This window comes from Haladaptatus sp. SPP-AMP-3 (assembly GCF_049568665.1).
GTDB lineage: Archaea > Halobacteriota > Halobacteria > Halobacteriales > Haladaptataceae > Haladaptatus > Haladaptatus paucihalophilus.
Map to the genome: position 1 here is coordinate 1099611 of NZ_CP145897.1, position 224227 is coordinate 1323837.

General features: G+C 64.1%; 230 protein-coding genes, 2 tRNA genes and 3 pseudogenes (1 of these 235 running past the window's edge). 122 read left to right on the forward strand and 113 right to left on the reverse strand.

The genetic code is table 11. The features are described 5' to 3' along the window. Nucleotides 1–67: 67 nt before the first annotated feature. Genes V5735_RS06380 through V5735_RS06395 form a run of 4 tightly spaced genes read left to right on the forward strand, consistent with a single transcriptional unit; the run spans nucleotide 68 to nucleotide 3298 of the window. Nucleotides 68–307: a hypothetical protein gene (locus V5735_RS06380; RefSeq protein ID WP_423745588.1), complete on the forward strand. Its 240-nt coding sequence runs from the start codon at nucleotides 68–70 to the stop codon at nucleotides 305–307. Then, the gene (gene leuC / locus V5735_RS06385; RefSeq protein ID WP_423745589.1) at nucleotides 304–1725 is read left to right on the forward strand and encodes a 3-isopropylmalate dehydratase large subunit; all 1422 of its coding nucleotides are present in this window, start codon (nucleotides 304–306) and stop codon (nucleotides 1723–1725) included. Before V5735_RS06380 ends, leuC begins: the two co-directional genes overlap by 4 nt. Beyond that, the gene (leuD, locus tag V5735_RS06390) at nucleotides 1722–2321 is read left to right on the forward strand and encodes a 3-isopropylmalate dehydratase small subunit (RefSeq protein ID WP_423745590.1); all 600 of its coding nucleotides are present in this window, start codon (nucleotides 1722–1724) and stop codon (nucleotides 2319–2321) included. Before leuC ends, leuD begins: the two co-directional genes overlap by 4 nt. Continuing rightward, on the forward strand, nucleotides 2318–3298 hold the full coding sequence (locus tag V5735_RS06395; RefSeq protein WP_423745591.1) for an isocitrate/isopropylmalate dehydrogenase family protein: 981 nt from the start codon (nucleotides 2318–2320) through the stop codon (nucleotides 3296–3298). Before leuD ends, V5735_RS06395 begins: the two co-directional genes overlap by 4 nt. Nucleotides 3299–3317: 19 nt before the next feature. Here the strand turns inward: V5735_RS06395 and V5735_RS06400 are convergent, their stop codons facing one another. Then, a complete protein-coding gene (locus tag V5735_RS06400; protein WP_423745592.1) occupies nucleotides 3318–3551 on the reverse strand; it encodes a hypothetical protein in 234 nt (77 codons plus the stop codon). 187 nt (nucleotides 3552–3738) lie between these two features. On the opposite strand from V5735_RS06400, the gene V5735_RS06405 reads away from it, so the two are divergent. Then, a complete protein-coding gene (locus V5735_RS06405) occupies nucleotides 3739–4158 on the forward strand; it encodes a VOC family protein (protein ID WP_423745593.1) in 420 nt (139 codons plus the stop codon). A gap of 30 nt (nucleotides 4159–4188) precedes the next feature. Here the strand turns inward: V5735_RS06405 and V5735_RS06410 are convergent, their stop codons facing one another. The 9 genes and pseudogenes from V5735_RS06410 to V5735_RS06450 all read right to left on the reverse strand — a co-directional run bounded on the left by V5735_RS06410 (nucleotide 4189) and on the right by V5735_RS06450 (nucleotide 14122). Then, nucleotides 4189–4599: a hypothetical protein gene (locus V5735_RS06410; protein ID WP_423745594.1), complete on the reverse strand. Its 411-nt coding sequence runs from the start codon at nucleotides 4597–4599 to the stop codon at nucleotides 4189–4191. A 56-nt stretch (nucleotides 4600–4655) separates the two neighbouring features. Next, nucleotides 4656–5453, reverse strand: a complete 798-nt coding sequence (locus tag V5735_RS06415) for an ABC transporter permease (RefSeq protein WP_423745595.1) — start codon at nucleotides 5451–5453, stop codon at nucleotides 4656–4658. Then, nucleotides 5450–6454: pseudogene (locus V5735_RS06420) on the reverse strand (ATP-binding cassette domain-containing protein). The gene V5735_RS06415 and the pseudogene V5735_RS06420 overlap by 4 nt, the downstream one beginning before the upstream one ends. 46 nt (nucleotides 6455–6500) lie before the next feature. Further along, nucleotides 6501–7817: an aspartate aminotransferase family protein gene (locus V5735_RS06425; RefSeq protein WP_423745596.1), complete on the reverse strand. Its 1317-nt coding sequence runs from the start codon at nucleotides 7815–7817 to the stop codon at nucleotides 6501–6503. 11 nt (nucleotides 7818–7828) lie between these two features. Next, the gene (locus V5735_RS06430) at nucleotides 7829–9166 is read right to left on the reverse strand and encodes a dicarboxylate/amino acid:cation symporter (RefSeq protein WP_007981742.1); all 1338 of its coding nucleotides are present in this window, start codon (nucleotides 9164–9166) and stop codon (nucleotides 7829–7831) included. Nucleotides 9167–9661: 495 nt separating this feature from the next. After that, nucleotides 9662–11371: a dihydroxy-acid dehydratase gene (gene ilvD, locus V5735_RS06435; protein WP_423745597.1), complete on the reverse strand. Its 1710-nt coding sequence runs from the start codon at nucleotides 11369–11371 to the stop codon at nucleotides 9662–9664. An 87-nt stretch (nucleotides 11372–11458) separates the two neighbouring features. Continuing rightward, nucleotides 11459–12838 (reverse strand): FAD-dependent oxidoreductase, encoded by a 1380-nt coding sequence (locus V5735_RS06440; protein ID WP_423745598.1) that lies wholly within the window; start codon nucleotides 12836–12838, stop codon nucleotides 11459–11461. A gap of 96 nt (nucleotides 12839–12934) precedes the next feature. Then, a complete protein-coding gene (locus V5735_RS06445) occupies nucleotides 12935–13147 on the reverse strand; it encodes a hypothetical protein (protein ID WP_423745599.1) in 213 nt (70 codons plus the stop codon). Between the two features lie 90 nt (nucleotides 13148–13237). Continuing rightward, the gene (locus tag V5735_RS06450) at nucleotides 13238–14122 is read right to left on the reverse strand and encodes a sulfurtransferase (RefSeq protein ID WP_423745600.1); all 885 of its coding nucleotides are present in this window, start codon (nucleotides 14120–14122) and stop codon (nucleotides 13238–13240) included. Between the two features lie 113 nt (nucleotides 14123–14235). On the opposite strand from V5735_RS06450, the gene V5735_RS06455 reads away from it, so the two are divergent. From V5735_RS06455 to V5735_RS06470, 4 genes are all read left to right on the forward strand, one after another. After that, nucleotides 14236–14526 carry a hypothetical protein gene (locus V5735_RS06455; protein ID WP_423745601.1) on the forward strand — a complete coding sequence of 97 codons (291 nt, stop codon included), beginning with the start codon at nucleotides 14236–14238 and terminating at the stop codon, nucleotides 14524–14526. 453 nt (nucleotides 14527–14979) lie between these two features. Continuing rightward, nucleotides 14980–17127, forward strand: coding sequence for a catalase/peroxidase HPI (gene katG, locus V5735_RS06460; protein WP_423745602.1), 2148 nt, complete (start codon nucleotides 14980–14982; stop codon nucleotides 17125–17127). A gap of 200 nt (nucleotides 17128–17327) precedes the next feature. Further along, nucleotides 17328–19139: a S9 family peptidase gene (locus V5735_RS06465; protein ID WP_423745603.1), complete on the forward strand. Its 1812-nt coding sequence runs from the start codon at nucleotides 17328–17330 to the stop codon at nucleotides 19137–19139. Nucleotides 19140–19203: 64 nt separating this feature from the next. Further along, nucleotides 19204–20469 (forward strand): hypothetical protein, encoded by a 1266-nt coding sequence (locus V5735_RS06470; protein WP_423745604.1) that lies wholly within the window; start codon nucleotides 19204–19206, stop codon nucleotides 20467–20469. A 14-nt stretch (nucleotides 20470–20483) separates the two neighbouring features. On the opposite strand, the pseudogene V5735_RS06475 reads toward V5735_RS06470, so the two are convergent. Further along, nucleotides 20484–21463, reverse strand: a pseudogene (locus tag V5735_RS06475) (WD40/YVTN/BNR-like repeat-containing protein). Between the two features lie 110 nt (nucleotides 21464–21573). On the opposite strand from V5735_RS06475, the gene V5735_RS06480 reads away from it, so the two are divergent. After that, on the forward strand, nucleotides 21574–22773 hold the full coding sequence (locus V5735_RS06480; protein WP_423745605.1) for an MFS transporter: 1200 nt from the start codon (nucleotides 21574–21576) through the stop codon (nucleotides 22771–22773). Between the two features lie 48 nt (nucleotides 22774–22821). On the opposite strand, the gene V5735_RS06485 is transcribed toward V5735_RS06480, so the two are convergent. The 3 genes from V5735_RS06485 to V5735_RS06495 form a co-directional block, all read right to left on the reverse strand. Further along, nucleotides 22822–23043 carry a 30S ribosomal protein S17e gene (locus tag V5735_RS06485; protein ID WP_069452859.1) on the reverse strand — a complete coding sequence of 74 codons (222 nt, stop codon included), beginning with the start codon at nucleotides 23041–23043 and terminating at the stop codon, nucleotides 22822–22824. Nucleotides 23044–23117: 74 nt separating this feature from the next. Then, nucleotides 23118–23651: a peptide-methionine (S)-S-oxide reductase MsrA gene (gene msrA / locus V5735_RS06490; protein ID WP_423745606.1), complete on the reverse strand. Its 534-nt coding sequence runs from the start codon at nucleotides 23649–23651 to the stop codon at nucleotides 23118–23120. A 105-nt stretch (nucleotides 23652–23756) separates the two neighbouring features. Continuing rightward, nucleotides 23757–24983 carry a polysaccharide deacetylase family protein gene (locus V5735_RS06495; RefSeq protein WP_423745607.1) on the reverse strand — a complete coding sequence of 409 codons (1227 nt, stop codon included), beginning with the start codon at nucleotides 24981–24983 and terminating at the stop codon, nucleotides 23757–23759. 223 nt (nucleotides 24984–25206) lie between these two features. Between V5735_RS06495 and V5735_RS06500 the strand changes: the two genes are divergently transcribed. Both V5735_RS06500 and V5735_RS06505 read left to right on the forward strand, forming a co-directional pair. After that, nucleotides 25207–26280 (forward strand): transcription initiation factor IIB, encoded by a 1074-nt coding sequence (locus tag V5735_RS06500; protein ID WP_423745608.1) that lies wholly within the window; start codon nucleotides 25207–25209, stop codon nucleotides 26278–26280. A gap of 93 nt (nucleotides 26281–26373) precedes the next feature. Further along, nucleotides 26374–27078 (forward strand): DUF4097 family beta strand repeat-containing protein, encoded by a 705-nt coding sequence (locus V5735_RS06505; RefSeq protein ID WP_423745609.1) that lies wholly within the window; start codon nucleotides 26374–26376, stop codon nucleotides 27076–27078. Between the two features lie 4 nt (nucleotides 27079–27082). Here V5735_RS06505 and V5735_RS06510 read toward each other — a convergent pair whose 3' ends face one another. Beyond that, a complete protein-coding gene (locus V5735_RS06510) occupies nucleotides 27083–28546 on the reverse strand; it encodes an Hvo_1808 family surface protein (RefSeq protein ID WP_423745610.1) in 1464 nt (487 codons plus the stop codon). 113 nt (nucleotides 28547–28659) lie between these two features. Continuing rightward, nucleotides 28660–30027, reverse strand: coding sequence for a UDP-N-acetyl glucosamine 2-epimerase (locus tag V5735_RS06515; RefSeq protein ID WP_423745611.1), 1368 nt, complete (start codon nucleotides 30025–30027; stop codon nucleotides 28660–28662). A gap of 108 nt (nucleotides 30028–30135) precedes the next feature. Here V5735_RS06515 and V5735_RS06520 point away from each other — a divergent pair, with 108 nt between their 5' ends. The 4 genes from V5735_RS06520 to V5735_RS06535 are packed head-to-tail and all read left to right on the forward strand — an operon-like array spanning nucleotide 30136 to nucleotide 33423. Beyond that, nucleotides 30136–31071 (forward strand): DUF4129 domain-containing protein, encoded by a 936-nt coding sequence (locus V5735_RS06520; protein WP_423745612.1) that lies wholly within the window; start codon nucleotides 30136–30138, stop codon nucleotides 31069–31071. After that, nucleotides 31068–31637 carry a DUF7269 family protein gene (locus tag V5735_RS06525; RefSeq protein ID WP_423745613.1) on the forward strand — a complete coding sequence of 190 codons (570 nt, stop codon included), beginning with the start codon at nucleotides 31068–31070 and terminating at the stop codon, nucleotides 31635–31637. Before V5735_RS06520 ends, V5735_RS06525 begins: the two co-directional genes overlap by 4 nt. Continuing rightward, nucleotides 31634–32908, forward strand: a complete 1275-nt coding sequence (locus V5735_RS06530) for a DUF58 domain-containing protein (protein ID WP_423745614.1) — start codon at nucleotides 31634–31636, stop codon at nucleotides 32906–32908. Before V5735_RS06525 ends, V5735_RS06530 begins: the two co-directional genes overlap by 4 nt. Further along, on the forward strand, nucleotides 32905–33423 hold the full coding sequence (locus tag V5735_RS06535; RefSeq protein WP_423745615.1) for a DUF7519 family protein: 519 nt from the start codon (nucleotides 32905–32907) through the stop codon (nucleotides 33421–33423). Before V5735_RS06530 ends, V5735_RS06535 begins: the two co-directional genes overlap by 4 nt. 21 nt (nucleotides 33424–33444) lie before the next feature. Here V5735_RS06535 and V5735_RS06540 read toward each other — a convergent pair whose 3' ends face one another. Then, nucleotides 33445–34395, reverse strand: a complete 951-nt coding sequence (locus tag V5735_RS06540; protein ID WP_423745616.1) for an AAA family ATPase — start codon at nucleotides 34393–34395, stop codon at nucleotides 33445–33447. A gap of 102 nt (nucleotides 34396–34497) precedes the next feature. On the opposite strand from V5735_RS06540, the gene V5735_RS06545 reads away from it, so the two are divergent. Beyond that, nucleotides 34498–34582: transfer RNA gene (locus V5735_RS06545), tRNA-Ser, on the forward strand. Between the two features lie 715 nt (nucleotides 34583–35297). Here the strand turns inward: V5735_RS06545 and V5735_RS06550 are convergent. The 3 genes from V5735_RS06550 to V5735_RS06560 all read right to left on the reverse strand — a co-directional run bounded on the left by V5735_RS06550 (nucleotide 35298) and on the right by V5735_RS06560 (nucleotide 39040). After that, nucleotides 35298–36404, reverse strand: a complete 1107-nt coding sequence (locus V5735_RS06550; RefSeq protein WP_423745617.1) for a glycosyl transferase family 2 — start codon at nucleotides 36402–36404, stop codon at nucleotides 35298–35300. A 70-nt stretch (nucleotides 36405–36474) separates the two neighbouring features. Beyond that, nucleotides 36475–37617 (reverse strand): MFS transporter, encoded by a 1143-nt coding sequence (locus V5735_RS06555; RefSeq protein WP_423745999.1) that lies wholly within the window; start codon nucleotides 37615–37617, stop codon nucleotides 36475–36477. A gap of 91 nt (nucleotides 37618–37708) precedes the next feature. Beyond that, nucleotides 37709–39040: a polysaccharide deacetylase family protein gene (locus V5735_RS06560; protein WP_423745618.1), complete on the reverse strand. Its 1332-nt coding sequence runs from the start codon at nucleotides 39038–39040 to the stop codon at nucleotides 37709–37711. A 162-nt stretch (nucleotides 39041–39202) separates the two neighbouring features. Here V5735_RS06560 and V5735_RS06565 point away from each other — a divergent pair, with 162 nt between their 5' ends. After that, nucleotides 39203–39370, forward strand: a complete 168-nt coding sequence (locus tag V5735_RS06565; RefSeq protein WP_423745619.1) for an HVO_0758 family zinc finger protein — start codon at nucleotides 39203–39205, stop codon at nucleotides 39368–39370. 20 nt (nucleotides 39371–39390) lie between these two features. Here the strand turns inward: V5735_RS06565 and V5735_RS06570 are convergent, their stop codons facing one another. Next, nucleotides 39391–40479 carry an aldo/keto reductase gene (locus V5735_RS06570; protein WP_423745620.1) on the reverse strand — a complete coding sequence of 363 codons (1089 nt, stop codon included), beginning with the start codon at nucleotides 40477–40479 and terminating at the stop codon, nucleotides 39391–39393. 99 nt (nucleotides 40480–40578) lie between these two features. Here V5735_RS06570 and V5735_RS06575 point away from each other — a divergent pair, with 99 nt between their 5' ends. Continuing rightward, nucleotides 40579–41562, forward strand: coding sequence for an NAD-dependent epimerase/dehydratase family protein (locus V5735_RS06575; protein ID WP_423745621.1), 984 nt, complete (start codon nucleotides 40579–40581; stop codon nucleotides 41560–41562). A gap of 13 nt (nucleotides 41563–41575) precedes the next feature. Here V5735_RS06575 and sppA read toward each other — a convergent pair whose 3' ends face one another. Together sppA and V5735_RS06585 are read right to left on the reverse strand one after the other, a co-directional pair. Further along, nucleotides 41576–42601 (reverse strand): signal peptide peptidase SppA, encoded by a 1026-nt coding sequence (sppA, locus tag V5735_RS06580; protein ID WP_423745622.1) that lies wholly within the window; start codon nucleotides 42599–42601, stop codon nucleotides 41576–41578. A 54-nt stretch (nucleotides 42602–42655) separates the two neighbouring features. Further along, nucleotides 42656–43519 (reverse strand): coiled-coil protein, encoded by an 864-nt coding sequence (locus tag V5735_RS06585; protein ID WP_007981791.1) that lies wholly within the window; start codon nucleotides 43517–43519, stop codon nucleotides 42656–42658. Nucleotides 43520–43933: 414 nt separating this feature from the next. Between V5735_RS06585 and V5735_RS06590 the strand changes: the two genes are divergently transcribed. The 3 genes from V5735_RS06590 to V5735_RS06600 all read left to right on the forward strand — a co-directional run bounded on the left by V5735_RS06590 (nucleotide 43934) and on the right by V5735_RS06600 (nucleotide 45459). Then, entirely contained in the window at nucleotides 43934–44086 is a 153-nt protein-coding gene (locus V5735_RS06590) for a hypothetical protein (RefSeq protein ID WP_423745623.1), read from the forward strand. Between the two features lie 98 nt (nucleotides 44087–44184). Next, complete coding sequence (locus V5735_RS06595) at nucleotides 44185–44598, forward strand: DUF371 domain-containing protein (RefSeq protein ID WP_423745624.1); 414 nt, start codon at nucleotides 44185–44187, stop codon at nucleotides 44596–44598. Nucleotides 44599–44652: 54 nt separating this feature from the next. Beyond that, nucleotides 44653–45459, forward strand: coding sequence for an endonuclease III domain-containing protein (locus V5735_RS06600; protein WP_423745625.1), 807 nt, complete (start codon nucleotides 44653–44655; stop codon nucleotides 45457–45459). Nucleotides 45460–45471: 12 nt separating this feature from the next. Here the strand turns inward: V5735_RS06600 and V5735_RS06605 are convergent, their stop codons facing one another. Next, entirely contained in the window at nucleotides 45472–45879 is a 408-nt protein-coding gene (locus V5735_RS06605) for a DUF5518 domain-containing protein (RefSeq protein ID WP_423745626.1), read from the reverse strand. A gap of 112 nt (nucleotides 45880–45991) precedes the next feature. Continuing rightward, nucleotides 45992–47383, reverse strand: a complete 1392-nt coding sequence (locus V5735_RS06610; RefSeq protein ID WP_423745627.1) for an NAD-dependent succinate-semialdehyde dehydrogenase — start codon at nucleotides 47381–47383, stop codon at nucleotides 45992–45994. Nucleotides 47384–47647: 264 nt separating this feature from the next. Between V5735_RS06610 and V5735_RS06615 the strand changes: the two genes are divergently transcribed. After that, nucleotides 47648–48898: a cation:proton antiporter gene (locus V5735_RS06615; protein ID WP_423745628.1), complete on the forward strand. Its 1251-nt coding sequence runs from the start codon at nucleotides 47648–47650 to the stop codon at nucleotides 48896–48898. Nucleotides 48899–48906: 8 nt separating this feature from the next. On the opposite strand, the gene V5735_RS06620 is transcribed toward V5735_RS06615, so the two are convergent. Then, nucleotides 48907–49434, reverse strand: coding sequence for a DUF7097 family protein (locus tag V5735_RS06620; RefSeq protein WP_423745629.1), 528 nt, complete (start codon nucleotides 49432–49434; stop codon nucleotides 48907–48909). Nucleotides 49435–49495: 61 nt separating this feature from the next. Between V5735_RS06620 and V5735_RS06625 the strand changes: the two genes are divergently transcribed. After that, a complete protein-coding gene (locus tag V5735_RS06625) occupies nucleotides 49496–49843 on the forward strand; it encodes a DUF192 domain-containing protein (protein ID WP_423745630.1) in 348 nt (115 codons plus the stop codon). Between the two features lie 6 nt (nucleotides 49844–49849). Here the strand turns inward: V5735_RS06625 and V5735_RS06630 are convergent, their stop codons facing one another. Further along, a complete protein-coding gene (locus tag V5735_RS06630; protein ID WP_007981810.1) occupies nucleotides 49850–50278 on the reverse strand; it encodes a CopG family ribbon-helix-helix protein in 429 nt (142 codons plus the stop codon). Between the two features lie 39 nt (nucleotides 50279–50317). Continuing rightward, entirely contained in the window at nucleotides 50318–51373 is a 1056-nt protein-coding gene (locus V5735_RS06635; protein WP_423745631.1) for a S66 family peptidase, read from the reverse strand. Nucleotides 51374–51523: 150 nt separating this feature from the next. Between V5735_RS06635 and V5735_RS06640 the strand changes: the two genes are divergently transcribed. From V5735_RS06640 to V5735_RS06660, 5 genes are all read left to right on the forward strand, one after another. Then, nucleotides 51524–51922: a hypothetical protein gene (locus V5735_RS06640; protein WP_423745632.1), complete on the forward strand. Its 399-nt coding sequence runs from the start codon at nucleotides 51524–51526 to the stop codon at nucleotides 51920–51922. 87 nt (nucleotides 51923–52009) lie between these two features. After that, nucleotides 52010–52474, forward strand: a complete 465-nt coding sequence (locus V5735_RS06645) for a DUF7109 family protein (protein ID WP_423745633.1) — start codon at nucleotides 52010–52012, stop codon at nucleotides 52472–52474. Nucleotides 52475–52498: 24 nt separating this feature from the next. Continuing rightward, a complete protein-coding gene (locus V5735_RS06650; RefSeq protein WP_423745634.1) occupies nucleotides 52499–53095 on the forward strand; it encodes an NUDIX hydrolase in 597 nt (198 codons plus the stop codon). A 313-nt stretch (nucleotides 53096–53408) separates the two neighbouring features. After that, complete coding sequence (locus tag V5735_RS06655; RefSeq protein WP_423745635.1) at nucleotides 53409–54539, forward strand: NAD(P)/FAD-dependent oxidoreductase; 1131 nt, start codon at nucleotides 53409–53411, stop codon at nucleotides 54537–54539. 57 nt (nucleotides 54540–54596) lie between these two features. Beyond that, nucleotides 54597–54806, forward strand: a complete 210-nt coding sequence (locus V5735_RS06660; RefSeq protein WP_423745636.1) for a hypothetical protein — start codon at nucleotides 54597–54599, stop codon at nucleotides 54804–54806. A gap of 33 nt (nucleotides 54807–54839) precedes the next feature. Here the strand turns inward: V5735_RS06660 and solA are convergent, their stop codons facing one another. Then, nucleotides 54840–55964 (reverse strand): N-methyl-L-tryptophan oxidase, encoded by a 1125-nt coding sequence (solA, locus tag V5735_RS06665; protein ID WP_423745637.1) that lies wholly within the window; start codon nucleotides 55962–55964, stop codon nucleotides 54840–54842. Between the two features lie 224 nt (nucleotides 55965–56188). On the opposite strand from solA, the gene V5735_RS06670 reads away from it, so the two are divergent. Genes V5735_RS06670 through V5735_RS06680 form a run of 3 tightly spaced genes read left to right on the forward strand, consistent with a single transcriptional unit; the run spans nucleotide 56189 to nucleotide 57970 of the window. Then, the gene (locus tag V5735_RS06670; protein ID WP_423745638.1) at nucleotides 56189–56803 is read left to right on the forward strand and encodes a hypothetical protein; all 615 of its coding nucleotides are present in this window, start codon (nucleotides 56189–56191) and stop codon (nucleotides 56801–56803) included. A 60-nt stretch (nucleotides 56804–56863) separates the two neighbouring features. Next, nucleotides 56864–57235 (forward strand): DUF7344 domain-containing protein, encoded by a 372-nt coding sequence (locus V5735_RS06675; RefSeq protein ID WP_423745639.1) that lies wholly within the window; start codon nucleotides 56864–56866, stop codon nucleotides 57233–57235. Nucleotides 57236–57256: 21 nt separating this feature from the next. Continuing rightward, nucleotides 57257–57970: a DICT sensory domain-containing protein gene (locus tag V5735_RS06680; RefSeq protein ID WP_423745640.1), complete on the forward strand. Its 714-nt coding sequence runs from the start codon at nucleotides 57257–57259 to the stop codon at nucleotides 57968–57970. 37 nt (nucleotides 57971–58007) lie between these two features. Here the strand turns inward: V5735_RS06680 and V5735_RS06685 are convergent, their stop codons facing one another. After that, entirely contained in the window at nucleotides 58008–58490 is a 483-nt protein-coding gene (locus V5735_RS06685; RefSeq protein ID WP_423745641.1) for a histidine kinase, read from the reverse strand. Nucleotides 58491–58627: 137 nt separating this feature from the next. Here V5735_RS06685 and V5735_RS06690 point away from each other — a divergent pair, with 137 nt between their 5' ends. Then, nucleotides 58628–59002 carry a helix-turn-helix domain-containing protein gene (locus V5735_RS06690; RefSeq protein WP_007981838.1) on the forward strand — a complete coding sequence of 125 codons (375 nt, stop codon included), beginning with the start codon at nucleotides 58628–58630 and terminating at the stop codon, nucleotides 59000–59002. Nucleotide 59003: 1 nt separating this feature from the next. On the opposite strand, the gene V5735_RS06695 is transcribed toward V5735_RS06690, so the two are convergent. Both V5735_RS06695 and V5735_RS06700 read right to left on the reverse strand, forming a co-directional pair. After that, complete coding sequence (locus V5735_RS06695) at nucleotides 59004–59834, reverse strand: hypothetical protein (protein ID WP_423745642.1); 831 nt, start codon at nucleotides 59832–59834, stop codon at nucleotides 59004–59006. After that, a complete protein-coding gene (locus V5735_RS06700) occupies nucleotides 59831–61087 on the reverse strand; it encodes a PQQ-binding-like beta-propeller repeat protein (protein WP_423745643.1) in 1257 nt (418 codons plus the stop codon). The genes V5735_RS06695 and V5735_RS06700 overlap by 4 nt, the downstream gene beginning before the upstream one ends. Before the next feature lie 105 nt (nucleotides 61088–61192). On the opposite strand from V5735_RS06700, the gene V5735_RS06705 reads away from it, so the two are divergent. From V5735_RS06705 to V5735_RS06730, 6 genes are all read left to right on the forward strand, one after another. Then, complete coding sequence (locus V5735_RS06705) at nucleotides 61193–61984, forward strand: hypothetical protein (RefSeq protein ID WP_423745644.1); 792 nt, start codon at nucleotides 61193–61195, stop codon at nucleotides 61982–61984. 330 nt (nucleotides 61985–62314) lie between these two features. Further along, nucleotides 62315–63904: an ABC transporter substrate-binding protein gene (locus V5735_RS06710; protein ID WP_423745645.1), complete on the forward strand. Its 1590-nt coding sequence runs from the start codon at nucleotides 62315–62317 to the stop codon at nucleotides 63902–63904. Nucleotides 63905–63943: 39 nt separating this feature from the next. Next, a complete protein-coding gene (locus V5735_RS06715) occupies nucleotides 63944–64942 on the forward strand; it encodes an ABC transporter permease (protein WP_423745646.1) in 999 nt (332 codons plus the stop codon). A gap of 1 nt (nucleotide 64943) precedes the next feature. After that, nucleotides 64944–65933, forward strand: a complete 990-nt coding sequence (locus V5735_RS06720) for an ABC transporter permease (protein WP_423745647.1) — start codon at nucleotides 64944–64946, stop codon at nucleotides 65931–65933. Between the two features lie 10 nt (nucleotides 65934–65943). Then, the gene (locus V5735_RS06725) at nucleotides 65944–67065 is read left to right on the forward strand and encodes an ABC transporter ATP-binding protein (protein WP_423745648.1); all 1122 of its coding nucleotides are present in this window, start codon (nucleotides 65944–65946) and stop codon (nucleotides 67063–67065) included. A 14-nt stretch (nucleotides 67066–67079) separates the two neighbouring features. Further along, the gene (locus V5735_RS06730) at nucleotides 67080–68369 is read left to right on the forward strand and encodes an ABC transporter ATP-binding protein (protein WP_423746000.1); all 1290 of its coding nucleotides are present in this window, start codon (nucleotides 67080–67082) and stop codon (nucleotides 68367–68369) included. Here the strand turns inward: V5735_RS06730 and V5735_RS06735 are convergent, their stop codons facing one another. Further along, nucleotides 68370–68843 carry a hypothetical protein gene (locus tag V5735_RS06735; RefSeq protein ID WP_423745649.1) on the reverse strand — a complete coding sequence of 158 codons (474 nt, stop codon included), beginning with the start codon at nucleotides 68841–68843 and terminating at the stop codon, nucleotides 68370–68372. A gap of 129 nt (nucleotides 68844–68972) precedes the next feature. Here V5735_RS06735 and V5735_RS06740 point away from each other — a divergent pair, with 129 nt between their 5' ends. From V5735_RS06740 to V5735_RS06750, 3 genes are all read left to right on the forward strand, one after another. Continuing rightward, the gene (locus V5735_RS06740; RefSeq protein WP_423745650.1) at nucleotides 68973–69605 is read left to right on the forward strand and encodes a LysE family translocator; all 633 of its coding nucleotides are present in this window, start codon (nucleotides 68973–68975) and stop codon (nucleotides 69603–69605) included. Nucleotides 69606–69675: 70 nt separating this feature from the next. After that, nucleotides 69676–70896, forward strand: coding sequence for an MFS transporter (locus V5735_RS06745; protein ID WP_423745651.1), 1221 nt, complete (start codon nucleotides 69676–69678; stop codon nucleotides 70894–70896). Nucleotides 70897–70990: 94 nt separating this feature from the next. Beyond that, on the forward strand, nucleotides 70991–71149 hold the full coding sequence (locus tag V5735_RS06750; protein WP_007981860.1) for a hypothetical protein: 159 nt from the start codon (nucleotides 70991–70993) through the stop codon (nucleotides 71147–71149). 50 nt (nucleotides 71150–71199) lie between these two features. On the opposite strand, the gene V5735_RS06755 is transcribed toward V5735_RS06750, so the two are convergent. The 3 genes from V5735_RS06755 to V5735_RS06765 form a co-directional block, all read right to left on the reverse strand. Then, the gene (locus V5735_RS06755) at nucleotides 71200–73089 is read right to left on the reverse strand and encodes a hypothetical protein (protein ID WP_423745652.1); all 1890 of its coding nucleotides are present in this window, start codon (nucleotides 73087–73089) and stop codon (nucleotides 71200–71202) included. A gap of 270 nt (nucleotides 73090–73359) precedes the next feature. Beyond that, nucleotides 73360–74592: an MgtC/SapB family protein gene (locus tag V5735_RS06760; protein ID WP_423745653.1), complete on the reverse strand. Its 1233-nt coding sequence runs from the start codon at nucleotides 74590–74592 to the stop codon at nucleotides 73360–73362. 69 nt (nucleotides 74593–74661) lie between these two features. Beyond that, nucleotides 74662–75093, reverse strand: a complete 432-nt coding sequence (locus V5735_RS06765; protein ID WP_423745654.1) for a universal stress protein — start codon at nucleotides 75091–75093, stop codon at nucleotides 74662–74664. A gap of 314 nt (nucleotides 75094–75407) precedes the next feature. On the opposite strand from V5735_RS06765, the gene V5735_RS06770 reads away from it, so the two are divergent. Beyond that, the gene (locus V5735_RS06770; protein WP_423745655.1) at nucleotides 75408–75878 is read left to right on the forward strand and encodes a cupin domain-containing protein; all 471 of its coding nucleotides are present in this window, start codon (nucleotides 75408–75410) and stop codon (nucleotides 75876–75878) included. A 90-nt stretch (nucleotides 75879–75968) separates the two neighbouring features. On the opposite strand, the gene V5735_RS06775 is transcribed toward V5735_RS06770, so the two are convergent. The 4 genes from V5735_RS06775 to V5735_RS06790 all read right to left on the reverse strand — a co-directional run bounded on the left by V5735_RS06775 (nucleotide 75969) and on the right by V5735_RS06790 (nucleotide 80979). Next, nucleotides 75969–76958 carry a glycerophosphodiester phosphodiesterase gene (locus V5735_RS06775; RefSeq protein WP_423745656.1) on the reverse strand — a complete coding sequence of 330 codons (990 nt, stop codon included), beginning with the start codon at nucleotides 76956–76958 and terminating at the stop codon, nucleotides 75969–75971. A 163-nt stretch (nucleotides 76959–77121) separates the two neighbouring features. Then, the gene (locus V5735_RS06780) at nucleotides 77122–78144 is read right to left on the reverse strand and encodes an ABC transporter permease (protein ID WP_423746001.1); all 1023 of its coding nucleotides are present in this window, start codon (nucleotides 78142–78144) and stop codon (nucleotides 77122–77124) included. A 25-nt stretch (nucleotides 78145–78169) separates the two neighbouring features. Then, nucleotides 78170–80095, reverse strand: coding sequence for an ABC transporter permease subunit (locus V5735_RS06785; protein WP_423745657.1), 1926 nt, complete (start codon nucleotides 80093–80095; stop codon nucleotides 78170–78172). Beyond that, on the reverse strand, nucleotides 80092–80979 hold the full coding sequence (locus V5735_RS06790) for an ATP-binding cassette domain-containing protein (RefSeq protein ID WP_423745658.1): 888 nt from the start codon (nucleotides 80977–80979) through the stop codon (nucleotides 80092–80094). The genes V5735_RS06785 and V5735_RS06790 overlap by 4 nt, the downstream gene beginning before the upstream one ends. Nucleotides 80980–81182: 203 nt before the next feature. Between V5735_RS06790 and V5735_RS06795 the strand changes: the two genes are divergently transcribed. Continuing rightward, nucleotides 81183–81608 carry a DUF5518 domain-containing protein gene (locus tag V5735_RS06795; RefSeq protein ID WP_423745659.1) on the forward strand — a complete coding sequence of 142 codons (426 nt, stop codon included), beginning with the start codon at nucleotides 81183–81185 and terminating at the stop codon, nucleotides 81606–81608. A 56-nt stretch (nucleotides 81609–81664) separates the two neighbouring features. Here the strand turns inward: V5735_RS06795 and V5735_RS06800 are convergent, their stop codons facing one another. Both V5735_RS06800 and V5735_RS06805 read right to left on the reverse strand, forming a co-directional pair. Beyond that, nucleotides 81665–83206, reverse strand: coding sequence for a long-chain-fatty-acid--CoA ligase (locus V5735_RS06800; RefSeq protein ID WP_423745660.1), 1542 nt, complete (start codon nucleotides 83204–83206; stop codon nucleotides 81665–81667). 96 nt (nucleotides 83207–83302) lie between these two features. Beyond that, entirely contained in the window at nucleotides 83303–84022 is a 720-nt protein-coding gene (locus V5735_RS06805; RefSeq protein WP_423745661.1) for a fumarylacetoacetate hydrolase family protein, read from the reverse strand. A 254-nt stretch (nucleotides 84023–84276) separates the two neighbouring features. On the opposite strand from V5735_RS06805, the gene V5735_RS06810 reads away from it, so the two are divergent. From V5735_RS06810 to V5735_RS06850, 9 genes are all read left to right on the forward strand, one after another. Next, nucleotides 84277–86481: a type II/IV secretion system ATPase subunit gene (locus V5735_RS06810; protein WP_423745662.1), complete on the forward strand. Its 2205-nt coding sequence runs from the start codon at nucleotides 84277–84279 to the stop codon at nucleotides 86479–86481. Continuing rightward, nucleotides 86478–88400: a type II secretion system F family protein gene (locus tag V5735_RS06815; RefSeq protein ID WP_423745663.1), complete on the forward strand. Its 1923-nt coding sequence runs from the start codon at nucleotides 86478–86480 to the stop codon at nucleotides 88398–88400. The genes V5735_RS06810 and V5735_RS06815 overlap by 4 nt, the downstream gene beginning before the upstream one ends. Continuing rightward, nucleotides 88397–89143: a DUF7289 family protein gene (locus V5735_RS06820; protein ID WP_423745664.1), complete on the forward strand. Its 747-nt coding sequence runs from the start codon at nucleotides 88397–88399 to the stop codon at nucleotides 89141–89143. Before V5735_RS06815 ends, V5735_RS06820 begins: the two co-directional genes overlap by 4 nt. Beyond that, on the forward strand, nucleotides 89143–89637 hold the full coding sequence (locus V5735_RS06825; RefSeq protein ID WP_423745665.1) for a DUF7266 family protein: 495 nt from the start codon (nucleotides 89143–89145) through the stop codon (nucleotides 89635–89637). Before V5735_RS06820 ends, V5735_RS06825 begins: the two co-directional genes overlap by 1 nt. After that, on the forward strand, nucleotides 89634–90347 hold the full coding sequence (locus V5735_RS06830; protein WP_423745666.1) for a DUF7263 family protein: 714 nt from the start codon (nucleotides 89634–89636) through the stop codon (nucleotides 90345–90347). The genes V5735_RS06825 and V5735_RS06830 overlap by 4 nt, the downstream gene beginning before the upstream one ends. Beyond that, a complete protein-coding gene (locus tag V5735_RS06835) occupies nucleotides 90340–90786 on the forward strand; it encodes a DUF7262 family protein (protein WP_423745667.1) in 447 nt (148 codons plus the stop codon). The genes V5735_RS06830 and V5735_RS06835 overlap by 8 nt, the downstream gene beginning before the upstream one ends. Next, a complete protein-coding gene (locus V5735_RS06840) occupies nucleotides 90783–91310 on the forward strand; it encodes a DUF7261 family protein (RefSeq protein ID WP_423745668.1) in 528 nt (175 codons plus the stop codon). Before V5735_RS06835 ends, V5735_RS06840 begins: the two co-directional genes overlap by 4 nt. 115 nt (nucleotides 91311–91425) lie before the next feature. Beyond that, entirely contained in the window at nucleotides 91426–92517 is a 1092-nt protein-coding gene (locus V5735_RS06845; RefSeq protein WP_423745669.1) for a Gfo/Idh/MocA family protein, read from the forward strand. Nucleotides 92518–92627: 110 nt separating this feature from the next. Beyond that, nucleotides 92628–92801: a hypothetical protein gene (locus tag V5735_RS06850; protein WP_423745670.1), complete on the forward strand. Its 174-nt coding sequence runs from the start codon at nucleotides 92628–92630 to the stop codon at nucleotides 92799–92801. A 39-nt stretch (nucleotides 92802–92840) separates the two neighbouring features. On the opposite strand, the gene V5735_RS06855 is transcribed toward V5735_RS06850, so the two are convergent. Beyond that, nucleotides 92841–93077, reverse strand: a complete 237-nt coding sequence (locus V5735_RS06855) for a hypothetical protein (RefSeq protein ID WP_423745671.1) — start codon at nucleotides 93075–93077, stop codon at nucleotides 92841–92843. Nucleotides 93078–93245: 168 nt separating this feature from the next. Between V5735_RS06855 and V5735_RS06860 the strand changes: the two genes are divergently transcribed. After that, nucleotides 93246–94331: an NAD(P)/FAD-dependent oxidoreductase gene (locus V5735_RS06860; RefSeq protein WP_423745672.1), complete on the forward strand. Its 1086-nt coding sequence runs from the start codon at nucleotides 93246–93248 to the stop codon at nucleotides 94329–94331. A 30-nt stretch (nucleotides 94332–94361) separates the two neighbouring features. Here the strand turns inward: V5735_RS06860 and V5735_RS06865 are convergent, their stop codons facing one another. The 4 genes from V5735_RS06865 to V5735_RS06880 form a co-directional block, all read right to left on the reverse strand. Continuing rightward, entirely contained in the window at nucleotides 94362–94484 is a 123-nt protein-coding gene (locus tag V5735_RS06865; RefSeq protein ID WP_423745673.1) for a CcmD family protein, read from the reverse strand. Continuing rightward, nucleotides 94481–95149, reverse strand: coding sequence for a cytochrome c biogenesis protein (locus tag V5735_RS06870; protein ID WP_423746002.1), 669 nt, complete (start codon nucleotides 95147–95149; stop codon nucleotides 94481–94483). The genes V5735_RS06865 and V5735_RS06870 overlap by 4 nt, the downstream gene beginning before the upstream one ends. 118 nt (nucleotides 95150–95267) lie before the next feature. Continuing rightward, nucleotides 95268–95951: a cytochrome c biogenesis CcdA family protein gene (locus V5735_RS06875; RefSeq protein WP_423745674.1), complete on the reverse strand. Its 684-nt coding sequence runs from the start codon at nucleotides 95949–95951 to the stop codon at nucleotides 95268–95270. Between the two features lie 49 nt (nucleotides 95952–96000). Further along, nucleotides 96001–97239 (reverse strand): c-type cytochrome, encoded by a 1239-nt coding sequence (locus V5735_RS06880; RefSeq protein WP_423745675.1) that lies wholly within the window; start codon nucleotides 97237–97239, stop codon nucleotides 96001–96003. Nucleotides 97240–97592: 353 nt separating this feature from the next. Between V5735_RS06880 and V5735_RS06885 the strand changes: the two genes are divergently transcribed. From V5735_RS06885 to V5735_RS06895, 3 genes are read left to right on the forward strand one after another with little or no spacing between them, the layout of a single operon-like run. Beyond that, complete coding sequence (locus V5735_RS06885) at nucleotides 97593–97997, forward strand: thioredoxin family protein (RefSeq protein WP_423745676.1); 405 nt, start codon at nucleotides 97593–97595, stop codon at nucleotides 97995–97997. After that, nucleotides 97994–100381, forward strand: a complete 2388-nt coding sequence (gene ccsA, locus V5735_RS06890; RefSeq protein ID WP_423745677.1) for a cytochrome c biogenesis protein CcsA — start codon at nucleotides 97994–97996, stop codon at nucleotides 100379–100381. Before V5735_RS06885 ends, ccsA begins: the two co-directional genes overlap by 4 nt. 18 nt (nucleotides 100382–100399) lie before the next feature. Further along, a complete protein-coding gene (locus V5735_RS06895; RefSeq protein ID WP_423745678.1) occupies nucleotides 100400–101593 on the forward strand; it encodes a hypothetical protein in 1194 nt (397 codons plus the stop codon). 23 nt (nucleotides 101594–101616) lie between these two features. On the opposite strand, the gene V5735_RS06900 is transcribed toward V5735_RS06895, so the two are convergent. From V5735_RS06900 to V5735_RS06910, 3 genes are read right to left on the reverse strand one after another with little or no spacing between them, the layout of a single operon-like run. Next, nucleotides 101617–102291, reverse strand: a complete 675-nt coding sequence (locus V5735_RS06900) for a heme exporter protein CcmB (RefSeq protein WP_423745679.1) — start codon at nucleotides 102289–102291, stop codon at nucleotides 101617–101619. A gap of 1 nt (nucleotide 102292) precedes the next feature. After that, nucleotides 102293–102997, reverse strand: coding sequence for an ABC transporter ATP-binding protein (locus V5735_RS06905; RefSeq protein ID WP_423745680.1), 705 nt, complete (start codon nucleotides 102995–102997; stop codon nucleotides 102293–102295). Between the two features lie 44 nt (nucleotides 102998–103041). Next, the gene (locus tag V5735_RS06910) at nucleotides 103042–103416 is read right to left on the reverse strand and encodes a cytochrome c maturation protein CcmE (RefSeq protein WP_423745681.1); all 375 of its coding nucleotides are present in this window, start codon (nucleotides 103414–103416) and stop codon (nucleotides 103042–103044) included. A 474-nt stretch (nucleotides 103417–103890) separates the two neighbouring features. On the opposite strand from V5735_RS06910, the gene V5735_RS06915 reads away from it, so the two are divergent. Then, complete coding sequence (locus V5735_RS06915) at nucleotides 103891–104490, forward strand: hypothetical protein (RefSeq protein ID WP_423745682.1); 600 nt, start codon at nucleotides 103891–103893, stop codon at nucleotides 104488–104490. Nucleotides 104491–104520: 30 nt separating this feature from the next. Here V5735_RS06915 and V5735_RS06920 read toward each other — a convergent pair whose 3' ends face one another. Next, complete coding sequence (locus V5735_RS06920; RefSeq protein WP_423745683.1) at nucleotides 104521–105558, reverse strand: asparaginase; 1038 nt, start codon at nucleotides 105556–105558, stop codon at nucleotides 104521–104523. A gap of 115 nt (nucleotides 105559–105673) precedes the next feature. Between V5735_RS06920 and V5735_RS06925 the strand changes: the two genes are divergently transcribed. Together V5735_RS06925 and V5735_RS06930 are read left to right on the forward strand one after the other, a co-directional pair. Then, nucleotides 105674–106339 carry a sugar phosphate isomerase/epimerase family protein gene (locus tag V5735_RS06925; RefSeq protein ID WP_423745684.1) on the forward strand — a complete coding sequence of 222 codons (666 nt, stop codon included), beginning with the start codon at nucleotides 105674–105676 and terminating at the stop codon, nucleotides 106337–106339. 49 nt (nucleotides 106340–106388) lie between these two features. Further along, nucleotides 106389–107207, forward strand: a complete 819-nt coding sequence (locus tag V5735_RS06930; RefSeq protein WP_423745685.1) for a hypothetical protein — start codon at nucleotides 106389–106391, stop codon at nucleotides 107205–107207. Nucleotides 107208–107439: 232 nt separating this feature from the next. Here the strand turns inward: V5735_RS06930 and V5735_RS06935 are convergent, their stop codons facing one another. The 9 genes from V5735_RS06935 to V5735_RS06975 form a co-directional block, all read right to left on the reverse strand. After that, nucleotides 107440–108417 carry an ABC transporter ATP-binding protein gene (locus tag V5735_RS06935; protein ID WP_423745686.1) on the reverse strand — a complete coding sequence of 326 codons (978 nt, stop codon included), beginning with the start codon at nucleotides 108415–108417 and terminating at the stop codon, nucleotides 107440–107442. Beyond that, the gene (locus V5735_RS06940) at nucleotides 108414–109403 is read right to left on the reverse strand and encodes an ABC transporter permease (RefSeq protein WP_423745687.1); all 990 of its coding nucleotides are present in this window, start codon (nucleotides 109401–109403) and stop codon (nucleotides 108414–108416) included. Before V5735_RS06940 ends, V5735_RS06935 begins: the two co-directional genes overlap by 4 nt. 51 nt (nucleotides 109404–109454) lie before the next feature. Continuing rightward, nucleotides 109455–110552, reverse strand: a complete 1098-nt coding sequence (locus V5735_RS06945) for an extracellular solute-binding protein (protein ID WP_423745688.1) — start codon at nucleotides 110550–110552, stop codon at nucleotides 109455–109457. Nucleotides 110553–110670: 118 nt separating this feature from the next. Next, nucleotides 110671–112503 (reverse strand): IucA/IucC family protein, encoded by a 1833-nt coding sequence (locus V5735_RS06950; protein ID WP_423745689.1) that lies wholly within the window; start codon nucleotides 112501–112503, stop codon nucleotides 110671–110673. A 2-nt stretch (nucleotides 112504–112505) separates the two neighbouring features. Continuing rightward, complete coding sequence (locus V5735_RS06955) at nucleotides 112506–113879, reverse strand: lysine N(6)-hydroxylase/L-ornithine N(5)-oxygenase family protein (RefSeq protein ID WP_423745690.1); 1374 nt, start codon at nucleotides 113877–113879, stop codon at nucleotides 112506–112508. Continuing rightward, nucleotides 113876–114469, reverse strand: coding sequence for a GNAT family N-acetyltransferase (locus tag V5735_RS06960; protein WP_423745691.1), 594 nt, complete (start codon nucleotides 114467–114469; stop codon nucleotides 113876–113878). The genes V5735_RS06955 and V5735_RS06960 overlap by 4 nt, the downstream gene beginning before the upstream one ends. Then, on the reverse strand, nucleotides 114466–116256 hold the full coding sequence (locus tag V5735_RS06965) for an IucA/IucC family protein (protein ID WP_423745692.1): 1791 nt from the start codon (nucleotides 116254–116256) through the stop codon (nucleotides 114466–114468). The genes V5735_RS06960 and V5735_RS06965 overlap by 4 nt, the downstream gene beginning before the upstream one ends. Further along, nucleotides 116253–117773 (reverse strand): pyridoxal phosphate-dependent decarboxylase family protein, encoded by a 1521-nt coding sequence (locus tag V5735_RS06970; RefSeq protein ID WP_423745693.1) that lies wholly within the window; start codon nucleotides 117771–117773, stop codon nucleotides 116253–116255. Before V5735_RS06970 ends, V5735_RS06965 begins: the two co-directional genes overlap by 4 nt. Continuing rightward, complete coding sequence (locus tag V5735_RS06975; protein ID WP_423745694.1) at nucleotides 117770–119122, reverse strand: diaminobutyrate--2-oxoglutarate transaminase; 1353 nt, start codon at nucleotides 119120–119122, stop codon at nucleotides 117770–117772. The genes V5735_RS06970 and V5735_RS06975 overlap by 4 nt, the downstream gene beginning before the upstream one ends. A 317-nt stretch (nucleotides 119123–119439) precedes the next feature. Between V5735_RS06975 and V5735_RS06980 the strand changes: the two genes are divergently transcribed. After that, complete coding sequence (locus V5735_RS06980; RefSeq protein WP_423745695.1) at nucleotides 119440–119889, forward strand: ester cyclase; 450 nt, start codon at nucleotides 119440–119442, stop codon at nucleotides 119887–119889. A gap of 75 nt (nucleotides 119890–119964) precedes the next feature. Beyond that, the gene (locus V5735_RS06985; RefSeq protein ID WP_423745696.1) at nucleotides 119965–120984 is read left to right on the forward strand and encodes a DHH family phosphoesterase; all 1020 of its coding nucleotides are present in this window, start codon (nucleotides 119965–119967) and stop codon (nucleotides 120982–120984) included. Nucleotides 120985–121526: 542 nt separating this feature from the next. On the opposite strand, the gene V5735_RS06990 is transcribed toward V5735_RS06985, so the two are convergent. Together V5735_RS06990 and V5735_RS06995 are read right to left on the reverse strand one after the other, a co-directional pair. After that, entirely contained in the window at nucleotides 121527–122456 is a 930-nt protein-coding gene (locus V5735_RS06990) for a DMT family transporter (protein ID WP_423745697.1), read from the reverse strand. Between the two features lie 96 nt (nucleotides 122457–122552). Continuing rightward, on the reverse strand, nucleotides 122553–123737 hold the full coding sequence (locus V5735_RS06995; protein ID WP_423745698.1) for a polysaccharide deacetylase family protein: 1185 nt from the start codon (nucleotides 123735–123737) through the stop codon (nucleotides 122553–122555). Nucleotides 123738–123984: 247 nt separating this feature from the next. Here V5735_RS06995 and V5735_RS07000 point away from each other — a divergent pair, with 247 nt between their 5' ends. Beyond that, entirely contained in the window at nucleotides 123985–125688 is a 1704-nt protein-coding gene (locus V5735_RS07000) for a right-handed parallel beta-helix repeat-containing protein (RefSeq protein ID WP_423745699.1), read from the forward strand. A gap of 95 nt (nucleotides 125689–125783) precedes the next feature. Here the strand turns inward: V5735_RS07000 and V5735_RS07005 are convergent, their stop codons facing one another. Continuing rightward, nucleotides 125784–126167, reverse strand: a complete 384-nt coding sequence (locus tag V5735_RS07005) for a hypothetical protein (RefSeq protein WP_423745700.1) — start codon at nucleotides 126165–126167, stop codon at nucleotides 125784–125786. A 99-nt stretch (nucleotides 126168–126266) separates the two neighbouring features. Between V5735_RS07005 and V5735_RS07010 the strand changes: the two genes are divergently transcribed. After that, a complete protein-coding gene (locus V5735_RS07010) occupies nucleotides 126267–126572 on the forward strand; it encodes a cupin domain-containing protein (RefSeq protein ID WP_423745701.1) in 306 nt (101 codons plus the stop codon). A 32-nt stretch (nucleotides 126573–126604) separates the two neighbouring features. Here V5735_RS07010 and V5735_RS07015 read toward each other — a convergent pair whose 3' ends face one another. Continuing rightward, entirely contained in the window at nucleotides 126605–126871 is a 267-nt protein-coding gene (locus tag V5735_RS07015) for a hypothetical protein (RefSeq protein WP_423745702.1), read from the reverse strand. Nucleotides 126872–127084: 213 nt separating this feature from the next. Between V5735_RS07015 and V5735_RS07020 the strand changes: the two genes are divergently transcribed. From V5735_RS07020 to V5735_RS07030, 3 genes are all read left to right on the forward strand, one after another. Further along, the gene (locus V5735_RS07020) at nucleotides 127085–127555 is read left to right on the forward strand and encodes a cupin domain-containing protein (RefSeq protein WP_423745703.1); all 471 of its coding nucleotides are present in this window, start codon (nucleotides 127085–127087) and stop codon (nucleotides 127553–127555) included. A gap of 139 nt (nucleotides 127556–127694) precedes the next feature. Then, complete coding sequence (locus tag V5735_RS07025) at nucleotides 127695–128573, forward strand: DUF3891 family protein (RefSeq protein ID WP_423745704.1); 879 nt, start codon at nucleotides 127695–127697, stop codon at nucleotides 128571–128573. Then, the gene (locus V5735_RS07030) at nucleotides 128570–129235 is read left to right on the forward strand and encodes a precorrin-2 dehydrogenase/sirohydrochlorin ferrochelatase family protein (protein ID WP_423745705.1); all 666 of its coding nucleotides are present in this window, start codon (nucleotides 128570–128572) and stop codon (nucleotides 129233–129235) included. The genes V5735_RS07025 and V5735_RS07030 overlap by 4 nt, the downstream gene beginning before the upstream one ends. A gap of 2 nt (nucleotides 129236–129237) precedes the next feature. Here the strand turns inward: V5735_RS07030 and V5735_RS07035 are convergent, their stop codons facing one another. The 5 genes and pseudogenes from V5735_RS07035 to V5735_RS07055 form a co-directional block, all read right to left on the reverse strand. Continuing rightward, a complete protein-coding gene (locus V5735_RS07035) occupies nucleotides 129238–130266 on the reverse strand; it encodes an anthranilate phosphoribosyltransferase (protein WP_423745706.1) in 1029 nt (342 codons plus the stop codon). Continuing rightward, nucleotides 130266–131093 (reverse strand): uroporphyrinogen-III C-methyltransferase, encoded by an 828-nt coding sequence (cobA, locus tag V5735_RS07040; protein WP_423745707.1) that lies wholly within the window; start codon nucleotides 131091–131093, stop codon nucleotides 130266–130268. The genes V5735_RS07035 and cobA overlap by 1 nt, the downstream gene beginning before the upstream one ends. Then, nucleotides 131094–131780: a DR2241 family protein gene (locus V5735_RS07045; RefSeq protein WP_423746003.1), complete on the reverse strand. Its 687-nt coding sequence runs from the start codon at nucleotides 131778–131780 to the stop codon at nucleotides 131094–131096. It abuts the gene before it with no gap. 60 nt (nucleotides 131781–131840) lie between these two features. Then, nucleotides 131841–132653, reverse strand: a pseudogene (locus V5735_RS07050) (CbiX/SirB N-terminal domain-containing protein); the annotation flags it as partial. Then, entirely contained in the window at nucleotides 132650–132799 is a 150-nt protein-coding gene (locus V5735_RS07055) for a hypothetical protein (RefSeq protein ID WP_423745708.1), read from the reverse strand. The pseudogene V5735_RS07050 and the gene V5735_RS07055, both read right to left, overlap by 4 nt. A gap of 329 nt (nucleotides 132800–133128) precedes the next feature. Between V5735_RS07055 and V5735_RS07060 the strand changes: the two genes are divergently transcribed. The 3 genes from V5735_RS07060 to V5735_RS07070 all read left to right on the forward strand — a co-directional run bounded on the left by V5735_RS07060 (nucleotide 133129) and on the right by V5735_RS07070 (nucleotide 135703). Next, a complete protein-coding gene (locus tag V5735_RS07060; protein ID WP_423746004.1) occupies nucleotides 133129–133455 on the forward strand; it encodes a hypothetical protein in 327 nt (108 codons plus the stop codon). Nucleotides 133456–133565: 110 nt separating this feature from the next. Then, nucleotides 133566–135344: a nitrite/sulfite reductase gene (locus tag V5735_RS07065; protein WP_423745709.1), complete on the forward strand. Its 1779-nt coding sequence runs from the start codon at nucleotides 133566–133568 to the stop codon at nucleotides 135342–135344. Nucleotides 135345–135424: 80 nt separating this feature from the next. After that, the gene (locus V5735_RS07070) at nucleotides 135425–135703 is read left to right on the forward strand and encodes a DUF6360 family protein (RefSeq protein WP_423745710.1); all 279 of its coding nucleotides are present in this window, start codon (nucleotides 135425–135427) and stop codon (nucleotides 135701–135703) included. 1 nt (nucleotide 135704) lies between these two features. Here V5735_RS07070 and V5735_RS07075 read toward each other — a convergent pair whose 3' ends face one another. From V5735_RS07075 to V5735_RS07095, 5 genes are all read right to left on the reverse strand, one after another. Next, a complete protein-coding gene (locus tag V5735_RS07075; protein ID WP_423745711.1) occupies nucleotides 135705–135962 on the reverse strand; it encodes a hypothetical protein in 258 nt (85 codons plus the stop codon). Between the two features lie 160 nt (nucleotides 135963–136122). Next, nucleotides 136123–137283 (reverse strand): glutathione-independent formaldehyde dehydrogenase, encoded by a 1161-nt coding sequence (locus V5735_RS07080; RefSeq protein ID WP_423746005.1) that lies wholly within the window; start codon nucleotides 137281–137283, stop codon nucleotides 136123–136125. 228 nt (nucleotides 137284–137511) lie between these two features. Then, on the reverse strand, nucleotides 137512–137913 hold the full coding sequence (locus V5735_RS07085; RefSeq protein WP_423745712.1) for a DUF7344 domain-containing protein: 402 nt from the start codon (nucleotides 137911–137913) through the stop codon (nucleotides 137512–137514). A 60-nt stretch (nucleotides 137914–137973) separates the two neighbouring features. Beyond that, nucleotides 137974–140487: a PAS domain S-box protein gene (locus V5735_RS07090; protein ID WP_423745713.1), complete on the reverse strand. Its 2514-nt coding sequence runs from the start codon at nucleotides 140485–140487 to the stop codon at nucleotides 137974–137976. Nucleotides 140488–140724: 237 nt separating this feature from the next. Next, a complete protein-coding gene (locus V5735_RS07095; protein ID WP_423745714.1) occupies nucleotides 140725–141162 on the reverse strand; it encodes a DUF7344 domain-containing protein in 438 nt (145 codons plus the stop codon). Nucleotides 141163–141343: 181 nt separating this feature from the next. Here V5735_RS07095 and V5735_RS07100 point away from each other — a divergent pair, with 181 nt between their 5' ends. Continuing rightward, entirely contained in the window at nucleotides 141344–142987 is a 1644-nt protein-coding gene (locus V5735_RS07100) for an acyl-CoA synthetase (protein ID WP_423745715.1), read from the forward strand. On the opposite strand, the gene V5735_RS07105 is transcribed toward V5735_RS07100, so the two are convergent. Next, a complete protein-coding gene (locus V5735_RS07105; protein WP_423745716.1) occupies nucleotides 142984–144198 on the reverse strand; it encodes a PQQ-binding-like beta-propeller repeat protein in 1215 nt (404 codons plus the stop codon). The two genes, V5735_RS07100 and V5735_RS07105, sit on opposite strands and share 4 nt — an antisense overlap. Further along, nucleotides 144195–145538 carry a PQQ-binding-like beta-propeller repeat protein gene (locus tag V5735_RS07110; RefSeq protein ID WP_423745717.1) on the reverse strand — a complete coding sequence of 448 codons (1344 nt, stop codon included), beginning with the start codon at nucleotides 145536–145538 and terminating at the stop codon, nucleotides 144195–144197. Before V5735_RS07110 ends, V5735_RS07105 begins: the two co-directional genes overlap by 4 nt. Nucleotides 145539–145645: 107 nt before the next feature. On the opposite strand from V5735_RS07110, the gene V5735_RS07115 reads away from it, so the two are divergent. Together V5735_RS07115 and V5735_RS07120 are read left to right on the forward strand one after the other, a co-directional pair. After that, nucleotides 145646–146059, forward strand: a complete 414-nt coding sequence (locus tag V5735_RS07115) for a hypothetical protein (RefSeq protein WP_007981997.1) — start codon at nucleotides 145646–145648, stop codon at nucleotides 146057–146059. A gap of 125 nt (nucleotides 146060–146184) precedes the next feature. Beyond that, a complete protein-coding gene (locus V5735_RS07120; protein ID WP_423745718.1) occupies nucleotides 146185–147372 on the forward strand; it encodes a mechanosensitive ion channel family protein in 1188 nt (395 codons plus the stop codon). An 82-nt stretch (nucleotides 147373–147454) separates the two neighbouring features. Here V5735_RS07120 and V5735_RS07125 read toward each other — a convergent pair whose 3' ends face one another. After that, nucleotides 147455–147766: a hypothetical protein gene (locus tag V5735_RS07125; protein WP_423745719.1), complete on the reverse strand. Its 312-nt coding sequence runs from the start codon at nucleotides 147764–147766 to the stop codon at nucleotides 147455–147457. Nucleotides 147767–147909: 143 nt separating this feature from the next. On the opposite strand from V5735_RS07125, the gene V5735_RS07130 reads away from it, so the two are divergent. Next, entirely contained in the window at nucleotides 147910–149133 is a 1224-nt protein-coding gene (locus V5735_RS07130; RefSeq protein ID WP_423745720.1) for an MFS transporter, read from the forward strand. 9 nt (nucleotides 149134–149142) lie between these two features. On the opposite strand, the gene V5735_RS07135 is transcribed toward V5735_RS07130, so the two are convergent. The 3 genes from V5735_RS07135 to V5735_RS07145 form a co-directional block, all read right to left on the reverse strand. Next, nucleotides 149143–150402, reverse strand: a complete 1260-nt coding sequence (locus V5735_RS07135) for a WD40/YVTN/BNR-like repeat-containing protein (protein WP_423745721.1) — start codon at nucleotides 150400–150402, stop codon at nucleotides 149143–149145. A 51-nt stretch (nucleotides 150403–150453) separates the two neighbouring features. After that, the gene (locus V5735_RS07140; RefSeq protein WP_423745722.1) at nucleotides 150454–151239 is read right to left on the reverse strand and encodes a hypothetical protein; all 786 of its coding nucleotides are present in this window, start codon (nucleotides 151237–151239) and stop codon (nucleotides 150454–150456) included. Nucleotides 151240–151314: 75 nt separating this feature from the next. Then, nucleotides 151315–151671: a hypothetical protein gene (locus tag V5735_RS07145; RefSeq protein ID WP_423745723.1), complete on the reverse strand. Its 357-nt coding sequence runs from the start codon at nucleotides 151669–151671 to the stop codon at nucleotides 151315–151317. 344 nt (nucleotides 151672–152015) lie between these two features. On the opposite strand from V5735_RS07145, the gene V5735_RS07150 reads away from it, so the two are divergent. From V5735_RS07150 to V5735_RS07180, 7 genes are all read left to right on the forward strand, one after another. Next, the gene (locus V5735_RS07150; protein WP_423745724.1) at nucleotides 152016–152315 is read left to right on the forward strand and encodes a hypothetical protein; all 300 of its coding nucleotides are present in this window, start codon (nucleotides 152016–152018) and stop codon (nucleotides 152313–152315) included. Beyond that, on the forward strand, nucleotides 152312–153376 hold the full coding sequence (aceA, locus tag V5735_RS07155; protein ID WP_423745725.1) for an isocitrate lyase: 1065 nt from the start codon (nucleotides 152312–152314) through the stop codon (nucleotides 153374–153376). The genes V5735_RS07150 and aceA overlap by 4 nt, the downstream gene beginning before the upstream one ends. A 1-nt stretch (nucleotide 153377) precedes the next feature. After that, a complete protein-coding gene (gene aceB / locus V5735_RS07160) occupies nucleotides 153378–154679 on the forward strand; it encodes a malate synthase AceB (protein ID WP_423745726.1) in 1302 nt (433 codons plus the stop codon). 576 nt (nucleotides 154680–155255) lie between these two features. Next, entirely contained in the window at nucleotides 155256–155858 is a 603-nt protein-coding gene (locus V5735_RS07165) for a DUF6230 family protein (protein WP_423745727.1), read from the forward strand. Nucleotides 155859–155887: 29 nt separating this feature from the next. Then, nucleotides 155888–156289, forward strand: a complete 402-nt coding sequence (locus V5735_RS07170; protein WP_254663002.1) for a DUF6114 domain-containing protein — start codon at nucleotides 155888–155890, stop codon at nucleotides 156287–156289. A 134-nt stretch (nucleotides 156290–156423) separates the two neighbouring features. Further along, nucleotides 156424–157056, forward strand: a complete 633-nt coding sequence (locus tag V5735_RS07175) for a helix-turn-helix domain-containing protein (protein ID WP_423745728.1) — start codon at nucleotides 156424–156426, stop codon at nucleotides 157054–157056. A gap of 112 nt (nucleotides 157057–157168) precedes the next feature. Continuing rightward, nucleotides 157169–158653: a hypothetical protein gene (locus V5735_RS07180; protein WP_423745729.1), complete on the forward strand. Its 1485-nt coding sequence runs from the start codon at nucleotides 157169–157171 to the stop codon at nucleotides 158651–158653. 111 nt (nucleotides 158654–158764) lie between these two features. On the opposite strand, the gene V5735_RS07185 is transcribed toward V5735_RS07180, so the two are convergent. Beyond that, on the reverse strand, nucleotides 158765–159754 hold the full coding sequence (locus V5735_RS07185) for a hypothetical protein (protein WP_423745730.1): 990 nt from the start codon (nucleotides 159752–159754) through the stop codon (nucleotides 158765–158767). Between the two features lie 203 nt (nucleotides 159755–159957). Here V5735_RS07185 and V5735_RS07190 point away from each other — a divergent pair, with 203 nt between their 5' ends. From V5735_RS07190 to V5735_RS07210, 5 genes are all read left to right on the forward strand, one after another. Then, nucleotides 159958–160218, forward strand: coding sequence for a hypothetical protein (locus V5735_RS07190; RefSeq protein WP_423745731.1), 261 nt, complete (start codon nucleotides 159958–159960; stop codon nucleotides 160216–160218). After that, nucleotides 160215–160430: a hypothetical protein gene (locus tag V5735_RS07195; RefSeq protein WP_423745732.1), complete on the forward strand. Its 216-nt coding sequence runs from the start codon at nucleotides 160215–160217 to the stop codon at nucleotides 160428–160430. Before V5735_RS07190 ends, V5735_RS07195 begins: the two co-directional genes overlap by 4 nt. Beyond that, on the forward strand, nucleotides 160427–161014 hold the full coding sequence (locus tag V5735_RS07200; protein WP_423745733.1) for an ATPase domain-containing protein: 588 nt from the start codon (nucleotides 160427–160429) through the stop codon (nucleotides 161012–161014). Before V5735_RS07195 ends, V5735_RS07200 begins: the two co-directional genes overlap by 4 nt. A gap of 92 nt (nucleotides 161015–161106) precedes the next feature. Continuing rightward, nucleotides 161107–161307: a hypothetical protein gene (locus V5735_RS07205; protein WP_423745734.1), complete on the forward strand. Its 201-nt coding sequence runs from the start codon at nucleotides 161107–161109 to the stop codon at nucleotides 161305–161307. Between the two features lie 89 nt (nucleotides 161308–161396). After that, nucleotides 161397–161579: a DUF7556 family protein gene (locus tag V5735_RS07210; RefSeq protein ID WP_423745735.1), complete on the forward strand. Its 183-nt coding sequence runs from the start codon at nucleotides 161397–161399 to the stop codon at nucleotides 161577–161579. 10 nt (nucleotides 161580–161589) lie between these two features. On the opposite strand, the gene V5735_RS07215 is transcribed toward V5735_RS07210, so the two are convergent. Continuing rightward, complete coding sequence (locus V5735_RS07215; protein WP_423745736.1) at nucleotides 161590–162879, reverse strand: S8 family peptidase; 1290 nt, start codon at nucleotides 162877–162879, stop codon at nucleotides 161590–161592. 202 nt (nucleotides 162880–163081) lie between these two features. On the opposite strand from V5735_RS07215, the gene V5735_RS07220 reads away from it, so the two are divergent. From V5735_RS07220 to V5735_RS07260, 9 genes are all read left to right on the forward strand, one after another. Then, a complete protein-coding gene (locus V5735_RS07220; protein ID WP_423745737.1) occupies nucleotides 163082–164458 on the forward strand; it encodes an APC family permease in 1377 nt (458 codons plus the stop codon). Between the two features lie 261 nt (nucleotides 164459–164719). After that, nucleotides 164720–166027 (forward strand): sugar ABC transporter substrate-binding protein, encoded by a 1308-nt coding sequence (locus V5735_RS07225; RefSeq protein WP_423745738.1) that lies wholly within the window; start codon nucleotides 164720–164722, stop codon nucleotides 166025–166027. A gap of 24 nt (nucleotides 166028–166051) precedes the next feature. Further along, nucleotides 166052–166978 carry a carbohydrate ABC transporter permease gene (locus V5735_RS07230; protein ID WP_007982032.1) on the forward strand — a complete coding sequence of 309 codons (927 nt, stop codon included), beginning with the start codon at nucleotides 166052–166054 and terminating at the stop codon, nucleotides 166976–166978. Further along, on the forward strand, nucleotides 166975–167895 hold the full coding sequence (locus V5735_RS07235) for a carbohydrate ABC transporter permease (protein ID WP_423745739.1): 921 nt from the start codon (nucleotides 166975–166977) through the stop codon (nucleotides 167893–167895). The genes V5735_RS07230 and V5735_RS07235 overlap by 4 nt, the downstream gene beginning before the upstream one ends. Before the next feature lie 54 nt (nucleotides 167896–167949). Next, nucleotides 167950–169071: an ABC transporter ATP-binding protein gene (locus V5735_RS07240; RefSeq protein WP_423745740.1), complete on the forward strand. Its 1122-nt coding sequence runs from the start codon at nucleotides 167950–167952 to the stop codon at nucleotides 169069–169071. Between the two features lie 3 nt (nucleotides 169072–169074). Continuing rightward, nucleotides 169075–169251, forward strand: coding sequence for a hypothetical protein (locus V5735_RS07245; protein ID WP_423745741.1), 177 nt, complete (start codon nucleotides 169075–169077; stop codon nucleotides 169249–169251). 161 nt (nucleotides 169252–169412) lie between these two features. Further along, nucleotides 169413–170180, forward strand: a complete 768-nt coding sequence (gene glpR, locus V5735_RS07250; protein WP_423745742.1) for an HTH-type transcriptional regulator GlpR — start codon at nucleotides 169413–169415, stop codon at nucleotides 170178–170180. Beyond that, nucleotides 170177–171085 (forward strand): 1-phosphofructokinase, encoded by a 909-nt coding sequence (pfkB, locus tag V5735_RS07255; protein ID WP_423745743.1) that lies wholly within the window; start codon nucleotides 170177–170179, stop codon nucleotides 171083–171085. Before glpR ends, pfkB begins: the two co-directional genes overlap by 4 nt. A gap of 191 nt (nucleotides 171086–171276) precedes the next feature. Next, complete coding sequence (locus V5735_RS07260) at nucleotides 171277–171519, forward strand: hypothetical protein (RefSeq protein WP_423745744.1); 243 nt, start codon at nucleotides 171277–171279, stop codon at nucleotides 171517–171519. Nucleotides 171520–171658: 139 nt separating this feature from the next. On the opposite strand, the gene V5735_RS07265 is transcribed toward V5735_RS07260, so the two are convergent. Next, nucleotides 171659–172849, reverse strand: coding sequence for a PKD domain-containing protein (locus tag V5735_RS07265; protein ID WP_423745745.1), 1191 nt, complete (start codon nucleotides 172847–172849; stop codon nucleotides 171659–171661). A 151-nt stretch (nucleotides 172850–173000) separates the two neighbouring features. Between V5735_RS07265 and V5735_RS07270 the strand changes: the two genes are divergently transcribed. Together V5735_RS07270 and V5735_RS07275 are read left to right on the forward strand one after the other, a co-directional pair. Further along, the gene (locus V5735_RS07270; protein ID WP_423745746.1) at nucleotides 173001–174149 is read left to right on the forward strand and encodes a M42 family metallopeptidase; all 1149 of its coding nucleotides are present in this window, start codon (nucleotides 173001–173003) and stop codon (nucleotides 174147–174149) included. Nucleotides 174150–174220: 71 nt separating this feature from the next. Continuing rightward, nucleotides 174221–174463 carry a hypothetical protein gene (locus V5735_RS07275; RefSeq protein WP_423745747.1) on the forward strand — a complete coding sequence of 81 codons (243 nt, stop codon included), beginning with the start codon at nucleotides 174221–174223 and terminating at the stop codon, nucleotides 174461–174463. Between the two features lie 19 nt (nucleotides 174464–174482). On the opposite strand, the gene V5735_RS07280 is transcribed toward V5735_RS07275, so the two are convergent. The 6 genes from V5735_RS07280 to V5735_RS07305 form a co-directional block, all read right to left on the reverse strand. After that, on the reverse strand, nucleotides 174483–175571 hold the full coding sequence (locus tag V5735_RS07280) for an ABC transporter ATP-binding protein (protein ID WP_423745748.1): 1089 nt from the start codon (nucleotides 175569–175571) through the stop codon (nucleotides 174483–174485). Beyond that, nucleotides 175564–176598, reverse strand: coding sequence for an ABC transporter ATP-binding protein (locus V5735_RS07285; protein ID WP_423745749.1), 1035 nt, complete (start codon nucleotides 176596–176598; stop codon nucleotides 175564–175566). Before V5735_RS07285 ends, V5735_RS07280 begins: the two co-directional genes overlap by 8 nt. A 77-nt stretch (nucleotides 176599–176675) precedes the next feature. Further along, on the reverse strand, nucleotides 176676–177659 hold the full coding sequence (locus V5735_RS07290) for an ABC transporter permease (protein ID WP_423745750.1): 984 nt from the start codon (nucleotides 177657–177659) through the stop codon (nucleotides 176676–176678). Beyond that, a complete protein-coding gene (locus V5735_RS07295) occupies nucleotides 177652–178629 on the reverse strand; it encodes an ABC transporter permease (RefSeq protein WP_423745751.1) in 978 nt (325 codons plus the stop codon). The genes V5735_RS07290 and V5735_RS07295 overlap by 8 nt, the downstream gene beginning before the upstream one ends. Nucleotides 178630–178663: 34 nt before the next feature. Beyond that, on the reverse strand, nucleotides 178664–180277 hold the full coding sequence (locus V5735_RS07300; protein ID WP_423745752.1) for an ABC transporter substrate-binding protein: 1614 nt from the start codon (nucleotides 180275–180277) through the stop codon (nucleotides 178664–178666). Between the two features lie 160 nt (nucleotides 180278–180437). Next, a complete protein-coding gene (locus V5735_RS07305) occupies nucleotides 180438–181958 on the reverse strand; it encodes a metallopeptidase TldD-related protein (protein WP_423745753.1) in 1521 nt (506 codons plus the stop codon). 108 nt (nucleotides 181959–182066) lie between these two features. Between V5735_RS07305 and V5735_RS07310 the strand changes: the two genes are divergently transcribed. Both V5735_RS07310 and V5735_RS07315 read left to right on the forward strand, forming a co-directional pair. Next, a complete protein-coding gene (locus tag V5735_RS07310; protein ID WP_423745754.1) occupies nucleotides 182067–183455 on the forward strand; it encodes a M28 family peptidase in 1389 nt (462 codons plus the stop codon). After that, a complete protein-coding gene (locus V5735_RS07315) occupies nucleotides 183452–184204 on the forward strand; it encodes a creatininase family protein (protein WP_423745755.1) in 753 nt (250 codons plus the stop codon). Before V5735_RS07310 ends, V5735_RS07315 begins: the two co-directional genes overlap by 4 nt. A 9-nt stretch (nucleotides 184205–184213) precedes the next feature. On the opposite strand, the gene V5735_RS07320 is transcribed toward V5735_RS07315, so the two are convergent. Then, complete coding sequence (locus V5735_RS07320) at nucleotides 184214–184759, reverse strand: hypothetical protein (RefSeq protein WP_423745756.1); 546 nt, start codon at nucleotides 184757–184759, stop codon at nucleotides 184214–184216. After that, nucleotides 184756–185529, reverse strand: a complete 774-nt coding sequence (locus tag V5735_RS07325) for an AAA family ATPase (RefSeq protein WP_423745757.1) — start codon at nucleotides 185527–185529, stop codon at nucleotides 184756–184758. The genes V5735_RS07320 and V5735_RS07325 overlap by 4 nt, the downstream gene beginning before the upstream one ends. A gap of 455 nt (nucleotides 185530–185984) precedes the next feature. Between V5735_RS07325 and V5735_RS07330 the strand changes: the two genes are divergently transcribed. Beyond that, nucleotides 185985–186335, forward strand: coding sequence for a histidine kinase (locus V5735_RS07330; protein ID WP_423745758.1), 351 nt, complete (start codon nucleotides 185985–185987; stop codon nucleotides 186333–186335). A gap of 108 nt (nucleotides 186336–186443) precedes the next feature. Further along, nucleotides 186444–186578 (forward strand): DUF7503 family protein, encoded by a 135-nt coding sequence (locus V5735_RS07335; RefSeq protein ID WP_007982500.1) that lies wholly within the window; start codon nucleotides 186444–186446, stop codon nucleotides 186576–186578. Here V5735_RS07335 and V5735_RS07340 read toward each other — a convergent pair whose 3' ends face one another. Beyond that, on the reverse strand, nucleotides 186579–188660 hold the full coding sequence (locus V5735_RS07340; protein WP_423745759.1) for a hypothetical protein: 2082 nt from the start codon (nucleotides 188658–188660) through the stop codon (nucleotides 186579–186581). Nucleotides 188661–188680: 20 nt separating this feature from the next. Further along, entirely contained in the window at nucleotides 188681–189367 is a 687-nt protein-coding gene (locus tag V5735_RS07345) for a DUF7504 family protein (RefSeq protein WP_423745760.1), read from the reverse strand. Between the two features lie 125 nt (nucleotides 189368–189492). Here V5735_RS07345 and V5735_RS07350 point away from each other — a divergent pair, with 125 nt between their 5' ends. Together V5735_RS07350 and V5735_RS07355 are read left to right on the forward strand one after the other, a co-directional pair. After that, nucleotides 189493–190377 (forward strand): ABC transporter ATP-binding protein, encoded by an 885-nt coding sequence (locus tag V5735_RS07350; protein ID WP_423745761.1) that lies wholly within the window; start codon nucleotides 189493–189495, stop codon nucleotides 190375–190377. Beyond that, nucleotides 190374–191210: an ABC transporter permease gene (locus V5735_RS07355; RefSeq protein ID WP_423745762.1), complete on the forward strand. Its 837-nt coding sequence runs from the start codon at nucleotides 190374–190376 to the stop codon at nucleotides 191208–191210. Before V5735_RS07350 ends, V5735_RS07355 begins: the two co-directional genes overlap by 4 nt. A gap of 5 nt (nucleotides 191211–191215) precedes the next feature. Here V5735_RS07355 and V5735_RS07360 read toward each other — a convergent pair whose 3' ends face one another. The 4 genes from V5735_RS07360 to V5735_RS07375 all read right to left on the reverse strand — a co-directional run bounded on the left by V5735_RS07360 (nucleotide 191216) and on the right by V5735_RS07375 (nucleotide 195185). Next, a complete protein-coding gene (locus tag V5735_RS07360; RefSeq protein ID WP_423745763.1) occupies nucleotides 191216–192727 on the reverse strand; it encodes a COG1361 S-layer family protein in 1512 nt (503 codons plus the stop codon). A 501-nt stretch (nucleotides 192728–193228) separates the two neighbouring features. After that, nucleotides 193229–193363, reverse strand: coding sequence for a hypothetical protein (locus V5735_RS07365; protein ID WP_423745764.1), 135 nt, complete (start codon nucleotides 193361–193363; stop codon nucleotides 193229–193231). A gap of 32 nt (nucleotides 193364–193395) precedes the next feature. Then, entirely contained in the window at nucleotides 193396–194577 is a 1182-nt protein-coding gene (locus tag V5735_RS07370) for a M24 family metallopeptidase (protein ID WP_423745765.1), read from the reverse strand. Between the two features lie 534 nt (nucleotides 194578–195111). After that, nucleotides 195112–195185, reverse strand: a tRNA-Tyr gene (locus V5735_RS07375). Between the two features lie 129 nt (nucleotides 195186–195314). Between V5735_RS07375 and V5735_RS07380 the strand changes: the two genes are divergently transcribed. From V5735_RS07380 to ftsZ, 3 genes are all read left to right on the forward strand, one after another. Further along, a complete protein-coding gene (locus V5735_RS07380; RefSeq protein WP_423745766.1) occupies nucleotides 195315–195854 on the forward strand; it encodes a double zinc ribbon domain-containing protein in 540 nt (179 codons plus the stop codon). Nucleotides 195855–196036: 182 nt separating this feature from the next. After that, complete coding sequence (locus V5735_RS07385) at nucleotides 196037–196213, forward strand: ribbon-helix-helix domain-containing protein (RefSeq protein ID WP_007982487.1); 177 nt, start codon at nucleotides 196037–196039, stop codon at nucleotides 196211–196213. Nucleotides 196214–196216: 3 nt separating this feature from the next. Further along, nucleotides 196217–197404, forward strand: a complete 1188-nt coding sequence (ftsZ, locus tag V5735_RS07390; RefSeq protein WP_423745767.1) for a cell division protein FtsZ — start codon at nucleotides 196217–196219, stop codon at nucleotides 197402–197404. A 50-nt stretch (nucleotides 197405–197454) separates the two neighbouring features. On the opposite strand, the gene V5735_RS07395 is transcribed toward ftsZ, so the two are convergent. Both V5735_RS07395 and ncsA read right to left on the reverse strand, forming a co-directional pair. Then, nucleotides 197455–198642 (reverse strand): PQQ-binding-like beta-propeller repeat protein, encoded by a 1188-nt coding sequence (locus tag V5735_RS07395; protein ID WP_423745768.1) that lies wholly within the window; start codon nucleotides 198640–198642, stop codon nucleotides 197455–197457. A 76-nt stretch (nucleotides 198643–198718) separates the two neighbouring features. Next, the gene (ncsA, locus tag V5735_RS07400) at nucleotides 198719–199687 is read right to left on the reverse strand and encodes a tRNA 2-thiolation protein NcsA (protein ID WP_423745769.1); all 969 of its coding nucleotides are present in this window, start codon (nucleotides 199685–199687) and stop codon (nucleotides 198719–198721) included. Between the two features lie 223 nt (nucleotides 199688–199910). Between ncsA and V5735_RS07405 the strand changes: the two genes are divergently transcribed. Genes V5735_RS07405 through V5735_RS07420 form a run of 4 tightly spaced genes read left to right on the forward strand, consistent with a single transcriptional unit; the run spans nucleotide 199911 to nucleotide 202865 of the window. Continuing rightward, entirely contained in the window at nucleotides 199911–200522 is a 612-nt protein-coding gene (locus tag V5735_RS07405; protein ID WP_423745770.1) for a hypothetical protein, read from the forward strand. Continuing rightward, nucleotides 200519–201289, forward strand: a complete 771-nt coding sequence (locus V5735_RS07410; RefSeq protein ID WP_423745771.1) for a ubiquinol-cytochrome c reductase iron-sulfur subunit — start codon at nucleotides 200519–200521, stop codon at nucleotides 201287–201289. Before V5735_RS07405 ends, V5735_RS07410 begins: the two co-directional genes overlap by 4 nt. A gap of 2 nt (nucleotides 201290–201291) precedes the next feature. Next, on the forward strand, nucleotides 201292–202665 hold the full coding sequence (locus tag V5735_RS07415; protein ID WP_423745772.1) for a cytochrome b: 1374 nt from the start codon (nucleotides 201292–201294) through the stop codon (nucleotides 202663–202665). A gap of 2 nt (nucleotides 202666–202667) precedes the next feature. Next, nucleotides 202668–202865 (forward strand): hypothetical protein, encoded by a 198-nt coding sequence (locus V5735_RS07420; protein WP_423745773.1) that lies wholly within the window; start codon nucleotides 202668–202670, stop codon nucleotides 202863–202865. A gap of 9 nt (nucleotides 202866–202874) precedes the next feature. On the opposite strand, the gene V5735_RS07425 is transcribed toward V5735_RS07420, so the two are convergent. After that, the gene (locus V5735_RS07425; RefSeq protein WP_423745774.1) at nucleotides 202875–203165 is read right to left on the reverse strand and encodes a hypothetical protein; all 291 of its coding nucleotides are present in this window, start codon (nucleotides 203163–203165) and stop codon (nucleotides 202875–202877) included. 93 nt (nucleotides 203166–203258) lie between these two features. On the opposite strand from V5735_RS07425, the gene V5735_RS07430 reads away from it, so the two are divergent. The 3 genes from V5735_RS07430 to V5735_RS07440 all read left to right on the forward strand — a co-directional run bounded on the left by V5735_RS07430 (nucleotide 203259) and on the right by V5735_RS07440 (nucleotide 206482). Continuing rightward, on the forward strand, nucleotides 203259–203519 hold the full coding sequence (locus V5735_RS07430) for a glutaredoxin family protein (protein WP_423745775.1): 261 nt from the start codon (nucleotides 203259–203261) through the stop codon (nucleotides 203517–203519). Next, complete coding sequence (locus V5735_RS07435) at nucleotides 203519–204277, forward strand: plastocyanin/azurin family copper-binding protein (protein ID WP_423745776.1); 759 nt, start codon at nucleotides 203519–203521, stop codon at nucleotides 204275–204277. Before V5735_RS07430 ends, V5735_RS07435 begins: the two co-directional genes overlap by 1 nt. 99 nt (nucleotides 204278–204376) lie before the next feature. Then, entirely contained in the window at nucleotides 204377–206482 is a 2106-nt protein-coding gene (locus tag V5735_RS07440; RefSeq protein WP_423745777.1) for a PQQ-binding-like beta-propeller repeat protein, read from the forward strand. Nucleotides 206483–206498: 16 nt separating this feature from the next. On the opposite strand, the gene V5735_RS07445 is transcribed toward V5735_RS07440, so the two are convergent. Next, the gene (locus V5735_RS07445; RefSeq protein ID WP_423745778.1) at nucleotides 206499–207644 is read right to left on the reverse strand and encodes an MBL fold metallo-hydrolase; all 1146 of its coding nucleotides are present in this window, start codon (nucleotides 207642–207644) and stop codon (nucleotides 206499–206501) included. Between the two features lie 173 nt (nucleotides 207645–207817). Between V5735_RS07445 and V5735_RS07450 the strand changes: the two genes are divergently transcribed. Then, complete coding sequence (locus tag V5735_RS07450; protein WP_423745779.1) at nucleotides 207818–208465, forward strand: DUF7095 family protein; 648 nt, start codon at nucleotides 207818–207820, stop codon at nucleotides 208463–208465. Between the two features lie 294 nt (nucleotides 208466–208759). Here V5735_RS07450 and V5735_RS07455 read toward each other — a convergent pair whose 3' ends face one another. Both V5735_RS07455 and V5735_RS07460 read right to left on the reverse strand, forming a co-directional pair. Further along, nucleotides 208760–209851, reverse strand: a complete 1092-nt coding sequence (locus V5735_RS07455) for an aminopeptidase (RefSeq protein WP_423745780.1) — start codon at nucleotides 209849–209851, stop codon at nucleotides 208760–208762. Nucleotides 209852–209890: 39 nt separating this feature from the next. Then, complete coding sequence (locus V5735_RS07460) at nucleotides 209891–210682, reverse strand: class I SAM-dependent methyltransferase (protein WP_423745781.1); 792 nt, start codon at nucleotides 210680–210682, stop codon at nucleotides 209891–209893. A gap of 130 nt (nucleotides 210683–210812) precedes the next feature. On the opposite strand from V5735_RS07460, the gene V5735_RS07465 reads away from it, so the two are divergent. After that, nucleotides 210813–211490 (forward strand): AzlC family ABC transporter permease, encoded by a 678-nt coding sequence (locus V5735_RS07465; protein ID WP_423745782.1) that lies wholly within the window; start codon nucleotides 210813–210815, stop codon nucleotides 211488–211490. Beyond that, nucleotides 211491–211841 carry an AzlD domain-containing protein gene (locus V5735_RS07470; RefSeq protein ID WP_423745783.1) on the forward strand — a complete coding sequence of 117 codons (351 nt, stop codon included), beginning with the start codon at nucleotides 211491–211493 and terminating at the stop codon, nucleotides 211839–211841. Nucleotides 211842–211882: 41 nt separating this feature from the next. On the opposite strand, the gene V5735_RS07475 is transcribed toward V5735_RS07470, so the two are convergent. Further along, on the reverse strand, nucleotides 211883–212068 hold the full coding sequence (locus V5735_RS07475; RefSeq protein ID WP_423745784.1) for a hypothetical protein: 186 nt from the start codon (nucleotides 212066–212068) through the stop codon (nucleotides 211883–211885). A 440-nt stretch (nucleotides 212069–212508) separates the two neighbouring features. Continuing rightward, nucleotides 212509–213384: a deoxyribonuclease IV gene (locus V5735_RS07480; RefSeq protein WP_423745785.1), complete on the reverse strand. Its 876-nt coding sequence runs from the start codon at nucleotides 213382–213384 to the stop codon at nucleotides 212509–212511. On the opposite strand from V5735_RS07480, the gene V5735_RS07485 reads away from it, so the two are divergent. Beyond that, nucleotides 213369–213713 (forward strand): redoxin domain-containing protein, encoded by a 345-nt coding sequence (locus V5735_RS07485; protein ID WP_423745786.1) that lies wholly within the window; start codon nucleotides 213369–213371, stop codon nucleotides 213711–213713. The genes V5735_RS07480 and V5735_RS07485 overlap by 16 nt on opposite strands. An 88-nt stretch (nucleotides 213714–213801) precedes the next feature. Here the strand turns inward: V5735_RS07485 and V5735_RS07490 are convergent, their stop codons facing one another. The 3 genes from V5735_RS07490 to V5735_RS07500 form a co-directional block, all read right to left on the reverse strand. After that, a complete protein-coding gene (locus V5735_RS07490; RefSeq protein ID WP_423745787.1) occupies nucleotides 213802–214611 on the reverse strand; it encodes a lipoate--protein ligase family protein in 810 nt (269 codons plus the stop codon). Between the two features lie 104 nt (nucleotides 214612–214715). Continuing rightward, entirely contained in the window at nucleotides 214716–215192 is a 477-nt protein-coding gene (locus V5735_RS07495) for a YbhB/YbcL family Raf kinase inhibitor-like protein (protein ID WP_423745788.1), read from the reverse strand. A gap of 43 nt (nucleotides 215193–215235) precedes the next feature. Further along, nucleotides 215236–215607: a DUF7475 family protein gene (locus V5735_RS07500; RefSeq protein WP_423745789.1), complete on the reverse strand. Its 372-nt coding sequence runs from the start codon at nucleotides 215605–215607 to the stop codon at nucleotides 215236–215238. Nucleotides 215608–215796: 189 nt separating this feature from the next. Between V5735_RS07500 and V5735_RS07505 the strand changes: the two genes are divergently transcribed. After that, on the forward strand, nucleotides 215797–217083 hold the full coding sequence (locus V5735_RS07505; RefSeq protein ID WP_423745790.1) for a TIGR00341 family protein: 1287 nt from the start codon (nucleotides 215797–215799) through the stop codon (nucleotides 217081–217083). A gap of 76 nt (nucleotides 217084–217159) precedes the next feature. Next, nucleotides 217160–217570 carry a VOC family protein gene (locus V5735_RS07510; protein WP_423745791.1) on the forward strand — a complete coding sequence of 137 codons (411 nt, stop codon included), beginning with the start codon at nucleotides 217160–217162 and terminating at the stop codon, nucleotides 217568–217570. A 1-nt stretch (nucleotide 217571) separates the two neighbouring features. Here V5735_RS07510 and V5735_RS07515 read toward each other — a convergent pair whose 3' ends face one another. The 3 genes from V5735_RS07515 to V5735_RS07525 form a co-directional block, all read right to left on the reverse strand. Next, on the reverse strand, nucleotides 217572–217964 hold the full coding sequence (locus tag V5735_RS07515; protein WP_423745792.1) for a VOC family protein: 393 nt from the start codon (nucleotides 217962–217964) through the stop codon (nucleotides 217572–217574). 89 nt (nucleotides 217965–218053) lie between these two features. Beyond that, the gene (locus V5735_RS07520; RefSeq protein WP_423745793.1) at nucleotides 218054–219193 is read right to left on the reverse strand and encodes a pyridoxal phosphate-dependent aminotransferase; all 1140 of its coding nucleotides are present in this window, start codon (nucleotides 219191–219193) and stop codon (nucleotides 218054–218056) included. After that, a complete protein-coding gene (locus tag V5735_RS07525; RefSeq protein WP_423745794.1) occupies nucleotides 219190–219678 on the reverse strand; it encodes an Lrp/AsnC family transcriptional regulator in 489 nt (162 codons plus the stop codon). Before V5735_RS07525 ends, V5735_RS07520 begins: the two co-directional genes overlap by 4 nt. A gap of 133 nt (nucleotides 219679–219811) precedes the next feature. Here V5735_RS07525 and V5735_RS07530 point away from each other — a divergent pair, with 133 nt between their 5' ends. Then, nucleotides 219812–220336: a GNAT family N-acetyltransferase gene (locus V5735_RS07530; protein ID WP_423745795.1), complete on the forward strand. Its 525-nt coding sequence runs from the start codon at nucleotides 219812–219814 to the stop codon at nucleotides 220334–220336. Between the two features lie 126 nt (nucleotides 220337–220462). Here the strand turns inward: V5735_RS07530 and V5735_RS07535 are convergent, their stop codons facing one another. Beyond that, nucleotides 220463–221257, reverse strand: a complete 795-nt coding sequence (locus V5735_RS07535; RefSeq protein ID WP_423745796.1) for a hypothetical protein — start codon at nucleotides 221255–221257, stop codon at nucleotides 220463–220465. Between the two features lie 322 nt (nucleotides 221258–221579). Between V5735_RS07535 and V5735_RS07540 the strand changes: the two genes are divergently transcribed. Together V5735_RS07540 and V5735_RS07545 are read left to right on the forward strand one after the other, a co-directional pair. Further along, nucleotides 221580–222989 carry a sodium-dependent transporter gene (locus tag V5735_RS07540; protein ID WP_423746006.1) on the forward strand — a complete coding sequence of 470 codons (1410 nt, stop codon included), beginning with the start codon at nucleotides 221580–221582 and terminating at the stop codon, nucleotides 222987–222989. 1 nt (nucleotide 222990) lies between these two features. Continuing rightward, nucleotides 222991–223308 carry a hypothetical protein gene (locus V5735_RS07545; RefSeq protein ID WP_069450314.1) on the forward strand — a complete coding sequence of 106 codons (318 nt, stop codon included), beginning with the start codon at nucleotides 222991–222993 and terminating at the stop codon, nucleotides 223306–223308. 18 nt (nucleotides 223309–223326) lie between these two features. Here the strand turns inward: V5735_RS07545 and V5735_RS07550 are convergent, their stop codons facing one another. Next, nucleotides 223327–224227, reverse strand: the 3' portion of a protein-coding gene (locus tag V5735_RS07550) for a cytochrome P450 (protein ID WP_423745797.1). 314 nt of this gene lie beyond the right edge of the window; the window shows 901 of its 1215 coding nt (coding positions 315–1215); its start codon lies off the right edge, out of view; its stop codon occupies nucleotides 223327–223329.

Here is a 224227-nt window from a genome sequence, read left to right on the forward strand (position 1 = left end):
AGCGAATAGCGCGGAACACCGTTCCGCGGACAGTCGAGCGGCAACGCCGCGAGACGACGGTGAAACCGTGAGCAGCGATGGTCCGGAAACGATGGGAGAGATAAGCCACGTCCACCCCTTCGCCGACCAAGGGGCGATGACGCGCGTGTTCAGCCGCGGCAGGGTCGTCGCGGACGGCGGGGACCACGAATCGAACGACGAGGAGACGAAGACGATGGCCGACATCGAGCACGAAGCGCCCGCGGGAGCGGGTGACTCGGCGGGCGTCTTCGAACGCGGCCACGAGTTCCGGGTACAGTACCGATGAGCGAGGGAACGCTCTACGACGAGGTGTGGGACCGACACCGGGTGACGGACCTGCCGACGGGCCAAACCCAGCTGTTCGTCGGCCTGCACCTCGTCCACGAGGTGACGAGTCCGCAAGCGTTCGGGATGCTGGAGGAGCGCGACATGGAGGTCGCGTACCCGGAGAACACGCACGCGACGGTGGACCACATCGTCCCGACCGCGGACCAGTCGCGCCCCTACAGCGACGACGCCGCGGAGGAGATGATGTCCGAACTGGAGGAGAACGTCCGCGAGGCGGGTATCGACTTCTCGCACCCGAAGTCGGGCGACCAAGGAATTGTTCACGTCATCGGGCCGGAGCAGGGGTTGACCCAACCCGGTATGACCATCGTCTGCGGCGACAGCCACACCGCGACGCACGGCGCGTTCGGCGCGCTGGCGTTCGGCATCGGGACGAGCCAGATTCGGGACGTGCTCGCCACCGGGACGATAGCGATGGAGAAACAGAAGGTTCGTCGGATTCGCGTCACGGGCGAACTCGGCGAGGGCGTCTCGGCGAAGGATATCGTCCTCGAAATCATCCGCCGCCTCGGGACCGACGGCGGCGTCGGCTACGTCTACGAGTACGCGGGCGAAGCCATCGAGAATTTGGACATGGAAGGCCGGATGAGCATCTGCAACATGTCCATCGAAGGCGGCGCTCGCGCGGGCTACGTCAACCCCGACGAGACGACGTACGAGTACCTGCGCGAGACTGACGCCTTCGCGGATAATCCTGAAAAATTCGAGGAACTCAAATCCTACTGGGAGTCCGTCCGCTCGGATGAGGACGCGACCTACGACGACGAGGTGGTCATCGACGGCGACGAACTCGAACCGATGGTGACGTGGGGGACGACGCCCGGACAGGGCGTCGGTATCACGGAACCGATTCCGGACCCCGAGGACCTACCGAAAGACAAGCGGGAGACGGCGCGGCAGGCACAGGAACACATGCGCGTGGAACCCGGCGAGACGATGGCGGGCTACGACATCGACGTGGCGTTCGTCGGCTCCTGTACGAACGCCCGACTGCCGGACTTGCGACGGGCGGCCGCGGTCGTCGAGGGACGCGAGGTCCACGACGACGTGCGGGCGATGGTCGTCCCCGGCAGCCAACGCGTGAAGGCCGCCGCGGAGGAGGAAGGCTTGGACGACGTCTTCCGCGAAGCGGGATTCGACTGGCGCGGTGCCGGTTGTTCGATGTGTCTCGGCATGAACGACGACCAACTCACGGGCGACGAGGCCAGTGCGTCCTCCTCGAACCGTAACTTCGTGGGACGACAGGGCAGTCCCGACGGACGGACGGTCCTGATGAGTCCGGAGATGGTCGCGGCCGCCGCGATTCGCGGCGAAGTGACCGACGTGCGCGAACTGCCGGAGGTGGCGAGCGCATGACCGACGAAATCACGCACGAATCCGGAACCGGAATCGCCGTGCGCGGCAACGACATCGACACCGACCAGATAATCCCGGCGCGGTTCATGAAGGTCGTCACCTTCGACGGGTTGGGCCAGTTCGCGTTCTTCGACCAGCGGTTCGACTCGGAGGACAATCCGGAACCGCACCCGTTCAACGAGGATAAACACGAAGGCGCGTCGATACTGGTCGTCAACGCCAACTTCGGCTGTGGCTCCTCGCGCGAGCACGCCCCGCAAGCGCTCGCGCGGTGGGGCATCGACGCCATCGTCGGCGAGAGCTTCGCCGAAATCTTCGCGGGCAACTGTCTGGCGCTGGGGATTCCGACCGTCACCGCCGACGCCGAGACGGTCGAGGCGTTACAGGATTTCGTCGAGGAGAACCCCGACGCCGAAATCGAAGTCGACGTGGCGGACGAGACGGTCCGCTACGACGACCGAACCGTCCAGGCGAACGTGGACGACGCCCAGCGGCAGGCGCTCGTGGAGGGCGTCTGGGACACGACGGCGCTGATGAAGTCGAACGAAGCGGAAATCGAGAAAACGGCCGAGAACCTCCCTTACGTCGAACAATGAGCGAACAAATCGCGGTCATCCCCGGCGACGGAATCGGACAGGAAGTAGTACCAGCGGCACGGCGAGTCCTCGAAGCCGTCGGACCGGAGTTCGAGTTCGTGGAAGGTGACGCGGGCGACGCCGTGAAGCAAGAAACCGGCGAAGCGCTCCCGGACGAAACCCGGACGCTCGTCGCGGCATCCGACGCGACCCTGTTCGGAGCGGCGGGCGAGACGGCAGCCGAGGTCATCCTCCCGCTTCGGAGCGTGGTGGACTCGTTCGTCAACGTGCGTCCCGCGCGGGCCTACCCCGGTACCGACGCGCTTCGCCCCGAGACGGACCTCGTGTTCCTCCGCGAAAACACGGAGGGCGTCTACGCGGGGCACGAATCGCGGCTGAGCGACGATATGGCGACGTTGACCCGCGTCGTCACCGAATCCGCCTCCGAACGGCTCGCCGGGTTCGCGTGCGAGTACGTCGAGGGGCGCGACGAGGAGTCGTTCACCATCGCCCACAAGGCCAACGTGATGCGCGAGACGGACGGCGTGTTCCGCGACACGGTGGACCGCGTTGCGGACGTTCACAGCGTCCCGCACGACGAGATGCTGATGGACGCGCTGGCGACGCACCTCTGCTTGCGCCCCGAAGAGTACGACGTCATCGTCTGTCCGAACCTCGCTGGCGACGTGCTCTCCGACCTCGCCGCGGGACTGGTGGGCGGCTTGGGCTTGCTTCCCTCCGCGAACATCGGCCCGGACAACGCCCTGTTCGAACCGGTCCACGGCACCGCCCCGGACATCGCGGGCGAGGGCGTGGCGAACCCCGCCGCGACGATGCTCTCGGCGGCGATGTTGCTGGAGCACCTGGGCTACGACGGGGACGGAGCGGCGGTCAGGGCGGCCGTCGAATCCGTGCTGTCGGACGGGCCGCGGACGCCGGACCTCGGCGGCGACGCGACCACCGAGGACGTGACGGAAGCGGTGCTGTCGCGGTTGTAACGTCCTTCTTCTTTCTCTTTCAGGGCCAAACGGCGAGAATCACCATCAGAACGCCGACGGCGCCCAACACGCCGAATCCGAGTCGCGTCGTAACGACCTTCCATTCGGCGGGTTCGACCTCACTCATCGGCGTCGTGCTTCCGATGGCGTCGGCCTGTTCGCTCATTCGGGCGAAGTAGTAGCCGAATCGAGTACCCAGCGCGCCGAGGGTTACGGCACCGAACCCGATGAGCATCGTTCCGAAATCGATCATTATTGGGAAGATTAATGGGTGCGATAAATGCTTTCTGCGCCGAACGATGGGCTCGGATTCATCTCCGAGGCGCGGAGATGTCTCGATGCACGTTCACCGTCTCACGCTCGAAACGAGGAACAGACAGCCTATCAGGCAACGGTGACCGGACCGGAACGACCATTCGCCTATCCGAAGAAGTGACCGCATGGACCTCCTCGACGGCGTGTACGAGACGCACGTGGGCGTGGCTGATTTGGACCGGGCGATGGATTTCTACGGCGACATGCTCGGCCTCGAACTCGGTCGGCACGACCCGGGAAGGAAAATCGTCTTCTACTTCACCGGCACCCCGCGCTCGATGCTCGGCGTGTGGGAGAAAGAAGACCCGAAATCGAGCCATTTTGCGTTCCGCGTCTCGGAGGACGAGGTGGACGAGATGCTGCCGTTCCTCGAAGACCGCGACATCGAACCGCGCGCCGCCTTCGGCGTCGAACCGGAGAACCAATCGTCCACCCGTGGATGCCGAGCGCGACGGTCTACTTCTCGGACCCCGACGGCAACTCGCTGGAACTGCTGGCGGACCTGTCCGACGACCCCGACTCGGACGGCGACCCGATGTCGCTGAGCGAGTGGCGCGAGCGACAAGAGTAGTTCGTCACGTCGCGCTCCAGCCGTCGATTTCCCCGGCGTCGGCGTAGTGTGCGAGAAGAAAGACGACGAGAGAGAAAAACAGCCCCGCGACGAAGCTCTCGACTTTCGCAATCGGGAGGTCGACCGTGAGCATCGCCCACCAAACGCCGACGGCGAAACAGACGATGACCGCCACGCGGCCAGCCCCCCCGATGTCTCGAAACCACTGCCCGAATCGCTTTCCGAGGCTCGTGGTTCCGGCGGGACCCATTCCGAACCCGCACAGCACGAAACCGACGGCGACCCATGTCCACGAAATTTCGTCGTACGGGTAGAGGTCTATCGCCGTCGAGACGCTGAACAGAACAACGATGCCGACCTCCATCCACGTCGGCGGACGGTCGGGGAACCAGTCGGAGACGGTTTTGGGGACCACGATGGCCCGTAATTGCAACCTATGTTACTAATAAACTCGTGTGCTCGGCGAACCGCTTAGTCGGTCAACCCGTACCCCTTCCGGAACAGGTACGTGTCGATACCCATCACGACGAGCGTCAGTCCCGTCAGCACGGCGAGCGAGAGGTTCGGGTCGAGTTCCGACGCGCCGAGGAAGCCGTATCGGACGCCGTCGACCATGTACACCATCGGGTTGAGCATGGTGAGGTCGCGGTAGATGCCGGACGGGAGGCTGTCGAGCGTGTAGAACACGCCGCCGAAGAAGACGAGCGGGCGGACGATGAACTGGTTCATCATCGTGAGATTGTCCCAGTCGTCCGCCCAGAGGCCGCCGACCACGCCGAAACTGGAGAAGAGCAGCGTGATGACGACGGCGAAGGCGACGAGGTAGAACGGACGGGCGACGCCGACGGACGTGAAGAACGCGCCGAGGACGGCGATGAGCGCCCCGACGAGCAAGCCCCGCGTCGCGCCCGAGACGATGTAGGAGGCGACCATCCGCGAGTAGGACATCGGCGAGGTCAGCGTCTCCTCGATGTAGCGGTTCCAGCGGCCGTGGAAGATGGAGAAACAGGAGTTCTCGAAGGCGTTGGAGATGGCTCCCAGTACGACCAAACCGGGCAAAATGAAGACGATGTAGGGGACGCTCTGTCCGTCGAATTTCATCATGCCGACGCGGTTGCCGAGGATGACGCCGAACACGGAGAAGTACAGCACGTTCGTCACGAACGGCGGAACGAAGGTGTTGCGCGGGCGGCGGAGGAATCGAAGGATTTCCCGGCGAGTCAGGGTGACGAATCCCGTGAGACCAGCGGTATCGGTTTCGCCGCTCACGCGCCGTCACCTCCCGCAACCGCGGCGAGTTCGGAATCGTCGCGGTCGTCCTCGTCGGGCGATTCGCTCCCCGTCGTCTCCCCGGTTCGCGTCATCTCGACGAACACCTCTTCGAGCGAGGTGCGCGAGATGTCGAAGTGGACGATTTCGAACCCCTTTCGGTCGAGTTCGCGGACGAGTTCCGGGGCGAGCAGTCCGGCTTCCGGGGCCGTGACGACGAGTTCGTCGCCGTCCAGTTCGACGTCCTGAATCTTGTCCCGACCGGCCGACAGGTGCGGCGCGGATTCGGGCGGGTTGCGGAGCGAAATCGTCACCTTGTCCGGCCCGCGGCCCATGAGTTCCTCGGGGCTCGCCACCTCGACGATTTGGCCCGAGTCGAGGATGGCGACCTCATCGCAGAGGCGTTCGGCCTCCTCGATGTAGTGGGTCGTGAGCAGAATCGTGGTGCCTGACTCGTTGAGTTCGGTGATGAGGTCCCACAGGTCGTGGCGCAACTGTACGTCCACCCCAGCGGTCGGTTCGTCCAGGATGAGCAGGTCGGGTTCGGTGATGAGCGCTCGCGCGAGGACGAATCGTCGCTTCATCCCGCCGGAGAGTCAGTCGAAGCGCGTGTCGCGCTTGTCGTAGATGCCGACCTGCTTCAACACCTCGTCGGCGCGGTCCCGCGCCTCCGACTTCGGAATGCCGTGATACCCGGCCTTGTGCTCCAGCACCTCCTGAATCGGGAAGAATCGATCCACGTTGAACTCCTGCGGCGCGAGTCCGATTCGGTCGCGCGCCTCGCGGTAATCGTCTTCCACGTCCGCACCAAACACCTCGGCCGTCCCGCCGGATTTCTTCACGAGGCCGACGAGGATGTTGATGAACGTCGTCTTGCCCGCACCGTTCGGACCGAGCAACCCGAAAAACGACCCTTTCGGAACGTCGAGGTCGACCCCCTTCAGCGCCCGTACCTCCCCGTACTCCTTTTCGAGGTCACGTATGCGTATCGCAGAATCCATCGAACGTGTCGTAACAGTCGGGGACGGTTAAGGGTGCTGAACCCGGTCAGACGTTCCCAAGCACGTCGTCGGCGGCGTCCAGATAGGCCGCCAACTCCGCCTCGCCGTGGGCGAACGAGAGGTGGTGGCGCTTGTACGGGTTCGGCGTGAAGAAGTGACCGCGTTCGCGCATCCCCGCCGCGAACTCGCGGAACCGCTCTTCGTCCAAGCCGAGGATGTCCTCGTAGTTCTCCGGTTCCCCCGTCGCGCCGAACTGGACGCTGAAGATGCTCCGGTGTCCGACGACGCGACCCTCGATGCCGTGGTCGGAGAGCAGGTCCCGGAGTCCGGCCCGATACTCGTCGCCGAGGTCGGTGACGTGGGACTGCACGTCCTCCTCGACGATGGTGTCGATGGTCGCGCGCGCCGCGGCGAGTCCGGGAAGGTTACCCGAGTACGTCCCGCTGATGACGACGCCGGATTTGTTGTCGCCGCCAGCCTGTTCGAGCAGGTCCGTTCGCCCGCCGACCGCCGCGATGGGGTAGCCGTTGCCAAGCGCCTTCGCAACGCAGGTCAGGTCGGGCGTGACGCCGAACTCGCCCTGTGCGCCGTGCGGCGAGTGGCGGAAGCCGGTGATGACTTCATCGAAGATGAGCGGCACGTCGGCGGCCCGCGTCACCTCTCGGAGCGTTTCGAGGAACTCCTGTCGGGGTAGAATGCAGCCGACCGAGTGAGGGACGGGTTCGAGGATGACCGCCGCGATGTCGTCGCCGTGTTCGCGGAAGACCGCTTCGGCGGCCTCGCTGTCGTTGAACGGGACGACGAGCGTGTTCTCCACGGCGGACGAGAGCATCCCCTCGGATTCGGGATGCGGCTCGCCGAGTTTGTCCTCCGGCGGGTAGACGCTCACGTCCACGTAGTCGTGCCAGCCGTGATAGCAGCCCTCGAACTTCAGAATCTTCTCGTTACCCGTGTACGCTCTGGCGAGTCGAATCGCGTGGTACGTCGCCTCGCTCCCGCTGTTACAGAAGTTGACCTGCTCGACGCCGGGGAGGTAATCGACCAGTCGCTCGGCGACATCGACTTCGAGGGGAGCCGTCCCCGTGCCGTAGAGGACGCCGCTGTCGATGGCGCTTCGGGCCGCCTCGTCCACTCGGTCGTCCGCGTGTCCGAGGATGATAGGACCGAAGCCGAGGTGGTAATCGACGTACTCCTCGCCATCGACGGTGGTCAGCGTCGCGCCGTTTGCGCGTTCGAACGCTACGTCGCCGGTGTCGTACGCCTGCGCTCGGAGTCCGGTCTGTGCGCCGCCCGGAATCACCTCGCGGGCGCGTTCGACGATTCGCTCGCTCCGCGTCGTGTCGGTTGTCGGTTCCGAATTCATGGATAGGGAGGTTAGTCGTCACCCGTGATAGTGTTGAGTGCGTCGCTCCGGCCGATGCTCTCGTCGTCGGCCCAGACGCCGGTGCCGAAGTCGATCGCGTCGTTCCACTTCGCCACGAGCGTCGTGACCGCGAGGTCGCCGGTGATGTTGTTCATCGTCCGCATCCGGTCGAGCAACGGGTCGATACCGAGGACGAACGCGATGGCCTGAATCGGCAGGCCGACCTGCGTGAACACGACGGTCATCATGACGATGCTCGCGCCCGGAACGCCCGCGGTTCCGACGCTGGCGATGAGCGCCGTGACGAGGATGCTCAACTGCTGTGAAATCGTGAGCGTCGTGCCGACCACGTTCGCGGTGAAGATGGCGGCGATACCGAGGTACATCGCCGTCCCGTCCATGTTGATGGTGGCACCGAGCGGCAGGGAGAAACTGTACACCTCTCGGTCGATGCCGAGGTTCTCGTCCGCGTTCGACATCGTGACTGGGAGCGTCCCGCTGGACGAACGGATGCTCAACGCCGTCACCATGGCGTCCTTCCCGCCGCGGACGAAATCCATCGGCGAGTGACCGACGAGTCCGCGGACGATGACGAGAAGGTACACTATCGATATCTGGAGGCCGATGGCGATGGCGAGCGTGGCGAAGAGCTTGAACAGGGAGAGGATGGCTTCCGGTCCCGTCTGGGCGAACAGCGCGGCCATCAGCGCGAACACGCCGATGACGCCGTACTCCATGATGCCCCAGACGATTTTGAACATCACTTCGGCACCCGCCTCAACCACGTCGAACGTCGTCTGGACGCCGTTGTAGACGTCGGACCCCTCTTCGGCCTCGTCGCGGACGACTGTCAGGCCGATACCGAACGCCAGCGCGAAGAAGATGACGCCGAGGATCTTCCCCTCCGCCATCGCGCTGAAGGGATTCTGGGGGACGATGTTCAGGAGGACGCTCGCGAGTCCCGACGCCTGTTTCGTCTCGACGGCCGGTTTCGCCAGCGCGTCCTTGAGGTGCAGTCCGACGCCGGGGTCGATGAGGTTCGCCACGCCGAGACCGATGGCGATGGCGACCCCCGTCGTGAGGAGGTACAGGAAGATAACCTGTCCGCCGACCTTTCCGAGGTTCTTCGGCGAGAGGTTTCGCGCCGCCATCACGAGCGTGAACACGACGATGGGAACGATGACCATCTTCAGCAGTCGGACGAAGAGGTCGCCGAGGGGTTGGAGGTTCGTCGCCGGTTCGCCGACCACGAGTCCCACGACCGACCCGAGGACGAACGCCGCCGCGATACGGTAGATGATGGCGACAGATCGATAGCGTCGCCATGCCCGTTGTACAACACTTGCCATACGTCTTCAATAGTACCCAAAAACAATGCAAAAACACTTCGATTCTCGGTAGAATATAGGAATGAATCCCAATAATAACTATTATATTGAATATATTTACATTTCGGGAGTGTGGCAATAGGTGGTCATCGATGGTCACCTCTGTCGTCCGGTGCCGTCCTCGTCGTTAGCGCTCGCGCTCGGTGAGAGAATTGTCGGAAGGAATACCGTCTGAACTGGGTGTCGTTACTCCCGCTTCGCGCCCGGATTCGTCACCGCGCCAGTTCCACCTTTTTCCGCGGTCGGAGGCAGAATCCGGCGCGGTTCTCGCCGGATTCCGCTTCTCCCTCGAAAAATCTGGACCAAAAGCCGAGTCACCCCGCTTCCGTCGCTCCTTTCAGTCGCTCCGTCGGGGGTTTCTCGGCCCGCTTACTTGGCTCACGGCTCCGTTCCGTCGCCGTTCGCACCCGAGGCGCAAAGCGTCTCGTCTCGTTCGCGGTGGGGGTGCTTGCGAAGTTACTCCCGCTTCGCGCCCGGATTCGTCACCGCGCCGTTGGCCGCCGACCCGAACGTCTCGCCGTACTTGGCGAGAACGCCGGTGTCGTAGCGGGGGTCGTCCGGTTCCCAGTCGTCCAGTCGCGCGTCGAGTTCCTCCTCGGAGAGGTCCACGGAGAGTTCGCGGTTCGGGATGTCCACCGTGATTTCGTCGCCGTCCTCGACCACCGCGATGGGGCCGCCGTCGCGGGCTTCCGGGGCAACGTGGCCGACCATCGGGCCGCGGGTCGCGCCGGAGAACCGGCCGTCCGTGAGGAGCGCCACGTCGTCCTCGTGGCCCTGTCCGACAACGGCCGCCGTCACGCCGAGCATTTCGCGCATTCCGGGGCCGCCGCGCGGACCTTCGTTTCGGATGACAAGCACGTCGCCGGATTCGATGCCGCCCTCTTGTACGTACTTCATCGCGTCCTCCTCGTTCTCGAAGACGCGGGCCGGGCCGCTGTGGTGGAACGTGTCCTCCCCCGTGACCTTCAGCACCGACCCGTCGGGCGAGAGGTTGCCCTTCAGGATTTTGATGGCCCCCTCCTCGTGGAACGGGTCGTTCACGGGGCGGAGGAAGTCGGCGTCGGAGTCGCCCGACGCGCCGATATGGTCGAGTTCCTCCTCGATGGTGCGGCCGGTCACGGTCATCGCGTCGCCGTGGATGTAGCCCCCGTCGAGCAGTCGCCGGAGGACGACGGGGATGCCGCCCTCGTCGTGGAGGTCCTTCATGACTCGCGTGCCGCCGGGTTGGAGGTTGGCGATTTTGGGCGTCCGGCGCGAAATCTCGTCGAAGTCGTCGATGTCGAGGTCGATTCCGGCCTCCGCCGCGAGCGCGAGGAGGTGCAGGACGGCGTTGGTCGAACCGCCCATGGCAACCTGCACCGCGATGGCGTTCTCGAACGACTCGCGCGAGAGGACGTCGGACGGTTTGCGGTCGTTTTCCACCGCGTCCAGCACGAGTTCGCCCGCCCCCTCCGCGACCTTGTACCGTTCCGGCGATTCGGCGGGCGGGCTAGCGGACCCGAGCGGTGCGAGGCCGAGGACTTCGCTGATGGTCGCCATCGTGTTGGCGGTGAACATCCCGCCGCAGGACCCCGCGCCGGGACAGGCGTCGTGTTCGAGTTCGACCAACTCGTCCTCGGTCATGTCGCCGTGGGCCACCGCGCCGACGCCCTCGAAGACGTTCTGAACCGTCACCTCACGGCCCTCGTGTTCGCCGGGGAGAATCGACCCACCGTACAGGAAGACGGTCGGCAGGTCGGTTCGGATGGCCGCCATCATCATGCCGGGGAGGTTCTTGTCGCATCCCGCGACCGTGACGAGGGCGTCCATGCGCTCGCCGAAGGCGACGAGTTCCACGCTGTCGGCGATGACCTCCCGCGAGATGAGACTGGCCTTCATCCCCTCCGTCCCCATGGATATGGCGTCGGAAATCGTGATGGTGCCGAACTCGATGGGCATGCCGCCCGCCTCGTTCACGCCGTCGATTGCTGCCCCGGCTACGTCGTCCAGATGGACGTTACAGGGCGTGATGTCGGCCGCGGGGTTCGCCACCCCGACCATCGGCGAGGAGAGGTCGTCGTCGTCGAAACCCATGGCGCGGAACATCGCCCGGTGCGGCGCGCGTTCCGGGCCTTCCGTCACTTCTCGGCTCCGCAACCCGTCGTCTTTCTCCGTGCTGTTGCTCATGACTGTGAGTAAGGGCGGCACGCCGAGTTAAAGCCTCCCGAAGCGACAGACCTTGCTGTCGAATCGCCCGCGGCGCCCGGTCGGGAATCACGCCCGCTGTCGAACGAAGTCGGCCGACCACCCGGACGGCTTGAGGACGCGCCACGCGACGGCCGGGCGGAACAGCGAACTGGGCGGGCGCTCCATCATCAACACCCGGACGAACGCGGTGGCGAGTTCGCCGTCCGTGTGCGCCTTGCGAATCAAGCGGGAGAGGTACCTGCCGACGAACACCGTGCCGCGCGGTTTGGGACCCGTCGTCCGTTCGAACGCGAAGTCGTTGCCGACCCCCAACAACCATGCGGTATCGACGACCGGTTCCGCGCGGTCGAAAAAGCGGAGCGCGAGGTTCTCTCGACCACCCGCGGACAGCGTGTGATGCAACACGAGCGCTTCGAGCGCGGCCACCGACATCCCCTGTGCGTAAACCGGATTGTAGCTGGCGATGGCGTCGCCGACTACGAGGAGACCGTCGGGGAATCTGTCGAGGCGCTCGTAGCGATATCGCCTGCTGGCGGGAAACGGATAGCGATGGACGGCCTCCGCAACGGGCGGATGCTCGTCGAGCAACTCCTTCACCTCGGAAACGGGGAGGCTTTCGGCGAACTCGGTGAACCCCTCGAAATCCCCCGGCGGAACGTCGTCGTGGACGCCGTTCATGTTTACCACCCAGCGGTTTCCCTCGACGGGGGCGGCCATCCCACCGCGGGTGTGCGGCGGCGCGGGCGGCACGAGGAACGTCCGACGGTCATCGGGCGGTCGCTCGACGAAGGTGGTGCTGTAGTGCACGTCGATGTGCACCTCGTCCAGCGGCGGCGGCGCGTAGCCGTGGGCTTCCAGCCACTTCGGCGTTCGACTCGTTCGGCCCGTGGCATCGACGACCAAATCGGCGCGCGCTTCCTTTCGCTCCCCGCCTTCGTGGAGCACGACGCCCTCCACGGCCGTCGCCGCGTCGTCACAGAGGAACTCCACGAAGCGGCAGTTCGGGCGGAGATGCACGTCGTCGAGGTCGGACACGCGCCGTCGAACGACCTGCTCGAACAGTGGCCGAGTCGCGGAGATGGTTTCCATCGGCGTCGGTCCGTGGGCGAGAAAATCCCCTTCGCTGTAGAACTTCACGTCGCTCGAGAAATCGTTGACGACCGCGCCGTCGGAAACGAGCGTCTCGCTGAATCCCGGGAACAGATCCTCCAGCGTCGCCCGTCCGGCCTCCATGAGCGCGTGCGGTTGGCGTCCTTGCGGGACGCCGGGACGGGCGACCGACTCGTCGGGAAACGAATCACGGTCGACGACCGTAACGTTCTCGAACCGGTCGGACAACACCCGCGCCGCGAACAGCCCGGCCATTCCCGCCCCGACCACCACTGCCGTCCCGCTCCGCGTCGACGAATTTGCGCCGTCGTACCGCGGAACGGTTGCCAAGGTCATGCGGACATCCCTCCCCACCGCTGACTTCGCGCAGCAATGTGTTAACTATTACCACATCATCCGTCTTCGGAGGTTCGACGGCACGGAGTCCCTCTCTCACGTCAGTTCGGACAGAATTCTCGTCGTCAGCTCCCGCGCCCGTTCGACGTGCTCGTCCGCCTCCTCGCTCCCGGTCTCCTCGACGTGCGAAAGCAACTCGTCAGCCTGTGAGATGCGCTTTTCCACGACCGATTCGGGCGCGTCTCGGGCGTCCCCAACGACCGCTTGTGCTTCGCCGAGGTACTGACTCGGGCGCGTGGCGACCGGCAACGACGCCGTGGCTTCCAGATGGTCGTACAGTTCGGCGACGAGTTCGTGACGTTCGGTGATGGTGGCGATTCGGTACCTCGGAAAAAGAAGTTACTCCTCGCCGGTTTCGATGGGCGCTCGAACCAGATTTCCCCACTCGGTCCACGACCCGTCGTAGTTACGCACGTCCTCGAACCCGAGCAGGTCGTGGAGCGCGAACCACTCGATAGCGGACCGCTCGCCGACGCGACAGTACGCGATAACCGACTCCTCCCCGTCTACGTCGTGGTCGCCGTACAGTTCGCGCAGGTCGTCGGCGGACTTGAACGTCCCGTCGTCGTCGAACACTTCGGCGACCGGGATGTTGCTCGCACCGGGGACGTGGCCGCCGCGCTGGGCCGTCTCCTTCTGCCCTTCCGGTGCGAGGATTTCGCCGGTGAACTCCTCGGGCGACCGCACGTCCACGAGCGGCAGACCTGACTCCATGGCCTTCTCCACGTCGTCGCGGTAGGCGCGGATGCTCTCGAACGGACCCTTGGCTTCGTAGTCAACCGAGGGATAGTCCGGAGCGTCCGTGGTCGTCGGGTAATCGTTTTCGACCCAGTAGTCCTTCCCGCCGTTCAGCACGCGGGCGTCCTCGTGGCCGTAGTATTTGAACTCCCAGTAGGCGTACGTGGCAAACCAGTTCGGAATCCAGCCGTCGCCGTAGAACACGACGGTCGAGTCCTCGCTGATGCCGTACCCACCGACCACGTCCTCGAAGTCCTCCTTCTTCAGGATGTCGCGTTCGGTGCGGTCCGACAGGTCGTCGTCCCACTGCATGCCGATAGCGCCGGGGATGTGTCCCTCGTCGTACCGCGACGGGAAGTCGGTATCGGGGATTTCGGGACTGTTGACCTCCACGAGTCGATACCCCAGGTCGTCGCTTTCGAACTCCTCGATGTTGTCCTCCACCCAATCCGCCGAGACGAGAACGTCGTTTGCGTACGCTGACATCGAACTGTGGACGACGCCCGACGGCAAAACTCTCCCGGCCAGCGCGACCCGTCTACCGGAACGACCGCTTTCCCGCCCGAAGGACTACTTTCGCGGCCGTCGTCGTTCGACGCATGCCAGTAACCTCGATACGCGAAACGGTTTCGACGCTCCGAGAATCGCGGGAGGCGATTCACGAGGGGGGAATCGCCATCGCCGAAGCGAGGGTCGAACTCAGAGCGCGCTACGACCGCGCCCAGCGTCGAATCGACGACATCGACCGCGCCCTCGACCTGCTCCAGAAGGAGGGTCCCGAAACCGACCTCCGGGAGCTGCTCGAACTGCTCGACAGCGACGGCGCGTCCCCCGAACGCGCCGTGGGCGACCGTCCGGACGGAGAGGTCCCCGCTATTCCGTCACGGTGACGGAAACGACGGGGGCGAACTCGACGGCCTCGTTTACGTCTCCGACGCCGGAACACCGCGCATATGTTAGCATTCGACAACCAAAGTGATGTATCGCGTGGCGTCTGCCACGATATACGGCGGAAAAATTATAGAAGACAGGAAACGAACGCTCGTTCGAACGACGCATCGAAAAGCCGTCCGTTCGATGGTATCGTATCGCGTTTTCCCGAACGCATTTTACGAATCGTGAAAAATTATTCTTGCTAAGAGAACTAGTACGTCCATATTTAGAAGTGAAGACAGAGAATGGGAAACATAAGCGGCAAATTTATAAACAATACCTCTTATATTCTACGTACAGGAGATCCTGTTAATGTCCGAGGATACACCCAAACACGGCATGGCAGAACCCGATTACGAGCAGGAGAACGTCGAGGCGTTCACCCGCGAGGAGACGCAGGAGGTCTCCCGATGACGCTCGGTGACGACCAGGACTGGTGGCCGGAGCACCTGAAGGTCGAGCTACTCGACCAGAACGCTCGGGACGTCGGCCCGATGGACGAGGAGTTCGATTACGCCGAGGCGTTCGAGTCGCTCGACCTCGACGCCGTGAAGGCGGACATCGAAGAAGTGATGACGTCCTCGCAGGACTGGTGGCCCGCAGACTACGGTCACTACGGGCCGCTGTTCATCCGAATGGCGTGGCACAGCGCCGGGACGTACCGCACCAAGGACGGCCGCGGCGGCGCGTCCGGCGGGCGACAGCGCCTTCCGCCGATCAACAGTTGGCCGGACAACGTCAACCTCGACAAGGCTCGCCGTCTGCTCTGGCCCGTCAAACAGAAGTACGGCCGCAAGCTCTCGTGGGGCGACCTGATCGTCCTCGCCGGGAACGTCGCCCTCGAATCGATGGGATTCGAGACCTTTGGCTTCGCTGGCGGCCGAGAGGACGACTACGAGCCCGACGATGCGGTCAACTGGGGTCCCGAGACCGAGTGGGAGAAGACGTCCTCCGACCGATTCGACGAGGAGGGCCACCTCGAGAACCCGCTCGGGAACACCGTGATGGGCCTCATCTACGTTAACCCGGAGGGTCCGAACGGCGAACCGGACCTCGAAGGGTCGGCGACGAACATCCGCGACACCTTCAGTCACATGGCGATGAACGACGAGGAGACGGTCGCACTCATCGCTGGCGGACACACCTTCGGGAAGGTTCACGGTGCCGACTCCGGCGACAACCTCGGTCCCGAGCCAGAGGCCGCTCCCATCGAGGAACAGGGCCTCGGCTGGGAGAACGAGTTCGGTGAGGGCAAGGGTCCCGACACCATCACCAGCGGCATCGAGGGGCCGTGGACCAGCGCACCGACCAAGTGGGACATGGGCTACATCAACAACCTGCTCGACTACGAGTGGGAGGCCCACAAGGGTCCTGGCGGCGCGTGGCAGTGGCGGCCGGTCGATGAAGCGGCACAGGACACCGTGCCGGATGCCCACGACTCCGACGAATCGGTCGACCCGATGATGCTCACGACCGACATCGCGCTCAAGAAGGACCCGGACTACCGGGAGATTTTGGAGCGCTTCCAGGACAACCCGGACGAGTTCCAGGAGTCCTTCGCGAAGGCGTGGTACAAGCTCATCCACCGCGACATGGGCCCGCCGGAGCGGTTCCTCGGTCCCGAAGTTCCGGACGAGACGATGGTCTGGCAGGACCCCGTTCCCGATGCCGACTACGATCTGATAGGAGAGGACGAAATCGCCGAACTCAAGCAAGAGCTTCTCGACTCCGACCTCTCCGTCTCTCAGCTGGTCAAGACCGCCTGGGCGTCCGCGTCGACGTTCCGCCACAGCGACAAGCGCGGCGGCGCGAACGGGGCCCGCATCGGTCTCGAGCCGCAGAAGAGTTGGGAGGTCAACGAGCCGGACGAGTTGGAGAGCGTGCTGATGACCTTGGAGGGAATTCAGGAGGACTTCAACAGTTCGCGCTCCGACGACACGAAGGTGTCGCTCGCCGACCTGATCGTGCTGGGCGGTAACGCGGCCGTCGAAGAGGCGGCCGCGGACGCCGGCTACGACGTGGAGATTCCGTTCGAACCGGGCCGGACGGACGCCACGCAGGAGCAGACCGACGTCGACTCCTTCGAAGTGCTCGAACCGGACGCGGACGGGTTCCGCAACTACCTCGGCGACGACCTCGACCGTCCGGTGGAGGAGGAACTGATAGACAAGGCCGAGCTACTGAGCCTGACGGTGCCCGAAATGACGGTGCTCGTCGGCGGCATGCGCACGCTGGGCGCGAACTACGAGGACAGCGACCTCGGCGTCTTCACCGACGAGCCGGAGACGCTGACCAACGACTTCTTCGCGAACCTGCTCGGCATGGACCACGAGTGGGAGCCGGTCTCCGACGACGAGCAGGTCTTCGAACTCCGCGACCGCGAGACGGGCGACGTCGAGTGGGAGGCGACCCGCTTCGACCTCATCTTCGGTTCGAACTCCCGGCTCCGTGCCGTCTCGGAAGTCTACGGAGCGGACGACGGCGAGGAGAAGTTCGTCCAGGACTTCGTCGACACGTGGGACAAAGTGATGAAGCTCGACCGCTTCGACCTCGAGTAACCGCGGTCGAGAGTCACCGATTCGGTGGCCTCGTACGGCGTCTCGAAGGCGTCGGCACCCGATTTTTTCGCGCGCGCTGGTTCGAGCGCTCGTTTCAGCACGGTCGCAAATCCCGCAATTGTAGCGCCGGAAATATAAGATATAATACCGAAACGTCGTTCTGGAAAGGTTGATACTCTGACCGGCAATATTGCCATTCGATGACAGGAGATTTCTCCCTCGAATCCCTCGCACGCCTTCCGGAGTTCAGCCATCCGGCGGCGTCACCCGACGGCGAGCGGGTCGCCGTCTACTACGACAGCACCGGCCGCAACGAACTCCACGTCATCGACGTGGAAACGGGCGAAATGCGGCAGGTGAGCGACGGCGAGGTGCCGCGGAACGTGAGCCAGCCGTTCGGGTGGGCACCGGACGGCGAGCGCATCTACTACCATCTGGACGACGCGGGCGACGAGCAACACGACATCTGGGAGATAGACCTCGACGGGAACGCCGCGCCGGTCGTCGAGGACTCCGGGCAGTGTATCCTCACCGATATCGACGACGGAAAACTGCTCTACGTGAGCAGCGCCGACGGGCAGATGAACCTCTACCGCTACGACCGCGAGACGGAAGCGAGCGAGCAACTCGCGGAGTACGAGTTGGGCGTCTTCCACGCCTCGTACGGTCCCGACGGGGACCGGATGGTCTATATGACCAACGAGTCGGACGATTTGACCAACATGGACGTGTACGTGGCCGACGCCGACGGGTCGAATCCGCGAAATCTCGAACTCGGCATCGACGGGAGCGAAACGCACTTCGAGGACTGGTCGGCGGACGGAACGAGACTGCTCGTTTCGGATAACGCGGCGGACAAGACCCGAAGCGGCGTCTACGACCTCGAATCCGAATCCGTCGAGTGGTTCGGCGACGGCGAGTACGTCGAGGACGGTGTCGCGTTCCTCCCGGACGGAAGTGGCTTCCTCGCGCTCCGGAAGCGGGACGCCGCCGTCGTTCCGCTGGTGTACGACTTCGAGGGGACCGCGACGAAACTCGACCTCCCCACGGGCGTCGCGTCGTTCCCGTTGTACAGCGACTCCGCATTCCTCGGCGACGGTCGCGTACTGATCGAACAGACGATGCCGACACAGCGGCCCGCGCTACTCGTCTACGACCTCGAAACGGGCGAGACCGACACGCTTCTCGAACCGGTTTACGGCGACATCGACCCCGAGTCGTTCGTCGACGCGGAGTACATCACGTTCGAGTCGCACGACGGGACCGACATCGGCGGCCTGTTGTACGACTCCGGCGAGCGTCCGTCCAAGGCCGTCGTGAAGGTTCACGGCGGCCCGCCGGTACAGGACCAGCGGAGTTTCAAACGACGGACCCAGTTCTTCCTGAACCGGGGCTACTCCGTGCTGGAAATCAACTACCGGGGTTCCATCGGCCGCGGACGCGAGTTCAAGGACAGCCTCATCGGCGACTGGGGCGGTGCCGAACAGGCGGACGTCGCCGAGGGCGTCCGCTGGCTCCGCGACAAGGACTGGATAGACGAGGACGAAATCGTCGTGTACGGCGGCTCCTACGGCGGCTACAGTGCCTACTGGCAGATGGTTCGGTACCCGGAACTGTACACCGCGGGCATCGCGTGGGTCGGCGTCACCGACCTCCACGACATGTACGAGAACACGATGCCGCACTTCCAGACCGGCCTGATGGAGAAGTACATGGGCGACCCCGACGAGAACCACGACCTGTACCGCGAGCGAAGCCCCGTCGAGTACACCGAAAACCTCGATTCGCCGCTCCTGATGGTCCACGGCGTCAACGACCACCGGGTGCCGGTTTCGCAAGCCCGACTGTTCCGCGACGCGCTGGACGAAGACGGCTTCGAGGAGGGCGAAGACGGCGACTTCGAGTACGAGGAACTCGGCGAGGAGGGGCACGGAACGAACGACATCGAGCAGAAGATTCGCTCGATGGAACTCGTCGCCGACTTCCTCGACCGGCGGGTGGCGACGAACTGACGGTGACGAAAACGGCTCTTTGTGTAATCATCGTGTTTTTACAATCTTACAGACACGTTCGAATATGAAGCGCCGCCACGTCCTCCAGACGCTCGCGGTCGGGACGGCACTCGGGTCGGGCTGTCTCGACAGTACGAACGACTCCGCATCCAATCCGGGTGAAACGTCGTCCACGACGAAGGCTCGCACCGACAGCGACCGGTCGCCGTCGGTCGAATCGGTCGAGACGTTTCCCTACGCCGTGCGGTTGAACGACCTCGGAACGAGTCCGACCGTACCGACGACGACGGTCGCCGAATTGAGTGACCGAGAGCGCCGCGTCGTCGAACGCGCGATAGACGGCGGATACGAAACCGACGACCCGCCGGAGTGGTTGGTGAGGTTCCTCGCCGACACCTCACGGGTTACCGACGACGGAACGACCTATCGCCTCGATAGCTCGCTCCCGACGTACACTATCACCGCCGAAGCGGTCGCCGAGGCAGCGGTAGACGGGAGGATAGCCTCCCGCGACGCCTACGAGAAGGCAGTGACGCACGACGGGCGGGTGATGAGCGGCATGCTACGACTCGCACGGGACGACGGGGTGGAGTTGGAGTACGTGTGGCCGTCGCTTCGGACGTTCTTCGACCGCTACGAGGCGGCCCGCTATCACGGCGAAGTGATCTCGTTTGCGATACACGAGGACGACCCCGGTTCGCCGTACGACGTCACCGCAAATTCGCTCTCAGTTCCCGAGATGGCGGATGGGTCCGTGTGGGACGTTCGGAACGAGTCCGAGGCGGTGAAAACCGCCGTTCGTGCCGCGGGGTCGGAGTCGGGCGCGTACGCCCTCCGCGACCCGCCGTCGGGCCTCATCGACGCCCTCGACGCTCACGACTACGCGTACCTCGACGGAACGTTCTACACCGCGTACGTCGAAGCGCGCGGGTCCCTCCCGATTTCGCTGTCGGCGACCGTCCCCGAGCCCGGGCGGTTGCGCGTGGAACTGACGAACGAGACGGGCGGCGAGTGCAGGGTGAGTTCCGGCCCGCCGCGGCCATTCGGCGTGGTCCGCTGTCACCGGCGAGGGGTCACGGAAAGCCGACACCTCCTGTGGACGGACGCCTACGAGGAGAGCGGACACGTTTCGACCGACGGCAAACGCGTTCGGTTGGTGAACACGGTCGCGCTCGTCACGAACCTCGCGACCGGGGAAACGACCGGCGAAACCTACGACGTGCCGACGGACCTCGCGGCCGGTGCGTACGTCGTCGCGGGGAACGTCGGCGTCACGACGGAAGACGGCGATTCGACCGCCCCCTACCGCATCGTTTTCACGGTCGGCTGAGGCTTCGGTCGGATTTAGGGGTCGTCCACGACCGCCAATCCGCGCGCCGTCGTCCGTTCGAATTCGGTCGGCCACTCCGCGATCACTTCTCGCACGTCGTCCCGGCGTCCTCGGTTCGGAAGATGCCGCGGTTGTTGACGGCGTACAACTCCCCGTCGGCGGTGCCCGATTCGAAGACGGTTCGGGTGACGCCCTCGCCGGTTGGGAGGCCGTCCAACCGCTCCCACGATTCGCCGTCCCGCTTCCGGGAGACGATGGAGTCCGCGGAATCGACGTTGTGCGCGGTTCGCGGTCCCGTCGCGCTGGAGAGGAGGACGGTTTCCGGGTCGTCCGGCGCGAGCGCGACGCTCCAGCAGTACCGGCGGTCGAGTCCCTCCTGCGGGTACTCCCACGTGTCGCCGCCGTTCTCCGATTCGGCGTAGCCGTCCCCCGCGGCGGACCAGACCTGTCCCGGCGCGTCGGGATGGGTGGCGAGCGAGTGGTTGTCCACGCGAGCGGTCGGCACCTTGTCTTCCCACGTCTCGCCCGCGTCGTAGGTCTGGACGAGCGCCCCAGCCTCGATGCCGACGTAGAGGTGGTCCGGGTCGTACGGGTCGGGTTCTATCCACCGGACGTGATGGGTGTGCGGACGGGGCGGGAACGACCAGTTCGGTTCCGACGGCAGGTCGGTCAGCCCCTCGCGGCGCTCCCACGAGTCGCCGCCGTCCGTGCTTCGGTAGACGGCGCTCGGTTCCGTGCCGACCCAAACGGTGTCCGGGTCGGCGGGGTCGATGGCGAGCGACATCACCGACTCGCGGATGGCCTCCTCGCCGACCGACTGGAACGACTCGCCGCCGTCCTCGCTCCGGAAGAGACCGGCGTCGAACGTGCCACAGAAGACCCATTCACCCGTCGCGGCGACACACTCCAAGTCGTGGTCCGACAGCCGAACCGCGGTCGTTCCCGCTCCGTCGGTGACGAACAGCCCGTTTCGCATCGCGGCGTACAGTCGCATACCGGGAATAACGGACTCCAGCCGCCTGAAGCTATGGACTAATTGAAATATAATCTACAGGAACGGATTTCAGGAAACCGTTTACTATCGACCGTTCGAACGTCGAATCGATGTCGCGCTCGTCGGCCATCTACAAATACTACTGCTACCAAGCGACCGTCTCGTTCGGATTCTTCTCGCCGATATTCACCCTCTTTCTCCTCTACCGAAACCTCGATTACACGCAAATCGCGCTCCTCAGCGCGCTCTACTCGACGCTGACCGTTCTCGGCGAGATTCCGACGGGCTACGTCGGCGACCGCATCGGCCGCCGGGACAGCCTCGTCGTCAGTTCGGTCTGCATGACGCTCTCCATCCTCGGATTCGTCGTCGCTCGCTCCTTCCTCGCGCTCGCCCTTTTGTACGTCCTGTGGACGCTCGCGCTCGTCTTCCGCTCCGGGAGCGGCGACGCGTGGCTCTACGACTACCTCCGCGCGGAACTCGACACGGACCGGTTCGCCCGCGTTCGCGGTCGGGGCATGGCCGTCAACCGAACGGTGACGGTCGTCACGGTCCTCGCCGGTGGCGTGCTGTACGAACTCGACCCCAGACTGCCGTTTCTCGCATCCGGCGTGTTGAACGGTGCTGGCGTGGTCGTGCTGTTGACCCTCCCGCGAAACCGGGCGTACGCCGAGGGCGACGACGACGGGGACGTTCTGTCGCCCCTCGACGCGGTTCGCGTCATCCGCCGTCACCTCTCGAAACCGCCGCTCCGGTCGTTCGTGACCTACGTGGCGCTGTTTTTCGCCGCGACCGGTGCCGTCGAGAGTTACGTCCAACCCATCGCCACGGGACCGCTCGGGTTCCCCGTCGAACTCATGGGGCCGCTGTACGCCGGGTTCACGCTCGTCTCCGCCGGGGTGAGCTACTACGCCGGGTCGATAGAGGAGGTCGTCGGCCTCCGAACGACCACCGTGTTCGTCCCGGTGCTCCTCTGCGTCTCGTTGATGCTACCGGTGTTCGCCCCGCTCCTCGCCCTCCCGATGTTTGTCGCCCGAACCGGGTCGAACACTCTCCTCCGGCCGCTGGTCAACCAGTACATCAACGACCACGCGGAGTCGGTCGGACGGGCGACCGTCCTCTCCGCCGCGTCGATGGCCTACGCGGTAATCAGGCTCCCTCTCGTCCTCCTCGGCGGTCTCGTCGCCGACGCGTACTCGCCGCTGGTCACGGTGGCGGCCGTGGGTACGGTCGTTCTCGTCGGACTCGTCTCGGTCACCCTCTGGGAATCGCCCGTCGGAGCCGGAACGGAAACGCCCAGCGGCTCGTGATTCGGACGACGCGCCCCCGAAAATTCGTTCGACGGTGCGCGGCGGTTCTCACTCCGCGGTGCTCGACGGTTCTCGCTCGACGGTGCGCGGCGGTTCCCCGCCGCGTCTCGTGATGTACCCCGCGATACGGTTCCGAACGCTCTTCGAATCGACGTTCGTCAGGACGCTCACGCTCTCCTTGTTCCGGTCGAAATCGTCCGTGAACGCTTCCGGGTATCGCTCCAAGAGGATTCCCCCCACCTTCTTCACGTAGTCTGGTTGAACGGGCATTGGCACGTCGTCAACCCACTCCGGCAAAACAGTTGGGGCAACCCTCATCGCGGTGAAACGAGGGCGATTCCGTCCTACTGGTTCGCCTTCTCGGCGAACTTCTCGCGCACTTTGCGAATCTTCGGCTGGGCGTTCATCGTGCAGTAGGCGTCGTTGGGATTCTTCTCGTAGTAGTTCTGATGATAGCCCTCGGCCTCGTAGAACTCCGAGAGCGGTTCGACGTCGGTGACGATGGGGTCCTCGAACGCCCCCTCCGACTCCAGACCGTCGATGTACGCCTCGGCGACCTCCTTCTGGTCGTCATCGTGGTAGAATATCGCGGAGCGATACTGGGTGCCCACGTCGGGGCCTTGCCGGTTGAGGGTCGTCGGGTCGTGGATGGTGAAGAACACCTGCAGGAGTTCGTCGTAGCCGACCGTCTCGGGGTCGTACTCCAACTGAACGACTTCGGCGTGGCCCGTTTCGCCGGAGCAGACCGCCTCGTAGGTCGGGTTCTCGACCGACCCACCGGCGTAGCCAGACGTGACGGACTGCACGCCGTCGAGTTCCTCGTACGCCGCTTCCAGACACCAGAAACATCCGCCCGCGAGTGTGGCCGTCTCGGTCATGGGCGGAGGTTGGACCGCGAAGCGTTAAGACCCTGCGGTGGCGGTCAACGTTTCAGCTATCGCCTCGGTCCGGCGTTTGAACGAAATGAACGGACCGGATCGGCGTCAGCCGTCGATGAGTTGGGAGGCGGTGATGACGTTCACGTCCTGCTTCTCGACGTACTGCAGGAGCGATTCGAAGTCGGCCTCGCTGATTTCGCCGCCCGCCCCGACTTCGTGAAACAGCGGGACGACGAGTTGCCCGTACTCGGCGGCGTTGTCCACGTACCGCTTCGTCACGTCGATGTTCTTGCCGTTCACCCGCGAGACGATGGCGTCCTCGTTCTCGAACGGCATGGCGTTGGGCGACGCGCCGAAGCTGAACACCGTGTCGTAGTACTTCTGAGCGAGGTCGAAGGTGTTCGGGCCGACCTCGTTTTTCGGGACGAGGAGGTGGCGCGCGCCGTCCTCGAAGCCGCGGGACTGCAGGTACTCCCGTGTGCGCTTCAGGAGGTCCTCCTGCTCTTCGGGGGAGTAGTCGGGGAAGTAACGAGCCTGCACGTCGGGATGGGCCGAGATGTCCCAACCGCCGTCCGCCATCTCCGAGAGTTGGTCCTCGGTCAAGCGGTCGTCGTGCCCGATGCTCTCGGGGATGACGGCTTCGACGCCCGCGAAGTCGTACTTTTGCATCAGTTCGAACGCGCGGTAGTGGGTCGCGTGGCTGTCGTCGAAGGTGAACATCACCGCGCCCGTCTTCGGGCGGGAAACGGTCCGAAGGTCGTCGACGAGGAACTCGATGGGAGCGGACGCGTTGGTGTCCACCGGTCGCCCGACGATGCGGAGGTCCGACACGGAAGAGAGGTCCGGGCTCCCGGTCGCGGCCGTGACGCCGAGGTTGAGTCGCACCCAGCGGTCTTTCGGTCCGACGAGGGTTCGTTTCAGACGGAGGACGTTGCGCCCGTCCGGAGCGCGCAGTTGGACCGCGATTTTGGCGAAATCGTGGCTGGTCACCTTGACCGCCACCGAGAGGTTGGTCCCGCGGAGGTCGGCACCCGAAAGCGACCGCACGATGTGGCCTTCCTTCGTCTCGTCGCTGCCGGTCACCCGCGCGCACTGTGACCCCTGATACGGGTCGTCGGTGGCTTTCGAGAGCGTCCCCTGCCGCGGAACCGCCTGCCACTCGTCGAGCGTTTCGAAATCGTGGGGAACCGGCACGCTCGATGCGCCCCCCTGTCGCGTCTTCCGCTGGTTCTCGTCTGTCGGTAGCGGTGCTTTGCCTGCAATCGAGGAACAGCCTGCAAATCCGACCGCACCGGCGGTCGCCAGAAACGTTCGTCGCGTCTGTCGCGTCATCTCTATCCTGCCAAATGAGACCCCGTATATATTCTTATGAGCAGTTTAATGAGATGCGATTTTTGTTGCTATAGAATACTGAATTTAGTACGTTTACTTGGAACCCTATCCGAAGGCTTGCCAATTCAAGCGATAACTTTATATACTTTTCGCACTTACCTATAGTTAGCGGAGCGCCCTTGCCGCCGGTTTCTCCCGAGGGTCAGTTCCGACTCATTCCACCATGACGAGCACGAAAATCCAGCAGACCGACGAGCGGACCGCAGCGAATTCGAACCAACCGCGGACGCGAAAGCGACGGGAACGGACGAACGAACACGAGGACGAACGGGCGACGGAGCACGAGCACGAAGACGAGCGGGCGGACCACCACTGTCCCGAATGCGGTGGCACCCTCGTCACCGACTCGGAACACGCCGAAACCGTCTGTAGCCAGTGCGGCCTCGTCGTCGAAGCCGACGGCATCGACCACGGACCGGAGTGGCGCGCCTTCGACGCCAGCGAACGCGATTCGAAATCCCGCGTCGGGATGCCGACGACGAAGATGATGCACGACAAGGGGCTGTCGAGCAACATCGGCTGGCAGGACAAGGACGCCTACGGGCGGTCGTTGAGTTCGCGCCAACGCCAGAAGATGCAGCGCCTCCGAACGTGGGACGAGCGCTTCCGAACCCGCGACAGCAAGGAGCGCAACCTCAAGCAGGCGCTCGGCGAAATCGACCGCATGGCCAGCGCGCTCGGCCTCCCGAAGAACGTTCGCGAGACGGCCAGTGTCATCTACCGCCGCGCGCTCGACGAGGACCTCCTGCCGGGGCGCTCCATCGAGGGCGTCGCGACCGCCTCGCTGTACGCCGCGGCGCGCCAGACCGGCGTCCCCCGAACGATGGACGAGGTAACCACCGTCAGTCGCATCGACGGCATGGAGTTCAAGCGCACCTACCGCTACATCGTCCGCGAACTCGGCCTCGGCGTCAAACCCGCCGACCCCGAGCAGTACCTCTCTCGCTTCGAGAGCGAACTCGACCTCACCCACGCGACCAAGCGCCGCGCCCACGACCTGCTCAAGACGGCGAAGGAGACGGGCATCACGAGCGGGAAATCCCCCGTCGGCCTCGCCGCCGCGGCGCTGTACGCCGCCGCCCTGCTCGAAGACGAGAAGCTCACGCAGGACGAGGTGAGCGACGTCTCGGACGTGAGCACCGTCACGATTCGCAACCGGTACCACGAGCTGTTGACCGCGGCCGACGAGGCGGACGCGCTCCCGACGACCGTCGGTACCGACGAGGCGACCGCCTAATCGGATTTTTCCTTCGAGTGAGCGACGAATAGAGACATCTCTCGGAGTTCGTGTCACCCCAAAATACAGTATTTCTGAAGTCGTTGCTCACCTATGAACCGGCGAACGCTCACGGCGGGACTGGCGAGCGGTTTCGTGGCCGCCCTTACCGGGTGCGTCTCCCGACTTTCGACGGCGGACCGGACGAGTAAGACCGAGCACCGGACGTTTCAGGTACAGAGCGGAACGCGGCTGGCCGTCGAGAACGAAAACGGGTCGATAGACGTTCGTCGCCACGACGGCGGCGACGTAGACGTGACGATGAAAATACACGCCCGAAAGGGCGGCTCGCTCGATGCCGTCTCCCTTTCGGACGCGAAGACGGCGGACGAACTCCGCCTGCGCGTGCACGCAGACGCGGACGACGTGAGCGTGGCGCTGACGGTTCGCTACCCGAACTCCGTCCCTGTCGGGGAGCTACGGAGCACGAACGGACGCATCGATGCGACGGTGGTCACCGCCGGAGACAGCGCGGACGTTCGGACCGAGAACGGCAGCATCGACGTGAAACTGCTCGAAATCGCGCGCGACACCGACGTTCGAACCGAGAACGGCAGTATCGACGCGGCGCTCGCGTCCGACCTCGACGCGACGGTTTCGGCGACGACGAAAAACGGGTCGCTCAACGCGAGCGGACTCGACTTCTCCTCGGAGGAACTCTCGATGACGGGGTTCACCGGCGTCCTCGGTGACGGTTCCGACGACCTTTCGTTCGAGACCGAGAACGGGTCTATCTCGCTCTCCACCACCTCGGAGTAACCCCTCACCGAATCCGCGAGAACCGCGTTTTCCGGTCCGTGCTCGATTTCGAATTCGGCCGAATGTCGCCCAAATCGCCGACCGTCGGCCCGTTGACGATGGTCACCGTTCGCCCGTGGCGGTCGATGCGGAATGCGTCGGCGAACGGCCCGTCCTCGATGCGCCACGTGTCCGGTCCGACGCGGGTCGCGTTCCGTCCGCGAAGCAGGTCGCGGTACGCTCGTCGGAACTCGGTCGCATCACGGGCCGTCTCCCATTTGGTTCGCCAGACGTACCCCCGTTTGTCCCCATTGTGATACGGCCAGAGTCGGTCGTTCGCCCAGCCGTCGGACGGCGTGCTGGAGTAGTTGAACAGGTCGAACTTCCCTTCGTCGGGGTTCTGGAACTGCCGCCAGCGGATGATGGGGTTCCCCTCGGCCCGGCCCTGATACCAGAACATGGTGTAGATGCCGGTCTCTCCGACCGTCTGTGACCCGTTGACGCCGCGTTTGCCGTACAGCATCCAGCCGTTTCGCGCCTGTTCGCCGAGGCGGAGGCGTTCGGGACCGTCGGTTCGCTTCTCGGGGTGGATGACCGCCTTCGACGATTCCGGCGGGTTTCGATACTCCTCGGTCACCGCCTTCCACCCACCGGAATCGAACCGCGAGGCGACGTACGCGGGACCGTCGGAGTAGGGCTGAATCAGCGCGACCTGCATGGCGAGGTTGTAGGACGGAAGCGGGCCGCCGCCGTACGGCGTCCGCTTCGGCCCGACATCGGGCTTGGCGACGCACTGCCACGACTTCCCACACCGGTTCGTGTATCGCTTCTCGACGTACATCGCTTCGCCCTCCGTCAGGCCGTCGTCGGCGCGGCGGCCGTCCATCGTCTTCGATTCGAGTTCCGACGACGACAGGTCGACGTGCTGGTCCTGTATCGCGTGGGTGAGTTCGTGCACCAGCGTCGCGTTGTCGATGCGGCGCTGGCCGTGCGAGATGACGTAGATTCGGTCCTCTCCCGGGACGTAGAACCCCGCGACGCGCTGTTGATAGAGTCGGGTCTGCTGGCGGGCGGCATCGGCGCGCTCGCCGGTGACGAACAGCCCCTCCCACACCTGATTCTCCCACGCGCGCCGTGGCGGCGTGTTCGAACGCGCCGCCTGCCGTCGGACGAGGTCCCGATACTCCTCCCGCGACAGCGGCTCGACGTCCACCGACCGGGTGAACTCCTCGTCTCGGATGAACTCGACGCGCGCCATCGCCCGCCCCACGTACGCCTTCAACTCCGCGTCGGACAATCCGTCGCGCTGGTTCACGTCGATGCTCTCGTTGTACCAGTAGCCGTTCTCCCAACCGATGACGTCGGAACTCGGGTCCGGCGGCTGGGTTTCGGCCCCGCTCGAATTTCCGTGGCCCCCCCCGGGAGCCATCATCGCAACGACCGGCGCGGCACAGACGAGCAACACGACGACCACCCCCACGAGTCGCATACCGATGCCACGAGCGCCCGCGGCATAACGGTTGACCGTTGTGTTACGCCGCGTGTTTCGTCGAATTTGGTCGAATCCCTGTGAACGCTGGCGGGACGGGTTCCCCGATTCGGTTACAGGTAGTCGAACCCCCGCCGTTCGGCGTCGAACCCGGCGCGTTCGTGCGCCCACTCGAACGGGTCTTCGTCGCGGCGCTCCCAGAGGAACGAGACGATTTCGTCGCCGACGTCTTCGCCGTAGAGCGACGGTCCCGAACGCATTCGCTCGCGGAGCGAGTCGTTCCCGTGAACGTGTTCGACCATCCCCTGCATGAACTCGCCCGAAATCGGCGGTACGAGGAGGTTGGAGTTCGCTTCGAACACCGTCTCGGGACGGTCGGTGTTGAATCGCGCGGTCAGACAGACGGCCTCCTCGATGTGGTTGAGTTCCTCCTGCATGCTCCCGGAGTCGGTCAGTTCCGCGAAACACTGCCCGGATTCGAGGAACTCGTAGACGTGCGCGTGACGCTTCCAGAGACCGCTGAAGAAGAAGTTGTCGTGGTCGTCATCGAGTCGGAGCAGTTTCTCGCGCAAACCGTAGTTCTCGAGCGCCGCCTTGGTGGCGTTGAGTTCCACGAAGTTGACGTTGTACCCCGCCTCGACGAGTCCGATGACCGCGTTCACGATGGCGCGAAACCGGTCGGGAAGGAGGTTCGCCCGGCGGTGGACGTCCACGCGAACCCAGTCGTCGCGGCGTTCGAGAATCGGGTAGACGTCGAAGACGCTCTCGCCGTCGCCGCCCTTTTTCATCTCGATGGCATCCACGACCGAGTTACCCACGACCGGAATCCGCTCTCGACCGTGCACTTCCTCGGGATAGCCTTCGCGGACGAGGTGGTCGCGGTTCAGCGCCGTCGGCGCCAAGTGGTACGTCGCTGCGGCGGACCCGACGAACGTGTCGTACTGCTCCGGGAACGGTTCCGTTCGGTTCAACTCCCAGTCCGCGTTCCACTGCTCTTCGACGAATTCGGCGGGCGTCCCGTAGTTCTCGAACGGCGGGGCCATGCTTCGGAGACCGGCTTCGTTGTGGGCGACGCCGCTGTTAGTGGCGAACAGCCACGCCTGCGGGACGATTCCGGCAGCGAGCGTATCGCCGTGAACCACCGGGAGGACGGTGGTGTCCGGGTACGACGCGGCCAGCGTGTCGGCGACCGACTCGACGCGGGTCAGCAACTCCGCCGACTTCTGCGAGAGACCGCCCCGGACGTTCAAGTCGACCGCGATGTGCTCCGCGAGGTCGTACTCGTCGAGTCCGTGACCGAGCAGGTCGTCGTAGTGTTGGCCCGTGTGGAGGACGAAACACGGGACGTCTCGCTCGCGGGCCGCCGCGACGACGGGCGCTTGTTTGTAGAAGTCGGGTTTCGTCGCGGTGATGACGGCCAATACGAAGTCCTCTCCTTCCATCTGTCGGGCGAGTCGGTCGTCGTGTATCTCGACATCCATCGAATTGACCGCTCGTTTCGGTTTGTATATCTCTTGTCATCCACCGGAACGCCGATGTCCCGGAAAGAAGACAGAAACCCTAAGTTATCAATCCCGCTACTCGGTACCGTGGAACGAGATACCGCCCGCGTCATCGTCATCGCCCTCCTCTGCATCCTCGCCATCGCGTTCGCCGCCGCGACGCTGAATTCCGCCGTGACGGACGGCGGGTCGGGGACCGGTTTGGGCGGCGGTCCCGGTGGCGTCGGAAGTGGCCAGACGAACGGATCGAGTCCCAGCATGGCCGGTGAGGGAGCCCCCGCGATACCGCTCGAATTCCCCTGCTATCCCGTCCTCAACACGGGACCGGTCATCCTGCTCATCCTCGCGGTGTTTCTGGGACTCGTGGCGCTCGCCTACCGGAAGGCGGGATTTCTCGGCGCGTTCGCAATAATCGGGCCGGTCGGCATCCCGACACTGCTCCTGCACGCGCTGTTGACGGCGTGCACCGTCTCCCCCCTTCAGGACGCGGGTGGATTCATGGGCGGGAACCGGACCAACTTCTCGCTCCCGAAGGGCGGTACGGGCGGCATCGGAAACGGTGCGACGAACGTGACGACGCCCTCGCTGCTGATGTTCCTCGTCCTCGGCGTCGCGCTGGTCGGTGCCGTCGCCCTCCTCGTTCGGAGTTCGAGCGGCGACGAGGAGACGACGCCGGAAGTCGAAGCCCTCGACGAAAGCGACGAGGACATCGCGGCCGTCGGGCGGGCGGCGGGCGAGGCGGCCGACCGAATCGAATCCGAATCGAGCGTCGAAAACGAGGTGTACCGGGCGTGGCGGGAGATGACCGAGTATCTGAACGTCTCCTCGCCGGAATCGAGCACCCCGGGCGAATTCGCCGCGGCCGCCGTGGACGCGGGGATGGCCCGTGACGACGTGACCGAACTGACGAGCGTCTTCGAGGAGGTCAGGTACGGCGGGCAGGACGCCAGCGACGACCACGAACGGCGTGCGGTCGATGCGCTCCGCCGCATCGAGCGAACGTACGCGGAGGACGACGAATGAACGTTCGGTCGGTCGTTACGGCGGTCGGAGTCCTCGCCGTCGGATGGGGGCTGGCGGTCGTCTTCGCGCCCGGGTTGGCGACGCTCTTCCCGCTGCCGGACCTGTTCGTGAAGTTCGTCGGATTGCTCGCGTTCGTACAGGGACTTCGCGTCGTTCAGTCCCGACGGCACACCGACATCGACGGGACCGACACCGGCGACCCCGAGACGAACGTGACGCTTCCGATACCCGGCCAGGAGTTCGACGAGCGACTTCGGTCGGTCCACTCGGGACCGCGAAAACGACGGTTCCGGTCGCGGAAGGAACTCAGGGAACGACTCGAAAGCGCGCTGGTCGAAGCCATCGTTCAGCGCGAAGGCTGTTCGGACGACGGCGCACGGACGCGCATCGAGACGGGCGAGTGGACGGACGACCCCGAGGCCGCCGCGTTCGTCGCCGGGCAACCCGCACCGCGGCGGTCGTGGCGCGAGTGGCTCCGCCAGTCGTTCGGCAGCGAGACGGCGTTTCAACACCGTGCACGGCGGTCGGCCCGTGCCGTCGCCCGGTACGTGGAGGAGGGACGATGAACGTCGTCCGCGAAACTAACCGATGGCTCGGCGTGAGCGCCGTGGCGCTGCTCGCGGCCGGTGTCGGCGTGTTCACCGAAAGTCCGGTTACGCTCCTCGTCGGCGTGGTCGGCGTCGCCTTCGCGGCGTACGCTCGGACCGCGACGCCGCCGTCGACCGACTTCGAGTTGACGCGCACCGTGGCCGAGTCGGCGCTCGGACCCGGAGACGAAACGACCGTGGAGGTGACGGTCGAGAACGTCGGCGAGACGACCGCGCCGGACCTCAGAATCGTGGACGGCGTTCCGGACGGACTCCGCGTGACGGCGGGGTCGCCCAGAATCGGGACGGCGCTCCGCCCCGGCAAACGGGCCACGTTCAGTTACACCCTCGAAGCGGTTCGCGGCGACCACGCCTTCGGCCCGGCACAGGCCATCGCCCGAGACTTCAGCGGCGCGGTCGAACGCGAGTTCGAACTCGAAGACGAGACGACCATCACCTGCACACCCCGACTCCAATCGACGGCCGACGACGTTCCGCTCCGCGAACAGACGATTCGACACGTCGGACAGGTCACCACTCGAGAGGGCGGCACGGGCGTCGAGTTCTATGCTACACGGGACTACCGGCCGGGCGACCCGCTCTCGCGCATCGACTGGAAGCGCAAGGCCCGAACGGGCGAACTGACGACCGTCGAGTTCCGCGAGGAACGAACCGCGACCGTCGTGCTCCTCGTTGACGTTCGGGAACAAGCGTACCTGACGGCGGCGACGGAGGACCCGAGTGCGGTCGAGCACTCGATTCGCGCCGCCGGGGACGCGTTCAGCGCCCTGCTCGACAACGGGGATAGGGTCGGCATCGCGGCGCTCGGCCCGGAGGAGGCGTGGCTCGCACCCGGCACCGGCGAAACCCACCGCGCCGAAGCGCGGAACCTCCTCTCGCACGCGGCCGCGTTCGCCCAGAGGCCGCCGGACGAGATGTTTTACTCCACGGTGAAACTGCGCTGGCTTCGGCGGCGGTTGCCGAGCGACGCGCAAGTGGTGTACCTCTCGCCGCTCTGTGACCGGTTCGCTCCGGAGGTGGCGCGGCGACTCGACGCCATGGGCTATCCCGTGACCGTCATCAGTCCGAATCCGACGGCGGACGAGACGACGGGACAGCGACTCGCACGGGCGGAACGAACACAGAGAATCGCGTCGCTCCGCGCCGGAGGTGTTCGGGTCGTGGACTGGGACCCCGACGACCTCCTCGGCGTGACGCTGGCGAAGATGAACAGGCGGTGGGCGCGATGAGCGGAACGGAAATGCGGGAAGGAACCATCGACCGCTCGCCAGCGCGGGTGAGCCAACTGCTCTCGGTCATCGCCGCGTCCGTCGCGGTCGGCGCGAGCGCGCTGTTCGGCGGCGTCGGCGCGCTCGGCGGCATCCTCGGCCTGCTGTTCGTCACCGCGGGCGTCGTTCGGGGAAGTCGTCGCTCCGTCACCATCGGCAGTTTCGTCCTCCTGCTCGGGATTCTGGCGGGAAGCCTCGTCGCCGCACCCCCCGAGCTTCTGATTCCCGGCGCGATAGCGACCGTCCTCGCGTGGGATTTCGGCGAACAGGCCATCAACGTCGGCGAGCAGTTGGGCCGGGAGGCGGACACCCAGACCCTCGAAGTCATGCACGCCGCGTCGAGCGCGGTCATCGGCATCACGGCGGGCGTCGTCGGCTACGGCATGTACCTGGTCGGAAGCGGCGGCAGGCCCGTGACCGCGCTGGTGTTCCTGCTGATCGCGGTGCTGGCGCTCACGTCGGCGTTGCGGGCGTGAAACAGAAGAAAAACTATTTTTCTACTCGACCGTCGGCACGGGAACGCTGTCCAGCACCGACTCGACGATTTCGTCCTTTCGCGCGTTGTTCACCTTCGCGTCCGGCGTGAGGACGACGCGGTGGGAGAGGACGGGGAAGGCGACGCGTTTCACGTCGTCGGGGGTGACGAAATCGCGGCCCTGCATGGCGGCGCGGGCGCGGGTCGCCTCGAAGAGGCGCTGCGTCCCGCGGGGGGAGACGCCGACCTCGACGCGGCGGTCGTCGCGCGTTCCGCGGGCGATGGCGGCCATGTATTCGAGCAGGTCCTCCTCGACGCGAACCGTCTCGGGGACCGATTGGAGGTCGGTGACGAGTTGGTTGTCGAGGACGGTTTCGACGGACGGGCTCTGGCTGTCGCGGCTCGCACGCCGCCGGAGGAGTTCGATTTCGCCGTCGAGTTCCGGGTAGCCGAGGCTGGTCTTCACCGCGAAGCGGTCCACCTGCGCCTCGGGGAGCGGGAAGGTCCCCTCCTGTTCGACGGGGTTCTGCGTGGCGATGACGAAGAACGGTTTCGGCAGTTCGCGGGTGTCGCCGTCCACCGTCACCTGTCGCTCTTCCATGGCTTCGAGGAGGGCGGCCTGCGTCTTCGGCGGCGCGCGGTTGATCTCGTCGGCGAGGACGACGTTGGCGAAGATGGGGCCTTCGTTGAACTCGAACTCCCGGTCCTGTTCGTTGAACACGTGCGTCCCCGTCACGTCGGCCGGGAGGAGGTCGGGGGTGAACTGCACGCGACTAAACGAGAGGCCGAGCGCGGAGGCGAAGCTCCGCGCGGTGAGGGTCTTTCCGGTACCGGGCACGTCCTCCAGGAGAACGTGGCCTTGCGCCATGACGCCGAGGAGGACTGTTTCGAGGAATTCGCGGTCGGCGATGACGGCAGTTCCTATCGCGTCGAGGACGGAATCTGCCTTGGTGTTCGCGTCTGTAACGTCCATGAAATATCACGCAACGGCCATCGATTTTAATGTGGTGGTCGTCTGGGTTTGCGTGACGAAAATCGAAACCCATAAACCGGAAAACGCGGTACTGGAAAGTGAGCCGAGATAGCCTAGCCCGGCCAAGGCGGCAGATTCGAAATCTGCTGTCCTCACGGACACGGGAGTTCAAATCTCCCTCTCGGCGTCATTCTCCGAACGTAACCGACCGAGAGCCGCGACTCTCGGTCGCGTGTGAGGAGATGGCGGTTGAGGGATTTGAACGACGGAAGAGGCAGTCTCACGAGCGAAGCGAGTGAGGAAGCGTCTTCAGGTAGTTCAAATCTCCCTCTCGGCGTTTCTCTCACGAGCAAATCGTCGAGCACCGCGTAGCGTGTGCTCGCCACGACGCGAGTGGGAGAACGTGCCGAGGGAGTTCGAAGTAGACCGGACGCACGCCCGCGAACGAATGAGTGAGCGGGACCGTTCGGGCGTGGTTCAAATCACCCTCTCGGCGCTTTTTCAACCACAACGTGATCAGTCGAGACGTTGCGAACGGAGGTGAACAAACGTCGAGACCCATCTCTGTGGTTGAAAAAGCGGTCAGGGAATTTGAGCAAGCAAGACACAGCCCGCGGAGCGAAAGTGAGGCGTTTCGCGCCTCAATGCGAACGACAACGCCGTGAGCGAGCAGGACTGTCTTGCTTGCTCAAATCTCCCTCTCGGTGCTTCTCGTGGAGAATACCCGTCGTTTTTCCTCCCTTGTCACCCGTTCACTCGTTGACTCAGACTTCGAAAATCGACACGGGCCTCCGAGTGGCGTGCCCTCCGGCACGTTCCAGCGCGCGTCGGGGCAGTTTTTCACTTCGCACTTTGCCACTCCCGCGCAGCATCGCACGTCCAAAAACGAACAACGCGCCTCGTCAGTGGCGGCGTTCGGAGAGCATCGGGCGGGCGGCCTCCAGAACCTCGCCGGGGTCGATGTCGGTGTCGTCCCACGCCGGGAGGACGGCGTGGCGGTCGTGGTCGTCCGGGGGTCGAACGGCGTCGGCGTACGTCTCGACCTGTTCTCGCTCGGCCGCCGAATCGTAGTCGAGGCCGTTGAACTCGGCGTCGGCGGCGTACTGCCGGACGAACCGGCGCGCGGTGTCGCGGTAGCGCTCGGGGAGCGTTTCGTACTCGGGCGTGACGCCGTGGGCCTCACAGACGCGAAAGAGGGCACTGCCGACGCCCTCGCTCATGGTGGAGAGGCCGCCCGGTCCGGCCACGCCGCGGTGGTCGTGTTCGTAGCGGCCGAGGTCCACCTGTGCGCTCCCGTCGAACCCGGTGTGTTCGAACGCGCCGCCGAGGGTGCCGACCTCCAGGCCCCAGTCGCGTTCGACGCGCATGCCCGCGGCGAGCTCGGCGGTCGTGCCGAACTCGCCCGCCAGCGCGTAGCGAAACGCGGCGAGGTAGTCGAGGATTCGCCCGTCGTCGGCGCGGCGCAGGGTTCGAACCAGCGGCGCGTAGAACAGTCGGAAGAGCCGACCGTAGAGTCGATTCTCCTCGACGCGGGCGTAGTAGCCCTTCGTGAACGAAAAGTCGCGGTCGAGCGGGGCGAGCAGTCGCGGCACGACGGACGAATCGTACGTTTTCGTGTCCGCGTCGTGGCAGACGACGAACTCGGAATCGGCCGCAGCGACGCCGAGGGCCAGCCACACGTCCCGGCCTTTGCCCGCCGGTCCCGTCAGACCGTGGTCGTCGAGTAGCGCCTCGACGCGGGGACTGGAACACCAGAGGAGAGAGAGCGGCACGTCGAAGGCTGAAAGCCAGTCGTGCATCGGCCCGACCGCGTCGGGCGGGGCGCGGAGCGGAACGACGACGCGGTTCGGCGAAACCGTTTCGAGCGCCGACAGGACGCGTTCGGCCGTCCGCGACTCGAACTCGCGGTCGGTCATCGGGACGACGACCGCGGTGCGGTCGGTCGGAGCGTCGGGAATCCGGCCGGTCAGGTCGTGGAGCGTCGTCACCTGCTCCTGCACGTACTCCATTGGCATTGACTTCGGTGAGGGGAAAGAAAAAGGGCGTGGAGTCGGCAGACGCGTGTGATTTACCGCCGGGTTAGCTCGTCGCCGCCGTGGCCGGAAGTCGGTTGGCGCGGTGCAGGACGAACAGCATCGCCAGAATCGCCAGCAGGCCGACGGCGAACGTTCGGAAGACGGTATCGAAGAGGTATCCGGCGTCCAACAGCGCGCCGACGACCGAACTTCCCCCGGCCTGTCCGATCATGGCGAGACCGCTGTACATCGCGTAGGCGCTGGCTCGGTTCTCGTCCGGGAGGGAGTCGAGGAGGTAGGTGTCGAGCGCGGGGAACAGGCTGTGGATGACGTAGCCGAGGGCGAGCGAGACGGCGACGATGGCCGCGAGACCCTGTGCGGCCGTCAGTCCGAGGAGACAGACGATGAAGCCGCCGAGGATGGACAACATGAGCGGCACGTGTGGCAACCTGTCGGCGAGTCGCCCGGTGAACCAGAACGCGGGGACGCCCGCCGCGAAGACGACCGTCAGCAGCGTGCGGGCGGTTTCCGGCGACAGGCCCTTCGTCTGGTGGAGGTAGCTCGGGTAGAAGTTGAACAACCCGTTCCAGACGAACCCGGTCGCGCCGATGATGGCGACGCCGCTCAAGATGATGGGCCACTGGCGGCGGAACGCGGTGACGAACTCGCGGTCGGTGGCACCCGCGTCGGGGAGGTCGGTTCGGCGCGCGACCACGAAGAAGACGACGGTCACGGCCGCGGCGACGACCGCGAGCAGCTTGAGGACGCCCCGCCAGCCGACGACCGTCAGCATCACGCCGACGAAGACGGGTGCGATGGCGGCCGCGAGTTGGCTCGCCGTCCCGTGGATGCCGATAGCCCGCCCCACGCGGTCGGGATACAGTTCGCTCACGAGCGGGTTCGCGGCGATGAAGTACACCGCACTGGAGACGCCCATCGTGAACGCGCCGACCGCGAGGAGCGGAACGGAGGGCGCAAAGGCGGTGAATCCGGCGGCAACGGTCAACACGATGCCAGCGCCGAGAACGGCGCGGTGGCGCTCGATTCGGGTGAGGAGGTATCCCGTCGGAATCCGAGGGAGCGCGCTCCCGAGCCAGACGAGCGTGGCGATGAGCCCGACGGTGGCGTTACTGACGAGGAATTCGTGTTTGAGCGGTTCGAGCAACGGCGCGAACATCACACGAGCGAAGTTGACCAGAAAGACCATCGAGCTGAGTGATGCAAAGAGACGTCCCCGGGACACGCGAATCTCTTTATCGAGAGGGTAATCAAACCTTCCGAAACGGGCAAAGAGGGTCTTACGGTGCGGTATTCGTTCGCATCCCCCAGAGGTCGGAAAACGTGATGACCTCGACGCCAGCGGTCCCGTCGATGTGCGAGAGGAGTTTCCTGTAGTCCGAGATGGACATCGTGTTGCTGCTCTCGAAGTCGTGAAAGTTCAGGATGCCGCAGTTCCGGTACTTTGCGACGTTATCGACGACCCTCTTCGAAATCTCCAAATCGTTGCCGATGGTTCGGGGGAGGACGAGCGGGTCGAAGCCGTGGACGCCGGTCGTGTTGACGTTCCCCGACTGATTCATCCCGCCCATGTAGTGATAGTTCGAAACGACGTCGAGCGCCGTCTCGTCGAAGTTGTTCCCGGGATAGACGATGAAGTCCGCACCCGAAAACTCGTGGTCGATGAGCCACCGTTTGTGTGTTTCGAGGATTCCGTCGAGTTTCGACGACGAAATCCGCGCGAACGGGTCCTGAACGCTCCCGTGTGCGACCACTTCGTCGCCCTTCGATTCCCGCTCTTTCAGCTCTTCAAGCGACATGAACGCGTCGCGTTTCAATCCCGCGAGGTGCGGTGGGTGGGTGAGCACGGCGGGGAAGCCGTATTCGTCGTGGGGCGGCGCGGCGTTCTCGTAGTAGCTCCGCTTGCCGTCGTCCCAACTGAGGATGACGTACCCTTTGTCGGGTTTCGGATGGAATCGTACGTCGTCCACCCACGCTTTCACGTCGTCCGTCGTCCCGTTGGTGACCTGTAGCAGTAGTCGGTCGATGTTCCGCAAGTCGAGTTTTTCGTCGGCTTCGAAGACGCCGGGGCAGGTTCGGAACCAGCCGATGTCTGGGGGTCGATAGGAGATATCCCGGAGTTCCAACGCGGCTTTGTTTCCGTCAGTGTCCACCAGATACACGTAGAAGCCGATTTTCGAAGGAGTCGTCGTTCGGATCATGGCCGACACGTCGCGGTCCGTGAAGTCCATCGTCCCGGACAGACGGCGTTCGATGATGACGTGCTGACCGTCCCGACCGACCAGTCGAAGACTCCGTGAACCGGTGTTCCTCGTCTTCGAATCCGGCGTCATCTCGCCTTCCAACGACCGCCAACGGGACGGGTCTCCGAACGTCTCGAAACTCGTTCCCGGCGAAGCGAACCGCTTCCGACTGTCGTATTTCGTGTGAAGGGCGGACGTCCGTTCCGTGGTCGTCTCGGTCGTATCGGCCGGTTCGGTCGTCCCGGACGATGTAGGCGGGGAACTCGTGTGCTCGGTCGTGTCTCCGGTGCCGTCGTTGGAACACCCAGCGAGAAGACCGACTAAACCGGTACCGGAGAGTTGGAGGAAGCGGCGGCGGGTTCTATTCATCTAAGATATACAATTTGAAAAACAGCAATAAATGTTTGTTGGCCTGATTTTAGTATGCACAATGATAACTAATGTCAAAAAGAAACACAATCATTTCCCTCGCACCGACGAAATCGACCATCGTCGGTGCGTATATGTCACTCCGTGATGTATGTTGTCTCGATGCAATCAGTTCGAAGCGGTCTGCGAAAGGGAGAGGTCGAGAAGGACACGTACGGTCGTCTCTCGTGTTCAGACTGCGGAGAATCGCTAAAAACGCGAAACGACCCGGACGAGGTCTACTCGGTTCGTTTGTGTCCGAGATGTGAGAGTAAGTGGAAAGTCCTGTAGGTCGAACTGTTCGGCGGACCTCACTCGAAAACGGCATCGAAAGCGTTCGCACCCATCGGGTCGAAGCGCCCAGCGTCGAGGTTCTCCTGGACGTGCTCGCTCGTGCTCGCACCGACGAGCGAACTGGTTACGCCGGGCGCGCTCCGAGCGAAGTTGATGGCTCGCTGTGCGGTCGTCTCACCGGCAAGTTGCTCGGCGACTTCCTCCGGCATCTCCGCCGCGAGGTCCCCTTGCGCGATGCTCGCGCTGGTGACGACGTTCAACCCCGCTTCGTGGGCAAACCGGAGCGCGCTCTGTTTCCCGTCAGGACCGTCCTGTGACTCGACGGTGAACGCGTCGGCCATGACGACGTTGAACGGAAGTTGAATCACGCGAAAGTGGGTCGTCGTATTCTCGGCGGCTTTCGCGGCGCTTCGAGCGCGGGAGACGACCTCGCGGAGCGAGAGGTAGTCGTCGTGGTCCTCCGGAACGCGAAAGGCGTTCCACGTCGCCACGCCGTAGTGACGGATGTCACCGGCGGCGGCGCGCTCTTCGAGTCGGGCGAACGCCGATTCGAGTCGGTCGTACACCTCCTCGTGCGAGTTGGAGTAGAGCTGTGTTTCCGGGTTGTGAACGTAGTAGCAGTCGATGGTATCGAGTCCAAGATTGTCGAGCGACCGGTCCAGTTGGTCGTCGATGTAGTCCGGCGCGAGACAGTGGCTTCCGCGAACGAGGTCGTCCGAATCGACGAGGCCGGTGTCCACGAACTCGCGTTTGACGTACTCGCCCGGGTTATCGGGGCGCTCGCCCTCGAAGGGAACGAACCCACCCTTGGTCGAGACGAAGACGGCATCCCGGTCAACGTCGGCGTCGGCGAGCGCCTCCCCGACGACGCGTTCGCTCCGCTGACACCGGTAGTTGATGGCGGTATCGACCATGTTGATGCCGCCCTCGAGCGCCGTCGTAATCGCGTCGTAGTAGTTCTCGTCAACCTCGTCGGTCGGGTCGCCGAGGTACGTTCCGATACCGATGGACGAGACGGCGAAGTCGCCGAGCTGTCGGAAGTACGTCCGCCCGAAGTCCTCTCCGTGTTCGGTTCGATAGCCGTGTGTTCCCGATTCGGTCGCCATGCATCGTGCTAGTCGGGAGAGCGATAAAAGACCGTGGCATTCGCGCGTCGGAATCGCTGGTCCCTGTGGGTTTATCGTCCCTTCGTCCGCATCGACCCCATGACACGAGCACTGCTCGTCGGCGGAACGCGGTTCATGGGCCGACACACGGTCGAGGAACTGCTGACCCACGGCTACGAGGTGACGACGTTCACCCGCGGCGAATCCGGAAATCCGTTCGCCGACCGCGACGGCGTAACGCACTTCGAAGGGAACCGAAACGACCGCGAGACGCTCGAAGCGGCCCGGAATGAGGTCGAACCGGACGTCGTTATCGACTTCTGCGTCATGCATCCCCGACAGATAGCGGCCGCCACCGAAATCTTCGCCGACGCGGACGCCTACGTCTACGTCTCCAGCGGCAGCGCGTACGCCGAACAGCCGATTCCGACGCACGAGGACGCGACGCTCCACGACTGCACCCCGGAACAAGCCGACGACGAATCGATGGAGAGCTACGGCCCGCGAAAGGCCGAGTGCGACCGCGCGTGTTTTGCCGCCGCCGCGGACGGCGTGAACGCGATGGCAGTCCGTCCCATGCTCATCTACGGCCCGTACGACTACACCGAGCGATACGACTACTGGCTCCACCGCGCGGCGGAAAACGACCGGATTCTCGTGCCGGGCGACGGTGACAGCCTCCTGCACCGCGCCTACGCGCTCGACGGTGCCCGCGCCCTCAGAATCGTCGCGGAACGCGGGACGCCCGGCGAGGCGTATAACCTCGCAGACCGCGAAACGATGTCCCTCGATACGTCCCTCGAACTCGCGGCCGAGGCGCTCGATACGGAGGTCGAACTGGTCCACGCGAGCGAACGGGAGTTGGCAAAACACGACGTGTCGCCCCTCGACTTCCCGCTCTACGCACCGACGCCGCACCTCGTCTCGACCGAAAAGCTCGCCTCCCTCGGATGGGAATCGACGCCCCTGTCCGAAGCCGTCGCCAAAACAGTCGAGGAGCACCTCGAATCCGACCGTACGGGCGAGGAAATCGGACCGGACCGCGGGACCGAAGAAGCGATCATCGCCGACCTGACGGACTGATACCCGCTATCGGCTATCGGACCCGGAACTCGAACCCTTCCACGTCCCCCTTCTCGTCGCCGACCACGCTCGCGATGCCCGCGCCGAACGAGTAGGCGATTCCGCGCGCGCCGAGGTTCAACCGCCGTCGCAACGGCTGGCTGGGTTCGAACTCCCGTACCGACACCTCCGGCACGCCCAACCGCTCGGCGAGTCGAGCCTCCACGTCCTCGCGCGTGCCGAGTTCGTCCACGAGACCGAGGCGCTCCGCGTCGTCGCCGAGGTACACCCGCGCCTCCGTCTCGCGTACCGTCTCGGGGTCGAGGTCGCGCCCCGCCGTCACGCGCTCGACGAAATCGTCGTACATGCCGTCGATGATACCCTGCAGGTAGTCGCGCTCGTCGCCGTCCAACTCCTTCAACGGGATGCCCGCATCCTTGTACTTGCCCGCCGCCAACCGCTCGTAGGAGAGGCCGACCCGCTCCGCCAGTTCGGCCGCGTTCACCCGCGAACCGATGACGCCGATGCTGCCGACGAGACTGGCCTCGCGGGCGAACAGTTCGTCACAGCCGCTCGCTATCCAGTAGCCACCGCTCGCGCACACGTCGGTCGCGTAGGCCACGGTCGGCCCGTCGAACCGCTCCGCCGCGAGACGGATGTCCTCGCTCGGGACGACCTCGCCGCCGGGCGTGTTCAACCGCAACAACAGCCCGTTCGCGTTCTCGTCGTCGTTGGCGCGGTCGATTTGCGCCACGATGTCGTCCGTCGGGGTCCCGGTCGGAGAGGGAATCGACCCGCCGCCGTCCCGCCGTATCGGGCCTTCGACGGCGACCTCCGCCACGTCGTACGACGAGAGCCGCTGAGCGGCGACGCGGCTGGCTAGCCGTGCGCCCATCACGCCCGCCAGCAACACGAGAAGAATCCCCAGCAGTTCCACGAGCGATGTCGGATAGACGAGAAACAGCCACCACGCGACCGCCACCGTTAGCACTGTTCCGATGAAAACGATTGCGAGCCGTCGCCCGCGGCCACCACTGTCGGCCGAGCGTCCGCTTGCCATACCCGGTATCAGGTGGGCGACGGCGTTAAAAGTTCGCTCGCAGAGGTTCGCAGATTATAGCAGACCGGTCTTCTGGAGCTTCATGAGGTCCTCGGTGTCGAGGGTCTCCCCTTCCTTGAACTGCTGGTAGATCTCCTCGGCCTCGGCCTTGGCCTCTTCTCGCTCCTTTGCCTTCTCGGACTTGCGCTCTTTCTCTTCCTTCTTGTCGAGTTCGCGGAGGCGCTTTTGGACGCGGACGAAATCCTCGTGGTGCTGGTCGGCGGCTTCCTGCGCTTCCACGAAGTTCTCGTGCATCTCGTCGGCGTCGTCACGGATGTCGTCGGCCTCGCGGTAGGCCTCGATCATCTTGTTGTGGTGCTGCTGGGCCTGGTCCGCGAGTTCCGTCACTTTCTCGTGGTGCGTGCTCGCTTCGGCGCGAACTTCTTCGGCCTCTTCGACGAGTTCCTCGAGGTCGTCGCTCTGGTCGAGCTTTTCCTTGCGACTCTGGTACTCGTCGCGCTTGGCCTCGATCTTCTCGATGAGTTCGCGCTCGTCCTCGGTGGAGAGAACTTCCGTCTGCTGTTTGAACTCAAGCTCTTCGATTTCCTTCTTGAGCTGCTCCAGATCCTTTCCCTCGTCCAGTTCGAGGTCGGATTTTCGCTGTTCAACGCGGTCGAACAACTCGTTCGCCTCGGCGTTGAGTTCGTTGCGCTTCTTTTTGTGTTCCTGAACCTGTTCGTTCAGTTTGTCACGCTGCTCTCGGTGTTCTTGCGCCTCGTCCACCTTTTCACGCGTCTTCGCGTTCAGTTCGTCGCGTTTGGACGCGCGCTTGCTCGCTTGCTGATTCAGCTCGTTCCGTCGGTCTCGGAGCTGTCCTGCGAGTTTAATGAGTTCACCTTTCGACTTGTTCTGAAGATCCTCTTCTGTTACGCTTACCATTCTTAGTTAAACCTCGGTTCCTCCCGCTCCGGCGGATAAGAGCATCGCTACTCTTCTATGAGTACCAACCAGCCGATGACAATATTCCCATATCATTGGTTGACGCGCGGTGCTACCGTGACGCCGGAAGCGTTCAGGTATTACGAAGTATTCGACATAGCTATTTAAATGTTGTGCCCTCGAATTATGTGGAAACGCCTAGCACACGCCCCGTACTCCGTGGAAACGGTTGACACACGCGTCCGTGCGAGTTTATAAATGGCCGGTGGCGTATGCAACCGACGATGCGAGAGGAGAGAGGGATTTGGGGGTTCGAACCGGAGTAAAACGCGGCGGAGAAATCCTGTCCCGGCGAGTTTCACTTTCACTCCGGACACGGGTCGATTTAACATAGATGGCGGAACGAAATCGGATATGATCGAGACGCTCCGCTGTACGTGTGAAGCCGCCGAGTGTGACCGCGAACTCGACGAATCCCAGCGCATGCTGACGATGGAGACGGGGGGCGGAATTCGCCACGCGTACGAGTGCGAATGCGGTGCGGTGACGGTGACCGTCGTTCGGTGATGGCAACCGTCTGACGACGATGCGGACGACCGCCATCCGAGAATCACAACGCCATCGAAATGGCGACGCTGAAGTGCCCTCCGCGGAAAGCCGACGCCATGAAGGAGACGATTCACGCGCGCGGCCACGAGAACGTATCCGGCCGCCACGCCAGCACGTTCGAAGTCACGACCGACGATTTCCTCACGCCCGCGGGCGACTGCATCCTCGCCATCGAAGCCGACCGCGCGCCCGCCGACTTCGACCCGGATTTCGTGGACGCCTGCCGTGACGAGGACGCCGCCATCACCGTGACCGTCGAAGCGGGCGATCACGCCGAAACCGTCACCGGTCGCGGCCATCCCGGCCTCGAATTCGACAGCGACCGGAGCATGGTCGGGCGCACCAGCGACTACGTGGACGAGCGAACGTTCGTCGTCGGCTGTGAGTTCGCCGCCGAGGGATTCGACCGCGACCTCGTACGCGCGCTGGCGGACGGCGCGGAAGCCGTCATCACCGTCGAAGTCGAGTAGCCACTCGCCCGACGGCCCGATGGTTTTTCTTCGATTGCGCACCGAGACCACCCCATGAGCGACGACCCGGAACCCGCCGAGAACATCAGCGGCGGGGCGGACGGCGGTGGAATGGCGACCGAGTTCACGCCCGCCGACGCCGAGACGCGAGCCGAGGAGGTCGTGGACCGACTCGGCGAACTGTACTGGCAGAAGACCTACGGCGGACAGGACGCCTTCACCTGCCTCGTCCGAACCATCCTCAGCCAGAACACGAGCGACGTGGCGAGCCAACCCGCCCACGACGACCTCGTGGCGCGCTACGGCGGCGGCGATTTGGCCGAAAGCCTCGCCAAGGCCGACCACGACGAACTCGCCGACACGATTCGCTCCGCCGGACTCTACAATCAAAAGGCGGACGTGATAATCGACTCGGCCGAGCGCGTCCTCGCCGACTTCGGGAGCGCGGCGGCGTTCGACGAGTTCGTCCGTGAGGGGGAACTGAACGAGGTTCGGACCGAACTGCTCGACGTGAACGGCGTCGGGCCGAAGACGGCCGACTGCGTGCTCCTCTTCTCCGGCGGGCAATCGGGCGTCTTCCCCGTGGACACGCACGTCCACCGAATCTATCGAAGACTGGGAATCGCGCCGCGGGACGCCGACCACGAGGACGTGCGGGAAGTACTGGAGCGCGAGGTTCCGGCGGAAAAATGTGGGTTCGGACACACGGCGTCGATTCAGTTCGGGCGCGAGTACTGTTCCGCGAGAAAACCTGCGTGTTTGGGCGGAGACGAGGCGTGTCCGATGTTCGATTTGTGCGACCGGGTGGGTGTCGATGTAGAACGCGGTGAGGTCGTTGACCCGGCGGAATCAGGGCGGTGAAACCGGCCGTCTCTACCCGGTAACCGGTGTCGGTTCCCCCGAACCGAGCTTTCGCGAGAGCCACTCCCCGGTCATCGCGGCGATCGCTCCGGAGAGACCGACCATCAGGGCAACGAACGCTACCAGTACGAACACGATGAATACCTCCAAGATCCCGAAGGACATCGGCTGGTCGAACTGTGAAATCGCACCGACCGTGGGAATCGCATTCCACAAGATCGGAACTGAGCCAACCAATCCGGTTTGGAACCCGATACGCTGCGCCCCCTTCTTTCCGCCAAGCGTTACCACTCCACCGACCAGTCCGGGCCAGAAGATGACGCCGGGGTCCAGTGCACTGGACCCCGGGAAGTTGACCAGGACGTACGCGGATGAAATGAGTCCGGCGGGCAGCGCGTACGCCCACGGATGAGCCGTCACGAATTCACGGAGGTTTCTAAGCACGGGGTTGTTTGTATACTATACATTCGTGCGTGCATATATTTATTGCAAAACCAGTTACCCCTACCGATAGAGAGAATCGGACGATTCTCTACTCTACGCCACCCTCGGAATGCGACACGTCCGATACCCACGTGGTCTTCTTGTTGACGAACTCGTGAATCCCGTGCTCGGAGAGTTCGCGGCCGTAGCCCGAATCCTTCACGCCGCCGAAGGGGAGGCGAGGGTCGGATTTGACGAGTTCGTTGACGAACACCATCCCGGCCTCGATTTCTCGGGCGACTTCCTTCGCCCGTCGCTTGTCTTGCGTCCAGACGCTCGCACCGAGTCCGAAGGTGGTGTCGTTGGCGCGCCGAATCGCCTCCTCGACGTCCGAGACGCGGAACACGGACGCGACGGGGCCGAACAGCTCCTCGCGTGCGGCGGGGCTGTCCTCGGGGATTTCGGTGAGTACCGTCGGCGGGTAGTACGGGCCGTCCCTGTCGAGCGGTTCGCCGCCGAATTCGACGGTCGCACCCGCGTCCACGCTCTGTTCGACCTGCTCGTGGAGGTCGTTCATCAGGTCCTCGCGGGCTTGGGGTCCGATGTCGGTGTCCTCGTCCATCGGATCGCCGACGGTCAACGACTCCATCTCCGCGGCGAATTCGTCCATGAACTCGTCGTACACGTCGTCGTGGACGACGAAGCGCTTGGCCGCGATACAGGACTGGCCGCTGTTGATGCAGCGGGCCCGTGCACCCGTTTTCGCCGCGTCCTCGATGTCGGCGTCGGGGAGGACGACGAACGGGTCGCTCCCGCCGAGTTCGAGGACGGTCTTCTTGAGATGGCTCCCCGCCGTCTCGGCGACGGCGCGGCCCGCGGGTTCGCTCCCCGTGAGCGTCACCGCGGCGAGTCGGTCGTCCGCGATGACGTCCTCCATCTTGTCCGACCCGACGAGTAGGGCCGTGAACGCGCCGTCGGGGTAGCCTGCCTCCTCGAACACCTCCTGAATCGCCATCGCGCACCCCGGCACGTTCGAGGCGTGTTTGAGCAGGCCGACGTTTCCGGCGGTGAGGTTGGGCGCGGCGAACCGGAACACCTGCCAGAACGGGAAGTTCCACGGCATCACCGCGAGCACCGACCCGAGCGGTTCGTAGGAGACGTACGACTCCACGTCCGGTTCCGTGCCGATGTGTTCGTCCTGCAGGAACTCGGCGGCGTGCTCGGCGTAGTAGTCACAGACCCACGCGCACTTTTCGACCTCGGACACCGCGCTCTCGATGGGTTTCCCCATCTCCGCCGTCATCGTCTCGGCGTACTCCCGCTTGTTCTCCCGGAGCACGTCCGCCGCGTTCGAGATGAGCCGCTGGCGCTCTTCTATCGGCTGGCGGTGCCACTCGTCGTAGGTGTCGGTGGCGCGCTGAAGCTTCTCGTCGACCGCGCGCTCGTCGTCCTCGTCGAACGTGTCTATCACGTCGCCCGTCGCGGGGTTGAGACTCTCCATACTTACTCGTGACAGTTCCCACGTGCATGTACGCTACGGCAGAACACGTTGGATAGCATGCGCGGAAGAGAAACGAGCTACCTAACGCGTCGTAACCGCCGTTTTCGACGGGAAAACGAACCGCCGGAAGGCACAACGACCAGTTTCTCCACATACGCGGCGCATACTTATGCGAGTCGCTACCGACCGTTCCCGTGACATGAATCGCCTGAGGTGCGGGGGAAGAGGAACGGAAGCGAACGGTATCGGGGGGCACCGACGATAATGGCGTCGCTCGAAATCTTCCTCGTCATCGGGGTGAGCCTGTTGCTCTCGCTCGTCCTGAGCGAAGCCATCGAACGACTCGGCGAACCGGGCTTTCTCGGGGAAATCCTGGCGGGCGTCGTCCTCGGTCCGTCCGTCGCCGTCCTCATCAGCAGCGTCTCCGAAACCAGTCCGTTCATCCTCATCGCCACCATCGGCGGCCTGTTGCTCTTCTTCGACGTCGGCTACCAGCAGATAGATTTGAGCGACCTGCTCGCCGCGTTTCGACCGGTGTTGATAATCGGTCTCTCGGGCGTCATACTCCCGTTCGTTGTCGGATACATCATCGGGAGCTACTTCGGACAGGGGTTGGAATCGAGCCTCTACCTCGGTCTCATTCTCTCCGTCACGTCCGTTTCCATCGTCGTCAGGACCCTCCTCTCGCTCGACAAACTCGACACGCAGTACGGGCGCTGGATTCTCGGTGCGTCGGTGGTGGACGACGTGGTGGGCCTGCTCGGCATCTCCATCCTCCCCCTGTTCTTCGTCAGCGGCGGCCTGATGGGGACCGCCTCCGCCCTCGGATTGGCCGCGCTCTTCTTCGTCGCCGCGGCGATTTTCTACCGATTCCTCCTCGACCCGGTGTCCGACCTGCTGTCGAAATCCCAGGTCGGGATGGCAGACTTCATCGGCATCCTCGGGCTGTTGTTCGTCTTCGGCTACGCCTCGGACGCGGTGGACCTCTCGTACTTCATCGGGGCGCTGACCATCGGGTTGGTCATCTCGACGAACAAGCGACTGGAGGGAAAGAAACTCCAGTCGAACGTGTACGGCATCGCCTACGGCGTGTTCATCCCGCTCTACTTCGTCGCAATCGGGGCCAGGATGAACCTCGGCGCGCTGACGGTCAACACCTTCATCGTCGTCTTCGCCGTCTTCGGCCTCCTCTCGAACTTCGTGGCTGGCTACGCCGGAAACATCATCGCGGGAGGGCGTCGGGAACACTCGCTCATCCTGGGCTTCGCCCTCCTTCCGCGCTCCGAATCGGGAATCGCCATCGTCTCGCTCGGCGTCGCGCAGGGTATCGTCGGCAACCAGATATTCGTGGCCTATCTGGTCGTCTTCGTCGTCTCGGTGTTGTTGACGCCCTCGTTGCTGAAGCGGGCGGTCGAACGGGCCGAGCGGAAAAAGGCGAAGAAGGGGAAAAAGAAGGATGAAGGAACGGACGCGGGGAGTTCTGGAACGTCGAAATCGACGGACACCAGCGGGTAGGCGAACGTTCACTTCTCGCGGTCGTATCGCTCCGCCGCGGTTTCGAAGGCGGTTTCGGCTTGTTCCGTGCTCCGCCGTCCTTCCGATTCCGCCATCGCCTCCGGGTCGGGGTTCACGTCGTCGTCGATTCTCGCCCACGAGTTGTGGACCTTCGCGTGACACCAGCGACAGAGGCACACCGTGATTTCGTGCGAGAGCGTCTCGCCGCCCCCGGCGTAGGAGAGGTGATGTTCTTCGAGGAGCAGGCGCTCGTCGGAGTGGGCCATCCGCCGCTCTTCGAGGCCGCAGCGGACGCACTGGCGGTCGTGATTCCGACAGCGAAAGTGCGGGCAGTCGCGCCACGACCAGTCGCCGTCGGGGTCGGCGACGGGGCAGGCGAAGTCGTCCGCCCGGCGCTCGCGGGCGAACTCCGGGTCGTGTTGGGGATGGTCGAAGGCGTAGCGGCAGTTCCCTTCGTCGGTGAGGTGGTCGCAGAGTCCGACGTGCTCGTACGGGTCGTCCACGCCGACGGCGGTGCCCGTCGGTGTCTTCTCCATGCTGAACTCGTAGCGGCGCGCTCGCACAAACGTTTTGTCTTCTGGCTGAGGAGTTCCCGACGTGCGCGTCGTACACGAATCGGACGGACGGTCGGAGACGCTAGCGAACGATGTCGAGACGGCGGATTCGTTTCTCTCGCAAGCGAAGGGACTGATGTTTCGCCGGTCGATTCCCGACGATTACGCCCTCGCGTTCCGGTTCGACGACGTGGACGCCCGCGACGTCCACATGGTGTTCGTCCCGTTTCCGCTCGACGGGGTGTGGGCGGTGGACGGCGAAGTCCAGCAGGTGAAACGGCTGTCCGCGTGGACCGGATTGGGAAAAGCGGAAGCGGACACGCTGTTCGAACTGCCTGCCGGAAGCGCATCGGACGTCTCGGTGGGCGATACGGTTCGGCTGGTCGAATAGAGTATCTTACTCGGCGTCGGCCAGCGGACTGAACCCGTCCACGGGCGTCACGGAGTAATCGACGGTGAGCGTGTCCTTCGTGGCTCGAATCCGGCCGACGAAGGCGGAGATTTCCTCCAACGTTCCTTCGAGGACGAACAGCTCCATGCAGTGGTGATTGCCGATGTGGTTGTGGAAGTTCGAAGCGACGAGTCCCTCGTGTTCGTGACGGAGGTGCATCATCCGCTCCTCGACGTTGGTCGTCTCGTAATCGAAGAGCACGGTGACGATGGCCATCAGTTCGCGGTCTTCGAGGCGGCGGTCCTCGAACTCGCCGAGGAGGTTTCTGCTGGCCTCGCGGACGACTTCGCTCCGGCCGGTGTAGCCGTGTTCGTCGGCGAACTGGTCGATTCTGGAGAGCAACTCGTCCGGCATGGAGACGCTGACGACGGTCATGTATTAATCCAGGACCCAAACGCTATTAGAACCTTGTTATCAGTATTCGAACCTGATTCGCTCGTTCTCGGGGTCCACCGTCACCTCGCCGCCGACCGGAACCGGCGCGACGGGGGCCGTGTGGCCGAAATCGAGGTCGAAGACGACCGGGGCGTCCGGGTTGTATTCGGCGACGAGGTCGGCGATAGCGTCGCGTTGGCGTTCGCGGTACGCCGTCCGTTCGTCCGGCGGTCGCGCCACCTCGTGCGACCGCGCCTTCGCCCGTCCGACCAGAACCGCGGAAAACCGCGAGAGGAGTCCGCGCTCGCCCATCCCCATGAGCGTCCATCGAACGTCGAACTCGGTGGGCAGTTCCTCGGAGGTTTCGAGGAGCAAGACGGCACCGTCCAACTCCTCCGGGTCAGGCAGATAACGACTCACCGACAACTGCTGGTCCACGACCTCCAGACAGCCGCCCCACGTTCGGCCGGTGACGCGCTCGGTTCCGCCGCGCCACCGCCACCCCGGATTCGGCTCCATCTCGCGGTGTTCATCGAGATTCTCGGGGTCCGCCCAGTCCAAATCCTCGTCGGTGAACCGGTCCGATGGGCGGAGTTCACCGAACGAATCCTCGAACGTGGCCCGTTCCAGATACTCCACCGTGTAGTCGTGCATCGACCCCTGCATGGCGAACTCGGTGAAGAGACAGCCGCCGTAAAACGAGACGACGCCCTCGTTCCAGAGCACCGTCTGAAGGTTCGTGTTGTCGCTCGTGCCGTAGAACCGCGTCGGATTCTCGCGGAGCACGTCGGTGTCGAGGTGCGGCAGGATGCGAACTTGGTCCGCACCGCCGATGACCGCGACGATGCCCGCGATGTCGGGGTCGGCAAAGGCGTCCATTACGTCCTCCGCTCGCGCTTCAGGGTGGTCGTACAGCCACTCCGGGGATTTCGTCGCGGTGGGAAACTCGACGGGAGTCAGTCCGAACTCCGATTCGAGGCGGTCCAGTCCCAGTTCGTAGACGTGCGGGAACAGCGCCGCGTGGCTGGTTCCGGGTGCGATGACCGCGACGGAATCTCCCGGTTCGAGGGCTGGCGGGAGGACGAACTCGTGCATGAGAAATGTGTTGAGAGAGCGTCTGAAAGCCGTTTCGCTCCCCGTTCTCCCCCGCTAACGACCCGTTAATTCCGAATTTCCCCGACAGAGCGCTCCTAATTCGAACTTAACCGTGACATAACAAAGACCCGTTCGGCCGTTGTCGAGTCCATGTCGAACAGTTCCGTGGGGTGGTTAGAGACGCGCGGGGAGTGGCCGACGGCCGCCCCGAACCGCGTCTGGTTGTTGGCGATTCTCGTCGGGGGGAAGACGCTCGACGCGGTGAGCACGGTTACCGTCCTCCACCTTCGAGCCGACGTGTTCGAATCGGTGTGGCTCACGCGAACGCTCATGGGGCGGTTCGGAACGGTCGGGGGGTCGTTCCTCACGCTCGTGTTCGCCGTCGTCGGCGTCGTCGTTCTGGCGGAGAGCGGCCTCCTCATCAAGCGACTGTTCCCGGAGTCGTGGACCCCCGAAGGGTACCCCGCCGCCTTCAGGACGACGACGTATCTCGCCGCTGGCGCATGGTACGGCTTTCTCGGCGTCCACAACTTCCTCTATCTCGTCTGACTCGTTCGACGACCTCTCTGTCTGATTTCTTATACTTCGGTGCCCGGAACGCCAACACTAATATCGACCGCCCGACGCTTCCCGGTAATGAGCGAGACGAAAGATGAACTCGCGGGCGTGGTCGATATGTTCGGGGCGCTGACGCGCGCCGAACTGGCCGACGCACTCGCCGAACTGGCGTTCAAGCAGGGCAAGGAAGTGGACGTGTCGGTGTTCGAGGCGGTCATCGAGGACGGCGTGCGCGACTTCTACCTCGTCGAAGCCGACGCCGACGGGGAGACCGTCCTCGTTCCCGGACCGGTTGCGTTCCCCGCACTGCCCGAGAACGGCGAGGACCTGCCGCACATCATGGACGTCCCCGAGCGGACGACCGACCGCGAGCGACTCGGGGAACGGGTACGGAAGCGATTGGCGACCGAGGCAGAAACGGCCGACGAGGAGCGCGCCCGGTATCTCGTGGACGTGAGCTACGACCTCGAAGCGTGGGCACCGGTCGAAGCGGACGACGTGCGCGAGCGGTTGGACGAGTCGCATCCCGACCGGGCAAATTAAGGCCGGAGGGAGCAACGAAAACACATGAACCTCGGTCGGGTGGCCGACCACGAACCACGGTTGGTCACGGACGAGAAGCGCGAGGCCGCCGTCCTCGTTCCGGTTATCGCCCGCGACGACGGCCCAGCCCTTCTCTTCACGAAGCGGGCGGATCACCTCGGCGAACATCCCGGGCAGATGAGTTTCGTCGGCGGCGGGCACGAACCCGGAGACGCGGACCTCTGGGAGACGGCGGTTCGGGAGTCCAACGAGGAAATCGGTCTTCGACCGGAGGAGGTCGACGGCGTCGGCCGACTGGACGACATCCGAACGATAACCCACTATTCGATAAGCCCGTTCGTCGTTCGGATTCCCGACCGGCAGTACGACCCCGACGAGCGCGAGGTGGCCGAAATCGCCGTGCTCCCCGTCTCGGAACTGACGGACTTCGACAACTACGAGAACGAGTACCGCGAGCATCCGCGCTACGGCGAGGTGGTCATCCACTACTTCCACGTCGACGGCTACACCGTCTGGGGCGCGACGGGCCGGATTCTGGTCCAACTGCTCGAACTGACGACCGACTGGCGTGCACCGGAGAAGATTGACCGGTTCGTCGATACCGACCCGGATTTGGGATAGCGTTCGGCGGCGAGACGAGAACGAACGCGCTCGTCCGCTCGACGACGGATGCTCGGGACGATTCTCGCACGAACTACCGCGAACGACGCAAGCGACGGCGAATATTCGAGATACTGACTCCTAGCGGAGAACACTGAATCATAGATTTTCACACTGAGGAGTACTATTAGCCACTAAACCATACCATTTACTACTGATAAGTACTGGACTACCGACGCGTCGGCGGCCGGTTTCGGTTCGTTCGAACGATGCTCCCGCGTTCCGGATTGTCGGTACCCATAGGAACGAGGTGGTGGACGCTCAATGCCCGGTCATGTACGATGCAATCGTCGTCGGAGGCGGAATCGTCGGCGCCTCCGTCGCGTACCACCTCGCACGGGAGGACGTGGACGCGCTCCTCGTCGACCGCCACGATACCGGACGAGCGACCGACGCCGGTGCCGGAATCATCTCGCCCGCGACCAGCAGTCGCACGGCCTCGGACCGGTGGTTCGAGTTCGCGCTCGACGCGGCGGCGTACTACCCCGAACTGGTCGAGTCCCTCGAAAACGAACAGGACGGGAAGACGGGTTACTCCGACTGTTCTCTACTCTCGGTCGCGGTGGACGAGGACGAAGTACCGGAGTACGACGCGGCGTCCGAACGGATTCGGGAGCGACAGGAGAAGTACGGTCAACCAGCGCCCGGAACGACGGAAGAACTCTCGTCGTCGGAGGCGCAATCGCGGTTCCCCGCAATCGCCGAAACCCGTCGGTGTCGCGCCTACGACGGGGCCGCGCGGGTGGACGCCCGGACGTTCACCGGCGCGTTGCTCCGGGCGGGAGAAAGCCACGGGCTCACCGTCCTCGACGGGGACGTGACCCGAATCGACCACGAGGACGGCGCGGTCACGGGCGTCGAAACCGCGGACGGCGAGCGGTACGAAGCGGATTCGGTCGCCGTCGCGGGTGGCGCGTGGTCGCCCCGCTTCGCGGAGTCGCTCGGCGTGTCGATCCCCGTCGAACCCCAGCGCGGGCAGATCATCCACCTCGATTTGGGCGAGACGGACACGTCGTCGTGGCCCATCCTCAGCCCGTTCCACGGCCACTACATGGTCCCGTGGCCGGACAACCGCGTGGCGGTCGGCGCGACCCGCGAAGTCGGGTCGGGGTTCGCACCGCGCGCGACGGCCGAAGGGGTTCACGAAGTGCTCGGCGAGGCGCTCCGCGTCGCGCCCGGCCTCGCCGACGCGGAAATGGACGAGGTTCGCGTCGGGCTTCGTCCGCGCTCGGCAGACCAGTTACCCGTGTTGGGCGCGGTTCCGACCGTCGAAGGGGTCCATCTGGCGACCGGCCACGGCGCGACGGGTCTGCAACTCGGGCCGTACAGCGGCAAACTGGTCGCGAACGAAATGCGGGGTGAATCGGTCGATATCGAGACGTTCAGCGTGGAACGGTTCGAGTGACGGAATGAGAACCATCCCGTAGGAAGAAATATTAAATCACAGTCGCTCGTGGAATTCGTGAACCTGCTCTCCAACCCGTACGTCAGGATGGCCTTCGTCGGCTTTTCGATACTGGTCGTCGGTATTCCAGTGTGGATGCTCGCGTCTTCCCCGTCGAAAGCGACGACCTTCTTCGACCCGGCGGTGTGGATACTGGCGGTCGGTGGAACCGTCTTCCCCCTGTTCGGGTTCTGGGTCGGCCGCCGAATCGAAGCGAACGGACCCTAAGCACGATTGGCGGTCTCCAGTCGGTTAGCCGTCTCAGAACCGGTCGAGCGAGAACAACTCGATATCGTGGCGGCTCTCGCCGTCGATGGCGAGGTCCGCCAGAATCTCGCCGACGACGCTCGACAGCTTGAACCCGTGACCCGAAAAGCCCGCGCCGACGACGACCTGTGGGTAGTCCGGAAGCGTGTCGATGATGAAGTGTTCGTCCGGCGAGTTGGTGAACATGCAGGTCTCCAAGCGCATCGTCGGTCCCGCCGCGTCGGGGAAGTAGCGTTCCGTGAAATCCCGGAGGACGCGCTCGTCGCCGGGCGTCGGCGCGGCCACGTCGTCCGGGTCCACCTCCTCGTGGAAGTGGTTGTACTTACCGACCTTGTACCCCGGCACGCCGTACTCGGGGAAGCCGTAGAAGTAGCCCTCCTCGCACTCCACGATGAAGACGGGGAACGAATCGGGTCGGAACCGCTCGGGATGCTCGGGCTGGAACCACCCCAAGACCTGTCGCTCCGGCACCGCCTCCGTCTCCAGCATTGGGAGCAAATTCGCGGCCCACGCGCCCGCCGCGACGACCATCGCTTCGGCGGTGTAGCTGTCTTCTGCCGTCTCGACGCGGACGCCGCCGTCGGCGGTCGGCTCCCAGTCGAGGACACCCTCCCGCGCGTGAATCTCCGCGCCGTGTCGGTGGGCCGCGTTCACGTGGGCGACGACGCACTGCTCGACGTGGAGGAACCCGCCGTCCGGTTCGACGACCGCGACGAACTCGTCGGGGAGGTCGTAGCCGGGATAGCGCTCGCCGAGTTCCGCACCGGAGAGCAGTTCGTGTTCCAATCCGTGCTCCTCGGCGGATTTGCGCGCACCGGCGACCTTCTCGCTTCCCTCGGGTCCGGCGACGACGCACTCGGTTTTGTGGAGCAGTTGCGTCGAGTGGGTCGCGTCCAACTCGTCCCACAACTCGTAGGCACGTTCGAGCAGCGGGACGTAATCCGGGTGTTCGTAGTACGCCTTTCGGATGATTCGCGTCAGGCCGTGGGACGACCCCATCGAGTGCGGTACGTCGTAGCGTTCGAGTCCCAATACGTCCTGCCCGCGCTCGGCGAGGTGGGCCGCCGTCGCGCTCCCCATGCCGCCGACGCCGACCACGATTGTGTCGTACTCCGTCATTCGTTTTCACCCTGTCCGGCGGTGACAATGAACGTGGGGGTCCGACGTCACGCGAGGGGCGGACGCCGCCGCGGAACCGACGTCCCGCCGTCACCGAGTTGAACCGTCGATTTCGTTGTCCCAATTCCGCGAATCGTCCGAAAAATGGCCGTTCGGCGGACCGATACAGGTAAACCTGCGAGGTGAATATCGAGTGAAAACGGCCGCTTGGCGGTCGTGATACCGTGACGGAACAGACCGACTACTTCGACGACAGAATCGCGGACGCAATCCTCCACGGCTCGCCCTACGAGCGACTGCGCGTCCGACGGAACAGCCTCTTCGACCAACGTATCTCGACGAAACTGGCGTGGCAGAGCGTCGTGCTCCTCGCGCTCTCGCTCGTCGGACCGATAACGCTCGGCTATTCGGAATCGGTCGCGGCGCTGTTTCCGGGCGGGACGCCGCTCACGTCCTCGCCCATCATCCTGATGCCCGGCGTGCTCGTCCTCCTCCTCGAAGCGGGCGCGGCGGCGGGACACGTCGCCGTCGCGGCGACCATCCTCATCAACGAGTCGGACCTCAGCACGCGCCGGATGCGTCAACTCCTGAGCGTCGAGGAGATGGCGTCGTTCTACGGCCTCATCGGCGGCGCGCTGCTCCTCACGATAACGGTGGCGTTCTTCCTCCTCGGGTACGCCGGAGTGGAGACGATTCAACAGTACACGACCGCCGGAGCGCAGGGACCGTTCGACACGTCCGGAACCGGACTGAGCGTGCTGGCGGTCTCGACCGTCGCCTTCGTCGGGAGCGTCATGCTCTTTACGGCGAGCCGCCTGCTCGATACCCGAATGCGATAGCGGGCCGGACGGAACGCTTACTGACGTTCGCGGCGTGGGTGTGAGCATGGAGGAATCGGGATGGAGAAAGACTCGGAGGACACGCTGTACGACATTCTTCTCGACCCGTCGCTCGACGACGACGTGTACCGAGCGTTAGCGAACCGTCGCCGTCGGTACGCCGTCTACGCGCTGATGGAGTGGGACCGGGTTTCGATGGACGAACTGGCCGACGTTCTCACCGGGTGGCTCTACGCGAGCGAGTATCGAATGGCGACGCCGGACGACCGAAACCGGTTGATTACGGAACTACGCCACGAGCACGTCCACATGCTACGGAAGGCGGGACTCGCCGGATACGATTCGAGCGGAGACGGACTCGTACTCCCCGAGCTAGCCTACCCAGTCGCAAGACTGCTTCGCTGGGCGCGACGGAACGAGTATCCGAACTGACTGTCACGGGAGGACGTTCAAATGGACCTTCGGGAAACCATCGCCGATGTGGAACGCAACCGAAAGACGCTCGTCGTCTACAGCGAGGACCCGTCCACCGACATCGCCGACGAGTTCGAGACGAAAAACGTCACGGTGCGGTACAATCGGCTTCGAGGCGTCGGCCCGGACGAGTTCCTCGTCATCCGCGACCGCGACGGATTCAAGGGTGCAATCGGGCTGACGTCGCTTCGAGAGTTTCTCACGCCACCTGTCCGCATCCCGTGGAGCGACGAGTTCGACCCGTCCGCGTTCCGCGACCTGCTGGCCCTGCTCGACCGGACCCTGTTCTCGTCGTTCGACCGTCGCCAGATGCTGGCGACGAGCCGCGAGTTCGAGGACCGCGCGTGGCGCGTCGGCGAGGGGACGCTCCACGTCGGCTTCCAGTCGTTGTCCGCGTTTCGCGCACAGACGGACGTGTACCGTCGCCTCGCGCTCGAGACGAGCCTCGACGTCCACATCTACGGGCGGGCGGATTGGCAACCCCCGAGGATTCGAAACACGACCTATCGTGCCAGGAAGACGGGCGAAATCGGTTCGGTGTGGTTCATCGTCTACGACGGCGGCGGCGACGAGCGGCAAAAATGCGCGCTGGTTGCCGAGGAGCGCGACGAAGGCCGCTTTTTCGGCTTCTGGACGTACGACCCCTCGACGGTCGACGACATCCGCTCCCACCTCGAACGGACGTACGGGTGAGCGGAGAGCCGTCGCGGCGTTCGACGACGAACTCCGATCACCGATTTCGGACGACGGGATACAGCGCACCCAACACCAGTCCGAAGACGGCGTGACCCATCAGACTGGTCGGGTTGACGTTCGGGACGGGAGGTGCCATCGGGAAGCCGACCGCCTGCAACCAGACGGGCATGACGAGGACGGCGGCGACGACCCAGAGCAGGACGCCGTACCCGACGCCGACCAGCGCGGATGTCCCGACGGAATCCGTCGGCGTTCGAAAGCGCGGCGTCGTCGCAATCGCGGCGAACACGAGGCCGAAGACGGCCGCGTTTACCATGTGTATCACCCATCCGGCAAATCCGCCGTCGAGTCCCCAGAGGGCGGGAATGGCGTGTTCGATGACCGGCCGCATTCGCATCGTCAGCATGACGCCCATCACCGCCCCCGCGACGAGTCCCGAAGCGACGCCCGCTTGCCACGCGCCGTCCGTATTCGCCGTCGTTTCCGCCGCTCGTTCGGTCGCTGTGTCGGTTGCCATCACACGTTACTACCGCGAATCGGGATAAGTCGATTCGGCGTGCGTGCGGTCGGGACGCACGTGCGTCGGGAATGCACGACCGGGGTGAGTTGAAGGTAACTGGGACGTTTATCGTCGTTCGTGTGGTCTGCTCACTCATGAACGACCCCGACCCACAACGATTCCGAAGCCTGATGCTCGCGGATGAGCCGGGGTTCGAAGACGTGTTGACCTGCGTGTTCTCCATCCAACCGCACGAGAGTCGAACGTATCTGGCGCTCTTAGAGCGCCCGAACAGCACGACCGAGGAGTTGGCGCGGACGACCGGCCGCGACCGAAGCAACGTCTCGCGGTCGCTTGCGACCCTGCGCGAGAAGGGGTTGGCGAGCAGACGCCGCCACCTCCTCGACGGCGGAGGGCACGTCTATCGCCACGAACCGACGCCCCTGTCGGAGGCGAAAGCGCTCATGCACCGAACGCTCGACGAGTGGTGTGCGTACGTCCACGGTCGAATCGACGAGTTCGGCGAGTGACTCACTCGTCGGACGCGAGCGCCGCAACCCGAACCGCTCCGAGCGTCGCCAACGGTGCGAAAACAGCGACCGCGAGGAACGTCCCGAGCGCCACTCGGAGCGATAGGGACGCGCTGGACGCGTCGAGCAGCGGAAGGCTTCCGAGCCAGAACTGGAACGTCCCGACGAGCACGGAAAATCCGAGGACCGACAGACCGTGGCCGGACACCGCGGCGGAACTCCGCCGAACCGCGTTCCGTATCGACGCACCCCGGGCCACCAGAACCGGCGCGGGAAACAGCCGCACCGAAACGAACACGAAAGCGAGGAAAGCGGCGAGCTTCCCGACGAACCCGAACGCCGCGCCCGTCGCGGCCACCAACGAGAGGACGGCCAGCAGACCGGCGAGATAGGCGGTTACCGACGCGACGTCACGCGACGAGACGGAATCGTCATCGACGAGGGCGACGACGGCGGCGACCGCGACCGCCGTCGCCGTCAGCGAGGCAAGCCATACCGCAGCGATTCCGGCGACGGGGAGGAGACGAAGGCCGAACACCGCGCCGACGGGTCGGGTAACGAGCTGCACGGAACCGGGATGGGAAAGGACGGTGAGATGGGCGACGCCGTAGCGACCGATGGTTTCGAGCTGTACCGGAACCGGGTCGCGGAGTCGAACGAGGTTGAGGGCGGCGAGAACGATGCCTATCAACAGGAACGGCAGGGCGAGCGACGGCCGCGTTCGGAGGTCCCTGACGCTCCCTTCGAGCAGTCCGAAGGCGCTGATGTCCTCGTCGGACGGCGAGCCGATGCGGTTGACTCCCGCCCCCGAAATCCGGTCGTTTTCGCTCATCGGGATGCCTCCAAGGCGTAGAGCGCGAACCCGTCGGTGAACAGCAGCGCGCCGCCGCCGACCGCCGGAGAGGACGGGTCGCCTTTCGTCGGGAACGTCCAGAGCCGCCGACCGGTCTTCGCATCGAGCGCGACCAGCCCCGATTGGTCCGGGGCGTAGACCGTCTCTCCGGCGACGACGGGCGTCGTTTCGTGGCCGCCGACGCGGGCGGACCATCGGGTCCGCCCGGATTGGGGGTCAAGCGCGAGGAGAACCATTCCCTTCTCCCGCTCAACTTGCACGAACACCGCGTCGTCGGTGACGGTCAGCGACCCCTGTATCTCGGCGTACTCGCTGTCGCCGTCGAGGTGGCGGAACCAGCGGCGGTCACCGCTCTCGGCTTCGAAGGCGATGGCGTAGTCGTCGCGGACGCCGTACACGCCGTGGTCCGCGGCGGTCACGTAGCCCCATGTGAGGACCTGCTTGAAGGGCTGTCGTCGCCACCGGACCGCACCCGTCTCGGCGTCGAGCGCGGCGAACTCGTTGAGCCACGTCGCGACGTAGACGGTGCCGTCGTGGACGGACGCCCGCGAGGCCATTCCATCGGTCCGGTAGCGCCACCGTTCGGCCCCGCTGCTCGCGTCCAGCGCGAGCAGGGAGCGCTCGTCGAGGTGGGCCGGGACGAACACCAGTCCGTCCGCGACCACCGGCGGCGACCCGTCGCTCGACGGGAAGAACGACGACGCGAAAGACGACTCCGGCGCGGGCGTCCGCCACCGATATCGAAGCTCGCCGCGGAGGTCCGACGACGGGTTGACCGCGGAGACGCGCCGTCCGTCGGTCGAAATCACCGTCTCATTGCGGTAGGCGGTGTCGGCCGCGATGGCGGGGAACTGCCCGTGTAACTCCGAGAACAGCGTCCGCGTCGTGCCGTCGGCCACGTCCACGGCGAGAAGGTCGCCGCTGGCAGTGTAGACCGTCCCGTCGTAGATGAGCGGCGACGACGGCGTTCCGAACACGGTCCGCGGCGTTCGTTTCCAACGAACGTCGGGCTTCGACCGGAGCGAGAGTCCGTCCGGTTTGTAGCCGCTTCCCGCCGGGTCGTACCCGACGAGCGGCCAGTCGTCGCTCGAAACCGTCGTCGTGGCGGCGGGATAGACGGCGCTACAGCCACCGAGCGTACCCGCGACGGCGGTCGAGACGGCACCGAGGAAGCGCCGACGGGAGGAAGACGAGGGGAGAAAAGAGTTCGAAGGAGGGCTGAAGTCGGTCACGTTTCGGTACAGTCAGTGAGAAAACTAATACTGTTCGGATGGACGACATCCCGAACTGGTCTATCAGTCCACTTAACCGTCTTCGCGGATTTGCAACGGTAGCGAATGAGCTATCGAGACGCGGTTATGGCGGCGAAGTACGCCGGTGGGTCGAACGAGCAAGCGACGGCGCTCCATCAGCGACGACTCGAAACCGTCATCGACGGCAGGGGGTACTTCGACTTCGAGTCGCCGCGGGGCATCGTCGTCCACGTCGTCCCCACCGGCGTCTACGACGACGGCTACGCCATCGACCTCGGGGGCCACAGCGTCCTGCCGGAGGCCGACCCGTCGCGGCCGAAACAGCTCCCCGTCCTCGGGCGCGACGGCGCGCGCGGGTCGTGGACCGGCGACGGGTTCGGGGCCGTCGTCGAGGCCGACGAACGCGACGCCCCCGCGGGCTACGCGCACCTCTTTTCGAACGGTGTCGTCGAGTCCGTCTCGGCGATTCCGTTCGAGTCGTCGGAGTCCGACGCACCGCGACTCGACGGTCGAACTCTCGAACTCGGACTGACGCGGTGCGTCCGTCGGTATCTGCGCGTCCTCGCCTATCACCAGCGTATGGCTCCGGTTCACGTCGCACTCAGCGTGTTCGGCACGGACGGGCTTCATCTCGATGCGAGCGGAAAGGAGGCGGGTGATTCGACGGCCGTCGAGGGAGCGCCCGAGGAAAACAACATTATTAATGAAGGAATACTCGCTCCGTTTCCGGTCACGGTCGAAAACTACGACGTGGATGTACGGAAGGCGTTGGCCGACCCTATCGATGCGCTCTGGCGAGGTGCCGGTCGTCCCAGTTCGCCCTTCGTTTCCGGCGATACGTGGGCGCTCCGGTCCGAGTTCACCCGGACGAAGTGAGCGGACGCCCGAGTGTCGGGTCGTCGGTTGCGCTGGGTGAAATTGTCGTCAGATTTGACACGTCTCTCGAAATCAAGTCATAATCACAACCAAACGGAACAATAATTACGACGGCGCGAGTAATTCTTTTTCGTCGGTTCAGTCCCGCATCGACGACATATTCTTTCTATTATCATTGATGGAACGAACGTCGTAGGCCGTGCTTACCGCTTTCGACCAGTCGTTTCAGGCACCCAATAACAATGGTTGGCTCAGTAAAAAAGATTCGACAGTTGCTCACATCCGCGGACTGCGGACGAGCGGCGAACCAACCAACGAATCACAGAAAACATGACGAAAAAAAGCACCATACCAGACTCGATAAAGCGACGACGGCTCCTCCAGGGCCTCGGTGCGACCGGTGCCGCGGCACTGGCTGGCTGTACCGGAAGTCAACAGGGCGGCGGTGGTGGCGGGAAGCTAAACATGGCGCAAGTCAAAAGCCCCATCGAATTCGACCCCATCGTCCTCAACGACGTCCCCTCCCTGCAGGTATCGGACCGCGTGTTCGAGGGGCTGTATACGTACGACTCGGGCATCAAAATCGTTCCCCACATCGCGACCGGGGAACCGACGGTGAAGAACAACGGGAAGACGTACATCGTCGAGATGCAAAAAGGGGTAAAGTTCCAGAACGGGGACTCCATGACGCCCGAGGACGTGAAGTACACCTTCGAAGCGCCCGTCAAGGAGGAGACGGAGAACGCCTCGACGTTCTCGATGATCGATTCGGTCACCCCGATGGGGAAACGCAAGGTCAAGTTCGACCTGAAGTACCCGTACGGCCCGTTTATGACCGTCCTGACCGCAAACATCGTTCCGAAGAGCGTCAGGGAGAAGAACAAAAAGAAGTTCAACAAGAAGAATCCGGTCGGCTCCGGGCCGTTCAAATTCGACGGCTGGCAGGAGGGTAATTTCGCCAAAGTCACGCGGTGGGACGACTACTGGGGAAAGCCGGAGCCGAACCTCTCCGAGGTGGAATTCGTCCCCGTCGAGGAACCGACGACACGATTGACGAGTCTGCAGACGGACGAAAACGACGTCATCGAGGAGATCCCGCCGAAACTGTGGAAACAGGTCCAGAACATGAACGACGCGTCCATTCAGGAGGTCCTCGGGATGGGCTACTTCTACCTCGCGTTCAACTGTAAGAAGGGACCGACGACGGACCCGAAGGTCCGCGAGGCCATCGACTACTGTTTCGACATGGATCAAGCGGTGTCGAACTTCGTCGAACCGACCGGCGTTCGACAGTACAGTCCGTTCCCGAAACAGATCGCCGACAAGTGGGGATTCCCGACGAAGAAGTGGAAGAACATCGCCCACGATAAGAACATCGACAAGGCGAAGTCGATGTTGGACAGTTCGGACAAGGTTCCGAACAACTGGAACGCCAAGATCATCGTTCCGCCGGACAACAAGCGCCAGCAACTCGGCGTCACCGTGGCGAACGGACTGAAGGAAGCGGGGTACAACGCCAACGTTCAGCGCCTCGACTGGGGTACCTTCCTCGACAAGTTCGTGTCGGGCGATCCGAACGACTACAACATGTACACGCTGGGATGGTCCGGAAGTCCGGACCCGGACGCGTTCACGTATTATTTCTTCACGAAGGAAGCACACGGAACGAACGACGGCACCTTCTACAACGGCATCAACAAGAAGATCGTGGAAGCCCGGCAGTCCGCGGACCACGCCAAACGGAAACGGTTGTACACCACGGCCATCACGAAGATGCTGAACGACCGGGCCCACCTTCCCGCCTACAACCTGAAGAACAGCTTCGGGGTGAAGAACAAAGTGAAGGGATTCAAAGCGCACCCGGTGTCGAGTTTCGTCCTCTCGACGAGCTACACCAACGCCTCCATCGGGACGCAGTAGCTCGATATCCCCTTTCGGTACGACTGATTGACAATACACATGGGAATCCTCCGCTATACGATTCGACGCTTGTTGCAGGCCATCCCCGTCCTCATCGGCATCGTCACGATAACGTTCCTGTTGACGAACGCGATACCGGGCGACCCCGTTCAGATAATGCTCGGGCCGTCACCGAGCGCGGAGATGGTCAACGAGATACGCGCACAGTACGGCCTGAACCAACCGCTTCCGGTGCGATACGTGAACTACCTCGCTTCAGTCGCGCAGGGGAACCTCGGCCAGAGCATCTACTACGGAGTCCCCGTGACGCAGAAGATCATGGAGCGACTGCCGGTGACGCTCCTGCTCATGCTTTCGAGTTTCACGTTCGCACTCGTCGCCGCAATCCCGCTTGGTATCGTCTCGGCCAAACGGCGCAACAAACCGACCGACCACGTGTCCCGCGTCGTCGCCCTCATCGGCGTCAGCACGCCGTCGTTCTGGATCGGACTGATGCTCATCATCATCTTCGCGTACTACCTGAACTGGTTTCCGGCGACGGGGCTGGTACTCCCGTGGGCGAGTCCGAGTTCGGTCGAGGGGGCGTCCTCCCGGGGCGACGTGCTCTGGCAGACGTTCACCCACCTGTTGCTCCCGACGCTCTCGCTCGGAACGCTCCAGATGGCCGCTATCACGCGAATCGAACGGTCGTCCATGCTGGAGGTGCTCCAACAGGAGTACGTTAAGCTGGCGCGCGCCTACGGCGTCGCGGAGCGCACCATCGTCAGAAAACACGCGTTTCGGAACGCACAGTTGCCCGTCATTACGGTCGTCGGACTGCAACTCACGTCCGCGCTCGGCGGGGCGGTGCTGACCGAAACCGTGTTCAACATCAACGGGATGGGACGGCTCATCATCACGGCGATCAACAATCAGGACTACCCGCTGGTCATGGGGACGACGATATTCTTCGGTCTGACGTTCATCCTGGGCGTCATCATAACCGACCTTTCGTACGCGTACATCGACCCGCGAGTGACTTACGACGAGGTGGACTAAGATGGGAACAGGAGAAGCGAGTTCGACGGACGTTCGCAACGCGAGCAGGAACGAACAGGCCGACGACGAGGGGAAAGTCGAAGCCCGCGTCGGGTGGCGGTACACCCTCAGCCAGATACGCAAGGATACGACCGCGAGAATCGGGCTCTACATCATCGGCTTCATCTTCTTGGTCGCGGTCTTCGCGTGGGTCGACGCGAAGCTCTTCGACTACGCCATCATCAGTAGCTTCTGGCACAACCCGGTCAACGACCCGGCGAACGCCAAGATTCTGCGTCCCCCAGCGTGGACGAGCAACACGTTCGGCTCCGGGCTGTGGGAGTACCCGCTCGGAACCGACCACCGCGGTCGAGACATCCTCGTCCGACTCGTCTACGGCTCTCGAATCGCCATGCAAGTCGGCATCGTCTCGACCGGGTTCGGGCTCATCTGCGGGACGCTCGTGGGTGCCGTCGCCGGGTATCACGGCGGGTGGATAGACGACGCGCTGATGCGCTTCGTGGAGACGCTGTACGCGATTCCGTTCCTCGTCTTGGTCATCGCGTTCATGGCCGCGTTCGGCCGCGACCTGACGTTCGCCATGATCGGCGTCGGCATCACGACGATTCCGGTGTTCGCCCGCCTGATTCGGTCGCGGGTGGTCAGCGTCCGGGAGGAAGAGTACATCGAGGCGGCGAGAGCGGCGGGCGTCCGCGACCGGAACATCATCCTCCGGCACGTGATTCCCAACAGTTTCGCGCCCGTCCTCGTGCAAGCGACGTTGCAGGTCGGCATCAGCATCCTCATCGTCGCAGGACTCTCGTTCCTCGGGTTCGGCGCACAGCCCCCCACGCCGTCGTGGGGGCAGATGCTGAGTCAATCGCGCGGCTACATGCTTCCCGACCCGTGGTTCAGCCTCTGGCCGGGACTCGCCATCCTCGTCACCGTGATGGGGTTCAACCTGCTCGGTGACGGCCTGCGGGACGCGCTCGACCCGCGAATCAAGAACTGATGGAGACACCATGACTGATACACTGTTACACATCGACGACCTGAAGACGCAGTTTTTCACCGAGGAGGGCGTCGTCCGCGCGGTGGACGGCATCTCCTTCGACGTAAAGGAAGGCGAAATCGTCGGCCTCGTGGGCGAATCCGGGGCCGGAAAGAGCGTCGCCGCACAGAGCATCTTACGCCTCATCGACCCGCCCGGCGAAATCGTCGGCGGCGAGGTTCGGTTCCGCGACGAGGTGCTGTTCGGCCTCGAAGAAGGTCCGGACGGCGAACTCCGCCAACGCGACGAGATGCTCTCGAACGACGAGATGCGCCGACGGATTCGCGGCCGCGAAATCGCCATCATCTTCCAAGACCCGATGGAGAGCCTGAACCCGGTGTTCACGGTGGGCAACCAGCTTCGGGAGTTCATCAAACTCAACCGCGGCCTCTCGAAGAGCGAGGCCAAGGAGGAGGCTATCGACATGCTCCGCGAGGTGGGCATCCCGGAACCGGTGGAACGGTACGACAACTACCCCCACCAGTTCTCCGGGGGGATGCGCCAGCGCGTGCTCATCGCCATGGCGCTGGCCTGCGAGCCGAGTCTCATCATCGCGGACGAACCGACGACGGCGCTCGACGTGACCGTCGAGGGCCAAATCCTCTCGCTCGTGGACGAGCTACAGGACAAGTACGACACGAGTTTCATCTGGGTCACACACGACATGGGCGTGGTCGCCGAACTCTGTGACCGCGTGAACGTGATGTACCTCGGCGAAATCGTCGAACAGGCGACCGCGGACGACCTGTTCTACGACACGAAACACCCCTACACCGAGGCGCTGTTGGACTCCATGCCCCGCCCCGACCAGACCGTCGAGGAATTGAATCCGATTCGGGGCGTCATGCCCGAGGCCATCGACCCGCCGCGCGGCTGTCGGTTCCACACCCGCTGTCCCGACGCCCGCGAAATCTGCACGGAGGTCCATCCCGACTGTCGGAAGGTGTCGGACCAGGGCGAAAACACGCACAAGGCGGCGTGCGTGAAACACGACGCCTTCGACGTGGGCTACGAGTTCAGCGACCCCATCGAGATTCGCGCCGAGACGGGTATCACGGGTGATGTCGTCACCGACCCGCAGGAGGGTGACTGACCGTGAGTGATTCGATGGCGACGGAAAAAGTGGCCGACGAGGAACCGAATATGGGTGAACCGCTTCTCGAAGTGGACGGCCTCACGAAACATTTCAGCGACAGCGGCGGCTTCCTGTCGGGGGTATTCGGGGAGCAAAAGCCGGTCCGCGCCGTCGAGGACGTGTCGTTCACCATTCGGAAGGGCGAAACGCTCGGCCTCGTCGGCGAGTCCGGCTGTGGCAAATCGACGCTCGCGCGGGCCATCCTCCGGCTGGTCGAACCGACCGGCGGGACGGTGTACTTCAAGGGAGAGAACCTGACCGAGTTGAGCGGCGAAAAGCTTCGAGCCCAGCGCAAGGACGCGCAGATGATATTTCAGGACCCGCAGTCCTCGCTCGACCCGCGGATGAAAATCGGCCCCATCGTCGAGGAGCCGATGAAGGCCCACGGGATGTACGACTCCGAGGGACGGGAGGAGAGGGCGCGCGAACTGCTGGAAAAGGTCGGTCTCGACCCGCAACACTACAACCGCCATCCGCACGCCTTCTCCGGCGGGCAGCGACAGCGGGTGAATCTGGCGCGCGCCTTGAGCGTGAACCCGGACTTCATCGTCTGTGACGAACCCGTCACCGCTCTCGACGTCTCCATTCAGGCGCAGGTGCTCAACACCATGCGGTCGCTGCAGGACGAGTTCGGCCTGACCTACCTGTTCATCGCCCACGACCTGAGCGTCATCCGCCACATCTCCGACCGCGTGGCGGTCATGTACCTCGGACAGTTGGTCGAACTCGCGGAGAAGGAGGAACTGTACGAGAACCCACAGCACCCCTACACGCAGGCTCTGCTGGAGTCGATTCCCGTTCCCGACCCGCGACTGGAGGGGACCCGCGGCGTCCTCGAAGGCGACGTACCGAGTCCCATCGACCCGCCGTCCGGGTGTCGCTTCCGAACCCGGTGTCCGAAGCTCATCGCGCCGAAGGAGTACGACCTCTCCCACGAGGAGTGGGAGAACACGCGGGCGTTCCTTCGGGAAGTCCAGCGACGGTCGTTCGAACCGACGACGGAGGCGGACATCGTGAACCGCTTCTTCGACGGCGAGAAACCGCACGGCGACGCGGGACGAATCGTGGACGACGCGGCCGGTCGCATCGTGAACGGCGACTGGGACGGCGCGACGGACCTGCTGAGCGAGTCGTTCGCCGAGAAGAGCATCTGTGCGAGACAGGTCCCCGAGTACGAGGTTCCGACCGAACACGGAACCGCGCCGCACGACGCCGCCTGTCACCGTCACCGGGACGACGTGCTCGACGGAATTCAGCAGTAGCTACCGAATCGTGACGGTCGTCTCGTCCCGCGGTCGTTCGTCCTCCGTGGCGAGGTACGCGGCGACCGTGTACTCGCCGGGGTCGGCGGGATGCCGGGACCGTTCGTCACTTCGTGCGAATCGTCCATCCCACCGGACGGTCGTTCGCTTTTTCTCCCTCGCCCGGAAGTAGAACGCGTTCGGACGGTTTCGGACGTAGTAGGCTTCGTCGCTGGCTTCGAGTTCGCCGTCCACCTCCCACGCCCAGAGGCGCTGGCGCGGGGTTTCGACGACGACGGGGAACGGGCTTCGATTCTCGAACGTCACGGTGATGGGAATTTCGTCGCCGACGGCGTACCGCGCCTCGGGAACCGAGACGGAAACCGCGACGCTCCGCCGGGCGACCCACTGGGGGACGAGCGCCCGGATAGCGCGTCCGAGGTAATCGACGTTGCCCTCGAAACCCAACTGGTCGTCCGACTCCGTTCGTGACATGGCCCGTAATTACACAAATTCGTCCACCGTGGTGGCTTTTGTGGCTTCCTTCCGCGCCCGGTCGTCGTGGATGAACCCGTTATTTGCCATCGACCTAGCGTTTATCTCCGTCGCACCTATTCCCTTCGTATGGTCGATACGAGCGTTCTCGTGGCCTTCGTCCCGGCCGCGCTCGCGCTGAACGTCGCGCCAGGACCGGACAGCATTTACACGCTAAAACGGAGCATCAGCGACGGCCGAACCGCCGGGGTGATGGCCGCCGCGGGAACGTCCACCGGGTGTCTCGTTCACACGACCGCCGCCGTCCTCGGTCTGTCCGCCCTCCTCAAGGCGTCGGCCCTCGCGTTCACCGCCGTCAAACTCGTCGGCGCGGCGTACCTCCTCTATCTCGGCGTGACGACGTTCAGGAATCGAGACGAGTTCGACATCGCCTCGGACGGGGAACCGCAATCGCACGCCGAGTCGTTCCGGCAGGCGTTCGTCATCAACGTCAGCAATCCGAAGGTCGCCGTGTTCTTCCTCGCCTTCCTCCCGCAGTTCGTCGAATCGAGCGGGAACGCCCCCGTTCAGATATTCACGCTCGGCGTCCTGTTCGGCTGTCTCGGCTTCTGTTATCAGGCGGCGTTGGCGACGTTCTCCAGTCGCGCGCGGCGGGTGATACTCGAACGGGCCGTCGTCCGGGACCTCCTCCGCTACGCCAGCGCGAGCGTGTTGGTCGGGTTCGGCGTCGAACTCCTACTCGAGCGGCGCGTGGTGAACTGACGGAGCGCCGCGGCCGCCGTGGTGCGACGATGTAGATACCGTTTTCCGGGCGCACTCCCAATTCGGAACGATGACGCAGGTGATGGATGGCGTCCGTAGCGTGCGAGGCGAGCGCATCCGTCTCGCCGCCGTGATTTGGGCGGTACTGCTCGCACAGGTGCTCCTCTATCCCGGCGTCCCGGACCTCGTGGTCCACCTCGGGGCGGGCGAACAACTCGACGGCGGAACGTGGTTTCTGGTCGCCGAGTTCGCCGCGTTCGTGGTGTGCGCCGGAATCTGGGGCCACCTGAGCGACCGTCTCGGAACCCGCGTTCCGCTCGTCGTTTTCGGTGCGGTCGGCGCGGCGGTCGGGTACGCCGCGCTCGCACTGGCACCGGCGCTGGGCGTCCCGTTCGGCGGGGTGCTGGCGCTCCGCGTGGTGCAGGGGGCAGCGACCATCGCGGCGTTCTCGCTCTCGATGACGATGTTGATGGACCTCCGAGGCGGCCACGGGCGGAACATGGGTGCGGCCGGAATCGCCATCGGTCTCGGAACCGCGATGGGTGCGCCGATAGGCGGCCAACTCGCCGAAGTTCATCCGACGACGCCGCTCGCCGTCGCGAGCGTCCTCATGGTCGGAACGGCGGTGCTCGCCCGCTCGGTACACGACCGCGTGCCGTCGTCCTCGCGGGGAACCGCCGCGGCCGCCCTGAAACGCCTCCGCGAGCGCCCCGAACTGTCGATTCCGTACGCGTTCGGATTCATCGACCGGCTCACGGCGGGCTTTTTCGCCCTCGTCGGGACGCTCTACTTCCAGTCGGAGTTCGGCCTCGACGCGGGCGCGACGGGGCTGATGCTCATGCTCTTTTTCGCCCCGTTCGCCCTGTTGCAGTACCCGTTGGGCAAACTCTCCGACCGCATCGGCCGGTTCGTCCCCATCGTCGTCGGGTCCGTCTGCTACGGCGTCACCATCGTCGCCGTGGGCCTCGCACCGACCGTCCCGCTCGCGGCCGTGGCGATGGTCGCGGTCGGCGTCGGCGGCGCGTTCGTCTCGCCCGCGACGATGGCGCTCGTGACCGACATCGCGGGCGAGAGCGATAGAGGGGTCGCCATGGCCGGGTTCAACGCCGCCGGAAGTCTGGGGTTCTTGACGGGGTTCCTCGTCGGCGGCGGCCTCGCCGACCGACTCGGATTCACGACGGCGTTCGCGGTCACCGGACTGCTCGAAATCGCCATCGCGCTGGTCGCCTTCCGCGCCGTGTACCGCCTCGGCGACCGCATCGAGCGCAACCCGACGCGGACGGACGGGTGAGTCCCGGCCACCCAAACGATTATTACCACCGACGTTTTTAGGCTAGCCTAAAGAATCCTTTCGTCCGCGGGACGAAGGGGTTCGGTGAGAGACCATGTACGGACGAAACGGAACGAAACGAGCGAACGTGTGGGCCGGTCTCTACGCCGGCCTGATCGGGACGCCCGACGAGCGAACGGAAACCGACGGCGAAGGTCCCGAGGCAGGAACCGAACGACTCGACGGTCGGAGCGAACGCTCCGAGGGCGATTGAGTCGAAGAGAGAACGAGCGCTGTTGTTTTCCGGATTTCGGACCCGTCGTATCAGTCCCACCAACCGCGGTCGTCGTGGTCGCCGTGACCGCCGTGGTCGTCGTGACCGTGACCCCACCCGCCGCCGAACGTGATTTCCGCGATACGCGTGTGGTACGGGTCGCGCTCTTCGGCACCGGGGTCGATGTCGATGTCCGGCGAGTACTGGCTCACCGTCCAAAACGTTCCGGTGAGCGGGTCCACCGAGATACCGTTGTAGTCGCCCCAGCGCATGACCTCTTCGCCTTCGCCGTAGTCGTATCGTGATTTACCCTCCTCGACGACGATAGAATCCTCCAGTTTGTTCCGGTCGTACCACTCGGTTCGTCCCGCGACGGCCATGCTCGGGTACGTGTCGGGACCGCTCACGTTGTGCGTGATGATGGTCGTATCGCCGTCCGACTGGATGGTCGGAATGAAGTACGACGTGCCGGGTTCGCCGTACACGCCGCTCTGAACGACCTGTCGCGTCCGGGTGTCCACTTCGTACCACTTGATGGCGGCGACCGTCTCGCCGTTGCCGTTCCAGTCGTAGGCGATGGTGTGGGCCGTCCACAGCGAGCCGTCGTTGTAATCGAGGTTCATCTGCCGCGTGCCGAGCGTGTCGATGCGCTTTTCGGAATCCGGTTGCTCGGCGGTTGGCGGATAAGCGAATTCCTCGACGGGAACGGTGTGACATTCCAGCGTCGGGTCGTCGAGCGGGTCGGTCAACTCCCACATCGTGAGCGCGCTCGCCGTCGGATTCGGGAAGGTGGAATCCAGCAGGTAGAACGTCGCGTGTTGCCCGCCCGAGAACGGTTGGAGCGCCGGTTGGAGGGTAAAATCGTCCCGTTCGACGTTCGGGTTATCCAAGTCGGTGAAGTGATAGCCGGTGGTGTCCCGTCCGCGGTAGATGGCCTCCTTGTCGAGCGTCACCATCGTCACCGATACGTCCTCGCCGAAGAAGTTCTGCGCGAGGTAGATTGCGTCGCGGTCCAATCCGAGCGTGGGATAGTCGACCAGTCCCTCGTTGTCGAGCGGCGGAATCCGGTAGACGTTCCACTCCCCGTTCGGGTTAGGCGTCTCGGAGACGGCGACGAGCCACCAGCCCCGTGGCGGCCGTTCGAGGGTTTCGGCGGCCGTCTCCGCGCCGTCCTCGCCCTCTTCACCCTCGCCGGGTTCGCCGCCCGCCCGCTCCTCCATCTCCTCGCGGGTGACGATTTCGCCGTCCTCGGTGATGCCGGGTTCGTACTGGACTGCGGCGACGACGAACCGGTTTTCCCGTCGGTCGTAGCGCGCCCGGGGGTCGAAGACGAACGGTTCGCCGTAGACGTAGCCGCCTTCCGGTTCGTCGATGACCGGCGCGAAGATGTCGTTCAGCTGGACGGACAGTTCCTTGTGCCCGGACCGCTTGTTGAAGACGGCGACTTGCGTGTTGAGCGCGTGAATCACCTTGCCGTACCCGGCCGCGATTTGCGAGTCGGAGGGGACACCGCCCGACGTTTGCTCGGCGTTCACGCCGTCGTACTCGGTGAGAATGGACAGTTCGTCCTCGTTGTCGCCCCACCCGTGTTTTTGCTCGTGTCGATGCCGCCCGTGTTGACCGTGTGCCCGCGACGCTTCTATCTCCCGTTCGCTCGCGGGTTCCCCGGCCTCCGCCTCTTTCGCTTCCGTCGCCGTTCGCTTCGGGCGTGACGCGATTCGTCCGAAGTTCACCGACCCTCCGGAGTACGTTCGTTCGAACGGCCCCTCGGCGCACTTCCCGTCTTCCTCCGCCGCGCGGACCGATGACGAACCGAGACCCGGAACCGCCATGCTTCCGATTCCCAGTCCGGTTAATTGAAGCGCACGACGACGATCGAGGTGGAATCCGTCGTTCGTATCGTTTACTTCCGATTCCCGACCACTGTTTTTGCCATCCATCACATATAATACAGACAGTAGATTCGTGTTATATTTATTTATTTGAATAATATAAAAGAACTCGGACACGATGCTCGATGAAACAGTGTGCGAAATGTGAGACGATAATGGAGAGATGGAACGAAACCGCCATCCGAAGCGAGTTCCGACGACGTTTCGAAGCACCACGGTCGGGTACCGACGACGAAAGCCGAATACGAGCGCGCTCGCTTTCCGGTCGGAATAGATAGTTTCTATTCGACGGCGGTGGCCGGTAGCGGCGTCGAACTCTCACGACAGCGCGACGAAACCGATACCGACCGCGGTGACGGCACCGAGGGAGACGACGACGGACCGTCCCAACCGCCGCGTTCCGAACAGCCAAACGATTCCGATTTTGACGGCCGTGTTGACGCTGGCCGCGAGGACGATGCCGCTCGTCGCGGTCGCGGTCGAGATGGTGCCGCCGCGGGCGAGGTTGCTCAGCGAAATCGTGATGGCGTTCACGTCGACGAGGCCGGAGACGATGGCGACCGAGTACACGCCCGTCGCCCCGAATTCGGCGCTGACGGTCGTGGTGGCGACGAGGACGACCGCGAAAAAGAGCCCGAAGAGGAGCGCGGGCCAGAGGCGAAACCGATTCTCGACGTCCGCCTCCAGCGGAACGTCCTCGCTGACCCCGCGGTAGACCACCCGGGAAACCACCACGCCGACGACGACCATCCCGACGACCGGCAGGAGGACGGGGACGAACAGGGACGGATTCACGACGAGGACCTCCAACAGAATCCGCGGGAACATCGTCAACGAGGCGATGACCGTGGCGACGCCGCACAGTCCGGCCAGGGACGGGTCGCGCCGCGCGTTCCCAGCCATCGAAACCGCGGTCGCCGTGGACGAGACCAGCCCGCCGAGCACGCCCGTCACCTCGAAGCCCACCTCGTTCCCGACGAGCGTGGCGAGCACGTATCCCGTGAGGCTGATTCCCGAGACGAAGACCACCATCAACCAGACGAACTGGAGGCGCAACCCGCCCAGAAAGGCGATGCGTTCCGGCGGCAAGAGCGGGAAGACGACGAGGGCAACGATGAGGAACTTTAAGCTCGCCCGCATCTCGGCTTCGTTGAGGCGGGCGGTGAATTCGTGAATCGTGCGTTTCTCCGCGAGGAGCGCCGTCGTCACCGTTCCGAGGGCGACGGCGAGTCGGAGTCCCGTATCGGAGTGGGTCGCCATCGCGCCGTAGACGAAGGTCAGCATCGTCGCGATGGCCGTCGTCATCCCGATGTCGCCCGTCGTCATCACCTTGGCGACGTAGGCGACGACGACCAGCCCGGCGACGAAGACGACCGCTATCGGCAGGAGCGACGGGAAGAACGCCTGCACGAGCGCGCCGAATCCGGCGATGAGCGGGAGCGTTCTGCTCCCGGCGAACAGGTTGCCGGGGTCGCTCCACTCCCGTTCGATGCCAATGAGAACGCCGATACCCAGCGCGATGAAGACGGCGACGACGAGCGGAACCGCCATGACGAACGACCTAGGCGAGGAGAACACATGAATCGTCGCGTCGGCGCGCGGAGCACGGAGAGAAGGGCGTCACTCCTCGGGTTCGTGGACGGTCAACACCGGCACGTCGGACATTCGGACGACGCGCTCGGTCACGCTCCCCAGTAGGTAGCGGTCGAGACCGCGCCGTCCGTGGGTACCCATCACGATGCAGTCGATGTCGTTATCGTCGGCGTAGTCCAGAATCACGCGGTGTGGATGCCCACCCGTCACCACGTCGTCGACGACATCGATACCGGCGTCCTCCGCCGGTTCGCGCACCGCCGCGACCGCTTTCTTCCCCCGCTCTTCGAGGTCGTTCAAGATGGTCCCCTCGTAGGCGTCGGGCCACATTGCGCCGATGTCGATGACGTACATCGCATGAATCGTCGCGTCGAACCGCTTCGCCAGTTCGACGGCGTTTCGCGCCGCTTCCGCGGCCGAGTCGCTGCCGTCCGTCGGGATGAGGATGGTATCGTACATCGGTGGGGAGTACGGCAGGAAACGGGATAGTACTGCGGTTCGATAACCATCTCCCGATACTCAACGAATATACTTCGAAACCGCCGTTCTCCCCATCGCACGAAGCGTCGAGGGGTCCTCAGAGACAGTGGAACTGTGCTCCCGCTCAGGGCTCGGTAGCTGTCTTGGAATCCCGTCCGGCACCGGCGACGGACGAGATGTGACTCGGAAAGAGCGGTCGGAATCGCGGTATCCGTCCGCTGGTCGCGAGACGAGGCCACCCCCGAACGTGAGGAGGCAATAAACCTATGACCCGCGAGAAGTGAACACAACGTATGCAGCGAATCGATATCGACGACGTGGAATCCGGAGGAATGGGCGACGCCGACCGTCGCGGGCTCTCGAACGAGCTGGAGACGGACGATATGTCAATCAATCACTACGCCCTCGAACCGGGCGATGCCTTCTCGGGCGGACTGCACACGCACCTCGACCAAGAGGAGATATTCTACATCGTCTCGGGGACCGCGACGTTCGAGACCAAACCCGAGCCGGACGCCGAAAGCGAAACCGTCGAGGTGGGCGCCGGGGAAGCGATTCGATTCCCGCCGGGAGAGTTCCAGCAAGGGCGCAACGAATCGGACGACGAAGTGGTCGCGCTCGCGCTCGGTGCGCCGCGGGACTCGACCGATGTCCGCGTCGCACAGCCCTGTCCGGAGTGTGAGAGCGACGTTCTCGCGTTCAAGATGGGCGACGACGGGGTGTACCTCGAATGTCCCGACTGCGGGACGACCGTCGAGATGTAACCTCACGAGCGGTCCGCTTTTCGGCGCGATTCGAGCGTGTCGGTCCGTGGAGGCCGTTCAAAAAATACGTTCTTCGGGCTCACGAAGCGGCTACTCTCGGAGCAGGTTCGGGTAGTTCACGATGAGTCCGTCCACGCCTGCCTCCGCGAGTTGCTCGGCCTGATACCACGTATCGAGGGTGTAGACGTTGACCTCGCGGCCCTCGTCGTGGGCGACCTGCACGAGGTCGATGTCCGCGAAGTCCGGGTCGTCGAGGTAGTAGGGGTCGTCGAAGAACGGCGACCCTTTCACCATGTTGTACGGCGGGTTGACCGCCTCGCAGTCGTACTCCCGAACGATGTCGAGGCCGCGTTCGATGGAATCCCAGAGGAGATAGCCGACGGGGATGTCCGGGTTCACCTCGCGGACGGTGGCGATGGCCGCCTCGTAGAACGAGGAGACGAGGACGTCGTTTCCGTGCTCGGCAACGATGTCGAGCGCGTCCTCGGTGAACGACCGCCATCGCTCCTTTCCGGCCTCCAGTTCCGCGCCGGAGAGATTCGTCGAGGACTGCGCCTCCGCCGACCCGGGGTTCTTGAACTCGATGTTCACGTCGACGTGATTCGGAATGGCCGCCAACGCCTCGGAGAGGAGCGGCACGGTTTCCCCGCTCCCGAGGACGTTCGCGTTCAACACCGTCTCGCAGTCGTTCTCCCAGACGTACCCGTGCTGGTCGGTGAGGCCGCGGGTACCGCCGTCGCGCGCGCCGAGTTTCTCGTCGTGGAAGACGACGATTTCGCCGTCCGCACACGGCATGATGTCGAGCTCTATCATGTCCGCCGTCCGCGAGGCCGCCTCGAACGCACGGAGCGTGTTCTCCGGGTGGAGTCCCTTGTACCCGCGGTGAGCGACGTACGTGATGTCGTCCTCGTCGTCTCCGCCACCGCGCCCGTGGTCGTCGTCCGCTCCGTGATCACCTTCGTCGTCGTCGGAACACCGCTGCTGTGCGGTTCCGACGCCAGCCAGAGCGGTGCTGGCGACCGCGGCCCCGGTTCCAACGAACGTTCGCCGATTCAACGTCTGGAGTCGTTCTGACACCATATCCCGATTTACACCCGCCATCGCTATAATATTTATAATAGGATTCTAGATTAATTCAAAATACTATATATCGATAGTATGTACGGGATTCGACACTATACTCTCCGCGATTTGTTGAACGGTGGAAACTTCCGTCTCGGTCGGATTCTCCGACGCACCGAACTCACGCGGTCGTCAAAAGCCCCCGGACACCGACGACTCGGCGGACCAGCGCGTAACCCGCGAGCGAACACACCAGATATAACGCCACCATCGCGTGCGTGAACGGCGTCGGACTGCCGATGGCGAGCCTCGCCACGGTGTTCGCGGGCGCTTCCGGCAGGAGGTACGTCCCGCTGAAGACGACGAGCATCGCCATCGAGAACAGGAACTGGGCCTGCTTTCTGTCGCGGAACCGCAACGCGAGTATCGCGCCGATAGCCACGATGGCGACCGAGAAGGCCGCGACGAGCGCCACGATTTCGATCGGATTGGCGACGTCGGTCCCGTTGAACGAGAGGAGCACCAACCACGCCGCGGCCTGCACGGGCGCGAGTATTCCCATCGCCAACAGTTTGCCGTCCACGATGTCCACGCCAGTCAGCGGCGTCACGCGGAGGAGTTCGAGGGTTCCGCGGTCGTACTCCTCGGCGATGGTGTCCACGGCGACGCTCCCGCTGATGAACACCGGGAGGAACATCAACAGCGGAATGAGCACCGTGTACGTGAACCCGAAGTACGGACTCGCACCCGTCTCGGGCGGCGGCGCGACGGGCGACCGTTCAAGTCGGGAGGCGAACCGCGCCCGCTCGCGGCGTTCGAGTTTGTCGAGCACCTCTTTTATCTGGGTCACGACGAGCGTCGTCTTGATGTTGCCATCCGGAGCGATGGCGGTCACGCGGACGCTTCCGTCCGCGGTGCGGTCGACGGCGAGTACGGCGTGTATTCTCCCGGACCGGAAGTCGCGCATCGCGGCGCGCTGGGTCCGGTAGTGAACCGCCTCCCAGCTATCGTCGGAAGCGAGGACGGGCGCGAGGTCGGCGCTCGCGTCCCCCGTCACGCCGAACGAGACGACGAAGCCGTTCGAGGAGGACCCGGGGTCGTACATCGACACCAGTCCGACCGCGAGGAACGACGAGAACGCCGCGATGAGCAACTGGATCAGTATCGCCAGCACGATGGTCTTCTCGCTCCTGAGCGACGCCAACTCCCTCCGCGCGACGGTGAGGCGCTTATCCAAGGGCGTTCACCACCGTTAGGTTGTAGGCGGCGTGAACCAGCGTCGTGACGACGAGCGTCCACGCGTACCAATTTCGGTCCTTGCTGGCACCGTAGGCCGTGACGGTCGCCGTGACCGAATGGAGCGCGAGCGGCGCGAACAGCAGGCCGAGCAAGACGAGCGGCGAGGCGTTCACGCCGAGGCCGGTGGTAGCACCGAACGCCGCCCGCCCAAGTTCGAGGTTCGGAAGTCCGACCAACTGGGCGATGGCGGTCAGTTTCTCGCCGACGAAGAAGCCGAAGCCGCTCAGCAGGCCGAGGCTCCCCACCGTCCGAAGCGAGCGGTCGAACCGCGAGTGGGAGAACCCGGCGTAGACGTGGACGCTCTTTGCGACCTCCTCGATGAACGCGATTGCGAGAAGCAACACGGGAATCGAGAGGTCCACGGGGAGCGCGAAGAGGAGCGCCACCGCGAGGAGTTCGGCGACGAAGACGAACGGAATCGAGAGCGCGCTGCATTTTGCGACGCTCCGCATCCCGTGAAGTTGACTGTCGAGCGCGTCGAGCGCCTTCAGCGTCACCGGGCGCTGGGTGAACATGTCCTCCTCGTGGTAGACGCCCCCGCCGAGCGCGAACAACACGCCCGCCGTGAGAAACAGCGGCAGCGTCGAGAAGGCGTACTGGCCGAGCGCGACAGACTCGCCCTGCAGGACGCGAACTACCAGCGACAGCGGCGAGATGGACGCGATGGGATGCACGTCGGTGAACACGGACGGCACGAACGCGTAGGAGGTGAGGAAGACGCTGAGCGACACCGTGACGAACGTTAGTTCCTTGAACGACCGGGCGAACATCGCGCCGACGAACGCGCTGGCGAGGAACAACAGCGCGATGGGAACCACCGCGGAGACGGCCGTCACCACCGCACCCGCGACGGCCAGCGGTTCGGAACCGACGTTGGGGGTAAACTGCACGATGCCGACCGCCGTCACCGTTGCGATGGCGACCATGCCGACGAAGTACGGCAGGGTCTTGCCGACGATGATGTCGCCGCGGGACACCGGCGAGACGAGGAGCAACTCGCCGCGGTCGTTGATGCGCTCCTCGATGACGCTGCTCGCGTAGGCCTGAATCACGAAGTTCATCGGCAGGATGAACGCGAACGCGAGCACCAGCGACTCGAACGGGAACGGCGGCGAGATGTCGGAGGGCGTCCCCTGTCGCTCGTTATCGACGAAGATGGACGACCCGGCACCGACCGACGGGGCCGCGACGGACCCGTTCGCCGACCCGTCCCGACCGCCCGCGTCGTTTCCGCCCATTCCGTCCGTTCCGGCACCACCGCTTCCGGCACCGTCGCTTCCGCCGAGGCGCGTCTCGCCCGCCGTCGTGGTGCGGGTGGTGATTCCGTTACCCGCGCCGGGTCCGCTTGCTCCACTTTTTCCCGCTCCGGGAGCACCGGCAATGACGTTCTGCTGGACGTACCGGAGCGTGACGTTCACCGGAAACGCGGCGGCACGGTCCGGTTCTTCGGCCATCCGTTCGTCGTTGTACCGCTCGACCGTCGTCCGCAGTTCGGCGAGCGCCGCCTTGCCTTTGGGCGAATCCTTGTAACGCAGCGCGTCCCGAGGACAGTTCGGAACGGCGTCACCGGTGCAGACGAACACGTCGAATTCGCCCGACTCGTAGGTCTCCGCGGTCGGTTCGACGGCCACGAACGTCGGGTCGGTCGTGACCGGACCGTAGTACTGGCTGTCCTCGCTGACGCCGACGCGGTAGATGCCGTCGTCTACGGTGTTCCCCCGACTGGCGACCATCGGGGTTAGCACGGCGACGAACAGGAGGACGACGGCGACGACGGCGAGCGTCCGGCGGTCGAACTGCCCCGCGTTCTTGCTCACCTCCCAGCGCGCGATGCGGAGCGTCTTGCGGCGTTTCACGGACGCCCCTCCACGTCCGGCGCGTCGGTCGCCAAATCGAGGAAGATGTCCTCCAAACTGGGCGAGCGCGTCTCGATGTCCACGACGCTCCCCCCGGCCGCTTCCGCGCGTTCCCGCGTCTCGGCCACGGCGTCCATGCTTTCGACGACGCGGCGGTAGGTTCCGTTCTCCCGCACCGCGTCGGCCACCTCGACCGTCGTGGAGACGTGGTACTCGGTCCGGCCGTGTTCCTCGCGGAGGTCTTCGACGCTCCCGCCCGCGACGATTCGGCCGTTGTTCATCACGACGATGCGGTCACAGATGCTCTCGACGTGAAAGAGGTTGTGAGCGCTGAAGACGACCGTCTTCCCCGAATCGCGCAACTCGCGCGTGAACTCGATGATGTAGTTCGTCGTGAGCGGGTCCAACCCGCTCGCCGGTTCGTCGTAAATCAGCACCGCCGGGTCGTTGACCAGCGAGCGGGCGATGGCCACCTTCCGGCACATTCCTTTGGACATGTCCCCCAGTCGTCGCTCGCGGTGGTCGAGTTCGAGGCGGTCCAGCGTGCGGTGAATCCGCTCGTCGGCGACGCCGCTCGGCACGTCGTAGAGGTCGGCGAAAAAGGACAGGTACGACAGCGGCGTCATGTCCTCGTACAGCGGCGACTCCTCGGGGAGAAACCCGAGTCGGGTCCGCATCTCGGGGTCCTGCGCGTCGTACCCCGCGACCCGCGCGCTCCCGGCGGTCGGTTCGATGAGTCCGGCGAGCATCTTCAGGGTCGTCGTCTTCCCCGCGCCGTTCGGCCCAATGACCCCGAACACCTCCCCCTCAGAGACGGAGAAACTGCTCCCCTCGACGGCCGTGAAGCCGCCGTATTCCTTCCGGAGGTTTTCTACTTCGACCATAGATATGTTATACTCTCGATACTGGAACTACTTGAGCGTGTACCAGTGGAATGGAAGTCGTTTACGAACGGTAAACGCCGCAAGACGGCACCGAAAACCGCCTATTAGATGGAATCTGCCAATCTCGAACACTTGCCAATCCCTCTTTTGGAATCCAGGTGATATTTAATGTGAACGACGAAATATAGTTCTCAGGAGTGATTATGACTGCTAATACCGATGGATTTTCTTACTGGCTACGTGAACGTATCGGCGTAGATGTCCTCCTCGGTCTCGCTTCGATACCCTTCACGATGGTGCTGACGTCCCATCCGTCCTCACTCGAAATGAGTCCGGTGCTCATAGCAGGGTTCGCGTCAGGGCTGTACTATGAAACGCAATCGAGGTCGGTGCGACGTGCCGGCTTTCGAACGGGGGTCGTCGGTAGCCTACCGATTTTCTGGACCTCGGTGAACTTCGTCGCCTCGGAGATTTCGGCGTCGTTGGACATCCAAGGATTTGCTGTCGTCGTCGGAGCGCTGTGGGTCGTCTTCGTGATGGCGATTAATGGGTTCGGTGCGGCGCTCTGTGCAATCGTTGGCGGCTGGGTATCACGCACGGTCACGGAATCTGCGGAGAGAGACGACTGACGGCACTCCGAACGGACACCGAAACCCCCTGACGATTACGTTCCACTGCCGTCCCCCTACGCGTCGTCCTCCCGGAGTTCGAACTTCTGAATCTTCCCGCTGGGCGTCTTCGGCAGTTCGTCGACGAAGGCGTACTCGCGCGGCCGCTTGAAGTCGGCGAGGTCGTCGTTCCCGAGGAGGAACGAATCGAGCGTTTCCGCGGTCGTCCCCAGTTCGGCGGCGACGTACGCGACCACTTTCTCGCCCCACTCGTCGTCGGGCGTGCCGACGACCGCCGCCTCGATCACGTCGGGGTGTTCGAGGAGCGTGTCTTCGACCTCTCGCGGGTAGATGTTCTCCCCGCCGCTGATTATCATGTCGTCCGCGCGGTCTTTGACCCAGACGTAGCCGTCCTCGTCGGCGTAGCCGAGGTCGCCGGAGTAGTACCACCCGTCGCGGATGGCCGCGTCGGTCTTCTCGGGACTGTTCCAGTACTCCCGCATCAGCGCCGGACCCTGAACGATGATTTCGCCGACGGTTCCGGGTGGTGCTTCTTCGTCCGGCGCGAGCGCGTTTCCGTCCTCGTCGAGACGGGCGACGCGGACGTCGTGGTTGAGTATCGGAATCCCGGCGCTGCCCGCCTTCTCCAGTTGCTCGTCCGGGTAGAGCACCGTGACCGCCGGGCCGAGTTCGGTCATGCCGTAGTACTGGATGAGGCCACAGCCGATTCGCTCGTGGACGTCGCGGATGGTCGCCGGTGCCATGCTCGCGCCGCCGTACCCGCCCAATCGGAGCGCGGAGAGGTCGTAGGATTCCGGGGTCGCTTGGAGCATCGCCAGCCACATCGTCGGCGCGCCGAACAGGACCGTCACGTCGTGTTCCACGAGCATCGAGAGCGTTTCCTCCGGGTCGAAGGCGTGCTGGATGACGTTCGTCGCGCCCACGTGAATTCGCGGAATGAGGAAGACGTGGAGTTCCGCGGAGTGATAGAGCGGTGCCGCCGAGAGGCCAACGTCGTCTCGGGTGAGTTGCTGGTCCACGAGAACGGACATGCTGTGTTCTATCATGTCTCGGTGGGCGTGGACGACGCCCTTCGGCCGCCCGGTGGTACCGCTGGTGTACATGACGATGTAGTCGTCCTCATCCGAAACGTTCGCGTTCGGCTCCGCCGCCGATTGGTCCGCGATCAGGTCGTAGAAATACGTGTCCGCATCCGGGTCGTCGACGTGGACGAACTCGTCGACCGTTTCCAGGTCGTCTCTGGCCGTCTCGACAACCTCCGCCACCGCGTCTTCGTAGACGAGCACCGAACTCTCGGCGTCGTTCAGGATGTACGCCACCTCTCCGGCGGGCAGGCGAAAGTTGAGCGGGTTGAACACCGCACCGAGTTTCGAGGCGGCGTACATCGTGAGCACCAGTTCACTGGTGTTGAACAGGAGCGTCGAGACGCGATCTCCCTTCTCGACACCGCGTTCGGAGAGCGCGTTGGCGAGTCGGTTCACTCGCTCGTCGAACTCCCGATACGTCCAGTTCTGGTCCTTTCGCGGGTACACCAGTGCGGTGCGGTCCGGGTTCTTCTCGGCCGTTAGGGAGAGAGTATCTCCCACGGTGGGATACATACACTGATTTCCATCGGCATAGATAATAAATATCCGGGCGCTGGTAGTTCGATTCTCTCGGCGTCTCCGTGCCATCGATACGCCGTTCTCGCGTGATTAGTTAGCGTCGACTATCGTGTTTCGGAGCGTTCCGATACCGTCGTATCGGATTTCGACCGCCTCGCCGGGACGAACGAGACCGGGGTTGGCGGGGCTGCCGAACGAAACGACGTCGCCCGGTTGGAACGTGTACCGCTCCGAGAGGAACGCGACGACTTCGCGCGGGGAAAACAGCATCTCCGAGGTGTTCGCCTCCTGCCGAAGGTCGCCGCCGACGTGCGTCGTCATCTCGACGTCCGAGGGGTCCAACTCCGTCTCGACCCACGGACCCAACGGAGCCGAGCCGTCGAACGCTTTCCGGGCGGTTCGCCCGTCCTGGTCGAGCGCATCGAGGTCGTTTAGTATCGTGTATCCGCGAACCGCGTCGTCCACGTCGCTAACGTCGAGGTTCGTGCATCGACCGTCGATAACGGCGGCGAGTTCTCCGGCGTACGTCAGTTCGCTCGTCCAGTCGGGATACGGGAGTGCCGCACCGTGCGGAAGAACCGACACCGGCGGCTTGATGAACCAGTCGGGACGCTCGGGTCGCTCGTACCCCATCTGGTCGTTCGTCGTCGCGTAGTTTCGCCCGACGCAGTACAGCGCCGACGGTTCGCAGGGAGCGAGCAGTTCGGCGTCGTCACCGACGAGGTACGACTCGGAGCCGGTGTCTACCGCTCCGCCCTCGTATTCACCAGTCAGCACCCCATCTGCGGTCCGTATCCGTGCCAAGCGCATACGTCGTAGCCACTCGAAGCAGGCGTCTATTCCTTTCGGTGCACGCTGACTACGTACCCGAAGTGTTCGCTGCTGCTGAAGTCGTGACCGATGTCGAAATCGTGACCACTGCTGAAGTTTCAAGATGGAAATTTCATGGAGAACGTAGCGTTGTACGACTACCGCACATAAATATACGGGATGTGATTTTTATATAATGTATCGGATTCCGAAGGTTTAAATCAGAATGGGCGACCGAATATATCTATAACGACATGTCTTCGTTGGATATATCGACGGATTCTGACACACCGGATACGGAGGCGGTTCCCCCGCCGATTCCGCCGGACGACTCCGACGCGTGGTACGCGCCCGACGTGCGCGACCAGCGCGAACTCCACCCCGGCGTGGTCGCTACGGTTCGGGAGACGGACGACGGGTTCCGCTACGGCGTTCGAACGCCAGCGCTCGGCGCGGCGGACGAGAACGCGCTCGACCGGGTTCGGGAGTACTTCGCCACCGCGAACCTCCGACGGCCGCTCACCCGCGAGGGAGCAGTCGAGTGCGTCGAGCAGGGGTTCGAACCGAAGTACCGCCGCGCCATCGACAGGCTGACAGACCTCTCACATTCGGCCCGTCGCCGGGTCGAGTATCACGCGCTGGCCGAGTTACTCTGTCTCGGGCGACTCACGCCGTTGGCGCTGGACGACCAGATAGAAGTCGCCGACGCCGCGGGGGACCAGCTCGTCGTCCACACCGAGGACTACGCACCCGCCGACACGGACCTCCCGGCCGACGCCGACTATCTGGCTCGCTTCGCCAGCGAGCGAATCGAGACGCACACGGTCGATTTCCGGGACTTTCGAATTCCGGTCGTCGTCTATCAGGAGCACCTGCTCGGGACGGATTCGTTCGCCACGAAGTACGCCGTCCTCGAACCGAACCTCCTGCCGGACGACGACCGCCTCATCGAGGAGTGTAAGGACCGCATCTGGGAGACCCACGTCGGCGACATCGTGGACGACCGCGCCGCGTTCGTCCGCTCGCGGGCGACGCAGTTCCTCTCGCGGCGGCTCACCGCCCGGAACACCCGCGCGTGGTTCGACGCGGCGAAGTATCGCGTTCGAACCGCGCTGGCGGAGTACGACCTCGCGGTCCCGCCGGTGGACCACCGCTTCTCGGACGACCGACTCACCGACCTCGTGTACTACGTCCTCCGCGATTACGTCGGGCACGGAAAGCTGACGATACCCATCCGGGACGGTCTACTCGAAGACATCGAGGCGAATCGCGTCGGCGAGCGAATCAAGGTCGTTCCCCGCGGCCGCGCCATCGGACACGGCGAGCGCATCCCGACGAACCTCGCGTTCGAGGACGAATCGGCGTTCGTCAACGTCGTCACCCAGATGGCCGCCTCGGACGGCGTGGAACTCAACGCCAGCAACCCCAGCGCGAAGGTGAACCTCTCGCTCGACGGCGTGGCCGACGAGGAGACCATCCGCTGTGCCGTCGCCCTCCCGGTCATTTCGGAGGACGGTCCGCACATCTCCATTCGGAAGCAGGCGCCGGACACGATGACCCCCGTCGACCTGCTCGACGCCGACAGCATCTCGACCGAAATCGTCACCTTCCTCTGGCAACTGTACGAACACCACGGCGTCGCGCTGTTTTCGGGACAAACGGGCGTCGGCAAGACGACCCTCATGAACGCGCACATGCCGTTCATCCCGTACCGCGACCGACCCATCAGCATCGACGAGGGGTCCCGCGAGGTGCGCCTGCCGCACGAAACGGGTGTCTCGCTCACCACCCGCGACCACGAAAACGACTACAAACGCGTGACGATGGCGGATCTGATGACCGAGTGTAACTACCTCAACCCGGACGTGGAGGTCATCGCGGAAATCAACACCCCCGCCTCGTTTCGGACGTTCGCCGAATCGCTGAACACGGGTCACGGACTCCTCGGGACGACCCACGCAGAGAACATCGAGAAACTCGTCAACCGAGTGGTCGAACAGGGGCTTTCCTCCTATCTCCTCCAAGAAATCGACCTCGTGGTGTTCCCCCGCAACGTGGACGGCGAGCGCTACGTCGGCGAAGTCGTCGAACTAGTGACCGAGGACGAGTTGGCCGAACTGGACGGCCGCTGTGGGACAGTCACGAAGGACGGCACGACGATTCACTGGAACGCCCTCGCGTGGCGGGAGCACGACGGGTCGTTCCACACGAAGTACGACCACCCGCACCTCGGCGACGACGAGCGGAACATCGGCTTTCGGTTCTTCCACCGCCTCGCCCACCGAACCGACCGGAGCGTCGAGGAAGTCGAGGCCGAGTTCCACCGTAAACACCGCTACGTGCAGTATCTGGAGCGCGAGGGCGTGACCGACTTCGACGAACTGTTCTCGTTCCTCGCCGACCTCCAGAACAACGAGGCGGCGACGGTGGAGCGGGTTTCGCGGGAGGTGAGCGGGTGAGCCTCACGACCGAATCGAGCGGAGACGCTTCGAAAACAACGACCTTCGAATCGTCGCTCGGCCTCTTCGACCGCGCGCTCTACGCGCTGTTTTCCCGCCACGCCGACCGGCGGCGACACGACCGGAACAGAAAGCGGTACCGCGCGACCGACGTGAACGCCAGTTTCGACGTGTTCCTCTCACGAATCTATGGCCTCTCGTGGGTCGCATTTCTGGGAACGTTCGCGTGGGTTCTCCTCCTCACGCTCGCCATTCCGCCGACCGTTCTGGCGCAGTTCGCGTCGTTCCTCCACGGCGGCGTTCCGGTCGTGGAGTACGTCCCGATTCCGCGCGTCCCGCGGGTGTACGCCGCGGCAGGGGTCTCCTTTTGCTGTGCGGCGCTCGGAAAGCGACTCACCGTCTGGTTCGGGGGGTTGTATCTCGGGTGGGCGGCGAGCGCCCGCCAGTCGAACATCGAGCGAACGCTTCCGGGTGCGGTCCGCTATCTCCGGGCACTCTCGTCCGGGAGCGACGACCTGCTGGAGATGCTCCGAAAAGTCGCCGACCGCGAGGAATCCTACGGCGAAACCGCGGTCGCGTTCCGGAAGGTACTGAACAAGGCCGCGCTGACCGGCAGCGTCGACGACGGTCTGCGAATCGTCGCCCGCGACACGCCGTCGCGGGACGTGCTCGCGCCGTTCCTGCTCAAGTTCCGCGAGCACGCGGAACAGGGACCGGACGCGTTGGAGCAGTACCTCCAGATGGAGGGACGGATGCTGAGCCACAGGCAGTCGCGGTCGCACGAACAGGCACAGGACTTCCTCGAACTGTTGGCGGAGATGTTCATCGTCCTGCTGGTCGTTCCGGCGCTGCTCGTCATCGTGCTGACGGTGATGAGCGTCCTCGCGCCGGGATTATCAAAACCGGCCCCGCCGCCGTTCGGCGGGCTTTCCGTCCGAGCGTTCATCGTCTACGCGAGCGGTGCCTTCATCCTCGTCATCGGAGCGGGCGCGGCGGTGTTGGTGTCCTCGCTCCGTCCGGCGGACCAATCTCCGCCGACCCACTCGCGCTCGAACCGCGTCTCGGACCTGTTCCGTACGGTCCTCATCAATCCGGCGAACACGGCCGCCGTCCTCGCCCCGGCGACGGTCGCCGTGGGTGGGCTTCTCTGGTATCTGAAGTACACGCCGGTCAACACGGCTCTCCTCTCGTACGTCGCGTTCGCGCTCCCGGTCGGGGTGGTGTCAGTTCGCCGGTCCCGCCGCGACGACGCGAAGGACCGGGAGATAAAAGACTTCGTGCACGCGGTATCGAGTCACGTCAGCCTCGGCCGACCCTTCTCCACGGCCGTCGAGCGCGTCGCACGGGACGTGGACCTCGGCGCGCTCCAGCCGAACGTCAACGACCTCGCGTTCAGTTCGAACCTCACCAGCCGCGAGGGCGACCTCCGACGCGACGCCCTCTCTCGATTCGTCGAGGACGTCGGGACACCGCTCGCGGACCAAACCATCGGCCTCGTCACCGGAACGCTGGACGTCGGCGGCGACACCGAAACTGTGTTCGACACGCTACAGGTCGAAATCGGGCGGCTCTACCACCAGAAGAAATCGCTCCGGTCGAACATGCTCGTGTACGTCGTCGTGGGGTGGATGACCGCACTGCTCGTCGTCGGCATCATGGTCGCGGTCAACGCCTACGTGCTCGACAGCTTCTCGCAGTTGTCGGCGGTCTCCTCGTCCAGCGCCGGATTCGCGCTCGACCCGCACGCGGTGCAACCCGCCCGAGACCGCCATCGGTTCTACGTCGTCACCCAAGCGACCATGCTCGCGTGCGGTTGGTTCGCGGGGTACGCCAGTCGTGGCTTCTACGAGGCGTTGCTCCACTCGGCGGCGCTCGTGGCGGTCGCGTATTTCGTCTTCGCGGGGGTGGGAATGGTATGACTCGCGGCGAGTCGAACGTCCGGGGAAAATCGAACGCCAGAGGGCAGTCCAACGTCATCGGCGTCGCCCTCCTGCTCGGCGTCGTCATGCTCTCGCTCGCGTCGCTGACGGCGAGCGTCGGGATGGTCGTCCAGAGCAACGCCGCGACGGCGGACGCGGCCCGGGTCGCTACGGACATGAATCGGGCACTCAACCCGGTGGAAGCGACCGGCATCCATCGCGGTCGCGTGGCGTTTTCGGCAGGAAAACTGACGACCGAGGGCCGAGAACTCCGCGTTCTCAACGAATCGGGGACCGTCCGAGTCGTCCGCGTGGACGCCCTCGTCTTCACGAACGGTGACAGACGCGTCACCGACCTCGCCGGAGCGGTCGTCCAGGGAACGGGCGATGCCGGGAGGATGGACTCCCGCCCACCCATCACGTCGTCCGAACGCGGTGGCGTCCTCGTCGTCGGGGCCGCGAAGCTCAACGCCTCCGGTCGGACGGTCGTATCGAAGCGCGGCGAATCCGCGGTCGTCCGCACGAATGTCACGCACGACCGAACGGCGCTCGGCAACGGAACCTACCGGGTCGCGGTGGAAACGAAAACGCCCGACGCGTGGGGTCGCTACTTCGAGCGGCAGAACGCCACGACGACGACTCGGGACTTCGACGGCGACGGGGTTCCGAGCGTCGTCGCGCGGTACCCCGGAACGCGATTTTGCTACCTCGTCGTTCACGACATGCACATGGAGGTGCTGTGATGGGCGGACGAGCGCGCAGCGCCGCCGACGGAGTGAACAAAACGGACGACCGGGCGGTCAGCCCGGTCATCGGTAAGGTGCTCGAAGCCGGACTCGTCGTGCTGTATATCGGCCTGCTGACGACCACCTTGTACGGCGGCGTCGTTCCCAAGTACAGAACGGCCGTCGGCGACGAGATGGGACAGCGCGTGCTGTCGAAGTCGGCCGAGCGAATCCAACAGGCGGTTCCCGAGGCCGGAACGAACGTCGACGTTCGAACCCGCGTCTCGTTGCCGGAAACCGTTCGCGGACGTGGGTACATCATCCGGGCCGACGGAACAACACTGACGCTCGACCACCCGAACCACCGACTGAACTCGAGCGTGCGACTCGCCCTTCCGTCGCGGGTGGCGACCGTGCGCGGAAACTGGTCGAGTCGTGAACCGGCGTTAATCACGGTTCGAAGCGGTCCGGACGGCCTCGTCGTGGAACTGAAACGAGGTGAAAAGCGATGAGTCCGATGCGTCGTGAGCGGCGATACGGATTGGAGGGACGCGCGCAGATGAACTTGCCCGCGTTGGCGGTCGCACTGCTCATCCTGACGATGGTGACGGGACTGAGCGTCGGCATCGCCGACAGGGCGTTGCTCGGTGCGGACAGGAATCCAACGACGCGGCGGGCCGCCGTGGCGACGAGCGAACGACTCGTCTCGGCGGACAGTCCGTTGACGGTTCGGTCGAGCGTCGTCAACGCGACGACGCTCGACCGATTCGACGCGAGTCGGCTGACGGAGTGGTTTCCGGTGGTCGGCGAACGGGACGTCCGCATTCGCCTCGGCGGGACCGTCGTCGCCGAACGGGGCTCACCGACAGGCGGCGTGACGATTCGCCGAATCGTCCTCGTCGAGAATCGGAGCGCGGTGACGCTGACGCCGCCGTTGTCGACGAGCGACCCCCAGTTCACCCTCCCACGCCGCACGCCGAACGCGACGCTCGCCCTTCACCCGCCGGACGGGACGACCGTGAGTGTCGTCCGAGCGAACGGTCGGGTGGTGTTGCGAAACGCGTCGGGTATCGACGGGCAGTTTCACGTTCCTCTTTCGCGGTTCGAGACGACTCGATTCTCGTTCGAAGCGGACGGAAACCTTCCGACGGGCAGCGTCAACGTCACCTATTACCCGGCGAAAACCCGAAAAGCGGTTCTGGCGGTGACGATCGATGCGTAGCGGACGTAGCGAGACGCCGCGTGACGGCTCACGGTCGTCCCGCGCTCAACTGTCGCTGTCCGTCGTTGAAGCGGGAATCGGCGTCGTACTCGTCCTCGGCGTCACGATGGGGTTCGCGTTCGGCGTTCCGTCGCCGAACACGCGCGGAACGCAACTCGACCTGTACGCGAAGGATTCCGGGGCGGTGCTCGTCCACGAGGCCCCGCGACACCACGGTGCGACGCGGTTGGCGGAGATAATCGAGTCGAAGGAGTCGTTCCGCCGCGAGAAGAACGCGCTGGAGACACGCGTGGACCGCATCCTCCCGGACAACCTGATGTTCCGGGTCGAGACGCCGAACGGTTCGGTCGGCTATCGAAAACCGGGCGGCGTCCCGGTCGGCGTCTCGACGGTGACGACCACCAACGGCGACGTGACCATCTGGGTGTGGTACGTATGAAAAATCGCGCTCAACTCGTCCTCACGGCGGCGGCCGTGGTCGCCGTCGCGCTCGCGCCCGCGGTGTTCGCCTACCTGCAACTGGGCTACAGCGCGGATGTAGCCGCAAGCGGCGATTACGACGCTCCCGTCGGGAACGCACAGCGCGTCCTCTCGCGTGGCGTTCACGGTGCGGCCGACGGAGTCCCGTCGTCGTATCGATGGAACCGTCGGGAGGCGGCCATCTCGGCGGTGCGAGCGAGCCTCCGACCGACGATAGGCGCGCTCCGGTCCTCCCGCGTCGAATCAGGAACCGTGTACCGGGTGGCGTACAACCGGTCGGCAGCGCAAGCGTGGGCCGACGAACGCTGTGCGGCGACACGCGGGCCGAACCGACAGTTCGGTGCGTGCGAGGCCAGCCGCGGCGTCGTCGTCCAGAATCGGACCGGCGAGACGCACGTCCTCGCGGCGGCGTTCGACGTGCAGGTGACGACCGAGCGGGGGCGGAGCGAAGCGACGATGATCGTCCCGTACGACGACGGGTGAGTGGTGGAAAACACCCATCGCAAGCAATTGGGTGGAAGCGCCCCGTATCGAACGGCTGACGGAAACTTCGCCGGTGACGGCCACTTATTTCATCCACCGACCCGTTTCCGTTTCCATGCAGGAAACAGCAGTTCGTCTCGGCGTCGTCGGTTTGGGATTCATGGGACAGACCCACGCGACCAACGCCGAAGAACTCGGACACGACGTGGTGGCGGGTGCGGACATCGACCCCGCGACGCGCGACGAATTCGAATCGGCGTACGGCGCGGCCACCTACGAAGGGTTCGAAGCGATGTACGAGGCGGAGAACCTCGATGCGGTCGCCGTTTCCACTCCCAACACCTACCACGAAGCGGCCGTCGTCGCCGCGCTGGAGCACGGCTACGACGTGTTCTGTGAGAAACCGCTCGCGGACACGCTGGAGAGCGCAGAGCGCATGGCCGAGGCCGCACGAGCGGCCGACGGCTTTTGCATGGTGAACTTCCACAACCGCGTCTCGACCGCGGCAGAGTTGTTCATGGGCTATCAGGAGGACGGCTACTTCGGGGAGATTCGCCACGTGCGGGCGAACTACGTCCGCAGTCGCGGCATTCCCGGCGTCGGGTCGTGGTTCACCAACGAGGAACTCTCGGGCGGCGGCGTCGTGGTCGATATCGGCGTCCACGCCATCGACCTCGCGCTGTATCTGATGGGATTCCCGCCGGTCGAGGACGTGTTCGCCGTCACCCGCACGGGATTCGGCGACCGCGACGACTACGTGGACCCGGACGACTGGTACGACGCTACGGAGGAAGCCGTGTTCGACGTGGAGGACTCGGCGACGGCGCTAATCCGCTGTGCGGACGACCGGACGCTCTCGCTCGAAGTCGCGTGGGCGGCCAACGAAACGGCCAATCAGGAGTTCGTCGTCCGCGGAAGCCAGGCGGGCGCACGCCTCGACCTCGGCGGCGAGACGTTGACCATGCTGGAGGGGAGCCATCGCGGTACCGACCACCTGGTCGAATCGTCGGTCAGCGACGCCTCGCTCGACCACACCGGCTGGCGCGGCAGCGACAAGCGGTTCCTCGATGCCGTCGCGGCGGGCGAGGCACCCGAGTTCAACACCATCGAGCAGGCGCTCACCACCCAGCGCGTCATGGACGCTATCTACCGCTCCGCCGAGACGGGCGAGCGCGTCTCGGTCGACGACCGGCCGGTCGGTCGCTAACCGGTTTTACCTGGCCCCGTCGATGCGGACATCTCACGATTGACACGGAATGGGTTCGATGGGTATCAGACAACCGAATAGTTTAACGCGACGATACGACATTGTGAAACATGAACGACAGAACCGACCGGCTTCTTGCCACGCTCGTCGTACTGGTCGCGTTGCTTCTCGTTTCGCAGGTCACGGTCGTCCCGAGAAACCGCCTGTTCGGGACGATATCGATTGGCGTCGCCGTCGTGGCAATCCTCTACGCGCTCATCGAAATCGCGGACATGTTCGGGTAGCGACGGAACGACGTTTCCATTCGCAAACACGGCGTCGAATCACCGAAACGCGGCGTCCCAGACGAGGTTCGAGAGGCAGATGCCGAGATACGCGCCGACGGTGCCGATGAAAAACTGCTGTGCGGCGTCACCGAGCGTTCCCATACCGTCCCCGTGAAGCACGAGGAGGTTCGCCGCGACGTACAGCGCCATCACGACGGCGAGGAAGACGAACAGCGGAACGTTGACGAAGTACGCCAGTTTGGAGGCGGGGGGTTCTGACGCCGGAAGGACCATTGTGTCCGAATTTCGACCGTATTTCGTATATCCTTTCTCATCGCGGACGATACGAAAATAGCGTTCGTTTTCCGCTCTACTGTCCGTCGCGGTACCGACGCTTCGTCCCCGACTACCCGAGGTCGGGCAAAACTCAGGTAGCTTCGAATCCATCGTCCAGGCCAAGCAATGAACGTCGGCATCATCGGCGGAGGCGTCATCGGCACCAGTTGCGCGTACCACCTCTCCGACCGCGGTCACGAAGTCACGCTTTTCGAACGGGACGAAATCGGTTCGGGAACGACGGCGGCGTCGATGGCCGTCTTCGTGTGGCAGGCGGTCCCGCCGACCGAGTTCGCACACCGACTTCGGCGGCGCGCGTGGGAAGAGTACGCGGCGTTCATCGACGACGGCGACCTCGACTACACGCGAACGGGGCTTCGGCACGTCGCGTGGTCGGAATCGACGCTGGAGACGTATCGGGAGTACGCCGACGACCTCGACGCCGCGGGTGTGGACGCGAGGGTGCGGTCGGGCAACGGACCGTACGATGACGACCGCGCGGTCGGGGAGCTTTACACCCCAGAAGACGGCTACTTCGACCCCGTTTCCGTCGCGGAACTGTACGCCCGGAAAGCGCGGGCTGCGGGCGCGACGATTCGAACCGAGACGACCGTTACGGACCTCGACACCGAGTCGGGCCGCGTGGTCGGTCTCGAACTGGACGACGACGGAATAGCGCTCGATGCGGTCGTGAACGCCGCCGGACCGTGGGCACCGGCGGTCGGTGTCGCGGACGACGACTGCCCGCTGCGGCGGACCGCCGGACCCATCGTCGGCTTCGAAACCGACGAGGACGTCGAAATTCCCTTCTCGCTCTTCGAAAACGACCTCTACGTCCGCGACTACTCGAACGGCGTGTACGTCGGCCACTACAACACCGACTATCGAGACGACGAGGACGCGAACCCGTCGGCAGCGGCGACTCCCGACGACGACGGCGAGTTCGAGCAACGGGCGAGGAACCTATTGGGCCATCTCGGGTTCGACGCCGACGACCTTCGGCGCGATACGGCGTGGACCGGGTATCGAACCGTCACGCCGGACGGATTCCCCATCGTCGGCCAGGGGACCACCGGAAACTACTACCTCGCCGTCGGGATGAGCGGCCTCGGAATCACCCGCGCGCCCGTCGTCGGCCAGTCGGTCGCGGATGCGGTCGGCGGCGAGTCGTCGTCGATGCTCCGCGCGATGTCGCCCGACCGCTTCGACTGATTCGTCGCCGTCGGAAAATAGTCGGTCGCGTTATCGCCGGTCGCCCAGCTGTTTTTCGAGCGATACGAGTCGCCGCTGTAATCGAAGGACGTAGCCGAATATCAGGAGGAAGATGGCCCCGTATCCGGCGATGAGTAGTGGTTCCATGGTCATCGGTTGTGTCGTCTCCCCCAAAGTACCTTGTCTTCTAGCTCGTGGAGTTTGATTCGAACGCCCATCAGGTACGCGTACAGGAACGTGACCGCGAGTATCGAGACGACGAGAGTGAGCGGGTCGATGTTCGCGCTGACGTTCCCGTTCCCGAGGGTCGCCTCGTGAAACGTCGGCGTCCAGAGGCGCGTCGCGGCGTAGGAGATGGGAACGGTCACGAACCCGAGGACGCCGTAGACGGACGCGTAGCGCTCGTCGTCGCTGTTCTCGGTCGAGGAGTAGACGACGAGATAGCCCGCGTACACGAGCCACACGATGAGGAAGGTGACGAGGCGGACGTCGCTCCACTCCCACCACGAGTTCCAGATGACTTTTCCCCAAATGCTGCCGGTAATGAGCGTCAGCGTGGCGAACAGAAAACCGATTTCTCCCGCGCTGTGCGCGAGGCGGTTCCAGAACCGGCCTTCGTAGCGCAGATAGAAGACGCTCCCGAGGAACGTCGTGGCCAGCGCCACCGAACTGGTCCACGCCAGCGCGATGTGCCAGTATGCGATTAGGTTCGCACCGTGCTCGATGCCGTACATCGTGCTCGACGCGAATCCGAAGACGAGAACGATAGAGGCGAGTCCCGCGATGAACGTCCCCCACCTGACCGCCCTGCTCCACATCACCCGGTCGAAAAATCGAACGAGAAGGCCCAATTTAGAGGATATTGCGCGCATGTGCCTACACCATACACTATTGTTTACCCCCGCGACTAATCAGTTTCGTTTCAGCGAGCGTTTCTCACGCAAGCAACGACATCACGAGTTTGTCGATGTCGAACAGCATCGCAACACCCGTCACGATGAGAACGTAGCCCGCCACTTTTCTGAAGTGTACGGGTCGCCGTCCTCGCATCACGGTGTCGGCGAGCGCCCGACCGCCGCGCTTGCTCCCGTAGGCGACCCCGAGCAGGGGCACCGAGAAGCCGAGTCCGTAGACGAACAGGAGGGAGGCGCTCCGGGAAACGTCGCCGGTTGCCCCGACGTACGCCAGCACCCCGCCGAGAATCGGCCCGACGCACGGCAGCCAAACGACGCCGAGTAGCAGTCCGAGCAGGAACGCGCTGGCGAGGGGATGGTCGCGTTCGTCCACGAGCGCGGTCGCCTCGGTCGCGCGACCGGCGACCTTCGAAGCGTACGTCGAGTACACCTCGTGAACGTCGTCGTCCGCCATGACCGCACCGAACGCTATCATCACCGCCATCAACGGGCCGCGAAGCGCGTCCGGGGAGAGACCACCGACGACGCCCGTCGCCACGCCGAGGACGGTGAACGAGCTGATGCTCCCGAACACGATCGACAGCGGTCGGAATCGATGGCCCACGCTCCCCGCGAGCATCGGGGGAAGCATCGGAAGACAACACGGCGTCAGAATGGTCACTACTCCCGCGAAAAAGACCGCGACGACGCTCGGTGTTCCTGCCATCGTTCCGTTCGTGTGCTCCGAAAGAAGTAAAATCGAAGTGATTCCCGCGTTAGGACGCTTGCCGGTCGTCCCCGTTCGCCCCGTCGAACACGTCGCCGAGAGCGGCGTTGCTGCTCGCGTTCGCGGTGCCGTTGATCGATGTCTCGTTCAACGGATTCCGGTACTTGTCCGTGTTCTTCGGGATGTCCCCTTTGTTGAGCGACTCCGTTCCGACCGGGATTCCGGCCATGAGGAGCTTCTTGCGCATCGGGTTCATGTTGTACCCGAACCGGTCCTGCACGCGCTTGTAGTAGACGGCCTCGTCCGGCGGTCCGTCCGCCGACCAGTCCTTGTTCTGACGGCCGAGATGCGGACGGTCGTGGCCGTTTACGAATCCGGCGATGTCTTGGACGTCGCGCCAATCGCTCACCGTGTGTGCCGAACCGTACGGCATCGCTTCACGGATGAAGCCGGATGCGGTGTAGATTCGGCCCATGCCCGCCCCGTCGTTGTAGGAGTCCGGTCCCCACAGCGGCGGATACTGTCCTTTCGACCCTTGTCCGTCCTTTCCGTGACAGGACGCACAGTTTTCGAGGTACAGCTTCGCCCCGCGGACGGGGTTGACGTTGGGTATCGGCATCTTCTCGCTTCCCTCGGGCTTGCGGATGTGACGCCAGTACGGAACCTTCTGAACCGGCGTTCCCTTCGCCAGCCAGACGAGATACGACTCCATCGCCTGTATCTCGCGGCTGTCGTATTCTGGGATGTTCTCCGGGTCAGTGTTCATGCTCCGGAGGAAACACCCCTGAATGCGCTGGCGCATGTCGCGCATCCTGCTCGTTCGGCCCGTCCACTCGGGATAGCCCGCGGCCGTGCCGACGAGCGGAATCATCTTGATGTCCTGCCCGACCATGCCGTTCGCGGTCGGGAGCGACCCGCCGCCGTGACAGTTCGCACAGGACATCCGACTCGTGCCGGTCTGGTTCGGAATCTCGTTGGCCGTGTTCGCGAACAGTTGCCGACCGTATTTGACGAGTTCGCGTCGATGTTCGTTCTCGGGCAGCGTCGAGTTGTTCATCTTCTTCGGGACGAACGCGGCCTGCTGTCCGGCGGTCTCGTTGCGATACCGCATGTCATCACCGGCCTGCCCCTCTCGAAGATTCTTGTCCATCCACTCGAAGCCGCTCCAGTCGCCGGGGAGCTTGAGCTCACCGGCCTGGCTGGAGTCCTTCTGATACAACATGGGTGCGGTGCAACCCGCCAAGACGAGAACGAACGCGAGGGAAACGGTTGCAATCCGTCGATTCATCGTCCTCCCCGACGTCGCGACGTCGCCCGTTCGATACCCCGTTCACCTGTCTGCAGAGTCGTGTCCATAGCTTACAGTATTGTGTTTTTCCGCTATTCCTCCCGGGCTATTAAACGTTTGTAATGGTGAACCAATCTCTCGTTCTTCGTGCGACGATTTGGGAAAACAGAGTACGTATTCGCATTATAACGGACATGTCACTTCGAGCAGGTCCCCGGAGGTATAGAATGATATCTACAAGAACACGCAATATTTAACCGGAATCGTTGCCAACAGCGGGTAGTTGGATGTCCCCACGAAAGATACTGACGCTCGTATTTTTAGCCGCTCTGTTGGGTATCGGTTATCAATCGATGAATGCGGCCCCGGTACTGAGTGATCAGTCCTACTCGTACCACGGCGGGACCAAGTGGCACACCGACTTCTCCGACGCGCAGACCGTCGCAAAAGAACAGGACAAGCCCATCCTTGTCTATTTCTGGACGACGTGGTGTACGTACTGCGAGGACTACAATCAGAACGTGTACTCCGACCCGGCGGTGCGGGACCACCTCGACGATTTCGTTCTCGTCGCGATCAACCTCGACAACGACAGCCCCCAAGCCTCGCGGTTGAAACAACGATACGATGCGACCTACCCACCACAGCACGTCGCGATTACGCCCCAAGGTGACCGCCTCGTGAAGATAAACGGCTACGCGAAGAAGGAGGCGTTCATCGACTATCTCGAACGCGCACAGCGGAGGGCGGAGCAGTGACGCCGGGACAGATACTCCTCCTGCTCGCGCTGTGCGTGAGTACCGTCACCACGCTGTTGCTGGGACGGGACTACCTCCGCGACGAGGAGCGGTTCGCCGGATACGTCCCGGCGCTCGTGGGGACGACGGCCGGGCTGTTGACGACCGCTCTGTTGTATCTCACCTACCAGTTCGTCACGACCGACTACTCGAACGCCTACGTCTGGAACAACACGACCGATTTCCTCCCCCTGTTGTACCGGTTCACCGGCGTCTACGCGGGCAACGAGGGGTCCGTGTTGCTGTGGGCGACGCTCGCCTCCATCGTCGCATTCTGGGCGGCGAAGGTCCGCGGCGTCCACGGTCGCAACAGAAAACTCGTGCAGGGCATCACGATGGGAATCGTCTCCTACTTCGGCCTGATGTTGGTCGTCGAGAGTCCCTTTACCACGATTTCACAGGAGTTCCCGAAAGCGGCCGCCGGGTTCGTTCCCGCGACCGGCCGCGGTCTCAACCCGCTCCTCGTGGACCCGTACATGGCGATTCACCCGCCGGTTATGTTCACCGCCTACGCGCTGTTGACGGTGCCGTTCGCCATCGGCGCGGCGCACTTTGTCTCGTTGCTCCGCGGCCAAGGCGGGCTGTTCGAGGAGTGGTACGGGAGCGTCCTCCGCTGGCTCCGCGTCTCGTGGCTGTTCCTGACCGCCGCCGTCTCACTCGGCGCGCTCTGGTCGTACACCGTGCTGGGATGGGGCGGCATCTGGGCGTGGGACCCCGTGGAAACCGCGATTTTCATCCCGTGGCTGTTCCTCACCGCGACGCTGCACGCGGTCACGAACTACCGCGCCGGTCGCAACTACACGGTGCTCGCGCCCGCGATGACCTCGACGGTGTTCGCCCTCGCCATCTACACGACGTCGGTCGTTCGGAGCGGGGTCTTCCGGAGCGTCCACTCGTTCGCCTCCGAGGGAATCGGCCTCTCCCTGCTCGTGCTGATGGGAATCACGGCGCTCCTCGGCGTGGTCGTCCCGCTCGCGTACTGGTTCCTCGAAGCCGACGACGGCGGGTCGAGCGGGAGTGAGTGGGTCACGCGGTCGAACCTGCTTCACCTCGCCGTCCTTATGCTGGGAACGCTCGCGTTCGTCTCCATCTGGGGACTGACGTTCCCCCTCCTCCGCGACCTCACGACCGGTATCGAGGTGCAGGTGAACCCGAAATACTACAACCTCTGGAGCTACCCGGTCGTGCTCCTCACGCTCCTCCTCCTCGGCTTCTACATGGACTTCGACGTCGAAGGACGCGACCGAAGTCTCGTCGCGCTCGGCGTCTTCGCCGTGGCGACCGTCGTGGCGGCGTTCGTCAAGCCGTCTTCGGCGTGGCAACTGGCGTCGGTGTCCGGCAACGACGCGCTCGTGTACCGCATCGTCGGCGGTGCGAGCGCGCTCTCGGTCGTCCCCCCGGCCGCGTACGTCTGTATCGCCATGGTCAAACGGGCGATAGAACGCATCCCCGGCAACCCGCGGCGGTTCCAACTCAAGGAGACGGGAATCACGCTCATCCACCTCGGCGTGGCGATACTGGTCGTCTCGCTGGCGTTCACCTACCTCTTCACCGCCCAGTCTTCCGTCATCATCCAAGACGCTCGGGCCGACGGGTCCGTCCATCAGGTGCCCGATTCGGCGTACGCCGTCCAGTCGGTCGGCTACGACGAAACCACGCTGCCGAAGAACCCCGACCCGCGACGGGCCGCGCTATCGAGCCAGCAGGTGCTCTCGAAGGGGACCTCGTTGAACGGCACCATCAAGGCCGTGTACGGGACCGTCACGAACGTCAAACGAGGGCCGCGGGCGACCGTGGCGCAACTCGACAACTCCGGGGTGTGGGTCGGCCTGACCGGTCAGAACGGCACCTCGGCCGACCTCTCGCGCGGCGAGGATATCGTCGCCCGGGGTGCGGTCATGTGGAACTACGTGCCGCAAGCCGATGCCGTCGTCGTGACCGACGCACAGAACGTCGGACCCGTATCGAACCCGCCAGCGTCCGTCGATCTGACTCGCGTCCAGAAACGCTCGATGGACCTCCGCGTCTATCGGAACGGTAACCGAATCGCCGCAGGGAGCGTGGGGCAGCGACGGTACGTCAAACAGGGCGGTATGCAGGTTCGAGACGTGCTCATCGACCGCGGACTCACCCAAGACACGTACGTCATCGCCGCGCTCAACGACGGGACGGCGTCGCTAACCGTCAAACGCATCCCGCTGATGACGCCGATTCGGGTCGGCGTTCTCTTCCTGCTCGGCGGGATGGTGCTGATACTCCTGTTCGACCCGACGCACGGACTCACCGCCGAATCGGTTCGGTCGACGACGACCGCATCAAAAACGGATCCGACGACATCCGACTGATAACCATTTGACACATCAATGAAACGCTTCGCACTATCGCTCCTCGTCCTCCTCGCTTGCGTCTCGACGGTTCCGCTTGCGAGCGGCGCGGGCGACACGACGGTATCGATTTCCGGAACAGCGACGGTTACGAACGGAACGGCAAACGGCGACACGGTGACGGTGACGCCGCTCGACCGGAACTATCGCCGGGTCGGGCAGTCGGTGAACGCGACGGTGACGAACGGAACGTTCACCGCCGCGAACGTCACGAACGCATCGCTGTACTACGTTCGACTGTCCCACGACGGACTGGCACACTACGCGCTGACGAACGAAACGGACGGCATCTCGTTCGACTTGGGACCGACCCTCTCGGGACGCGTCGTGACCGAAAACGGCTCGGCCGTCTCGAACGCCCAGTTGCTCGTCGCCAGTCCGACCGGCCCGCCCGTCGGACAGGTCAACGCGTCCGAAAACGGAACGTTCAGTATCGGGCCGCTGAAGTCGAACACAACCTACGCGCTGTGGATGCGGATGGCGGGCGTTCCCTACAAGAAGACCGTTACGACGGGGACGAACGCGACGAACGTCCGGTTCGTGAAGCGCGCGCCGACGGACGACGACGGCGTGCTCACCGTCTCCGGCGGCAACCCCGCGAGTCACGTGATGCAGGTTTCGCCACGGCAGAACAGCACCGGCCTGAGCGTCGTCGAGACGCTGACGCTCCGCAACACCGGCGACCGGCCGTTCGTCGGTCCGGTTCGCGTCGCGCTCCCGAACGGGGCCGCGCCGACCGGCGCGATGTTCCGAAATCGCCAGACCACGTTCTCACGACGAGGGTCGGACGTGATAATCAACGCCACCATCGCCGCGAACGACACGGCCCAAATCGGCGTCGCATACGACCTCGAAAACCGGAGCATTCGGAAATCCGTCGACCACGACACCGACCGTCTCGCGGTCGTCCTGCAGGGGTACAATCTCTCGGAGGTGTCTCACTCCTCGAACCTCCGACCGGGGTCGGCCCCGATTTCGATGTTGACGAACGACAAGGCGCTTCGGAGCGGGGACGAGATTCAGGTTCACGTGCCGAAAACGGCCCAACAGTCGGCGAACGGCGGGTCCGGTGACGGTGGCGATGGCGACGGCACCGACTTCCCGACCGTGGTCATGGTGCTGTCCTTCCTGAGCATCGTCATCGGCGGAATGCTCGCGTACCGCGCGCTCTGAACGGTAGAGCTCTATCCCGAACTCTATCCTTCGACCACGTATTCGAACGTCACGAACCCGGCGAGAAAGAGGATGCCGTCGTACGCCAACAGCAGGACGACCCACGAACGGGGACTCTCGCCGGTGGTGAGGCCGCGGGTGAGCGACACCCCGGCCAGCAACACCGGGATGACGAGCGGGACGAGCAACATCGGGAGCAACAGTTCCCTGAGTTGTGACTTCACGGTCAGCAGCGACAGGATGACCCCCGCCGCGGAGAAGCCGAACGAGGCCGCGACGACGATACCGACGAGGGCGGGAACCGCCGCGACCGGCGGCGAGTAATCGAGGAACACCACGACGAACCCCACGGTGAGGAGTTCCACGCCCGCGACGAAGGCGGTCGAACTCACGACCTTGCCGACGTAGATGGCCGACCTGTCGACGGGGGCGAGCAACAACCCGTCGAGGGCGGCGTCCTGTTCCTCGCTGACCGCGCTTTGGATGACGCCGAACGTCCCGGCGAAGACGAACGACACCCAGAGCGCCCCGCTGCCGATGGTATCGAGGTCCACGAACGTCTGCGCGAAGCCGAACGCGAAAACGACGACGACGAGGAGCGAGAACACGACCGCCGTGTTGAGCACGCGCTTCGAGCGCGCTTCGACCAGCAGGTCCTTCCGGACGACCTCGGCGGCGACGCGCAGGAACGCCCGCATCTCAGTCCGCCTCCAAGCCGATGGCGGTCCGGTACCGGTCGATGAACGCGTCCGGCGAGTCGAGGTCGGTCAGCGAAACGTCGCTACGGACGCTCCCGCCGTCGAGAACGAGGCCGCGATCGCAGAAGGCGAAGCCGCGGTCGAGGTCGTGGGTCACCATCACGACCGTTCCGACGCCGACCGCGTCGAGGATGCCGTCGAAGTCGGCCATCGACCGGCGATCGAGTCCGGAGTACGGTTCGTCGAGCAGCAACACGTCGGGGTCGTGCAACAGGGCGCGGGCCAGCGAAAGCCGCTTTCGCATCCCGTGGGAGAACGTGCTCGGGTCGCGCTCGCCGTCCGACCAGAGGCCGACCAACTCCAACACCCGTTCGCACCGCTCGGTATCGACGCCGTGGAGTCGGGCGTGCAGTCGGAGGTTCTCGCGCGCCGTCAACCCCTCGTAGAGCATCGTGTCGTGGGAGAGGACGCCGATTCGTCGTCGGACGCCCGCCCAGTCGGACGAGAGTTCGCGGCCGTCGACGAGAACCCGTCCGTCCGTCGGCGTCGAGAGCGTCGCGAGGATGCGAAGCAACGTCGTCTTTCCCGCGCCGTTCGGACCGAACAATCCGACGCGCTCGCCGTCGGAAACGCCGAAGCTCACGTCGTCGAGCGCCGTGAAGCGCCCGAATCGCTTGGTCAACCCATCGACTTCTATTCGTGTCATCAGTGTCGTCTCTCGACCGGCGAATGCGCGTTCACGACCGGTGGCTACTTCGATTTCTCGGGGGGGTCGGTTCCCTCGTGGGCGCGAACGGAGAGTTTGCGCGCGTCGAGTTTCCCGTCCCGCAGTACGCCCTTGGCGACGACGACGCGCCCGTTCTGCATCGTCTCCGGCATGGTCTTGTCGTACGTCACCCGCACCGAGGTGTTGTTATCGACGACATCGAAGACGACCCGCTCGTTCGACCGGTGAAGGTCGGTCACGCGCCCTTCTAAGTTGACCCAATCGCCGTCGTAGTTCCCGCCCTGGGCCTTCGTCGGCGTGACGAACGTCGTCGTCGCGTTCATCGTCGTCGCCGCGAGAACGAGAAAGAGGACGAGGATTCCGATGCCCCCGAAGAGTAGTTTGTTCCGTTGTTTCATTGCCGAAAGGTGTGTTGCTTCTGCATTGTAAAGGTAGTCTTCGTTCGATACGCCGCCGTCGAGCGGCCAGTCTCGACCGACCGAGAGATACCGCTTCGAACGGGGAGTCGCCCGTCCTCGCCGCTCGGTCGGACGAACGAGTGTCCCGGCATCGTTATCGACACGCAGTGTATCCGCGAATATATGCTTTTGGAAGTATCTTGCAATATTGTACAAATTATTACCTGTTCGACTACGGGAATCGAATCGTCGACGTGGCTCAAATTCTCCCGTCAGCACGCCGAATTCTCATTTGAGAGTTGCGGTGAGTCTCCCGAACAGACGGGGTAAAAGGGAATTTCGCACGAATCTGTAGAAACAGACGTACGACTCGGTTCGTCAGTTCGACGCCAACCGTCGCGTCGTCAGCTTCGACCAGATGTCGGTACTGTTAAGTCAATGATGGACATTACTCAACCAATCGTCGGCACCGCAATGTCCCAGAGCACTCCGACATACCTCCATCAGATACGGGAGATAACCGAAGAGTCGTCGCTCTCCTTTCTCGTGAGCGCCGTCCTCCTCCCGCTTTCGGTCGTAAGTGCGACCGTCCTCGTCAACGACCCGCTGTTGCTGTTGTACGCACACATCGTGAGCGGGACCGTCTGGTTCGGAATGGCGATAGTCTTCCCGGCCGCCCTCATCCTGTATCTGGGAACCGCGAGTCCCGAACGAGCCAAGGCGTTCACCCAACGAGCGATTCCCAAGGTCGTCGTCTTCATGCTCGTCATCAGCTTCACCACCGTCCTCTCGGGGAGTCTCCTCGCGGAGCAGTTCGGGCTGTTGCACGCCGACAACCCGTGGATGCTCCGGGTATTCGTCCTCGGGTGGCTGCTGTGGTTGTTCGGCCTCCTCGTCTCCAACCGCATGCACCTGACGGTGTATTTCGAGGGGAAAGCGCCGTCCCCCGACCCCTCGCGGCTCAAATCCATCGAGAAACGAATCCTCCTCGTCGGGACGTTCGAAACGGCCGTCATGCTGGGAATCATCTTCCTCGTCCTCAACCCCGGGTTCCGCTTCTGGAGCCTGCTGTAGGCACCCGGGGTCGGCCGAGTCGGGTCCGCATCACCCGTTGAACAGCGCGCGGAGTTTCTCGTGTTCATCGCCCTCGTCGTGCCCGTCACTCTCGTCGTTCCCATTACTCTCCTCGCGTCCGTCCGTTTCGTCCGAATGCGTCGAGAGCGCGAGGGCGAGTTTGAGGCGCGCTTTGTGAGCGGACAGGTCACCGGCGAACATCGCACCGGCGTTCCGCAACGTCTCGCCGCCGCCAGCGCCGCCGTAGACCGGCGTCGTCCGCCCCGCGACGCACCGTGACGCGACGACGACCGGCGTCCCGTTTCGGACCGTCGATTCGACGAACTCGCCGAGGTCCGCGGTGACGTTACCGAGTCCTGTACCGTTCACGACGAGGCCGTCCGCGCCCGCGTCGAGCGCGGCCGCCGCCAGTCGTTCGTCCACCCCGGCACCGCTCCCGACGACGAAGACGGTCGGGTCGAGCGAGGCATCCGGGACGTGTTGGGTTTCGCTCCGCGGACGACGGAGAATTCGAACGCCCTCGCGGTCGTGGGTCGCCACCGGCCCGACGCCGGGCGAGGAGAAGGCGTCGAGAGCAGACGTGTGGACTTTCGTCGCGCACCGTGCGCTGTGGACCGCCCCCTCGAAAGCGACGAAGGTCCCGCCGTGTCCGCCGTCCGCGAAGGCCCGTGCCGCCGCGAACGCGGTGACGAGGTTGGCCGGACCGTCCGAACTCCGTTCGTCCGGTCGCCGTTGCGCGCCGGTCAGGAGGACGGGCGTGGTCGGACGACGGGTCGCGTCGAGGTAGTAGGCCGTCTCCGCCATCGTGTCCGTGCCGTGCGTGACGACGATGGCGTCGGTTCCCGAATCGTCGTTCAGTTCGGCGACCCGCTCGCCGACGAGTTCGAGCGTTTCCGCCGTCATCTCGTAGCTCGGAACCTGTGCGACCTGTTCGACAGAGATATCGCCGTACTCGCGTAGCGCCGGGACGCGCTCGACGAGTTCGGCTCCCCGTTCGGTCGGCACCGCGCCGGTTTCGCTGTCGGTGCTCGCAATCGTCCCGCCGGTTCCGAGAACGGTCACGTTCATATGGCGTGATCCTCTCGCTGCGCGAACAAAACACGGGCGGGTGTGGCAGTCCGTGTTTGCCAAACCCTCACATCCCACGGTACGTATTTGGACCGGCGCGTGCTACGCCGTACCGATGATAGTCGCCGGGAAATGTCCCCCGACCGCCGACGAATTGCGGGCCGCGTCGGAGCGCGGTTTCGACGCGGTGGAACTCCACCTCTCGACGGACGACTTGGACGCCATCGAGGAGACGACGGCCGCGTGCCGCGCCGCGCCGGTCGATGTCGTCTCGGTGCACACGCCGCACGTGGCCCTCGACGAACTGACGTACGTCCAGCGCACCAACGACCTCTGTGAGCGACTCGACGCCACGCTCGTCGTTCACTCGATGAAGATACCGTTGAGCAACCTCGGCTACGTCCTCGACCGCATCGACATCACCGTCCCGCACGGCTTCGAGAACTCGACGGGTCACAGCCGTCATTTCCTGACGAACGTCCTGCTCGACGAGAGTCGGCCGCTCGTCCTCGACACCGCACACCTCTACACGGCCGAGGCGGAGTACCGTTCGATACTGGAAACGCTCCTCGCCGCGGACGACATCTCGATTCCCGTCGTGCACTGCTGTGACGGGACGAAAATCACGGACGGACTGGCCTTCGGGAGGGGCACGATGGACATGGAGCGCGTGATTACGGCCCTCCACGAAAACTACGACGGCATCGTCGTGCTGGAGGTCATGCCCGACGAACAGGCCGACGCGCTGGAGAAATGGCGCGACGTGATTCAGCGGAGGTGACGCCGATAGCACCCGAAAACGTATGATTTCGTGACTCGAATTCGGAGGTATGTCTTCCCCGCCGCGTCGAATCGGGTGGTCGTTCGAACCCGACGATTCGCGTCTCCTTCGGCTGCTGTCCTACTGCTCGTTCGGCGTCCTCGGCGGGATGTGGGTGTTCGCGGTCGTCGTCGCGGCATCGCTTTTCCTGCGGGGACCCCTTCCGATACGCGGACTGCTGGCCGCCGGATTCCTGTTCGCCGTCTTCGTCTGGCTGACGCACCTGCGCCCGCTGTTCGAAGCGGACGGACGACTGTCGCATCTCGAACCGCGCTGGCTGTTCGTCGCGTCGCTGTTCGGTGGCGGTGCGGTCTCGCTAACGCTGGGCGTCGGAACGGTCCTTGGATTCCTCCTCTTGTTGGGGTTCATCGCGGTCCCGGCGGTCCTCGTCTCGGCGCTCCAATCGACCGGCGATATCGACGCCGAGAAGCGGACGATGACCTATCGCGGCCGCGAGGTTCCGCTCGACGGACTCTCGGGCGTGCGTCGGTTCCGCCTCGGCGGTCTCTCCCTCCACTGGTTTTCCTACGCGCCGGGCGCGTCGAACGTCACCACGCCGCGGTTCGTCGTCATCCCGACCGACGCGGCGGCGGACGCGAAACGGGTGTTCGCTGCCGCCGTCGCGGCGGAACCGAGCGACTTCGAACGTCCCAACCCGGCGGTTCGCTACGCGCTTGCCGCCTTCGGCGTGTTCTTCCTCGGCTTCGCCGCCGTCCTCGTCGTCGTCATGCCGGGCGGAGAGGACGCGGCGGTCGTCGAGACCTACGCACTCCTCGTGTTCGGATTCGTGGGCGTCGGCTTTCTGGGTGCCGCCGCCGTTCACGGATAGCGGTCGTGGCGTCGAACCGCGACCTCACGACCGCGAGCGCCGACGTTCGGCCGCCGGAACGAAGCCACTGAATCGTACTGGAACCACTGATTCGGAGTTTGTGAAACTGATCAGCTGCTGGAGAGCACTATTTCCTACTGAAAGTGACTAATAAATACTGGACGATACTATCAAACGCGAAACGAACGGTTGCATCCGCGACATCAGCGCGACTCTCCCTGCCGACCGGCGACTACTCCGGCCTTCCGTCCTCGATGGCCCAGCGGTGGTCCGACGGGAGCGACACGGCGACCGTCTCGCCGGGCGACAGCGACCGGGAACTGAACGCGGTCAACTCCTCGTCGCCGAGCGAGAGCGTGACCCGATTGCCACCGTCCCGCGGCGTGACGCGACCGACGGTGGCCGAAAGCGACGCGTTCGTCGCCGCACCGTCGAGTTCCACGAACTCGGGGCGGATGACGACGTGCGTCGCGGACGGTCGGGGAACCACCTCGTCCGGAAGCGCCGCCGCAGGGAGGCAGTTCGACCCGGTGAACCACGCGACGAACGGCGTCGCGGGGCGTCGAAACACCTCTTCGACGGTGCCGAGTTGGACGATGCGGCCGTCTCGCATGATGGCGATGCGGTCGGCGAGCGCGCGGGCGGTCGTCCGGTTGTGGGTGACGTAAATCGAGGTGACGTCGTCGATGAGGTCTTGGAGGTCGTCGCGGAGCACCTCGCGGGTCGGCACATCGAGCGCCGAGAGCGGTTCGTCCAACAGCAACGCCTCGGGTCGGATGGCGAGCGAGCGCGCCAGCGCGACGCGTTGGGCTTCCCCGCCGGAGAGGGTCCGCGGCCGACGGTCGGCGAGGTGCGCGACACCGAGGTCGGCGAGGACCGATTCCGCGTCGAGCGCGTCCGGGTGGTATCGCGCGCCGAACGCGACGTTCTCCCGGACGGTCAGGTGCGGGAAGAGCGCGTAGTCCTGAAAGACGAAGCCGAAGTCCCGCTCCTCCGGCGGGTCGTCCGTCACGTCCCGCCCATCGAAGAAGACGCGCCCCGAGTGGCCGTGATAGCCCGCGACCGTTTCGAGCAGGAGCGTCTTGCCGCTCCCGCTGGGGCCGAGCACGACGAGCGTTTCGCCCGTCTCGACTTCGAATCCGGCGTCGAGGTCGAACGGATCGGCTCCCGACGTGGTGAACGTCGCGCCGATGTCTATCTCGAAGCTCATAGCACGCTCCCGGATTCGGTGTCGGTGAGCAGTCGAACGACGAGGAAGATGCCCGCGCTCATCACCAGCAGGATGAACGCGACGGCGCTCGCGTCCGCCAGCCCCGCCGAGGTGAAGGTGTTGAAGATGTACACCGGAGCGTGCTGTGCGACGGTTTCCTCGCCGGTGAACGGATAGAAGAAGTTCACGCTGTAGGCGACGACCGCGACCGCGCCGAACTCCGAGACGCCGCGCGCCCACGCGAGGACGCCGCCGGTGAGGATGCCCCGATACGCGAGGGGAATCTGAATCCGCCGGAAGGTCTCGAACGGCGTCGCGCCGTGGCTCCGAGCGGCGTATTCGAGGCGGGAATCGATGGTTTCGAACGCCTCGCGGGTCGTGTTGACCGCGAACGGCGCGCTCACGAACGTCAGCGCCAGCACCATCCCGGTGATGGTCGTCAGCACCGACACGCCCGGAAACAGGCCGCGCCGCCCGAAGCCGAACAGGATGAGGATTCCGGCGACCGAGTGGGGAACTACGAGGGGCAAGTCGACCAGACTCTCGACGATTGCCTGCCCGGTAAAGCCGCGCGCGAGGAGGTAGGCGAGCGGCACGCCGAAGGCCAACGACGCGACCGTGGCGAGCAGCGGGCCGTAGACGGTGAGATACAGCATCGTGTGGACTTCGGAGGAACGCGCCGCCTCGACGATGAGGGACGGGTTTTGGCGCGTGATGAACATGACGAGGGGCATCCCGAGCGCCAGCAGGAGGACGACGCCGAACGTGGCGGCGGCGACGCCGAACCAGCCGTCGTTCGCGCGCCAGCCGAGCAGGGCGGCGCTCCCGAGCGCGACGCCGACGTAGAGCGTCGGCCGGCCGATGACGTACAACGTCCCGAATGCGATGACCTGCACCGTCAGGACGGCCAGCACGACCGACCCGCGACCGAGCATCGCGGTCGGGTGCGTCCGATACCCGCCGTCTTCGTAGTTTGAATCGCTCATGGTTTCCGAATGGTTCCCCCGGACTCGTTATCGACCGTTTGTGCGACCGCCCTATAGTTCGAGCGGACCGAGCGACGATTTCGCTTCCGCGTGGTTCATGACGACCTTCGGAACGGCGTCCGTCCCGCTTTTCGGCACAACGGCGGGTTTCACGGGTTCGAATCCGTTCTGCTTCAGAATCTTCCGGCCCGGTTCCGATATCATGTACTCGACCCAGGCCGCTCCCGCATCGGAGTTCTTCGCGTTGCTCGGCACCGTGATGCCGTAGGCGATGGGCGCGCCCGTGTACGTCTCGTTTTTCGTCTCCACCTCCGCCTTCGCGTAGTGTTTGGCGTACTTCGAAGTCGCCTTGGAGAGGTCCACGGACGATTGGAGGTCGACCGTCTTCAGGTCGTGGCTCTTCCCCGCGGACTGGTACTCCCACGCGTAATCGAGTTCGCCGGATTTCAGTTGCCCCACGAGGTCCGTCTCGGTTCCCGACGGGATTTTCGCCTTGTCGATGAGCGCCTTCGACGTGCTCTCGTCGTACAGTTTATCGCCGTCGAGCGGGACCGCGCCGAGTTGCATCGTCATCACCGAGCGGTAGCCGTTCGGGTCCACGGCGGGGTCCGAATGGGCGAACGTCACGTCGTCCCGGCCGAGGATTTTCCACCAGTTGTCCGGTGAAATCTCGTCCGCGCCCGTGGATTTGTCCGTGTACGCGATGGTCATCGCGTTGGTGGCGAACACGGCGTACCACTTCGCGTACTTGGGAACCATCATGTCGCGGATGAGCCGGTAGTCGGACACGGCGAGCACGTCGGCGGAGCGGCCGAGATTGGTTATCTTCTTCGTCGAACCGACCGACCCCTTCGCCTCGCGGTTGACCTGCACGTCGTATTTCGACTCGAACTTCTTTTCGGCGTCCTCGAACGGCGCGGAGAGGCTCCCCGCGTGGAAGATGGTTATCGTCCCCGAGAGGTCCTTCGAACCGGACGAGTCCGTTCCGTCGGTCGTCGACGTCGAGTCGCCTCCCGTCGAACTCGTCTCGCCGCTGCCGCCGTCGCCGCCGTCGTCGTCGCCGGACGTACACCCGGCGAGGGCGAGCGCGCCGGTCGTCGCCGTTCCCTGAAGAAGCCGCCGTCGCGTTATGGTCGGTCGGTCAGTCATGAATAGAACATCGTTGTATCGTTCGTCATATAACGGTTGTGGTGCACTCAACGACCGCTCAAACCATAGCCTTTTCCGGTGGTGTGACGCCGCCGTTCACGCGACCGGACGAACTCGTTTAGCGGTCCACCACCTCGTAAAGCGGGTTTGGAACCGTGCCGTGCTCCGAGGCGTGCGGACGGCCGTCGGCGTCCTCGTAGCCGTAATCGAGGAGGCGGTTCCGGTTGAGACAGAGCTTCGTGAACTCGGGACGGAGCAGGTCGAACAGTTCGAAGCGGTCTTCCAGTTCCGGGAACTCGGCCTGATACTCCTCGACGGCCTCCCGAACGCCCAGCCAGAACCGCTCTTCCGAGTAGTCCGAATGCGTCTCGAGCGCGTCGGCGACGTAGCGGAAGACGCAGACGAACAGGCCGGAGAAGATGAACTGACAGAGGCCTTCGGGCGGTTCGGTCCTGAGGACCACCCGAAGTTCGTCCGGGAGCGACTGGAGTTCGGGCAACGGTTGGTCGCTGACGTTCACGTCGTCAACGAAGTCCTTCACCGCGAGGCGGTGCGGTCGGCCGTCCTTCAGCACCAACATGGTGTTCTGACCGTGCGGCGAGAACACCGTCCCGTAGCGATAGAGGTAGTGGAGCAGCGGCGGGAGCACCGTCTCGAACAGTTCGTCCAGCCACGCTTCCATCGACAGGCCGGACTCCTCCACGAGCGATTCGAGGTACGGCGTCCCGTTTTCGACGTGCATGAGCGACGACAGCGTGATGGCGCTCTCGTCCCCGTCGAGGAAGGTGTAGATGCTCTCGCGCCAGACGCAGCCGAGCAGTTCGTCGTACTGGTACGCCGACCCGTCCAGTTGCGAGAAGTCGGGGTGGTCGTAGTTCAGCCCCGCGATTTCGCCGGGGAGAATCAGGTCACACTCCTCGCGGAGGAACTCGTCGTCCTCGTAAATTCCCTTGATGTACTCCGTGACTATCGGCGCGACTTCGGTTCGCTCGCCCGGTAGTCCGCGGTAGACGAGCGTGTTGAGGATGCGGAGCGGGAGTTTGACGTGGTGGCGCTCCAGTTCGTCCACGTTGACGAACGTCCGAATCGACTGCTGTGGGAGGTACTCGTCGGGACCGTCGCCGAGCGGGACGATGGCGTTCGACGCGATTTCGTCCGCGAACAGTTGGACGACGCTGTTGTCCCACTGCCACTCGTGGACCGGCAGGAAGTAGTAGCCGTCCGGGTCGAGACCCTTCGCTTCGAGTTTCGCTCGGAACGCCCCGTACAGGTCGCCGAGCTCGTCGGCGACGAGCGATTCGTGGTCGAGCCCCGAGACAGCGCTGAAGGTGGCCCGCTCGCGGGAAACCGCGAGCCACGAGAGCGTCACCGGTTGTTTCCGTTCGGGCGCGTACTCGAGGTAGTCGCCGTAGCCGAAGCCGAGGCGGCCCTTGTTGTAGGTTATCCACGGGTGACCGGTCATCTCGCCTTCGAGTTCGGCGTAGTCGAGCGCCGTGAGGTCCCGCTCGCCGTCGCGGGATTTCGCCTCGATGTGGGCGTCCGCGAGCATCGTGTTGCGGTACTCTCGAATCAGGTGTCCGGCGGTCATGTCCGAGACGCCGATGGTCCCCTGCGCGTCGAGCAGGAACCCAACGGGGTCCGTCGCTGGTTCCCAGTCGCCGGACTCCCGGCGCTCGACGGACTCGGGGCGGATGCTCCGCCAGTCGAACAGTCGTTCGTCGGCCTCAAACCGGTACTCGACGCCGTCCGACAGGCCGAGGTGGAAGTAGCCGTCCTCGGTTCGTCGGGGGGCGATGAGTTCCTCGTAGCCGAACTCCGCCAGCATCTTCGCCAGCAGTCGCCGACCGACCGTCTCCCAGATTTCGGCGTCCAGTGCGTTCCGAAGTCGTTCGTACTCGATACTGCTGTCGGTGCTATCGATGTCGTTCGAATCCTGTGTTGGGGTTTGCATCGTCAGTCCTCCTGCGCGGGTGTCGCGCGTTCGTCGTCCAGTCGTTCGCTTCCGGGTGCTTTCGAGCAGAACCGCTCGACGGAGAAATCCTGAAAAACGGTGTCCTCGTCGATCGGATACCGTTTTTCGCCGAGCACCGACTCGACGATGACTGCGTTTCGCTGACAGCCCAAACCGAGGTCGGGCGTCCCGACGCCGTGGCTGTACAGGTCGGCGTTCTGCACGAACAGGCGGCCCGCGCCGTCGAACTCGATTTCGTAGTTCTCGGCGATGCGAAGGCGTCCCTTCGCGTCGCGGGAGATTCGGTCCTCGATTCCGGCGAGGAATGACGGCCTCGGGCGGTGATAGCCGGTTCCGAGGACCACCACGTCGCTTTCGTGGGCGAACCGCTCGCCTTCCTGCCACTGCTCGCAGGTCAGGCGGTAGCCGTCGTCCGTCGCCTCTATGTCCGCGACTTCGGTCGTGGCGAGCATGCCGACGTCCGGGTCCGCGTCGCCGATGGAGCGCTCGTACAACAGGTCGTAGATTTCCTCGCTCGTCTCGGGGTCGATTCCCTTGTACAGCAGGTCCTGTTCGGACACGAGGCCGTCCTTTCGCTCCTGTGGCAGGTCGTAGAAGTACTCGGTGTACTCGGGCGTGAAGTGCTGAAGACCCAGTTTCGAGTACTCCATCGGGAAAAATCCCGCCGAGCGCGTGAACCAGTCGAGTCGGAAATCCGTCTCCGACCGGTGTTTCAGCAGGTCGAGGAACACCTCGGCGGCGCTCTGACCCGACCCGACGACCGTAATCGCCTCGGCGTCGAGACAGCGCTCGCGTCGGTCGAGATAGCGCGCGGTATGGAACACGTCCTCGCTCGGATGTCCCCGTAGCGCCTCGGGAATCCGCGGGACGCTTCCGACGCCGACCATCACGTTCTCCGCGCGGCACTCGAACGTCCCGCCGTTTTCCGGGTCGCGGGCGGTGACGTGGAACACCTCCCCCTCTTCGTCGTACCGAACGTCGGTCACGTTGCGGGAGAACGCCGTGTTGCCGAGCGTTTCGGCGACCCACTTGCAGTAGTCGTCGTACTCCCGCCGCGGCACCTGAAACGTCTCGTAGAAGTAGAACTCGTAGAGGCGGTCCGCCTCCCGAAGGTAGTTCAGATACGTGTACTCGCTGGTCGGGTCGGCGAGCGTCACGAGGTCGGCGAGGAACGGCACTTCGAGGGTCGCGTCCTCGATGAGCATGCCGCCGTGCCACTCGAACTCGGATTCCCGTTCGAGGAACAGCGCGTCGCTCTCCGTGTCCTCGAGCAGGGCCGCCAAACCGAGGTTGAACGGGCCGAGACCGATGCCAACGACGTCGTAGCTGTCCGTCGAACGTTCGCCGCCCGTCATCGACCCAGCACCTCCGTCTCGAACCGCTCGCGGTTACAGACCATCAGCAGGGCGTCCTTTTCCTCCAACGACAGCTCCCGTCGGGGTTCGAACCCGCACTTCTCGAAGACGTGCATGACCTTGTCGTTGCGAACGTCGGGTTCCGTCACGATTCGGTCCGTCTCGTCGTGGCGGAACTGGAACGCCGTCATGGCCCGAAGGAGGGGTTCGGCGTAGCCGTGGCCCAGGAACTCCGGGACGCCGATGAGCAGGTGGATTCCTCGGTCCGTCGGCTTCGCATCGTAGTGTGCCGCGAGGTCGTCCTCGGCGGCCCAGTACGATTCCCAGTAGCTCATGGGAACGTGGTCGAGGTGGCCGACGTAGAGCGTCTGGTGGTCGTCGGCCAGCTTTTCGGCGAGCGTCCGTCGGAACTCGGGAAGCGGGTCGTCCAACTGCCAGTACGGCAGGACGTGGGGTTCGTTCAGCCAGCGGTGGAGGCGGCCGAGGTCGCGGTCCATCGACGCCTCCCGGAACGAAATCGTCTTTTCCGCGCCCTCGTCGCGCGTCTGGAACTCGTAGTTCGACGCCACGAGTCCGGCCGGACCGGTCATGGTTTCACCTCCAATTCCGTCACGAGCGGGTTGGGGACGTCCGAATAGACGGACTGGTTTTCGAGCGTGCCGGTGAGTTCGTCCATGCCGCGGAACCGGGTGAGCAGGTTCGCCTTGCACGCGACCCGCCGCTCCGTGAGCAAACTCGTCGCCAGCGACGACTCCTCGCGCTCGTACTCCACGAGTGATTCGAGTTCCTCTCGAAGGAGCGAGAGCAACTCGCGCTCGTCCACGAGTCCGGCACAGCCGAACGCGTTGACCACCCCGAACGCGTTGTTCAGGACCACGTAGTAGCGGATTCGCTCGTCCGCCAGCGCGTCCGAGACGAGCGTGTCCGCGCGTTCGGCGACGCCGGGGAGGAACTTCTCTACTTCTTCCCGCGTCGATTCCACGAAGTAGTAGCCCTGGTTGTCCCGGTAGCGGAACTCGTCGGGATAGCCGTCTTCGAGCGTCAGCACGCTGTTCTGCTGGTGGGCTTCCAATCCGACGCCGCGGGTCAGGTAGAGCCACAGCACCGGTCGGATGGCGACGGAGAGGTACTGCCTGAACCAGTCACGACTCACCGCGGCGGTGCTTCGGCCCTCCCGCCCCGCGATTTCCTCCACGATGTTGGCGAGACGCGAGTTCCCGCCGGACAGCGAGTCCTGACAGAGCCCAACGATGGGCGTCGCGTTCCTCGCGTCCTCGCCGCGGAAGGGGTTCTCGCGCAGGACGACTTCGAACCCGGATTCCGCCCCGTCGCCCGCTTCGACCGTCAGGTAGGCCGGGTCGCGCACGACATCGAAGTCGGGGAACCGCGACCGCAGTTCGTCCCCGAGGTCCGTGTCCATGAGTTCGGTGATGACGACGCCGCGTTCCAGTTCGGGCCGCTTGTTCGTGCGCTCGGAGTTCGTGATGGTGACGGCGAGCGACCCCTTCACCATGAACGACGATTCCGGGCTGTACAGCGTCCGAACCGACGACGTGGGATAGAAGTCCCGACCCCGCGGGCCGAGATAGTCCAGTTCCCCGTCGTCCACCAACGATGCCACGAACGGCTTTCGGAGCAGGTGTTCGGCCTGCCACGGGTGGACCGGAATCAACGCGTCGTCGCTCTCGACGTGTTCCGCGACGAACGACCCGGAGACGGCTGGATCGTCGCGCAGTTCGGATTTCACCCACTCGGTCGCGCTCTCGTCCCGCGCCGAATCGTGCGCGACGACGGCGGGGGACGCCCGGAAGTAATGAAGCGGGAACGACCCGCGCAGTTCCGGGGCGTACGTCGGCGCGTCGCGCGCGGCGATTCCCTCCCTGCTCTTCGGCGTTGGGTGGAGCAGGTGGCCGAAGACGAGCGACTGTTCGGCGTCGACGAACTCGAAGTCGGTGCCGTACAACCCATCGAGGTCGTCGGCGCGCGCTTCGACGAACCGCTCCGTCGCCCGCTTGCTGGACAGCACGCGTCCGAGCAGTTCGTCCGTTGCGTGGTCGTTCGCGCGCTTTTGCGACAGGTCCTCGACGACGAGCGACGCAAGCGTGGCGTAGTCGAGCGTCGTCCACTCGCCGCCCGCCCGGAACCGCGCCGGGAGGTCGAACAGGTGGCGACCCGTCTCCGACAGGTACGAAAGCGGAACGACGACTTCGACGCCGACGGCCGACAGTTCGAACCGAATCGCACACCCCGACTCCGCCGAGGAATCTTCGACGACCTCGTAATCCCCCGTCTCCCGGAGATAGGAGTTGAGGAAAGCGTGAGTCGTCGCGGCGGCGGCCACGGCGTCGGGGTCGTCGGTCGCGTTCGGGGGAATCATCGACTCACCCCCGGCGAGACGGCACACAGCGAATCGCCGCGCCGTTCGAGCGTATCGAGGACGGCGGCGACGTCCGAGAGCGTCGTCCGCGGGTTGAGGAGGGTGAACTTCAGCGCGGAAACGCCGTCGACTTCGGTTCGGGCGAGGACCGCCTCGCCCTCTCGGAGCAGCGACTCGCGTATCGCCTCGTTTATCCATCCCAGCAGGTCGTCGGAGAGGTCGTCGTGCGGCCGATAGCGGAAGACGACGGCGTTGAGCGTCGGTTCGGCGACCAGTTCGAACGAGTCGTCCTCCGAGAGCAGGGCCGCGACGTCCTCGGCGAGGTCGACGGTGCCGTCGATGAGGTCGGCCAATCCGCTCAGCCCGACGGCTTTGAACGTGAGGTACGGTTTGAGCGCGTCGAAGCGGCGCGTCGTCTGGGTGGATTTGGCGACGAGGTTCGGCGCGTCGTCCCCTTCCGGATTGAGGTAGGAGGCGTTTCGCGCTATGTGTTCGTACCGCGAGCCGTCGCGGAGCAGGAACGCGCCACAGCTGATGGGCTGGTAGAACAGTTTGTGGAAATCGACGGCAATGGAGTCCGCGCGGTCGATGCCGGAGAGGCGGTCGCGGTGGCGGTCGCTCGCGGCCAGCGCGCCGCCGTAGGCCGCATCGACGTGGAACCACAGGTCGTGTTCGTCCGCCCGGTCGGCGAGTTCGGAAAGCGGGTCGATGCTCCCGAAGTCCGTCGTTCCGGCGGTGCCAACGAGGACGAACGGGACCAGTTCCCGCCCGTGGAGGTCCGACAGGGTTCGGTCGAGCGCGTCCGGACACATCCGTCGGTTCTCGTCGGTTTCGACCGTCGTCACCGCGTTCTCCCCCAAACCGAGGTGGGCGGCGGCCTGTTCGGCCGTGAAGTGTGCCTCCTCGGAGCAGAGGATTCGCATCGCCTTCGCGCGGGGCGGGAGCCCCGAGCGCTGTACGTCGGTGCCGAAGCGGTCCGCGGCGAACCGCTCGCGGGCGAGCAGGAGTCCGAGGAAGTTCGACCGCGTGCCGCCGCTGGTGAACACCCCGTCTCCGGCGTCGGCGTCGTAGCCGAAGAGCGAACAGAGGTCCTCGACCATCCGCGTTTCGAGCATCGTCGCCGCCGGACTCTGGTCCCACGAATCCATCGACTGGTTCGTCGCCGAGAGCATCGCCTCCGCGGCCAAACCGGGAACCGTCGGGGGACAGTGGAGGTGGGCGAAACAGGTCGGGTTCGAGACGTTCACGGAGTTCCGGAGTATCGGCATCGCGTCCTCGATGGCTTCCTCGACACCCGTACCCTCCTCGGGAATCATCGGTTCGTCCGCGAACAGTTCCCGAAGCGATTCCGGCGACTGACCGGAGTAGGGTTGCTCGTCATCGACGGCCGAGTCGAGGACGGCGTCGGTCGCTTTTGCCATCGCCCGCCGGTAGGCGTCGTCCCCCTCGTCGCTGCCGAGGAACAACGAGTCCGCGCCCTCACGGTTCTCGATCTCCTTCGCGTTGGCCTTCGTCATGCCGTCACCACCTCGCGCTCGGCCGCCGCGACAGCGTCGTGGAACCGTTCCGCGATGGCGTCGATGTCGTCCTTCGTGACGACGAGCGGCGGGAGGAATCGGACGGTGCTGCCGTGACGGCCGCCCAGTTCCACGATGAGACCCCGGTCGAAACACTCCCCGCGGACGGCCGACGCGAGGTGCGGCGCGGCGGGATAACTGCCGAGTTCGTCCGATTCGGCGGTCGAGTCCACGATTTCGGCACCGAGCATCAGCCCGCGGCCGCGAACGTCGCCGACGAAATCGAACGTCTCGGCGGTCCCGTCGAGGTGCCCCCGGAGGCGCTCGCCCATCCGCTCGGCGTGAGCGGCGAGGTCGTTTTCGAGGACGTACTCGATGGTCGCCTGCCCGGCGGCCATCGCCAACTGATCGCCGCGGAACGTCCCGGCGTGGGCACCCGGTTCCCAGACGTCGAGCGATTCGTCGTAGACCACGACCGCGAGGGGGAGGCCGCCGCCGACGGCTTTCGAGAGCGTCACCACGTCCGGCACGATGTCCGCGTGTTCGAAGGCGTACGTTTCGCCCGTCCGGCCGAGTCCGGTCTGAATCTCGTCCGCGATGAGTGGGATGTCGCGTTCGCGGGTCATCCGCCGAATCTCGCGGGTCCATTCGTCGGGGGCGGGAACCGCGCCGCCCTCGCCCTGCACGAGTTCGAGCACCATTCCGGCGGGGGCGACGATGCCGCTCTCCGGGTCGTCCAGCAGTCGTTCGACGTACCGACTCGACGTTCGGTGGCCGTCCTCGCCGCCGATGCCGAACGGACAGCGGTAGTCGTAGGGGTACGGCAGGTGGTGTACGTCGGGCATCGTTCCCGGAACGGACGCCTTCGGGTCGGTGTCGCCCATCAGTCCGAGCGCGCCGTGGGTCATCCCGTGATAGCCGCCCTGAAACGCGAGGAGGGAGCGGTTTCCGGTCGCGGTCTTGACGAGCTTCAGCGCCGCCTCGATGGCGTCGGTTCCCGCGGGGCTACAGAACTGCACGCGCGCGGCGTCGACGAACTCGTCGGGGAGGCTCTCGAACAACCGGTCCACGAACGCGTCCTTCGTCGGCGTCGTGATGTCGAGCGTGTGGAGCGGGCCGCTCGCGTCCAACACGCCCTCGATGGCCTGCACGACGACCGGGTGGTTGTGACCGAGCGCGAGCGTCCCCGCACCCGCGAGACAGTCGTAGTACTCCCGACCGTCCACGTCCGCCACCGTGACCCCCTCCGCGCGCTCGATTGCGAGGGGGAGATGACGCGGGTACGTCCGCGCGTTCGACTCGCGCCGCGCCTGTTTTGCGAGCAGCCGCTCGCTTTCGGAACGGCTCATCGAGACCACTCCGTCGGTTCGCGTGGTAGAGCCGTCGCTATCCGTGCTCTTCGGGGCTTCCATCGCTGCATACGGGTTTTAGGCTAGCCTAAACCAACGTAAACCCATCGGTTTTTAGGCCTGCCTAAACATTACCGGATGGTAATGTTCCGATGCCACGAAATAATATTTATCCTCCATTGTCGGATTACTTCCGGGCGCGCGCAGCCGTTTTGCCCTGTTCGACGCGCCCCGAGCTGTCACGACTCTGGTTTCGAAGAGATTCCTCTCGGACAACACTTTGTACCCCGCCGACGTACCCGTGCGCGGGGGGACCTATGGAAGACGTAGACGAAAACAAGGAAGTAGTCAATCGGCTCATCAACGAATTCGTCAACGAGGGGAACGAGGCGGTCGCGGACGAACTGCTCGCGGCGGATTACGTCCGCTACGACCCCGACGCCCCGTCGGGGACGCAGGACGCGGACGAGTTCGAAGAGATGATTCGGACGTTCGGGGAGGCGTTCCCCGACGCCGAGGTGAAAATAGAGGAGATGATCGGAGAGGGTGATTTGGTCGTGTTCCGCGGCACCGAAACCGGCACCCACGAAGGCGAGTTCGTCGGCCACGAACCGACGGGCGAGACGTTCGAAATCACGGGCCTCGCCATGCACCGCGTCAGGGACGGCCAAATAACGGAAACGTGGGCCAACTGGGACATGCTCGGGATGATGCAACAGCTCGGCATCGTCCCGACGCCCGACGAACTGACCGAACTCTCCGACTGACCGACTCGTTCATTTTTCCGCCCGGCGGTGAAACCAACCGGCAGCTTCCTGTTTCGTACACACGTAGTGTCTCCCATGGGGGAAGTTGCCGTCGGGGAAGCCGAAGAACTGGAGACCGTTTTGGAAGACACCGACTCGCTGGCAATCGTCTGTCACTACCAGCCGGACCCGGACTGTCTGGCGAGCGCATATGCGCTCCAATGGATCGCCGCGCGAAACGGCGTGACCAACACGGACATCTTCTATCAGGGCCACATCACCCACCAGGAGATTCGCTCGTTCATCGGCATCTTCGACATCAGCCTGCAGGATATCGACGACGCCTCCCTCGAGAGCTACGATATCGTGGCGTTCGTGGACCACTCGATTTCCGGCACGGAAGTCGAAATCCCGCCGACCGTCCACGCCGATGTCGTCATCGACAACATGGAACCGCCCGGAGACCCTGACGCCTCGTTCGTGGACATCCGACCGGAGTACGGTTCGACGGCGGCGATTCTAGCCGAGTACGTGACCAACTGGGACGATGACCCGCCGGAACTGGTCGCCTCGGCGTTGCTCTTTGCCATCCACCGAGAGCGACTCGACGACGTTCGCTATCCGACCAGACTCGACTACCGAGCGGCGCTCGACCTCTTTCCGTACGCGGACATCGACCTCATCGAGGAGGTGTACGGGTCGTCGCTCACCCCGGAGACGCTCGATGCGGTCGGACGGGCCATCCATCACCGGACCATGCGCGGGTCCGTCCTCGTTTCCAGCATCGGACAGACGTCCGACAGCGGCGCGCTCCCACAGGCCGCGGAGTACCTCCTCCGACTCGAAGGCATCAGGACCGTCCTCGTCATGGGCGTCGTCAACGGCGACCTCTGGCTCAGCGGGCGCTCGTTCGACCCCCGCATCGACATCGGGATGGCACTCAACGACGCGTTCTCCGAGTTCGGCACCGCGGGCGGCCACCAAGACCGGGCGGGCGGACAACTGTCGCTCGGCATCTTCGCGGACACCGACATGGACTCGCCCGTCATCAACGAACGCCTCTTCCAAATCGTCGCCGACCGATTCTTCGGGGCGCTCGCGCTCGACGAAGACTGACCACTTCGAACGGCATCAACAGACCCAGCACGTATCGGTTTCGGTGATGACGACGGAATTACTCTGAACTTGACTTCGAACACCCCCCGCCTTCTCACTTCGTCGGGTTCGGTTCAAATGGGACGACGTTGCGGAGATGTGGACCTCGAAAGCCCCCGCCACGCTTGCGGCCGCTGTGCGGAATATTCTGGCCGCTCCGCGCCGGAAGAGCTCTGCTTTTCCGAGCCACCCCTCGCTTCGCTCGCGGCGACAACGCCCAGCCAGAATACTGGCCCGCACAGCAACCACGACGAACGAGAGCGGGCGGCCCCTTTCAGTCCCAACCACAAACCGGTTCCGCACAGCACCGCGACGGCCACACCCTCCCCAACCGATTCGCTTCCCTTCGTTCCGCTCATCCCTCGCACGCTTCACCGGGGCGACTCGGACGGGGTGTCCTCGTCGCCCCGCCAGCGCGCGCCATCCGGTACATCGAATGCGGGAAGCGGGTTTGGCGTCGAGAAGCGGATTTGACGTCGGGAATCGAAGTGGTCCGAGAACGGTCACGCGTCCGCTTCCGTCCCGCCGCCGTCACGAAGTCCGGCGACGAGCGTCCGCCGTTCGGTCAGCGCGAAGCCCGTTGCGATGACGACGAATCCGGCGACGGTGTGGAGCGTGATGGTCTCGCCGACGAGGAGCCAGCCCGCAATCGCGGTGACGACGGGGACGACGTAGGAGACGAGCGCCGTGCGAACCGCGCCGATGCGCACGATGAGTTCGAAGTACGCCGAGTACGCCCCCGCGGTGGCGACGACGCCGAGGTAGGCTATCGATACCAGAAGCGTCGAACTCCACGCGGTCGAAACGTGTTCGCCGAGTCCGTAGCTCACGGCGTGGAGGGAGAGGCCGCCGAACAGGAGGCCCCAACTGGTCGTCACGAGCGTCGGAAGCGTCGTCTCGAACCGCCGCGTGAGGACGGTGCCGAACCCGAGACAGCCCGCGCCACAGAGGAGTATCCACGGGCCGAGTCCCCGCGCCGAGAGGAGCATCTCGGGGGTCGGGTCGGCGACGATGGCGACGCCGAGAATCCCGAGGACGACGCCGAGGAGGGAGACGACCGAGAGCCGTTCGCTCGGCAGCAGCGCCCACGCGAAGAGCGTCGCCAGTATCGGATTGAGCGCGAATATCACGGCCGCGACGGCGCTCGGCGTGGTCTGCTGGCCGACGAACAGGAAGGCGTTGGTTCCCCCCGCGACGAACAGCCCGGCGGCGAAAACGGTGAGCCAATCGCCGGTCGTCGTCGGTCGCCAGTCGTCGAACCACGCGACGACGGACGGCAGGAGGACGACCGCCGCGATGTCGAGGCGGCTCGCGGCGAAGAACACCGGCGGGAGGTTGTGCAGGCCGACCGAGATTGCGACGTAGGAACCCCCCCACGCCAGCGCGACGAAGGCGAAGAGCGCGGCGACGAACCGGGAGCGAGAACTGGACACGTTCGTCCCGACAGGTCCGAGGGATAAAGCGGTGCTGACGCGGGCGAGGCTCGCCGGATGAACGGCGAGCGCGCGAAGGGCGACCCGACGAGCGACCTATCGCCGACGGAAGTAGCCGAGCGCGCCCAGACCGAGCGCGCCGAGGAGCGACACCGCGCCGAGTTGACTCGCCGACGGCGTGTCGTCACCCGCCGATTTCGTATCGGACGGGTCGCCGGTCGTCCCCGACGAGGGGTCCCCACTGGCCGACGTTGACGCGGTGGACGTGACGGACGAGGTGGTCCGTGTCGTGGACGGTGAGGTCGTCGTGGGTTCGTCGGTCGTCGGGAGCGCGTCGAACTCCTCCAGCGCGTCCCGCAACGTCACGATTTCGAGGTTCCGGCGTTTGGCGAGGCGAATCGTCGCCCGAACGCGGGAGGGCGCGAGGTGGCCGTCCTGACTGTGCCCGACGAATATCCCGAGGGCGTCCTCGTCCCGAACGCGGTCGAGGAACGCCCCGATTTCGGCCTCGGTCATCGACCCGTCGCGGAAGACGGCGCGACCGAGGTGATAGCGGTCGAGCGACCCCTGAGCGTTGAAGCCGCCGTGGTGTTCGTTCGCCAGCACGTCGTAGTAGTCGGGGACCAGTTCCTGCACCCGACCACGCGTGCGACCGAACGGAAGGACGAGGGAGGAAACGTCCACGCCGAATCCCTCCAGCGTCTCCTTCGAGTTCTTCAGGGACCGCCGAAGCAAATCGTCGGTGTAGCGTTCGGTCACGCCGTCCTTCGCGCGGAAGGCCGTCCGAAGCGGTTCTTCCGCCACGAGGTACTCGCCGGTGGAATCCTCGCCGCCGTCAGCGACGGTGAACGTTTCCGTCCGGCGGCCGTCGTCCACCGCGATTTCGTCGCCGGGAACGCGCTTGTGGAAGTTCGACTCCACGTACAGTTTCGTCTCGCCCGGTTCGACGTCTCGCGTGACCGCGATTTCGCCCAGCGCGCGGTGGCGGACGGAGTGGGACATCACCTCCCAACCCTCGCGTTCCATCTCCCGCAACTGCTCCGGCGAGAGCCACGACGAGTGGCCGATGCGGTCCGAAACCGCGGCGACGCACCCCGGAACGCCCTCGTCCTGATGAACCGGGAAGATTCGAGTGTAGTCCTCCTCCGGGGAGTCGTCGTAGATGAACACGACCCCCCCGTCCGTCGACCGAGCGGCGGCCGTCGAACCGAGGAGCGGGAGGGAGAGCGCACCCGCCGACCGACAGAAGCGACGACGACTCGCGTCCGGAAGTTCGCTCATCGTCCGACGTCCCTCCGGTTCTGCGGCGGTAGCGTGTCTGTCCGGAGCGTCCGCTTCTCCGGGTGTGGTCTCGGGGTTGAACGTTCAGCAGGGCACATCTCACGAAGTGGAACGACGTCCTAATAATTTGTAATGCGCCCCTTGGAACGATTAACAGACGGTTAAACGAGGGGCGAGCGGAGTCGCGGCGAGCCGACGCCCGCGGCCACAAATCAGTGGGTGGTCGGCGTCGTGGGTCTCACGGAGAATGCCCGACATTCCACGGCGGCGGGTGCTGGGGGGAACTGCTGGGCTGGCGTTCGCGCTCACGGGGTGGGGAGCGGACGACGGCCGTGCGACCGACGCGCAGGACGAGCGACGGACGCGAGCGGTGGCCGATTCCGTCGTCACGACGACCGACGACCTCGAATCGACGTTCGAGAACCTCTCGCCCGGCGAGACGATTCTCATCGCGGCGAAGAACGCGCCGTACCGGACGACCGGATGGCTCGACATCGACGTGGACGACGTAACCGTCGTCGGTCCCGGCGTTCGGACGCTGATAAAACCGGCGGCGGACGCCAACGCGGGCGGCTTTCGCGTCGGCCATCACCGCCACTGTTCGAACGTCACGATTCGCGGCATCGGATTCGACGGGAATCCCGACGAACAGAGCGTCTTCACGAAGCTGTGTCACGGCATCGTGGTGAAGGACGCGGAGACCGTCACGATAGCGAGAAACTACGTGACCCGGACGCATCCATACCACGAACACAGCACCGGCGGGAGCGGTATCAGCGCGGAACCAGCTAGCCGGGACGTCCGCATCGTCGGCAACCGAATCCACGACATCGGCGACAGGGGGATTCAGGTCGGAGGCACGCGCGTCGTCGTCTCCGAGAACGTCCTCACGAACGGGCTCGACCGCTCCATCTCCTGTGACGTGTGGCGGAACGGTCGCCATCGACAAGGCAAAAACGTCGCCGTCGTCGGCAACGTGATGGGGAACAACCCGGAGGGGAGCTTGGTCGGCATCGGCGGGGACGATTTGACCGACGGCGGGGGCTACGTCGTCATCGCCGACAACCTCGGGTTCGGCCACCACAAATCGTTCTGCCACCTCGGGTTCGGGGGAACCGTACGGGACGTTCGAATCGACGGGAACGTCAGCGTGCAAGAGCGACGCGACGACTTCTCGGGCATCTCGCTCGACATCGACAGCGCGGACCACATCACCGCGGTGGACAACGACCTGTACGGCTACGGCGGCCGCGGCATCAATGTCGCCGACGGAATCTCGGATTTCGTCGTCGCCCGAAATCGCATCCGGAACGTGTCGAGCGACGGCATCAGAATCGCCGGGAGCGAGGACGGTCTCGTCGCGCGAAACACGATTTCCGGCACCGGCAGAACTGGAATCATCCTCGAAAACGCGCGATTCGTCACGGTCGAAGGGAACCGCCTCCGAGACCTCGAACGCGTCGGAATCCTCTCGGCGGGAGGTGAGACGAACAACGAGATCAGCGACAACCACGTCCGCGGGTTCGCCGCCGGGGAGGGACACGAAGCCGGACTGTTGATTCGTAGCAGCGGAAACATCGTCCGGCGCAACCGAATCTACCGGAGCGGCGCTCCGGCGATCGTGGAGGGCGACGGCGGAACGGACAACTGCTACGACGGGAACTGGTCGGACGTTCGAAACCCGTGGCACATCGGGGGCGCGAAATCGATGGTGCGCGACCACACCCCCGCGTTCGACGTGCACCGCGGCGTGTCCGTCGATGGCTCGGGCCGGGCGACGGTGGAATTCGAGAAAGCCTACGCACACCGTCCGAAGCTCTCGTTCGGGCGCGTCGGCGGCGGGGTTCGCGGCGTCGACTATCGAACCACGGCGGACGGCCACTTCGACGCGGTGCGACTCACCGTGAACGAGCCGAACTCGAAGCTGGACCTGTTCGTCGCGTCGGTGTGACCGTCCCGAAGTTGGTCCACTCGTCGGGAGTCGGTTCGGTCGTCCCGAAGTCGGTCCGACCGCCTCGGAACCGCGGAACCAGCCTTCACGTCGCCCTATTCCGTCGATATCGGCGCTCCGGCGGTCACTCGGAGGAAGACGACGCTCCCCTCGGTGTCCTCCGCCGGTTCGTCCCACCTGTCGCTGTCGTTCGGGTGCTGATAGAACAGTTCGGGCGGGACGTGAGCGCCCTTCCCTTGCGGTTTCTCGGGCATCACCACGTAGCGGCCGTCGCGCGACCCGCGAAGGTGGACCCGGTAATATATCTCGTCGTCCCGCGCCGAGCGCTCCTCGGCGATTCGTTCGACGGTGAACTGCCGCGGGCTCCGGAGCGGTCCGGTGTCGGTGCCGACCATCACCGAGTCACCCCGACGAAGCCGGTAGAGCAGCGACAGCAATCCCCCGCCAGCCGCGTTCTCCGCGTACCCCCTCTCTGGCATGGCTACCAAAACGGGTCGAGCGAACATAAATCGACGAGTGGTCGTGCTGCCGCACAGCTACCCCGAACGCTTCTGGCGCTCGGAAACGAACGCGACTCCATGAAGCGAACGACCACGAAAACGGCGGGTTGGTTCGACGTACTGCTGGAAACCGAGCGAGCACAAGCCGCCTCCATGGTGCTGTCACCGGGGCAATCGACGGGCGGCCCGGACAATCGCCACGAGGGAAGCGAACAGTGGCTGTTCGTCGCGTCGGGAGAGGGCAAAGCAATCGTCGAGGGCGAGACGGTCCGACTTTCGGCGGGAGACATCGTGTGCATCGAAGAGCGCGAGACGCACGAAATCACGAACACGGGAGAGGAGCCGCTCGAAACGCTCAACCTCTACGTGCCGCCCGAGTACTGAAAGACGCCGCGGGAGGAAGACGCCGCGGACGACTACAGCCGCTCGATTTTGATGAACCGTCTCGTGGAGCGGGCGGCGTCGGACCCGTCCTCGAACAGGCTGTTGAACGACGCGTCCGGGTCGGCGCGGAGGCGGGCGAAACAGTCCTGACAGACGCTCGCGGAGTCACCGGACGACTTCCTGGCGGCGGTCATCCCGACGTCGATTTCGGTGCGGACGACGCGGAGCACGGCGTCGTCCCGGCAGCGCGAACAGTCGTCCGATACGGTGTCGTCGGCGTGGTTCGTCTCGGGAGCCATCGTCCGTCCACAGAACGAGCCATCTCCGCAAGAGTATGAGGTCCGTACCGCCGCCGAGCGCGGCGATAGCGACCGCCTACCGGAACCCGTTCTGTCGGAAAATTGCCCCACGAAAGGGTGATGCTTCGAATTCGCCTAGCGTCGAACGGGGATATTATCTCGCGGACGGTTCGTTCCGCGTACCCCACCGCGAGCGACGAGAGGGGGGAAACCATGGCAGTGCAATCACGGGACGAGGACCTGCAACCGGTCCGACTCTACAAGTTCGAGGGAACCGACGTGTGGCAAGAAGACGACGAACACGCGCGACTACGGGGCTACTTCCCGCTGTCGCCGGGGACGCCGCAAGCGAGCGAGGTTTCTGGGGAGGACCTGATGCTGGTCTGCATCGAACTCGAACCCGGAAACTACCTCCCGACACACCGCGACAGCAACGAGGAGTTGCTCCACGTGACCGCCGGAACCGTGGAAGCGACGGTCGGAAACGCGACGACGGAACTGTCGGCGGGCGAAATCGCGCTCGTTCCGGTCGAGGTACCGCACAGCATCCGAAACGTCGGGGACGAGACGGCGCGCATTCTCGGAATCTTTCCGAGCGACGAGCTGACCGCCACGTTCGAAAAGCCGATGGAACCGTTCGGAACGGCCGTCATCACCATCGGTCCCGACGCCGACGCGGAGTGAACCGCGGGAAAGAACCGACGGACCAGCGGGGAAAATCGGTGGACCACGGCCGAGCGGGGAACCGCGACGACCGACCCGCTGACCCGCCGTCGGCGGGTCGGCACGCGCTTTTATGCCGGTCCCGTGCAAATGCCGAGACATGATTATCGCCGACGGGGAGGACCACCATCGGTTCATCACACAACCCGACCACGCGAGGTTGGCCGGACGGTTCGCCGAGCACTGGGGGAACGAAACGTTCGAACGCCCAAGGCCGTTCGCCGCGATGGTGCTCGCGGCGGACGCGCACGACGACGGCTGGTGGGAGTACGACCGACGGCCGCACCTCGAAGACGGCGAGGTCGTGGACTTCCTGAGCGTCCCGGCGGACGCGTGGGTGGCGTTCTACGACGACGGCATCGAGAGCGTCGTCGAGTTGAACGACTACGCCGGACTCGTAACGTCGATGCACGGCTCCGGGCTTCGCCGCCGCCGCTACGGCCTGTCGTCGTCGTGGCCCGACACGCCGCCCTCCTTCGAGGAGTTCGTGGACCGCGAGGAACGGCGACAGACCCGTCTCGCGGGCGAGTTACACGGGAGAGAAAACGATGGCGAACACGGCAACGAGCGACGTTCGGACGCCGACACGCGACTTTCGGACGCGGACATCGACCTCCTCACCGCGCTGCACGAGGAGGGGGAACCGCCCGAGGGAACCGAGAGCAGGCTGTGGTGTAACTACGAACTCCTGCAAGTGTGGGACTTCCTATCGCTCGTCCTCTGCACCAGCGAATGGCCCGAGGAGACGACCATCGATTCGGTGCCGACGTCGCCCGAAACCCCGGACGTCTCGATGACGGTGACGCCTCTCGGTGACCACGAGTTCCGACTCGACCCGTACCCGTTCGACGAAACGCCGCTCACCGCGTCGGTTCCCGCGAGAATCGTCCCGGACGGCGGATACGACGACGAAGCGGCCCTCCTCCGAGCGTACTACGGCGGCGAGCACGAGACGGTCGAGTTCACCCTCCGGGAATGATTCCGCTGTTCCACGACTTCCGCGGGGAGCGCGTGCTCGTGTTCGGCGGCGGGCGGGTCGGCTACCGGAAGGCGCGCCGCTTCGCGCGCGAAGCGGAAGTCGTCGTCGTTGCGGCGAGGTTCGCGGACGAATTCGAACCCCGTTCCGAAAAAGAAGGCGACGAGCGACCTCCCTTGTCGCTCGTCAAAGCCCGCATCGACCCGGCCGAGGTGGGAACGTGGCTCGACGGGGCCGCGCCCGCGCTCGTCGTCGCGGCGACGGACGACGCCGCGTTGAACGAAGCGGTCGAGCGAGCGGCCAGCGAGCGAGGAGTGCTGGTGAATCGAACGGACGAACACGGCGGCCGCGACGCGGGGAGCGTGGTCGTCCCGGCCACGGTACGCGACGGAAACGTGGTCGTCGCCGTCGGGACCGGCGGGCGGAGTCCCGCGCTCAGCCGCGAACTCCGGAGACGAATCGAACCGGAACTGGCGGGCGCGGAAACCGTCGCCGCCGTCACGGCTGAATTGCGGGAAGAGCTGAAACGGCAGGGACTTCCGGCGGAGACGCGCCGAAACGCCGTCCGTGCGGCCGTCGAATCGGATGCCGTCTGGAGCGCGGAAAACGAGGAACGCGCGAGGGAGGAAGCGACGGAAATCGCGGAGCGAGTGCTCGACGACTGAATTCAGCCGTCGAACTGCCGGAGCGCGACGAGTCGGTCGGCCGCCGACCCGTCCGCGAGCGCGTTCCGCGCTCGCTCCACGCCGTCGTCTATCGATTGCACGTCGTTGCGGGCGTACTGCCTGAGCGCGGCGTTGAACGCAACGGCGTCCGCGAGGTCGCCGTCGCGCTCGCCGGAGAGGACCTCCTCTGTGATGCGCGCCGAGTCGCTCGGTACGTCGGCGACGTCGAGGGCGTCGCCGTCGAAGTCCATCCCGTGACGGTCCGTTTCTATCTCCGCGCCGTCCCACTCCACGACGGTCGTTCGTCCGGGTCGAACGTCGTCGTAGCCCTCCAATCCCTGAAACATGAGGACGCGCTCCACGTCCTGCGTTCGACTCTCGGCGAACGTGTTCACGATTCGCTCGCCGAACGTCGTGTGGAAGAAGCTTCCGAGGTGGACCGACGCGTCGGCAGGGTTGGCGAGCGTCTCGACGGTGTTGACGAACGTCCGCACACCGAGGGCGCGCCTGTCGTCTTCGAGGGCGGCCACGCCGGGATTGAACCGCGCTCGGTCGTAGAAGCCGAAACCCACTTCGTCGGTCATCTCGGCGCTCGTCTCGGGGTCGAGGTCGGTGTCCACGCCGAGTTCGGCGAGGACGTGCCGGTAGGCACACCCGTCGCTCACGGGTACGCGGTCGGCGCTGTGGACGACGACCGGCGTTCCGGCGGCCGCCGCGACCAGACCGGAGGCAACGCCGAGGAGGGCCGTCCTCGACTTGCCGTCGTAGTTCGCGCCGCAATCGACGGGAGAACAGTCGGGAGCGGCGACGGACACGGAGTCTTCGCGCATCGCGTCCACGAACCCCGCGAGTTCCTCGGGCGTGTTCCGTTTCCAGCGGTTCGCCACCCAAAACCCGCCGAGCGCGACGGGGGAGACGTCGCCGGAGAGGATTTCCGCGAACGTGAATTTAGCCGCCTCGTAGTCCATGTCGTCGGCCGACTTCGGGCCGGACCCGACGTGCGAGACGAGTTCCCGGAAGTCGCGTCCCATCACTCGACCCCCCGTTCGGAGACCGCGGCGTCGGCGAACGACGGGACGCCGACGGATGGCGCGCCGTCCAGATACTCCACCACGCGGTCACGAACGGACACGACGTCGCCGACGACGGTGACGGCGGGCGGTTCGATACCCACCTCGTCCCGTCGGTCCACGATGGTGTCGAGCGTCCCGGTCACGGTGAACTCGTCCTCGCGGGTCGCCCGCTCGACCATCGCGGCGGGCGTGTCCGCCGGGACGCCCGCGGACCGCAACGCGGCCACGTTGTCCGGCAGTCGGCGGACGCCCATCAGAATCACTAGCGTTCCGCCCGCCCGCACCGTCGCGGCGAGCGCGTTCCAGTCGAGGGCGCTTTCGGCCTTCGTCGGGTCCTCGTGGCCGGTGACGACGGTGACGCAGGACGCGTGGTCGCGGTGCGTGACCGGAATCCCGGCGACGCCGGGCGCGGCCACCGCGCTCGTGATGCCGGGCACGATGTCGAAGTCGATTCCGGCGGCCGCGAGGTGTTCCACTTCCTCGCCGCCGCGGCCGAAGACCGTCGGGTCGCCGCCCTTCAGTCGAACCACGTCCTTTCCCTCGCGGGCCAGTCGGACGAGCAGGCGGTTTATCTCCTCCTGCGTCGTCCGCTCGCCGTCCGGGCCGGGGCGCTTGCCGACGTACATCCGCTCGGTCGACTCCGGACAGGAGTCCACGATGCGGTCGTCCGCCAGGTTGTCGTGGCAAACGACGTCCGCGTCGTCCAGCAGTTTCCGCGCCTTTACCGTCAGCAGTTCCGGGTCGCCCGGTCCTGCACCGACAAGATAGACTGTTCCAGTGTACATTTACGTCTCGCCTCCGCAGCGTTTCGCGCTCCGATACCGCGCTCGGTAGTCGTCGGGGTCGGTCGGTTCGCTCGATTCGTTCGCGCCGTCCGTTTCCGTTCCGTTCGCTTCTCCTTCCTCCATTTCGCGGAACTCCCGCGCGGCGGCGACGAACATCGAACACGGTTCCCGGCACGGAAACTCGCCGTCCCCGCGCGGAACGTCGATTTCGTCGTCCGCCGCGGCGTCCCACACCCGTCGCGCACGGCACTGCCCGTCGACGCAACACGCCTCGACGGCGTAGTCGAGTTCGTCGCGTCCGAGGTCCGCGACGTCGGCGTAGATGCCCGTCTGCCGGGCCGCCGTTTCCCGGAAGTGGGTCACGTCGAGTTCGCCGTTCTCCTCGCGGTACCAGTTGGCTATCGAGGCCGGGTAGACGAACTCTATCGCCTGCAAGAGGGCGTCGGCGTCGAGGTCCGACAGCACCCATCCGCTCGTGAGCGTCGCCGCCGTCGCCAGCGGGCGGTACGCGCCGTCGTCGGTGAACCGCACGGCGTCTCTCGTTTCGGTCGGGTCGGCGTGGGATTCGAGGTCGGCGAGGTCCGCGTCGCGGTCATCGACGTGCCGCAGTTCGTAGCGCCGACCGTCGTCGGTTTCCGCGACCGCGACGGCGAGTTGCCCCCACGTTTGCGGCGCGGTGCGGTCCACCGACGCGATGAAGGCGTCGCGGGCCGCCTCGGCCTCGCTCCGCTCGCCCTCGTCGTCACCGTTCGCTCCGTCCGTGTCGCGGATTCGCGTTCCATCGGTTTCGGCGTTGAGACGGTTCCGCGCCCGTTCGACGACGACGTCCGCGACGAGGGGTTCCGTCCCGACGGCACCAGAGTACCAGACCCGGTCGCCGTCCACGTCTGCAGGGGTCGGGAATCCCGTCGCCGCGTCGTCGGTCAACCCGATGTCCTCGGGAATGTCCTCCCGGGTGTGGTAGCCGTCGGCGACGAACAGCGGAACGACGACGAGTTCGTCGCTCTCGAAGTGGGCCGTCAGGTCGTCGATGTACGGCGCTTGGTCCATGAACAGCGCGCGCACCTCGTCGAAGCGGTCACGGTCGGCGACGGTTCGGGCGTGGTCGCGGGTCGCCTTCGCGCTTCGGGGGTTGCGCTCGGTGCCGTGGCCGACGATTGCCAACCCGACGCCCGAACCGACGGACTGGTCGCCGGTGACGCGCTCGGCGCGCCGGACGATGACGTCGGCCATGGACTCGTGCGTTCCGACCGGCTCAGCGTAGCGGACCGTCTTGTCCACGTCGAGGTCCCACCCGCCGGTCAGGCGGAGTTCGCGGGGGAGCACCCGCTCGGTGAAGTAGCCTTCGCTGGTGAACAGCGGGACGACGACCACGACGCCCGCTTCGACCGTCCGAAGGACGTCCCGGAGCGAGGGCGCTTCCTTCCAGAACGCCTCGCGCACCTCGGCGAAAACTCCCCGAGAGCGAAGCTCGTCGGCGTGGTCGTACACCGGTCTGGCGGACCCCGAGTTCCGATGTGAGCCGTGTCCGACGAGGACGAGCGCCGTGTCCGACGTCATTCTTTCAGTTCGTCGTCCTCCTCGTCCCGGTCGTCGGAGAGGTGTTCCCAGATTTCCGTGCATCCCGCGCCGTCGGGGACACCCTGCAGGTGTTCGTCGTCGCGGGGTTCGCTGACTTTCTGTTCCGTGACCGGCTTTTCGCTCACCGTCCGTCACCCCGTGCGGTGAACCGCTCGTCCGTCGTTTCGGCGACCGACCGATCCGTCGGTCGGCGCGTGACTGAATAGCTGATGTTCATCACGACCGGCTATGTCGCGTGTCCCCTAAATCGCGTCTCTACCCGTAATTCCGGCCACTGCTCCCATTTAGCGGTAAAATACGAGGGTATCTCGGACCGGGCTATATCGCCGATTTGCGCCGGTCGGGGGGACGACGGCGGGCGTATCGAGCGTTGGACCGTGCGTGACGCGTCAGGCGATTCGGCGGGGATTGCGTCGGCCGGTGTATTGAGGGTTCGAGGCCGCCGAGCGTGGGCATGGTGACAGCGGTTCGGACGCTGGACGAGGGTGCGTGGGTCAACGTGAACAACACGCGAATCGTCGGCGTCAGCGACATCTGGCGACTCGCGGACCACGAGGTCTGTGACTGCGACGTCGCGCTGTTTCTCGTGGAGGTGTTCACCGACATCGGCGTCGACGGGGCGTGGGTCGAGGCGCGCGCCGCCGGACAGTGTATTGGCTGCGGGGAGCGCGACACGACGGGATGGCTTCGCATCGGGCGACCCGCGCGATGGAACGACGAATTTCGGGCGGTAGACCCCGGAGGAGTTCACCGTCCATCGAAGACGCGCGGTCGTGACTGAGCGCCCATCGCCCCGTCGCGGGTCGATGCGAACGTTGCCGGTATTCCCGACCCCCGGCGGACCTTGACGCGGAGGGCGATTGTTTACGGGTACCGTCTGTAGGGACCCCCATGCCGACCGACGTGGAACAATGGAAGGACGAGGTGTACGGGGAGGAGATTCGCGACCACATGCGTCGATTCGCCGAGGAAGGCTGGGAGGCCATCCCGGAGGACGAACACGACGCGTGGTTCGAGCGGTTCAAATGGTGGGGGCTGTACCACCAGCGCGACGGCCAAGAGAGCTACTTCATGATGCGCATCGGGCCGCCGAGCGGCGTGCTCGAACCCGGACAACTTCGAGTCATCGGGGAAATCGCTCGCGACTTCGCAACCGGTCCGGCCGCGAACCCCGAGTTCGGCAACGGCTACGCCGACGTGACGACCAGACAGGCGGTTCAACTGCACTGGATACACATCGAGGACGTGCCGAAGATTTGGGACCGCTTGGACGAGGCGGGCCTCTCCACCAAGCAGGCCTGCGGCGACTCGTGGCGGAACATCGTCGGCTGTCCGGTCGCCGGGAAGGACGAGCGCGAGTTCGTGGACGCGCTTCCCGTCGTGGAAGACCTGCAGGAGAACTTCAAGGGTAACCCGGAGTACGCCAACCTGCCGCGGAAGTGGAAGGTGTCGGTGACGGGGTGCCGCGAGGGCTGCGGACAGGGCGACATCAACGACGTGGGCATCGAACCCGCACGGAAGGAGATCGACGGCGAAACCGTCCGCGGGTTCAACGTCCGCCTCGGCGGGGGACTGGCGGGCCGCGAACCGCGCTTCGCCCGCGACATCGACGTGTTCGCCGAACCCGACGAAGTTACGCCGATTCTCGGCGGCCTCTCGGGGTTGTTCCGCGACTACGGCAACCGCGACAACCGCCGCCGCGCCCGCATCAAGTTCCTCGTGGACGAGTGGGGGCCGGAGAAGGTCCGCGAGACGCTGCAGGAGGAGTACGTCGATTTCCACCTCAAGACGGCGGGCGAGGACCTCCGCGAGGAGTACTCCTACAACGCTGGCGTCCCGGACGACCACGGCCACGCGGACCACGTCGGCGTCCACGAGCAACCCGACGGCAACTACTACGTCGGCCTGAACGTCCTCGTCGGCCGCGTCGGCGCGGAAGAAATGATAGAGCTGGCCGACGTCGCCGAGGAGTACGGCTCCGGCGAGGCGCGACTCACCCAGCGCCAGAACATCATCCTGATGGACGTGCCGGAAGAGCGCCTCGACGCCATGCTGGACGAACCCGTCTTGGAGCGCTACAGCCCGGACCCGCACCCCTTCCAGCGCGGGTCCATCGCCTGTACGGGAACGGAGTTCTGTTCGCTCTCAATCGTGGAGACGAAGAACCGCCAAGTGCGCCTCTCGCGCTGGCTCAAGGAGAACGTCGAGCTTCCGGACGACGTGGCAAACTTCCACATCCACCTCTCGGGCTGTACCGCGTCCTGTGCGCAACCCCAAATCGCCGACATCAGCCTCCGCGGCATGAAGACGCGGAAGGACGGTGAAACCGTCGAAGCCCTCGATATCGGCGTCGGCGGCGGCCTCGGCGAGGACCCCAGCTTCGCGACGTGGATTCAGGAGCGCATCGCCGTGGACGAGGTACCCGGCGCGATTCGGAACCTCGTCGAAGGCTTCGCGGCGCGACGCGAGGACGGCCAGACGTTCCGCGAGTTCGTGAACGCGCTCCACGCCGAGGAGCTCGAAACCCTCGCCAGTCCCGAGGAGACCAGCTACGAGGACCCGTACATGCACAACACGAAGAAGACGTGGTATCCCTACGCCGAGGACGACGACATGGAGTCGAGTCCGGCCCCGAACAGTCCGTCGGAGACGATTTCCGGCGATGACTGAGCGCAGCAACGGAGTCCCGGAAGCCAGCGAGTCGCAGCGCCGAAGGCGACCGTCTCGCGCTGTTTCCGGAGACGACTGAGATGGCCGACCGCGTGCTCTCGGTGACGGCCTACACCACGTTCGACCTGCTGGACGCCGTGGCGGAGGGCCACGGCTGGACCGACGAGGCGATGGCCGTCCTGAACGTCAAAACGCCGCGAAACGACCCCGACGAGGTGTTGCTCCAACTCGAACTGGACAACACCTCCCTCGATAACCTCCCCGCTCACGCGGAAACCGTGTCGCTGTCCCCCGACGAGGCGCGAACGCTCGCGGGCGAACTGGAGCGATACGCGGAAAAAGTCGAGGACGCGGAGTAGGTTAGAGGTGGCACCGAAAGCCACACGAGGAGCACCGAAGCGTGTCGTGCTCCCGAACGATGACGCCGATACCGCACTCCGCGCAGGTTCCCTCGTACGTGGCCGACCCCGACGAGGTACGCAAGACCGTATCCCGGATGCGCTCCAGTTCGTCTATCTTCCGGCGTTGTTCGTTCAGCTCACGCTGTAGTCGAACTATCTGGCGCAACTGACGCTGACGCTCGTCCCGACGCGCGCTCCGTCTCCCCCGCATTTCCATGTGCTCACCACCGTTTAAACGGAGGGGACGGACACGCATTAACCCGTGCTCATACTTAGAAAGGTATTTATTACTTTTTCGCATACCAGCCCCGCGTCACGTCGGGCCGATGTCGTCGTTCGACGGGTATCGACGCAAAAAAGTTGGTCGTGGCTTCAGCTCAGGGTTCGAGCAGCACTTTCGTCACGCCCTCCTCGCGGTTGTCGAAGCGCTCGTACATCTCGGGCGCCTCTTCGAGGTCCACGCGGTGTGAGACGACGAAACTCGGGTCGGCGCGTCCCTGAATTATCAGGTCGCGGAGTTCGCGGTTGTACTCCTTGACGTTACACTGGCCGGTGCCGACCTTCAGCCCCTTCTCGAAGAACTTCCCGAAGTCGATGCCGAGGCGACCCTGTGCGGCCATCTCGTCCGGCGCGCCGGGGTCCGAGGGTACGTACAGGCCGGGGACGCCGAGTTGGCCGGTCGCCCGGACAACCTGAATCAATTGGTTGAGGACCACGGCCGGGTTCTCCCGCGCCGGGTCGTAGGCGTCGTCGCCGACGTCGGTGTCGGGGTCCACCGCTTGGTACCCGACCGCATCGACGCCCTTGTCCACGCCGCCGCCGTGGATGTTCTTTATCTGCTCCACAGGGTCCGACTCCTCGAAGTTGATGGGCGTCGCGTCGCAGTGTTTCTCGGCGAGTTCGAGTCGGCTGTCGACCCTATCGACCACGTAAATCTCCGCCGCGCCCTTGATTTTGGCGCTGTAGGCGGCCATCAGTCCGACCGGTCCGGCACCGAAGATGGCGACGGATTCGCCCGGTTGGAGGTTCGCCAGTTCCGTCCCGTGCCATCCCGTCGGGAAGATGTCCGCGAGCAGGATGAACGAATCCTCGTGTTCCTTCCCTTCCGGAAGTTTGAGAGCGTTGAAGTCCGCGAACGGCACGCGGAGTCTCTCGGCCTGTCCGCCCTTGTACGGCCCCATGGCGACGTATCCGTACGCCCCACCGGCGAAGCCGGGGTTCACGTTCAGACAGAAGCCGGTATAGCCGTTTTCACAGTTCTTACACACGCCACAGGCGACGTTGAACGGGAGGACGACGCGGTCGCCCTCTTCGAGCGTCGTCACGCCGTCGCCCACCTCGTCCACGATACCCATGTTCTCGTGCCCGAAGACGATACCGGGGTCGGCGTCGGTTCGTCCCTCGTACATGTGGAGGTCCGACCCGCAGATGGCCGTCGTGGTGATGTCGATGACGACATCGTTCGGGTGTTCTATCTCCGGTTCGTCTACCTCTTCTACGTCTACGTCGTGCGGTCCTTGGTACACGACCGCTTCCATTGACATTTCAATCCACCCCAAAGAGGGCACGCTACTCTCACGTATGTCGTTATTCGAATTGATATGGTAGCTTCGGAGTGAACAGAGCCTTCACAGTGCTCCTTTCCACGGCAAACGTGTCGAACGGTTGAAGGCGTACAGGGAGAGCGGACGACGAGTGAATCGTCTCCGCAATCATTGTCGGTCGTCGGAAAATACGCTCTCGCTACTCGCGTTCGTCGTCGGCGCTCACGTCCGACTTTTCGGATGGTCGTTCACGTCGTCCGTCTCCGAGACGCGACACAGTTCGAGTCGTCGTTCGACCTCCTCGTGCCCCCAATACCGAACGGTTTCGCTCCGTGCTTCGTACGTCAGAATACCGCAATCTTCCAACATCGGCAGGTGAATGTGGTGGAGGCGAATCAGCGCCGTCTCACGACCGCAGGAATCGTCGTGCTGAACGAGCAAGTCGATGAGTTCGTCCATCGACGTAAGCGGCGATTCGACGAGATACTGGCAGAGAGCACGCCGCTGTGCGTCCGAGAGGATTCGCTCCACGGTTCCCGGCGGTAACGAACTGTCACTCTCCTCCTCCGGGTGTCGTCGACTCGTTCCGAGATGTGTGTCGTTTGGTTGCTCCGAGTCGCTCATCATCACGTACAATCCGTTCCGGGGGTACCAGTTCTTTGCCTCAGTACTGAGGTATCGGTGTCAGTCGATTCGTGGACGTTCCGAGAACAGCAGCGAGAAGAGTTTTCGTTCGGCCGTTTGGAGGTGTTGGTGAAACGTGGGCGAGGAGATATCCAGCGTGTCGGCCAGCTCCGCCCCCGAACTCGCGCGGGGGTAGTCGAAGTATCCCGCGAGATACGCCGCTTGCAGGATTTCGGCCTGTCGTTCGGTGAGCGTTTCGCCCAGTTCGTGGTAGAATTCGGAGGTCGAGTGAAACGGCCGGTCGCGGGACTGCTTCGAGAGCAGATTCGTCTCCTCGTACACTTCCTCGACGGCGTCCAAGAAGGGACGAACGCGGGTGTTCGCCGGGACTTCGACGACGATACTTCCCTTTCCGTTTTCTATCGAACCGCGTTGGACGTAGGCACCGCGTTCGATGAGCGCTTGGGCGGACGTTTCGGTGCCGCGAAGCGCCACCTCCAACAGGGTTTCGTCGCCGGTCTCTTGGATGACGCGGGCGTGTTCGACCATGGGCGACTCGTCCGCGCGTTCGATGACCTTCTCGGGGGGAGCCCCGCTCGACGTCACGTAAAACAGGTACACGTCGTCCCTCGACGGGACGACGCCGTCGAGTTCGAACGAACAGCCGAGTTCCTCGGACGTGACGACGAAAAACGAACCCGTGTTCGTGATGGAGAATTCGAGTTCGAGAACGCGGTCGGAGTAGAGGAGTTTCTTGCTCTCGACGGCGTTGATGGCGTGGCCGATGGTTTCTCCCAACTCGCTGAACACGCTCCGCTCGCGCTCGCTGACCGACGTCAGTTTGGACGCGTACACGACCAACACGCCGTAGGTGGTTCCGCGGTAACTGATGGGGACACACGCGATGGAACCGTACCCGCGTTCGTTGGCCGCGGACGTGAACGACTCCGGCAACGACGACAAGGACGACACGTCCTCGACGACGTTGAACTGTCCCGTTTGTATGGCAGTCCCGGCGCCCCCGCGTTTCGACTTGGGTCCTAACTCCGCTATCAGGTCCAGATAGTCGTCGTCGATACCGGCGGCCGTCTGAACCACCAATCGCTCTTCCGCCGACGAAAGCGTCGCGATGAGCGCACCGTGATAGACGCTCGAATCCGCGAACCGTTCGCAGACGGTCCGTTCGATATCCTCGCGCGACGGCGCGGCGACGAGGGCCTGATTGATATCCCGAACGATGGCGTTGATGCGGTTCAGCGTCGTCAACTCGTCGCGCTGTCGGGCGATGTCGCGTTCGCGTTCCGCCCGCGTCAGGGCCGCCTCGGTGTTGGTGGCCAGCACCCGCATCAGGTCGAAATCGATGCGGTCGAAATCGCGGGGCGTCGTGGACGCGGTGATGAAGATTCCGTGTTCGCCGAGCGGAACGATGATACCGCTTCGAATCGGCGTGTCCCGGTCCGCCACGCTCGGCGTCGCATCGAAGTCGAAGATAGCCCTCGGTTCGTTCGTTTCGAACACGTCCCACGCGAGGTCATCGTCGGACGTGTACGTCGGTACGTCACCGTCGAACAGGTTCTCGACCCGTTCGGTCATCACGGCCGGTTCGAGCACGTCGTCCTCCGAAAGGAGGTAGATGCCGGTCGCGGGCAGGTCGAGGACGTCGGCCGCGGTTTCCACCGCGCGCTGACAGATGGTTTCAGGAGTCGACGTTTCGAGCATTTCGTGCGTCGTCGCGTGTAACCTGTTGAGGGCCTCCTCGCGCCGTTTCCTGTCGCTGATGTCGTGGAAGATGCCTTGAATAACTCGTCGCCCGTTCAGTTCGGTCGAGTTCGAATTGATGGACACGGGGATGCGATTCCCACCGGAATCGACCACCGAGAGCCCGTGGCTGCCCGGAACGGACGCGTCGTTTTCGCGCGGTCGTTCGAACAACCGTTCGTATCGGTCGCGGTCGTCCTCGGGGTGGAGTTCGGACTGGTGCATTCCCTCGATCTCCTCTATCGGCCGGTCGAGGAGTTCGGACGCCGCCCGGTTCGCTTCCAGAATCGTCCCCGTTTTCGCGTCGGCGAGAAAGATAGCATCGGGCGCGGTATCGACCAGCGTTCGATACTTTTCGGTGACGGTTTCCAGTTCCCGTTGCCGTCGTTTTCGTTCGGAGATGTCACGAATCGTGGCGGTGAACAGCCGCCGGTCGTGATACCGGTGTTCCCGCAGCGAAAAGGAAACCGGAAACTCCTCCCCGTTTCGACGGATTGCGGTTCGTTCGAGGCCGCTGTGTTCGACCGTCGAGTCCGCGTCCTCGACCTGCAGTCGAAACTGGTGGAAATACGCCTCCTGATGTCGCTCCGGGAAGAGACTCCGTATCGACTCGTCGAGCAACTCGTCTCGGTCGTAACCGAAGAGTCGTCCCGCCACCTCGTTCGCGAATACGATGGTTCCGTTCTCGGAAATCGTCACCACTGCATCGAGCGCATCCCGGACGATGTGCTTGAAGAAGGCCGCCTCCGCTTCGGTCTCCGTCTCGGCGAGCGAGGACCGCGTGGAGGGATTTTCGTTCGAAAACGGTTCTGTCATGGTTGGGAGAATCACGCAGTCGATGAGTAAGAGGCTTTTGCCCGACGTCCGAACAACCGGCGGGACGTCGAGTATCGTTTCCCTCCACGAACTCGTTCGTCGAAGTCACGGTTCCGATTACGGGGTTCGTCCTCGAAGCGACGTTCGCTCGTTGCGACGGAAACGGGTTCGACGCTCCGCTCGGTCGAATAGGGAGCGATGCCGCGAGGCGTCTTCGGATACTCGAACGGCCGTCATCTACGATTCGGCTTCGGCACCTCCCCGCTCGTACCGGTAACTCCGCTTTACGATGTCGTAGAGCAGTTCCTTGTCCACGATGTCCGTGTTCGCGGAGAGCCAGACGTGGGGGTCACCGGTGAGGTCGTAATCGACGATTCCGACGAATCCGAGGCGCGGGAGGTGTCTTCGAACCATCCGTTCGCGCAGTCGAGTCCGTTCGTCTACGTCCGAAATCGTGGCGACCGAACGCACGAGTCTCGAGAGCGCAATCGTAGTCTCGTCGTGGTGAAAGAGGACGTAGATGATGTGTCGGGGTTCCTCGTCCGCGAGCACCGAAAAGAGACGGGCGAGCGACTCCGCGGTATCGACGACGAGCGGAGAGCTATAGGAGTCGCTCCGACGGTCGTTGGGCGGTGACACCGACGAAACGTCCGGCAGGGGCTCGTCGTCCTCCATCGAATTATATTATCCACCAGTATCGTCATTCCATCTCTGGTTTCGCTTTCACCCAGTTTTAGACGGGGTGGCTCTCCGTTCCGCGACCGCTCGCCGATAGGTGTCCTCGAAACGAACCGCAGCCGGAAGTGATTGCATCGTTAGATAATAATTATACGTTCAGTCTACGACGTTCCCCGTGATGAACGGTCACAATCTGCATGATTACGACAGTGAACGAGCGAGCTTCGAGTGGGACGACATTTTCGCGGAAGCCGACTGGGATGCACCCGAGCGACTGAACATCGCCCACGAGGTTTGTGACCGACACGCGGACGACCGTGGGAAGGTCGCGCTGTACTACGCGGGCAAGAACGGCGAGCGGGAAACGCTCACCTTCTGGGAACTGGCCGAGGAGTCCAACCGCTTTGCGAACGTTCTTTCCGACTGTATCGACTCCGGCGACCGGGTGTTCTCCTACCTGCCGCGAATCCCGGAGCACTACGTCGCGCTCATCGGGACGCTCAAGGCGGGCGGCGTCTGGGGCGGCGTCAACGAGCGCTTCGGCCCGGACGGCATCGCCTATCGATTGGACGACTGTGACGCGAAAGTCGTCGTCACCACGGCGTCGAACCGGGGCACTATCGAGAAGGCGCTCGAAGACGCCCCCTCGGTCGAACACGTCATCGTCATCAGCGACGACGGGACGGGGATTCGACGCGGCGACGTCAGCTATCACGCCGCGATGGAGGATGCGGAAAAAGAGTACGAGACGGCCGAGACGGGCGGCGAGGACAACGCGCTGCTGTACTACACGAGCGGAACGACGGGGCTGGCGAAAGGCGTCCTCCACAAACACCGCTGGGTCGCCGGTGTCGCCGCGACCCAACGATTCGCCGTGGACCTGCAACCCGGCGACTGTTACTGGTCCACCGGCGACTTGGGATGGCTGACCGGTCCCATCAACACGCTCGGCGCGTGGTTCTGGGGCGCGACGCTGTTCACCTACGAGGGCGAGTTCGACCCCGAGACGTGGGCGGGCCTGTTGGACGAGTATCCCATCTCGGTGCTGTTCAGCGTCCCGACCGCCTACCGGATGCTTCGGGAAAACGAGTCGGTACTGGACGACGCCGACCTCGACCTCCGCCACGCGCTCTCCATCGGCGAACCGCTATCCGCGGGCGTGGTCGAGTGGGGCGAGGAGACGCTCGGCGTCACCATCCACGACACCTACGGCCAGACAGAGACGGGCAACATGATAATCAACAACTACCCGACGATGGAGGTTCGGCCGGGAAGCATGGGCAAACCGCTCCCCGGCATCGAGGCCGCCGTCGTGGACCCCGAAAGCGGCGAACCCCTCGAACCCGGCGAAACTGGCGAAATCGCTCAACGCGGGGATTATCCGTGCTTCTTCGCCGAGTACTGGAACAAACCGGAGAAGACCGCGGATTGTTTTGTAAACGACTGGTATCTCTCCGGCGATTTGGGACACCTCGACGAGGACGGCTACTTCTGGTTCGAGGGCCGCGCCGACGACGTGATAATCTCCTCGGGCTACCGCATCGGTCCCTTCGAGGTCGAGAGTTCGCTCGGCGAACACCCCGCCGTCGCGGAGGCCGCCGTGGTGCCCAAGTCCCACCGCGAGCGGGGCAACATCGTGAAGGCCTACGTCGTCCCGAGCGCGAGCGCGGAGCCGTCGCCCGACCTCGCGGAGGACATCCAGACCCACGTCAAGGAGGAACTGTCCGCCCACGAGTACCCCCGCGAGGTCGAATTCGTGGACGAACTGCCGAAGACCGTCACCGGGAAGATCCGCCGGACGGAACTGCGCGACGAGGACTAATCCTTCGGAACGAACCGGGCGACGGTCAACCCGTCGGTCCCCATACCGGCGGCGTAGACCGCACCGTCCGCGACGGCGGGGCCGTTGTCGAACCGCGCGCTCGAGTTCTGGAATCGCCACGCGGTTTCGCCGGTGTTCGGGTCGAGCGCGCCGAGCGTCTCCGAGTAGGACCCGCTGAGCGACCCGACGGGGAGGTAGAGGTACTCGGAACTCGCGGCGATGCCGCTGGCGTAGCCCGACACGTACTCCTCCGACGACCAACACGCGGTCCCGGACGCCGCGGTAAACGCGTTCATCGTCGGCCCGTACTGGCCCCCGAATCCCACGTAGACGTGGCCGCCATCCACCGCGAGATGGCCGACGGTCCCGACTTCCTTTCGCCACCGCTTCTCGCCCGTCTCGGCGTCGAGCACGTACAGGTTTCCGTCGTCCGAAGCGGCGTACACCCCACCGTCGGCGACCGCGGGGTCACAGTTGATGCGTCCGTCGGTTTTGTATCGCCATCGTCGCTCACCCGTCTCGGCGTCCAGCGCGTAGAGGTAGGTGTCGTCGCTCCCGACGTAGACCGTTCCGTCGGCGATTGCGGGACGGCACTTCGTCTCCAGTCCGGTCGAAAGGCGCCACCGTCGCTCGCCCGTCTCGGCGTCGAACGCGGACACGAAGATGTCCCCGGAGACGAACACCGTCCGCTCGGTCGCCTGCACGCCGCCGCTGAGCAGGTGCGCCCCGACGTCGGAGTCGGTCCGCCAGCGCTGCTCGCCGGACATCGCGTCGAGTGCCGTGACAGAGCGGTCGTCCGCGACGAACACGCGACCTCCGGCGACCGCCGCCGCCGAACTCACCGAGACGTTCGCTTGCCACCGGTGTTCCCCCGTCTTCGCGTCCACGGCGTGAACTTCCCTATCGAGGTTCGTGGTGTACACCGTCTCGTGCGCGACGACCGGAGGGGACGCACCCATGTGTCCGCCCATCGTGTACGTCCAGTCGATGCGAAGCGGCGGCGCGGGAACGTCGTCGCTCGGCACCGAACCGGTGTTTTTTGCCCCGCCGCGCTCGCTCGTCCAGTCGGACGTGCCGGGCGTCACGCTCGGGTCGATGGCACACTCCTCCGGCGGCGGGGACTGCTCCGTTTTCTTCGAGTCGCCCAGCAGGTCGGAACAGCCCGCACCGAGCGCGAGGCCGCCCGCCGCGAGGAAGGCGCGGCGCTTCATTCGTCACCCCGCGTCGCCCGTCGGATGGCACCGTACTGCGTCGCCACGAACACCGCACCGTCGGTGACCGCCGGACCCTCGACGACGGCGTTCGCGTCGCTCAAATCGGAGAAGAAATCGTCGTCCTCCCGGTTCCCGACGTTCCCCCACAGCCGTTTTCCCGACGACGCGTCGAGCGCGCCCGCACCGACATAGACCGTTCCGTCCGCGACGACCGGCGCGCTCTCCATCGGCACGCGGCTCCCGTCGTCGTACGAATCCTCGGCGAGGTTCACGAACCGCCACCGTTCGGTTCCGTCGTCCGCGGAGAGGGCGTAGACGTTCTTCGAGGAGACGTAAACGGTCCCGTCGTGGACGGCGGGCGCGCTGACCGTCCCGTATCCCGAGTTGAACCGCCACCGCTTCGTTCCGTTCGTCGCATCGACGGCGTGGAGGACGGACTGACCGACGTAGACCGTCCCGTCCACGACGACCGGTGCCCTCGGCAGGTCGTAGCTCCGGTATCGCGGTCGGTACTCGTAGCGCCAGCGCTCGTCGCCGCCCGAACGGGACAGCGCCAGGAGGTTCCCGGCGCGGGTCTCGGTGGTGTCATCGTACCCGATACCCGTGGTGACGTACACGGTGTCCTCGGTGACGGCCGGTTTGGCGCGTATCCGCCACCGCTTGTGCGAGAAGAACGATTTGAGGGGCCGCTGTCCGAACCGCCAGCGGAGGGTTCCGTCCGTCCGCCGAAACGCGTGGACGGACCCCTCCCGGTCGCCGACGTAAACGTGGGCTCCGGCGACGGCGGGGGTTCCGACGGGCGCCCCCGTCGTGGTTCGCCAGCGGACGTCGCCCGAACCCGCGTCGAAGGCGGTCAGCGCCCGGTCGTTCGACCCGACGAACACGAGGCCGTCCGCGACGGCGGGCGTTCCCGACCCCCCGTCGGGCAGCCTCGCCGACCACTCGGGTTCCCCGGTGGTCTCGTCGAGGGCGACGAGCGCGCCGTCCCCGTCCGGTCGGCGACCGGGGAGTCCGGTCGCCACGAACACGGTGCCGTCCGCGACGACCGGGCTGCTCACGTTCCCGTGTTGGACGGTTTCTTTCTCGATTACCGACCCGGACCGCGCGATGACCCAAAGTTTCCACTCGGCGAGCTTCGGGTCGCGTCGGGGCGTATTTCGCGCGAGGGAGTAGCCGACGTTCGTCGGCGTCCCGTGGGCGACCGGCCACTCGTCGGCGGACCGTTCGAGGGACGAGTTCGTCGGCGACGAATCGCCGGAACACCCGGCGAGCGCGCCGACCGCACCGACGCCGAGGGCGGCGACGAACCGCCGCCGATTGGGACGGTGGAGGGGCATGTCGATTGTGCCGATTGTTACGCCCCCTACATGAGCTTTCTGTGACGGGGGTGCTCGCCGCCAGTAGCTTGATACCCTCGTCAGTCGATACTTCTTCTCCTCCAACCATGTCCCAGAACAGACGCCCGATGTACATCGGGACCGAACCCGAAAGCGCGACGTGCGACCGCCACGGCGAGATGGAACAGCAAGCGCCAGTCGTCACCTTCGACGGTCACGTGCACGCGCTCACGAAACCCGTCTCCGTCCGCAACTGCCCGGAGTGTTGCCTCGAAATCGCGCGCGAAAGCGGAGGACCGACGGGCTCCGAACAGGACGCGTTCGAGGCGTGTTGGCGACAGCTGGTGGACGCGGAGTGGCGCAACGGACTCCAGCGATTGTTCGTGGACCTCGGCCGCGGCGCGGTCGAGGAGGAGACGATCTACCTCCACGAGAAACTGGACGACGACGAGATTCCCGACTACTTGCGCGAATCGGCCGACTGGACGATACAGACGGCGGGAAGTTCGAACGCGGAGTGATGACGTCGGCCACGGCGAGGTCGTTTTTCCGCCCAATACACTGAAGCAGAGCGCGATTGACTCGGAATCCCGTGGTCGGAGTTCGGCCGGTGCGGAACCGGCGACGACGACACCGGAGATTCACCATGACCAATCTGTGGACCAACCCTCTCGGACTCGCCGAACTGCTTCCCCTGCCCGAAGCGCGAGTCTTACAATCGACGTTTCTCCTCGTCATCCTCGTCTTCGTCGTGTGGGTATTGTGGAAAATAGCGCCGCGGCTGAAGCGACAGGTCGACCCCCGCGTCGTCGATGTCGTTCTCCTCGTCGTGAGCGGCCTCGTCGCGCTCTTCATCGGCCAGAGCGCCCTGTCGCTCTGGGCCAGCGCCGCACCGAACGCGCCGACCGTCGACGTGTTCTCGCGGCTCACGTCCGCCGGACTTCGAATCGCCATCACCGTCGGCGTCGTCGCGGCCGCCTACATCGGGTCGGGGATGCTCGTCCGGGCCGTTGACCGATTCACGACGGAGACCGGGGGACTCACCGGCCATCAGAGCGAGGTGTTCTCCCGACTCACCGAAGTCGCCGTGTACCTCCTCGCCGCGCTGTTGCTGTTGAGCGTCTGGCAGGTGGACGTCCGCGCGTTCCTCATCGGTGCGGGATTCCTCGGCATCATCATCGGGTTGGCCGCGAACGAGACGCTGAGCGCGCTCATCGCGGGATTCACGCTCATGTTCTCCCGGCCGTTCGAAATCGGGGACTGGATTCAGGTGCCGCTCGAAACCGGGGAGGAAACCGACGGCATCGTCACCGACATCACGCTGTTCTCGACCCGAATCGAGACGTTCTCCGGGAAATACGTCGTCCTCCCCAACGACCTCGTGAGTTCGAACACGCTCGTCAACTTCGGGCGGAAGGGACGGCTCAGGCTCGAAGTGGAAGTCGGCATCGACTACGACGCCGACCCGAAACGAGGGGTCGACGTGGCGAAGAAGGCGATGAAAGAGGTGGACGAGGTGTTGAACGTCCCGCGACCGAACGCCGTGCTGACCGGGTTCGGAGAGTCAGCCGTCATCCTCGAACTTCGGTTCTGGATAGACCGCCCCAGTAGCCGCCGTCGATGGCGCGCGACGACCGCCGTCATCGCGGCGGTGAAGCACGCCTTCGACCGGGAGGGAATCAAGATTCCCGTCCCACAGCGGGAAGTCGCCGGACGCGGCGAAGCAGGCGGCTTCCGGGTCGTCGGCGACTACCCGGACCAGCGTGACCGCCCCGACCAGTACGAGGGACGCGACCGGCGCAATCGGGGCGACCCGCGGGACCGACCCGACTGACTCGCCGCAGACCCGCTCTCGACCGACCCGCCGCGGACGGATCCGTCGCGGACCGACGGAAACGCATCCCCCGAGACCGACCTCAACCGAGTCTGTCCAGACAGTTTCCGCAGTAATCCGCGTACTCGGGGTTCACGGCGTCGCATTGCCGACAGCGGACCTGTCCGCCGTGTGCCGAACTAGTCAATCGGGAACGCCCGCCGCCGCCGAACCCGAACATCGCCGCCGCAATCGGCGATTCGGGAATCGGGCCGTACTCGCCGTTCATGGTTCGGTTCACGAGGTCGTCGTTACGAAGCGCCATCAACCCCCGCCACAGGCCGAGAAACAGGAGCGTGGGCGCGACGACCAGCACGCCCGCGACGAACACCCGAAAGGCTATTTCGAGAGCCATGTGTTGCGTTGGCACCCAACGACCTTAGCTCTGTAATCCGACGGCGAACGGAGGACACGACCGCCGTCGAACACGACGGCCGTTCGACCGGTCCGCCGCTGACTATACTTGAATGGGTGACGTATCGATTCGCCACTACCCGCATGACCGATGGCCGTTCGCGTTCGTCCCGCTGGTTGTACGTCGCCGCCGCGGTCGGCACCGCCGGCACCGCCGGAACGTACCAGTTCTCGTGGCCCGTCATCCGCGGCGCGCTGGGTGCGCAGGCGACGGCGTCCGGGACGGCGCTGGGAGCAATATTCTCGGTGATGGTGGTCGCACAGACGCTCACGGCGCTTCCCGCGGGATGGACCCGCGACCGGTACGGCCCGCGGATTCCGTTCTTCGCGGCCGCGGTGTTGCTGTTCTCCGGTTTCGCCGGGGCCGCCTTCGACCCGACGCTTCCGGCGCTCTTCCTCTGGTTCGCGCTCGGCGGCGGGGGCGTGGGAATCGCGTACGACGTCGCCATCAACACTCCCTCGCGGTGGTTCGTCTCGCGCCGCGGAATGGCGACCGGCGCGGTGAGCATGGCGTTCAGCGGGACGAGTTTCCTGTTCATCCCGGTCATCAAGCGGAGCGTCGAGACCGACTTCTCCGCGACGTTGCTCGCGTTGGGCGTGGCATCCGGCGTGACGGCGGTGACCGCCGCGCTCGTCGTTCACGACCCGGACGAGCGGGATTCGACGGACGATGGGTCCGACGAGTCGGCGGACGATTCGTCGCCGGACGGGTCATCACCGTCGGGACCCGACATCGCGTGGCGGACGATGGTTCGAACGCGTCGGTTCTGGGCCCTGTACGTCGTGTTCGCCGTCGTCAACGGCGTCGGGCTGTTGCTCGTCGAGAAGGTCGTGGTGTACGCGGCGCACTTCGGCCTCTCGACGACCGCGGCGACGACCGCCGCGTCGCTGGTCGCGCTCGGGCAGGCGTCCGGCGTCATCGTCGTCGGCACCGCGTCGGACCGGTTGGGCCGCGTGCGCACCCTCACCGGGTCGCTGGTCTGTTGCGGTATCGCCCTCGCCGCGATGGTCGCGGCGGGTGGGATGGGAGCACAGTGGGCTTTCGTCGCGCTCGCCGGGGTCACGATGTTCTTCAGAAGTCCGTCGTTCTCCATCCTCCCCGGACTCGTCGGCGAGTACTACGGCGAAGAGTACTCCTCGGAGAACTACGCGGTGATGCTCACGGCGAAGCTGTGGGGCGGTATCTACGGCGGGGTGGGAACGAGCCTCCTCGTCCTCCGATTCGGGTGGTCGCCGACGTTCCTGCTGGGCGCCGGTCTGGCGTTCGTCGCCGGAGTCGGTGGATTTCTGGCGCTTCGCGGCGACTGACGAAGCCCCTCACATGGTCCCGCCGGTCCGCCGCTCGACGACGGTTCCGTCCGCGCCGACCGCGACCGACCGGGACGGTGCGACCACGATGCCGTGAAGCGTCCCGTTCGCGGGCGTGAGGGTTCGGTCCCACTCGCCGCCCGCTCGTTCGTAGACGACGCCCGTCTCCCCGCACGCGACGACCGCCCCGTCCGCCGCCGAAACGGCCCGAATTCCCTCGTCGCCCAGTCTGGTCGGCGTCCACGTTCCGTCGCCACCGCGGTAACAAATCCCGTCGTCGGTCGTCACGTACCGGCGACCGCCGCCGGTCGCCGCCACGTCGGTCAGGGTGCCGTCCACGTCGTCGATACCGATTCGACCGAACGTCTCGCCGCCGTCGTCCGTTTCGAACACGCCGTCGTTCGTGTCACAGAGGACGCCGACGGACGCATCGACCATCGTCGCCGCGCACAGGCTGGACCCGCTTCCCGGCTTGACTGGAGTGTCCCACGCGAGGTCGCCGTCTCGATACCGCCCGCGGAGGACCTGTCCGGAGCCGTTCGCGAGCAGTATCGTCTCGTTGTCGGCCGTTCCGCCGACCGCGACGGCCGTCCAATTATCGGTCACGTCCGCCGGAGCGGAGTGGTCGGTATGTCGGCCCTCCGCGACGTCGAACCGCCCGAGCGCGCCGCCGTCCCCGGCGACCCAGACGGTTCGTCCGTCGGTCGTCGTATCGACGCCGCGGAGGTCGGCCGCGTTCGCGCCCGGCCCGTCTTCGAGGGCGCTTCGCCAGTCGTTCCTGTCGCCCTCGTCGTCCTCGCTTCGGAGGACGACGCCGTTTTCGCCGACGGCGTAGGCGGCACCCTCGGCGACGACGGTATCGAACAGGGTCCCGTCCGTCGGCGTTTTCGCGACCGTCCACGAGTGAGTCGGAACGTCGCTGTCCGCCTCGGATTCGGCGTCATCGATCGTTTCCGATTCCGCGTTACTGCCCCCGATTTCGTCGCTTCCGTCGGAAGTCGAAGTCCCTGAATCGCCGCGGGGGTCGGTTCCGGTAACGGCCGTTTTCGTGGCGTTCGGCCCCCGTTCTCCCGGATTCGCGCCGCGAAGGTAGAGAACGACCGGCGGGAGGACGTAGATGCTGAGCGCGACGACGGCGAACGCCCGATTGACGAACGTCAGCGTCCCGAACGCGGTCAATCCCGCTGTCGCTACCGCGTGAATCCACGTCTTCGTGTAGCGCCGAAAGAAGGGAACGAAGCGACGCTCCGAGCGTGTCGAATCGGCCATCGCTCGGGTATCGGACCCCACGGTGTTGAGACTTTTCGCCGAGCGGCCGGGTCACTTCACGCCGTGCATCAACCGGAGGAGTTCCGCGCGGTAGGCGTCGCCGTCGCTGTCGAAAACCACTCGGAGTAGCTCGTCCGTCGGCCTGATTCCCGCCGTGAACAGCAGCGTCTCGCCCGGTTTCAGCACTTCGAGGTACAGTACCGTCTTCACGTGTCCGTCCGGCGTGACCGACGGAAGACGGTACGCGGGCGAGTTCGGGCGCTCGATGTACTCGCTCGCGTCGTAGTCGGCCTCGTACTCGGCGACGGCCTGTTCCGCCGTCGTCTCGCGTTCGGACGAGGGGAGCTCGCGGATGTCCGAGAATCCGAGGCGTCGAAGGTTCCGTTCGAAACGCTCCTTTGCGATGCCCGTCACCAGCGACGGTTGTGCGAGAATCGAGAGCGGGGAGTCGAACGTGACGCGGGTCGCCATGAACGCGCCGACGATTCCCTCGAAGTTCCCGCGGACGTACCTATCGAGGCCCGAAGCCAACCGTTCATCTTTGTAAATGAGCGTGCTGGTGTAAGCGTCGCCGAACGACCGTCCCCCGGCCCGAATCTCGGTCCTGTCGGTTCGTTTCTCTTCGAGGGTCCACCGCCGAATCGCGGGCGACGTGACGACCGGTTCCCGGTACGGCCCGCGACGCTGTGCGCCACCGACGCCACTCGTTTCGGTTCCCCCGCCGATTCCACCCATCGCCACACCCATCCGGGCGAGAAATCGCCTTCGCTGCATGAGGTGGTAGTATCGGGCGGCGACCGGATAATCGCCACGGCCCGGCGACGCGTCTCGTCCCACGCTCGGTTACAACCCGGAATACGTCACGAGACAACGATACGCTCCGCTCGCCACCGCGTCCGCCGGTCGCGGCGGCTACCAGTCCTCGTTGCCGACCGGGTCCCGCGTCTCACAGTAGGGACAGCGGTTACGGTACCGCTCCAGGTTCCGACCGCAGTACCGACAGTTGTACCCGCCCTCCGGGGGGTGAACCTCGGTTTCCGACGACGAAGACGACGTTCCCGGAAGCACTCCCGCGCGGAACGCGAGGACGCCGCCGATGACGACGACGGCCCCGACGAGCGCGACGAGCACCAGTCCGTTGTCCGTTCCGGGAACGTAGGGCACGTCTTGAAGTCTCTTTCCGCCGAACACACCGCGTCCGGCAGAAAGGAACATCAACAGCAACAGGATGCGCAGGAGTCGCCCTCGTCCCAGACCCCTATTTCGCACGCTCCCACCCTCGTTTCATACCCGAACTCGGGGACGAGCGAAGATAAGCACTCGGGAAACCGAAACGAACGAGGGAAAGTCGGGACGAGTTGGAGGAAGTCGAAACGGACGCAAGGGGCCGTGTGGCGTGATACCGAACGACAATTATATCCCCTTAACCGCCACTGGAGAGATGAATGGCATTAAAGAATATTATCATTATAAATCATAATGTTTATATCTGGTACTGTTGTCGGAGTGGATGCGGTGAAACAAATGTCAGTACGCGCAGCACGCTCCTCGGCACGCACCGGAACCACTCGCAAAACGTCACCGACGACAGATCGACTGACAATACGACCCATATGACAGACCGAACTCGCTACGACCGCACGGAAGAAGAAGCCCCGCTCGTCCCGTTCATCGGGACGGCGGGACGCGACCGACCGACGACGGACCGACCGACCATCGACCGCCGGACGACCGACCGCCGGACGACGGACGACCGGTGGACCGACGAGCGGCGAACTGACGACGGACGGACCGCCGCCCGAACGCCCTCCGACCGCCCGCGAACGGAGTTCTCGTCCGAACTCGAACGGGAACTCAGGACCCTCCGAACGCAACTCGACCGAATCGAAGCTACCCTACAGGACAACCGATGATATCTGATACCGACACGACCACGAGAGACATCGAGAACCGCGCTGGAAAGGAACTCCGCGAGATGCTGAACTCCCAGAACTACGTCTTCGCACCCGGCCTCTACCACGCCCTCGACGCGCGACTGGCTGAGATGGCCGGACTGGACGCCGCGTACATGAGCGGCTACTCCACAGTGCTCGGCCAGTTCGGCTTCCCGGACCTGGAGATGGTCACGATGACCGAGATGGTCGAGAACGCCAAACGAATCGTGGAAGCCTGCAACCTCCCCGTCGTCGCGGACTGTGACACGGGCTACGGCGGCATCCACAACGTCCGCCGCGCCGTCCGCGAGTACGAGAAGGCGGGCGTGGCCGCGGTCCACATCGAGGACCAGACGTCGCCGAAGCGGTGTGGCCACATCGCCGGAAAGCAGATCGTCTCCCGGGAGAAGGCCCGCTCGCGCTTCGAGGCCGCGGTGGACGCGAAGCAGTCCGACGATACCGTCATCATCGCCCGAACCGACGCCTACGGCTCCGCCAACGGCGACTGGGAGGAACACCTCGAACGCGGCCGCATCTACGCCGACGCGGGCGTCGATATCGTCTGGCCCGAGATGCCCGACCCGAGTCGGGAGGACGCGGTGAAGTACGCCGAAACCATCCACGAGACGCACCCCGACCTGAAGCTCGCGTTCAACTACTCCTCGTCGTTCGCGTGGTCGGAGGAGGAAGACCCTCTCACCTTCGAGGAACTGGGCAACCTCGGCTACAAGTACATCTTCATCACGCTGTTCGCGCTCCACTCCGGCGCACACAGCGTTTACGAGGACTTCGAACGCCTCGCCGAAGACGACGAACGCGCGCAGTTCGACCTCGAGGACCGCTACCTCGACCACCCGACCGAATCGCACCACGAGCTCTCGTTCGTGAGTCGGTATCAGGACATCGAGACGCAGTTCGACCCCGAGGCCCGCGAGCGCATCGAGGAGTCGGAGGGGTTCTCCGAGGACGAGTCGAACCCCATTACTTCTAACTCGGAGGAGGACGAAGAGATGGTCGCCTCCGAGCAAGGAGACGACTGATATGAGCACGCAACGACGACACGACCGCGAGTTCGTGCGGACGTTCTTCACCTCGCCGACGGCGGTGGAGGGCGAGGACGACTCCGCCAAGATGATCCGGAGCGCGGCCCAGCTCCGCGGCATGCAAGCACCGGACGTGTGGGTGCCCGACAACGAGGACGCGACGGCCCCGTCGATGCGCGACGAGGGTGCCGACAACATCGTCGACGTGGTGTCCGAACACGGGGCGGGGTTCCCCGGCGAAATTCACCCCCGCATCGTGTGGCATCGGGACAGCCCCGAAACGCGATATCGGTGCTTTCAGCACCTGCTCCGAATCGCGGACCCCGAAAAGGGAGCTATCGAGCACATCGACGGGTTCGTGATTCCCGAGGTCGGCGGCATCGACGACTGGAAGAAGGCGGACGAGTTCATCACCATCGTCGAGAGCGAATACGGCCTCGAAGAGGGAAGCCTCGCCATGTCGGTCATCGTCGAGAGCGCGGCGGCGGAACTGGCGATGGGCGACCTCCGCGAGGAGATGGGCAAGCCCGACAACAACCTCGAACGCCTGTTCTTGCTCGTGGACGGCGAGGTGGACTACACCAAGGACATGCGCGCGATGACGCCCACCGGCGGCCTGCCGCCGTGGGCGGAACTGCGCCACAACACGTCCCGCGGCGCGAGCGCCGCTGGTCTCATCGCCGTCGACGGGCCGTACGACGACATTCGGGACGTGGAGGGGTACAACGAGCGGATGGAGGACAACCGGGCCAAGGGGATGATAGGCATCTGGTCGCTGACCCCCGGACAAGTCGTCGAGGCGAACAAGGCTCCGCTCCCGCCGGAGACCGGCCGCTGGCTTCTCGACGCGGGCGACGGCACGACGGAACTCGAATCGGAGGACGGCACCCAGTTCTACGACGGCGAGAGGATCGGACTGGACGAAACGGAGACGGGCTACAACCTCCGGGTCGGCGGCGACGAGCGCGACCTCGACGAAGACGAGTTGCGCGGGGAACTGCTCGACATGACCGAGTACGTCCCGAGCATGGACGACATCGTGGACTCGATGGAGGAGTTCGAAGCGGCCAAGGAAGCGGGGACGGGCGCGATTTCGATGACGCAGACGGCGACGGTCGTCATCGACGGCATCGAAATCGACGTCAGCAAGGACCGGATGTGGGACGAGGCGACCTATCAGGCCGCGATGACGCCCGTCTCCCTGTTCCAAGACGTGTACGAGAACCGACCGGACCAACGCGAGGCGCTGGCGGAACTGTACGGCGAAAACGTCGTCGAACGCGCGATGAACGTCGGATGACGGAGCGGAAGTAGACGACTCGACGGGAGACGGAGCGATTCGAATCACACCCCTTCGCGGACGAACGGACAGCATCGCAGACGATGCCACAACAGTAATTATTAATAGTGAAGAAAACGACGGAGCAATCGGAATCCATGTACAGAATACAGTGTGAATCCTGCGGACAGATCGGTTTCCACCCATCACGCATCGGCGCGGAATCGCGGGCTGAGTCGCACATCGACGAAACCGACCACGGCTGTTCCATCGAGCCGATGTAGGTCGCGTGAATTCGCAGGTGCCGAAACGAGACGGAAGCGCTCTCTTTTTCCACGCGGCACGACCGAACGAGGAAGGACGACGGACGCCGCGGTGTGAAACCCGCGACGAGGCACGGACGGCCGACGGGGGGACAGTCCGTTTCCGCCTCCGGGAACGGGACCGAACCGCGACATCCGTCCGACTCCATAAATAATAAAACTTCTAATTACAATCTGCATTCATAGTAAATTTGTTGATTTAAAATCATCCCCCTTGTATATTCCCGGGTAAAACCGCGCCAACCCTTAATGTAATAAACGATCGTTGGTGTGTATGGCAATCAATACCAGAAAGTTTGCTATCGTGATCGTCGCGGCATTGGTGCTTCAAGCCGGAACCGTCGGCGCGGTCATGGCGGGCGGCGTCGCCATCGCGGTGCCCACGGCCGGAGTGGGCGGGTTCACGGTGACGTTCGATCAGTTACAGGGTCAAGGGTTCACACAGTACGCGTCGCTGGAGAACTCCAGCGAATGCGGGACGTATCCGTCGGCGGTCGCAAAGATCGACAAAGGGGAGATAACGGGACTGAAGATGTACAAGGACGTCGAAGTTCCCGAAGGGATGCCCGGCGGCGGCAACACCATCCGTCTCATGATCAGTTCCGATAAGGCGGTGAAGTTCTCGGGGATGACCCAGAAGTTCACCTATCTACGGGGGAACCTCAAGATGAAGAGCCAGAAGACGACGTCCGAACCGGGTACCGTGAAAAGTTCGTTCTCGCTCTCGGCACCCACCATCGTCATCGACGACGGGGAGATACGGGCACAAAGTCAGTTCCTGCGGAGTATCACGCTCTCCGGAGCGCACGTCAAGACGGTCGTGAATCCCGAGAACGAGACGAGTTTCCCGACGAGCCAGTGCGCGGCGGGAGCGTAAACTGAATCGAACGATTGGAGGAACACGACATGTCCACACACACATCACAGCTCACATCGTACCGCTCGAACTTCGCTTCGTGGCGACACGAACGACCGTTCTGGGGAGCGCTTCTCGTCATCCTCGCCGGACTCGTCATCGGCATCATCCCGGCACAGTTAGCCATGACCTTCGCACTCGTCCCGAGTACGTTCATGTTCGCGGGGTTGGTGTTCGCCGTCTTCGTCTTCCTCTGTGGCGTCTTCGCCCTTCTGCGCCCGGAGTTAGCCGAGTTCTTCGGTGCCGCGGGAATACTGCTGTCGGTCGCATCGATTTTCGGGGCGCTCGGCGGATTCGGCGTGGGAATGCTGCTCGGAACGGTCGGCGGTGCCCTCTGTGTCGCGTGGGAACGACCGGAACTCGACACGGACGAGGCGGCAACAGGTGCGTGACATCGGGGAGTCCAACCGTCCGTTTTCGCCGTGATATCGGACATCGGACACCGTTTAATAGATAAATAATTATGTATGTCCGGGAGATGAGTGCGTGTTAGAATCGGATGATGAGATTTCTAACGCTCAAATTAGTGCTCGACGGTCAGGGCATCCATCCGGTCGGAGATATCATCGCGGCGCGGGCCGACGTGACGCGGGACCAGCTCCTCCACGTCAATTCCATCTTCAGCGGCGGCGGCGTCCTCCTCTATCGACTTCGGGGGAACTCGGACGGACTCGTGGAGGATTTGGACGCACACGAATCCGTGTTGACCTACGATATCCTCGATGTCCACGACGGGTCGTTCCATATCTACATCTACGTCGAAGCGGGTGAACCGGCGGGGACGCTCATGTACGTCGTCGAGAAGTACGCGCTCATCATCGACACGCCGCTCACGTACACCGAATCCGGCGACATCCTCGCAACCGTCGTCGGGACGCAGGAGATGATACAGCGAGCGTTCCGCGAACTACCACAGCGAATCGACATTCGCGTCGAACAGACCGGAGAGTACGCACCGGACTCCGACCACCTGTTCTCCGGATTGACTGACCGACAGCGCGAAGTGCTCGAAACCGCCGTCAAACACGGGTACTATCAGATACCGCGACAGGCCACTCACGCGGACATCGCGGAACGACTGGAGTGTGCACCGAGCACCGTGGACGAACACCTTCGAAAGGCCGAAGCGCACCTCTTTTCCACCCTCTTCGGACGGTGAGAGTACGTCCGTCGCAGACGCGACGGCATATAAATAACCGTGTATTACGGCGGGAATAAATATGCGGCTGAAACGGTACGGTAGAGATAACCGTAATCGACAGTGATATTCGATGAAACATCGAGCCATCCTCGCCGTCGCCTTCTGTCTCGTGGTCGCCTCGACCGCGCCGACAGCAGCGACACGGCATGAACGACCGGGAATACCAGAACAGCAGACGCAGCCGGGTGCGACACACTGCTTCCGGGACGTTACGTTCCGGAACACGACGTTCCCCGCATTCGGTCAGAACGCTCGAAACCTCCACGTCGAGGAGGCGATGTCCGGGACCCTCGACGGGGGAACGAGCGACGGTGCACTCTCCGTCGATATCGCTCGGATGCACGCCGAAAAGGTCTGTATCGGGGTGAAATCCGCGGACGACGGCGCGGGCGTTCGGTTGACGTTTCACGACGCGGTGTTGAAAAAGACGACGCTCCAGGGGGCCGAGATGCGTTTCGAACGGGCGACGGCCGATTCGATATCGTTCCGCGTCCCGGAGCGTATCGGCGATCGGTTCCTCGACCAGTTGGCGGGGAACACGACGAACGATGGGGACGGCGACACCGGCGCGACACCGACTCCGGCCGATGGTCCGGTCGGAGACGAGAATCGGTCGGGCGGACCCGACGTCAGTGACGGACCGCGAGACGTCGGGGATGTGGTGAACGACACCACGGGCGAGAGGGGAGGCGTCGATAACCGAACGAACGACGTCGGGGACACCACGAAGCGGGCCGGGGATGGAGTCGATAACGTCACGGACGGGGTAGAGGACGCATCGGACGACCTCACGGGTCACCTGAACGACACCACGGGTAACGTCACGGACGGCGTGGACGAGGGAACGGATACGGTCGATAACACGACCGACGAAATTACGAACCGCGTGGACAACGCTACGGACGGCGTGGACGAGGGAACGGACGCCGTGAACGACACGACGCGCGACGTCACGGACGGCGTGGATGACGTCACGGATGCGGTGGACGACGCGGCCGAGAACGTCTCGAACGGAGTCGATGGCGGGACGGATACGGTCGATAACGCGTCGAATTCAGTCACGAGCGGGGTCGACGAGACGACGGATTCGGTCACAGACGGTATCGACGACGCGACGGAACAGGTAGCTGGAAGCTCGGATAGGGTCACGGACGGAGTAAACGAGACGACGAATGCGGTCGATAATACGACCGACGAAATCACGGACAGCATCGACCAAACCGCCCACGAAGCCACCGACGGCATCGACAACACTACGGAGAGGGTGGACGACACCACGGGAACGGTCACGGAAACGGTGGACGAGACGTCGGACGACGTGAACGATACGACCGAGGTACTCGACGACGGTGCCGAGAACACGACGGGCGGCGTCACGACGGCGGTCAGTAATACGACCGCCATCGTCGACGACACGGCAAATACCACGGCCGGACCCGTCCAAAACGCCTCGACTGCCGTCGGTGGAATCGTCGGCAACACAACTGACGCGGGCACCGTCACGACGGAAGCGACGAACGGAACCGACGGCTCGGACGATGGATCGCTGTTGTAGCGGTCCGGCGTTCGATGACGGCGTTCTGGCCGCGACGCTTCGGGGGACGGCGCGGTCCGCGAGCGCCCATCGTTGCTTCAACGTCGTCGAAAATGTCCGAACGTCCGGCGATTACCCGTTCTGCGGTTTGAAGATGTCGGCGAGTCGCCCGACGAAGGAATTGCTGGCGCGCTCGTCGGCGACGACCTCGTACTCGCGTTTCAGGGTATCGTCGTTCGTCAACCGAAGTACCGTCAGGTCCTCGTCCGAGAGGAGGCTCCCGGCGCGTTCGCCGACGATTTCCCCGGACGTGGTGACGAGCGTCGCACGCGCGCCGACGTCCGCCGCGAGCGACGTCAGGGCGGCGATATCGTTCTCGTCCGGGCGCTCGTGAATCGCCGCGATGACCCGGTCGTTGAGCAGGTCGTCGCGCGCGTAGACGTGAACCGGTACCTCCTCGCCCGCGCCGTCGGTGACGACGGTATCGATTTCGGTACGGAGCTGTCGGTCCTCGAACGCCTCGGCGACCGACTGCCGGGCGGTCAGTTGCTCGTCGACCCAGTGGGAACCGCCCTCGCTCAGGAAGTAGCGATACAGCACCCGCTCGATGGTTTGCAGCGGGTCGGAGACGTAGAAGCAGTCCCGGCATCGAAGCCGGTGTTTCGGCGTCTCGAACACCTCGTCACAGTCCTCGCAGACGTGTGCGGCGTTCGATTCGAGGTGTTTCAACGATTCCAGTTCGGTGTCGCAGTTCGGGCAGACGATGGCGTCGTCGCCGACGAACTGCTCGCGCATCCCCTCGTAACCGCAGTCGGAGTGGCGGTACCTGTCCGTCCGAATCGTCTGCGGGGACTCACACGACGGACAGGCCGTGGTGTACTGCATCCCCTTCGCTTCGCAGCGGGGGCAGATGTACTGTTTTTCCTGAAACTCGCGGTGGAGGAGGTCCCGTTCGGCCAGCGTTTCCAGCACTTCGAAGGTCTGACCGTCGCCGCCGTCGAGGTATTCGGTCGCGTCGGGGTACGTCACCTGCCCCGTCTCGATGTCGAGTATCGGTCGAACCTCGTCGAGTGACCCCTCCCGGAGGGCGGCCAGCAGTCGGACTGTTCCCGGTGAAGCCATGACCAATCACAACAATAGCCATCTATTTAATCATCCCCCAAATCATAACTATACTTTTGTAATTTTTGAGAGATTTTCGTGACGATTTCCACGCGACGTTTTGATACGGTGGTCAGAACCTCCTTTTTACTCCACCCAGTGGTATGTAGTAGCTCACCGACGAGCGACCAGCAACCGAAGGGACGGAAATGGAGGGAAAACGGATGAAAATCACACCTCAGCGCGATACCGAAGCGACGAACGAACCGTCCATCGAGGAGACGCGGTACGGACCGCCACAGCATTCGATGCGGCGAACCGACCCGGAGGAGAGGTTCTACGGCGCGCCACAGCACGAAACGGACGTCGCGGTCGACTCGGAACCGCGGGAATCGCGGGCGTACCTGTGGTGGTGGGAGGCGAGCGTGCGCCGCGACCGTCCGCATCGTCCCCCCGGAAGACGGCCGGAGGTGGCGTCACCGTGACGGAGACGAAATCCGGAGACGGGTTCGTGACCGACATCGTGGAATCGTGCCCGAAGTGCGGGCGGCAGACGCCCCACGAGGTGAAAATCGAGATTCGAACCGAGAACGGGGACAGCGACAACGCGGTATTTTCGCGTGAACCGTATCGGGTGAGCACGTGCACCGGATGCGGGAAGACGACGGCGACGCGGATGAACAACGTCACAGGATGAGGGTGAGGGGAGAAACGAAACGGTACACCGAGAAATCGACCGAGACGTTCCACGAACGGAGCAAGGCCATCAGCGTTCCCGTCGCCCAGATGGAAGAACGGGACATGCTCCAACTCGTCGAGGTCGAATCGGTGAAACGCTCGGCCGTCGAGTTCGCCGATATGGTCCGTCAGGAGGTCGAAACCAACGAGACGGACATCGTGATGATCGACGGAATCGAGGGATACACCGCGTCGCTCCGCGAGAATCGACTGGATCTCGTCGAGCGACTACAGGCGCTCTGTCGGTACCTCAAGAACATGGGCGTCACCGTCATCCTCGTCTCGGAGCACGATTCGATGACGGGACAGGTCAGAGCGACGGGCAAGGGAATCGGCTATCTCGCGGACAACATCGTTCTTCTCCAGCACCTCGAAGTATCAGGTGAAATGCGAAAGGCCATCGGCGTGTTGAAAAAGCGGACGAGCGACTACGAGCAGTTGCTCCGCAAGTTCGGGATAACGCCGAACGGCATCACGGTCGGCGAACCGATGGACGACGTGCAAGGGGTGCTCGCGGGTATGCCGCGACTCGCCGACGACTGACGCATCGACCAACTTGTAGGGTTTGTTTTGGATGAAAAATCGGTACCGTTATGCCATAGCAGTTCTAGGTATCAGCCGAACGACGTATGGGAGTGACACTCACACTTGTGGACTTCTGGGAGGGAGTTCGATGGCTCGGAGAGACGGTCCCCTTTTTCACCGTCCTTCCGGCCTTCGTCGGAATTCTCGTCTTGGTCTGGATGTTCGCCCCCGGACTCTCGACCCGGCGACCGACACCGGCCCACCCGGACGGCGAGTATCGATTCGACCCGGACGACTTCGAACCGCGGTGATTCGACAGTGTGGTCAGAACGACTTTTATACTGACCTTCGAAGCAACTGACGAGGAGCATCGACAACCGAACGAACGAAACCAACGACCATGACGCACTCAGCACTCGGCAGACGGCGCGACGGAACGGACGCACCCGAAATCGTCTTCGCGATAGACGAGACGCCCGACGAACGGTGTCCGAACCGGGCCATCATCGCGGACATCACGCGTGACGACGCGTGGATCGCAACGGACAGTACGGACACGGTGGTGCTGACCGAGTGGCGATAAACGGCCCCGCCTACTTCGTGAGCGACTCGACCGTGTGCAGCGCGTTTATCCGGCCAGCGCCGAGGTCGGGGTCGCTCCGGCCGTTGCTTTTCTCGGCGTTGCGTTCGATGACACCGGCCACCTGTTGCGGGTTCGCGGTGGGGTCCAGTTCGCGGACGAGTCCGACGAGACCGGCGACCTGCGGCGACGCCATCGACGTGCCCGCGAAGTAGGCGTAATCATCGCCCGGGACGGTCGAAAGCACGAGGTTGGTCGGATACGGCCACGCGGTGTCGTCCGCGAGGCTCTTTTCGAGCGTCTCGTAGCCGCCGCCGGGCGCGCCGACCACAACGTCGTCCACGCCGTAGTTCGAGTAGAACGACAGTTCGTCGTTCGGACCGGTTGCGCTCACGCCCAGCGTGCTTTCGAGGCTCGTCCACATGTCGCGGTAACCCCCGTGTTGGAGGTCCGTCTCCTCGTTGCCCGCCGACACCACGACGGTCGTCCCGCGCCGGAGGGCGCTCCGAACGACGCGTTCGCAGATGACGCGACGGACGCCGCGCGACGTTTGGTTCTCCCGCGGCGGACGCGGGTCCCACCCGAGACTCATGTTCACTGCGTCCGCGCCGATTTCGGCGGCGTAGTCGATGGCCAGCAGGCAGTCGCTGATTCGTTCGAGGAGCGGTCCCTCCTCGGGGAACACGCGGAGCGGGACGAGTTCGGCATCGGGAGCCATGCCGACCACGCCTTGCGCGCCCGTCGCGGCGGTGATTCCGGCGACGTGCGTCCCGTGGGCCGCGACCGGTCCGGCGTCGGTTCCGAACTCCCCGTCGATGACCGACCGCCCGAGGTCCGTATTGACGTTGGCCGTGAGGTCGGGGTGCGTGTGGTCGACGCCCGTATCGACGATGGCGATGCGCGTCCCCTCCCCCGTCGCGGTGGTGTGGGCCTCGAACGCGTCCGTGACCTGCTTGTCCCACTGTAACTCGGCGTATTCGGCGTCCGCCGCGACACCGGTCGATTCGACGGTCGAGGTTCCCAACTCGTACGCCATGTCCGACACCGCCTCGCGAACCCCGGGGACGCCGCGAAGGTCGTCCTCCGCGTCGGCGGGGCCGAGAACGAACAGGACGTTCGCGTCCGGGATTTCGTTCTGGACGGTGTAACCCGCCCGTTCGAGCTTTCGTACAGCGTTTCGGCTCCCAGTCGTGACGAGGTACGTCACCGTTTCGGAGGCGTTTCCGGGCGTCGTGGCGGTGATGCCGACGGTCGTCGCCGCGATTCCCTTGAGAAATCCGCGTCGCTTCGCTGTTGTATCCATCGTGAACCACCGATTAGACGGCATCGTTCGTCATAAATTTTCCTTTAGTTGTCGTTAAACGGAGATGGAAGTTCATCGATGAAATATGCGGAGGTCGCACACCGCCCCCAATCCGCACTCGTTCCAATTTTGGAATGCTAAACGAATTTGAGAATCATTATATGAGAGGTATCCATACGTCCGACCGAGAGATGTTCGAAGCATGACCGGACGCGACGAATCGACGGCCGACGACGGATTGACGCGAACGCTCGGACTGCTGGATTGCGTCCTGCTGAGCGTCGGGGGCATGGTCGGGTCGGCTATCTTCGTCTTTCCCGGTTCGACGGGACGCCTGGCGGGTCCCGCCTCGACGCTCGCGTGGGTGGTCGCCGGACTGCTGATGATGATAATCGCGCTCTGCTATACGGAACTCGCGCTGGCGTTCCCGAAGGCGGGCGGTCCCGCGGTCTTCCCCGCGGAGACGTTCGGGCGGAACCGAACGGTTCGACTCTTCGCCAGTTACCTCGAAGGGATGTCCTACTGCATCGGCATGGTGTTCAGCGTCACGATTTCGGCGCTCGCCATCGCGCAGTATCTCAGCATCGCGTTTCCTCACGCGAAGGGGTACGTCGTTCCCATCGCCCTCGCCGCCATCACGTTGAGCTTCCTCGTCAACCTCGTCGGCGTGACGAGCACGAGTCGGACGAACCTCGTCCTGTCCGCGCTGTTGCTCACGATACTGCTCGTGTTCGTCGCCATCAGCCTCACGCGGTTCGAACCGACCAACTACGACCCCTTCTTCACGAGCGGCCCCGCGAAGTTCTTCGCCGCGGTGCAACTGGCGCTCACGGGCTACGGCGCGTGGACCGCGATTCCGTCCGTCGCGGAGGAAGTGAAACGGCCAGCAAAGACGGTTCCACGGGCGATTTTGCTGTCGCTCCTCGTCACGACGGTCCTCTACACCGCCGTCGTCGTCGCGCTGCACGGCGTCGTCGCGCCGTCGGCGTTCGCGGAGGGGAATCCGGTGACGACGGTGCCGCTCGGGGTGGCCGCGTCGAAACTCGGAGTGCCGATGATTCGACGATACTTGCTTCCGCTCGCCGCGGTGGTCGCCATCTTCACCACGATGCTCGTCGGGACGATGAGCGCCAGTCGCGTCGTGTTCGCACTGGGGCGGAACGGAACCCTGCCGCGGGCGTTCGCGGCCGTCCACTCGCGGTTTCAGGTGCCGTGGGCCGGGCTGGTCGCGGTCAGTCTGGTGGCGGCCGCGTTGACGATTTTCCCGGACTACTTCTACGAACTGCTGGTCATCGCGTCCGTCGTCGGAACCGGCCTCCCGTACGCCCTCAACATCGTCTCGTTCGTCGGGCTTCGACACTACCGCACCGACGTGACGCCGCCGTTTCGCGCCCCCGGCGGGTACGCCCTTCCCGCCGTGGCGTTGGTCGCGTTGAGCGTCGCCATGGTCGGACTGGGTTCGACGGAGGTCCTCTGGTCCGTGGGAAGCATCGCCCTATTGGGCACGTACTTCCTCGTCCGGTATCTGCGACGACCCGACCTGTTCCGGCAGCGAGACGCGGCGACGAACTGGGAGTGACTCTGCCGCCGAATCAGTCGAACGAACGCGTTCGTGCAGATTCGAACACGAGTCGTCACCGCACCGCGTCGATGCCGAGAGATCGCCCGTTCGTCGCTCTTCTTTGCCGTTTTCCACGGTTCTCCCACGCCATACCGAATAGCAATCCGCCCGAGATTGTTTATTTTTGCCTCTATTGGTGCAGTTTGTGATTGAGTTTGACTGAATCTGCATGTTTTTGCAGAACATTTATTATGGTCGTTCTGTATGGTTCTGGATGTCATGGGTGATGAATACAACCATACACGGCGTCGATTCGTTCGAGCGACTGGCGCACTCGGTATCGCGGGAACGACCGCGCTGGCGGGCTGTTCCTCCTCGAAAGACGGTAAGGGTTCGAAAAACGACGGTAGCGGCGGCGGCGAGATGGCCGACAAAATCGTCTTCTTCAACGCGGGTAGCCTGAAGGACGACCCCGGGACGAAAAAGAACATCGAGCGGTTCGAAGACGAGACGGGTATCACGGTCGACGTGAACGAGGTGCCGTGGAGCAACCTGAAGACGACGCTCATTACGCAGTGGCGAAACGAGGGAAGCAAGGTGGACGCCTTCAACGGGCCGACGTGGTGGCTCGCCGATTTCGTCGCGGCCGACTGGCTCGAACCCCTCGGCCTCTCCGATTCGCACATGGGTAAGTTCCCGGAGAACCTCCAAAACCTCGTCACGTTCGACGGGAAGACGTACATGGCCCCGCAGATAGGCAAGTGGGGGAACTTCCTCTACGACAAACAGTACTTCGAGAAGCAGGGCATCTCGTCGCCACCGGACACGTGGGACGACGTGCTCGCGCTCGGCGACAAGGTGGGCAACGACAAGTCCGGGTTCGGCTTCACGTGGGCGAACAAGGACGTCTTCATGTTCAAACAGTTCCTCTGGCAGGCGGGCGGCCAACTGTTCAACGACAAACACGAACCCGTCTTCGCCGACAAGGGCGCGACGGTGTTCAACGACTTCCTGACGCCGCTCCGCAAGAAGGGACTCCTCCCCAATGGCATCCAGAGCATGAACGAGGGGAACATCGGAGACGCCTTCGTCGGCGGGAAGTTCGCTACCGTCGAGGGCTGGACGCCGCTCGGGTCGCGCGCGCTCAACGAGGGGTGGAAGAAGGACCGCCTCGGAATCGCCAAACCGCCGAAGGGTCCCGCCTCCCGCGCGACGTTCCAAGACACGAACGGCGTCGCCGTCTCGTCGTTCTCGAAGCGCAAGAAGGCCGCGAAGAAGTTCGCGGAGTTCATGAGCACCCCCGAGTCCTGCAAGACCGACATGGTGGTCGAGGGCAACCCGGCGGCCATCCCCGAGGTGTACGAGGACGAGGAGGTCAAAAAGAAGTATCCGAAGGAGTTGCGCTCGAACATGAAGTACAACCTCAAAAACGCCAAGAGCGAGGTCTACCGCCTGCAACCACAGGTCGACGACATCCTGTCGTCGAACATCACGCCCGTCTTCCTCGGGAAGAAGGACGCCAAATCGGCCCTCTCGAAGGCCCAAGAGGACATCACGTCGCTCTACAAGAAGAACAAGGTCCTCTAGATTTCGGGTCCCCCTTTCCAATACATGGCAGAGAATACACGTTCGCTTCGACGGCGGCTCGACCGCCTGTTCATCCCCCTCACCGTGGGACCGACGGTGCTCTGGATAGCCGGGGTTATCCTCTATCCGACGCTCCAACTCCTGTGGTCGAGTCTGTTCTACACGAACCCGATAACGCAGGAAAAACAGTTCGTCGGGCTGGATAACTTCGCCTCGCTCATCTTCGAGAACGGCACCGTCGGGGCGCTCAACCCGGACCTCGTACAGTTCACGAAACACACCCTCGTCTACGTCGGCTGTAGCGTCACCATCTCGTTCCTGTTGGGCCTCGGCATCGCCATGCTGCTCAACAAGGACCTGAAGGGTCGCGGGTGGATTCGCACCGCGGTCATCGTGCCGTGGATTCTCCCCTACGTCATGAGCGGCCTGATGTGGCGATGGATGTTCCAGACGCAGTACGGCGCGATAAACGGCGTCCTCGTCGGCGGCGGCGTCATCTCGGAACAGATTCCGTTCCTCTCGGACGGCACGCTGGCGATGATGGCGCTCATCATCGCCGACGTGTGGGTGTTCACGCCCTTCATCATCATCATCCTCCTCGCGGGACTCCAGAACGTCCCCGAACAGCTGTACGACGCGGCCGAGGTGGACGGCGCGAGCCGCTGGTCGCGGTTCTGGAACGTCACCTACCCGTTCCTCAAGCCGTCGATTCTGGTCGCGCTCACCATCCGCATCATCTTCGACATCCGGGCGCTCGACCTCGTGTGGGTGATGACCCACGGCGGCCCCGGAAAGTCCACCGAAGTGTGGGCCTCGTGGCTCTACCGCACCGCGATGGTGTTCGGTGATACCGGCCAAGGTGCCGCGCTCGGCGTCGTCATGCTCGCGGTGACGTTCGCCGTCGTCGCGGTCCTCTACAAGGTCTTCGGAGGGACCCCCTACGAAACATGAGTACGAAAACAGACACGCTGAGCAGAGTTCGTCGTAGCTTGAACCTGAACGCGGAAGACGAGTGGTCGAGCGTGGTCCGGGACCGGATGGTCGCGTACGGCCTGCTCGCCCTGTACGTCGTGGTGGTGTGGTTCCCGATATACTACATCCTCATCACGAGTTTCAAGGCGCCCTCGGAGACGCTCTCGTTCCCCATCACGTTCTACCCGCACGACCCGACGCTCTCGAACTACGTCGAAATCTTCCAGAACCGGCCGTTCGGCACCTACACGCTTAACAGCCTCATCGTCGCTGGGACGACGACGCTCATCTGCGTCACGCTGGGGACGCTCTCGGGGTACACGTTCTCCCGCTACGACTTCCTCGGCAACAAGGCGCTGTTGCTGTCCATCATCGCCGCGCGGATGATTCCGCCCATCGCGCTCATCGTCCCGTTCTTCGAAATTATGTCGAACCCGCCGGTCATCGGCGCGCTCACGGGGAGCCTCTACAACACGAAGGCGGCGCTCATCCTGACGTACACGTTCTTCAACCTCCCCTTCGCGGTGTGGATAATGAAGAACTACTTCGACGGCGTGCCGCGCTCGCTGGACGAGCAGGCCCAAGTCGACGGTTGTTCGACGTGGGAGGGCTTCTTCAAGGTCATCCTCCCGGTGGCGAAGCCGGGCATCGCGGCGACGGCCATCCTGGCCTTCATCTTCTCGTGGAACGAGTTCGTCTTCGCGCTCGTTCTCACGTCCTCGGAGGTTTCACAGACGCTCCCGATAGGCGTCTCCCTGTTCGTCGCGGACGACTTCATCGACTGGGCGCACCTCGCCGCGGGCGGGATGATAGCGGCCCTGCCGGGCATCCTGTTCGGCCTGTTCTTCCAGCGCTACATCGTCAGCGGCCTCACGCAAGGAGCAGTGAAAGAATGACGGAACCGACCCCCACTATGCGATTCAATCAGACTGACGACGGACGTGGTATCGATGGCTGAAGTAACACTCGACGCGCTCGAAAAGCGATTCGACGACGTGGTTGCGGTGGACGGCATCTCGCTCGACATCCCCGACGAATCCTTCACGGTGTTCGTCGGCCCGTCCGGGTGCGGCAAGACGACGACGCTTCGTCTCATCGCCGGACTCGAACGCGCGACGGACGGCGAGATATACATCGGCGACCGGATGGTCAACGACCACCGGGCGTACGAGCGGGACATCGCCATGGTGTTCCAGAACTACGCGCTCTACCCGCACAAGACCGTCGGCGAGAACATGCGGTTCGGGCTGGAACAACACGGCGTCGACGACGACATCATCGAGGAGCGGGTGGGCGACGCCGCCGACCTCCTCCAAATCGACGAACTGCTGGACCGTCGCCCCGCGGAACTCTCCGGCGGGCAACAACAGCGCGTCGCGCTCGGCCGCGCCATCGTCCGGGAACCCGACGTGTTCCTCATGGACGAACCGCTGTCGAACCTCGACGCCAAACTGCGCGTGCAGATGCGCGCGGAACTCAACAAACTGCACGAACAGCTCTCGACGACGACGGTGTACGTCACGCACGACCAAATCGAGGCGATGACGCTCGCCGATCAAATCGCGGTCATGAACGACGGCGAGATTCAGCAGGTCGGCGACCCGACGTACGTCTACGCCCATCCGCGAAACCGGTTCGTCGCCGACTTCCTCGGCAGTCCGTCGATGAACTTCGTCGAAGGGAAACTGACCCGCCGCGACGACAGCCTCGTCGTGGACGTCGGGCCGTTCCAACACGAGGTTCCCGAGTCCTACCGCGACGCGCTCGACGGTCGGGTCGGCGACCGAATCGTCGTGGGCGTCCGCCCGGAGAACGTCACGCTCCGGCCGGACGGCCTCCCGGCGCTCGTGGAGGTCGTGGAACCGCAGGGCGAAAAGACCGTCCTCGAACTCGACCTCGGCGACGACATCACCATCAAAGCGTCCGTCGAACCGAGCGTCCCCGTCGAACTCAACGACCGCGTTAACGTCGAGTTCGACCGTCGGTCGCTCCACTACTTCGACGCCGACACCGGCGAATCGCTGACGTACTCGCCGCCGAAGGAGTCGACAGCGACGGAGGCGGCGCACTGACCGATGGCAGTGAGTGTCACCTCGTGGGTACCGGAACGGGAGAACCTGTTGGTCGCCGTCTGCTGTCTCATGGCGGCCGTCGCGGCCTACGACTACCACGTCGGCGCGTACGGCGGGACCATCGTTGCGACCGTCGGGGCGGGAATCGCGCTGACGTTTCTCGTCCTGCTGTCGGAGTGAGATGCCGTCCGCTCGCCCTCCTCTCGCAAACGGAAGGCAAAGCCGCGACGAAAGCGGCAATATAATCCGACGTCACCAGAGAGGTTATAGCGTCGAATGGCCAACAAAACCAACGAACGCGCCGCCCTTGACTCGATACCGAGTCGATTCGATACGAACATATGTTGCCTGACGAACGAAAACGCAGAATCGTCGAGATAGTCTCCGAAGAGAACGGCAGTACCGTCGGCGACCTCGCCGGTCGCCTCGACGTCTCGGAGGCGACCATCCGCCGCGACCTCCGGGACTTGGAGGACGAGGGTCGCATCGAGCGGTCGCACGGCGGTGCCCTCCCGGTCGAAACGGTCGGCGAGGAGCGAACGTACGGACAGAAACAGGTCCAAAAGCGGGAGGCGAAACGCACCATCGGACGACGTGCCGCCGAAACCCTCCAAGACGGGCAGGTCGTCTTCTTCGATTCGGGGACGACGACCATCGAAGTCGCCAAACACGTCCCGAGCGACGTCTCGATAACCGCCGCGACGAACTCGCCGCTCGTGTCGGTGCAACTCGCCGAGGCGGGTATCGAGGTGAAGGTCACCGGCGGAACGCTCCGGCGCTCCACGTGGTCGCTCGTCGGCCCGACCGGCGAGAGCTTTCTCGACCGAACCAACTTCGACGTGCTGTTCCTCGGGACGAACGGAATACACTCCGACGCCGGACTGACGACGCCGAACGAGGACGAAGCGCGCATCAAATCGCGGATGTGCGAGAAGGCGAGTCGCGTCGTCCTCGTCGCCGACGGGAGCAAGTTCGGTCGGCGAAGTTTCTTCCGCTTCGCGTCGTTCGAAGACGTGGACGCCATCGTCACCGACGCGGCCGTCCCGCCGGAGTACCGCGAACCGTTCGAGACGGCGGGCGTCGAAATCGTCGAGGGGGTGGACGCGTGATTCTGACCGTCACGCTCAACCCGGCCGTCGATTACACCGTCAACGTCGAATCGGACGTCGAACCGAACGGCGTCCTCCGGTCGAGCATGGCGCAGTACGACCCCGGCGGAAAGGGAATTAACGTCTCGAAGTACCTCGCCAGACTGGAAGTCGAAACGCTCGCAACGGGCTTCGTCGGCGGGTTCCTCGGCCGGTACATCGAGGAACAACTCACCCGCGGCAAGGTCGCCAACGATTTCGTCGAGATGGACGTCTGCACCCGACTCAACACCACGATTCTCGGGGAGGACGGCGAGTACAAACTCAACCAGTCGGGACAGGGCGTCAAGGACGAAACCGTCCGCGAACTCATCGGGACGGTCCGCGAGTACGACCCCGAAATCGTCGTCATCGCCGGAAGCCTCCCGCCGAACCTCGGCCCGGCGACCATCGACCGCATCGCGGGAGCGGGGTCGTGGGAAACCGTCGTGGACGTGCAGGGCGACCTCCTGACCGGCATCGCGGGCGACTACGCGCTCTGTAAACCCAACCGGAGCGAACTGGCGAGCGCGACCGGAATGCCGGTCCACAGCATCGAGGAGTGCGCCGAGGCGTCGCAGGCGCTCCGCGAGAGGGGGTTCGACCGCGTTATCACCTCGCTCGGGGACGACGGCGCGCTGCTCACATCGGTCGACGGCGTGTTCCACGCGGAACCGCTGGACGTGAACGTGGTGGATACGGTCGGCGCTGGCGACGGACTGCTCGCGGGCGTCCTCTCGACGCTCGCTCGCGGACAGTCGGACCGAATCGCGCTCCGGGTCGGCGTCACCGTCGCGTCGCGCGTCGTGACCGTTCCCGGAACGACGGTGCCGGACATGGACGACGTTCGGGCGGACGCGACCGAAATTCCGCTCCTCGTCGAGTGACGACGGAACTGTCGCGTATTTTCCGTATCGATACCGCTTCGTTGTTTTCTGGGCGTGGTCTAATTAGACACGGGGAGCAATCCTATGCTTACCCCGCGGTGCATATCACGAAAGAGAACAGTACAACAGGGAAAAGACAAATCTGTTAGTCTAAAATAACTTTAACACCCTCCTGTGAGTGGCGGGAAACGATGTCTGGAATCAAAAAATCACCAGAGATTCCCCAATCAGTCCCGAAACTAGAAGCCGAACTCATCCGCGACGCCTACGAAATTACGAGGCAGGGCGACAGTCGCGGGGACGACGGCATCGACACCGGGACATCTATCGATCTCTCAGACGGGGACCGACGAGATTTACGACGGCGACTTCTCGATAGCGGCGTCTCGGAAGAAACGTTGGTGGAACTCGGTCTCGACGCGAGCGACGACTAACTCGGTTTCTCGGCGGTTCGTTTCCTCTCCTCACGTATTTCCGACCGCAGAGCGCGTCCTCTCGCGGCGAGAGGAATGGTCGATATACGTGGGTCGTAACCCGTTCGAAAAATACGAGCGAATCGGTCGGGTACGGTCGTTATTTGACGGAGAGGATGGCCTCGTCCGTGGCCGTCGCCCCCTTGTCGTCGGTGACTTGGAGGGTGACGCGGTAGCGACCACAGGAAGAGAGGGTCATCTCGGCCGTCTCGCCGCTTTCTTCGAACGACCCGTCGCCGTCGATGTCCCACATGTATTCGACGATTTCGCCGTCGCCGTCCGAGGACGGGGAGGCGTCGAGCGTCACCGTATCGCCGCGTTCGAGCGACCCGCCGGTCGTGTCGCTCGGCGTCGTCCGAATCCGCGCGACCGGGGCCTCGTTCTGTTCGCCGCCGTCGTTGCCACCATCGCCGCCGTCGCTTCCGTCGCTTCCGTCGTCACTACCGTCGCTGCCATCGCTTCCGTCGTCACCTTCATCCCCGTCGTCTACGCCGCTTCCGCCATCCGACGAAGTGAGCACGTCCTCCTCGACGAGTTGTTGGGTTGTCTTGGTAAGCCACTGCACTCGCGTACCGAGGGCCGTGTCATCTGAGGTCGCCTCGACGAGGAACGCAACGGCGTCGGTGTCGCGCGCGGCCTTGTGCGTGAGCAGACCGGTCGGTTCGTTGGAGGACGAGGAGAACGGGTCGACCGTGAAGTCGTAGCCGTCGCGCGAGACGTAGTTGTCGTTGATATATTCGGCGGCCGCTCTGGCGTCGTTGAACGCCCGGTCGTCCCACGACGAGAAGATGGCCTGTCCGACGCCGCCGACCATATCGCCGTCGTAGATGCCGACGGATTCGTGAAGGTCGATGACGGCATCCGGTTGGAATCGCTCGACGACGCCCCAGATGGCGCGGGCGAGTTCCGTCTCCGGTTCCTCACCGGTCGGGAACTGTCGGTTCAGGTCCACGCCGCCGTCCGCGATGCGGGAGTCCTCCTCGACGGCCGCGGCGTTCGCCTTCGGAATCGTCACCAGCGTTCCGCGGGCGATATCCCACTGGGCGACCTTCTCGGCCGCCGTGTAGCCTCCGTTTTCGTTTCCGTGTACGCCGCCGACGACCATCACCGTCGGGCCGGACTCGCTCGCGGACGTGACGAACACCGTCGTTTCTTGGTCGGTGCCGCTCCGAATCGTGTACGAATCGCGCGAAACGCTCGTTTCGCTTTCACCTGTCGTCGCCGTTACGCCGAGCCCAAGCAGTCCCGCACAGCCAGCCGCCGTTAAAAACGTACGTCGTGTTGCAGTCATTGCTTCCCAGTCGAGGGTTGTATCGGGGGTTTATTGTTGTTTTGTTCGTTTTCGAAAATAATTCGAGAAAACGAATAAGTATCCCATTATATTGGGAGTCATATGATAGACTGACGGAGATGTCAACCCGTCCCCGAGAATGTTCAGTTTTGTGACCGACGAACGAACGCTGGCGAACTGGCTGGTTTGCAGCGACCCCAACTGTTATCTTCCGTTCACGCCCGGTTCCCGCATGCACGTTTCGTTCGACGACCTCGAAACGCTGGTGGAAGCGCCGGGCGCACCCGGAAACGAATACGCCGTCGCGGACCGGTTCGCCGACCTCATCGAACCACACGTGGACCGCGTGTCGTTCGACGCGATGGGGAACGTCGTCGCCACGAGCGAGGGAAGCGACTTCGAAATCATGCTCGCGGCCCACACCGACGAACTCGGGTTCCTCGTCGAGGACGTGGACGACGACGGCTTCCTCACCTTCCACATGCTCGGCGGACACTACAAGGGGAACCTGTCGGGCCAACGCGTCCGCGTCGGCCCGGACGGCGTTCTCGGCGTCGTCGGCCCGCGCTGTCGCCACTACATGAGCGACGACGAGAAGGAGTCCCTCCCGGAATCGCTCCGCATCGACGTCGGAGCCACCTCGCCCGAGGAGGTCGCGGATATGAACGTCGAACCGGGCGATTACGCGGTGTGGGACTACGGCGTCTCACGGCTCGGAAACGACCGAATCACCGGACGAGCGTTGGACGACCGCATCGCGCTGGCCATCCTGCTCGCGATCGCCCGCGAAGAGGACGTGGACGCGACGGTTCACTACGTCGCAACGGTACAGGAGGAGGTCGGCCTTCGCGGTGCGCGGACGACGGGCTACAGCCTCGACCCCGACGTCGGCATCGCGCTCGAAATATTCCCGGTGGACGACTACCCCGCGGGGCGGACGGACGGCGTGAATGCGACGCTGGACGGCGGCCCGGTGGTCGAGTTCGGGGACGGAACCTCCGAGTACTTCTTCGGCGGGGTCATCGTGGACCGCCAGACGAGAACGTGGCTCCGGGACGCGGCGGACGCGACCGATGTGGACCTCCAACACGACGTGATGCTGACCGGTTCGACCGACGCGACCGAACTCCAGCAGGTCCGCGGCGGCCGCCACGCGGGTGCCATCGCGGTTCCCTGCCGCTACTCGCACTCGCCGGTCGAGACGCTCTCGATGCGGGACGCGGACGCGACGGCCGAGGTGTTGTTGGCCGCGCTGGAACGGAAGTTCCCGAGTCGGGACGACATCCGACGGCCGCGGTGAGTCGTCCGCGGTACCACCGCCGATTGCCGTCGTCCCGTAACGTTCACAACGCTCCCCTCCGACGGACCGGTATGCGACGAGTCCGAGGACCGCGGCGCGGGTGGGCGAAGATAACGCTCGGCGTCTCGCTACTCTTCGCGGTCGGCGTCTTCGTTTTCCTCTGGATGCAGGGGTCGCCGGTTCGCGGCGCGGCGGGCGGCCTCCTCATCATCGTGGCCGGACTCTGGGAGTGGCGACGGAAACGCTCGGACCAGATTCGCGCCGAGCGCTTCGAAGCCGAGGCGGAAGAAAGTCAGCGAAAACGGCAGGGATGAGAGAAACAGTTCGCGTCGCTCAGTTCGCCGACGACTCCGCCGCGACGGCCTCGTCGCGGTCCGTCTCGTCCGCCTCGGCGTACGGGTCGAAGCCCTCCGCGCTCTCGTAGAGGTGGCAGGCGACTTCCCGGTCGCCCTCGACGTCGGACTTCGCTTCGAGCGGCGGTTGCACCGAATCGCACACGCCGCCGATGTACTTCTCACATCGGTTCTTGAAGCGACAGCCGGACGGGACGTTGACGGCATCTCCGACCTCGCCCTGCAACTCGACGCGCTCTCGGCCCGCCGTCGGGTCGGGAACCGGCACGGCGTCGATGAGCGCCCGCGTGTAGGGGTGTTTCGGGTTCGTGATTATCTCCTCCGTCGGCCCCTGCTCGACGATTTTCCCCATGTACATGATGGCGAGGCGGTCGCACATGTGTCGCAGGAGCGAGAGGTCGTGGCTGATGTACACGACGGACAACCCGAACTCGTCGGTCATGCGCTCCAAGAGCGAGAGCACGCCAGCCCGAAGGCTCACGTCGAGCATCGACACCGGTTCGTCGGCGACGATGAAGTCCGGGTCGATGACCAGCGCGCGGGCGATGGCGAGGCGTTGGCGCTGTCCGCCGGACAGTTCGTGCGGGTAGCGGTCGAAGAACGATTCGGCGGGTTCGAGTTCCGCGAATTCGAGCGCCCGTCGGACCCGCGCCCGCTGATTCGGAACGTCGTGGATGCGGAGCGGTTCGACCACCGTGTCGTACACCGTCATCCGCGGGTTCAGGCTCTCGAAGGGGTCCTGAAATATCATCTGGGCGTTCTGGCGGAAGTTCGTGAGGGACGAGCCGCTCTTGTTCGCGATGTCCTCGCCGTCGTAGTAGATGCTCCCACCGGTCGGTTCGTACAGCTTCGTCAGGCACATCCCGGTGGTGGTCTTGCCACACCCGGATTCGCCCGCGATGCCGAACGTCTCGCCTTCGTGCAGTTCGAAGTCGATGCCGTCGATGGCGTGCACCGCGTCCTCCTCCTCGCCGCGGATAGAGTTCATCAGGCTGGTCACAAGGCCGCTTCCGACCGGGAACTCCTTTTCCAACCCTTCGACGCGAACGAGCGTGTCGTCGTCAGTCATCGGTCGCCTCCATCGACGCGTCGTTTTTCCACGTCCGCGCCTTGCTGGCGACCGACCGAAGTTCCGCGTCGACCCGGTCGGTGTGGTGACAGAACGACCGCAACTCGCCGTGTTCGACGGCGGGCGGGTCCTCTTTCCGACAGACCTCCGTCGCCAGCGGACAGCGTTCCGCGAACCGACACCCGCTCGGCGGGTTGCTCAAATCCGGCGGGTGGCCGCCGATGCTCACGAGGTCCTGTTCGGACCGGCGGATGTCGGGAAACGCGCTCTTCAGCCCGAGCGTGTATGGGTGGTACGGTTCGCCGAAGATGAACTCCGACGGGCCTTCTTCGGCGAGTTCGCCCGCGTACATGACGACCACGCGGTCGCAGGTCTCCGCGACGACGGCCACGTCGTGCGTGATGACCATCATGGCCGTGTCGCTCTCCTGTTGAATCCCGTTGATGCGTTTGAGAATTTGGTCCTGCATGATGACGTCCAACGCCGTCGTCGGTTCGTCCGCGAGGATGAGCGACGGTTCGAGGACGAGCGACATGGCGATCATGGCCCGCTGGCGCATCCCGCCGGAGAACTGGTGGGGATAGTCCGTCTGGCGGTCGCGGTCGAGTCCGACGAGGTCGAACGATTCGTCGATGACGTCTTGGGCCTCCGACCGTCCCATCTTCGGGTAGTGGGCGTCGATGGCCTCCAAAATCTGCTCGCGGATGGTGTACACCGGGTCGAGCGCGTTCATCGCGGACTGTGCGATGAGCGAAATCTCGTCCCAACGAAGCGCTCGGCGGCGCTTCTCGGGCATGTCGGTCAGGTCCTCGCCTTTGAACAGTATCTTCCCGCCGTTGATGTAGCCGTTCTTCGGCAGGATGCCGATGAGCGCCTTGGCGAGCGTCGATTTGCCACAGCCGGATTCGCCGACGATGCCGACGGTCTCCCCGGCCTCGATTTTGAAACTGACGCCGTCGACCGCTTTGACCGGGCCGTCCTCGCTGTCGTAGTAGACTTCGAGGCCTTCGACTTCGAGCAGGGCCATTCAGCGGGCCTCCGTTTCGTCCGAGTACATGAATCCGATGTGCGTGAATCGTGCGAGCGTGAATCGTTTGAATACGTTCATCCTTCGACCTGTAGTTCGGGGTTGACGATCTCTTCGTAGCCGCGGCCGATGAGGAAGCCGCTGATGACCACGAGGGCGATACAGACTCCGGGCGGCACGAACCACCACCACGTTCCTTCCGTCATGGCGCTGTAGACGCGGGCGCTCTGGAGCATCATGCCCCACGAGACGCTGTTCGGGTCGCCGAGGCCCAAGAAGGACACCCCTGCTTCCGTAAGAATCGCCCACGCGATTGCGAACGCGCCGTAGAGGAACGCCATCGGGAGGACGTTCGGCGCGATGTGCCGCGAGATGATGCGCCAGTTGCTCGCCCCCGAAATCTTCGCCGCCTTGACGAACGAGCGTTCGCGGAGCGAGAGGACGAGCGCGCGGATGACGCGGGCGGACGTGCGCCACTGCAGGAGCACGAACGCGAGGATGATGTTCTCCAGTCCCGGCCCGAGCACCGTCACGAGGACGATGACCGTCGGCAGGAGCGGGAGTCCGTACACGAAGTCCACGAGTCGCATGAGCACGTCGTCCACGTAGCCGCCGTAGTAGCCGCTGACGAGGCCGACGAGCGTTCCGAGGCCGACGGTCATCACGGCGGCCACGAGGCCGACCATGATGGCGGGACGCGCCCCGTACACCAGTTGGCTGAAGATATCGTAGCCCTGCGCCGTCGTTCCGAGGATGTAGCCGCCCTCGCCGCCGAGGAAGGACGGTTTGATCCACTTGGCGAAGAGCGCGTTCACCATCAACCGCTCCTTCGGACCGTACGGCGCGATGTACGGCGCGAAAATGGCGACGACGCCGAAGAACGCGAGGATGGCCATCGCGGCGACGACCAGCGGGTCCTCCGTGAGCATCGAGAACTGTTCGGTTATCGTCTCCTTCCAAAGGCGGAGGTTGCGCTGCCACGCGCTGAACTGCTCTTCGCTCTCCTCGTCGATGTCCGCGAATATCGAACCGTCGTGCTCCTGATTCATCGTTTCAGTCATAGGTCACCCGTGGGTCGAGGACGCCGTACAGCAGGTCGGCGACGAAGTTCATCACGATGACCGACAGCGCGAGGACGAGGAACGTCCCCTGGGCCACCGGGTAGTCGCGTCGAAGCACGGCGCGAATCATCTCGCGGCCGATGCCCGGCCAACCGAACACCGTCTCGATGAGGACGCTGCCGCCCACCGCGTAGCCGATGGCGATGGCGGCGGCGGTCAGCACGGGCAACAGCGCGTTGCGGGCCGCGTGGTTGAACATTATCTTCCGCTCCGTCAGTCCCTTCGCGCGGCAGAGGTCGATGAAGTCCTCCGAGAGGGTTTCCAGCATGCTGTTGCGCATGATGAGCAGCGGATAGCCCATGTAGTAGAACGCGAGGACGATGACCGGCGCGACCATGTGCTTGAGGAAGTCGACCGAGAACACCATCGCCCAGAAGTTCTTCGGGCCGGAGCCGAGGCTCGTCATCCCGCTCATCGGGATGATTCCGAGTTTCGCGCCGAAAATCCAGAGGACGAGGATGCCCATCCAGAAGCTGGGGACGCTCCGTCCGACGAGCGCGGTCACGACCGTCGTCTTCTCGAACCGCGTTCCACGGTACCAGCCGGTGAGGACGCCGAGCGAGATGCCGATGACGTACGCCACGACGAACGCGGTCAGCATCAGGACGAGCGTGTTCGGGAGGTACGTGACGAGCATGTTGATGACGCGCTCGTTGGTTTTAAACGAGCGTCCGAGGTCGAGCGTCAGGAGGTTCTGTATGTACCGAACGTACTGCACCCACAGCGGGTCGTTCAACCCGTAGCTCGCGATGAGCCGCCGTCGCACCGCGGGCGTCATTCCGGGCGAAATGATGTACGACGTCGGGTCGCCCGGCATGAGGCGAAACAGCATGAACAGCGCGGTCGCGACTGCCCACAGCGTGATTCCCAACTGCACGGTGCGCCTGACGAAGAAGTCTAATTTTCCCATTTATTAGTATCGAAATTTCATTGGTTGGTCGGCTCTACTTGGGGAAGTGCGCCATTCCGTCGCCGTCGATGACGTATCCGGCGTCCGTGAGGGATTTCTTCCCGGCTTTCACGCCGTCGGCTGGCTGGTACTTCTTCACGTCCGGGTTGCTGAACTTGCCGAACGATTCGCCGACGAGGTTCCACCCCTCGGTGGCGAAGCCGTAGAGAATCTGCTCGTTGATGGCCTTCTTGGGAATCGCGTTGACGGCGGCCTGTCGGACGGCCTTGTCGTCGAGTCCCTTCTGGCGCGTGTTCTGGCTGAAGTGCCACCAGCCGTCGCCGGGCGCGGACTTCACGCCGATGTTCGACGCGTCTTGATTGTCGTTGAGCTGTTTGCCGATGCGGGTGTACGGCAGGTAGTTCAGCGTCCCCTTCTTCAACAGGGACCACACGGTCGAACTCTCCGGGATGATGCGCCAGATGCGGCGGTTGAACTTGACCGGCCGCCAGTGGTCTTCGTACTTCTTCAGGCTCAGTTCGCTGCCCTTGTCCCAGTAATCGAACTGGAGCGGACCGCTTCCGACTGGCTCTTTGACGTTCGCTTTGGCCGGGTTGCTCCGGCTCTCCCACTTGTGTTTCGGCACGATGGGAATCTGGTTGGAGAACAGTTTGTGGACCGGACCGACGGGGTCCGTGAAGTTCACCGTCACCCACTGACCGTCCACCGACACCGAGTCGTACATCTCCCACTGCGTGGAGTAGAGCGGAATCTCGTTCTCCTTGATGTATTCGAGCGTGAACTTCACGTCCTCGGGCGTCAGGTCCTCGCCGTCGTGCCACTTGTGGCCCTCCCGAATCTTGTACTTCACCGTCTTGTTGTCCGGGCGCTCCCACTCGGTCGCCAGACTCAGTTTCGGGTCGGCTTCGAGCTTCGAATTGATGCGGACGAGCTTGTCGTACAGCATCTCGAACTGGTGGATGAGTTTCGTCTCGTTGTTGTAACCGAGGACGCTGAGCGTTCCGAGGGTCTCGGCCCACGAGCCGCGAAGCTCTTTTTTGCTGTTGTTCACTTCGATGTTGGTCATCGGCTCGAAGTGGAAGTAGCCCGCGATGTGGTCGGTCCATCCGCTGACCTGATTTTTGTTGTACGCCACGATGTTGGGCATCTGTACGATGGGGTGCATCGGGACGTCCTCGTTGATGGTCTTCTGAATGTCGAACAGCGTGTCGATGCGCTTTTGTTCGTCTTTCATCTGCAGCTGTTCCATCAGCTTCGGGTCGAGGTCCTTGTTGGTGTAACCGGTGAAGTTACCCTGTCCCTTCCCCGTGTTCGAGGAGTGGAACTGCTCGGGCATCCGACGGCCGGGGTCGATGCCGAGGCCACGTGACCACGTTGCGAAGGAGAAGTTGAACTCCTCGGTGATTTTCGTGTAGAGCGTGCCCCACTCGAACACCTGCACCTTGGTGTCGAGTCCGACTTTTGTGAGTTGGTCGCCCACGAGGTTGATGGCGTCGTGGCGCGCGGGGTTGTAGTTCGCGGGGTTGTTGAGGTAGGTGTACTGGGGTAGCTTGTCGCCGCCGCTTCCGCCACCGCCGCCGTTGTCGTCTTTGGAACCGCTGCAACCGGCGAGGGCGGCCATTCCGCCGACACCGGTTGCGGTGGTCATTTTTAAAAAGTCACGCCGTCTGACATCCATGTTACCACTTGGCATTTGTCATTAATTACCAGGCGTGCCTACTATATAAACAAAACTGACAATATATTACAAATCAGAAGAGAGAAATGGAACATATCGCTGAATACGTTATCGAATGCGGAAATTTACACTAACATCTCGGCCGATTTGAAAAACGCACCGAAAAGCGAATCGACGGCGCGGTGACGGCGTACGGAATCATCGACCGATGTTTGGAGCAGACGCCGGTCACCGTTTCGCGGACGTCGCCGATACCCGTTATCGAACGGAGTGCACCGAGAGGAATCGTCACCGCTCCGCCCGTGAACCGCTTTCCGCGCTCGCTCCCGTCCACCGTGTAACCGAGTCGAACCGGGAAGGTTAGTTCCTGCGTCGTCGCCTCGTCTTCGAACTCGCCGGGCGTCGTCGCCGCGATGTCCTTCGCGTACAGGACGCTCGGCGGCATCGAACTCGCGCGCTTCGTTCGCGTGGCCTCGTTCTCTATTCGCGGCGCCTCGACCGATTCGACGTACACGTCCGCCCCGTCGAGAAGCGACGCCCGCGAAGCGGACCCGGCGGCGACGTCCAGATGCCGGGCGTGAATCCGCGGCGGCCGCTCGTAACCGACGCTCGGAACCACGGACCCCATCGGGACCGTCTCTTCCTCGATGGCGGACACCGTATCGTGGAGGAAGTTCCGGACGATGCCGTCGGACACCAACGTCACCGGCGTCGTCGGTTTTCCCTCCGCGTCGTATCCCAGCGCCGCCCACGACCCGGCGTGGACGCAATCCTCGACGCCGAGTCCCGGTGGACCGAATCGGTCACCGACGGAGAAGGGACTCGACCCGAAATACGCCGCGTCCGTCTCCAGATAGTGCGCGACGTAGTGGAACAACGTCGCCGCCGCCCGCGGGCCGAACACCGCGTCCACCTCGTCGTCGCCTCCGATACTCGTCGTCTCAGCGTCGTCGAGCGGGGGATACGCCTCCCGCTCTCGAACCGCCGCCGCCAGTTCGTCGAAGTGGCCGGGAAGCGCGTCGAAGAACGCCGGTCCGGTGGTCGTTCCGAAGTGACGCTGGACCTTCTCTGCGGTCGTCGGCGCGACGACCGTTTCGACCGACGCCCGTTCGAGCGACGTTCGGACCGTCGTCCCGGTCGTCGTCAACAGGACCGACGACAACCGCTCGTCGCGGTACGAGACGGCCGCGCGGTCCAGCGCGAGGCCGTCCATCGACGCCGCGAACGCCGACCTGACGGCCGCGAGTTTTTCGGCCGCCGCGGAGTCAGAAAGCGACCCGCCGACCGTCCATCCCGGGTGAACCGCCTGATGGACCGTCCCCGGGTCGTACTTGGCGGGGACGCGCTGGTCCAAGACGCGGGCCGACCGAATCGACCGCTCCATCAGGTCTTCCAGATGGGATTCCGAAAACGACGTCGTGAACCGATAGTCCGCGCTTCCCTCCACGAACACGCGCCACCAGATGCCCTCGTTCGAGAGGTCATCGGCGGAGCGAACCTCGGCCGGAGTCGCCGACCCCGTAGTCTGCGTTCTGTCGAGATACCCCACTTCCGCGACGGCCACTTCGTCGTCGGAATCGAACCGCGAGAGAATCCACTCCGCGACGTCGAGTTCGTCCCCCACGTCGGTTCCGTCCTCCGTGTCGTCCATACCACCTCCTTCGCGGGGGACTCCTAAAATCCGACCCACGAGTGCACGGATTTCTCCGAACCAAACGTACATCACGCCCGGAACCAATCGTAAACCCTACCACGAAAAATGACAACACTACCCACGACAATCGTTGGCGATGCGTACACGAGTACGCGACACTGGGACCTCCTCTGTAACCTCGTCGACCTCGACAATCGGATGGCCGGACAGGACGGAGAGGCGGAAGGGGCAAAATTCGTAAAGGAAGCGTTCGAATCGAACGGTCTCCGCGATGCGACCATCTCCGAGTTCGAGATTCCCGGTTGGTGGCGCGAGTCGAGCGCACTGACCGTCGAACACGACCGAACGCACGAGTTCGACGCGCAACACGAAACCGTCGCCCTGCCCGGAACGCCGAGCGGCGACGTGGAGGCGGAACTGGTCGACGTCGGCTACGGGCTCCCGGAGGACTTCGAGGCGGCCGACGTCGAGGGCAAACTCGTCATGGCGTCGAGCATGACCCCGGACGACCACGGCCGCTGGATTCACCGCGCGGAGAAGTACGGTGCCGCGGCGCGGGGTGGCGCGGTCGGCTTCCTCTTTCGCAACCACTTGGAGGGGAATCTCCCGCCGACGGGAAGCATCGGGAAGGAAGACGGCCCCGGCGACATCCCCGCCGTCGGCGTCTCGAAAGAAGTCGGCGACCGACTCGTCCGATACTGCGGCAGCGGCGAGACGACCGCGCGACTCGCGGTGAACTGCCGGAACGAACCGACGAACTCGCGCAACATCGAGGCCGTCGTCGGCCCGGACACCGACGAGGAAGTGCTCGTCACCGCGCACGTCGATGCCCACGACGTCGGGGAAGGCGCAAACGACAACGGCGTCGGAACGGTGCTCGTCGCCGAAATCGGCCGCCTGCTGGTCGAGATGGAAGACGCCCTCGAAACGCGGGTCCGCTGTCTCGTCTTCGGCGCGGAGGAGGTCGGCCTGTTCGGCGCGTACCACTGGGCCGAGGCGCACGACATGGATGCGGTAAAGTGCATCTTCAACATGGACGGCGCGGGCTACTCGCGCACCGCCGACGTGTACACGCACGGGTTCGACCCGATGGGCGAGGCGTTCGCGGAGGTGCGCGACGAACTCGACGTCCCCGTCGAAATCCACGACGGCATCCGCCCGCACAGCGACCACTGGCCGTTCGTCCAGAAGGGCGTCGCGGGCATGCAAGGGCGGTCCATCGCGGGCGAAAGCGGGCGCGGGTGGGGACACACCCACGGCGATACGCTCGACAAACTCGACGTCCGCGACCTCCGTGACCTCTCCGTCGTCTTCACGGCGGCCGTGCTCAAACTCGCGGAGGAAGACAGGGAAATCCCGCACAAATCCGTCGCGGACGTCCGCGACGCGACTGTCGAACAGGGGTTCGAGGCGGGGATGCGAAACTCCGGAACGTGGCCGTTCGACGACGATGAAACGGCGGACGCGGAACCAGCGGCGGAGGCGGACCGATGACGGTTCGACTCGACTACGAACCGTACGACCTCGGCGGGATGACGTGGGAGGACGCCGAGGAGGCGATTCCCGACGCCGATTTCGTCGTCCTCCCGACCGGAAGCGTCGAACAGCACTCCATCCACCTCCCGGTGACGGTGGATACGCTCCGTGCCGAGTCCCTCTCGCGGGAACTCGTCGAGGCGGCACCGGACCGCGACCTGTCGATGGTTCGACTGCCGACCCTGCCCTACGGCTACTCCGAACACCACATGAACTACGCCGGGACGGTCACGCTGTCGGGCGACACCTACCGGCGCGTCATCGTCGAAATCGGCGAGTCGATGGCGAAACACGGTGCCGAACGACTCGTCGTCGTCAACTGCCACGGCGGAAACAACGCGCCGCTCACGCTCGCCGCCGATAGGATTCAGCGCGACCACGGCGTCAAGACGTCGCTCGTCCACTGGACGGATTTCGCCCGCGACAGACTGAAAGAGCGATTCGGCGAGGAGTGGGGTCACGCGGGCGACCACGAGACGAGCGTCATCGAACTGTTCTATCCCGATCTCGTGAAAGCTGAAAAGAAGGAACCGCAGGTTCGGAAGGCCCGATTCGAGGCGCGCAAGTACACCTACTTCGACGACATCACGGAACAGGGCGGACGCGGCGACCCGACCCAATCGGACCCCGAGTTCCTCGAAGAGGTCGTCGCCGAGACGACCGACGCCATCCTCTCGGCGCTGAAATCGGACATCGAACAGGAGTAGGGCGGGCCGTTACGGGTCCAGTTGGTCGTCCAACCCCCACTCCTCGGCTCGCCGCTCGGCCTCCTGTTTCGCCTGCTTCCGAATGGCGGCTATTTTCTCCTCGTCTTCGAGGAACGCTTCCACGGCACTGGTCGGGGTCGTTTCCGTGTCGGACGTCGGTCGGTCCGGCGCACGCGCCCGCGTTCTCGCGGCCAGTTGCGGGTCGCCCGCCAGCCGTTCGGCGGGCATTCCCGGCGGAATCGTCCGGTCGTCCGCTCCACGGGTCGTCTCGCGTTCGTCCGCGGGTTGTCGATAGAGTTCGACGCTGTACGGTCCGGGAACGGCGAGGTCGGCGACGGCCGCCGGTCCGCCGCGGCCCGTCCCGGTGTGATGGGCCTGCACGGGGATGCCGTCCTCGAAGGTCAGCACGCCGTACCCGTCCGCGTCGAGGAGGAGCGAGTCTTGCGGTTTGAAGACGGCGTGGCCGGTGAGGTCGCGTTCCAGCGCGGTGGCGAGCGCTGACGACGGGTCGCTGACGACGCGGGAACGGACGAGTTCGCCGTGTGGTGTCGTCATGGTGCGTCGGGGATGACCGCACTGCGGAAGCGTTTGGCGACGCGTTCCGACTCGCCGGTCCGAACGTCGAGGGTCGCGGCGGCATCGCGGTAGGCGCGCGCGGCCGCGCTCTCGGGCGCGTGCGAGAGGAGCGGTTTTCCCGCCCGACGGGCCGCCCGCGCCGCGTGGTCGTCGGGGACCGCTGCGAGCGTCGGCCCGTCGAAATACCGCTCGCTCTTGTCCGCTATCGGACGCACGTCCTCGTCGTCGTGTACCTTGTTGAACAGCACGCCAGCCGTTCCGGTGCCGTACGAGCGAGCGTACTCTTGGACCTTCAGGCCGTCGCTCAAGGAGGGAATCGTGGGCTGGAGGACGACGACGATTCGGTCGGCGAGGACGATGGGGAGAATCGCGCTCTTGCTTCCGAGCGCGGCGGGCGAATCGAGCAAGAGCACGTCCGTCTCCGCGGCCAACGTCGCCACGACGTCCTGTAACCGGTCCGGGTCGGCGCGCTCGAACGCGGCGAGGCTCGTACCACAAGGGACGACTCGCATCCCGAACCGGTCGTAGACGGCCTCTTCGACCGACGCGTCGCTGTCCCCGATGAGCAAGTCGTGGAGCGTCGTCTCCGCGTCGGTCAATCCCGTGTGAAACAGGAGGTTCGCCATTCCAGTGTCGGCATCGACGACCGTCACGTTGTACTCCTCGGCCAGCGCCATCCCGAGGGAGAGCGTGCTCGTGGTCTTGCCGGTGCCACCTTTCCCGCTCGCGACCGCAAACGCCTCGACCATCGTTTTAGACTCCGGTCGTCATCAGTTAAAAATACAGGTATTTCCACGACGGATAAAGGAACGGCGAGAGCAGGACGCTGAGGAAAGCGGGGGACGCGCCGATTCAACGGAGAAACCGACGCACGAAACCGTCAGAGGAGACCAAACAAAAGGTGCGACCGGTCAGGTGTGGCGAAGTATCCCGACCGGTAGGCAGTGACAGGATGCGTGCCGACACGGCCGCCGATGCGAACGGTGTGTCGCAGTTTGACGTACTCCGATACTGGTTGAGTGGCGGTGACCAGTGGAGAGTGGCGTGCGTTTGTACCGGCGATTCGTGCACTTCTCACGCATCCAACGAGAAATACATCCCACATTGTCTAAAAATTTTCCATCCATTTGTCCGTATGTCAACCTCGTTCTTTTTCAAACGAACTTCGACACTGTTTTCAGACAAACATGGAATAGCATGCCATATGCGTCCCACCGAGGCCGACCTCACCGCACCTCCCCTCGCACAGGTGTTCACCTATCCGGCGCGAATGAAGTTTCTCGCGGTACTCGCGGACGACCCGAACGAGAGTTTCAGCGCGACGGAGTTGGTAGACCACGCCGGAACCGCCCCGAGCACGTGGACGGCCCACCGGGACGACCTCCTCGAACTCGAACTGGTGAAAACGGTAGAAACGGACGGGTCACACCCCGAATATACGCTCGCCACGACGACGCACGCCCGACTGCTCCAGCGACTGTCCGACGAACTCGACGACGTAATCCACGAACTCAAAGATCCCATTTCGGACGCTATCGATGGATTCTCCCAATGAGAATCCGCAAAACAAATTAATGCATTTTTATTATAATAATTGTAATTAATATTTGTTATGTATTATTAAAAAAATTATAATTCATATCGAAAGCACGGTTTGCACGTGATGTCGCAAAAAGACGCGGTACGTGGAAAACTGGCAGATCACCCCCGATTGCTCGGCGTCCTGTTCACCCTTAGCTTGCTGGTGTTGCAGTTCGGAACGGTACTCGCGGGGAGTGGGGCAAACTCCGGGCCGTAACTATTCGATTTCGGACAGACACAGCTCGTCGCTCCACCGCAGTTCCCCGTTGGCTTCTATCGGTATGAGCTGGTCGGAGAACTCCGCACGGAGTTCCTCCTCGGTCAGCGCGAGCGTCGTCACCGGCGAGGTGCTAAGAAACCGTTGATGGGACCAACTGGGGTGGAAATTGGTGTGAGAGCCGAACCCGAACAGGTCAGTCGGATACATGCTGACCTCGACTTCGAATCGGTTCTCCCCAACCCGTTCGATTTTCAAGTGTTGCGGACTTCCTCGCTCGCTCTGGACGAGCGACAAGCCGCCGTCGCCCAAGACGGTGTACTGATAGCCGTGTGCCGAGTGTCGCTGTGCGATCGACAGCGCCGGTCGAAGCGGGAACCCGCAATTGAGGAGACGGGCCAGCGTCCGTCCGAGCTCCGTCGCCATCGGATTCCCGACCGGCGAGAGCGTCACGACACCGCCGCGACTTCCCTTCGTGACCAGTTCGCGTCCCTGCTCGTAGGATTGGCAGGCGTTCAGGAGAAACGCGGAGACGCCGACTTCGGAGATCGATTTCACGTCGAGCGACCCGTCGGCACACAGGATACCGTTCTCATCGACGTGGCCAATGTAGTGGATGAAGTCCGCCGGTTTCGCTAACAGGTCGGTAAGCTCGTCGCGCGACAGGTCGTAGTGGGCGGTCACGTCGAAATCGAGCATGTCGCGCAAGCCGTACAGTTCTCGAACGACGTCCTCCTCCCGCATGTGCTCGTCGTTGCAGACGACGTGAATGTCGATGGTTTCGTTCGACGGGCGACGGTCGATACGCTGCCGAAGCGCGCTCACGTCGAGTTTGTTGACCGTGAGCGGATACCCCGGTCCGGCCCACGCCTGCCCGATAACGTTCGGCATCGGGTCCACCTGAAACACGTCCCGACCGTCTACGGTGTCCCATCCGCTCGCTCCGCGAACCAAGACCTCCGACGATGGCGCACGAAAGAACTCCGACTGTGCGTCGGACATCGGTTTGACCGTCTTCGAGGTCGGTTTGTCGGGAATGCGAACGAGCGCGAGGTCACGAGCGATGTGCGGCATGTACTCGGCGTTTCGGACCGTCGGCGTTAGGTCGACGCCCAACCGCCAGTTCGGGATGTGCGGTTCGAGCGTTTCGAACGGAACGGACAGATACTCCGCGAGACGCTCCGGGAGCGGTGTTTCGTACAGGTCGGCGAAATCGAGGTCCACCAGCGGTTCGACCCGCTCGCGCTCGTGCAGTTCGACCTTGTAGTAGCCCTCCGTCCGCGTGAGACAGTCGAGGAAGAACGTCTGTCTGAGGATGCGGTTGACCGTTTCGACGTAGCCGCCGGGTCCGTCGAGCGACCGCTCGAACGACCCCGCGACGAGACGCGGGTCGTGCCCCGGAACGACCGTCGCACCGAGATAGTACGCGAGCGAGACGACGGGGTAGACGTGTTCGCGGTCGGGTGGAACGACCAGTTCGACGTCCGTCGCCGCCGGTTCGAGTCCGTTCGGCACGGAAAACGTCTCACCTCGTTCGACGAGCGGTGGATGGCCGCGGAGCGTCGGAAACGACCGTTCCGGCGAGAGCGTCTTCAGCGCCGACCCGAACAGGGAAACGGCGTGCATCACGTCACGCACGTCGTCCGTGACGGTTATCGTCCCCGCCGGGCGGTCGTGAAAGGAGCGCGCGCCGACGCGAACCGCCGTCGTCGCGTCGAACGAAAAGCGAACGGTATCGTCGCCGTGCTCGATGGTCATTCGTCCGTCCACGAGGAAGTAGAGCTTCATCGGTGCCGTACTCACCTCGACGAGGTACGCATTCGAACCGAGAGTTCGGTCCCGTTCGTCCGACGTCTCGACCATCATCGTCCCGTCCTGTTGGCGCACCGTGATGGGTACGGCTTTCGGGACTTCGAGCATCGGCGTCACGATTTCGACGGCGGCATCGACCGGAAAGTAAAACGGCGACGTATCGACCGGCGTCGGGTCGACGGACACGGACGTAAACAGCGCGAACCGAACGTTCTCGATGGGGTCGTGGATGTCGAGTCCGTCGTGTTCCGCATGCCGCCGAAACTCCATGGTAACAGTAGTATGGTCGCCTATGATAATTCTACCCAGTGGGTAGTCTCACCGAGCTCCGGCACGTGCCACCGTTGTTCGGCCCACCCCGGTCGCTTCCGAAGTTCGATACGGGCGTCGAACAGCGGCGATAGTTCCTCCACCAACGGGTCGTCATCCGGAACGCGAAGGTGGTAGTGCGCCATTCCGCGAACGCCGCGAACGAGGGCGGTAAGTCCCCGGAGGAACTGCCCGACCGAAACGAGGTCGTCGTTCACCTCCAACAGCTCGACCGAATCGACACCGAGGCGCAACTCGGCGGGTTCGAAGCCGCCGTTTCGCTCCTCGTGAACGCCGATGGCGGAGACGATCTCCGAGCGAAACGTCTGGCGGTCGACCATCGGACGGTGGACGTTCGAACCGGTCGTCGTCGTCCCGCGGTCGTCCGGCCGTCGGTCGATGACTTGCGTCCCCGGACTGTCGGGCGAATCCGGGAGGTACGACTCGGCGGCGGGCGTCGCCGGATTGAGGAGTCCGAGGATGCGCGTTCGTCTCCCCCGTCCGAAGAGCGTCCGGCTAAACTCCGCGCTGGTGGTTTCGGGAACCTCGCCCGTGACGAGCAGGTTACTGCCACTGACTTTCAACCCGGAAAGCCACTCCCTGAACGTCACGTCTCGGACGGCGGAACCCTCGCCCGACTCGTTTCGAAACCTGAGGCGAGAAACCATTAGTAAGGCGAATGTAAGACGTTGAAATAAAGTTTCTGGAGCTCGGTCAATCTCGCCAGGAAACAAATCGACGGAGCGATACGTTCGGCGAACCGTATAAGTCGCTCGCGGGCGTTCATCCGTCGGTGTCCGCGCCGGAACCCATCGCCATCGAGGAGTTGACCAAGTATTACGGAGACGTTCGCGGCGTCGAGGACCTGACGTTCACCGTCGAATCGGGCGAGATATTCGGCTTTCTCGGGCCGAACGGGGCGGGAAAATCGACCGCGATTCGACTCCTGCTCGGCCTGCTGAAGCCGACGAGCGGGACCGCACAGGTGCTCGGACACACCATCACCGAGCGAACGCGGAGCGTGGAAGGCCGAATCGGCTACGTCCCCGGTGACGCGACCGTCTACGAGAACGTCACCGGAGAGGAGTTGCTCGATTACTTCGCCACGCTGTCCGGCGACGAACGCCGCGAGGAGTTGCTCGACCGGTTTCCGGTCCCCGTCGACCGAGCCGTGAAGAACTACTCCCGCGGAAACCGACAGAAACTCGCGCTCGTGCAGGCGTTCATGCACGACCCGGACCTCCTCATCATGGACGAACCGACGGCGGGACTCGACCCGCTCGCACAGAACGCCCTGTACGAACTGTTGCTCGCGGAGCGCGAGCGCGGCGTCACGGTGCTGTTCTCGACGCACGTCCTCAGCGAGGTTCGAAAGGTGTGTGACCGCGTGGGAATCATCCGCGACGGGCAACTCGTCGCGCTGGAGAACATCGGCGAGCTGCTGGCCAAAAGCGGCAAAATCGTGCGCCTCGACCTCGCGGAGGATCCGCCGCCGGACGACCTGCTGTTCGACGGGGCGCTAAGCAGCGACCTCGACCCGGACGGCTACTATCGGTTGGTCGTTACCGAGAACTTCGACGGCCTCGTGGACGTGCTCGACCGCTACTCGGTTATAGATTTGGAGGTCGAGGAGACCTCGCTCGAAGACGTGTTTATGGAGTTTTACGGGGGAACGTGAAGAGCCATGCAAATCCGAATGAGGAGAGGACCGGCGCGATGTTCGAGATAACGAACTTCGAGATGGGGCGGCGCGTCCGCGGAACGCTGTTGCTGTCGGGGTCGCTCATCGCCTTCGTCGTGCTCACCATCGCGCTGTTCCCGTCGATTCAGCAGTCCGGCGTCAACCTCGATGCGTACATCCAGAACTTGCCGGAGGAGGCGCGCCGCGCGTTCATCGGCGACGTCGAGAGCATCACGACCATCGACGGCTACCTCGCCTCGCAGTTCTATCAAATCGCGTGGCTCCTCGGTTTGGGTATCTACTACGCGTACGCCGGAGCTTCGAGCGTCGCAAAGGAGATGGAGAACGGCACGCTCGAACTGGTGCTCGCCCACCCGGTCACGCGAACCCGCCTCGTCATAGGAAAGTACCTCGCGCTCATTCCGAGCATGCTCGCCGTCAACGCGTTCACCTTCCTCTCGGTGTACGTCAGCGTCGAGTTCATCGGCGAGTTCCTCGACCCCGGATACCTGCTCGCCCTCCACGCCTACTCCATCGTGTACTTCCTCGCGTGTGCGAGCCTCGGTATGGTCGCCTCGGTGCAATTCGACACGGCACGCCGCGCCCGGACGGTCGGCGTCGGCGCGATATTCGGAATGTTCCTCGTCGATACCGTGACCTTCGGGACGGATTACGAATGGATCGGAGATTTTGCGTTTACCCGCTACTTCGACGTGGGGAAGATACTGACCGACGGAACCGTGTCCGCCGACGATTTCGCGGTGCTCGCCGTCGCCGCCGTCGCCCTGCTCGTCGTGAGCGCCGAACTGTTCGAACGGCGGGACGTGTGACCGAACTACCGCCGCCAGAGCCACCACGCGACGCCGAGAAGCAGGACGACGACGGCGGCCGCGACCGACAGCACGGACGACCCGACGCCGGACTGACGTCGAATCGTCACCGGAACCGCGTACGGTCCCGCCTCTCGACGGTCGCCGTTCGGCGTCTCGTAGGTGAGGACGACGGCGACGGGATGCCGGTCGGGAATCGCGTCGCCGCTCACCGTCAACTGGAACGACGCCGACGTCGAATTGTTGGGGCCGAGCACGCCGATGTACGACTCGCTGTCGTCGCTCGACAAGGGGTCCGAAACCAACAGTTTCGCCGTCACGTTCGAGAGCCGTTCTCCCGCGTTGTTCCGCACCCGAACCCGAAGCGTCCCGCTCGAATCCACGGTGAAGTTCGCGTCCGTCGCGGTGACGACGAACGGTTCACGTCGCTGTTCGACGCGCACCGGCACCGAAATCGGGTCGCTCGCGCGCCGCTCGCCGCTCCCGTCGCGGTAGGTGACCCTGGCGGTGAAGTCCCGAGGACCGGGGTTCGTGGCGTTCGTCGCGTCCACCTCGAACCGGAACCGCCGCGAGCTGTTGTTCCGGAGGGTACCGAGCGGGAAGCGGGTTTCCTCGGGGCGCAACGCGGTGCCGTTCGACGGCTGAAAGACGAGCGTCGCGTCGTCGGCGGTCCGCGCGCCGGTGTTCACGACCCGGCCCGTAACCGCACCCGTGTCGCCGACGCGGACCGTGCTCGTCACGTTCCGGACGGCGAACGACGGTTTTCCCTCGGGTCGGATGCCGATGAACAGCGGGTCCGAAACTCGCCGCTGGCCGGTTCTGCTCTCGTACGCGACGCGAACCTGCGCCGTGACGTTGCGCGCGGTGTCCGGGCCGACCTGCAACGGAAATTCGACGTACTTCGTGTCGCCGCGCAACCACTCGCCGACCGAGGTTTGGGCCGTCGTGGCGTTGTTCCCGAACCGGATGCCCGAATCGGTCGAATTGACGACGACGCTGGAATCGAACGCGCCGACCGTTCCGGCGTTCCGAATCGCAAGCGAGAGCGTCCCCGTCCCGCCCGCGCTGGCGTTGACCGTCGTGTTCACGACGCGAAACCGCGGCCGCCGCTCGACCCGAACGGTGACGTACCGGACGACGGTTTCCCGCCCGGACGCCGCGTCGTAGCTGACCCGAACCGGTAGCGTGTACTCCCCCGGCGTCGCCTGTTCACCGACGCGAATCCGAACCGAAACCGGCCGCTGCGCTCCGGGCGGAACCGTCCCGACCGGAGCGCGGTTCGTCAACACCCGAACCGGGGCGTTCTGGTCCCCCACCTCCACAGTCGCGGCGTTGACCGGTTCCGTTCCGTCGTTCGTCACGACGAGTTTCAGTTGCGTCTCCTCGCCCGGTGCCAGCCTGTCGTCCGGCGCGAACATGTCGATACCGGACTGCTCCGCGGCCCGTTTGCTCACCACACCCCCGCCGACCAGCGTGGTGCACACGAGAACCGCGGCCACCACACCCCCCACGCGCATACCCCCTCTACGATGGTATCTGACAAATCAATGCTGGTAGCGAACGCGAGCGGTTGTTCACCCGAAATTCGACAGTCCGACGTTTAGTAGATAACAGTGTAATTTAGTAGTTTTCAGTATTAAATAGTACCAACAGATAGTTTTCAGTATTAAATAGTACCAACAGATAGTTTTCAGTAGATTCGGGTGATGCGATTCTCGAACGCCCCGTCGGCGCGCGCCGCAGCAGAAAAACGGGGTCGTGACACCGACCAAGCGTCCCCGGCGCGTGCGCCAGCACCCCCGAGGACGCTCCGTCCGAGGTGGTAGCTGGTTATCGCGCGAGGGATGAGGCTTGCGAGACGCGACGCGTCTCGCTGACCTGCGGCCGTGGCCCGCAGGCATCGCAAGCCGAAGGCTGAGAAACGCAATCGGGTGGGGAGGGTGTGGCCGTCGCGGTGCGGTTGCGATTTCAGTGACGTCTGTCGTTGCAGTCACAGGAGAGCAGTCACAGAAGAGCTGTCACGGAAGAGCCGTCACGAAAGGATAGTCACGGAAGAACCAACAACTCGTAACGAGCGGACGGGAGCGTTCGAGGATGAACCCCTCCATCGTCCCGAGAACGACGCCGAACTCGTCTCGAAAGAGTCGCCTCATCAAAAAGAGCCGCCTCACCACCGGATGTCGCCTCACCACCGGATGATGTTGGATTCCAAATCGCGGGGGAAGTAGGTCAGCATCTCCGTGCCGGTTTCGGTGACGGCGACGGTATCCGAGTGACGGTAGCCGTACGTGTCGGTGTACAGGCCGGGTTCGATGGTGTAAACGTGGCCGGGTTCCATCTCGGCGTCGCCCTCGTCCACGTGGTCCGACCAGCCGCGGTCGATGTACGGCGGTTCGTGGCCGCCCATACCGATGTTGTGGCCGACGTGGTGCTGGGCGAGGTCGGCGACGCCCTGTTCCTCGAAGTAGTCGGACACGAGTTCGTCGACGTATGACAGCGGGACGCCCGGACCGAGGGCGTCGATGGCGATGGTCTGGGATTCGAGCATCAACTCGAAGTAGTGCTCCTGTTCGGCGGTCGGTTCGCCGACGAACATCGTCCGCTCCAGTTCGGAGTGATAGCCATCGACGTTCGCGGCGGCACCGGTGATGAGCACGTCGCCCTCCTCGATTCGGCGGTTCGCGGTGTGGCCGTGGGGAAGCGCGGTCTGCGGACCGGTGATGTAGCCCGCGAAGGCCGGGCCGTCCCCGCGCGTTCGGGGGACGTACTGGTCCCCGAGCGTGTCGAGCATGGCGCGGGAGGCGTCCGTCGATGCCCGCTGGCTGACCGTGGCCGGATGGGCACCGGGTTCGGTGTAGTCCGCGAGGTACTGGTGGGCGAGGTTGCCCCACTTGGCGGACTCGCGGATGCAGTCGATTTCGGCGTCGGACTTCGCCCAGCGCATTCGGTCCACCCAGCTCTGCATTTCGACGCCGACGAACTCCGAGAGAGGGGGGCCGTCGTAGCCCATGACGCCCGGCGCTCCGTCGGCATCCGCCACGACCGACTCGGCGTCGAGTTCCGAGAGCATCTCGGCGGCCACGGCGATGGGCTTGCCACCGGGATAATCGAAGTAGTGGTGTACCGCATCGATGCGGGAGTTGGGTTGCACGCGCTCGACTTCGAGACGCGGTACGGTGATCTCGACGCGCTCGTCGGTAACGGCGAGGACGACCGGACGCTCGGTCTGAATGTGGTCGAAGCCGGTGAGATATTCGATGCTCGTCGCGCCGAACCAGACGCCAGCGTCCGCGCCGCTGTCGCGTATTTTCTCGCGGACGGCGGCGAGACGGGTTTCGAACTCGGACTCGGGTAGCCGTGTCGACATGGCAGTTCGTTCACGGGAGCGGTGTAAAAGCGTTGACCTGCCGGAAAGACGTCCCAAATCGAACCGACCCACGGAAACGAAGCGTTTCCGTTCCGGTAGCGTCGGCCTAGTCGTTTCGGGATGGACGCTTCACCGTCCGGGGTAGCTGCGCATGTCGAATAATTCTCCGACCAGACATCGAGGCCGAGTAAACGCCGTAAATCCCACCCACAGGCCGCAAAACGAACGATAAACGGGTTGTACTCGAGCTGTATTACGGGTTTGTATCCTACCCGACATGGGATATTTTCTATTCATTATCGAATGTTTTCAATCATTCGTAGTTATCGAACCCCGCCGAGCAGACGGCTTCAACCCCGCCCGTCGAATGGGAAAACGAGTTTCGTGGCGAGTGCTCACTCGTGTGACGTAGCCACGAAGAGTCGGAACGCGGTCAGCTTTCTCGATTGAACGCCGAAAGACATTCCTACTCGCTACGCTTTACGGGCTGTGACTTCCAGGCACAAATCTGCTCGGTCGAATTTGTAGAACAAATCCGCCCTCCCCGATTTGAACGGGGGACAAGTCGATCTACAGTCGACTGCTCTACCAATCTGAGCTAAGGGCGGGCACGCACTTTCACCTATCCCGGTCACGGACTTAAGAATTATTATTCTGGCCGGCGTTCTTTCCAGACGGAAAGGTTCAAGTATGATAGACCCAGTGTTTCGGGAAACAGACGGATTCGGGTGAAAAACATGAGTAAAATTACATTCCGGGCGGACGACGACCTCGTGGAAGGCATCGAATCGCTCGACGCCTCGAAGAGCGAGGTGATGCGCGAGGCGCTCCGGGCCTATTTGGAAACACCCGACACGAACGACGAGCGGAGTCTCGATGCCGTCGTGGCCGAGCGCGTCGACGAACTCGTCGACAGACGGCTAGCCGAGACGACCGCCCGAACGAACGAAACCGGACGGGACATCAACGTCAACGTCACCCTCGACGGTGCGGGGGCGGTGCGCACGCGCGAAGATACCCAGGCGCAAACGCAGGGAGACCGAACGCGAACGGACGAACCGGCGCGTCGGACGACCGCCGACGCGAAGCAGACGGAAAACAGCTGCCACCAGTGCGGCGAGCAACTCGACTCCGGACACGTCTACTGTCCGAACTGCGGCGAGAAAGCGACTCACCGCGTGTTCTGTGACTGCGGCGACGAACTCAGATCCGACTGGGCGTTCTGCCCCGGCTGTGGACGACGAACGCCGTCGGCAGACGTTTTAGACTCGTCGTAAAACGATTGTTTTACAGCCGCCGTTAATTATATATGCCGTGGCTATGTGGATACTTCTACGTAAGACGATTGTCTTACGCCATGCCGAAAACGGTCGATGCCGGGTGTCTCGGCCGCTGTGATGGCGTAAGACGGACAAAATAAAACACTGCGTGTCGTCTTACCAAACAAGGGGAACCTACTATGGAGCGCGTGACACTACGAATCCCAAAGCAGCAAATCGAAGAAGTCGAACAGATGGTCGAAACCGGCGAGTTCCCGAATCGGAGCGAAGCGATTCGGGCCGCGGTTCGAGACATGCTTAACGAGCATGACGAAGCCGCCGAGACCACGAACAAGCGTACGTGGGCGAAGGTATAATCGATGCAGGATATCGTTCAAGAAGCGCTGGAAAACGCCGAAAGCGAACAGCGTGAGATGGAAGCGGCGACCACGGACGACGAGTTCGGCGACCCTCGAATCGTCATCGTCGGCTGTGGTGGTGCGGGCAACAACACCATCAACCGCCTGTACAACATCGGCGTCGATGGGGCTGACACGGTTGCCATCAACACCGACAAACAGCACTTGAAGATGATCGAAGCCGACACGAAAATCCTCGTCGGCAAATCCCTCACGTCCGGTCTCGGCGCGGGCGGCGACCCCTCGATGGGTGAGCGCGCGACCGAGATGGCACAGGGAACGGTCAAGGAAGTGCTCGGCGACGCGGACCTCGTGTTCGTGACCGCGGGCATGGGCGGCGGAACCGGGACGGGTGCGGCACCCGTCGTCGCCAAAATCGCCAAAGAGCAGGGCGCGATAGTCGTCGGAATGGTCTCCACGCCGTTCAACGTCGAGCGTGCCCGAACGGTGAAAGCCGAGGAAGGACTGGAGAAGCTTCGCAACGAAGCGGACTCTATTATCGTCCTCGACAACAACCGCCTCCTCGATTACGTCCCGAACCTGCCCATCGGCAAGGCGTTCTCGGTCATGGACCAGATCATCGCCGAGACCGTCAAGGGCATCTCGGAGACGATTACCCAACCGTCGCTCATCAACCTCGACTACGCCGACATGTCCACCATCATGAATCAGGGCGGCGTCGCCGTGATGCTCGTCGGCGAGACGCAGGACAAGAACAAGAGCGAAGAAGTGGTCCGCGACGCGATGAACCACCCGCTCCTCGACGTGGATTACCGTGGGGCATCCGGCGGTCTCGTCCACATCACGGGAGGTCCCGACTTGACGCTCAAAGAGGCCGAAGGAATCGCGGGCAACATCACGGAACGCCTCGAAGCCAACGCCAACGTCATCTGGGGCGCGCGGATTCAGGAGAACTACAAGAACAAGGTTCGCGTCATGGCCATCATGACCGGCGTCAAGAGCGCGCAGGTGCTCGGCCCGACGACGCAAAAGCAGGCCGACCGCTCCCGACAGAAGATGCGCGACGTGGACGCACAGTCCTACGACGCGAGCAACAGAGCCGAACAGAGTAGCGGTACGTTCGGTGCCCAGAGCGACGGCGGCCGAAGCGAACTGGAGAAAAACAACGGTCTCGACGTTATCCGGTAAGTTACCGTTCTCGTCTTCCGCTCTCGCTACTCGTTCTCGTATTCTCGTCTTCACTCGAGCGCGACCAACTGGTACGTCTCTTCGCCGGTTTGTGCGACGGCGTAGAGCGCGCCGTCGTTCAGCACGGGGCCGAACCTGACGGGACCGTAAAACGACTTCTCGAACCGCCGCGCCGGTCCGTCCCCCGAGAGCAATCCGGACGACGGCGTGGGGTCGAAGGCGAACAGTTTCTCTCCACCGACGAAGAGCGTATCGCGAACGAGGGCCGGGGTGGTCCGACGTTGGTCCCCCGTATCTTCCGTCCACAGTTGCTCGCCGGTTGCCGGGTCGATGGCCCGTAACCCTTTCGTCCCGGCGGCGTAGAGGTTCTCTTTCACCGCGAGTCCGCCGTTCACCCACCCGGTTTCGACGCTCCAATCGACGTCCAACCGCGGTTCGTTCTCGGTTCTGATGCCGTAAGTCTTCCCGTCGAGGCAGTTGACGTAGATGCCGTCAGTGTCGATGGTCGGCGGCGCGTGGGGTTGCGGGGGGAGATTCCACTCGCCCCACCCGGTTCCGTCTGGGCCGAACACGTATACCTTTCCGGCCTCGGTCGCCAGCGTGACACCGGCCGAACCACACGGCGGCGAGCCGAGGAGGGTGCCGAACAGACGGCGAGACCAATCGACTTCGCCGGTCTCCGAATCGACGCGGTACACCGTCTCGCCGACCGGAACGTACAGCCAGTCCCCGCCGTACGTCGATGGTGCCTCCACAGTTCCGTCGGCGTCGAACGTCCGTTCCCACTTCGTCGTCCCGGTTTTCGCGTCCAGTACGCGAAGCCGATTGCTCGCTCCGACGTACACCGTCCCGTCGCGGACGAGCGGTGCGGTTTCGGCTTCGTACTCGTCGGTGACCCACAGCATCGACCCGTCCCGTGCGTCGTACGCTTCGAGTCGGTTCGGAACCGGGAGGAACACTCGTCCGTCGGACGCCACCGGGGCGTGAAACAACAGTTGTGGAGCATCGACGCGCCAGCGCTCGGTGACGCCATCGACGGGGGCGTTCCCGTCCGCGACGGTGCGCGTGTTGCTGGCGTTACAGCCGAAACTCGACCACTCGCCGTTCGCGCCGTGGATGTGCTCTTCGGGGTCGGGCGATTCGTCCGCGCCCGCTTTCGGCGGGTCGTCGGCCTTCGTCGCACAACCGGCGAGCGCGGCCGTCGCGCCGAGGGCGAGAAACCGTCGTCGGGAGGGCATGCCTGCCGTGTCGAATTATCGAGTAATAAGTTTTCTTCGCTGTCGTGAGTTTCGCGAACCGAACTACGCTTCCGCCCTACGCCGCGTGAATCGCGTCCACGAGCGAGCACTTCCGACACACGTCCCGCGTCGTCGCCGCGCCACAGCGTTCGCACTCGTTGAGTTCTCGTTTGCCGTCACCGGCGCCGAACTCGTCGGCCGCGAGCTTGGCGAGCTCCTCGTACCCGGCCATGATGGAGTGACGCGTTCCGGGGTGATTTTCCTCCAGCGACAGCATCAACCGCTGAATCTCGGCGCGGTAGGCCTCGCTGGAGTGGGGACACTCCGTGATGTGCGCGGGAAGGTCTTCGAGGTGCGCGTACAGCGCGACCTCCTTTTCCGGCACGTCGCGGAGGGGTTTCGCCCGGGGGACGAACTCGTCTTGGTCGGACCGCTCGTCGAACCCGGCCAGACTCGCGTCGAAGTGTTTCGCCACTTGAGCGACGTCGCCTTCGAGGAAGTTCATCAGCGCCGTTTCCGCCTCGTCGTCCAGATTGTGGCCAGTGAGAAGTTTGTCCGCGCCGTACTCCTCCGCGTACTTCGAGAGCAGGTCGCGACGGAAGACGCCGCAGTACGCACAGGCGGCCATGTTCTCGGGGTCCTTGTCCACCACGTCGTCCATGCGAAGGTCGAACTCCTCCTCGTAGCTGACGACCTCGTGTCGGATGTCGAGGTCGTCGGTGAGTTCGAGGCAGGCGTCCAGACTCTTGTCCCGATACCCCTCGATACCCTCGTGAATCGTCAGCGCGACGAGTTCGATTCGCGGGTCGTCCGCGAACGTGTCGTGGAGGATTTTCGTGAGCACGACGCTATCTTTCCCGCCCGAAAGGCCGATGAGCCAGACTTGCGGGTCGTCCGGCGTCGCCGACGCGGGCAACAGGTTATCGTCGCGGATTCGGCGTCGAAGTCGCTTCTCGACCGACCGACAGAAGTGGTCGTCACAGAGATGCAGCCCCGAATAAGCCGCGTGCATGACGGCCTCCCGGTCGCACTTATCGCAGTCCATTACGTGTCGGTTGCGGCGCGGGCCGTTTCACGGTTTCGCTCCGGTATAAATCGGATGGTGCGATAGCAAATGCGGTCGCGGCGATGTGACGGTCACGAAACCGGAGGGCAAAACAAGCAAGTGAGTGCGAATCAAAACAATAGTCAACGCCATGGGGACGGTGCGGGAGCGAACTCCGACATGGGGGTGTCGGTCACCCGAGTCGTCCCCTGACGGGGGGACCATGAGATTCGAACGTGAAACCGTCGTCATCCTGTTCCTGATCGCCATCGTGTTGTTTCCGATGTGGTTTTTCGCCCTCTCCTCGGGAGGGGCGAAAGCCGCCGTCGTGTTGAGCAACGACAAAGGCGTCATCGCGCCGAACGAGACGTTCCTCCCGACGCCCGTGGAGGTAAACGAGTTTATCGCGGGGGTGATAACGTGGGTCGCGCTGTTCGTCCTCGTCGGAATGATATTCTACACCCACCAGTTCGTCCGAACCATCGGTCGGTCGAGCGAGTCGGCCATCGCCGACGGAGGCGTCGCCAACCGTCTCCCGTCGTATCTCACCACCGAGAACCGCTGGGTCGCGGACTACTGGCCCGCCCAGTACAGCAACCCCGGCATGGTCGGGCTGGCACTGATGGCGTGGTCCGTCGTCGTGTTCGCCCTGCTGTTCGGCACGGAGGCGCTCGGCTACGCACGGACCCAGTTCCTCGGCATCTACGGCGGCATGTTGTTCCTCTCGCTCGGCGTGCTCGTCGCCATCTACGCGACGTGGTTCATGCCGAACGTGCTGGTGGTCGAGGAACGAGGGCATCACGGAAAGATATCCGAAGAGGAGACCGAACGATGACCGGAGACGACTCGAAACGACCGAACGAGGGACCGAGCGGCGAACCGAACGGAGACGGCCGCGAACGGAGCGGGGACGGTAGACCGGACGAACCCGACCGACGAAACGAGGACGGACCGCCGGACGAGCGACGGGGGCGACTCGTCGAGCGCGCCGACGGCGAGGGGTACGACTACAAACCGCCGGAGATGTCGCGGCGGGCGGTGGCGAAGTGGCTCGCGGGTATCAGCGGGACCGCCGCGGTCGGAAGCATCGCGGTGAGCGCGATCTCCGCGCTCTCGGACGCCGGAGTCGGGTCGGGCCGCGGGACGTCGTACAAGACGGTGTACGTAAAAGGAACTCACCTCGTGAACGAGAACGGCAATCGGCTGACCGTCGGCGACGCGCTCCCGGCCGGAAAAGGTAACGAGCGCGTCGTGCTCCCGGAGAAGAAGAACGGGAAACCGCTCAAAACCTCGTCCGCGCCGACCCTCCTCCTTCGGTTCTCGGAAGGGGAGTACCAAACGCCGACGAAACTCGACTGGACGGTAAAGGGGTACGCGGCCTACTCCATGGTCTGCACGCACGAGGGGTGTCTCGTCTCGGGGCGAGACGGGAAGAACCTCCACTGTCCGTGTCACAACAGCGAGTACAACCCGCTCGAAGGGGCGAAAGTCATCGGCGGCCCCGCGCCGCGACCGCTTCCGCAGTTGCCCATCGGCGTGAGCACGAAGGGCGAGTTGCTGGTCGCTACCGGACCGTTCGAAGCGCCGATCGGACCACAGTAACCATGTCCGACGAAACGAAGCCGCGGGAAGCGTCGGAATCGACGGCGGATGGCTATTCGAACAGCCGAGTGTTCGACTGGCTCGACGAGCGACTCGACCTGAAGGGGGGACTCCTCGGCAAGGCGTTCCCCGAGGACCGGTACGGTTCGTTCCTCCTCGGGGAAGTCGCCCTGTTCTCGTTCGTCATCCTTGCCATGACCGGGACGTTCCTCGGACTCCTGTACGCGCCGGTCGCGACGAAGAACTGGCAGTACACCGGACAGGTGTCGAAGTACGCGGGACAGAATCTCCCCGGCGCGTTCGCGAGCGTCCTTCGCATCAGCTACGACATCCGACTCGGGATGTACTTCCGGATGATGCACCACTGGGCCGCCTACTTCTTCATCGCGGCCATCGCGTTGCACATGTTCCGCATCTTCTTCAGCGGCGTCTACCGGAACCCGCGGGAACCAAACTGGCTCATCGGGAGCACGCTGCTCCTGCTGGCGCTCGTCGAGGGGTTTCTCGGCTACGCGCTCCCGCTCGACAACTTCAGCAAGACCGCGACCGAGATCGGTTTCGAGATAACCGCCACCATTCCGTACATCGGGGAACGCCTGACCAACCTCATCTTCGGCGGCAACTTCCCGACGAACGCGCCCTACGTCCTCCCGCGGATGTTCTTCTATCACGTCTTCCTGTTTCCCGCACTCATCGCCACCCTCATCGGGGCGCACCTCGCTATCCTCCTCCGACAGAAACACACTGAACAGGAGGGGGCGCGGGAGTCGGAGGAGGTGCCCCCGGACGACGACAGCGTTATCCTCGGCGTTCCGATGGTGCCGAATCAGGCCGCCATGTCGTTGGTCGTCTTCCTGTTCACCGCGGCGGTCATCTCGTTCATGGCGGCGCTGTTCCCCGTCCAAGCCATCGCCACCATCGGTCCGCAAGACCCGTTCTCGACCCCGCCGAACGTCAGCCCGGACTGGTTCTTCATGTGGGTGTACGGGGCGTTGAAGCTCGTCCCGAGCGGCCTCGGGTCGCTCGGTCGGTTCGCCGGGGGCGTCGTCGGCCCCTCGTTGCTCATCGCGGCGATGTACCTCTGGGTGTTTTTCGACCGGAGCGAGGAGCCGGTGAACTTCGCCGAAAACCCACTCGACAGGCCGCTCCCGACCGCCGTCGGGGTCGCCACTATCGTCCTCATCATCATGCTCTCGCTCGTCGGGATGAACACCTACATCGCTCAGACGTTCGACACGACGACGAGCGCGATTGCGACGCCGCTTCTGATTCTCACCATCGGGGTGCCGCTCGCGGATGCCGTCATCGTCTACGTCATGCTCCGTCGGCGACTGAGACGAAAGCAAAGCGGCGGACGACCACGGTCGGGTGACTGACGATGGCCGTCACCCTCTCGCCGCGGACGTACGTTCTGGTTGATCGGGGGTCGAAGCTGGTCGGTATCGTCGCCATCGTCGCCGCGCTCCAACACCTGTTCGGGTCGCTTTCGCTGCCGGTCGGCGTGGCGGGACTCCTCGTCGGCGTGGCGACCGTCTTCGTCGAAGTCACGGACGAGAACGAACCAGCGGAGGCGTAAGACATTCCGTCAGTCGCCGGACGCGGCCACCAGCCGTCGAACCCGAAGACCGACGAGCCAGAGCGCACAGCACCCGAGGGTGAAGATACCGAGGAGTCCGACGAGACTCGACAGGAAAAACAGCTGTGCGGCGAGCACGACCCGACCGGTCGATCGAAGCCCCACCCCCGCCGCCGCGACGAGGAACGACACGCCCCAGAGTCCCGCACCGCCGATGGCGACGGCCGCCAATCGAGGGTGGACGAACCGGTGGAGAAACGAGTCGGAATTCGTCACTCCGGTGTCCTCACGCGTCTGCATTCGCCTCGAACGACGGTCGGGAGCGACAACACGATTGCGGTCGAACGGGGCACAACGAGTAAGCCCGTCCGGGTCGAGTCTTCATCGAAACCGATGGACCGAAAACGGACCGTCACCGTCTACACGCGCGATGACTGTCACCTCTGCGAGGACGCTATCGAAACCGTCCGCCGCGTCGCGGATGCGGTTTCCTCCGACGTTACCCTCGACCTCCGCGATGTCGATTCGGATCCGCAACGGCGGACGGAGTACGGGGACCGGGTTCCGTACGTGCTGGTCGATGGCCGTCCCAGATTTAAATATCGCGTCGACGAGGAGGAACTGCGGGCGCTCCTCGTCCGGAAATCGAACTGATGCCGGAACACACACAATCCCGGACGACGAACGACGATGTGACCAGCGGTACCGGGGGGAGTTCGATGCACAGGAGAGCGTTCTTGACGGGGGTCGCCGCGACCGCAACCGCGACCGGCAGCACGGCCATCGTCCGCGGTCAGAACGGGGGCGGCTCCACGCACGTCATCGGGATGTATCAGGACAGCGAGGGGTACTACTTCGACCCGATAGGGCTCCACGTGAAGCCGGGTGATACGGTGAAGTGGGCATGCAAGTCGGGCGCGCACTCGGCGACGTCGTACAGCAAGGGGAATCCCAAGGTCAACAACGTCCTCATTCCGAAGGGGGCAGACGGGTGGAACAGCGGAATTTTGCAACCCGGCCAGTCGTTCACGCACACGTTCACGACGAAGGGAACGTACGACTACTACTGCATCCCGCACAAAACGCTCGGGATGGTCGCCCGAATCGTCTGTGGCGAACCCGGCGGGCCCGCCGAAAGCGGGTCCATTCCGAGTTCCGACGAACCGCAGAGCGGCGTCATGCCGCCGTCGAAGGCCATCGTGAAGGAGAACTCCATCTCGTTCCCCTACATCCCGAACGAGGGACACGGCGGACCACCCGCGCTGTTCTGGGGCGGGTTGGGAATCTTCTCGCTGACGAGCGTCTATCTGTTCTCCGTCTACGACCGAAAGACGGGACGATACGACGACACTTCGGAAACCGAGTTCGAGGTCCCCGACCGCGCCGAAGCGGACGAATCGGCCGAGGAGTAACGAGTCGCCGTCGCACGACGATAGTTTCGGGCAACAGTAGTCGATTGCAGCCGATTTAATCCCTGAATAATAATGCGACGAGACGGCAGCATGCAGTGCATGGGTAAGCCCTTCGACGAGACGCGACGGAGTTTTCTCACACTGAGCGGTGTTGCTATCGGGGCGACCGGATTCGTGGGGAGCGTGACGTCCGAGACGGGAACGGCCACGAATCGAGCGTGGGCGTCGTTTCAGCACGACGCCGGAAACACGGGCACCTCCGCGGACGGGACCGACCCCGGTCAGGATACGTGGATAGAGTGGAGCGAACAGGTGAGCGACCGTCCGCTCCACTCGCCGACCGTCGCGGACGGCATCGTCTACGTCAGCGACGTTTCCGGCGAGTTAACGGCGTTCGACACGGACACCCGAGAGACGCGATGGACGGCACAAATCAGGGGGTTGGACTACGCTCCGAGCGTCGTCGGCGACACCGTGTACGCCGTCGGGACCGACCTCGTTGCGCTCTCGGCCGCCGACGGCAGCGAACGCTGGCGATTCGACGTCGGTATCACGGAGTCATCCCCCGTAACCGCCGCCGACGGAACCCTGTTCTTCAAAACCAGCGACGTGAACGGCCAAGGGGCGTGCTGGGCGGTCGATGCCGCGACGGGGACGGAACGCTGGCACGTTCGCCTCCCGACGGGCAAGGACGGCGAAACGCCAAGCGCCGAACACGTACCCCCGGCGGTCGTCGGCGATGTGGCGTACTTCGCCGACAAGGACGCGGTGTACGCCCTCCGCACGGAGGACGGCAGGCCACAGTGGCAAGCGAGCGTCGATGATACCGTCGACCACGCACCGACCGTTGCGAACGATACCGTCTACGTGTGTGGAGAACGGGTGTTCGCGCTCTCGGCCGACGACGGACGGACGAAATGGAAGACCAGCCTCGGCGACTCGGCGCGGTTGAGCCAGTCGCCCGCCGTTACCGACGACGCCGTTGTCGTCACGGACGGCTCTCGGGCACGGATTTGGGCGCTGACCGCTGACGACGGAGCGATTCGCTGGACGGTCGAAGGAACCGGAGGCTCCGCGGGAACGCCCGTCATCGCGGACGGGACGACCTACGTCCCCATCGCCGACGACGAGGACGGTCTCGTCGCGCTCGACTTACAATCGGGCGACCAACGGTGGTGGGTACCGATTCGAAATCTCGGCAATTCGTCGCTTCCACCGGCCATCGACGACACCATCTACGTCACCGGTCGAGAGGGCTTTCTCTACGCCGTCGGCGACCCGACGTGGCTCGACTGGCGAGCGAACCAAATCGGGTCGCTCGCGGTCGACGAAAACGCCTACGTTTCGAACGGCCGCGGCCACTTCTCCGCGCTCAACGCCGAAACCGGTTCGAAACGATGGCGTGGGGAAGCCGACGGAACACCCGTCACGGCGAACGGGATGGTCTACGGAACGGATTGGTCCGCCGTCGTCGCCTACTCGCCGGACGGAACGGAACGGTGGCGTTCCGACTGTGACGGAAAAATCACGACCGACCCGGTGGTCACGGACGAATCCGTCGTCGTCGCTGGCGACGGCTGGGTAACGGCGCTCGACCCGACCACTGGCACGCACCGCTGGACGAACGACGGGGATTGTGCCGGACTCGGAACGGTCGAAACACTGTCCGCCGAAGGAAAGACGGCGTTCGCGGTCGTGGACGGCCGCGTCGTAGCGCTCGATTGCGATGAGCGGCGGTGGTCGGCCGGGAACGGCGTCCAAACCATCGCCGTCGGCGACGCGGTGTACACCGGTACAGACCAAAACGAGGTCGTCGCCTACGGTTTCGACGGAACGGAACTGTGGAGTGCGACGCTTGACGACGGCAACGAAGTGACGAGTCTCGTCGCGGATGACAGTCTCTACGCCGTGACGACGGCCGTTACGAGCACCGGAACCGACAGCCGCGAGTGGTTGGTTTCGCTCGACGAAGGAACGGTTGACTGGACGTTCCACCCGAAATTTCTCCCGTTCGGGTCGCTCTGTGAACCGGTCGTCGAGGACGAAACGGTCTACGTCGGTGCCAGCGACCGACGAGTGTACGCGCTCTCGGCGGCGGACGGCACCGAACAGCAGCGATTCGAAACCGGCGGTGTGGTCGAATCGGTCGCGGCCGACGGCGACCGCGTGTACGCGACGGCCGACGAAACCTACGCGTTCCGATAGCGGACGGGGGATTCGGCTACGGTGCGGAACAACGGTTCGGCCCCAATTCGAGTTCGGTGGCTTCCCCTTCGTCGTCGGGTTCGTCCAGTCCGCGATTGATGGCGATGACGGTTTCGTAGTTCGGCGGCTTTTCCGGGACGGTTTCGGTCAGTCGAGCGACGAACTCGTCTTCGGGCAACTGGAGTACGTCGAGTTCGCGGCGCAGATCACCGACCGTCGCTCGAATCGGCTCTCCCGGGCTACCGTGTGCGAAGCGTCCGTCCTCCGTGACGGTGACGTGACCCGGCAGGACGACGACGCTATCCGGTTCGCTCATCAGCACTTTGTGCAGGGAATCGTACTGCATTTCCGCCCCTTTTCCGGCCCCTTCCTCGCCGAACTCCAGCTCGGTGCGTCCGATGGAATCCACGAACAGGGTATCCCCCGTGAGGACGGCTTCGTCGTTCACGAGATAGCTGGTGATTTCGGAGGTGTGCCCCGGCGTGTAAACGGCTTTGATGTCCGTATCGCCGACGCGAACCACATCGTTCCGTCCGAGAGCGTCGTACTCGTATTCGACGCCGCGTTTCCGAGCACGGTCGCCGAGATGGTACGGAACGCCGAGTTCGTCGGCGAGCCATCGGCCACCGGAGATGTGGTCGGCGTGGATGTGCGTATCGAACACGTGCGTGATGTCGTAGCCGCGAGCAGCGGCCGCGTCGCGGAACTCGTCGATGTGGCGGCTCACGTCGATGGCCGCCGCCTCGCCGTCGCTCCCGACTAGGTAGCCGAGACAGCCCTTCGCGCGCCGCTGTATCTGGACGATTTCCGCGTCACCGTCCGTCTCTATCGGGACGTGTTCGTACACCTGACTCCACTCCTCCATGCCACCTTCGACGACCTTCACGTCCTCGAAACCGTGCTTTTCGAGTTCGTCGACGAAATGGGCCGAGGAAATCCCTTTCGCACAGACGGTGAGGATTTCGTCGTTTCCGTCGAGCATCGACTCGACGGCCGACGCACCGTCCTCCGAAAGCGATTCGTCCGGGCCGAACGGGAAGTTCACGGCCCCGTGGATGTGCCACGATTCGAAGCTCTCTTCCGGTCGCGTATCGAGGAGGGCGAACTCGTCGTCGGCGTCCTGTTTGTCCGCTAATTCCTCCGGGATGATCGCTTCGACCATATCGGACGGTTCGGCAGCGACGGCGAAAGGCGTGTCGGGCGTCGTGTGAACGAGACGATAGAGAAGGGAAATATGAGGTGAGGTGAGGACGACGGGAACGGAAATCGAACGGTCGTCACCTCGACTCCGCCGTTCCATCGGACTTATCCACGACAACCCCGAATCGAACACCGATGGAGCGAAGCGCGGCAATCGAACGCGTCGAGGAAATCATCGAGACGGTCGAGAACGATACCATGCCGGTTCCCGTCCGTGAGATTTGGGTGTACGGGGACGTGGCCCTCGGACTCGACCCCATCGACAGACTCGACGTGTACGTGACGAAGGACATCCTCCTCCGCGGCGACGACGCAGACCGCGAGACTGAGTTCGTCGAATCCCACGGCGTGAAGGGAATCGGAAAGACGGTTCGTGCGGAGTGGGCCGACGAACATCCCGAGCTGATTCGAGCGAGCGAAAACGGCTACACCGCTCCGGAGAAGTGTCTCGCGGCCCACCTGCTCCCGGACGACGAACCGGTTCACCTCGAAGTCTGCAACTCCAGTTTCGAGGACAACGTTACCCAACGCTTGCGCGGCGCGATGGCCCGGGAGGCCTACGAGCAAATCCTCGACCCTCGGGGCGTCTGTCTCTGGGTGGACGGACAACGAAGCGACGAAGCGTTCCGCAAGCTGCGGGAGGGAGAGTTCGCCTTCCCGACGCTCCCGGCCGCACTGGAGATGCTCGGCATGGATGAAGAGGGGACGAAAGAAGCGGCACAGGCCGTCGAATCCTACCGACGGCGACAGGAGGGAACGACAGTTCGCGGCGACGTAGTGTAGCGACTGTATCGGGCGAACAGGTGGCACAACCGGTTTCGCGCGAGGGGAGGCCACACACCCGCCTCGACCGCTCGCGCGCCGACGCTCAGGTCATGCCGGGGTTGGTCCGGACACAATATATAAACCTTCGCGGCTCGCGGCGCTATTTTCTCGCGGAATCACTCCTCGAAGCCGTCTTCGAATCGGAACGTCCACATTCCACGTTTTTACGTCGTCGGGTCGACTTCGCCGACCACTCCTCGCAAAAACCTGGACTAAAAACTCCCCGCTCGGTCACGGTGCTCCCTCGCGGAACTACTCCTCGTAACCGTCCTCGAATCGGAACGTTCCGTTGCGCTGGACGACTTCCCCGTCCACTTCGATGAACGAGTCCTCGCTCATGTCCACGATCATATCGACGTGCGTGGCGCTCTCGTTGAGCGGTTGCCCCTCTGGAACGGTCTGCTCGATGGCCTTGCCGACGGCGAGGTGAACGGTGTCGCCCATCTTTTCGTCGAAGAGCATGTTGTAGGTGAAGCGGTCGATGTCGCGGTTCATGCCGATACCGAGTTCGCCGAGTCGCCGTGCGCCTTCGTCCGTATCGAGGATTCCGGCGAGCACTTCCTCGTTCTTCTCGGTGCTGAAATCGACGACCTCGCCGTCCTCGAATTCGAGCCAGACGTTCTCCACGATGTTGCCCTGATGGACGAGTGGTTTGTCGAAGAGGACTTCGCCCTCGACCGAATCGGGGACGGGCGCGGTGAACACTTCCCCGCCGGGGAGATTCTTCTCGCCGTAATCGTTGATGGTCTTCATGACCGAGACGGACATCGTGAGGTCGGTGGTGTCGCCGGAGACGATGCGCACCTCGTCGGCGGGGTCGAGGAGTTCGACCATCTGCTGTTGGAACTCGCGCTGTTCGTCCCAGTCCTTGTTCACCGCGCCGTAGACGAACTCCTCGTAGGCTTCCGTGCTCATCTCGGCCAACTGGGCGTCGCCCGGAGCGGGGAACTGCGTGCCGACCCAACGCTTCCCCATCCGTTCCTGCTGAATCGGGGCGTGTGCGCGGGCTCGGGCGGCGACCTTTTCGGTCGGAACGTCGCTCGTCTCCGCCGTGTTCTCGGAGCCTTTGACGATGATTACGACGTCGGTCTCCTCCAGCGCCGCCAAGGAGTGGTCGGGGAGGTCGATATCGTCCGCGTCACAGCTTCGAAGGAACGCCCGTTTCGCCCGCGGGCTTCGCATCGAGAGCGACGGTTTCGCGCCGCGCTCCCCGATCTTCTCGTGAAGCGCGACGGCGAGGTCCTCGGCGACGGTGGGTGCCAAAATCTCCACTCTGTCGCCTTTTTCGATGCTCACGGAGTGGTCAGCGATGACTTCCGCGTGGGCTCGAACTCGTGGGTCCATGTCGGAAACGAGAGACGTTACCGTGAAAATGGTTTCAGTTTAGACCCGGCCGGAGGTGACGTAGAACGGAACGACTTCCGCACGTCGGTAGTCGTCGGCCTGCATCTGGTCGACGACGGCGTGGCCCATCTTCCGCCATCCCGCTCGGAGGTCCTCGTACTCGTCGAGCGACAGCGGTCCGACCAGCGTGTCGCGTTTGTCGGTCAGCGCGCCCGCCGTCGCCTTCCGTTTCGCGGCCTCGACGTCGCGGGTCGAATACGGCGGTTCGACCGTCTTCGCGTGGTGGTGCGCTCGGGTGGTGATTTCGTCGAGTCCGGCAGTGCGAAAGACCTCGCGCGTGCCGTCCCCGCCGAGCGTAATGTCGGTGGTCGTCCCCTCAACGTAGGCATCGCGCGCCTTCCGGGAGAGGGTTCGCTCTTCCGGGACCGTCGATTCGACCGACACGGCGGAGTTGTCGGGTTCGACCGCGGCCACGAGGTCCGAGGAGACGCGGGCGAACTCCCGCACCGCCCGAATCGGGTCCGGGAGGTTGATGAGCAGCGCCTGACAGACCACGAGGTCGAAGCTGTCGTCGGGAAACGGCAGGCGGTGGGCGTCGCCAGCGACACAGGGGACGAACTCCGCGGCGACCGAAAGGAGTCGCGGGTCGGCGTCCGTCCCGACGACCTCGCCCGGCGTTTCGTCCGCGAGGACGCGGGCCAGTTCGCCGGTGCCACAGCCGACATCGAGCACGCGCCGCCGGGAGTCGAGTTCGAGATCGGCGAGCGCGTCGCGGGAATCCCACATTCCGTCCCGTGTTCGCCGGAGGTAATCGGCGGAGAACTCGCGCATGGGTATGGTCAGTCGGTTTTTGATGGGCGGCGTCAAAAGCGGGGTGGTTCGTCGCGGGACAGGTCGGTCGGCGAACGTAACTGACCGGGATACCAACGTTGATACCAGCCTGACCGTCTACGAATAGGCAGTGTCATCACGCGCCGATTTTCTCGCGGGCGTTCGCGTCGCGTTGCCGATTACGCTCGGCGTCGTTCCGTTCGGAATGGTCGCCGGTGTCGCCGCGGTCGACGTCGGCATTCCGGCGATACACGCCTTCGCCATGTCGGTCATCGTCTTCGCCGGAGCGTCGCAACTCGCCGCTATCGAACTCATCGGCCGAAACGCACCCATCGCCGTCGTCATCCTGACCATGCTCGTCGTCAACCTCCGGATGATGATGTACAGCGCCTCCATCGCACCGTACTTCGAGCGCGAGTCGGCGCGGTGGAAGGCGGCACTCCCGTACCTGCTGACCGACCAGGCCTACGCCGTCTCCCTGCTGAAGTTCAGAAACGACGAGACCACCAGCAGGCGATGGTACTACCTCGGCGTCGCGGTGCCGCTCTGGGTCGCGTGGCAGGCCGCCACCGTCGTCGGCATCCTCCTCGGCGCGGGCGTTCCCGACGGCTGGCACCTCGAATTCGCCGTCCCGCTGGTCTTCCTCGCCGTGTTGGTCCCGGCCGTCACGGACCGCGCGACGCTGGTCGCCGCAATCGTCGGCGGTGCGGCGGCGGTCGCGGCCAACGGCCTCCCGTTCGACCTCGGCCTCGTCGCGGCGGCAATCGTCGGTATCGCGGCCGGACTCGCCGCGGAGGAGGTGTTCTGAGTGTCCCCCGCACCGACCACCGACTTCGGCTCGGACACCCTCTGGCTCGTCATCCTCGCCGCGGGCGTCGGCACCTACGCGATTCGCGTCTCGTTCATCGCCTTGTTCGGCCGATTAGACGAGATACCCGAGGGCGTCGAGCGCGCGCTCCGCTTCGTCCCGGCCGCCGTCCTCTCCGCGCTTGTCGTCCCCCAGTTCGTCTACGCCGACGGGGGCCTCGCGCTCCCGCCGGACAACCTTCGACTGTTCGCGGGCGCGTTCGCCGTCGCCGTCGCGTGGAAAACCGAGAACATCTTGGCGACCATCGTCGTCGGGATGGGCGCGCTGTGGCTGTTGAGTTACCTGCTGTAGCCTCGGAAAATCGTTCCACGGAAAATCCTTCGACGGCAGTCCTACGAACTGCCGACAGTCCGCCAAATCGTCGCCGCGACGGCGAGAACGACGCACGCCAATGCGAGCGTCGTCACGACCGGATTGCTAGTGGACTCGAATCGCCAGCCAAAGACGGTGTAGCCGACGACGCCGACGATAAAGGCGAGGATTCCGACGAGCCGGAGGACAGGAGGTTGGGAACGCATATCACACACCTACTCGCCGATTCGACAAAAAACCTAAGTTATCCGCGGTGAAAATCACGAACGTGGTTTCGGAGCGTTCGCGTCCGTTCCTACTCATTCTCACATCTATCTACTCTCGTCCAGTCTCTCTCCCTATTCCCGTCCAGTCTCTCTCCCTATTCCCGTCCAGTCTCTCTCCCTATTCCCGTCCAGTCTCTCTTCCGTGTTTCGGGCGGTTGCTGGCAACGTTCATACCGCATCCGCATCCACACCGCCGGTGTCCCCACACCTCCCCGCCAGCGCGGGGATGCGCTCGCCGTTCGCGTCGCTCACGACTCGCGCGACGCGCGCTGGCACAACCGTTCGGTTGACTGACCGAGCGTTCGCCACGGAGAAAATTCGGAGCACTCGGAATCGCCGCCGGACCTCACCGCTCTCGAAAAGAAATGTTCGTTCCGACGTTATTCGCCGTTCTCGCGCAGTTCCTTCACGCGGGCGATGTTCCACGCGAAGCCCTTTCCGTCCTCGGTCGGCGTTTCGAGGACGAGCGGCACGTCTTCGAGTTCGGGGTGGTTGATGATGGCGGACATGCCCTCCCCACCGATGTAGCCCTCGCCGATGAGGGCGTGTTCGTCCTTGTTCGTGCCGCACTCGTGTTTCGAGTCGTTCAGGTGGATGCACTTGAGGTGTTCGAGGCCGACCACCTGGTCGAACTCCTCGATGGTCTCCTCGACGCCCTCCTCGGTGGAGAGGTCGTACCCCGCGGCGAAGGCGTGGGCGGTGTCGATGCACACGTCGAGGTCCTGCTCGGACTCGTCGAGTACGGTGGCGAGGTGTTCGAAGTCCCCGCCGAGTTTCGTCCCGCTTCCGGCGTCGCTCTCGATGAGGACGGTGACGCCCTCGGGGATGTCCAGTTCGTCCAGCGCGCTGGCGGCGTTGTTTAGGCCGCCCTCGACGCCCGCGCCGGTGTGCGCGCCGAGGTGGACGTTGACGTACTCGATGCCGAGTTCGTCCGCGGCGTCCACTTCGGTCTGCATGCTGGCGATGGATTTCGCGCGGAGGCCGTCCTTCGGCGTGCAGAGGTTGACGAGGTACGAGGAGTGGATGACCCACGGGCCGTCGAGTTTCTCGTCGGTTTCGTTCACGAACAGTTCGATCTCCTCGTCGCTGAGGTCCGGGTCCTGCCAGACCTGCGGGGACGTGGTGAATATCTGCCCGCAGTTGCCGCCGAACGCGACCTGGCGGCAGACGGCGTTCGCGATGTTGCCGTGGGGTGGTTTCGTCTCGTCGCTCGTGACCTTCGAACTGGACATGGAAACGTGTGCACCGACTCGCATACTCACAGCCTCCCGTTCGGGAGTCAAAGGCACTTCGAAGCGTCGGCGTCAGCGAATCCGGTCCGGCGACCCACCGCCGATTCATCGACTACCTCGACATCCAGTTCCCGCTGTACACCGACGCCGACCTCGACACCGCGACGGCGTACGGCGTGGAGTATCGAGTCTTCGAGATGGTCCGCCGTGCCAGACGGTCGTATTTTCTCATCGACCAATCCGGCGTCGTCCGGTACGCGTGGGTCAGCGGCCGTCCTATCGATACGACGATGAGACGACCCCCGCTTGCGGAGATTCACGACGCTATTCTGGAGGCGTTCGAGCTGGAGTGACACCGATACGCCGTCTCGCCATCGTCGACGAATGCGCCGTCTGCGGGGCGGGGACGGGACGGTTTACGGAATAGGAAGAGAATTCGATTCACGCGGTCGGATCGTCGCGGTGCTTCGTCCACGCCTCGCTTCCGAACTTCGCGTCCGCGTGCTCGCGTGCGCGGGACAGTTCGTCGTCGGTCCACGACCCCTCCGTCGCATCTCCCCAGTTGCCCAGCGCCTCCTCGACGGCGGTCACGGCGTCGTCGCGGTCAATGCTGGCCTCCTCGTTGATGGTCGTCACGCGCTCGTGGAACTGCGCCGCCGTCGTCTCGGGGTTCGCAAACGTCGAGAGGTGGCGTTTCGCGTCGAGTGCAAACTTCAGGGAACCGTGCTGGATGACGGCGTCCTTCCGGCGATACTGCGCGTTGCCGCTGATTTTGCGCCCGTTCGCCACCACGTCGTGTGCGGGGTGGAGTTCCCGGAGGTAACACGCCGGTTCGTGGATGACGGGGAGTTTCTCCTCGGTGAACCCCGCGTCAACGCCCATCCGCTCGAACGCGTCGAAGATCGGCTCACAGAGCAGTTCGTACGTCTCCATCAGGTCGCCCGGCAGTTCGTCGGCGGGCGCGATGATGGAGTAGGAGATATCGCCGTAGTTGTCGTGATAAATCCCGCCGCCGCCCGTCGGCCGTCGGGTGACGGTGATTTCTTCGTCCGCGCAGAAGTCCCAATCGACCGTCTCGGGTTCTTGGCGATAGCCGAGCGACAGCGTGCTCGGGTCCCAGCGATACACGCGAAGGGTTCGCGGCCCGCCGTTCGCGGCCGTTTCCGCGGCGATTTCGTCGAGCGCCATGTTCAGCGGGCCGTTCCACGATTCCTCTCGCACGAGCCGCCAGTCCCAGTCCGCCAGCGTCATGCTACGTCATTCGCATGGTGGGACGAAATCGGTTACGGACGACGGACCGACGAAACGTCCGCAAGAGGGTACGCGGTCGCGCCGGAAATCCTGGTCCGAAGCGCCTACGACCGCTCGAAAATCCCAGTGAATCGGTCCTCGGCCAGCACGTGCCCCGCGAGCGCGTTGTCCAACTCCCGTCGCGGAGCACCCGGTGGCAGGTCCACCGTCGTATCGACGGCGAGCAGTCGAAATCGATACTCGTGAGGGCCGTGGCCCTTCGGCGGGCGTGGACCGCCGTAGCCCACGTCGCCGAAGCCGTTGTCCCCCTGCGAGGCGTCTCCGAGGGTCGTAACCGTCTCCGTCGTCGGCACGCCCTCCGGTATTTCGACGGTATCCGGCGGCAGGTTCCACATCGTCCAGTGGGTGAACGTCGCGTTCGGCGCGTCGGGGTCGTCGACGATGACGGCGAGCGACGCCGCGTCGTCGGGCGCGCCACCGACGGTCAGTTCCGGGGAGACGTCCGCACCCTCCTTGGTGAACTTCTCGGGAATCTCCTCGCCGTGCGTGAACGAAGACGTTCGAAACGAGAGGTCGCCCATACGTTCCGCATCCGGTCCGCGGTTCAATAGGAATGGCGGCCCGTCACTCCACCCGCTGCCACAGCAGAAAGAGGACGACGATGAGCAGGAGTTGGACGAGTTTGTCCACGAGACCGAGCGGTTCGTAGACGTTCGGCCAGCGCAGGCCGAAGTACGCGGCGAACTGGATGCCGGTGTACGCGATACCGACGGGGTACAGAATCCGCCGATTGAATCCCAACCAGAGGAGGACGATGGCACCGAAAAAGCCGAGTCCGGCGAGGATGAACAGGATTCCGAAGATTCCCTCGCCGAGGTCCTCCACGCCCTCGTAGAGGTGAATGAGACCGGTAATCGCGGCGAGGACGATACCCACGTAATCGAGCGACGCCAGTCCGTCTGTGCGGTCGAACCACGAACGAGTTTCGGTCGCCATACCAGCGGAGCAACCGCCAACGGATTAGGGATGACGGCCAGTAACGTTCCGCCAGACCAGTCGAATCGGGGTTATGACGAATCGTCGACAACGATTCGGAAACGTCGTGACGAAACCGTCGTCGTCCAGGTGTGACCGGGAGCGCTGAACTACACAATCATCTAAATATTCTGCCGACGTAACAGGTGTATGCGTCTCGTGCAGATTCTCGTCCCCCGTGGCAAACGGACGGACGTGCTCGATGTACTGGACGAGGAGGGGGTAGACTACGCCGTATTCGACGAAACCGGGCGGACGGAGTTCACCGCGCTGGTCACGTTCCCGGTGCCGCCGAGCGCCGTCGAGCCCATCCTCGAAAAACTCCGCGACGTGGGCGTCGAGGAGGACGCCTTCACTATCGTATTACAACCGGAAACGGTCGTTTCGAGGCGAATCGGGGAACTCAAACGGCGGTACGCCGGGGTGAACATCGCCCGCGAGGAACTCCGCGACAGAGCGGCCGAGATGGCCCCCGACCGATCGACGTTCTTCTCGATGACCGTCATCAGTACCATCATCGCGGCGACCGGGCTGTTGCTCAACTCGTCGGCCGTCATCATCGGCGCGATGGTCATCGCACCCTTGATGGGTCCGGCGATGGCCGCGAGCGTCGGGACGGTCGTGGACGAACCCGATTTGGTGTCGCGGGGGGTCTGGTATCAGGTCGCCGGTCTGCTGGTCGCCATCGCGAGCGCGGCCCTCTTCGGCTTCCTCGTTCAGGGAACCGTGCTCATCCCGCCCGGAATCGACATCCGAACGATTCCGGCGGTGACGGAACGGTTCACGCCGAACTTCCTGTCGTTGCTGCTGGCGCTCGGCGCGGGCGCGGCGGGCGTCATCAGCCTCATGCGCGGTTCCGGGTCGGTCATCGTCGGCGTGATGATTGCCGTCGCGTTGGTCCCCCCGGCCGCGACCGTCGGCCTCGGAATCGCGTGGCTCGATTTCGGCGTCGCGTTGGGCGCGACCGTGAACGTCCTCGTGAACCTCCTGTCGATAAACCTCACCGCGCTGGCGTTGCTGTGGGTGTCCGGCTATCGACCCGAACGGATACGGTCCGTCGGGGAGGCCCGTTCCAGAACCCTGGCGCGAATCGCGGTCATCCTCGTCGCCATCGCGGTCCTCTCGCTCGGTCTCGGACTCGTCACCTACGGAACGAACCGGACGACGGTCTATCAGGAGCAGGCGAACGACGAGATACGCTCGCTGTTCAACGGCGAGAACGCACCGTATGCGGAGTATCAACTCGTGAATTCCTCGGTGACGTACCGACCGATCGAGTTCTATCAGGGGAAACCCGCACAGGTCCGAATCGTCACCGACCCGCCGGGTCGGCCGCCCGACGGCATCGCACAGCGAATCGACCGCGATATCACGCGACGAACGGGTCAGAAGACGACCGTCGAAGTCGTGTTCGTCCAATCGCAAGAGTCGTCGTAGGTAGGGTTCGGCGGCCCCAACCGGGGATTCGCTCGACGGTCGACAGTGATTTCGTGATGCAACCGCCATTCCGACCGTGACGAACGACAGTCCAACCGGCCTGCTCCACCACGTCGAACTGTACGCGAGCGACTTCGAGGCGTCGGCGTCCTTCTGGGGCTGGTTACTCGACGAACTCGGCTACTCGGCGTATCAGGACTGGGACGGCGGCCGGTCGTGGAAACGAGGTGAGACGTACATCGTCCTCGTCCAAGCCGACGAGGAGTTTCGGGACGAACCGTATCATCGCCGTCGTCCGGGGCTGAACCACCTCGCGTTTCACGCCGCGTCGCGCGACCACGTGGACGAACTGACGGAGACGTTGCGCTCGAAGGGCGTCCCGATTCTGTACGAGGACGACCACCCGTTCGCTGGCGGCGAGGACCACTACGCCGTCTACTTCGAGGACCCCGAGCGGATAAAGGTCGAACTCGTCGCGCCGGAGTGACTCACGCGGCCAGTTCGACGAGGACGATTTTGGTACCGTACGGGTCCTCGAAGTGGACGTGAACGCCGCCCTCGTCCGGCTTCGGTTCGCCGAGGAACGTGACACCTCGGTCGGAGAGCGTCTCGTAGGTTTCCCGACAGTCGTCGGTGTAGAAGACGAACGCCGGTTGGTCGCCGGTCTGCTGGCCGACCAGCGCGCGTTCGTCCTCGCCGACGGGTTCCATCAGCCAGATACCGACCGGCGACCGCTCGGAGCGACCGACGTGCACCGCCCGATACCCCTCCTCCAGTTCGTCGTCGTAGAGCACCTCGAGGCCGAGCGTTTCGGCGTAAAACTCGATGGCGTCGTCGTAGTCGTCCACCAACAGCGTCGTGCGACCGATTTCGGTCATCATGAGCGTGTAGAAAAAAGCGCGATACCGGAATAACGCTGTGCCGTACGTGGAGTGAAAGTGGTCGGAAAACGAGCGGGGGAAAACGGTCGCTATCGTCCCCGAACGAACGTCTCGATTCGGGTCATCGCTTCGCGCAACTCGGCCATGCCGGTCGCGTAGGAGGCGCGGAAGTGGCCCGCGCCACCCTCGCCGAAGGCGCTTCCGGGGACGACGGCGACGCCCTGTTCTTCGAGGAGTTCCTCCGCGAAGGCCTCGTCGTCACCGCCGCAGGCGGGGAAGGCGTAGAACGCGCCGCTCGCCTCGAAGCAGTCGAGGCCCATCTCCTCGAAGCGCGAGAGCACGAACCGCCGACGGCGGTTGTACTCGTCGTGCATCTCTCTGACGCTATCTCCGCAACTCCGGAGCGCCTCCAGCGCGGCGTACTGGGCGGTCACCGGAGCGGAGAGCATCGAATACTGGTGGATTCGATTCATCGCGGCGATGGCGTCCGCGGGACCGAGCGCGTAGCCCAGTCGAAGGCCGGTCATCGCGTAGGCCTTCGAGAAGCCGTTGAAGACGACGGTTCGCTCGCGCATGCCGGGGAACGTCGAAATCGACGTGTGGTCGCCGCCGTAGGTCAGCGCGGCGTAAATCTCGTCGGAGAGGACGAACAGGTCGTGTTCCCGAACGAACGCCGCGACGTCCGCGAGTTGGTCCCTGCTCATCGTCGCGCCGGTCGGATTGTTGGGATAACACAGCATCAGCGCGTCGGCGTCGGCCGCACCCGCCGCCTCCAGCGCGTCGTAGGTGAGCGCGAAACCGTTCTCCGCCCGCGTCGGAACCGCCAGCGGTTCGCCGCCCGCGAAGACGACGCCGGGGACGTAGGAGATGTACGACGGCTGGTGAACCGCCACGGTGTCGCCGGGGTTCACGAGCGCCCGCATCGCCACGTCGATGGCCTCGCTCGCGCCCGCAGTCACCAGAATCTCCTCGTCTGGGTCGTAGTCGAGGTCGTAGCACTCCACGTGGTCCGCGATGGCCGTCCGAAGGTCGCGGCGGCCGCGGTTCGCGGTGTAGGACGTTTTCCCCCGTTCCAGTGCGTCGATGGCGGCCGTTCTGGCGGCCCACGGCGCGGAGAAATCCGGTTCGCCCACGCCGAGCGAGATGACATCGTCGCGCTCCTCCGCGAGTTCGAAGAAGCGCCGAATCCCCGATGGGGGAACCCGTTGAACGCGGTCGGCGGGTTTCATGGCGAAACCGAGAGGCGGTCGTCGTCGTCGCGGTCCTCGAACTCGATGCCGCGTTCCTTGTACGTCTCCATGACGAAGTGCGTCACCGTCTGCGTCACCTCCGGGATGGGCGCTATCTGCTCGGAGACGAAATTCGACACGTCGTGCATCGACTCGCCCTCGATGTCCACGGCGAAATCGTAATCGCCGCTTATCAGTCGGAGCGAAACGACCTTGGGGAATTTCGCTATTCGACGCGCGATCTCCTCGTAGCCGGTTTCCCGGTCGAGTTCGACGTTGAGTTCGACCTCCGCCTGCACGTGTTGGTCGTCGATGTTGTGCCAATCGACGACCGCCTGATAGCCGCGGACGGCACCTTCGGATTCGAGTTCTGCGACCAGCGATTCCACGTCCGACTCCGACAGTCCGGTCTGTCGCGCGAGGTCGGCGGTGCTCTCGCGGGCGTTCGACAGGAGCAGTTCCAGTAGTTCCCGTTTCGACTCCATAGCACCCCTTTCTGGGCGGGGGCACAAGTAGTTTGGTCGCACCTGACAACGGGCTGGCGAAACACGGGAGAACTGCAGTCCGACCTGCGCGACCGGGCGGTTATTCCGTCCACGAAGAGACGGTCCGCACGAGATGGCCGAGATTCGGGAAGCGACACGGGACGATGCGTCCGAGATTTTGCGCCTTCACATCGCGTCGATTCGCGCGTTCGGCCCGGACGCGTACGACGAAACACAGGTCGAGGCGTGGGCGGAAAAGGACGACGGAACCAGGGGCTATCCCATCGACACGCCGGGTCACTACCTCGTCGTCGCCGTGAACGACGGCGTGGTTGGGTACGGACATCTCGTGCCGGAGAACGACGAAGTGCGGGCAGTGTACGTACATCCCGACGCCGCACGGAACGGTATCGGCTCAGCCATCCTCGGCCGTCTGGAGGAGTACGCCCGCGGTGTTGGACTGACCCGACTCGAACTGTGGGCATCGCGCAACGCCGTCGGGTTTTACGAACGGATGGGCTACCGCCCGACAGCCGAGGAAACGGTCGAGAAGGAACACGACGGGCGCGAAGTGTCGATTCCGGTGTTGGTGATGAGGAAATCACTCAACGACGGTGATTCGATGCTCGATGGGATGCCGGATGAGTCCTATCGATAGGACGGCCCGTGCTCAACGTCGATGAAACTGATGGAAACGTCGAGTTCGAGGGCGACCCGGTGATTTCGAACGAAAGGCGGCTGTTCGACCGGAAAAATTGCTTCCAACATCACCGGAGACGAGCCGTCACCACCACCTCGCTCCGTCGTCCGAATCGTCCGGTCTCGTTCCGTACAGCGCGGCCGAGTGAATCTCAACCGGACTCCACGGTTCGAAGTCGCCTTGGCCGCACATGTTCCACCACCGCTCTTCCGCTCGATTCCAGTAGACGCCGTTGAAGTTGAGTTCCGGGCAGTACCACGTTCCCGTCGTGTCCATGATGAAATCGACGCCCCACGTCTCGGAGAACTCGCTCGCAACCCGTTCGGCGTACCGACGCGGCGTGGAGAGGTCCACGCTCCGAATCGCGGGGTCGAGGTAGTCGTAGGTGTCGTCACAGACGTTCCTCGCTCGCTCCGCGGTCGTGGGGGTGTGGCCCAAAACCTTCCCGTCGTCCACGAAGAATCGAACCGACGGGTGGCAGGTGTGGTTCGGGTGCCGACAGAAGTCGAAATCGAGCCATTCGCGTACCACGAGTCCGCCGCCGTGCGGCCAGCCCTGTTCGCCGTTCTGCGTGAGCAACGACTCGACCACCCGGTCTATCACGTCCGCTTCGGGGCGGTAAACGAACGACCCCTCGCGGAGTCGGACCGTGGCGGCCTTCACCTGCGTCCGAACGAACGCCCGGTCGAACTCGTTTTCTTCCATGAACGACAGAATCGCGTCCGTGTCCCATCGGATTTCCTCCTCGTCCGTTTCGAGCGGGACGAGAGCCGTCCTCGGAACCGGAACGTCGAGTTTCCGAAGCCGAGGCCAATAGCTGTCGAAGCGACAGCGTTCGTCGGCGAAATCGGTGATGTAGAGCGGGGCCGCGGAGGGCATAAGTGACAATCGATTCGATGAGGAGCGACATTACGATGTCGCCAAAATATCCCTATCCTCGGCATTTCATATCGTGGGATGGAGTTTATTGTTCCATACGAGCAGAATTCTGTCAGAGCGAGATAGCCGAGCTACTCTACAGAATCAGAGCGGTTGAGTACAGCGATCGGTAGAGAAAGAGTATTCATGTCGGTGGAAGTAGAATATCACTACCTAACCGTATCAATATAAGTCTCTGCCGCCCGTCCGAACCGCCGTATCCATGTCAGATGCTAACGCACGGACCGTACGAGAACAGTGGGGGAGCCGGTTCGGCTTCCTCATGGCGATGCTCGGCGCGATGGTCGGCGCCGGAAACATATGGCGAATGCCGTTCACGACGGGGGAAAACGGGGGTGGCGCGTTCCTCGTGGCGTACGTCATCCTCCTGTTCCTCATCGCCGTTCCGGGGCTGATGGCCGAGACGGTGTTCGGGTCGTACACGAATCGCGGCGTCATCGGGTCGTTCAAATCCGCGTTCGGTGAGGGCCGCGCGGAAGGTCTCGGGTTGGTCGTCGTCATCGTGAACATCGCCCTGATGTCGTACTATGCGCCCATCATCGGGTGGACGATGTACTACGCGGCGAACTCGCTTCTCCTGACCTTCTCGCAACCCGGCTTCGACCCGCAGTCGTTCTGGTCGGCCTTTTCAGGGTCTCCGGCCCTCACCGTCGGGATGCACACCGTCGCCATGGCGGCGACGGGCGGCGTCCTGCTGTTCGGCATCAAGGACGGTATCGAGCGCGTCGTCAAGTGGATGATTCCGTTCCTCGTTCTCGCGCTCATCGCGGTGGGAATCAAGGGGCTCACACTCCCCGGCGCGATGGGAGGACTGGAGTTCGTGTTCACGCCGGACTGGAACTACCTCGTGCGTGCGGAGACGTGGACCGCCGCGCTCGGACAGGCGCTTTTCTCCACCGGCCTCGGCTGGGGTATCGCGCTCACCTTCGGAAGTTACCTGAGCAAGAACGACGACGTGCCGCTCGGCGCGGGTGTCTTCACCGCCGTCGGGAACACGAGCGTCGGACTGCTCGCCATCTTCGCCGTCTTCCCGGCGGTGTTCGCGTTCGGGCTGGAGCCGAGCGCCGGGTCCAATCTGGCGTTCATCTCCCTGCCGAGCGTCTTCCCGCGGATGACGGGCGGGGCGATTTGGGCCATCCTGTTCTTCGTCGGCTTCCTGTTCGCCACGTTTTCGTCCGGCCTCGCCATCACCGAAGTCGCGGTGACGACGGTCACCGAGGAGACGAGGTTGGACCGTCGCGGTGCCGTCCTCGGAGTCGTCGGCCTTATCTGGTTGGTCGGCCTTCCGAGCGCGTACTCCGCCGACTTCCTCGGGCTGATGGACTTCATGTTCGGAAACTGGGGGCTGCCGCTCGCGGCGTTGCTCATCATCCTGACCGTCGGCTGGCAGCTCGAAGCCGAACCCATGCGCGTCATCGCGCTCAACCGCAACTCCGACATCCACGTCGGTGGGTGGTGGGTCGGCATCATCAAATTCCTCATTCCGGCGCTGATGGTGGGCATCATGGCCTACTACGTCGTGATGAGCGTCGGTACGTCGTTCGTCCGGACGGTCGGCGGTGTCGTGTTGATGGCCGTGTTGCTTGTCGGTGCCGTCCTCATCATGGGTGCGCTCCGCAGACGTGGCGGGACGAGTGAGTCACCTGAAACCGCCGCAGGAGGGGGGGATTGAGATGGCACTCTCGACGAGCGCGTGGGTCGTCATGCTCGGGTCCATCGCCGTCCTCTGGGGCACGGCCGTGTGGGCGCTCGTTCGCTCCCTGCGCGACGAGGACGAAAAGCTCGAACTGCTGAACGAACAGGGCGAAATCGACACCTACTCCCCGCGCTCGATGACGGAACTCCGGGAGTGGATACGGGAGAACCCCGACGACAAACACGCATCGGAGGCCCGCGAGCGCTACAACGAGTGCGTCGAGACGCTCAGACGTATCGATACGACGTTCTACGACTGGAACCAATCGGAGATCGATTCGCTGGAGCGGTTGTAGCGGCGCTCCAATTTTTTGTCACTCGGCGCGTTCGACGCGACACGGTAGGGCTTCGAGTCCGTGGAGCAGCTGGGTCGAAAGCGGACTCTTGGGCTCGTCGGTCGGCGCGATGGTGTCGAACCGGTCCAGGAGCGCGTCGAGCGCGACGTCCGCCTCGACGCGGGCGAGCGGCGCGCCGAGGCAGTAGTGGATTCCCTTGCCGAACGCGATGTGTCGGTTGGGGCTTCGCTCCGGCCGGAATTCCTCCGGCGCGTCGAACACGTCGGGGTCGCGGTTCGCGGACCCGATCCACGCGGTCACCAACTCACCGGCTTCGATAGTTTCGCCGCCGAGTTCGACGTCCCGGGTGGCGACGCGACGTATCGACTGAGCGGGGGAACGGTACCGAAGCACCTCCTCTATCGCCTGTTTTCGGTCGATTTCGCCCGTCCGAACGGCGTCGGTCACGTCGTGTTCGTCGAAACACCACACGGCGTTCGTGACGAGGTTCGTCGTCGTGATGTTGCCCGCGATGAGAAGGAGGATGCAGAATCCGATCTTCTCCTCGCGCTCGAGGTCGTCGCTCGTCGCCGCGAGCGTGATGAGGTCGTCACCGTCCCCGTCGGCCCGTTCGTCGAGCAGGTCGCCGAAGTACTCGGCCATCTCTCGACGAGCACGTTGGCGCTGTCGTTCGTTCTCCTCCATCGCCGCCGTCGTCTCCTCCGTCGGACTGGCGACCAGCGCGTCCGACCACGACTTGAACTGGTCGCGGCGGTCGGCGGGGATTCCGAGCAGTTCCGCGATGACGGTCACGGGGAACGGATACGCGAAGTCGCCGACGAGATCGATTCGGTCCGCGTCCTCGACCGCATCCAGAAATTCGGCGGCGAACGCTTCGAGACGGGGTTGCAATTCGCGTATCGTTCCCGGCCGGAATCGT

Coding starts and splice junctions, on each gene's coding strand:
- leuC (WP_423745589.1), top strand. CDS start 304: ATGAGCGAGGGAACGCTCTACGACGAGGTGTGGGACCGACACCGGGTG.
- leuD (WP_423745590.1), top strand. CDS start 1,722: ATGACCGACGAAATCACGCACGAATCCGGAACCGGAATCGCCGTGCGC.
- V5735_RS06395 (WP_423745591.1), top strand. CDS start 2,318: ATGAGCGAACAAATCGCGGTCATCCCCGGCGACGGAATCGGACAGGAA.
- V5735_RS06400 (WP_423745592.1), bottom strand. CDS start 3,551: ATGATCGATTTCGGAACGATGCTCATCGGGTTCGGTGCCGTAACCCTC.
- V5735_RS06405 (WP_423745593.1), top strand. CDS start 3,739: ATGGACCTCCTCGACGGCGTGTACGAGACGCACGTGGGCGTGGCTGAT.
- V5735_RS06425 (WP_423745596.1), bottom strand. CDS start 7,817: ATGAATTCGGAACCGACAACCGACACGACGCGGAGCGAGCGAATCGTC.
- V5735_RS06430 (WP_007981742.1), bottom strand. CDS start 9,166: ATGGCAAGTGTTGTACAACGGGCATGGCGACGCTATCGATCTGTCGCC.
- ilvD (WP_423745597.1), bottom strand. CDS start 11,371: ATGAGCAACAGCACGGAGAAAGACGACGGGTTGCGGAGCCGAGAAGTG.
- V5735_RS06440 (WP_423745598.1), bottom strand. CDS start 12,838: ATGACCTTGGCAACCGTTCCGCGGTACGACGGCGCAAATTCGTCGACG.
- V5735_RS06450 (WP_423745600.1), bottom strand. CDS start 14,122: ATGTCAGCGTACGCAAACGACGTTCTCGTCTCGGCGGATTGGGTGGAG.
- V5735_RS06455 (WP_423745601.1), top strand. CDS start 14,236: ATGCCAGTAACCTCGATACGCGAAACGGTTTCGACGCTCCGAGAATCG.
- katG (WP_423745602.1), top strand. CDS start 14,980: ATGACGCTCGGTGACGACCAGGACTGGTGGCCGGAGCACCTGAAGGTC.
- V5735_RS06465 (WP_423745603.1), top strand. CDS start 17,328: ATGACAGGAGATTTCTCCCTCGAATCCCTCGCACGCCTTCCGGAGTTC.
- V5735_RS06470 (WP_423745604.1), top strand. CDS start 19,204: ATGAAGCGCCGCCACGTCCTCCAGACGCTCGCGGTCGGGACGGCACTC.
- V5735_RS06480 (WP_423745605.1), top strand. CDS start 21,574: ATGTCGCGCTCGTCGGCCATCTACAAATACTACTGCTACCAAGCGACC.
- V5735_RS06485 (WP_069452859.1), bottom strand. CDS start 23,043: ATGCCCGTTCAACCAGACTACGTGAAGAAGGTGGGGGGAATCCTCTTG.
- msrA (WP_423745606.1), bottom strand. CDS start 23,651: ATGACCGAGACGGCCACACTCGCGGGCGGATGTTTCTGGTGTCTGGAA.
- V5735_RS06495 (WP_423745607.1), bottom strand. CDS start 24,983: ATGACGCGACAGACGCGACGAACGTTTCTGGCGACCGCCGGTGCGGTC.
- V5735_RS06500 (WP_423745608.1), top strand. CDS start 25,207: ATGACGAGCACGAAAATCCAGCAGACCGACGAGCGGACCGCAGCGAAT.
- V5735_RS06505 (WP_423745609.1), top strand. CDS start 26,374: ATGAACCGGCGAACGCTCACGGCGGGACTGGCGAGCGGTTTCGTGGCC.
- V5735_RS06510 (WP_423745610.1), bottom strand. CDS start 28,546: ATGCGACTCGTGGGGGTGGTCGTCGTGTTGCTCGTCTGTGCCGCGCCG.
- V5735_RS06515 (WP_423745611.1), bottom strand. CDS start 30,027: ATGGATGTCGAGATACACGACGACCGACTCGCCCGACAGATGGAAGGA.
- V5735_RS06525 (WP_423745613.1), top strand. CDS start 31,068: ATGAACGTTCGGTCGGTCGTTACGGCGGTCGGAGTCCTCGCCGTCGGA.
- V5735_RS06530 (WP_423745614.1), top strand. CDS start 31,634: ATGAACGTCGTCCGCGAAACTAACCGATGGCTCGGCGTGAGCGCCGTG.
- V5735_RS06535 (WP_423745615.1), top strand. CDS start 32,905: ATGAGCGGAACGGAAATGCGGGAAGGAACCATCGACCGCTCGCCAGCG.
- V5735_RS06540 (WP_423745616.1), bottom strand. CDS start 34,395: ATGGACGTTACAGACGCGAACACCAAGGCAGATTCCGTCCTCGACGCG.
- V5735_RS06550 (WP_423745617.1), bottom strand. CDS start 36,404: ATGGAGTACGTGCAGGAGCAGGTGACGACGCTCCACGACCTGACCGGC.
- V5735_RS06555 (WP_423745999.1), bottom strand. CDS start 37,617: ATGGTCTTTCTGGTCAACTTCGCTCGTGTGATGTTCGCGCCGTTGCTC.
- V5735_RS06560 (WP_423745618.1), bottom strand. CDS start 39,040: ATGAATAGAACCCGCCGCCGCTTCCTCCAACTCTCCGGTACCGGTTTA.
- V5735_RS06565 (WP_423745619.1), top strand. CDS start 39,203: ATGCAATCAGTTCGAAGCGGTCTGCGAAAGGGAGAGGTCGAGAAGGAC.
- V5735_RS06570 (WP_423745620.1), bottom strand. CDS start 40,479: ATGGCGACCGAATCGGGAACACACGGCTATCGAACCGAACACGGAGAG.
- V5735_RS06575 (WP_423745621.1), top strand. CDS start 40,579: ATGACACGAGCACTGCTCGTCGGCGGAACGCGGTTCATGGGCCGACAC.
- sppA (WP_423745622.1), bottom strand. CDS start 42,601: ATGGCAAGCGGACGCTCGGCCGACAGTGGTGGCCGCGGGCGACGGCTC.
- V5735_RS06585 (WP_007981791.1), bottom strand. CDS start 43,519: ATGGTAAGCGTAACAGAAGAGGATCTTCAGAACAAGTCGAAAGGTGAA.
- V5735_RS06590 (WP_423745623.1), top strand. CDS start 43,934: ATGATCGAGACGCTCCGCTGTACGTGTGAAGCCGCCGAGTGTGACCGC.
- V5735_RS06595 (WP_423745624.1), top strand. CDS start 44,185: ATGAAGGAGACGATTCACGCGCGCGGCCACGAGAACGTATCCGGCCGC.
- V5735_RS06600 (WP_423745625.1), top strand. CDS start 44,653: ATGAGCGACGACCCGGAACCCGCCGAGAACATCAGCGGCGGGGCGGAC.
- V5735_RS06610 (WP_423745627.1), bottom strand. CDS start 47,383: ATGGAGAGTCTCAACCCCGCGACGGGCGACGTGATAGACACGTTCGAC.
- V5735_RS06615 (WP_423745628.1), top strand. CDS start 47,648: ATGGCGTCGCTCGAAATCTTCCTCGTCATCGGGGTGAGCCTGTTGCTC.
- V5735_RS06620 (WP_423745629.1), bottom strand. CDS start 49,434: ATGGAGAAGACACCGACGGGCACCGCCGTCGGCGTGGACGACCCGTAC.
- V5735_RS06630 (WP_007981810.1), bottom strand. CDS start 50,278: ATGACCGTCGTCAGCGTCTCCATGCCGGACGAGTTGCTCTCCAGAATC.
- V5735_RS06635 (WP_423745631.1), bottom strand. CDS start 51,373: ATGCACGAGTTCGTCCTCCCGCCAGCCCTCGAACCGGGAGATTCCGTC.
- V5735_RS06640 (WP_423745632.1), top strand. CDS start 51,524: ATGTCGAACAGTTCCGTGGGGTGGTTAGAGACGCGCGGGGAGTGGCCG.
- V5735_RS06645 (WP_423745633.1), top strand. CDS start 52,010: ATGAGCGAGACGAAAGATGAACTCGCGGGCGTGGTCGATATGTTCGGG.
- V5735_RS06650 (WP_423745634.1), top strand. CDS start 52,499: ATGAACCTCGGTCGGGTGGCCGACCACGAACCACGGTTGGTCACGGAC.
- V5735_RS06655 (WP_423745635.1), top strand. CDS start 53,409: ATGTACGATGCAATCGTCGTCGGAGGCGGAATCGTCGGCGCCTCCGTC.
- solA (WP_423745637.1), bottom strand. CDS start 55,964: ATGACGGAGTACGACACAATCGTGGTCGGCGTCGGCGGCATGGGGAGC.
- V5735_RS06675 (WP_423745639.1), top strand. CDS start 56,864: ATGGAGAAAGACTCGGAGGACACGCTGTACGACATTCTTCTCGACCCG.
- V5735_RS06680 (WP_423745640.1), top strand. CDS start 57,257: ATGGACCTTCGGGAAACCATCGCCGATGTGGAACGCAACCGAAAGACG.
- V5735_RS06685 (WP_423745641.1), bottom strand. CDS start 58,490: ATGGCAACCGACACAGCGACCGAACGAGCGGCGGAAACGACGGCGAAT.
- V5735_RS06690 (WP_007981838.1), top strand. CDS start 58,628: ATGAACGACCCCGACCCACAACGATTCCGAAGCCTGATGCTCGCGGAT.
- V5735_RS06695 (WP_423745642.1), bottom strand. CDS start 59,834: ATGAGCGAAAACGACCGGATTTCGGGGGCGGGAGTCAACCGCATCGGC.
- V5735_RS06705 (WP_423745644.1), top strand. CDS start 61,193: ATGAGCTATCGAGACGCGGTTATGGCGGCGAAGTACGCCGGTGGGTCG.
- V5735_RS06710 (WP_423745645.1), top strand. CDS start 62,315: ATGACGAAAAAAAGCACCATACCAGACTCGATAAAGCGACGACGGCTC.
- V5735_RS06715 (WP_423745646.1), top strand. CDS start 63,944: ATGGGAATCCTCCGCTATACGATTCGACGCTTGTTGCAGGCCATCCCC.
- V5735_RS06720 (WP_423745647.1), top strand. CDS start 64,944: ATGGGAACAGGAGAAGCGAGTTCGACGGACGTTCGCAACGCGAGCAGG.
- V5735_RS06725 (WP_423745648.1), top strand. CDS start 65,944: ATGACTGATACACTGTTACACATCGACGACCTGAAGACGCAGTTTTTC.
- V5735_RS06730 (WP_423746000.1), top strand. CDS start 67,080: ATGGCGACGGAAAAAGTGGCCGACGAGGAACCGAATATGGGTGAACCG.
- V5735_RS06735 (WP_423745649.1), bottom strand. CDS start 68,843: ATGTCACGAACGGAGTCGGACGACCAGTTGGGTTTCGAGGGCAACGTC.
- V5735_RS06740 (WP_423745650.1), top strand. CDS start 68,973: ATGGTCGATACGAGCGTTCTCGTGGCCTTCGTCCCGGCCGCGCTCGCG.
- V5735_RS06745 (WP_423745651.1), top strand. CDS start 69,676: ATGACGCAGGTGATGGATGGCGTCCGTAGCGTGCGAGGCGAGCGCATC.
- V5735_RS06750 (WP_007981860.1), top strand. CDS start 70,991: ATGTACGGACGAAACGGAACGAAACGAGCGAACGTGTGGGCCGGTCTC.
- V5735_RS06755 (WP_423745652.1), bottom strand. CDS start 73,089: ATGGATGGCAAAAACAGTGGTCGGGAATCGGAAGTAAACGATACGAAC.
- V5735_RS06760 (WP_423745653.1), bottom strand. CDS start 74,592: ATGGCGGTTCCGCTCGTCGTCGCCGTCTTCATCGCGCTGGGTATCGGC.
- V5735_RS06765 (WP_423745654.1), bottom strand. CDS start 75,093: ATGTACGATACCATCCTCATCCCGACGGACGGCAGCGACTCGGCCGCG.
- V5735_RS06770 (WP_423745655.1), top strand. CDS start 75,408: ATGCAGCGAATCGATATCGACGACGTGGAATCCGGAGGAATGGGCGAC.
- V5735_RS06775 (WP_423745656.1), bottom strand. CDS start 76,958: ATGGTGTCAGAACGACTCCAGACGTTGAATCGGCGAACGTTCGTTGGA.
- V5735_RS06790 (WP_423745658.1), bottom strand. CDS start 80,979: ATGGTCGAAGTAGAAAACCTCCGGAAGGAATACGGCGGCTTCACGGCC.
- V5735_RS06795 (WP_423745659.1), top strand. CDS start 81,183: ATGACTGCTAATACCGATGGATTTTCTTACTGGCTACGTGAACGTATC.
- V5735_RS06800 (WP_423745660.1), bottom strand. CDS start 83,206: ATGTATCCCACCGTGGGAGATACTCTCTCCCTAACGGCCGAGAAGAAC.
- V5735_RS06805 (WP_423745661.1), bottom strand. CDS start 84,022: ATGCGCTTGGCACGGATACGGACCGCAGATGGGGTGCTGACTGGTGAA.
- V5735_RS06810 (WP_423745662.1), top strand. CDS start 84,277: ATGTCTTCGTTGGATATATCGACGGATTCTGACACACCGGATACGGAG.
- V5735_RS06820 (WP_423745664.1), top strand. CDS start 88,397: ATGACTCGCGGCGAGTCGAACGTCCGGGGAAAATCGAACGCCAGAGGG.
- V5735_RS06825 (WP_423745665.1), top strand. CDS start 89,143: ATGGGCGGACGAGCGCGCAGCGCCGCCGACGGAGTGAACAAAACGGAC.
- V5735_RS06830 (WP_423745666.1), top strand. CDS start 89,634: ATGAGTCCGATGCGTCGTGAGCGGCGATACGGATTGGAGGGACGCGCG.
- V5735_RS06835 (WP_423745667.1), top strand. CDS start 90,340: ATGCGTAGCGGACGTAGCGAGACGCCGCGTGACGGCTCACGGTCGTCC.
- V5735_RS06840 (WP_423745668.1), top strand. CDS start 90,783: ATGAAAAATCGCGCTCAACTCGTCCTCACGGCGGCGGCCGTGGTCGCC.
- V5735_RS06845 (WP_423745669.1), top strand. CDS start 91,426: ATGCAGGAAACAGCAGTTCGTCTCGGCGTCGTCGGTTTGGGATTCATG.
- V5735_RS06850 (WP_423745670.1), top strand. CDS start 92,628: ATGAACGACAGAACCGACCGGCTTCTTGCCACGCTCGTCGTACTGGTC.
- V5735_RS06855 (WP_423745671.1), bottom strand. CDS start 93,077: ATGGTCCTTCCGGCGTCAGAACCCCCCGCCTCCAAACTGGCGTACTTC.
- V5735_RS06860 (WP_423745672.1), top strand. CDS start 93,246: ATGAACGTCGGCATCATCGGCGGAGGCGTCATCGGCACCAGTTGCGCG.
- V5735_RS06865 (WP_423745673.1), bottom strand. CDS start 94,484: ATGACCATGGAACCACTACTCATCGCCGGATACGGGGCCATCTTCCTC.
- V5735_RS06870 (WP_423746002.1), bottom strand. CDS start 95,149: ATGTGGAGCAGGGCGGTCAGGTGGGGGACGTTCATCGCGGGACTCGCC.
- V5735_RS06875 (WP_423745674.1), bottom strand. CDS start 95,951: ATGGCAGGAACACCGAGCGTCGTCGCGGTCTTTTTCGCGGGAGTAGTG.
- V5735_RS06880 (WP_423745675.1), bottom strand. CDS start 97,239: ATGAATCGACGGATTGCAACCGTTTCCCTCGCGTTCGTTCTCGTCTTG.
- V5735_RS06885 (WP_423745676.1), top strand. CDS start 97,593: ATGAATGCGGCCCCGGTACTGAGTGATCAGTCCTACTCGTACCACGGC.
- V5735_RS06895 (WP_423745678.1), top strand. CDS start 100,400: ATGAAACGCTTCGCACTATCGCTCCTCGTCCTCCTCGCTTGCGTCTCG.
- V5735_RS06900 (WP_423745679.1), bottom strand. CDS start 102,291: ATGCGGGCGTTCCTGCGCGTCGCCGCCGAGGTCGTCCGGAAGGACCTG.
- V5735_RS06905 (WP_423745680.1), bottom strand. CDS start 102,997: ATGACACGAATAGAAGTCGATGGGTTGACCAAGCGATTCGGGCGCTTC.
- V5735_RS06910 (WP_423745681.1), bottom strand. CDS start 103,416: ATGAAACAACGGAACAAACTACTCTTCGGGGGCATCGGAATCCTCGTC.
- V5735_RS06915 (WP_423745682.1), top strand. CDS start 103,891: ATGTCCCAGAGCACTCCGACATACCTCCATCAGATACGGGAGATAACC.
- V5735_RS06920 (WP_423745683.1), bottom strand. CDS start 105,558: ATGAACGTGACCGTTCTCGGAACCGGCGGGACGATTGCGAGCACCGAC.
- V5735_RS06925 (WP_423745684.1), top strand. CDS start 105,674: ATGATAGTCGCCGGGAAATGTCCCCCGACCGCCGACGAATTGCGGGCC.
- V5735_RS06930 (WP_423745685.1), top strand. CDS start 106,389: ATGTCTTCCCCGCCGCGTCGAATCGGGTGGTCGTTCGAACCCGACGAT.
- V5735_RS06935 (WP_423745686.1), bottom strand. CDS start 108,417: ATGAGCTTCGAGATAGACATCGGCGCGACGTTCACCACGTCGGGAGCC.
- V5735_RS06940 (WP_423745687.1), bottom strand. CDS start 109,403: ATGAGCGATTCAAACTACGAAGACGGCGGGTATCGGACGCACCCGACC.
- V5735_RS06945 (WP_423745688.1), bottom strand. CDS start 110,552: ATGACTGACCGACCGACCATAACGCGACGGCGGCTTCTTCAGGGAACG.
- V5735_RS06950 (WP_423745689.1), bottom strand. CDS start 112,503: ATGCAAACCCCAACACAGGATTCGAACGACATCGATAGCACCGACAGC.
- V5735_RS06955 (WP_423745690.1), bottom strand. CDS start 113,879: ATGACGGGCGGCGAACGTTCGACGGACAGCTACGACGTCGTTGGCATC.
- V5735_RS06960 (WP_423745691.1), bottom strand. CDS start 114,469: ATGACCGGTCCGGCCGGACTCGTGGCGTCGAACTACGAGTTCCAGACG.
- V5735_RS06965 (WP_423745692.1), bottom strand. CDS start 116,256: ATGATTCCCCCGAACGCGACCGACGACCCCGACGCCGTGGCCGCCGCC.
- V5735_RS06970 (WP_423745693.1), bottom strand. CDS start 117,773: ATGACGAAGGCCAACGCGAAGGAGATCGAGAACCGTGAGGGCGCGGAC.
- V5735_RS06975 (WP_423745694.1), bottom strand. CDS start 119,122: ATGAGCCGTTCCGAAAGCGAGCGGCTGCTCGCAAAACAGGCGCGGCGC.
- V5735_RS06980 (WP_423745695.1), top strand. CDS start 119,440: ATGGAAGACGTAGACGAAAACAAGGAAGTAGTCAATCGGCTCATCAAC.
- V5735_RS06985 (WP_423745696.1), top strand. CDS start 119,965: ATGGGGGAAGTTGCCGTCGGGGAAGCCGAAGAACTGGAGACCGTTTTG.
- V5735_RS06995 (WP_423745698.1), bottom strand. CDS start 123,737: ATGAGCGAACTTCCGGACGCGAGTCGTCGTCGCTTCTGTCGGTCGGCG.
- V5735_RS07000 (WP_423745699.1), top strand. CDS start 123,985: ATGCCCGACATTCCACGGCGGCGGGTGCTGGGGGGAACTGCTGGGCTG.
- V5735_RS07005 (WP_423745700.1), bottom strand. CDS start 126,167: ATGCCAGAGAGGGGGTACGCGGAGAACGCGGCTGGCGGGGGATTGCTG.
- V5735_RS07010 (WP_423745701.1), top strand. CDS start 126,267: ATGAAGCGAACGACCACGAAAACGGCGGGTTGGTTCGACGTACTGCTG.
- V5735_RS07015 (WP_423745702.1), bottom strand. CDS start 126,871: ATGGCTCCCGAGACGAACCACGCCGACGACACCGTATCGGACGACTGT.
- V5735_RS07020 (WP_423745703.1), top strand. CDS start 127,085: ATGGCAGTGCAATCACGGGACGAGGACCTGCAACCGGTCCGACTCTAC.
- V5735_RS07025 (WP_423745704.1), top strand. CDS start 127,695: ATGATTATCGCCGACGGGGAGGACCACCATCGGTTCATCACACAACCC.
- V5735_RS07030 (WP_423745705.1), top strand. CDS start 128,570: ATGATTCCGCTGTTCCACGACTTCCGCGGGGAGCGCGTGCTCGTGTTC.
- V5735_RS07035 (WP_423745706.1), bottom strand. CDS start 130,266: ATGGGACGCGACTTCCGGGAACTCGTCTCGCACGTCGGGTCCGGCCCG.
- cobA (WP_423745707.1), bottom strand. CDS start 131,093: ATGTACACTGGAACAGTCTATCTTGTCGGTGCAGGACCGGGCGACCCG.
- V5735_RS07060 (WP_423746004.1), top strand. CDS start 133,129: ATGGTGACAGCGGTTCGGACGCTGGACGAGGGTGCGTGGGTCAACGTG.
- V5735_RS07065 (WP_423745709.1), top strand. CDS start 133,566: ATGCCGACCGACGTGGAACAATGGAAGGACGAGGTGTACGGGGAGGAG.
- V5735_RS07070 (WP_423745710.1), top strand. CDS start 135,425: ATGGCCGACCGCGTGCTCTCGGTGACGGCCTACACCACGTTCGACCTG.
- V5735_RS07075 (WP_423745711.1), bottom strand. CDS start 135,962: ATGGAAATGCGGGGGAGACGGAGCGCGCGTCGGGACGAGCGTCAGCGT.
- V5735_RS07080 (WP_423746005.1), bottom strand. CDS start 137,283: ATGGAAGCGGTCGTGTACCAAGGACCGCACGACGTAGACGTAGAAGAG.
- V5735_RS07085 (WP_423745712.1), bottom strand. CDS start 137,913: ATGAGCGACTCGGAGCAACCAAACGACACACATCTCGGAACGAGTCGA.
- V5735_RS07090 (WP_423745713.1), bottom strand. CDS start 140,487: ATGACAGAACCGTTTTCGAACGAAAATCCCTCCACGCGGTCCTCGCTC.
- V5735_RS07095 (WP_423745714.1), bottom strand. CDS start 141,162: ATGGAGGACGACGAGCCCCTGCCGGACGTTTCGTCGGTGTCACCGCCC.
- V5735_RS07100 (WP_423745715.1), top strand. CDS start 141,344: ATGAACGGTCACAATCTGCATGATTACGACAGTGAACGAGCGAGCTTC.
- V5735_RS07105 (WP_423745716.1), bottom strand. CDS start 144,198: ATGAAGCGCCGCGCCTTCCTCGCGGCGGGCGGCCTCGCGCTCGGTGCG.
- V5735_RS07110 (WP_423745717.1), bottom strand. CDS start 145,538: ATGCCCCTCCACCGTCCCAATCGGCGGCGGTTCGTCGCCGCCCTCGGC.
- V5735_RS07115 (WP_007981997.1), top strand. CDS start 145,646: ATGTCCCAGAACAGACGCCCGATGTACATCGGGACCGAACCCGAAAGC.
- V5735_RS07120 (WP_423745718.1), top strand. CDS start 146,185: ATGACCAATCTGTGGACCAACCCTCTCGGACTCGCCGAACTGCTTCCC.
- V5735_RS07125 (WP_423745719.1), bottom strand. CDS start 147,766: ATGGCTCTCGAAATAGCCTTTCGGGTGTTCGTCGCGGGCGTGCTGGTC.
- V5735_RS07130 (WP_423745720.1), top strand. CDS start 147,910: ATGACCGATGGCCGTTCGCGTTCGTCCCGCTGGTTGTACGTCGCCGCC.
- V5735_RS07135 (WP_423745721.1), bottom strand. CDS start 150,402: ATGGCCGATTCGACACGCTCGGAGCGTCGCTTCGTTCCCTTCTTTCGG.
- V5735_RS07150 (WP_423745724.1), top strand. CDS start 152,016: ATGACAGACCGAACTCGCTACGACCGCACGGAAGAAGAAGCCCCGCTC.
- aceA (WP_423745725.1), top strand. CDS start 152,312: ATGATATCTGATACCGACACGACCACGAGAGACATCGAGAACCGCGCT.
- aceB (WP_423745726.1), top strand. CDS start 153,378: ATGAGCACGCAACGACGACACGACCGCGAGTTCGTGCGGACGTTCTTC.
- V5735_RS07165 (WP_423745727.1), top strand. CDS start 155,256: ATGGCAATCAATACCAGAAAGTTTGCTATCGTGATCGTCGCGGCATTG.
- V5735_RS07170 (WP_254663002.1), top strand. CDS start 155,888: ATGTCCACACACACATCACAGCTCACATCGTACCGCTCGAACTTCGCT.
- V5735_RS07180 (WP_423745729.1), top strand. CDS start 157,169: ATGAAACATCGAGCCATCCTCGCCGTCGCCTTCTGTCTCGTGGTCGCC.
- V5735_RS07185 (WP_423745730.1), bottom strand. CDS start 159,754: ATGGCTTCACCGGGAACAGTCCGACTGCTGGCCGCCCTCCGGGAGGGG.
- V5735_RS07190 (WP_423745731.1), top strand. CDS start 159,958: ATGAAAATCACACCTCAGCGCGATACCGAAGCGACGAACGAACCGTCC.
- V5735_RS07200 (WP_423745733.1), top strand. CDS start 160,427: ATGAGGGTGAGGGGAGAAACGAAACGGTACACCGAGAAATCGACCGAG.
- V5735_RS07210 (WP_423745735.1), top strand. CDS start 161,397: ATGACGCACTCAGCACTCGGCAGACGGCGCGACGGAACGGACGCACCC.
- V5735_RS07215 (WP_423745736.1), bottom strand. CDS start 162,879: ATGGATACAACAGCGAAGCGACGCGGATTTCTCAAGGGAATCGCGGCG.
- V5735_RS07220 (WP_423745737.1), top strand. CDS start 163,082: ATGACCGGACGCGACGAATCGACGGCCGACGACGGATTGACGCGAACG.
- V5735_RS07225 (WP_423745738.1), top strand. CDS start 164,720: ATGGGTGATGAATACAACCATACACGGCGTCGATTCGTTCGAGCGACT.
- V5735_RS07230 (WP_007982032.1), top strand. CDS start 166,052: ATGGCAGAGAATACACGTTCGCTTCGACGGCGGCTCGACCGCCTGTTC.
- V5735_RS07235 (WP_423745739.1), top strand. CDS start 166,975: ATGAGTACGAAAACAGACACGCTGAGCAGAGTTCGTCGTAGCTTGAAC.
- V5735_RS07240 (WP_423745740.1), top strand. CDS start 167,950: ATGGCTGAAGTAACACTCGACGCGCTCGAAAAGCGATTCGACGACGTG.
- V5735_RS07245 (WP_423745741.1), top strand. CDS start 169,075: ATGGCAGTGAGTGTCACCTCGTGGGTACCGGAACGGGAGAACCTGTTG.
- glpR (WP_423745742.1), top strand. CDS start 169,413: ATGTTGCCTGACGAACGAAAACGCAGAATCGTCGAGATAGTCTCCGAA.
- V5735_RS07260 (WP_423745744.1), top strand. CDS start 171,277: ATGTCTGGAATCAAAAAATCACCAGAGATTCCCCAATCAGTCCCGAAA.
- V5735_RS07265 (WP_423745745.1), bottom strand. CDS start 172,849: ATGACTGCAACACGACGTACGTTTTTAACGGCGGCTGGCTGTGCGGGA.
- V5735_RS07275 (WP_423745747.1), top strand. CDS start 174,221: ATGCGACGAGTCCGAGGACCGCGGCGCGGGTGGGCGAAGATAACGCTC.
- V5735_RS07280 (WP_423745748.1), bottom strand. CDS start 175,571: ATGACTGACGACGACACGCTCGTTCGCGTCGAAGGGTTGGAAAAGGAG.
- V5735_RS07285 (WP_423745749.1), bottom strand. CDS start 176,598: ATGGCCCTGCTCGAAGTCGAAGGCCTCGAAGTCTACTACGACAGCGAG.
- V5735_RS07290 (WP_423745750.1), bottom strand. CDS start 177,659: ATGACTGAAACGATGAATCAGGAGCACGACGGTTCGATATTCGCGGAC.
- V5735_RS07295 (WP_423745751.1), bottom strand. CDS start 178,629: ATGGGAAAATTAGACTTCTTCGTCAGGCGCACCGTGCAGTTGGGAATC.
- V5735_RS07300 (WP_423745752.1), bottom strand. CDS start 180,277: ATGACCACCGCAACCGGTGTCGGCGGAATGGCCGCCCTCGCCGGTTGC.
- V5735_RS07305 (WP_423745753.1), bottom strand. CDS start 181,958: ATGGACGACACGGAGGACGGAACCGACGTGGGGGACGAACTCGACGTC.
- V5735_RS07310 (WP_423745754.1), top strand. CDS start 182,067: ATGACAACACTACCCACGACAATCGTTGGCGATGCGTACACGAGTACG.
- V5735_RS07315 (WP_423745755.1), top strand. CDS start 183,452: ATGACGGTTCGACTCGACTACGAACCGTACGACCTCGGCGGGATGACG.
- V5735_RS07320 (WP_423745756.1), bottom strand. CDS start 184,759: ATGACGACACCACACGGCGAACTCGTCCGTTCCCGCGTCGTCAGCGAC.
- V5735_RS07325 (WP_423745757.1), bottom strand. CDS start 185,529: ATGGTCGAGGCGTTTGCGGTCGCGAGCGGGAAAGGTGGCACCGGCAAG.
- V5735_RS07330 (WP_423745758.1), top strand. CDS start 185,985: ATGCGTCCCACCGAGGCCGACCTCACCGCACCTCCCCTCGCACAGGTG.
- V5735_RS07335 (WP_007982500.1), top strand. CDS start 186,444: ATGTCGCAAAAAGACGCGGTACGTGGAAAACTGGCAGATCACCCCCGA.
- V5735_RS07340 (WP_423745759.1), bottom strand. CDS start 188,660: ATGGAGTTTCGGCGGCATGCGGAACACGACGGACTCGACATCCACGAC.
- V5735_RS07345 (WP_423745760.1), bottom strand. CDS start 189,367: ATGGTTTCTCGCCTCAGGTTTCGAAACGAGTCGGGCGAGGGTTCCGCC.
- V5735_RS07360 (WP_423745763.1), bottom strand. CDS start 192,727: ATGCGCGTGGGGGGTGTGGTGGCCGCGGTTCTCGTGTGCACCACGCTG.
- V5735_RS07365 (WP_423745764.1), bottom strand. CDS start 193,363: ATGAGGCGACTCTTTCGAGACGAGTTCGGCGTCGTTCTCGGGACGATG.
- V5735_RS07370 (WP_423745765.1), bottom strand. CDS start 194,577: ATGTCGACACGGCTACCCGAGTCCGAGTTCGAAACCCGTCTCGCCGCC.
- V5735_RS07380 (WP_423745766.1), top strand. CDS start 195,315: ATGAGTAAAATTACATTCCGGGCGGACGACGACCTCGTGGAAGGCATC.
- V5735_RS07385 (WP_007982487.1), top strand. CDS start 196,037: ATGGAGCGCGTGACACTACGAATCCCAAAGCAGCAAATCGAAGAAGTC.
- ftsZ (WP_423745767.1), top strand. CDS start 196,217: ATGCAGGATATCGTTCAAGAAGCGCTGGAAAACGCCGAAAGCGAACAG.
- V5735_RS07395 (WP_423745768.1), bottom strand. CDS start 198,642: ATGCCCTCCCGACGACGGTTTCTCGCCCTCGGCGCGACGGCCGCGCTC.
- ncsA (WP_423745769.1), bottom strand. CDS start 199,687: ATGGACTGCGATAAGTGCGACCGGGAGGCCGTCATGCACGCGGCTTAT.
- V5735_RS07405 (WP_423745770.1), top strand. CDS start 199,911: ATGAGATTCGAACGTGAAACCGTCGTCATCCTGTTCCTGATCGCCATC.
- V5735_RS07410 (WP_423745771.1), top strand. CDS start 200,519: ATGACCGGAGACGACTCGAAACGACCGAACGAGGGACCGAGCGGCGAA.
- V5735_RS07415 (WP_423745772.1), top strand. CDS start 201,292: ATGTCCGACGAAACGAAGCCGCGGGAAGCGTCGGAATCGACGGCGGAT.
- V5735_RS07420 (WP_423745773.1), top strand. CDS start 202,668: ATGGCCGTCACCCTCTCGCCGCGGACGTACGTTCTGGTTGATCGGGGG.
- V5735_RS07425 (WP_423745774.1), bottom strand. CDS start 203,165: ATGCAGACGCGTGAGGACACCGGAGTGACGAATTCCGACTCGTTTCTC.
- V5735_RS07430 (WP_423745775.1), top strand. CDS start 203,259: ATGGACCGAAAACGGACCGTCACCGTCTACACGCGCGATGACTGTCAC.
- V5735_RS07435 (WP_423745776.1), top strand. CDS start 203,519: ATGCCGGAACACACACAATCCCGGACGACGAACGACGATGTGACCAGC.
- V5735_RS07440 (WP_423745777.1), top strand. CDS start 204,377: ATGGGTAAGCCCTTCGACGAGACGCGACGGAGTTTTCTCACACTGAGC.
- V5735_RS07445 (WP_423745778.1), bottom strand. CDS start 207,644: ATGGTCGAAGCGATCATCCCGGAGGAATTAGCGGACAAACAGGACGCC.
- V5735_RS07450 (WP_423745779.1), top strand. CDS start 207,818: ATGGAGCGAAGCGCGGCAATCGAACGCGTCGAGGAAATCATCGAGACG.
- V5735_RS07455 (WP_423745780.1), bottom strand. CDS start 209,851: ATGGACCCACGAGTTCGAGCCCACGCGGAAGTCATCGCTGACCACTCC.
- V5735_RS07460 (WP_423745781.1), bottom strand. CDS start 210,682: ATGCGCGAGTTCTCCGCCGATTACCTCCGGCGAACACGGGACGGAATG.
- V5735_RS07475 (WP_423745784.1), bottom strand. CDS start 212,068: ATGCGTTCCCAACCTCCTGTCCTCCGGCTCGTCGGAATCCTCGCCTTT.
- V5735_RS07480 (WP_423745785.1), bottom strand. CDS start 213,384: ATGCGAGTCGGTGCACACGTTTCCATGTCCAGTTCGAAGGTCACGAGC.
- V5735_RS07490 (WP_423745787.1), bottom strand. CDS start 214,611: ATGACGCTGGCGGACTGGGACTGGCGGCTCGTGCGAGAGGAATCGTGG.
- V5735_RS07495 (WP_423745788.1), bottom strand. CDS start 215,192: ATGGGCGACCTCTCGTTTCGAACGTCTTCGTTCACGCACGGCGAGGAG.
- V5735_RS07500 (WP_423745789.1), bottom strand. CDS start 215,607: ATGGCGACCGAAACTCGTTCGTGGTTCGACCGCACAGACGGACTGGCG.
- V5735_RS07505 (WP_423745790.1), top strand. CDS start 215,797: ATGCGTCTCGTGCAGATTCTCGTCCCCCGTGGCAAACGGACGGACGTG.
- V5735_RS07515 (WP_423745792.1), bottom strand. CDS start 217,964: ATGATGACCGAAATCGGTCGCACGACGCTGTTGGTGGACGACTACGAC.
- V5735_RS07520 (WP_423745793.1), bottom strand. CDS start 219,193: ATGAAACCCGCCGACCGCGTTCAACGGGTTCCCCCATCGGGGATTCGG.
- V5735_RS07525 (WP_423745794.1), bottom strand. CDS start 219,678: ATGGAGTCGAAACGGGAACTACTGGAACTGCTCCTGTCGAACGCCCGC.
- V5735_RS07530 (WP_423745795.1), top strand. CDS start 219,812: ATGGCCGAGATTCGGGAAGCGACACGGGACGATGCGTCCGAGATTTTG.
- V5735_RS07535 (WP_423745796.1), bottom strand. CDS start 221,257: ATGCCCTCCGCGGCCCCGCTCTACATCACCGATTTCGCCGACGAACGC.
- V5735_RS07540 (WP_423746006.1), top strand. CDS start 221,580: ATGGCGATGCTCGGCGCGATGGTCGGCGCCGGAAACATATGGCGAATG.
- V5735_RS07545 (WP_069450314.1), top strand. CDS start 222,991: ATGGCACTCTCGACGAGCGCGTGGGTCGTCATGCTCGGGTCCATCGCC.